This window comes from Cytobacillus spongiae (assembly GCF_021390075.1).
This window is the reverse complement of the sequence record NZ_CP089997.1, coordinates 3,804,668-4,035,353: the sequence shown is the minus strand read 5'-3', so window position 1 is coordinate 4,035,353 and position 230,686 is coordinate 3,804,668. Positions and strand designations below refer to the sequence as shown.

Genomic DNA, 230,686 nt, shown 5'->3' with positions numbered 1-230,686 from the left:
ACATTCTTTCGTTGTATATGGCTTTAAAGGGTAAATTGCAGAGGATACTGAAACTGGTGGGGGTGTTGGTCTAACAACTAGCATGTTCAAAATTAAAGATCCAGGTTCATCAACACGCACTATAATAAATGAGACTCTAAATCACTATGGGGTAGACATCACAAAAATATTTATCTATTAAACCACAATTCGTAGGAATAGGCTTTTCTATTAGTCTGCCATGATGCTCTCTGAAATATGAAGGCCCTCTTTCTTTTCAAGCAAATTCCAATCTTTCACTTTATCCTTATTCAAATACAGATAAGATAAATTCGGTAATTGAGTTAACGGTTGAATAGAAGATACTTGAGTTTGACGGATATCTATTCGTTTAAGTTTTATGTTTTTCTCTATACCCGATAAGTCAGATACATCGGTATTGGATACTCCGAGAATTTCTAAATTTGGTAGAAACTCAACAAAATCAACGGATTTAATCGGATTGCCATTCAACTCTAAATGCGTTAGCTGCTCAAATCCTTCAAATTGTTCAATATCTTCTATCTGGTTATTCGAGAGATTTAAGTAAGTTAAAGATTTAATACCCTTAAGTACAGATACAGAAACTATTTTATTGTCTGAAATGTCTAAATTAGTCAATGACTTGTACTCTTTAAGAACCGAAATATCTTCCAAACCACCATTATTAATAGATAAGTTTTTGACATTTTTCAGAGAGATAAGTGAATCCGTATCAATACGAGTGTTTATAAGAACAACGTTTTCTAAATTCTCCAAAGATGATAGGTCCAAATCATTTAGTTCATTTCCAGTAATAGTAAGGTATTTCAATTCTTTCAATGAATGAACGAATGAAAAATCCTTCAATGGTGCTTCAATACTTAACGATTCTAAGTTTGGCATCATTTGTAATGCGAGTTCAAGTGTAGGATCATCAAAATCCACATATAATTCTTTTACTTTTTGAAAATCTGCATCTTTAATATCCTTAATTGAGCTTTTGCCAAGAGCATCTGCGACAGATTTTTTAATTGAACTTGACACTTTTTCTGAATTACCTGTTATATTACCAACTTTTTGTACCAGCTCTTTTTCTTCTTTGTTTGAAGGTTCAGCTTGGCAGCCACTAACTATCAAACTTGCAAGTAAAATAGTACTTACTTTATTCATAAAAATCATGATCCTCCTTATAGTCTATCTTTATTTTTTCGTGTATATCTTATGTGCATATTATAGAGCATTCTATCAGGCTCATTTTTTTGTATCTGGACATACTCACAAATGGTGCCTGTCCCTCAGTAGAATAAAGTGGTAATGAGCCGAGGTCAAGCACCTCATTATAGTGGTAAACAATGCTCCTATTCATCCTTGTTCCGTATGCCCTTCAATTATTGCCACGATTTCATCAAAAGAATATTTATGGTTCACGACATTCACTGCAAAATCTTGTTCCGCTTCAATTCCCATTGTCCATCTATAATGGTTGATTTTTAAAAAGATAATAAGAGAGGCTAAGGCAGTTCGTTTGTTTGCATTGTGAAAAGCATGGCTTTTAGCAAGGGACTCAAATAAGGCAGATGATTTGGCAAAAATAGTTGGGTAGGCATCATCTCCAAATGCTGATTTTTTCGGTCGGTTAATTGCTGAATCGAGTAAGTAAGCATCTTTTACCCCAATTTGCTCACCGGGTGAATAAAGCCGAATTTGTACTGTGTTTATGGCAATCACTTGATTTTTAGTAAGATAAATGACATCATCCATTAGCGATCAACCAAGCCCTTAAATGCTTTATCATGCTCTTTAATCACATCATTTAATATATTCATAAATTCCGCATCGATACCATCTGGAAGGTTGATCTTTTCTTTCTTTTTCAAAATAATTTGACCATCTTTTACATCTAATTGTACATCATCTCCTTGTGATAAACCGACACGTTCTAACAGCCAAGCTGGAAGCGTAACACCATAACTATTCCCGATTTTCGTGATTTTTCTTTCAGTAGATTCCACCACTCATCACCTCTTTAGTAAAATTGTTATAACAATTATTATATAGGGGGTGTATTCTTTACAAATCTCCGATATTCACAACCGATTGCGGAAGTCGTCAAACAATGTGTGGAAAAAGGCATTATTGAAGGATCTGGCATAAGTATTGATACCACTCATACAGAAGCAAACACATTTAAGTGTACAGTCGAAAGAGTCATGAAGCGTTTGGCTAATAAGATTTTTAAGACGGTGGAGAGTGAATGCGGCGAAGTTCCAGAGGAGATAAACCAAAAGATTCCAAACTATAAAGAAATAGAGAATTATAAAGAAGCTAAAGCAACTATGAAGTCCTATCTTGAAGAAACTATTCAAAAAGTGGAAGAAACAGTTAGCTTAGAAAAAGCTCCAAAAGTAAAAAAGTTACTAGAGAATGCAAAAACCATCCTCTTAGATCCTAAATTTATGGAGCAAAAAGGAGTTCGGTCCATTATTGACCAAGATGCAAGAGTCGGGCACAAAAGTAAGACCTCTCATTTCTTCGGGTACAAAACAGAATTTATGATTACAACGGAAGATCGAATTATTACTGCCGTTCACGTAGATAATGGCGCTTATGTGGATGGAAGGCAATTTAATGAGTTATTTGAGTTAACAAAAAAATGTGGCGTAAATATAAGGAAAGTCTTAGGAGATAAAGCGTATTTCCGAAAGCCGATACTCGACAAAATTAAAGAGGTAGAAGCCAAGGCCTACATACCTGTAAGTGAAATGGCTTACAAAATTGATGAGAGTTGTTTCATTACAATAAAGATTCTGATGAGTGGTTTTGTGTTCAAGGAAATCACACGGTAAAGATGTATTATAAAAAAAGAAAACACAGAGAGTCTTACCGATACTATTTCGAAAAAGAACCATGCAGGAACTGTCCAATGCGGGATAATTGTATAACTGGTAAAACGGTAGGGAGAGTTTTGGAAGTTGGAGTCAACACCCCAGAATTTTATGAATACAGCCAAGAACAAAAAAAGGCAGAATTTAAAGAGGAATACAGGAAAAGAGCTTGCCAGGAATGGAAAAATGGTGAGATGAAGAATTTCCATGGGCTAGATCGTGCCAGAGGGTACGGTCTAAAAAGCATGACCTTACAAGCCAAATTGACTGCATTAGCAGTCAATTTAAAGAGGATAGCAGCCATACTATCCTCTAAAAAAGGTACATACATTCATATTTCCTCCATTTTCTGTACATTTCATTTTAAATAAGATGATTTTCGTATCATGTGAGCTCAAAAGATGGCTTTAAAACCCATTTTTTCAGTAGGCTCTACCTGACCCCATGTCCCGCACTCTATAACAACATGACTTTAATATGACCAATCGATTAAACGAAAAGGATGCATTGTTTCAAAAAGAAAGGATGCATCCTTTTGTATTCTACATTCATATAAAACCGAGACATGTTACCTGACCCCATGTCCCCCCTTGATTTTCAACTTGGCCACCAATTCCAATTCGACTGGGGAGAGGCGGACATTATCCTTCAGGGTCGAATACAAAGAGTTTATCTCTTCTGTATACAGCTATCGGCAAGCCGCTTACGATTTGTTCGTGCTTATCTACACGAGAAACAAGAAGCTTTCTTGGATGGTTTCGTTCATGCGTTTGAATTTTTTGGAGGTGTTCCGACTGAAGGACTATTTGATAATTTAAAAACAGTTGTACTAAAAAATCTCCAAGGACGAGATCGACTCGAACAAGAATCGTTCATAGCCCTTCAGGCGCATTATTTATTTAAAGCTGAATTCTGTAATGTACGCTCTGGTAATGAAAAAGGGCGAGTTGAAGGAACAGTGAGTTATATTCGAAGAAACGCCCTTGTCCCAAAACCAGAGGTACAGTCTTTAGAAAAGTTAAACCAATACCTTTCGGAATGGTGTTTACAAGAGGCCAAACAAAGGAAAGTTCCCTTTTCAAAGGAATCAGTTTTTGATATGTGGGAAAAAGAAAAACTCCAATTGCATCCGTTGCCAGAGAACCGATTTGAAGCTTGTAAGTTAGTGTCTTGCCAAGTAAGCAAAACATCTCTCATTACGATTGATACTAATCAATATTCAGTTCCCTGTAGTTATGTCGGCCAAGCTGTATGGGTAAAAAATTTTGTAGATCGAGTGATCATTGTGGCTCAAAATCAAGTGATCGCTGAATATAACAGATCTTATGTACGAAATCAAATGATTACTGTGTTGGATCACTATCTTGAAGTATTACTTAAAAAGCCACGTGCCATTCGAGATGCTCATGCGTTTCAATCATCTGATATTCCAGATGTATTCAGGCGTTTCCATCGAAAAATGAGAGAACAAGAAGGTGCAAGTGGGGATCGTAAGTTTATAAGACTTCTCCTTCTCCACCCAGAAATTGGAATGGAGAAACTTACAAAAGCTTTACAATAGGCTGAAAAAACAAACATTTATCGTTATGAAGTAGTGCATGAAATTATTCAAAAGTTAACCAATGTTTCAAGTACAATCAATAATCTTCCCAAGGAAGTGACACCTATTAATTTACTAAACTATAAGATTAAACAATCTAATATAGCACAATATGGGCAATTAACGGGAGGACATTGAGATGACAACAGAATTATTACTAGACCATTTAACAAAACAATTAAGAATACCGACGATTCATAAACTATATCGTTCTCTCGCAAGAGAGGCTGAAGAACGAAATCTTAGCTATAAAGAATATTTACTTGCCTTATTAGAGGCAGAAATGGAAATTAGAGATGAAAACCAACAACAAAGGCGATTAAAACAGGCAAATTTCCCTGTACAGAAAACTTAAGATTCATATGATTTCAGTTTAATGCCAACCCTTAACCGCAACCGGTTTTTAACTCTTTCAAAAGGTGAATTTGTTGAAAAGAAAGAAAATATTTTTTTTCTGGGTAACAGTGGTACGGGTAAAACTCATTTAGCCAATGGACTCGGAATTGAAATGATAAAGAACGGATATAAAGTTAAATTTATTACAGCATCTGAATTAGTGGAAGAACTCTTAATGGCTAATGAAGAACATAAATTAGGGTCTTTAGAAAAGAAATGGCTCAAATTTGATGTGATCATTGTAGATGAGTTAGGCTATGTTCCATTTTCAAAAGTAGGATCTGAGTTACTTTTTCAATTCTTTTCGAGCAGATATGAACGCGCAAGCGTCATTATTACAACAAATCTAGAATTCACTGAATGGTTGATCGCCTCACCCACCGTTCACATATTCATTTATTAAACGGTGAATCTTATCGTTTTAGACAAAGTATGAAACAAAAAGAAGAAAGTTAGTGACGGAACGAAAACTGCGAGGTGTTTAGATGTCTTGCGCAAGACATCTAAACACCCAATACCTTCCATTTATGGGAGGTGAAATAAATACCGTGTCTCACTTTTGAAGTGATTACTCTGGCTCAAATTAATATTGACAAAAACAACTACATAGAAATGAATGTAATAAATAGAAGGAGAATGTTTGATTTACCTACGGCCTTTGTAGGTGGAGGAATAACAGGATTTTTTGGTTTATGGGGTGTACCATTTAACTTAGCCTATACTTTTTTTATGTATTATAGAGAGTAAGGAAACTGGAAAAAAAGCAGTCCCTGTTATTGGAGCGTTAGTTGGAGCTTTATCGGACACACATACAATGAATAAAATAAAATTATAAAAGGAGCAAATCTTCTTTATCATAAGAGATTTTTATTTGAAAAAGATATTAGAATAAGTGAACTTAATTCAAATTTTGATAAAAATCATAATTCCGATATATTGGACTACGATCAAATAATGAAAAAGGTAAGATCCTGATAAATTAGAGTAAAACGAGCTTGTAATTTGAAACAAGCTCGTTTACTTTTGCCAATGAATATGGTGAAAGAACTTCGGGAAATAGGGCCATATGCTCTTGATAGATATATGGAAAAAGGTTTTAGAGAATGGTCTTTCTGTAAAAGAAAGTCAATATTTATCGCAGTTTCTGGAGGTGACTTCCCTAGAATAAGAGGTATAATATTCCACTAAAATTAAAAGATGTTTTATAGCGTCTATGTTAGACAAACCTAATATATATATTCACCAATGAAAACAATTCGGGTTCAAACGTTAATCTGTCTCAGATACTTGGCTGATTAGATATAGTTCCTAAAGTAAGAGTTGAAAATATACTTAAAAGCTATATTCAATATTCGAAAAACATAGTAGTATATAAATAGGTAATTAATACTATATATTGGCAAACTGCTTGAAAGAGTGGGACGCAAAACTAAAGGGGCTAATCCTGGTATTTCCTGAGATGCCAGCCAGTTGCATCTAACTTAGATCTTCTAACGTCCCTTTTGGGGCGTTTTTTTAAAAGTAAATTCTATTGTTAATTCAGGAGAAATCGGAAATGAGGAACTAATATGGTTGTTGCTGCCATTAGTAAATATTTTTATCCGGGTGAATGTGCTATTTATGAATCAGGGGATGTTTTTGATTTTCAAAATAAGTCAATAGTTGGCACAAAGAGCTTTTGTATTACAAATCATGGAAGAGTATTTGCTCACGATACAGGTGGGATATTTGGTGAGGAACAAACAAAAATTTATGTGGATAGAATTGATGTTACGTTTAGTGATTATAATATCATTTTGTCCAATAAGAAAAGTAGCATAGTTTCTTTTGCTGCCACGGTATCTACTTCAGAGTTTGTTGAAATTTATGAGAAGGTTCCAGAAGATAAATTCGTTTGTAAGTGGAATGGAAAAATTCCTTGTATTTATACATACAGTGAAGAAATAGGTAATAGTACCAGCTATGCAAAATTAGATGAACTGCAAATAAAATCGAATAAACTAATGTTCGCTAAAGATAAGGAAACACTACCTTTTTATCGAATAAAGAGTGTTGTCCGAAAAATGAAATACCTAGAAATAAAAGGGGTCTTTTCTTTACATGGCTCAAATAAAACCACTCTAAAACTATATATATTTGATGAAAATCTAAAAAAAGAGATTATTGATAAGGTAAACAGTAACCCAAGCATTTTTCAGCAAATTGGGGCAATAACCGAAATTTATCCTACAACTCTATCTGCCACTTTTTCAGATGAAGTAATAAGGGATAAAGAAGTAACGATATGTTTCGACGCATCTACTATTTATTTTATAGATGAAAAAAAAACAACATGTTTAGGAACACTCTTACGTTCTTCTACCAATGCTTATTACAGTAAACTTGATGAAAAACTCGCGTTTGAATGTGGTGATTTTGTTTATGTAATAACAGTGATTGATGTAAATCTTAAAGAATATCTTATGAAGTACTTTATTAAAAGTACAAGAATCTTTATTAATAGACTTGGGAAGTTACATGGAGTATTTCATGGAGAAACATGGAAGCAACAAGAAGTTAATGCAATAACTGAAGGAAGGCATATTCGTTTAAGCACAACAAATACACAAAAGCTGCTTACGAAACTAGATCTCACCGAATGTGAAATTCTTAATGACGATAAAAAAATTTTTATAATACGCAAAAATCAAATAGCATTATTAAGATTGCACGAGTATAAGAATTTACATTTATTTACTCAGCCAGAAGAAAAAATTACCGCTACATTTTCATTTGGGTATAACGACAATGATGACCCGTTCTTTATCAAACAGGATGAAGAAAAAATCGTATTATCACAGAGTCCATCTTCTATGCAGTTTAAATATTACAATGAAAAGATTACTGACATTTCAATTAGTAAATATGGTGAAGATGAAACTTTCTTTTCTGAAATAAACATTAGTTTAAGAGATGAATCCAAAAGCCTTGTTATAAACGTACCAAACGCAATTATAAAAGACCTAATTTATAAGACCTATTATTTTTCAAAAAGAAAATCATTGGATTTGGTTTCTACTGAACAATTGTATTTGAGTTACAGCAGACAAGTAAATGATTACATTTTGTATCAGTATTACGGTCAGATTTTTGCAATGTATGAGGGGTTAAAAGACATTCAACAAGCTGAAAGTAATAAAGAGGTATTAAATAGAAAGATTATTAATTTTTTATATTATTCAATTAAGGCACTAAAAAACCATTTTGATACTGTTTCCATATACCTTCCTGCCTCATTGGAAAGGGAAATCCAAGAAATAGCTAATGATACTTTTCAAACTTCCACCAGTGCATATAAGAGTTTACAGCGAGGATTATTGGGCATAACAGGTCAAGTTAATCGAGCTCTAAATGAAATTGAGGGTTCGCTTTCAGCTGTTTCTTTTATGCTAATTAAAAGAGAAGATTATAACAATCTTGTAAAAGAAAAGACTAATAGAGATCTTGGGTTTTCAGGAGGAATGGCAGCACTAGGTGTTGCTACAATCGGTTTTAATCCCATCGCCCCAATGCTTATTCTTGGCGGAGTACTATCGGGAATAAATTCATTCTTTAGAGAAAGTGATGCTATAAAGCAGGAGGAATTACGCAAGCAAAATGAAGAGTACAGGGTTGATTTCTATGTTGGTAAATCCCTAGATGCGGTTGAACACCTTATTCACACTTTACTCCCATATTTTATATCTGAAACAAACGATTATGTCTTCCGTACATTCAATCTTGTAAGTCAACAGTATCAGGAACTTCTTGATACGCCCGAAGTAAAGGGAAATTTATTTACAAAAATATCGCAATACTATACATTCAAACAATTACCTATTGATTACTCGGTATTAATTAAGAAAAATGATTTAATTGGATTAACACATAGTTCAGTAAATAGAAGTGAAATGTTTATTGAGCAATTTCAAAGGGAGGTAATAGGAAATGTTCCAAAATCGATTGAGGCAACAACAATCAAATGATCCGTTTGAGAATATGGGAAAAATAGAAGAAAGACAAGAAATCGAGGGAAAAAATAATCCATTTGATAGAAATGAAACAGGAGAAGCAACTGCCCCAGGTACACATTTTGTTGATCCTCATTACGTTCAAGATCATACAAGAAGTGATGGTACACATGTGGATGGTTATTGGAGAGATGGAGATGGGAATACTCATCATGACCAAACCTTTGAAGAAGGTGGAGGTTATGATCGAACAAACCCGGATGGAGTTGTAACTAATAATTTGGGATTTGATTCTTAAAATGAGTGGAGAATACAATACAAAAACTTAGAAGCATCTTATTACTGTGTCTAATTTTTTGATATGTGGGATTTAATCTATTAGGCTATTTAGATACAGAAACACATAGAAAAGGCATCGGTAGGGGATCAGTTTACCAATGCCTTTTTGCCTCTTAAATAACCACGGTGAACCATACCACAAATAAAAGTAAAGTAAATATTAAACAAACTTCAATAGTACATTGTTGGTTTGTTCAATTTATAACAACGTGACTTTAATATGACCAATCGATTAAACGAAAAGGATGCATTGTTTCAAAAAGAAAGGATGCATCCTTTTTGTATTCTACATTCGTATGAAACCGGGACATGGTACCTGACCCCATGTCCCGCCATGTCCCGCCATGTCCCGCCATGTCCCGCCTGGAATCTATGTAGTCTTTTTCTCAACATTTTCGATGGTTTCTCCTCGCGGAAGTTTATACAATCTGCTCTTCGGTTCATAGATCTTTTGAGCCGGCCATAGTCCGTGATGTCCTGAAAATAGAAAGCTGATAAGACAAGCAACGAAAAAGTATTCCAGTCCTTTTCCGTTAAACATCTCCATTGCCAGGAGGAAAGCAGACAGAGGGGTATTGGTCCCTGCGCTAAAAACGGAAATTAACCCTAATGCAGCGAGAAAAGACAGCGGTAAATCGACAAAAGTATGTAACGCGTTGCCTAATGTGGCGCCAATGAAGAATAAAGGAATGGCTTCCCCGCCAACAAAGCCGCTACCTAGAGAAATCGCAGTAAAAATTAGTTTGGCCAGGAATGAGAATGGAGGGATTTCTTCTATGAAAGATTGTTCCAGCATTTCTATTCCCCGTCCGTTGTAGTCCTGTGAACCAATCATGAACGTTAAAGCTACCAATACGATTCCTCCAAAGAAGGCTCTTTTCATATGATTCTTCTTAAAAAATGTCTCAGAGAAATTTTGTATCCCGTGTCTCAACTGACAATATAAAACACTAATTAGGCTGAAGATTACGGATAAGACAAGTACTTTAAAAAACAGAATAAGTGATAGTTCCGGTATGCTTTGGATAGTGAATTCTTCGTGTTGATGTCCCCAGCATGCTGTTGTTACATAGTGTCCAACAAAGCTCGCCGTAAGGCATGGAACCATTGCTTCCAATCTCAATTTTCCTATTGAGGCCATCTCCATTCCGAAAACAACACCCGTAATGGGTGCCCCAAAGGCAGCACCGAAGCCTGCACTTATGCCACTCATCATGAGAATTTTCGAATCCAATTTGTTTACTTTAAAGAAGTTAATGACTGCAGTCGCTACACTTCCTCCCATTTGTACAGCTGCCCCTTCTCTCCCTGTTGATCCCCCTAACAAAACGGTGATGAAGGTTCCAATATACACGATGGGCCCCATTCGCACTGGCACTTTCTTTGTCCCATGAACGGCGTCGATTACCAAGTTATTTAATTCAGACGTGTCATGGTACGTATGATTCAAATAAACCTTCCCATAGTTCATATATAAGTAACCGATGATGATTCCTCCAAAGGGGAGGAGCAAGATAAGCCAATCGCTTTGTAATCGAACATTTCCAAGGTAATCATTCGTTTTTAAAAGGAAAGTAGTTGTCGAGCCGACAACTAAACCAACGATGCTTCCAAAGAAGCTCCATTGAGCAAAATTTGCAAAAAAATGTTTATACGTTCCAAGCATCCACCCATCACTCTTTCCCAACCTGTTTTAAACGATAGGTTTATTCTTACCTAATGTAATTAGATTATTTAGGGGAAATTGGATTAGGTAAGTGAGCAAAAAGGGTTGACCAATTGTAAAGCACCTCGAATCCTTCTATTTACTTTAGGACAATCAATATCAAGATTTACGGGACGGCTGAATTTGGTTTATTCTTTTGTTTTCAATGATTTAATGATTGGTGGGATTGTGTTGAATCCAATTATCATCCATCGTGATTTGGAAGATAGAGATGACATAATTTAACACCATCTCAAATTGTAAAGCTACGCCTGAACATGTAGGCTCAGGGTTTTTAGTCCATTCTAAAAGTAAGAATATTTAAAAAACAACTGTATTTATGACAATTAAATCATATAATAGGAACATATTACCTTAACAAGTTGTTAATCTTAAAAAATAGCATCAACAACAGTAGTAGGAAAATAATAAAAGGGTGTTTTTATTTGAAAAGAATAGTGAAATGGCTTGTTTATTTAGTAGGAATTGTAGGTCTTTCTTTTGTCTTGTTTTTAGGGTTTGTAACCATCACGGAGGAAGTTCCGAAAGATGTGATTAAGTTGGAAGTAGAAGATAACAACCAAAAGGTATTGGAGGTAGGAGAGCCGTTTAGTACGACTATTTTTAATATAGGATATGGGGGATTGGATCAGGATCAGGACTTTTTTATGGACGGGGGAAAAGGCTCGCGTTCAAGTAGTGAAGAGCAAACGTTGAACAATCTTGAAAATATGCTTAGCTTCTTACAAAAAGCAGATTCTGATTTTATTCTAATACAAGAAATTGATGTTAAGTCTAGAAGGTCCTATGATACGAATCAGGTGGCTATGTTTGAGGAAGGTTTATCAGGATATGGGTCGACCTTTGCGTATAATTATAATACTCCATGGGTACCGGTGCCCATTTTAAAGCCAATGGGTTATGCCAATAGTGGGTTGAGTTCTTTTTCGAAGTATCAGATTGAGGAGGCTACAAGATATCAGCTTCCTGGAAGGGAATCATGGCCACGTCAATTATTTGAGTTAGATCGAGCCATTGTTGAAACGAAGATCCCCGTATCGAATGGCAAATACGTAAGAATGGTAAATGTTCATTTATCCGCTTACGATAAAGGCGGAAAAATCAGAGCCCAACAAGTCGTATTCTTGAAAAAGTACATGAATGAGCACTATAAAAATGGCGATTATGTTATTTTAGGAGGCGATTGGAATCAGCTTTTGTCTGATGTTCAGTTGAATGACCCGGCATTTATGAAAGAGTGGCCGGAGTGGCTTGTTCAATTGCCAGAGGACTTTACCGATGGAGGATTTCAATGGGCGGTTGATTCAACTGTTTGGACGGTACGGGATGATGTAAAACCATATGTGGCCGGAGAAAATTTTGTAACCATTATTGATGGATTTTTAGTGTCACCCAATATTGAAATTGTCGAAGTAAAGGGGCACGATCTAGGGTTTGAGCATAGTGACCATAATCCGGTTACTACGACCTTAAAACTAAAAGAATGATAGGAAGCCACATGAAGCGGAAAACGCGGGAAGGAAGAGTGGGGGAATTGCATTAACTTTGTACTAGGAGGTGATAAACCTCGTAAGTTCTGTTTAGATCAAAGTGTTCAATATATTCGATTTCTCCAGTACTAGAAATGCTGGGAAAGTAAAAATAGGATAACATTTGATGATAGAATATTGTAAAATACAAAGGGTCGGCTCATTGAGCTGACCCTTTAAACATAATTGATGGAACTTGGTATTTAATTGGATAATCCCTTAATTATAAATATAAGGTTTTAGGTCGCTTAGGTAAGTAATCATAGGAAAAGAACGTATTTTTTGGAGGTGGCAACCATAAACATATTTCTAACAGGTTCAACTGGATTTTTAGGTGGACGATTAATAAAAAATCTTGTGAATCAGCACCATCACCTATATGTGCTGGTAAGAGATTTAGAGAAAGCAAATAAAATAAAATCATCAATAGAAGAATCCAAACAAAAACAAATTCATTTTATCAAGGGAGATATTACAAAAGCGGATTGTGGTCTTTCTGAAGATATAATAAATGAATTAAAAGATCATGTCGATTTATTTTATCACTTAGCGGCTTTAGTTAAATTTGATTTTGAATTAGAAAAAGAATTACATGAAATTAATTATAAAGGAACAAAGCATGCATTAGATTTAGCCGTTACATTTCATTCGAAGAAATTTTATTATGTAAGTACGGCTTATACGGTTGGAAAAATGAATCATGGCGTAGAGGAATTATATCCTATTGATACTCCTAATAATAACCCTTATGAAGATAGCAAAATAAAGTCAGAGCATTTAGTGTTCTCATATCAAGAAAAACTAGAGATTTCTATTTTTAGACCGTCTATCATTGTTGGTGATTCGAAAACGGGACAAGCGGACTCAAATTTTACCCTGTATGGTTTTATAAGAGGTTTGGAAGTGTTCAAAAAGAGGATGGAACGAAAATCAGAATATGAAAAAACGGTCTATCATTTAATTGGGAATAAAGAAGGGACGTCTAATCTCGTTCCAGTCGACTATGTGTGTGATATTCTAACTGTTGCTGTTGAAAAAGCTCAAAAGAATAGAATCTATGCCATTGTCAATACGAATCCACCTACAAATTTCGCTATTTTAGAACGAATTAAAGAGGCCTTAAAGTTTGATAATTTGGCGATCGTAGGAAAAAAATCTATAGCATTGTTGAGTAAAGAAGAAACTACTTTAAATACGATGATTAAAGTTTTCGACCCGTATCTTGATCGAAAGATTATATTTGAGGATTCCAATACAAGGGAGCTTATCGCAGATACAAATGTTGAATATTTAAATATGGACAACCACATGTTAAATACTATTATCCAGGGATATAGATTTTCTTAGAGAAAGTAGATAAAACCATCCTTTCACAAAAGGATAAATGTAGCTGGGTTATACTTATAAAAATCGTTAAACAAAGGGGTCTGTCTTAAAGGGGCAGACCCTTTTATTTATTATGCATCATGCTGTGGTACTGACTCGCTAGTTATTTCTTTTTGGTTTGTTGGTGAAGCTTTTTCGTCCCATGTAAAATATGTCCGCATTCGAAGAATTTTTTCTACCGGCTTGAAACGTTTTAAGTAGAGTAAACTTTCGAGCCATTGACCGATGCTTTCGCCGTCAAGGGGTGTGGGAAATGAAGGATGTGATGCTTTTTTTCATTGGCATCTGTGCAACAACAATTGGTACTCTAGGAGGATGAAGACGCATTAAAAAAGTAAAAATAAAAGATCAATATACAAGAGGAAAACACCAGTGAATATTTTACTTATCTTCAACTTTGTTTACAGTTGTGCAAAGCTAGTGAACCTGACCCCTTGTCCCAAACCCCAAAAATCCCCCTCAACTTCAAAGAATGTGTGAGGGGGACCTGCAGTTTCTTGCTTTCTTATTTAATCGCTTTGCTTACTCGTAGTTTCTTTCCTTTAATAGTGGCATTCTCCATGGCTTGCAGAACGATTGAGCCTTTGCCATTTAGGATATCAACATAGGACATGTTGTCTTGGATGGTGATGATGCCAATATCGTCAGCTGTGACACCAGGAATCTTTGCGATGGTTCCGACAAAATCAACCGCACGAATTTTTTTCTTTTTCCCTCCATTGAAGTGGAGTTTCATAATATGCTGGTTGATGCGGGCTGTTTTATTATTTCTGACAACTCGGCTGCGGCTCAGTTTTTCATCGAAGGCAGCCTTTCCACTAGACACTTCTAGATGGCTAGGTGCTTCCATCGCAGGTATTTCAAAGCCGATGTATTTTTCAATTGTATGAATGAGTTTTCCTTCGAAAGGTGTTGAAAAAGTAATGGCTTTCCCTTCATTTCCGGCACGGCCAGTTCGTCCTGTTCGATGAACATAGCTTTCTTTTTCAACTGGAACGTCGTAGTTGATGACGAGTGTTACATGATCCACATCAATCCCTCTTGCCGCTACGTCGGTGGCAACCAGGTAGCGGAAGTTCCCCATTTTGAATCCTTCCATAACGGCGAAGCGGTCCTCTTGTTCGAGACCACCGTGGAGCTTCTCGCAAGGATATCCAGCCGTATCTAGCTCACTATAAACGGTATCAACGTGTTCTTTCGTTCGGCAGAATATTAAACAGCTGTCCGGATTCTCTACGACTAGAACGTCTTTAAGAAGTGCTAGTTTTTCTTCTTCCTTTCCCTCCAACAAGAAATGCTCAATCGAATCGGCTGTTACCCCAGTTGATTCGATTTCAACATGAACGGGATCCATCATATATTCATGGCAGAGATGCTCCACATCTTTAGGTAAAGTAGCAGAAAATACCATTGTCACTCGGTTGGAAGGCAATTCGTTGATAATCTCTTCCACTTCATCGATAAATCCTCGATTAAGCATCTCATCAGCTTCATCGATAATGAGATACTTTATTTCGTCAACAACTAAAGTACCTCGATCAATATGGTCTAAGACCCGACCAGGTGTACCCACGACCACGTGAGTTTTTTGCTTCAATTCTTCCTTTTGTTTGGCGAAAGGTTCTTTTCCATAGACAGCTGCTGCTTTTATGCGTTTGAATCGGCCGATATTTGTTATATCTTCCTTTACTTGAACAGCAAGCTCTCGCGTTGGGGTAAGAATTAAGACTTGTGGCTTTTTTTCCTCCCATTCAACCAAATGGCATAGAGGAATTCCAAAGGAAGCTGTTTTTCCGCTACCTGTTTGAGATTTAACGACCAGATCTTGATGGTTTAATGCGATTGGAATAACTTCTCTTTGAACTTCGGTTGGCGTTTCGTATTTTAACAAGGCTAGTGCTCTTTTAATTTCATCGCTCACAGGATAATCTGCAAAAATTCTTTCACTCATGTTTTAACCTCTTTATCTGTTTTTTCGTCATATGGATAGGATTCTCATCAAGAAACATCATATGCATGATCGGAATATGGTTCATTATACTTGAAAAGCGAGGGACAAATCGCTTTTATGAAAAATTTTTAACAGAAACTCCGCAGCTGGTTGTGACCGATGCAGATTAGAATGGATGGAAAAAATAAAATGAGCCTCGATATAGATTAGAAATAAATTAGGTGGATGAGCCGTACACTAATAAGATCCACTGAAGTTAGCATAATAAAAAACTACAGTTGTCCTATTTTCGCACATCTTTTTTGATATAATAAGCGCGAGGGTCAGTGTTTTTCCATTCCTCACATTCATACAACCAAAACATGTTTCTAAGAAAATCTAATACAAGTTGAACGATATCTAGGAGGATATAAATGATAAAAATCATGGCTGATTCAACATGCGATCTATCTGATGAAGTACTGAAAAGGTACGATATCAGCTTAGCACCTTTGACTATAAACATAGAGGGGAAAATGTATAAAGATCGGGTAGATATTCAACCAGATGAATTCTACGGGATGATGGAAGCGCTTCCTGAATTTCCCACAACAGGCATGCCAAGCCCTTCGGAGTATCTGAATATTATGAACGAAGCGGTTGAGGCTGGATGCAAGGAAATCTTATGCATTTGCATGTCTAGTGGAACAAGTGGCTCCTATCAATCAGCTGTTATTGCGAAGGATTACTTTTTTGAGGCAAGCCCAGATTCAAATGTTAAGATTCACATCGTCGATTCAAAATCCATGAGCCATGGTAGCGGATGGCTCATTTTGAAAAGTGCAATGATGAGGGAACAAGGAGCTTCTTTTGATGAGCTAGTTGATTTTAATGAAAAATATAAGAAGAAAATTAAACATTTCTTATCTGTGGATGATCTAGATCATTTAATAAAGAGTGGAAGACTAACTAATGCAAGCGCCTTAATCGGAAAAATCTTGATGCTAAAGCCAATTATGACGATGAAGGATGGAAAAGGGGCTATAGTTGGCAAGGAAAGAGGATTGAAAAGAGTACTTAATCATTACACACAGGAATTTATCAAAAGAAACGACCGAGAAATGACAGATTTCATCATAGTGGGTTATACATCTGACCGCAAAGTTGCCGAAAACTTAAAGGCCAAGCTTCAATTGGATACCGACTTCTCTGGGGAGATCCAAATTATGCAAATGGGCGTATCAGTTGGGACACATGTTGGTTTAGGTGCTATTTCTATGTATTTTGTAGAAAAATAAACAGCAAACGCAGACAATAAACAGAGGACTTAGCACGTAGCAAAGTCCTCTGTTTGTTTAATCATTCAAATGGATTATAAAATCGACTTCCATCGATAAATGTTACGACAAGTGAAATTACAAAAATGAGCACGAGCAGGCTGATTGCTGCGATGTCATTTTTTTTGAAAGGGCGGGCATGGTACCATGTGCGCTTTTTATTTTTCCCAAAGCCCCGTAGCTCCATAACGTTACTAACGACTTCTATACGTTCCAGGCTGGAAAAAATGAGCGGGGTGATAATCGAACCCATGTTTTTCATTCGTTTAAAAAGCTTTTCATTCTTTGACATATCAATGCCTCGTGCTTGCTGAGACAGAGATATTGTGAAATATTCCCGTTGGATATCTGGAATGTAACGCAGTGCTAATGATACGGCAAATGCCACACGATAGCTTATTCCGAGCCGGTTCAGCGAAGAAGCAAACTCGCTCGGATTGGTTGTCACAATGAAAAGCAGTGCAATAGGAATTACTACAAAATACTTTAATGTGATGTTAACTAAATAAAAAAGCTGTTCGGCAGTCAACGCAAAATGGCCAGACCCAAGTAGTACATGCTTCGTCCCGTATATGGCAACACCTTGCTGGGGTGAAAATAGGTAAATAGCGATATTATTAATTAGTAAGAAGATGAGAATGAATAGGAGAACAAACGAAACTTCTTTCATCTTCACTTTCGATAATTTGAATACGACTATACTGAAAACGAGCAAGAAGAGCAAAATTCTTGTATCATAAGTAAGCATCGCGGCAAACGACCAAATCACAAAGCAAAGTAATTTGGTTGCTCCAGTTAATGCATGGATAGGAGATTTACGCTCTATATAGGAAAGCATTTCTACTGCCATATCTTTCTTACCTCTCGATCATAGCTGATAAATCGTTGGACAAATTGAATGGAATCGTCAATACCTGACAGTGCTGCTAAATCAAACAAGGTGGTTTCTTTTAAGTTGGCTTCGTTTAGAATCGCTTGATTCGCTAAAATTTGAACAGAGTGATCATCCGCCATTTTTCCACCGTTGCCGATTACGATGGTTCGTTTTGTATATTCAAGCATTAAGTGCATATCGTGTGTAATCATAACAATTGTAATGCCTTGTTTGTTTAGCTCAACTAAAAATTCCATAATTTCCGTGTAGTGTTTGAAGTCTTGACCAGCTGTTGGTTCGTCTAAGATGATGATCTCAGGATTCATGACAAGGATGGAAGCAATGGTGACGCGTTTCTTTTGTCCAAAGCTTAATGCGGAGATTGGCCAATTACGGTAAGGATACAATCCGCAAATTTTCAATGTGTTCTCCACGCGGGCCTTAATTTCGTCTTCTGGGACCCTTCTCACAACTAACCCTAACGCCACTTCGTCATATATCATATGCTTTGAAATCATATGGTTCGGGTTTTGCATGACCATCCCGATTCGAAGGGAGCGCTCTTTAATCGTATCGTTCGTCATATCCTGGCCACCGAATAACATGCGCCCACTTTGAGCTTGTTCAAACCCACAAATGATTTTCGTTAACGTCGATTTCCCCGCACCATTTTTTCCAACAATACTGATCATTTCTCCTTTAGAAATCGAAACAGATAGATCTTGAAATATGCTCTTCCCGTTTGGATATTGGAAGGAAATGTTTTGCAGCTCGAGTAATGGAGCGGAGGACTGATTGTCTTGTTGATTATTTGCTGAATCATACCAATCTCTTAGTTTTTGCTCGCATCCATTTAGAGAAAGGGTTGAGAATTGTGCAGGGTTCATATCTGGTGTGATTTCACAGCCGGCATATTTCAGTGCGCGAATATATAATGGCTCTCTTAGATTCGTTTCTTCTAATTGATTGGAAGAAAGCAGTTCAGCAGGAGTGCTGTCACTGACAATACGCCCGTTATCCATGACGATGATACGGTCAACATCGCAGTGCAATACATCTTCAATCCGGTGCTCGATCATGATAATCGTTTTGTTTGTTTCTTTATGAATGCGGTCAATCAGCTCAATTGCGTATTTTCCAGTGGCAGGATCGAGGTTGGCTAATGGCTCATCAAATAATAATAGGTCCACATCATCGACCATCACTCCGCCAAGCGCGACGCGTTGCTTTTGGCCACCTGATAAGTGATGAAGTGAGTAGGATAAATGGTCGTCCATCTCCACTAGCTTCGCAACATCTTTTACACGACGTTTCATTTGATCTTGTTCTACACAGTCATTTTCTAATGAAAAAGCAATGTCTTCCCCGACTGTTAAGCCAATAAATTGTCCATCTGGATCCTGTAAAACCGTTCCAACCATTTTGGAACGAGTAAAAATATCTTGGGTCGTCGCATTTTCTGAGTGGATGAAAAGCTCACCTGTGATTTCGCCTTCATATGAATGGGGGACTAACCCATTTATGCAAAGGCCTAACGTGCTTTTTCCCGAACCAGAAGGACCCACGATCAGAATTTTTTCTCCTTCCTGAATGGATAAGTCAATATTGTGTAGGGTTGGTTGAGCTTGACTGCGATATTTAAATGAGAAGTTGTTAAATTGTAAGATCGTTTTTGACATACTGTTTCCTCCGTCAACCTATACAAAAATGTAAGAGCCGGAAACAGCTGCTTCCGGCTAAACCACTAAATTATGCTTCTATATCTAAGCTACCCGTTTTGCTTCGTGTTTTTGCATATGCAGTAAGTAAAAGCGTGCCGATGACACCAACTGTTACCATATTGGAAATTCCAGCAATTGCACCTTGAGTGAAGACTTTGTTCGCCGGCTCAGCGTAAATGATAATGTCTAGCATTGGAGCAACGAAGAACCAACCAATTGCTTGTGCGATCACTTGAACTACGTTAAATGTAAGGATTTGCTTCACGCCAAATTCTCCAGCACTGATTTGTATTCTTCTAGAGCCTAGTCCAATTAGAAGACCGATGACGCTAGAAACAATGACCCAGCTCCACCAAACAGAGCCCCACATAATAGCATCTTTTAACGCATGTCCAATAAACCCAATGAGAGCACCTGCAACAGGTCCATAAATAACGGACATGAGAGCTAAAAAGGCATACGATGTTTCAACGTTCGTGTTTGGAATACCTGTTGGGATAGAGGCGAAACGACCTAGAATTAAAAATACAGCTGTTCCAATCCCAATTGCTACAATTGTTTTTGTAGAAAGTGTTCTTTTCATTACGATCAACTCCTATATGTTGGTTATTTTTTATCTTGCACGAACGGCTATGTAATACCGCTGTCTTAAGTGGTGTTTAATCAAGATGATGACATAAAAAAAGGCAAAAAAAATGACGAATTACTAATATAGAAATGAGAGAAAATATGCTCATTTATCATAGCATATTAATCAAAGTCCGAAAATATAAATAAGCCTTTTTTAGCATTTTTTTTAATGGAAATAGAGAAAAAGGCGAACATTAGTATAGAAATAATTGGATATCGTTCAGAGGAAGCTGGGAAGGGATCAGTTCAGAAAAAATAAACAGAATGCACGATTTTCACGATGACATTCGTATTCATAAGGAAGGAGGAATTCGATTGAACCGATTATATTGCGGGAGAACCATTCATCATATAGTGGACTGTTATTCAGATATTCTAATTCGAATAGCACTACAAAATACAAAAACTCTGTCAGACGCAGAAGATATTGTGCAGGAAGTATATATCAAATTACTTAAACATCAAGGGGATTTCAAGTCGGAAGAGCATCTGAAGGCATGGTTGATCAAGACGACATACCATCGCTGCAATGATTTCTTCCGTTCATCGTGGTTTAAAAAGGTAGTAACCATTAATGAATATATGGAATTTCTGGCACCTGAAGAGCAAATAGTGATGGAAGAAATCTTTCAGCTAGAGGGTGTGGACAGAACCGTTATTTATCTTTATTACTATGAAGGATATTCAATAAAAGAGATTTCGTCGATCATTGGGAAAAAAGAGAATACGATTAGCTCCAGGTTACAAAGAGCTAGGAAAAAATTAAAACATATTCTTCAAGAAGGGAGTCACTAGAATGAATGATAAATATAAAAAGACAATGAGCCAAATTCAGGCTTCACATCAATTTAAGCAGGAGACCCTTCGCTTGTTATCTAATGGAGAAGTAGGAAGGAAGAAGAAAATGAAAATGCCAAATAAATTAGCTGTTAGCTTTGCTGTATGCTTAGCATTGGGAGCAGGGGTGACAAACTTCAATATGTTGCAATCATCGAACAGTCAGCAGTCAGCCATTTTAGATTTAACAGAGCGGATTGAAGTGGATCCAAATGCTCCAAGTGGAAGTGCAATAGTCAATGTGGAGGGCACTATTGTTGAAGTGAGTGAAGATGGATTGAGGTTTAAACTGGATAATGGCAAGTGGATAATCGTTACGGATGAAACGGAAATAGGTATCACGGGTCCTACTGCCGCGCCTAAAGAGGAACAATACTTCGAGCCAACCTTCCGAGTAGGGAATTCTATCTCTGGTTTCACATTAGAAGAGAATAAAGATGAAATGATTGCCTATGCGATCTATACGAACTGGAATTGGGAAGACCCTATTAAAGAATAGAAGAGCATGCAGACTCGCTAAAGAGCCAGCGTGCTCTTTTTTTAATTGCAAAATGGGACAATGAACCCGGCCCCATGTCCCACTCCAGAGAAAATGACAACTTTGTGAAAAGTATTAAAAAATAGGAACTGTTTCTAGTACTAGGTGACAAATGTGTATAGTTGCTTTACTTTCTTGTTGTTAGAATGTGGGGGATTAGAAACATCATCATAATTTCAAGAAATGGGGTTGTATCATGAGCATTCCACAATTGACTATTGGGCACATGCTTCCAAAATTTCCAATTATACAAGGTGGCATGGGAGTAGGTATCTCTTTAAGTGGCTTAGCAGCAGCGGTAGCAAGCGCTGGAGGAATCGGGATTATTTCAGGTACAGGGATTTCTGTAGAGGAGCTAAGAGAACATATCAGGAAGGCAAAGAGTACGGTTAAGAACAGCGGTTATATTGGAGTTAATGTACTGTTCGCTATGAACGATTTCGCGGAAAAAATGAAGGCAGCAATCGAAGAAAAGGTGGATTTTATTATATCTGGAGCCGGTATATCTAGAGATATGTATGCATGGGGAAAAGAAGCCAATATTCCTGTTATATCAATTGTTTCTTCTGCCAAGCTTGCCAAGCTTTCCGAACGACTTGGTGCAGCTGCAGTAGTTGTAGAAGGGGTTGAAGCAGGAGGACACTTAGGAACCGACAGACCCTTGTTTGATATCTTGCCGGAGGTGGTGGAAGCCGTTCGTATTCCAGTTATTGCTGCTGGAGGTATTCTAACAGGAAAAGATTTGAAACGTGCTCTTTCATTAGGGGCAGCTGGAGTACAAATGGGCACAAGGTTTGTAGCAAGTGTGGAATGTGATGCACCTTTGGCATTTAAAGAAAAATACGTTCTAGCCCAAGAGCAAGACACCGTGTTTGTTAAAACGTCAGTAGGGCTCCAAGGTCGAGCGATCAAAAATCACTTCATAGACCTTATTTCAGATGACAAGAAAGTGAAAATTAAGGAATGTATCAAATGCTTAAAAAACTGTTCCTATCGTTTTTGCACTCTAGACTCGCTTATAACATCCATGAAAGGAGATTGCGAGAACGGACTTGTATTTGCTGGTGCCAGAGTTCATGAAATTAAAGACATATTACCTGTAAAAACAATTATCCAAAACGTCATGAATGAATACGAAGCTTCGGTCTAATCTATCCAAGGTAGAACAGGCGGAGACTACTAAAAAGACATGAATGGTTTACGAGCTTTTCCTTTTAGTATGTACAAAAATGAAGGTGTGCTTTTTAGAAGATAGTAAGACGCGATCCTTTTTCCATATGCTAACCATACAATTGGTTTCGTTATTTAATTCTATACTTTATTTGACCGTCCTTGCAGAGTAGCTAAAGAATGAACGCAGTGGGTGTGGGCGGACGGAGGGCCAGGTACCTTGTCCCGATTAAAACTGGGACGGTGAACCTGACCCCTTGTCCCGAACCTGACCCCTTGTCCCGTTACCATTCCTTAGGCTCATAATCTAATTCATGAAATAGTTGCTTTTTTTCTTTTTTCGATAAGTCTCTCCATTGTCCAACGGGAAGGTTTCCTAAATGAATGTTCATAATTCGTGTTCGTTGCAGTCTGTGAACTTCATATCCAAGTGCCTCACACATACGGCGAATTTGGCGGTTTAAGCCTTGAGTAAGAATGATCTTAAACTCATAATTGGAAATCTGCTCAACTTTACAAGGTAACGTCTTCGTACCCAAGATTTTTACTCCACTGGCCATATGGTTTAGAAATTCAGGGGTAATTCGCTTATCTACTGTAACCAAATACTCTTTCTCGTGCTTATTTTCAGATCGCAAAATTTCATTTACGATATCGCCATCGTTTGTTAGGAGAATTAACCCGTCTGATTCTTTATCAAGCCGCCCGATATTAAATATTCTTAATGGGTGGTTAACTAAATCAACGATATTTCCTTTCACGTGTTTCTCTGTTGTACTAGTAATTCCAACCGGTTTATTTAAGGCAATGTAGACATAATTATTGGCTACTCTAATCTGGTTTCCACTAACACGCACATCGTCCCCCGGGTTAACTTGGCTCCCAATCTTGGCAACCTTCCCATTAATGGTGACTCTTCCTTCGCTAATTAGCTTATCTGCTCCGCGCCTAGAAGTTTTTCCAGACTCGCTTATAAATTTATTAATACGCATGTTTTCATACACCCTTAAAATAAATATTGTTCCTTTAGGATACGCTATTTCCACCCTATTTTCAAAGGCGAATCTAATTCTAAGTAACACATGATTGTAAGCTACCACTAGTAAGGGTGGTTCTTCTTATTCGAAAGCAATGCTTTCGAATCTCATGCTAGATTATGAAAAAATAATATGGCAGTGAGTGTTGGTTCTTTTTTATTAGCCCAATGCTGTTGCCACTTTCTTAAGAAAGTTCTTTCTTCGATGTTCTTTTCCCGTACTCGTGAGGGAACTATTGATCCACTTGACATTCTTCAGACCAACACCCTTCAAGGTGCTACGAATAAAAGTCCCTTTAATAGGATTACCTGCTACGAATCTTAAATACCAATTAGGCACCTCAGAAGTTGAAATGACAGTGGTTTTCTTAATAGATGTGAGCTGCCCTTTTAACCCAGTTTTGCCTTCTATATAGGCAAAGTTTTTTAACATGACCTTATCTATAAACCCTTTTAAAATAGCTGGCACATCATACCACCAGATAGGGAAAATAATGACAAGTTCATCACTATCCTTTAGCATGCGCTGATACTTAACGACTAGAGGATCTTTGGTTTGCCCTTTTGAATAAAGTGCCAAGTCAGATTCTCTCAGCACTGGATCGAAAGCGTCTTTGTTCAGGTCAATTACTTGGTAATCTTTCTTCTTGATTTCTAATTGTTTAATCGTTGTGTCCATAATGGCTTTATTGAAGCTACCGTGCCATGGATGAGCAAAAATGATCGTTGTCTTCAACTGTTTCACCCCTTTGTTTTTTTGAAAAAAAAATGCCCTTTCTCCCACTAGAGCAGCTATGAAATATTCATATTACGTTTTGTCAGGTATCTATTAGTCAGGAGTAGTGAGATTGTATATAGCTATACCAAGTATCAAAAAATGAGCAATTGTTTAAAATTGAACATTTGCTCAAATCCTACATCTGCAGTATAATTTGAGTATGAACCCGCGTCAATGGGTTTGGTAGGATTCATACAAACCGGCAATTTTGTATAAATAAAGGAGCATCTATATGTTGAAACAAGTGCCAAATAATACGAACTCCAAAAGATCAATTCATCTGTTAATTGATACCATGTTGGAATTAATGAGTGAAAAACACTTTGCAAACATTACCATATCAGAGCTTACCCGTAATGCAGGGCTGGCGAGAAACACTTTTTATGCCCACTTTAATACGAAAGAAGATGTATTATCTTTTCATATGTTTGAAGTATTTAGACAGAGAATCCGCTCGGCTTCTACGGAAATGAAGTTGGAGGATCTTGATTTTGACTTATTGTACTTTGAAATATGGGGGGAGAATTTGGAGCTGCTTCATCTGCTAAAAGAAAATGATCTACTCCCACTATTGAATCGATTCGAAGAGCATTTTGATCTACTTTGTAAAGAGTTTCAAATTTTTGAGAATTGTGATGTATCGAAAGAAGCAGAGAGTTATGCAAATGCTGTTTATGCAGATGCATTGGCAAGCATTGTGAAAAGATGGATGAAGACAGGCATGAAGGAGACGCCAACAGAGTTGAGCTGTATTTTTAAAGAGTTTATTCGAGGGACATAATTTCACTAATCAATTTTATTGATTCATTCCACAAAGGAAATAAAAACGACAATACAAAAGAGGACCATATATGATCTATATACTAATTTTGATTTTCATAGCGGTTTTCGCCGTTATAGCTTTTGTTACTATGCATCCGGTTTTTGGAGGAAAGCCTAGTAAAGATTTGTACAGCGAATTACCGAATTATTCGAATGGGAAATTTGTCAACCTAGAGCCTGTTAAGACGAGCATGAGTGCTTCTGAAATATATTCATTGATGAGAGATTCTTTAACAGGCAGGACAGATCGGAAGCCTGTTAGTCAAGTTCCTCTACATTCCATCAATTGGGGTCAGGTCAACGGGGAAGCAGATAGTGTCACCTGGTTTGGTCATTCGACCTTTTTACTTAGCATGGATACGAAAAAATTCCTTTTCGATCCCATGTTTGGATCGACTGCTTCGCCCGTTTCTTTTGCAGGTAGTAAACGATACAGTAAGGACTTACTGCCAATAATCGATGAATTACCGCCAATTGATGCAGTGTTTCTTACACATGATCATTACGATCATTTAGATTATCCATCGATCCTAAGGCTGAAAGGTAAGGTAAGTACGTTCTTTGTTCCTATCGGAGTAGGTGCCCATCTTGTTCGATGGGGTGTACAGAAAGAAAACATCCAAGAATTGAATTGGTGGGAGGAAATGGAATTCAAAGGGTTACAGGTTGCCTTGACTCCATCGAGACATTTCTCTGGAAGAAATCTCTTTAACCAAAACTCTACTTTATGGGGAGGCTGGGTGATCCTTGGCAACCAAACTCGCTTTTATACTAGCGGAGATGGTGGATTTGGGGAGCACTTTAAGGAAATTGGAAAGAAATATGGTCCATTTGACCTTACACTGATTGAAGGTGGTCAATATGATGTGCGTTGGCTAAATAGTCATATGACACCAGAGGAAGCGATTCAAGCACATAGAGATGTGAAAGGGAAAAATATGATGTTAATTCATTGGGGTGCCTTTACGCTTGCTTATCATGGCTGGAAAGAACCGGTGGAGCGGGTACTAATAGATTCCAAGAAGGCTAATGTAAACCTAATTACACCTAAGCTTGGTGAGACGGTTAACATAGGTGAAGAATGGCCCGTTCCATCGTCCAGGTGGTGGGAAATGTAGTCCAATCTACCCTCGTAGGATTTACTCTACGAGGGTAGAAGATGTTTTTAAGGTAATAGCAAGATTTTCCCCGTGCTTTTGCGGCTTTCAAGCAGCTTGTGTGCGTCTTGTCCATCCTTTAAACCAAAAGTAACAGGAGGCTGGATTGTTAATTGGTTCTCTTCAATCCATTGGAACAGTTGGTTGGATCGTTCGATTCTTTCTGATCTAGAAGTGAGGACGTTCCAAAGATCCCCACCTGTTAGCGTTTTGGAAGTGTCCATAAGCATTCTTGGATCGACGGGTTCTGGATCTCCACCAGCCATTCCGAAAAATACAACCGTCCCGCCAACTCGGGTAGCAGAAAAGCTCTTTGCTAACGTGGAACCAATCGACTCATAAATGACATCTGTTCCTTTATTGCCTGTGGATGTTACGATTTTATTTACCCAATCATCATGATATAAAAATACATCTTTTGCTCCTAACTTTCGGACGATGTCTGCTTTTTCTGAAGAAGACGTCAAACCAATCGCTTTTCCACCGAGAATCTGAACCATTTGTATTAAGAGTTGTCCAACACCACCCGCTGCTGCATGTATGACGGCGGTATCTCCAGACTTGATAGAATAGCTATCTTTTACGAGATAGTGGGCAGTCAAGCCTTGCAGAAGGACAGATGCCGCTGTTTCGAAGGAAATTCCATCTGGAAGAGGGATCGCTTTTTCAAAAGGGACAGCCACAAGCTCAGCATTTGCATGGGGAGCATCAGCAAATGCAATTCGATCGCCTACTTTGAGGGTGGTTACCATGCTTCCGATTTCTTCTACTACTCCTGCTCCCTCATAGCCAAGAATGTAAGGGGGATTACCTTGCAGATGATAGTTGCCTTTTCTTCGATAAATATCAGCAAAGTTTAATCCGATGGCTTTTGTTCTGACAAGTACTTCCTCTGGACCAACGACTGGTTCTTTTATTTCCTGATATTCTAATACTTCGGGGCCTCCAAATTGTTCAAATACTAATGCTTTCATACGGATTCCTCATTTCAAAATTAATTTCAACAGCGTTCACATCTCTCTGCTCAATAGTTCCTCAATAATAATAGTAATAATAGGAAGTACTTCGCTGAATGATCTACTCTCGAACATAGTAGAAGTATAGCTCGTAATATTCAGATGATACCCTATGCCTGTTTCAAAAACAAACACATCTGCTTGCTCCTAAAGAGAATGGATGAAACGGATGTTAATAGAATAATAGGGTCAAAGCGGTGTTTGGCTTTTTCATGAGCGGGTAAGTAAATTAATATTCACAGGTTCTCCTCTTATTGGGAGAGTCATGTGAAATAAGCAATGAGCTTTCCTTTAGCTTGGTCGAGAGGCTGCAAGTCTACGATAAAAATAGATATCTTTCTTATTGCAGCAGGTAAAAGAGTCACCAAGCAAACTATCGCGAGTGTGACCAAACCAGCGTATCGCTTCCTTGCATTTTTACGGAAGAAACATTTGTACTTACATGCTTGCACGTTTGGAGAAATGCATGATTAGGAGGAATTTCGAATGACAAAACAAATAGTAATGGTAGTGACCACTTCAGATCAAATGAACGAGGGTCATGCGACAGGCTTATGGCTTTCTGAGTTTGGTGAAGCATATGTAGAGTTTGCAAAGCAAGGCTATGAGATTACTGTTGCAAGTCCGAAAGGAGGAAAAGCTCCAGTAGATGAGCGAAGCCTCGAGGGGGACGTGCCTCAAGAAATTCTAGATACGGCAAAGCATCTTGAACATACTCTAAAGCTAGAAGACCTTACTGCTGGTGCTCTTTTTGATGCAGTTTTTCTACCTGGTGGACATGGAACGATGTTTGATTTCCCAGATCACACGAAACTTCATCAACTCGTTCGAGAAGCCTATGAAGGTGAAAAAGTAGTTGCTGCCGTATGTCATGGTCCTGCAGGATTAGTAGGAGTAACCTTATCGGATGGCACACCACTCGTTGCAGAAAAAACGATAACAGCTTTTACAAATGAGGAAGAGCGTGAAACGACACTAGATCGATTTATGCCATTCTTGCTCGAATCGCGCTTACGTGAACTTGGTGCAAATGTGAAGGTGAAAGGAAATTGGGCAAATCATGTGCAAGTTGATGGAAACCTAGTTACAGGACAAAATCCACAGTCCACCGTTTCCGTAGCAAAAGAAGTAGTAAATCAGTTGAAGAATAGATAGTTCTGGAGTTGAAAAAAAGACAAGTATGGCTCTCACAGCGGTGATAAAAGCAAATCAAGGATCTGAAAATAAGCTGGGAAAATGTTATAGGAAAGGGTGAAGCCTGCCCAAAATGAAACAGGCTGCATTCCTAGGTACCTGACCTCCACTGCTCTCATCAGTGGAGGTCTTTTGTTCTCGTAAGGAAACCATTCCTTAAGAGTACATCCTTAGATTATTGTGATATCTCCCTATTGGCACAACAGAAGGGGATCCTGAGACAGGGTCTGTCATTACCGTGCATTGGAGTCCGAAGATGTCTTCAATTAAAGCGCTCGTGATGACCTTTGCTGGCTCTCCTTCTGAGGCAAGGGACCCTTTATGAAGGGCAAAAATATGGTCTGCATAACGTGCCGACAAGTTAATATCATGCAGGACCATTACAATGGTGGTTCCACGCTTTCGATTAAGGTCAGTTAACAGATCGAGTATTTCGACTTGATAAGTAATATCTAGATAGGTAGTCGGTTCATCCAAAAACAGGATATCTGTTTGTTGAGCCAATGCCATGGCAATCCAGACACGCTGTCTTTGACCACCGGATAGCTCGTCAATACTTCTGTCAGCAAATTCAGTGATTTTCATAATATCCATGGCTTCAGCAACCGCTTCATAATCCTTTTTCGTCCACCCCTTCAGAAAGGTTTGATGGGGGTATCTCCCGCGCCCAACTAGATCTGCAACGGTTATTCCTTCAGGGACAATAGGTGATTGTGGCAAAAGCCCTAATACACGAGCAAGCTGTTTTGGAGGAACTTTATTAATAGGCTTCCCGTCTAATGTTACCTGCCCAGCAGTTGGTTTAATAAGCCTAGCCATTGTTTTTAATAGAGTAGATTTTCCGCAACCATTTGCTCCAATAATAATGCTTATTTGATTGCTTGGAATAGAAATACTTACATCATGAAGAATCGTTTTATTTTCATAGCCTGCTGTGATTTGTTCGGCTTGAATAGTATGTGTCGGTTTCATTATAAATCTCCCTTTCGATTCATTCGGATTAGCAGGTAGATCAAGTAAGGGCCACCAATAATACCTGTAATAACTCCTACAGGGTATCTTGAAACAAATGCGAATTGCCCAACAAGATCGGATGCTAATACTAAAATGATGCCAACAAGACCTGCAGGAATAATAGTCGAAAATCCAACACCAACTAGTCTTTTAGCAATTGGTCCAGAAAGGAATGCGATGAAGGCAATCGGTCCTGTTGAAGCGGTTGCTAAGGCAAGAATAAGGACAGAACTAACAATGAGAATGAATCTAGTCTTATCCGTGTCAATCCCTAGTGAGGTAGCAGCCTGCTCTCCAAGTTCTAGCATTTCTAATTGCTTGCTCATAAAGATGATGATCGGCACAAACAGGAGAACCGTTAGTATTAACGGATAGAGATTTTCTACTTTCGCCCCATTTAAACTTCCACTCAGCCATCTTAAGGCGGCAGGAATATCATGAACTCGCCCGATAAGAATTAAATAAGAGATGACAGCTGTTAACATGGCTTGTATCCCAATACCGATTAAGATTAATCTCCCAATAGCAAAGGATGTACCTTTAGATAATAAATAGATAACGAATACGGTAGCAAGGCCTCCAGCTACAGATGCAATAGAAACCATTGTATTACTTAGATGAAGAACAATAATACAAAATACAGCAGCTGCACTCGATCCCGCGGTAATTCCAATGACATTCGGATTTGCGAGCGGATTCCGTAACATCGTTTGAAAAACAGTCCCAGCAATTCCGAAAGCAAACCCTGCAAAGAGACCGGCAATCATCCGAGGAAATCTGATTGTCCCAACCGCAAATGAAGCGCCTTTTACTTGTTCTCCAAGCAATACGCGAATGACATCCTGAATGGGATAGATGGTATTTCCTAATAGGAGCATTGCCCAGCAAAGAATAAATGCAATGATTGCAAGTAGAGAAGTTACGAGTACATAGCGACGGCGTCTATTTTTTCTGCCTATCATAATAAGGTTGATCGTTTCATTCATCATAATGCACGCATTTTCGCTTTCATTGTAATTAAGATTAAGATGGGAGCCCCAATAAAGGCGGTCACGATTCCAACTTCAAGCTCACCTGGACTTCCGAGTAACCGGCCACATACATCAGAAATAGTTAAGATGATCGCACCTGTTAATGCGGATAACGGAATAATGTAACGTAAATCTGGACCGATTAATAGTCGAATCACATGTGTAGCGAGTAGTCCGATAAAGCCGATAGGCCCAGCAAGTGCTGTGGCTGCTCCACATAATAAAACTCCACCGAATGCAGCAATGAGTCGAATGGTTCCAGTCCTCACTCCTAGCCCTGTAGCAGCCTCATCCCCTAAAGCAAGTGCGTTGAGTGCTGGAGCCGTGAATAATGCAATTAAAATTCCAACAATTAAAAAAGGAACTAATGTGGAGACGGAACTCCAGTTTCCTGATCCAACACTGCCTACCTGCCAAAATCTGAACTGGTCCATAACGTTTGAGCGTGGAATCATGATGGCAATTACTAAAGATGATAAGGCTGCACTAGTTGCAGCACCCGCTAAAACGAGTTTAAGGGGCGTGGCACCGCCACTCCCCATTGAACCAATTCCGTAAACAAAAATGGCAGTAATGATTGCTCCCGCTAGTGCAAGCCAAATATATTGGCTTGCTGTACTAATGTTCAAGAAGGATATTCCACAAACTACAAAGAGTGATGCACCTGTGTTTACTCCTAATATACTAGGATCTGCAATAGGATTACGAGTGACAGACTGCATAAGAGCCCCAGATACTCCTAATGCAGCACCACACATGAGACTAAATACAGTTCTAGCAATTCTTTGGCGTACGACATTTGCTCCATGATACTGGGCTTCAGGGTGGAATAAACCATCGACAAGTTCATTCCATCCTACTGAACGTGATCCAAAGCCAAGAGAAGCTAATACACCTAATCCAAGTAATACACAAATGAGGAACAGAACTCGAATGAAATTTTCCGGAATAAGTAACTGCTTATTTTTTGTAACGGATACATTTTCCATCCTATTCAGACTTGCTAGCAGCTTCTGAGAGTAATTTTAGGTATTCATCAATAGAATACTCAATAGCAAGAGGTGCTGGATTTAATGCTGCTGCTAGTGGCGTGTTATCCCCAACAACAACAACTGAACCTCTTTGAACTGCTGGAATTTTTCCGATAATTGGGTCGGCTTGTAATGCTTTTAATGTATTTTCATCACCATAAGTTACAAATAGATCTAAGTCATTTAGGATATCAGCATTTTCAGCACTTAACTCTAAATAGAAGCTGTTTTCATCTGTCATCTGACTAGTAATACTTTCTGGATATACCATTCCTAGCTCAGTCATGAACTCACCACGCGGATCAGTTGGTGTGTAAACATAGAATTTTGATAGATCAGCAGCTGAAAAACTAGCAAACGCAGCTTTTTTTCCTTTTAATTCAGCATGCTCATTAGCTTTTTCAGAAATTAGCTTTTCAATATCGGCAAGCAACTGCTTACCTTCTTCTTCCATTCCCATACCCATTGAATTAAACTTAATTTGATCGCGCCATGAGGTTACCCATGGAGTTTCTTGATATGCAACAACTGGAGCAATTTCGCTTAATGTATCATATTCTTCTTGCGTAATCCCAGAGTATGCAGCTAGAATCACATCTGGTTCTGAATCAGCAATCGCTTCAAAATCTAATCCGTCAGTATCTTGATAGATATTCGGATTTTCTTCACCAAGCTCTTTTAATTTCTCTGCCGTCCAAGGTAACATTCCGCTTTCATCTTGAACGCCGTAGTTTGCAGCAGAAAAACCTACAGGTACTACACCAAGAGATAGAGCAACATCATGGTTAGACCATGCAATAGTAGCAACACGCTCTGGCTTCTCCTCAATAACAGTCTCACCAAATGCATGCTTGATTGTAATTGGGTATTGAGCATTCGACTCTTCTGACCCTGTTTGTTCCGGCTTAGATTCTTCCGTTTTTGAACCTTTTTCCTCACTTGAGCAACCGACAAGTGCAACCATAAGAATGGCTAATAGTAATGTACGAATAAATGGAAACTTTCTTTTTGTATTCATTATGTATCCTTCCCTATCTTCACTTATTTGATAATGATTATCATTATTACTATACACATAATATAAGTTCAAAATGGTAGGTTGTCAATAGAATAATAGGAATGAAGCTTGAATAGCTCCAATTGTGGTTAGAAGTGTGGTAAAAAAGAAGGAAACTTTCACTTAATTGTTGAAGAATGAAAAGAAGATTCTTAGGTAGGAGGAACCCAAATGAAACAAACTCATCCAGTATATGAGGATTTTCCGCTGAAGGCATACGACAAAATTAGGTATGCAGACACAGATCGCCAGGGGCACGTAAATAATGCTCTTTTTTCAACCTTTTTAGAAACAGGCAGGACCGAGCTTCTTTATGCAAATGAGCCATTGCATGATAAAGGAGCTTCATTTGTCATTGCGAGTCAAAAGCTAGAGTTAATAGCTGAGATACACTGGCCAGGTACCGTTGAAATAGGGACGGCAATTAGAAAAATCGGCAACAGCTCCTTGTCTTTATTTCAAGGAATCTATCAAGATGGAAAGCTATCAGCTGTCGCGGATACTGTAATCGTTCAAATGGACGACCAAACTCGAAAATCGAAACCATTGTCCGTTGAATCGAAAGAGCGTCTACTGCCATACGTAGTTGAAACTGAATAAAGAGGGATAACGAAATGGATATTTTTATTAGGAAATTACGTGAGCAAGATGCTGAGGAATTATTTCAGTTTGAGCTTCAGAACCGAACCTTCTTTGAAAAAATGGTTCCAAGCAGAGGAGAAGAATATTACGAATATGAAACGTTTTGTTTAAGGCACCAAGAGTTATTAGTCGAACAAGAAAGTGAGAAATCTTCCTTTTTTCTAATTATAAACAATTCCAACCAAATTGTTGGAAGAATCAACTTAGTTGATATCGATCCAGTTATAGGGATCGCTCATATTGGCTATCGCGTCGGAGAAGGGTTTACACGAAAAGGAATCGCTAGTATAGCATTGGGACTTTTACTAGAAACTGCTTCTACATATGGGCTGAAGAAGCTGCATGCTAAAACAACACTGGAGAATAGGGCTTCTCAAAAGGTGTTAGTGAAAAGTGGTTTTTATCCCGTTTTATTTGAGAACGAACGAGATCAAGGGGAGTTTGTACATTATATATTCGAATATTGATATATAAAAGTAACCCCTAGATATTATATCAGGGGGTTCTTTCATCCACGACTAGTTCACTCATTAATGCATGCATATTTCCTTCAGTATCTTGGAAGAATACCATCCATGTCTCGGTATTCTCTTTTTTGGCTATAAGATGTGGTTGGCCGATAAAGTGAACATCCTTCGAAGTTAGTTCTTCGAAAGTCGCGTTCATATCGGACACCTGAAAATAGATGACTGAGCTAGCATGGGCAAATGTTTCATTTTCGGGTATCGTCAACATAATTCGCATTCCATCACAATCAAAGAATGCCATTGAATCTGTATGAAATAAAAGAGAAAGACCTAATTTTTGTTGGTAGAATTCTAGTGCACGGTTTAAGTCTTTTACAGGGACTCCAATTTGTCCCACTTTTTTTATGATTGTGTGTTTCATAAAAATCTCCCTTCAATTACTATATTCTGAATGGTTGATGTTGGTCCATGCTGAAGTTTTTTTGTGGATGTATATCTACCTAGTAAATAATAGACGTCATTATCAGAAAATACAAACTTTTTAAAAGAGGAAACTTCCATGCTGTTGATAAAGTAGAATTTTTTCATAATCATTTTACTAATTCTTGACGATTGTAAACAAATGCGGTATGTTAATCTCAATAGTAAATATGTTTCTCCTAAAGGGGAGTAGCTTTTACAGCAAAGTCGTCAATTCAGAGTTTCGGCTCTCGGCTTTGTTGGCAACATTTACAGTTGTTAGCAAGACCTTTACCAGTTGGTAGAGGTCTTTTCTGTTTAAAAAACCTTTACCAACAAAATTGGTGAAGGTTTTTTCTTTTTACTGGCGTCAATCATTGAAAATAAAAAAAATTAAATAGATGGAGGAATGGAACTATGAAAAAAGCAAAAACATCGTTAACGGAGTTATTAAAGAAAAATAGAGAAGAGCTTCTAAAGGATAAGGAACAGCTCGAGAAGATTGAGAAGCGGATTGAGGAAAAGTATATCGCTGCTAAAATGGGTAACATGTAACGCAGCTTCTCGAAAATAAATAAGAATGAAGAAAGGAAGAATCCGAGTGTAAAAAATCGCCTTCTTACATGTTATTACATTATAAGGAGAAACGATTTTAATTGAAAAAACAATTGCGTAATATCTTTATTACGTTCACTTTAATGACCATCATTGAAACCTCTTATATGGCGATGATACAGGAGGATCGAAAAAACCCTCCTCGCTTTCAAAGCAGTATCGTTTCAACGATTCAAAGCTATTCCAAAAGTGTCTGACCACGAGGCAGGAAATAATAACCTGCCGCCGGGGTTCGGCGCTTTTTTTATAATCTTTTTAACATTCAATCCCTTTTCTTTACATACTTTATGATAGGATATAAATAGGAAAAAGGTCTGATGGAGGTTGACCGATGAATTGGATTGATCCTTATCTATTTTTGCTAACGATTCTTGGGATTGGTGTTCTAGTTTTATCCCTTGCACTTCTGCGTCCTCCAAGAAAACTATCGAGAACTTTGCTCGCATGTACAGCAGGACTAACAGGTTTTTTTATCTTATTAACGGTATTAGAGCTAGTGGTTGATCAGCGTGATCTTATGATTGTTTTGCGTAATATTCAGCAAATCCCACTCATCGTGACTCCAATCATGATGTTAGGCTATGCGAAAGAACTACACCAGGAAGATACACGGAAGACAATTTGGCTTATGGGAGTTGTCGCCATACCGTCCATTATCGATCTCCTTCTGCTTTTTACAGACTCATATCACGGGTTCATGCGAGAAAGTATAACAATCAAGTCGATATGGAACTATACAGAAGTATCCGTTCAGTCTACTACTCTAAATGCGTTTTTAGGTGCGTATTCCTTTGTAATCTCAGTGGTCACCATGTTTGTATTAATTCGGAATATGTTCGATGTACCTGCCCACTACAGAAAGATATACTGGGTGTCAGCTCTAATTATCGCATTGCCAATTGTGTCCATTATTACGATTCCGCTTCTATTACCTTTCGAAATTCCAGCCGTATTTGCTTTATCATATGGCTCAATGGCAATGCTGTTAATTCTCGTCAATAAACGGATGGATTTCAATGCGGTATGGCCCGTTTCCAGGCATGAAATTTTGGAAAATTTATCTGAGGGAATTATATTGGTCGATCAACGGGGGAAAATTATTGAATTAAATCAAGCAAGCTACCAAGTAATTAAACGTCTTTTCACAACAAACGAACTTCCTTCTGTTATTTATCAGCCAGTACAGTCCGTTTTTCCAAATGTTACTCCTCTTATTGATGCACTTAGCATGGAAGGGGATACTGCTTTTGAATATGAGCAGGATGGTTATTACTTTGATGTTCAAATAAAAATTCTAGGAAAAAAATCGAATCGTCTACGACTAGTGGTTTGGATGGATGTAACGGATAAAAAATTGACTGAGCTTCAATTAAAGGAGTTAGCAGAGAAGGATTCATTAACGAAGCTAGCAACGAGAGAAGTGTTCATTTCTTCTTATAATAAACTACTAGGCACAGAAGAAGGTTATTTTTTAGTCATGGATATAGACCATTTCAAATTATTTAATGATCGTTACGGTCATTTAGTCGGAGACAAAGTATTGAAATTTGTTGCAAGGTTACTGGAGCATCATTTCGAAGGCAGCTTAATGACACGGTTAGGTGGCGAAGAATTTGGTGTTATCATTCAAAGTCATATCGACAAAACGATGAAAGCAGCCGAAGAATTTCAAGCTGAACTTAAGAATCAAAGTCGTCAAATTGATTATTCTATTGAAGAGGAAGTAACAGTCAGCATTGGAATTTGCCAACTAAGTCCTAATGAATCTTTTGAAAGGATTTACCAAAAAGCAGACCAAGCGATGTATAAGGTAAAAGACGAGGGGCGTGACAGCATCCGAGTTTGTTCATAATTAAGAAGAATAAAGTGCATGCCCGCTACTAGCTAGGGATCATGCACTCTTCCCTATGAATTTCTCAATACGGTAATGAACCCATCGAGAATTTCGTGGCTTATGTGAAATCCTTTTGATTGGTAAAATTGAAGAGCTTCGTCATTGCCGTTTGAAACGTAGATGAATATATCCTCAATTTCTTCAAATGAGTTCATCCATTTCATGGACTCGTTGAAGAGAACGCTACCGATCCCTTTTCCGCGATACCCTTCCTGAATATAAAACTGCGATAGACACCCGACGGTATCCCCAGCAACTGAATCCATATCAAAGAACTTACCAAAAGTACCAGATTCATAGACCCTCTTATCACAAATATTTGAATAAGCATATGCAACAACATGACCCTCGTCTTTTGCCACAATGACAAAATTGTCCCGAGCTAAACGAATAGATGGAAGCAAACGGGTTTCAAAAGACATCTGATCGAAACGTTCAGGGGTGATGCTCGCTTTTGTTTTTTGAAATGCCATTAGTTCGTTGCATAAACCCTTTATTAAGGAAATATTATCTTCAGGTAAGATGATATAAGTAATAGCCATGAAATTTCGCTCCTTTAATTGGATAATCTCCATCCTATTCATTTACAATTTTACCAATATTATAGATGGTTGCAATCTAAAATTGAGTGGTGGTAAAACGATCATGCAAGGTGAGCTGCTTAATTTTCATTAATAAAGATAAAGAACTTACCTATGAGGAGTATAAGAGGATAGAGGATGAAGACGAGTCTAAGAATATGGATTTCAAAGATTATGCTAATTGCCAAAAATGGGTAAAAAGCCATGGTAATAAGTGCTGCAAATTTAGTGTATTGAATGGCTGCTTTTGAGATTTCGGGCTTCTCTTTATACATCCACCTTCTTCCTAATAATATACTCTCCTCAGGAAAATATAAGGTCCAAAGTGCAAAGCCAAATATCGGAATCGACAGTACTACTGTGAAAAAAATGGTGACAAACATTCCTTATTCTCCTTGTAAAAATGTCTTTCCTTTCATACGTTTATATTCGAGAGTTGTTTCAATTTTTAGTTTTTTAAGAGTAATTGTTTGATTATATAGACGGAATAGCGGTACGCTACTAGTGTAGTTTATAGAAAAGCAGCTTAGTAGGAGAAGCCAATAGGAGGAATTATTGATGGAATTTAAGGATGTTATACATGGGCATCGATCGATACGAGAGTACGAAGACCGTGAAGTCAGCCAAGAAGTGCTAGAGGAAATATTAGATGCGGGAATCCGCGCATCATCAAGTGGAAATATGCAATCCTATTCCATTATTGTGACAAGAGATAAAGAGTTGAAGCAGAAGTTATACTCCGCTCATATGGATCAATCAATGGTGGTAGATGCTCCTGTTCTAGTAACCTTTTGTGCGGATTTCAACCGCATGCGAAAATGGCTTACACTCAATGAGGCGCCAGTCCATTTCGATAATTTCATGAGCTTTATGATTGGGGCAATTGATGCGACGCTAGTATCGCAAAACTGTGCGCTGGCAGCTGAAGAAGCAGGGCTTGGGATATGCTATATGGGCTCAACCCTCGCCAATTGTGATCAGATTGGAAAACTATTAAACTTACCGCCTAATGTCGTACCAGTTGTCGGTTATTCGTTAGGGTATCCAGCTGAGAACCCTGCACCACGAGACCGTCTTCCGAAGAAAGGACTTGTTCATTATGAACAATACCAAGATTATTCAGACGAAGAGATTCTCAACATCTACAAGGAACGGAATGAGCAAGGCTGGAAGCGTTATATGGAAACACCAAGATTAAAGGAAATGACCGAACGATTGGGCTTAAAGAACTTGGCTGAAATCTATACTATTGCCAAATATACAAAAGAATCGCATGTGGAATATTCTCAAACGGTATTGGATTATTTACATAATCAAAATTTCATGAATCATGAACCTAAGTAGAGAAAATAAAAAGAGACCGTTCATATTGAACCGCACCTCCGCTTGTTAGCTTTGTCTAACAAGCGGTTTTCTGATTCCGAACGGTCTCCTATTCCTTTTATCGGTTTAAAAAGCGCTTAACGCCCTTTACTACATATTCGTGATCAAGCTCTGGAGTAAGCCCGGCTACTGTTACACTTCCGATCACACCAGCTCCCTTTACGCGAATAGGGAAGGATCCACCAATTGCTTGGTAATCTCTTGGAGAAAGCAGGGAATGTTCATCGTGGGTTAAGCCACTTTCTTGAAAACGAGTAGCGATAAACTGTGTACTGTGATTATAATGATCAACCACTCGCTTTTTACGATGTAACCAGTATACATTTTCTTCTGATGTACCATCCATTAAATGAGTGAATAATGGCACACGATTTCTCTCAACATGAACTGCGATATTCACACTGTTTTCTTTAGCAAGTTGAACTAATTCCATCCCCAGGTTTAAAGCATCTTCATTTGTAAAAGCAGTAAAGATTAATGATTCTTCTAATTGTAATAATTGTTCTGTATTCATCTTAATCTCTCCTATTAAAATAGTTTTTGTTTTACATCTAATCGGTAGTTCACGATGGCTAAAATGAGGGCTACAAAGACCATAATCGCACCGATCCAAGCGGTATCTAGTAGGTTCATATAGTCAAGAGCATAGCCTCCAAGAGCTGAGCCTGCGGTAATTCCGATATTAAATCCAGAAATATTTAATGCGGATGCTAGATCTTTGGCACTCGGTACTAACTTTTCTGCTAGCGCAACGATATAAGCTTGCACTCCAGGTGACATCATAAAGGCAAATAACCCGAGTAGAAGGACTGAAATATAACTTAATAGTTGATTAGGGAGTAATATGATTTGCAGCAATAAAGCGGTCATTTGAAATAAAAAGACAAACCGCAAACCTTTGACCGGGTGTTGATTGGTCATTTTCCCCCCAATAATATTTCCTACAGTAGTCGCAAGTCCATATAACAGGAGCATCCAGAAGATGTTCTCGTTGGAGATCCCACTTACCTCTTCCAAAATCGGTGTGATATAAGTGAAAATGGCAAAGGTACCTCCAAATCCAAAAGAAGTCATTAGAAGAGCAAGAATAATCCTTGGGTTACGTATTAGTTTTCCAATATCTGAAACGGTCAGCTTTTCTGATGTGTTTTTTTGCTTCTCAATTGTAACCGAGTTCGCTATAAGTCCAATTATGCCAAGTACTGCTACCGCAAGAAATGTCGCTCTCCAGCCGAGCTGCTGCCCAATGAGTGTTCCAAATGGAACGCCCAGAATGGTCGCGACGGTTAACCCTGTAAACATAATTGAAATCGCTTGAGCTTGTTTGTCCTTTGGAACCATTTCTGTTGCAACCGTTGCGGCGATTGCAAAGAAGACGCCATGGGCTACGGCGGTGAGAATTCTTGAAAGTAACAGAAGCTGATAGGTGTCTGCAAAAGAGGACAGAATGTTTCCTGCTATAAAAATGATTAATAAACTGAGAAGCAATCCTTTTTTAGGAAGCCTACTCGTCATTGCAGTGACGATGGGGGTCCCAATGGCAATTGCTGCTGCATAGCCGGAAACAAGACTTCCTGCTTTCGTGACAGAAATCGACAAATCCGATGCCACAGTTGGGAGCAGCCCGACAATGACAAACTCAGTTGTCCCAATAGCAAAGGCGCTGATGGCTAATGAAATTAGGGCGATTAAGCTCTTCGGTGTAAAAGATTTCATTTTATGACCTCCCTTTTTGTTCTAGTTGTTTGGATATTCGCTGACTGCATTCTTTTAATTCCTTGCTAATCAATTTATCCTTTGCTTTAGGTAGACGGCTAACAGGGCCTGATATGGCAACACTTGCGGCAACTCTCCCATTAAAAAAGATCGGAGCAGCAATGCAGCGGACTCCCATTTCCGTCTCTTCATCGTCAATGGCATATCCTTTTTCTTGAATATCCATCAGGTGATAGACAAAGAGCTGCTTATCATCAAAGGTGTGAATGGTTGACTTGGTATATTCAAGTTGCCTTAGGAAAGGCTTCTGTGTATCAGGTTCCATAAAGGCGAGGATAGCTTTTCCCAATGCACTGCCATGAGCAGGATCTCTGTCTCCTATAGTTGAATGGATTCGCATGCTATGCGTGCCATCGACGATTTGTGTCGTAACTACATCAGTTCCATCCAAAACACCGATATACATCGTTTCCCCAAGTCTTTGACTTAGTTCGAGCAAGGCAGGAACGGATACCCAATCAACCATCGGATGATGTGGCTGCTTTTGGCCTGACATTTTATCAGTTAACGAATAGCCTCTCGAATTTTTTTGAATATATTCCATGTTTTCCAGTGTATATAGCAATCTGAACGTGCTTGTCTTATTCCACTGAAAATAATCCATAATATCCGTGAGTGACATCACTTCATTTGCCTGGAGGAGATCAAGAATTTGTAATCCTTTTTTCAACGTTGAAACTTCATACTGACTCATGAGTCGTGCCTCCTTCGCACTCTTGTATCATATAGGGTCTATCACATTACTTCAATTAATGAACAATTGTTTCGTTATTTGAAACTAACCACGTTTAGTTTACTCCAGAAACTCAATAATAACCGGTTAAAAAAAACCGACCACTCCTTAAGGAGTGGTCGGTTTGGCTATAGACTTGGATTTGTTAGTTTTCGTTTTTGCTGCATGCCACCCCAAATAGTGAAAAGAATACCAAAAATGGTGACAAGAGCGGCTACAAGAGAAACAGCTTCAAGGCCGCCTCCGATCTTTAAGTCAATTACTACGCCGCCGATATAAGCGCCAAGTGCGTTTCCTAAATTAAAGGCAGCAATATTTAGAGTCGATGCGAGTGTAGGTGCCTCTTTCGCTGTATTTAACATATGCAATTGAAGCCCAGGAACAGTTGCAAATGCGAAAACCCCAAAAATAAACACAGTGATGAGGGTAGGAATTTTGAATTGAGAGGTAATGCTAAACAAGGCCAACACAATCGTTAACATCGCAAGAATACCGATTAAAGAAGGAATTAGTGCCCTATCTGCTAATTTCCCGCCGTATATATTTCCAAGGGTGATCCCGGCACCGAATAATACAAGAATCCAGGAAACCGATTTTGGTGAGAATCCAGAAATATCTACTAAAATAGGGGAAATATACGTAAATGCAGTAAATACCCCTCCAAATCCGAACACTGTCATAAGTAGGGCGATATGAACTGCCGGTTGGCGCAATACGCTTAACTCATTTTTTAAGCTAGAAGGGTGATTTTTCACTTTTGGAACTAAAATTCCAATTCCTACAAGAGCAATCAATCCAATTGCGGTAATTGCCCAAAATGTAGCTCTCCAGCCAAAGGCTTGGCCAATAAAGGTTCCAATCGGCACTCCAAGGATATTTGCAAGTGTTAAGCCAATGAACATAATCGCAATCGCTTTAGCCCGATTTTCTTTTGGTACAAGCTCAGAAGCAATAACTGAACCAACTCCAAAAAACGATCCGTGTGTAAGCGCAGCGATTATTCGCGCCACCATGAGAATGGAATAGGTTGGAGCCAAAGCAGCTAAAGCATTTCCGGCAATAAATAAAATCATAAGAAATAAGAGCAGTTCTTTTCGCTTCATCTTGTGTGTAGCCACTGTAATGATCGGAGCCCCGATAGCTACACCAAGAGCGTAACCAGTTACGAGCATTCCTGCCATCGGAATGGAAACTTCCATGCTTTGTGCAACTTCTGGAAGTAATCCCATTATTATGAACTCTGTTAACCCAATTGCAAATGCTCCTAATGTGAGAGCGTAGAGAGCTAAAGAGGATTTTTGCTGAGTTGATGCCATTTTTGTTGATCCTCCTTCTGAAAAGGGAAGGAGGCTGGTCGTTCACCAGCCTCCATTTCATTATTTTAGTTTTTCAATAACAGCCTTTGTCACAGCCATTGTAGATTGAGGATTCTGCCCAGTGATCAAGTTTCCATCTGCCTCAAAGTGTGTTGTCCAGTTTGGTGCCGCTACAAAAATGGCACCAAGCTCACGGATCCGACTTTCTAGTAAGAACGGAAGGTGTTCCCCTAACCCTGTATCCGCTTCTTCTCTATCTGTAAATGCATTTACGCGTTTACCAGCGACAAGCGGTTGGCCGTTTGATAAAGTAGTCCCAACTAATCCTGCAGGTCCATGACAAACAGCGGCTACCACTTTATCCATTTCATAAAAATCTCGTAGTAACTCTTGAAGCTTCATATTGCCAGGTAAGTCAAACATGGTACCATGACCACCTGGCAGAAATAGTGCGTCAAAGCTGTCATGAGTTACATCATCAAGCTTGGCTGTATTCTGTAAATACTTCTCAGTATCTAGCATCTCTTGAGGTGTATCTTCATTTATGCTTCCTGGGTCGACCGTACTTTTACCCCCGAGAGGACTTGCTACTGTTACATGGAACCCTTCTTTTGTAAATTCTATATATGCTTCGGCAAACTCAGATAACCAAATACCCGTTTGCTTATCTTGGCTAAGTTCAGTATGGTTTGTAACCACAAACAAGATCTTCTTTGACATGAAGAATTACCTCCAGCTATTTATTTCGTTACATGTGTAATTCTAAGTCTGTTCATTTAATAAAACAAATTATGTTTTTATAGTTAATTAATAAAAAAATTTATTAATCAATGTTCGTTAGCGTCACGATTGTAACCATGTTTCTTTCATAAACCGAATTTGGGGCAAGTTCTTGTTTTTTGTCTTATAGGCAATCCATAGCTTATTAGTGACTTTAAGCTCTTCGAATAGAACCTTAGCCTTATTCTTGTTTTTAGAATTAGACCATATATAGGTAGGTATTAAGCTAATCCCCAGCCCCATTTCTATCGATTTTAAAATGAGATGTAAATTTGGGATAATATGATGAGTTTTTATGATGGGCCTTTTTTTAAAATGCTCTCTCCATAGCCTACGAATAATTGGTAACTCTAACCCATAACTAATCCATTTCTGTGATAACAACCATTTCTCTTTAGACTCTAAGTCGATACCTAGTGGGGGATTTAAGGTAGCTGGACCCACAATGACAAATTCTTCATCACATAGCTCGACATACTCGATTCCTGGTTCTTGAAATTTTTTAGAAGTAATGACGATCTCCACTTTATCCTCTTTTAAAAGCTCAATTAATTGATCAGCCGTCCCAAAATGGGAGATAGTGCACGATTTTATTTTAGTAAGTTCTGGAAGTATATACTCGTCATAGTATTCAATCGCCGAGCCAATCCTGATTATAGAATTAGTAGGTACTGTGGCTGTTTGTAAGCTCAAGCTCGTTTCTTCTAATGACTCAATTAAGGGTGCAAGCTGAGTATACAGCTCTTTTCCCCTTTCAGTAGGTACCATTTTTCTAGTCGTTCGGTGAAAAAGCAATTCCCCAACCTCAGCTTCAAGTGAAGCGAGATGTTGGCTCATTCCTGGCTGTGTCATAATCCGAGCTTTCGCTGCTTCCGTTACGGACTTGTATTTGTAAATATATATAAAGCTTCTATACCATTCAAAATCTACCATTGTAAGCCCCTTTCTTCTTGAATCGTTTTCCCTATATTAAAACATAACTCACCTAGAAGGTGGAGCGTGTGGAGTTGAGGGATTTCAGATAGAATCTGGGGAAAGCGGGAAGCGAAGTCCGAAACAGGGTCCACGTCGGACAGAAAAAGAGGAAAAAGGAGGAAACCGAGTCAGAAATAGGGTACACATCGGACAGGAAAAGCGGAAAAAGGGGAACCTGAGTCCGAAGCAGGGTGCACTTCGGACAGGAAAAGCGGAAAAAGGGGAACCCGAGTCCGAAGTAGGGTGCACTTCGGACAGGAAAAGCCGAAAAAGGAGAACCCGAGTCCGAAGCAGGGTGCACTTCGGACAGGAAAAGCGGAAAAAGGGGAACCCGAGTCCGAAGCAGGGCCCACGTCGGACAGGAAAAGCGGAAAAAGGGGAACCCGAGTCCGAAGCAGGGTGCACTTCGGACAGGAAAAGCGGAAAAAGGGGAACCTGAGTCCGAAGCAGGGTGCACTTCGGACAGGAAAAGCGGAAAAAGGGGAACCTGAGTCCGAAGCAGGGTGCACTTCGGACAGGAAAAGCGGAAAAAAGGGGAACCTGAGTCCGAAGCAGGGTGCACGTCGGACAGGAAAAAGCGGAAAAAGGGGAACCCGAGTCCGAAGTAGGGTGCACTTCGGACAGGAAAAGCGGAAAAAGGGGAACCCGAGTCCGAAGCGGGGTGCACATCGGACAGGAAAAGCGGAAAAAGGGGAACCCGAGTCCGAAGCAGCGAATAGCTCCAGCTCCAATGGAAAAGGAAGGTAAACAAAATAAGTCCGAACTAGAAATCAGTCCGGACAAAAAAGTCAAACTATATGGGTTTAATCAATCCGCACTACCTATATCTTAGTGGGTACCAACTCACTCCATTCAGCTCCAAAATCCTCTAGATAAAATACGTTCCACTCTTATGACCACACTTACGGTAATTCCTCTTGAGTATCCTATAGATGGTCTTTGGGTTTACATCGACTTTACACCAATCATATATATCTCTAGTTGTGATATGACGTGTTGGGAAAAGCAACTGATATTCCTTTGTATGACGTAGGATCGCATTTTCGAAACGTTCAATCTCTCCACATTGCTCACAAAAGAAATGTTTAACTGGGGTCAAACTCAGTAGGAACCTACATTTTTTACAAAAAACGCCTTTCTTTAACTGATCGTACTCATATAATGGTCGCGTCACAAATGGATTTTTAGGTTGATGAAGGGAAAGAAGTGTTTGCGCAAGTTTTTTGTGTCGATCGTCTAGTTGAGAGGATGTTTCATGTAAAGTTTTTAAGAAACGGTTTATTTGCGTAGGGAGAATAAACGGTTGGTTCATGGGAGCTTGATAGAGTGTGAAATCTTTGTTAATAAATAATACATAGGGATCAATTAGGAATGGTTGGTCGAGGTTTTGTAGAAGCTGGCCTAATAGAATAACACTTCGATTAAGTTGGTCTACTGGATTCTTGTATGGCACTTCTGCTTTTCTAGCAAATAGCTTCCCTGATTCGAGGTAAAAGTCTCCTTCGTAGTTTTTAATATCTAGTAAATAGAGAACCCCTTGAGTAATGATGAGTGTGTCGATTTGAAAAAAGGAGTTATTTACCTGTAAGAGCAAATCGTTAAGGATAATGTGTCCTTCTCTAAGGTTATCAATCATTTGATCAAATTGCTGCTCACCCTCAAAGCCTTTTTTCTGAACGGAAGCATACCTTTTTTCCTTATTGGTTAGTTCTAACCTGCCATGCAAACATTGTAAAATTCGTAGCTCCTCTGGCTCGATCCGATTTTTCAATAGCATCGCTTTCTTCCTTTCTATTAGAATTATCCGAATTATACCACTGCAAAATGAAACTTTCACTAAAAATTGGAATACATGTCACTCAATTCTACCTAACGATTGTAAGATTTCCCTCTAGTTTCAATTGATTTTTATAGTCACCATCCTTCTTTTATGTATGAACCAAATCATATCGTTGTAAAATCAACTTCTGGACATGCAGCTGCCTCTTCATTCCTTTAACTCCTTTTAACATTCCAGTCCCATTTTTTTCTTGTCTACAAGGACTGAAATATAACTATATTAAAATAGCCATTCACTAAAAAACAGGAGATAAATGACACTTCTCCCTCAACTTATCACCAGTTCCCCCCTTTTTTACTAGCGATATATCGTTTATAATTATCAGATAATAGTAGATATTTGGATGGCAAGATAATTATAATAGAATATGGTATGGTTTTTGTAAGACTGAAAAGGTGTGTTCCTAGGTCCGCCTTGCATTTCGTGACATCTTTGCTGGAGCGCCTACTCTTTTTTTTTCAAATATAGGGGGTTAGGAAGGTTATCATGAGCAACTTACAAGAAAAAACAGACGTAATATTAATCGGTGCTGGAGTTATGAGCGCGACTTTGGCCACACTATTGAAAGAGCTAGCACCGGAATGGGAAATTAAAGTATTTGAAAAGCTTGAAAGTGCAGGGGAAGAGAGTTCGAACGAGTGGAATAATGCTGGAACAGGCCATGCAGCACTTTGTGAGCTAAATTATACATCGGAAAAGGCTGACGGAACAATTGATATTAGTAAAGCAGTAAAGGTTAATGAACAGTTTCAAATCTCCAGGCAGTTTTGGTCTTATTTAGTAAAAAGCAATTTAATCCAAAATCCAGAAGAATTTATTATGCCAATTCCTCATATGAGTATGGTTCAAGGGGAAGAAAATGTAGCGTTCTTGAAAAAACGTTTGGAAGCGTTATCAAAGAACCCGTTATTTGAAGGAATGGAATTTTCAGATGATCCGGAAAAGTTGAAGGAATGGATTCCGCTTATTATGGAAGGTCGAACGTCAAACGAGCCAATAGCGGCCACAAAAATAGACTCCGGAACGGATGTGAATTTTGGCGCATTAACTCGCATGCTATTTGATTACTTGAAAAATCAGCAAGTTGAGGTGAACTACAAGCACAGTGTCGAGGGAATTAAGCGTGCTAAGGATGGATCATGGGAAGTGAAGGTACATGACCATGATGCTTGTAAGATGGAATACCACTATGCGAAATTTGTTTTTATCGGTGGTGGGGGCGGAAGTCTTCCTTTATTGCAACAAACGGGAATTCCAGAATCCAAACAAATCGGTGGATTCCCAGTAAGTGGATTGTTTATGGTCTGCAATAATCCAGAAGTGATTGAGAAGCACCACGCAAAGGTATATGGAAAGGCAAAGGTAGGAGCGCCGCCTATGTCAGTACCACATCTCGATACAAGATATATTGATAATAGAAAATCACTATTATTTGGACCGTTTGCAGGCTTCACGCCTAAGTTTTTAAAAACAGGTTCCAATTTAGATCTAATTAGCTCAGTAAACTTAAACAATGTCATCACGATGCTAGCAGCTGGTGCAAAAGAGATGGCATTAACAAAATATTTGATTCAACAAGTTATGCTAACGAAGGAACAGCGCCTAGAAGAATTGCAAGAGTTTATTCCAAATGCGAAATCAGAGGATTGGGATATGGTAGTAGCCGGTCAAAGGGTACAGGTGATTAAGGACACAGCGGCTGGTAAAGGAACCCTTCAATTCGGTACCGAAGTTGTTAGCGCTGCTGATGGATCTGTCGCGGCCCTACTTGGAGCTTCTCCAGGTGCCTCTACAGCGGTTCATGTAATGCTAGAAGTCCTACAGAAATGCTTCCCGCAACATATGAAAGAATGGGAAGGGAAAATTAAAGAAATGATTCCTTCTTATGGCTTGTCTTTAACAGATCATCCCGAGCTGTTTAAGGAAATTCACCGCTCAACAGAATCTACTCTTTGTTTAAGTGAAAAAGAGCCTGTATTAATCTAAATGAAAAATAAACGGCCAATAGGAGCCGTTTATTTTTTTATTGGCATATATTGTTTAAATAGACACTCACACGAATTACCATCTGTGGTACATTATAGGTAAAATCGATCAAATAATGAGGTATATTTGTGTATTCTACGATAATGGTTTATATTACCTTGGTTTGTACGTCGAGTGTTTTGAACTTGTACTTATGTGTATATGTGTTTCTAAAGAGGCGCCAATTTACGAATATTGCTCAAATATTTGTTATTTATGCAGCTGCTATCACTATTTACTGCATGGCTTCCGCATTTGGTCTCATGTCTACGTCTTTGGCAGAAATTAAATTTTGGACAACGATCCAGTATATCGGTTTGTCTTTTTCGCCACCTTTAGGCCTTTTATTTATTATGCAATATTTAGGATTCAATTTAACGAAAAAAAAGTACGCTGCACTGCTTATCATCCCCTTCATCACGTTAATTATCGTTGCTACAAATGATATCCACCATTTGCATTATCGAGTGTTTGAATTGGATGTGACTTTAGGTGCTCCATTTGTTCACCAAGAGATTGGAAAATGGTACATTGTCCATGGATTTTACACTTTTGCCTCGATGCTCGTCGCCTTTATTCTGGCGATTTCTCATTGGCGTGAAACAGCTAAGATCTATAGGCCACAATTTGTTTCCATTTTGTTTGGTCAATTAATCCCTATGGTTACAGCATTTATCTATTTGGTTGGTTTAACGCCTCCAGGTATTGATCCAGTTCCGATGACGTTATGGCTGACATCCCTCTTGTATTTCTGGTCGATCAGCTCCTCCCGATTATTTACGATCATGCCGATTGCGAAGGATGCCATTTTCAATAGCATCAATGATGGAGTTATTGTTTTAGATGATTCCAATCGAATAATTGAATACAATCTTTCAAGTCAGAAAATGTTCCCGCAGTTGAGCAACCTTTCCTATGGTTCAGAATTTACAGAGGCATGGAAAAGGATAGCTGGAGAGATCTACCCCTTTCAACTTGGGGTGGGTGATCTTAATGAGGAGCTTGAACTTGTAACAAACGACTTCAAACGAACGTATCAGGTGCGTGCCTCGAGCGTCACTCATGCAAGCAATGGGAGTGGCCAGCTTCTCATTTTCACAGATATCACCGAGCTGAAAAGCCTTCAAGGGAAATTGGAAAGCTATGCATTTTATGACGAACTCACACAAATTTTTAATCGACGTGCTTTTTTTCAGAAATGCGAGCAGCTATTTAATGAAGCCCAACATTCGGAATCGAACTTTGCCATCGTATTAATGGATATTGATTTTTTTAAAAAAGTGAATGATACGTATGGGCATGTTATTGGAGACCAGCTCCTCAAGCATGTTGCTCAAGTTTGCCAAACGCTATTGCAAAATGGTGAGCTATTTGCTCGGTATGGTGGAGAAGAGTTTGTTCTCGCTTTAAGAGGCTATTCAGAATCAGAAGGTAGGAAGTTGGCGGATCAAATGCGAATAGCCATAGAACGAAACAATCTTCATACAGCAAAAGGTGAGCTATCAGTGACACTTAGTCTAGGAGTCGCTCAAGCATTAAAGAACTCTTATGAGGACTTAAATAACTTATTAAATAAAGCCGATCAAGCACTTTATGCCGCTAAGAAAGCGGGTCGTAACCAGGTAAAGGTATATTCAGCAATAGACGGTGAATCATTCTTCAACAATTGAGAGCTTGAGTTTCTACTAGATAGATATACAGGTAACGAGAAGGTCTAGGTAAACAGGTGAGGAAGAATGAATATAAGCAAAAATGTAATCAAAAAAGTGTCTAAGAACAATTGAGTTCTTGACACTTTTTTATTTGGGGAAAAGGAAGAACGAGCGTTTAATGATAGACTAGTTTCAACCTCGGAACGATTTTTTTTCATGATTCCTGTGCAACTTTATCTTAGGATCTATACTCTAATAGGAGTCAAAGAGAAGGAGGTACGGTCAAAACCAATGAATAACCAGCTAGAAGAACAGTTTATACAAATGCTTGAGGAGAATAAAAATGACTTTTATAAAATGGCTTACAGCTATGTGAAAACAGAGGCAAATGCACTAGATATGATGGGGGAAGCGACATACCTAGCACTAAATGCACTTCCAACACTTAGGGAACCGCAATATATGAAGACGTGGTTCTATCGAATCCTAATAAATACATGTAAGCAATTTTTACGAAAAAACAAACAGATTATTTATACAAATGATCTGTTAGAGAGGATTCCTACCAAGCTTGCCGAGAGGGAGGAGCTGATGGACCTGTATGAAGCGGTTCAAGAATTAGCTCCAAAATATCGGGAAGTCATTCTCTTGAAATATTTTAAACAAATGTCCATTCAAGAAATATCAACGGTACTCTCGCGAAATCCAAACACCATAAAATCTCATTTAAAAAGAGGTATAGCCAAGCTGAGACAAACAATGGGAGGTATGTATAATGGATAAGAAATTGGAAGAAATGAAAGAGTTATACGAACATATAGAGGTGCCAAAAGAGCTAGATCGTGTCATACAAGCTGCGATACTTCGAAAAAGAAAGAAAAGCCGGAATGGATACCGGATAGCTAGAACCATTGGAGCAATTGCTGCTATTACAGCCATAAGCTTTACCTTAGCCGTCAATGCGAGTTCAGCAGTCGCCCAAACACTTTATAAGATACCAGTTATTGATGAGCTTGCTCGATTTGTCACATTAAGAGACTATGAGTTTGAAAATGAAACCTCTAAGGGAAAGGTTCATACGCCTGAAGTCAACTACAACAAAGATCAAACAATTGAAGACAAAATCAATACAATCATCCAAGACAAGATCGATATGGTTATACGAGAACAAGCTCAACTGGATGAAGAGTATAAGGAAGCCTATTTAGAAACAGGGGGGAAGGAAGAGGACTTTCAAAAGGTTGAAATGACAGTGGACTATAAAATCGGTTATTCAGATGAACAGCTCCTATCCTTTGAAATTTATAAATATCAAACACTGGCTCCGGCCTATAATGAAAACTTCTATTATACCTTTGATTTACAATCAGGGGAACTCTTGTCACTAAAGGAGCTTTTAGGAGAGGACTTTGCCAAGACCGTTCAAGAAAAGGTCTTAGATGAAATGGAACACCGTATGGAGATTAAGCCGGAAGAGGAATATGATATACAGTTCTATGAATATACGCCAATTGACGAGACACGTAGCTTCTATATTAATCAAGAGGGAAAAATTATGGTCACATTCGCAAAATATGAAGTAGCAGCTGGCTACATGGGGGCGCAGGAGTTCGAAGTTGGTGAAATAAAATAGGGATACCAAAGCCAATCTTGGAGGATTAGCTTTGGTTGTATTTAAGCTCTAATGACATGCAGAGCTAGTTGTTCAGCGCTTTCCTTAATTTGTTCAGATGTAAGAGTGCGTACACCTTGTAAAGTATAGCTAGGTAAAAAGTGCATACCAGTTAAATTTGCCATCGCTTGGAAGGGCTTTGTAAGCTCACTCATACTGTAGCGGTTGAAGCCTCCAGCTTGGTATGCTGCTTGAGGACCTCCGGTTGAAATTGCGAGCATAAACTCTTTTCCTTTTAATTTTGTACCCTCTGAACCATATGCCCAGCCGTATGTTAATACAACATCTTGCCATTCTTTTAGAATTGATGGACTACTGTACCAGTAAAATGGAAACTGGAATACAATTCGATCATGGGATGAGAGGAGCTGTTGTTCCCGTTCCATGTTAATTTTTCCATCTGGATATTGTTCATATAAGTCATGAACTGTTATGGCTTCCTCTTGTAATAAACGATATTTCCAAGCTTTATTGACAACCGAGCTTGAAAGCTGCGGGTGAGCGATAAGGACAAGTGTTTTCATAGTTAAAATCTCCTTAAATATATTTGTATATACAAATGATGGGGTGGAAACCCCTAACTAACGGGGATAAATTATAAATCTCTTTCTAGCTTATTACTCGCTTCATGAAGCGTTTTGCTTAGAGCCAGACTTTCTTCTTTACCAAGAATGGTAGCGTAGCGATCAAATAGCTCTTTTAACGAAGCTCGAAACTGGATATACATTTCTTCACCAGCATCAGTTAAGTAAATCATTGTTTGCTTGCCATCTACCTTCCGCGTAACTAGCTTTTGTTTTTCTAGCTTATCGATGAATCTCGTGCTTGTAGATGGAGCGATAGATAGCTTATGGCATAGCTCTTTTTGCGTAATACCAGGTTGGAATTTCACTAACATCATCAAGTAAAGGTATGAAGGTGCAAGGTCGCTTTCGATAAACGCTTGTTCAGCGAGCTTTGTTATCGTTCGTGCAAATCGACTTCCTGTGAAATACAAGCAATGCATCAATATTTGCTCTTCCTGATTCATACTTGGTCATCCCTCATTTCATTTGCATATACAAATTAACATATGGATTTAGAATCGTCAAATAGGATTTACACATAAATCCAAATAAGATATCTTTTGATATAAGGAATGGAGGAGATGACATGTTCTACCAGGTGAAAAGAATCATTGTCAAAGAAGGCTATGGGGAAGGGATTATAGAAAATTTCACAGGCGAAGGAATTATTGAGAAACAGCACGGCTTTATCAATTTGAAGGTGCTAGAGAAGAAAATAAGCCGAGGAAATGAAGAAATTATGGTCCTCATTCAATGGGAAAGCGAAGAGGATTGGAAGAACTGGGAAAAGAGCCCCGAGCATCTTGCTGGGCATAAAGCTAAAGCAGGGAAGGTTAAGCCGGCTTATTTAGTGGATTCTAGTCAGCATGTCTATTATGTAAGATCACAAAAATAAAAAATAGGGAGACCTTGGTCTCCCTATTGCTATTATTGTTCAGAGAAGATTTTCTCAATATCTTCTAGCATTAATGTAGCTGCTTTCACTCCACCAGCTGTATTCCAGATAATATCGCTTACTTTATGAGCGTTACCTTCCTTAACAGCTGAGAGGTTTTGCCATAGCGGGTCAGATGTCCACTCTTCTTCAATTGCAACAGAATCACTATAAGTGAAATAGAATAATGCGTCAGCGTCCATTTCTGGAATCAATTCTTTATCTACTTCTACAGCAAAGTTCCCCATTTTGTTATCAGGAGTAAATAGCTTCTCTTGGTGTGCAGCACGCTTGAATCCAAGCTGGTTAAACACAACTCCAGAGAATGAATCAGTCCAATAAATACGAGTAGGACGTGAGCTGAAACGGACAACAGAGATTTCTTGGTTTACTTTATCTCCAAGCTTCTCGGAGATATCAGCTACTTTTTGATCGTAATCAGCTAATACTTCTTTCCCTTTATCTTCTAAGTTTAATGCTTTTGCATAAAGTTCAAAGTTAATTTTCCAATCACCAGCTAAGTCTTCAGCAAAGATCGTTGGAGCAATTCCCTTTAATTGATCATATAGTGCTTCTTGGCGAATCTTATTCCCAATAATTAAATCAGGCTTAAGTTCAGCAATTTTCTCAACGTTCACTTCAATTTCGTCCCCAACTACTTCAACGCCTTCCATATCAGCGCTGATATGTTCATACCAAGGGTCACCTTCCCATGACATAACTGCCCCAACTGGTTTCACACCAAGTGCTAATAACGCCTCAGTACCTTCGTTAGTTAAGATTACTACACGCTCAGGAGTTCCTTCTATTTCAGTTGTGCCCATTGCATGTTCAACTGTGTATCCTTTATTTTCAGTTGCAGCTGTCTCTTCAGCTTTTTCTTCTTTAGGCTCAGTGCCTTCGTCTTTATTGTTTCCGCAAGCTGCTAATACAAATACCATCATAATAGCAACAATTGAGAACAATAACCATGATTTTTTCTTCATGTATGTAGCCTCCAAATATTTGTAATGAAAATCATTATCATTTAATGATTACATTTAAGATATTAATAGTATCGGAATTATTTGTCAACAAGTAATTGAGAATGATTTTTGTTGTCATTGACGAGCTGGTAATTTTCTTCTAAACTATAATTATCATAATTAGGATGGATTAAATATGACAGATATAAGAGAATCTATACGTAAATTAATGCTTGTTATGGTTGTCACTTTCTTGCTTCTTCTATTTATCGGCTTAAGCATATTATTGGGGTATACGGATACATCAATAAAACTAGCCTACGAAGCCTTTACTTCTTTTGACGGAAGTAATGAACATCTCATTATAAAAACGGTAAGGCTTCCACGTGCCCTAGTAGCTGCATGTGTAGGCGCGTCTCTTGCAATTGCCGGGGTGTACATGCAAACGCTCACAAAAAATCCTTTGGCATCCCCTGGTATTCTAGGAATTAATGCAGGTGCTAGCTTTGCAGTTGTGCTTACGATTACATATTTTGAAGTAACGGGATTACAGGTGTTTACATGGGTATCGTTTATTGGTGCAGCAGTTGCTGCTGCAACAGTTTATTTTATCGGAGGAATGGGCTCACAGGGGCTAACACCTATGAAGCTAACGTTAGCAGGTGCTGCCATGACGGCCCTCTTTTCATCCTTTACCCAAGGGCTGTTGGTTACAAATGAAGCCGCTCTTAATGAAGTACTATTTTGGTTATCCGGTTCCGTACAGGGGAGAAAGTTAGATGTTCTAATTTCTGTTTTCCCATATTTAGCAATTGGATGGCTTCTTGCTCTAGTATTGACTCCAGCCATGAATGTCATTGCCATGGGAGATGATGTGGCAAGAGGATTAGGCGTGAAGGTAGGTTTCCTAAAGCTGTCGGTTGGTCTCATTGTGATTCTCTTAGCAGGAGGAGCCGTGGCAGTAGCCGGACCCATTGGATTTATTGGGATTGTCATTCCTCATATTGCTCGTAGAATGATTGGTACGGATCATCGTTGGCTTGTTCCTTTCTCCGGCTTACTTGGGGCAGTCCTTCTATTAGCAGCTGATATTGGTGCAAGGTATATTGTTATGCCTCAAGAAGTACCTGTAGGTGTAATGACGGCCTTTATTGGTACCCCTTATTTTATTTATATTGCTAGAAAGGGGTTTAATAAAGGATGAAAGGATTCAGAAGTCTACGCCTATTAGGAAATCGCATCTCATTTTTATTAGATCAACGGGCATTTTATAAAACTATTATCTTATTAATTATGGCAGTAACAATTGCGATAGTCAGCACCGGGCTTGGAGAGATGAGAGTATCACCATTAACCGTTGTAAGTATATTCTTTGGTGGTGGAACAGATCTAGAACAGCATGTGATCCAGCAGCTTCGACTTCCTCGGATATTGGTCGCTATGTTTGTTGGAATGGCTCTAGCTGTAGCGGGAGGAATTCTTCAAGGAATGGTTCGAAACCCTCTTGCTGCGCCTGACACGATAGGGGTAACTGCCGGGGCAGGAGCGGCAGTTGTCGCCTTTTTATGGTTATTTAGTGATGACAACTATTCGTTAACTGTAAGTGTGCAGTGGATGCCAGTTGCGGCATTCGTTGGTGCTACCATCGTTGCCTTCACTGTCTACTTCCTTTCGTGGAAGGATGGCGTTACACCAGTTCGACTCGTCTTAATCGGAATTGGGATATCAGCTCTAATGCAGGCAGCAACGACTACTTTTATGGTGCTCGGTCCAATTTATATGGCTAGCCAAGCAAATATTTGGATAACTGGGAGTGTGAACACTGTAACATGGGATGACGTAAAAGTCCTTGTTCCTGTCGTTTTCATTTTGCTCTGTTTCGCCTTTTTATCCTCACGCAATGTCAATGTTCAGGAGTTAGGTGAAGAGATAGCAGTGGGAGTAGGGAGCTCAGTCCAACGACAGCGATTCTTCCTATTGTTAATAAGCACCGGTCTAGTAGGAACTGCGGTTGCATTTGCAGGTGGTATCGGGTTTGTCGGATTGATGGCCCCACATATTGCAAGAAGATTAGTAGGTTCTTCATTTGGCGCCTTACTACCCGTGTCAGCCTTACTTGGGGCAATTCTAGTAATGCTCGCTGATCTAATTGGGCGAACCCTCTTTTTACCGTCCATCGTTCCAGCAGGTGTATTCACAGCTACTCTAGGTGCTCCATATTTTATCTATCTCTTATCAAAAACAAGAAATAATTAATTTGTGTATTAGAAGCAATCGAGCTGCAGCTGCCAAAGAGGCACAGCAGCTACGATTGTTTTTTTTGTTGTTGTGTTATTCCATAGAGAAGAGAATGAGTTTTTTTCGAGTCGATGAAGACCGATAAGAGAGGAAAAATAGAGTGGAAGAGTCATCATCAGGTGGATGAGGACCAAAAAGAGAAGAAAAATAGAGTGGAAGAGTCATCATCAGGTAGATGAAGACCAAAAAGAGAGGAAAAATAGAGAGGAAGAGTCATCATCAGGCGGATGAAGACCAAAAAGAGAGGAAAAATAGAGTGGAAGAGTCATCATCAGGTGGATGAAGGCCAAAAAGAGAGGAAAAATAGAGTGGAAGAGTCATCATTAGGCGGATGAAGACCAAAAAGAGAGGAAAAATAGAGTGGAAGAGTCATCATTAGGTAGATGAAGACCAAAACAGAGAGAAAAATAGCCAAGAAGAGTCATCATCAGGTAGATGAAGACCAAAAAGAGAGGAAAAATAGAGTGGAAGAGTCATCATTAGCTCGATGAAGACCAAAAAGGGAGGAAAAAATAGCTCAAAAGGTCATTCATCAAGTCGATGAAATAAAAGAGAAGAAAAAGCCATCATCATCCCGATGAAAGCAAAAAAGCCAGCTTCAAGCTGTTGAAGACGGCTTTTCTTTGATTATTTTACTCAAAGTAAGTCCATTGTCGGACTCCAAACCTGGTAAAATGCTCTTTTAATATATTTCTAATTTTTTTAGGAGGTACAATTTTACACCATTCACTTACTTCTTTCGTGGTGATTTTTTTCATAGGGAACAAATGTTGGAACTCTTCGATGTGGCGAATGACGGAGTCAACTAAAGGTTCTTCGTAATGGCAATTGTGACATACGGATATGGTCTTGTTAAGGGAAATAGAGAAGGAGTGGCATTTGTTGCATATCAACCCCTTTTGAAGTTCGTCATACTGATAGGCTGGGGTTCGGCTATAAGGAGAATTTCTAATATGGCGTTCCACTAACATATCCGCGAGCTTCTTTAATGGTTCGGTTCCTTCCCTCGATGGGTTGAGGCTCAAGGTGTTTAAGAATCTGTTTAACTGATTTGAAAAGATGAAGGGTTTATCCAGAGGTGTTTGATACAAGGTGAATTCAGGGTGGATGAAAACGATGTAAGCGTGGATGGGAACTTTACATCCAAGATGCTTGAGTAGTTGGCGGAGTAATAGTTCACTTCGGTTTAATTGGTTCAAAGGGTTTGTGACCTCGATTTTCGGCTTCTTAAACAATCGGTCATTCTCGTACACGAAGTCCCCTTCATAATTCTTGACCTCAAATAGATAAATGGAGTTGGTGGTCATTAGGAGGGTGTCCACTTGAAATAGAGAGCTATTCCATTGAAATAGTAGGTCTTGAAAGATGAGGCAGTCCCCCTCTAGCACTTCAAGATGAGAGTCAAACAGCATTTCTCCTTCAAAGCCTTTCTTTAAATGGATGAAGTTCTGCTTCTCTTTTTGTTCTAGCTTCATTCGGACATTTAAAGACTCATAGATGAGGAGCTCCTTCGTCTTTTCTCTAGATTTGTAGCGCATTGTACACTTCCTTTCAGCGGATTAAAATACAACTTAATTATATTCTGTTTTTCCAATAAATGATAATTTAAAGGGCTTCCGAGCATATTAATTGTGTCCTCTTTTTAAATCCACTAAGATGGCATAGTATTTTGACTAGGAAAGGTTGATTAAAGTGAATCTACAACTTGAAAATAAATTAGTCGTCATAACAGGTTCAACTTCTGGTATTGGGAAAGGAATCGCGAAATCGTTCCTTCAGGAAGGAGCGAAGGTAATTGTAAACGGCAGAAGCTCAACCCGAGTGGAAGAAACGGTTGCAGAATTGAGTGGCTTTGGGAAGGTCTTTGGAATTGCTGCGGATGTGACAGATGCAAAGGAAGCGGCTTTATTTATTGAGCAAGCAAAAAGCTATGGACAAGTGGATGTGCTTGTAAATAATATGGGAGTCTTTGAGGTGAAGGGCTTTGAGGAAGTTACAGATGAAGAGTGGATGCATTACTTTAATGCAAATGTGCTAAGTGCGGTTCGATTAGCTCGTGCCTTTTTGCCAAGCATGCTTGAACAAAATTCGGGTAGAGTATTAACGATTGCAAGTGAAGCTGGAGTTAAACCTCTTCCTCAAATGATTCCTTATTCGGTTACGAAGACAGCTCTTATCAGTCTTTCAAGAGGACTAGCGGAGCTGACAAAAGGAACAAACGTAACAGTGAATAGTGTTCTTCCTGGCCCTACTTGGACAGAAGGGGTTGAGGGATATATGGTTGGTGCTGCTAAGGCAGAGAATGAAGACCTTTCAACGTTTACGGAAAATTACTTCAAAAAGAATGAACCAACATCACTCATTCAACGCTTTGCGACAGTTGAAGAAGTGGCTGATTCGGTTGTATTTTTAGCTTCAGGTAAAGCATCCGCTATTAATGGAACGGCTCAAAGAGTAGAAGGCGGAATCATTCGATCTCTATAAAAAGAAAAGCTGGAGTCTCTGTTGATTCCAGCTTTTCTTACGTAATTTTTTCCTTCCTTCAACTTTTTTTCCTCCCTATGATTCTTATGGTGTAAGAGAAAAAGGTTGCTGTAGACCCACTTGATGTTCACTTGCTAAAATGTTCTAGCAGGAGATGGGAGGGTGAGACGGATGGATGAGCAAAGATTCCAAGAATTGAAATTAGGTGAGCGGGGAGCCATTATTAGTATTATTGCTTACATATGTTTATCTACGTTAAAGTTAGTCGTTGCAAAGGCAAGCCACTCAGAAGCATTATGGGCTGACGGATTAAATAATTTGACGGATATTTTAGCTGCATCGGCTGTATGGATTGGCTTGCGCTATTCCCAGAAGCCAGCTGATGAAAATCATCCATACGGTCATTGGAAATCGGAAATGGTAGCTTCAATGGTTGCTTCCTTTATTATGATAGCGGTTGGATTCCAAGTGTTAAGCCATGCGATCATTTCCACATTTGATGGTGTATCACAAACACCCGATACCATCTCTGCTTGGGTAGGCTTATTTTCCGCCGCTGTTATGTTCATTGTCTACCTATATAACAAAAAATTAGCTCAACAGATCAAAAGCTCATCAGTTTTGGCAGCTGCAAAAGATAATCTATCTGATGCATGGGTAAGCATTGGAACGGCGATTGGGATTTTTGGATCGCAATTTCATTTTCCGTGGCTAGACCCAATAACTGCGGCAATTGTCGGAGCACTAATTTGTAAAACTGGTTGGGGTATTTTTAGAGAAGCGACACTCCAGCTAACGGATGGGTTTGATCAGAACGTTTTAAAAAAATATATGAAAACAGCTCTTCAAATTGAGGGGATAAAGAGGATTAAGAATCTAAAAGCAAGAAGTTATGGTAATCATATTGTGGTCGACTTGGTCATCGCAGTGAACGCAAACTTAGATATTAAGGATGCTCATGATATTTCTACTATTTTAGAAAAGAAACTGAAGAATGAATACCATATTTATGATGTCCATGTACATATAGAGCCTTATGAGAGTCACTTGGCATATAATATGGATTCTAAGCTAGAAAGATAGAAAACAGGACTTCATTTTATAGAGAAGTCCTGTTTTCTTTAAAAAATGCTAAAATCAAATACTTTTGACAGCTGTTTTAAAAGCATCGTTCCAGCTGCACTATTCCCGCTAGCATCAATGGCTGGAGAATATACAGCAATTCCATAGCCTGGCTGTAATTCATGAGTTTCTGGTAACCATTTAGGAGGAACAGAAGCAAGGATTCCTCCTGAAACACCGCTTTTCGCAGGTACACCTACATAGGCAGCGAACTTTCCAGAGGCATTATACATGCCACAAGTGACCATCAGTACTTTAGCAATTCTGGCAATTTCCTTATCAAATAGTTGCTTATTTTCAATTGGGTCATATCCATTATAGGCGATGATTAATCCAATCTTTGCTAAGTCCTGCAAAGAAATCTTAATGGAGCATTGGCGAATATATATATCGAGAGCATCCTCCACGTCTAATTCTAAGAGGTTCGATTCTTTTAAATAATAAGCAAGTGCACGATTGCGATGGGCTGTTCTCCACTCGGATTGATATACTTCCTCATCTATTGCTAATGGAGCTCCAATCAACTTCTGTAAAAATGAGGTGAATTGCTCATATTTTTCATCAGTTGTAGTGCCAGGAAGCATCGAAGAAACAGTAATTGCCCCAGCATTAATAAGGGGATTAAATGGTTTTCCTGGGCGATGAATTTCAAAAGGAATAATCGAGTTAAACGATTCCCCAGTAGGCTCTACATCGACTTTTTCTAATACATATTCTAGTCCATATTCTTGGCAAACAGAAATAAAGCTCAATATTTTCGAAATGCTTTGGAGTGTAAAAGAAACTTGTGAATCTCCTGCATTTAAGAGACTTCCATTTGGACACATAATGGAGATTCCTAGTAGATTGGGGTCTTGTTTGGCAAGTGCAGGAATGTATTGAGCTGTGTTTCCAAGAACCGTATGGGAGCGGTTTTCTGTTATCATTTTTTCTAGCTGTTCAATGGAAATGGGCATACGTTATCCCTCCTTATTTTTAGCGTATCATATTCTTCGCTGATTTTTAATAGTCGTTCTTAAAGGATCATTGGGCGGAAAAAGGCTTAATTTTCCCTGAAAAGGCTGCTATTTTGGGCAGCATCTACAATTTAGACTCAAAAAAATCCTCTGACTATATTGAAGAATACAGTCAGAGGATTCTTTGTTAGAAATTATTTAATCCCCTTCATTAAGCCTTGGATTTTTGGAGAGATAGCAAATAGTATTAAGCTTAATACCATAGCTAATCCACCGATAGCTCCAAAGTACATCATTTCAGTTTCGGGAGAGTAGAATTTCACTAGCTGAGCGTTGATTGCTTGTGCAGCTGCACTTGCTAAAAACCATAAGCTCATCGTTTGAGCAGAAAACGCTTGTGGTGCTAACTTTGTTGTAGCAGATAACCCAACTGGAGATAAGCATAGCTCTCCAAGTACTACAATAAAGTAGCTAAGTACAAGCCATAATGGGCTTACTAATGTATCGGTTCCCCCAATGTAAGATGGTAGAAGAATGACAACGAATGAAAGTCCGGCAAAGAATAATCCTAAAGAGAATTTCTTTGGAATGGAAGGTTGACGATCTCCAAGCTTAACCCATAACCAAGCAAAGACTGGTGCCAGTAAAATGATGAATAGTGGGTTTAGTGATTGGAACCAAGCAGGGGAAATCGTAATTCCTGCGAACTCTAATTGTGTACGCTTATCCGCATAGTTTGCAAGGATTGTAGCCCCTTGCTCTTGGATAGCCCAGAACATAACTGCTGCAATGAATAATGGAATATAAGCAATAACTCTTGAACGCTCGTCAGGAGTTGTTTTAGGGCTGCGATACATAACAAAGAAGTAAGCTGTAGGAATTAAGATTCCTAAAATCCCTACTAAGTTAATAAATGTATTAAAAGTGAACATTCCAGCTGGGATTAATACAGCTAGGATAATTGCAATTACAACTACAACAATACTTACACGAATAAAGAATTTTTTCTTTTCATTACCTGTTAGAGGGTTTGGAACATACGTACCAGCTAATCCAAGGTTTTTCTTCTTCGTTGCCACAAAGATCACAAGACCAAGGAACATCCCAACTGCAGCCAAACCGAACCCAAGGTGGAAGCTGTATTTCATTAATGAACCAACTAATAACGGTGCGATAAATGCTCCCATATTAATACCCATATAGAAGATACTAAATGCAGCATCGCGTCGTGTATCGTTTTCACTGTACATTTCCCCAACAACTGTCGATACATTTGGTTTTAATAAACCAGTACCTAATACGATAAGGACCATAGATACAAAGAACATGGAAACGCTTCCAGGAACTGCGAGGGCAATATGACCTAACATAATCAGTATTCCACCGTAGAATACCGCCTTTGAGGTACCAAATAGTCGGTCAGCCATCCATCCACCGATGATTCCTGACATGTAGACGAGTGCACCGTAAATGGACATGATCGAAAGTGCTAAATTCTCATCAATCCCTAATCCGCCTTCAGATACTTCATAATACATATAAAATACAAGGATTGCTCTCATTCCATAGTAAGAGAAACGCTCCCAGAATTCAGTGAAGAAAAGCGTAAATAACCCTTTTGGATGTCCGAAGAATCCTTTTTGAGGGACGCTTTCCACAATTTTCTGTTTATTTAGGCCTGACATAGTATAAACATCCTCCCTTTCATATATTAATATAATACTTGGAAGTGTCTCTTTTTGTCAAAATTGTTTCAAAATCCGAAATAACTTAATTTTATAGGCATTTTGAACTCGTTGTAGGTATATTTTCACAATTAAACACTTTATTAGAATAATAATTTATTTCAGAATATTGGAATAGGTTGTTTTTAGAGAAGATTCGATACTCAGTAGTAGGATTTGGGGGTGGCTAGATAAAGTTTATAAGAGGATGTACAAAAAAGGAGCGATTGCTTAAAGCAATTACTCCTTCTTAACCTTTTCGTTTATTTGCTTTTTTGCTCGAATAATCGAATGATTTCAATGATTACATTAGTAGCCTTTATCATATTTTCTACAGAAATATACTCATATTTACCATGGAAGTTTTCTCCACCTGTAAAAATATTAGGGGTGGGTAGCCCCATATAAGACAATTGTGAACCGTCTGTTCCCCCGCGGATGGGTTGAACAATTGGTTCGATATCAAGGTTTGTCATCGCTTGGTGAGCAATATCTACGATTTCTTTTACAGGTTCAATTTTTTCCTTCATATTGTAATACTGGTCTTCCATTTCTAAAACAATGCGATCATCCCCGTATTCGTCCTGAAGCTTAAGCGAAAGCTGTTGAATCAGCTGTTTTCGCGCATTAAATTTGTATTTATCAAAATCTCGGATGATATAGTGTAGGACAGTTTGCTCCACATCTCCTTCAAATGAGGATAGATGATAGAACCCCTCATAGCCATCTGTATGCTCGGGAGCCTCTTCCTTAGGAAGCATTTGATTGAATTCAATGGCTAGTTTTGTGGAGTTGACCATCTTACCCTTTGCTGTTCCTGGGTGTACGTTGCTCCCTTTAAAAGTTATTTTTGCATAAGCTGCATTAAAACTTTCATATTGAAGTTCACCCAGTGGACCGCCATCAACCGTATATGCATAGGCAGCATCAAAGGCTTTTACATCAAACTTATGAGGGCCTCTTCCAATTTCTTCATCTGGGGTAAATGCCACTCGAATTTTGCCATGTTTGATTTCTGGATGTTGTATTAAATAAGCCATAGCAGTCATAATTTCGGTAATTCCTGCTTTATTATCCGCGCCTAGCAGGGTCGTCCCATCTGTTGTGATAAGGGTATGACCTTTGTAGCGAGCAAGCTCAGGGAAATCCTTTGGTGAAAGTATAATATGTAAAGCTTCATTTAATGTAATATCCATCCCATCATAATTTTCTACTATCTGTGGGTTAACATTTTTTCCAGTAAAATCTGTTGCCGTATCAATATGGGCTAAAAAACCAATGGTTGGAATGGGCTTTTCAGTGTTAGCAGGGAGAGTAGCCATCACATACCCATTGTCGTCCATAGCAACGTCTTTCATTCCAATCGTTTGTAACTCCTCTACAAGCATTTTTCCTAGTGTGATTTGTCCCGAGGTAGAAGGGCATGTTTCGCTGTTTGAGTTGGACTGTGTATCCACTATTACGTAAGATGTAAACCGTTTAATCAATTCATTTTTCAAACTATTCATCTCCTTTTTTCCGTTACTTCTATTATAAGCAGGTAAAAAGGGAAGTGCTAGCTGGGTAAACATTTTAAATTTGAGTAGCATGGGTGTCAGTAAACCTTAGCTCCATAAGGTGAGCAACATCTTTAAAACCTAGCTTTTCATAGATAGACTTAGCTGTATTTCCTGCAAATACATTTAATTGAATAACTCGAAAGCCCTGCTGTTTCAATTCATTAATGGCAGCTTTCATGAGAGTATCCCCGATTCTTTGCTTACGGTAGGGGAGAAGAACATACAAGTCTAATAAACTCCCGACATATTCATTGGTTAACGGGTTTCTATCTTGGCCGAGCATAATCCAGCCGATGACTCGTTGATTCTGGATTGCGACCAGATAGTATGCGCCATTTTGTAGAAGTGGGGCGAACATTTGATAGGCCTTTTGAGAACCGTTTGTCGCATATCCAGCCGTACTCTCTTGAATGATATGACCTGTCATCTGTAGGATTGTATTTGTTTCTTGCTCTGTAGCCCGTCTAATCATCTTCAAAACCTCACATCAATTTTATTTTGGTTACGGTATTGTATGAAGAATGGGGAGGTTGGTGAACAAAAATCTATATGCTGGTAGCGAGAGGTACTAAATAAAAAGATCGATTGATTCAATCGGTAGGGGAGGGGGAAAATTTATCGACAAATAGGTACAAAAACCGATTGTAAACAATTATGTATACTTGTATACAAAAAGAAAATACGAAGAATACAAAAATGAATACAAGTAAACAAACACGTACACATAAAGCTATATCAATGTGTGTACAAAAAGAGTGTACATGTAATCAATATTGGATGAACTGTATACACATTGCGTTTACATGTATATAAAATGAAAACAACTATCGTCGTATTTACAACCCACTACTTCTTCTATACGCTTAATATAAGTGGTAAAATGAACTAAATTACTAGATTAGAAGGGAATGGTTTGATGAGTCAATCAAGAATAGCTGCTATTGACGTAGGGAATGATTCTGTTAAAGCTATATTTGGAAAGCTAGAGTCTGAAATGTACATTCCAAATGTAATTGCTAGAGACATCGAAGATAGACCTGTTATTGGAATAGAAGAGCTAAACGATAAGGACCCACTTGACGGTATTCATATTAGAGTCCACTCCCCTGCTTTAAAAGAGAATAATGGTATTTATCGTGTAGGAAATCTTGCTACGAAAAGTGACAATGCATCCGAGCTAGATCCTGGTTCGAGCAAATCGGAAGTAGATCAGACACTAATCATGTTATTTGCTTCTATTGCATTAGATGCGGTAAACGAGAAACAAGAAGGCTTATTTAAACGAGCAAATCATGTAATTGAAGCAAATTATACGCTAGGGACTGGTTTACCCCTTCGAGAAGTGAAGGAAGGAAAAGATGTAGGTTATCGTTCCCAACTACTAAGCTCTGTTCATCAGGTGGAATTTTTAATTACGCCTAAATATCAAGGGCTTAAGGTTAATATTAAATTTGACGAGGTAAAGGTATACCCAGAGGGCTTTGCCGCATTTATTAATCTGGTAATGGATAATGACCTAAATATTACGAATAAAGATCTCATCGATAAGCGAATTATTATACAAGATATCGGTGGCCTTTCAACCGATATTGCTGTAATCAAAAATCGCAATGTGGACGATGATAAGGCACAAGGATTTAATATCGGAGTGTCCGAAGCGCTTGAAGCGATTCGTGAGGAGATCCGCTCTAAGCACGGTGTTGAATTAGATAGTCGCAGAGATGTAGTTGAAATTATTACGAAGAAAAATGACCGCAATCATATTATGGTAAAGGGAAGTCGGACAAGCGTTCATGATATTACAGATCGCATTTTACTAGAACTCGCCAAAAAGCAGTATCGCCTTCTACGCAATATGTGGCAGAAAAATTCTCAGACGGAAATCTGTTATTTTGTTGGCGGTGGAGCTATGGTTTTAAAAGATTATTTGAAGGCTTTAAATAACAGCTTAGACGGTTACAATATTGATTTTTTTGAGGACGAAAAAGAAAGTATTTGGATGATGTCAAATGCCTATTATAAATTAATATCTGAATTTGTGAGAAAAAACGAGATCGAGCAAGATAAAGCAGCAGTCAAAAACTAACTAGGGTGATTTTATGGATAAACGGGGAGCAACGAAAATAAAACGGGGGCAAGCGATTACGTTTCGAATCCCTTCTGATACACCCGACCATATTATTCGGCAATTGGAACATCTTAAGGAAACTGAACGACGAAACTTCTCCAGTAAAATTGCAAGCTTTGTGACAGATGGAGTAAGCAACGCCCTTTCAAAGGAGAAAGAAACGATTACCGTTCCTCTTCCGAAGGCGTTAAGTAAGGAGCAAAAGAATTGGCTCAAGCATGCTCATTCAGAGGCACTTCTTGGAAGTATCATCTATCAGCTTTTAGCTGATCCGATTAGAGCGACGACCATTCTAGCGGCTCTAAATAGTAGCTCGCTAAATATCGATGAAGCTTTATATTTACAAGAAGAGGAAGAACAGCATGATAATGATGCAGCTGCTGAAATAGAAGAAGAAGAAGTAGAAAACTTGCCAGAACCCATTCTCGACGAGACAGAGGATGACCTCAATTCGTTCGATTGGGAGATGTTTAGGCAAGAACAGGCATCATCCATGGAGCAGGAAAAGCCTGAAAAAGAAGAAGAGGATCCCTTAAAGGATTTCTTAGCAAGTATGAATAAGTAAGATGAAGTAGCTAGCCAAGTCCACTTTGTTGGGTTAGGCAAAGACAATAGATAAACTCAGCACGATAGAGTTTGTTTATTGTCTATTTTTTTTTTGCGTAGGAAAGTTATTTCAATTGTTGATCAGCACTTCGACACCCACCGCCTAGTCCTCGAGGTGAGCTTGCCTTAGCCTGACAAAGGTAAGCTAAGCTTTTGTTTTTTTAGTGTGTAATACCCACTGACCAACTAGATTTTCACTTTTACAAGCCCTTTCAGTTGCAAAGTTCTTCAGGTGAGGTTTTTAGCAGGGCGAGCCTACAATAAATTTCAACATTTTTCTTAAATATTTAGGACATGCTAAAGCATATGAATACTGAAAAAGGAGTGGTGGTTGGTGTTTGATTGTATCATTATTGGTGGTGGATTTGCGGGCCTTCAAGCGGCTATTCAGCTCGGCAGATATAACCATCATATCTTAGTGTTAGATTCTAATGATGGAAGATCGACCCTTTGTAATAGCTATCATAATATTCTAGGATATCCAGAAGGTGTAAGTGGAAAAACACTTCGTGACATTGGAAGAAGACAGGCTGAATCATTCGGAGTGCAATTTAAGAATGAAAAGGCAGAAACCGTGAGGAAATTGGAGGCACATTTCCTAATAACCACTGAGAAGGGACAATTATATAAAGGGAAAAGATTATTGATTGCAACAGGGATAAAGGACCGAATTCCATCACTTGATTATTTAAAGCCGTGCTTAGGGAAAAGCATCTATGTTTGTCCCGACTGTGATGGGTATGAAGTGAAAGGAAAGCGGACGATTGTCATAGGTTCAGGGAACGTAGGAGCCCATATGGCATTAACACTCACCTATTGGACGAGAGAGTTGATCTATATCAACCATGAACAAGAGCCAGTAGACGAGGAGATAGCAGGTCAGCTAAATAATTATGGAATAACGTATATTTGCTCGGCTATACGAGAAGTTCTAGCTAGAGGAGATCAGCTTGAGGGGTATCGATTAACGACAGGAGAAATCATTCAAGGAGCCCACAGCTTTATTGCATTTGGCGGAAATGAAGTTCGATCTGATATTGCCAGCCAACTTGGTGTGGAGCGCCTTGAAAATAAACATATTGTTGTGAATCCGCGAACAAACCAAACGAGCATCCCATACGTTTGGGCAGCAGGGGATGTTGTAGCACATACACAGCAAGTAACGGTTGCACTGGGAGATGGATCACTTGCAGCTATTTGGATTCACAAGTCACTGTTAGCATCCAAATAACCCTACTCTTTCAAACATTGGAAGCATCTGTATCCAAGGGCTTCAGCATAATACATAACAAGCTGTTGGTGTTCCGATAATATCGCATCTAGCTCAAGCTTAGGTGAGGAAGGATTCCATTGCTCAAGTGGAGTTTGTTTTTCCATTGAATGTAACAACTCAGTTAAAACGGTTCCTCCAGCTACGATTTTGGTGTTTGAAAAGCCAGCCTTTTGAAAAGCATCCCTCCATTCCGCTTCCGTTAATAGGTCCTCCATTCCATAAACTCGTTGAATCGTTTGTCGGTCAAACTCTTCTATGTGCTGCTCGACGGTCATTTCTAGGTCTAATAAAATGCCGCCCTTCTTTAGTACACGGTTTAGCTCTATTAATGATGTAGGCATAGAGGTGAAGGCTGTTACGGATTCTACAATGATAAGATCAAAAGAATTACTAGCAAATGGGAGTTTTTCGATACTTGCCTCTATTGTAGTAATGGAAATTCCTTCCTTTGAGAAACGCTCCCTAGCTTTTTTAATCATAATGGGATGAAGGTCCACTGCTGTCACATCGCAAAGATAGGACTTCGCTATATATGCAGCGGATTGCCCCGTTCCACAGCCGGCATCTAAAACACGCCAATTAGATTGAATCGTAAAGGGCTCAATGATTTTCTTAGTTAATGCTAATCCTCCTGGATGAGCACCGCTAATTCCATAATGGGCTAATGCATCTTGATAAGAGTATGTCATCTAATTCTCTCCTATTCTAATTCATGAATTGCACTTGAAGCCATTCATTGCGAACGCAGCCTTTGCTCAAGTTAATACCTATTCTATGGTCAAAGAGGTCGAACGGGTACAACGTATGGTTCGAAAAAATCTTAAGTGAATGATTGCGAAAACGAAATGAAAGCGTTAAACTGAATGTAATATAGAAGAATAAGATTCTTTTTTTATGCAATTGAATGCAAGCGTTTGCACAGTATGTAAAGGATTCACATAATAATTGATTTGAGGGTGTTAAAATGAATAGAATTTGGTGGAAAGAAGCAGTTGGTTATCAAATTTATCCCCGTAGCTTTCAAGACTCAAATGGAGATGGAATTGGGGATCTACAAGGAGTCATTCAAAGACTTGATTATATAAAAGACTTAGGAATTGATGTGATTTGGATTTGTCCGATGTACAAATCACCAAATGACGACAATGGGTATGATATTTCGGATTATCAGGATATTATGGAAGACTTCGGGACGATGGATGACTTTAATCAACTATTGGATGAAGTACATAGACGAGGAATGAAACTAATAATTGACCTCGTATTAAACCATACAAGTGATGAGCATCCATGGTTTATCGAATCTCGTACGTCTAAGGAAGATGCAAAGAGAGATTGGTATATTTGGAGAGATGGAAAGAATGGAGCCGAGCCGAATAACTGGGAGAGTATCTTCGGTGGATCTGCTTGGGAATATGACACGAAAACAGATCAATATTATCTTCATGTGTTCTCAACAAAGCAGCCAGATTTGAATTGGGAAAACAAGGAAGTTCGTGAGGCATTATATGATACGGTAAACTGGTGGTTAGATAAAGGGATCGATGGTTTTCGAATTGATGCCATTAGCCATATAAAAAAGCGCCCAGGATTCCCAGACCTGCCAAACCCAGAGGGAAAGAAGTATGTATCTTCCTTTGACATGCATATGAATCAAAAAGGGATTCACGAGTATTTAAAGGAATTCCAAGAAAAAACATATGCTAATTATGACGTGATGACTGTTGGAGAAGCAAATGGTGTCAAGGTAGATGAAGCGGATCTTTGGGTTGGAAAAGAAAATGGAAAGATGGATATGATTTTTCAATTCGAACATTTGGGACTTTGGGACGCGGAAACCAACCCTGAGTTAGATATAGTTGAACTGAAAAAGGTGTTAACCCGATGGCAAAAAGGGCTTGAAAATGATGGATGGAATGCGTTATTCATTGAAAATCATGATAAACCACGTGTTGTGTCTACGTGGGGAAATGATGGTCAATACTGGTATGAAAGTGCAACAGCCATGGGAGCAATGTACTTTCTAATGCAAGGCACACCATTTATCTATCAAGGACAAGAAATTGGGATGACGAATGTACAATTTCCTTCAATAGAGGATTATGATGATGTAGCTGTAAAGAACCTCTATCGAATTAAAAGTGAAGAAGGAATGTCTCATGACAAGATTATGGACATTATATGGGCCTCTTCTCGCGATAACAGCCGTACGCCGATGCAATGGTCAGCTGAAGAGAACGGAGGATTTACAACAAGTACTCCTTGGATGAAATTAAACCCAAATTACCTACAAATCAATGTGGAAAAGCAAGCGAATGAACCGTATTCTGTCCTTTCTTTTTATAAAAAAATGATCCAGCTGAAGAAGGAAAATCCAGTGTTCACATATGGTCAGTACGATTTGCTACTAGAGGATGACTCGCAAATCTATGCATATACCCGATCTTCAGAGGATGATCAAGTAGTTGTCATTACGAATTTATCAAAGGAAGTAGCTACATTTACTTGCAAAGATAGAGACTTTCATGTGGAGGAACTCCTACTGAACAATTATGAAGTTGTTGCTCTAGAAAATCTACAAAAATTAGTGCTTCAACCGTATGAGGCAAGAGTATATCGCTTAAAGAAATAATGCAGAGTACAGGACCTTTTAACAAGAAGGGTCCTGTTTTTTCATTCCTAGGCTACTGATTGATACAAATTTTACAAAAACTTAGCAGTCATTTTAAACAGACCCATTCTTTCTTTTTTAAAATAAGGAGTATACACTAATGCAAGATAAGCTCTTACTCTAGAGCAAGAGGTGTAAAGGAATATTGGAGTTATGTTAAATTTCTTATAGCTGTACATCAATATCATATGGGAATCATAGGTTTTGATAAGATGATTTCTTTAAGGAGGTTTCGTACTTGAAAATTCGCAAAGCTATTATCCCTGCCGCGGGACTCGGTACTCGATTCTTACCTGCTACAAAAGCCCAGCCAAAAGAGATGCTTCCTATCGTTGATAAACCTACAATTCAATACATTGTCGAGGAAGCTGTTCTAGCTGGAATTGAAGATATCATCATTATTAGCGGGCGCGGAAAGCGAGCCATTGAAGATCATTTCGATAAATCCTATGAACTAGAGGAAACACTTCTAAAAAAAGGGAAGCTTGAGCAACTGCAAAAAATGGAAAGTATTTCTCGTCTAGCGAATATTCATTACATCCGCCAAAAGGAGCCTCGTGGCCTAGGAGATGCTATTTATTGTGCGAAAAGCTTTATTGGAAACGAACCATTTGCTGTCATGCTTGGAGATGACATCGTCCAATCTGAAGTTCCTTGTATGGAGCAGTTGATCAAGGTATATGAGCAATATCGTAGTTCGGTTATTGGTGTTCAAACTGTATCTGATGAAGAAGTGAGCAAATACGGAATTATTGAACCTGATTGGAATGTAACAGATCAAATTTTACAAGTGAGAAATTTAGTTGAAAAGCCATCACTAGATGCTGCACCATCCAATTTGGCAGTGATGGGACGCTATATATTAGAACCACAAATTTTCCCCATTTTAGAAACGCTTGCACCAGGGGCAGGAAACGAAATCCAGCTAACGGATGCCATTCAGAAGTTAACAGAAAGCAGACCTGTATACTCTTATTTATTTGAAGGCAAACGGTATGATGTGGGCGATAAGTTAGGTTTTATTAAAGCAACTATTGAAATTGGCTTGGAAAGAGAAGACTTAAAAGAAGATCTTCGAATTTACCTAAAACAATTAACTTCTACCATTCAAGGGGTTGAAATATGAGAGTCACAGTAACCGGGACAGGATATGTAGGGTTAGTAACAGGGGTATGCTTAGCAGAGGTGGGGCATTCTGTCATTTGCTATGATGTGGATCAACCGAAGATTGAGAAGCTAAAAGCGGGTATTTCCCCAATATACGAACCTGGACTAGAAGAATTAATACGGAAAAATCTCGATCAAAACCGTTTATCATTTACATCACGTGTAGAACAAGCATATCAAGATCAAGAAATCATCATAGTTGCCGTTGGAACGCCTGAGAAGGAAGATGGATCGGCTAACCTCTGCTATCTAGAACGGGCCGCTGAACAAATCGGGAAGAGTATCAATAGAGACACAGTAGTCGTAATTAAAAGCACAGTACCCATTGGTACGAACGAAAAAATAATCAAGCAGATAAGGGGCATTGTTCCCCCGGAAATAAACGTAGAAATTGTTTCAAATCCCGAGTTTCTCCGGGAAGGAGCCGGAATTGAAGATACATTTAATGGGGAGCGCATTGTTATTGGTTCCAATCATGATGAAGCAGCCAAATTAGTTGAAGAACTATACCAGCCATTTTCAATTCCGGTTGTGCGCACCGACCTTCGGAGCGCAGAAATGATTAAATATGCTTCAAATACATTTTTAGCAACAAAAATTAGTTTCATTAACGAAATGGCCAATCTATGTGAGAAGATGGGCTCTAATATTGAGGATGTGGCACTGGGAATGGGGCTTGATTCTCGTATTGGTCACCAATTTCTTCGTGCAGGTATTGGATTTGGCGGATCATGCTTCCCAAAAGATACAAAGGCGCTCGAAAATATAGCGAATCAGAATGATTTTGAATTTAAAATCCTTCAATCTGTCATTGAAGTGAACAGTGAACAAAAACAAAAGCTTTTTGTCAGAGCAAAGGAACTGATGGGAAGTGTAACAGGGAAGAAAGCAGCTGTCTTGGGCTTAGCTTTTAAGCCGAACACAGATGATGTTCGAGAAGCACCTTCTATTGACCTAATAAACAGCTTATTAAATGAACAAGCAGAAGTCGTAGCGTATGACCCTGTAGCAAGTGAAAAAATGAAGTCTATTTTCGAAGAACGAATTGAATATGCTTCTTCCCCTGAACTTGCGATTGAGGACGCAGAACTAGCATTTATCGTTACAGAATGGCCTCAGATTAAAAGGATGCCACTCGAGCTTTTCAAAGATCGAATGAAAACTCCTATTATCCTGGATGGGCGGAACTGCTATTCCCTTGAAGAAGCAAGAAGTGCTAGGGTCAGCTATATTTCCATTGGTCGTGAAAAAATTATTCATTTTCAAAAAGTAAAACGATAACGAAAGCCTGCTCTATTGAGATGCCCCGTAAAAGTTAGACACCATTCTAACTTTTACGGGTTTTTTTTGATTGGAGAATGAATGAATAACAATCGTAAAGTTTGACAATCTTGTAAACTTCCGAAATTTGGGTTGATGGACTCATTGCGTTGCTTTATAATGATAATCGTTATCAATAAAATTGAAAATGAAAATCATTTTCAATAATACATATATATATGATTAAAACAAAGGGGAGAAGTATACATGAAAAAACCATGGAAGGTAATGTCTTCACTGGCAATTGCAGCAAGCTTGCTGCTTGCAGGGTGTACTAGTGATGAAGCGGGAAAAGAAGCTGACAAGAAGGCTTCAACAGAAGAAAAGAAAGTGAGTGCTTCAACTATTTCTGTCCCAGTTGCAGATTATCAATTTGATACAGCTGGGAACATGTTTGCTTATGCAGAGTTTGAGTTATCTGGAGAGCCTTTAGTAGAGGGGTTAGGCTTGGACTTGGATGTATTAGATCCTAGAGTAGTAGATGCTCCTACGAAGTTTGATTATACAGCAGGTGTTGAAGCCTATGAATATTCAGAAGAGGCCATGTACGAAGTGGTAGAAAAATCCGGATTAGGGCTTCATTTAATACATGGACCCATGGTGAAAGAAATGGCTGATCAAGAAGGGAAATCTGCGGATGAAGTGTTAGGAAATCGCTTTTACACGCTAGCTGATGCAGTAGGCTATCCACGTGAAGAAATCTTCACAAATATGTTCCCTACATTCATGGAGTATGCGTCAGGAGATCCTCACTATATTGAAGAGGTGGATATTTCAGAATACGCTGCTTCGGAAGATGGAGCCTATGTTCCCAATTATCAAGTGAACTTCAAAACCCTTCGCTGGGACCGTGAAAAAATGGACAAAATTTTAAACCCAGCGGCATATGGTGGAACATTCCTAAAGCAGGCATTATGGGCAGGCGATTTCCTCGGTGGCTTCCATACTGTTGATGGAGACGAAGAGCTTGAAGGGGAGACCCCTAAGGATGATGAAGATGATGACAACATTGCACTAGGTGTGAGCTCTGCTGACGGTATGCAAGGAATGATTTTAGTAGAAGAGATTTGGAATAAGCTGAACTACATTCAAGGCGGCCTATTCTACAATCAGCAAGATCAGACTTTAACATCAATTGGAGTAGGAACAGCCTATGATCCTGCTAAAGGTCTTGTTTACTTACCTCACAAAGTAAAAGTAGTTGAAGATGGAAATAGCCAAGCCCCGAATGCAAGTGCGCTAGAAGTAGAAGATAGTAAAAGTGTTCTTGCCGATCAATGGTTAATGCTATGGCCAGCAAGTGAGTTTTATGGGATGACAGATCAACGTACAGCTAATGAAAATGTGGCTCCATCCTTTAGAGCTCTTTTCGATAGCAAGCCTTATCCGTCTGCTCCAAAGGAAAACATAGATGAAGATGCGGCAAATGATAAAGTATCTTCTGATCCATTCTCGGTAAACCGTGATATTTTGTTACATGTATTTAAAAATATGGATTCCATGCACTTTAATCAAGAAGCGGGAACATTTGTAACAGAGCATGATGGAACGGTCCAAGGAAGCTATGTAGATACATTTAACGCAGGTTATACAATGGAATCCCTACGTATTTTTGAACGTGCAATTGATGGGCTTCCAGTAGGCTATGCTAGTGGAGAAGCGGCAGAAGGATTAAATACGTCGGAAGGGAAGCGTGCTATTGAACTGATTCAACAGCAGGCGGATTTTATGCTGACTAACCTTGTCATGGAAAGCGGCCTTGTAGCAAAAGGCTTTACGATAGGGGAAGGTGCTGACGAAGAAGTGACGTTAGATGCGCAGCTTGGGGCAATCCGAGGATTGACGTCTGCCTACTTAGCAACGAAGGACGAAAAATACCGTGATGCTGCGAGAAGCATCTACACGGTGATGGATGAACAATTCTGGGATGATAAAGCGAGAGCATACTTCACTAGTGGGGATCAGATGCGCTATACGCCATATACAGCTGGAGGCATAGCTGCTGTCTATCGTTTAGCAATTAATAACTTAAGCAATCTTGAGGGAGATGTAGATCAACCTGAGGCATTAGAAATTGAAACCATTACATCTCGCTATACAGAATTCTTCGATGCAGTCATAGATGGACCTTCGTTAAATGAAGGCATGCAGGTAAGTGAATTCTGGGATACAGGTGATTTCTACCTTAAGGATGATGATTCTGGAAACACGGATCAAGACCAAGTTCCACAAATTCAAGCAGGTCATGGAGAGTTTGGAATTTCCCCAATCCTTGTACCGGTTGAAGTGAAGAAATAATAATTACATAAGAGAGGTGAATTTTTATGAAAAAGGCAACCCTCTTCCTGTTAACGCTCCTATCCATAGGGGCGTTAGTTGGTTGTAAGGAAGAAAACACTATGAACGTAGTAGGAAAAGAAGATATTCAACGGAATCATGCAGTAAACAGCAACAATATCATCCAGAATGAAGAGGGAAAAATCCTCTATTCTGCTAATATGGATGTGAATACAGTCACAGTTATTGATAGAGAGGCGAATAAGGTAATCACAGAAATTGAAGTTGGAAAAGAACCAAGACAGCTGGCCTTAAGTCCAGATGAGCAATACCTCTATGTTTCCTGCATGTTTGATGATCAAGTAGATGTGATTTCCCTTGAAAAAAAGAAGGTAGTAGATTCGATTAAGGTTGGTATTGAGCCTTATGGGCTGGTAACTAGTCAGGATGGGGATCAATTATATGTAGCAAACTATCGATCAGGTACTCTATCCATCATTGATTTAAAGGATCGTAAAGTAGTAGATGAAATCCCACTTGGCGATCGCCCAAGGACAGTTACGATCGCCGCAAATGGTGAAAAGCTTTATGTCCCGCATTATTTAGAAGGCTCGATTAGTGTAATCGATACCGGGAAAAATGAAGTCACTAATGTCATACAGCTAGCAGAGTCTCCGAATGTAAAGGACCCAAAGAAAAGCCAAGGAATTCCGAACACACTGGAGCAGCTTGTCATTAGTCCAGATGGAAAAAAGGCTTGGATTCCTCACTTATTAACAAATATTGATACACCGATTCAATTTGAAGAGACCATTTTTCCTGCGGTATCGGTCATCGATCTTGAAAAAGAAGAAGAAATCGTTAATGAGAGAAAAGAACTATTTGAAGAAATAAACATATCTGATAGCCAAAACAATACAATGATTGTGTCGAACCCCTATGATGTGGCGTTTCACCCAGATGGAAGCAAGGCCTATGTAGTGATGTCAGGTAGTGAGGACCTTGTGGTATTTGATTTGAATAGGGGAGGGAATGCAACTCAAATACTACGAAGAATTAGTGGGAATAACCCTCGGGGAATCGTCATATCAAATGATGGAGAGACCATTTTTATTCATAATGCAATGAGCCATGATCTGGCAAGGATAGAATCGGGTGGTGAAAGTGCCTATGCGAGAGCCAAAATGGCAGGTGTTCCCTTACCGCTCATCTCAATAGATCCTCTTTCTCCATTAGTACGAGAAGGTAAAACGATGTTTTACAGTGGAAACAGTGAGGAGTTTGCTGCAGATATCACCGGAAATAACTGGATGAGCTGTGCGTCATGTCATTCAGATGGAGATATTAACGGACTAACCTTGATGACTCCTAAGGGACAACGAAACGTTCCGAGTAATGTTGTGACGACGAAAACCGGACTATTTATGTGGGATGGAAGCCGAGATGATTTCACAGATTATATTTTAACTGTACAAGGGGAAATGGGAGGTATGATGGATTATGATCCTGGAAAGCCGCTTCCTGCCGATGTAGAGCATATGTATGATGCGATTTTTGCCTTCTTAGATGAGCCAAGCTCATTTCCACCACCCAAAAGTCCGTTTCGAGAAAATGGAGAGCTAACAAGCTTCGCCCTAGAAGGAAAAGAGCTATTCGAAGGAAAAGGCAGCTGTATAACCTGTCATGGTGGTTCACAGTTCACTGACAGTGAGAAAGCAGTTGATGAGAAAGGAAATTTAACAACAGATAACACAACCTTTTTATACGATATTGGAACGGTGAATGAGACGGACAAACCTTCAGAAGGAGATGCTCGAGCAGGAATGACAAACCCGCGAAATGGCAAGCTATTTGATACCCCTACATTGCGTGGGGTGTGGGCAACTGCTCCTTATTTCCATGATGGAAGTGCGAAAACAATTGAAGATGCGATTGGTCGTCATCGATCGGATGAGGTTTCAGCATTAAGTCAAGGGGAGATTACGAAAATTGCTGAATACGTTCGTTCTATAGAATAGTTTAGAGAAAGTGCTTGGATGTGCATGAACATCCGAGCACTTTTTTTGGTATGATAAAGCCAAAAGATTTAGTGGAAGGTGGCGTTCATTGGTGGCAAAAGGGAAAACAAATGCAATGAGAATTCTAGATGGGCAGAAAGTAGACTATGAGATGCTAACGTACGAAAGCACCGATGGCCAAATTGACGGGGTGTCAGTTGCGAAAAAGATAGGTAAACCTGTAGAAGAGGTTTTCAAAACATTGGTGGCTCAAGGAACAAGTAAAGCAATCTTTGTTTTTATCATTCCCGTAGAAGCTGAGTTAGATATGAAAAAGGCAGCAAAAGCGGCTGGTGAGAAGAAGGTGGAGATGATTCCTGTTAAGGATATTCAGAAGCATACGGGCTATATTCGCGGTGGCTGCTCCCCTGTTGGAATGAAAAAGGAATATCCTACATTTCTAGATGAGACTGCTAATACCATTCCAACGATAATCGTAAGCGGCGGCAAGATTGGTTTGCAAATGGTCTTAGCTGTTGAAAGCTTACAACAGGTGACGAACGCTGTTATTACAGATCTGATTAAGGACTGATAGACCCTTAACGGTAGTAAGGGTCTATTTTTGTTGCTTAAGGAAGTATTAAACATATCAATTGTTGAAAAGCATTCTACATCCAGCCCAACCACCTAGCCCCTCTAGGTCAAAAGACCATGTAGAATGGAAGGAAAAAGAGTGCCTTCTATTCTACATGGTCTTACTTGCCCTAACCTAACCAAGGTGAACTAAGCTTTTGTTATAGGGTTTTCTTTAACTTATCCACTAATTTTTCGCATGACAAGTTCGATAGGTCCTCTCTCAAAGAATTTTTTCCAAACGATAGAAAATATCATTGCAAAGAAAAAGAAGCTAAACGCGCAAATCGTAGAAAAGAATAAGCTGCTGGATTTGTCTAGCTGGCCAGCCAGATGAAAGACGAAGAGAAGTAAGAAGTGCCCCACATAATGAGTGAGTGCCATTTGCCCTGTGTAAACGAATGCTTTCGTAATCGCGCCATTTTTAAGAGTCTCTGAGAGATAAACACAGAGTAGGATAACGATAAGGGCTGTGCTCGTACTAGCCAACATATAGAACATATTAGGAGGCATAGGCTTTGTAGAAAAGAGGTATTGTGCGATTTCAAGTCCTAAAGATGTACTTGTTACCTGAATAAGTAAGTAGGATGTAGCCTCAAATATGGTAGCACCTACAATGGAGATGATGAGCATATTTATTCGTAGCTTTTTATTGTTAAAATCTAGTCTACCGAACCACATTCCAAATAAGAAAAAGCAAACCCATGGAAAAATAGGATGGTAACCGTTAAATAATAGATTGCTGATAAACCCGTTAACCGTCCAAAAGGTTTCGTACGACTGAAAGGATGTGTCCCAGCCTTTTGTATAGTCGAATAATAACTGGAAAATCTGTGAAGAGACTAACAAAGTCAAAGTAGAAGTTAATAGGATTTTGTTAGATGCACTTATAAAAAATGATGCAATTAACAGATAAACTGCATAGTAATGAAGAATATCAGCATCCCAGCCTAAAAGGGAGAGCCCCAATCCTAATCCGAGCAGAAATACTGACCGTTTCCAAATGGTTATTTGATTTTTCCGAATGGTGTCTTTTAATAGAGACATTCTTGCTTGCCTAGTCATTAACGATATACCAATCCCTGCTAACAACACAAAGATAGCAGAAGCTCTTCCTTCAAAGGCTCCTGTGAAGGCAACTAGCCATTCTGGACCAGCTCCCTCTGCTTTCATCGATAATTTATAATTGACAATGACCATCCCTAAGATTGCTAAAGCTCTGGCTAAATCAAAGCCTACAATCCTTTTTGTACGTTTCCCCATTAAGCTCACCTCTATTTGAATAGACTATTTACAGCAAACTCCCAAATAGCTAGCGTGTTAAAGTTATAGTTTTTCTCTGAGTATTTATCTAGTCCATCTACTATGAGAGTAAGAAACTGTGCTTTTGTTTCGATATCCTTGCTTTCAATGAGTTCAAAATGTGAAGCTGATTCTAATAAGCTGACAAAGCCATTTAGAAAGTCATTAAGTACTTGAGTCAACTGACGCTGATAGTCAGTGTTTCTCGTACTAAGTACATAATATTCATTCATGATTTTCTCGTAAAATGGGTCGGCAGCTTGTTGTGAAATCATCCGGCTCCCATCTTCAATTAACTTCTCGGCAAAATTCTCCTTCGTATATTCCCCTCGGTTAAAAAATGTTGAAAACTGTATTTCTGCAATCAAATAGTGAAAAAGGGTATGAATTAGCTGTTCCTTTGAAGGAAAGTAGTAATAAATAGCAGGCTTAGAAATTCCCATTTCCTTCGCAATAGCGGACATGGAGGTTTTCTCAAATCCATTTTCAGCGAAAAGTCTATAAGCAGTATCAATAATTTTTTCGTATGTATCAGCCATATGGACGTCCTTTCTGTATTTACTTACCGGTAAGTAAATACTACCGTTCATTTTTTTTCCAGTCAAGGGACATCAACCTACTTTGTACTTTGTATTGAATACCAACTTTATGTAAACCCGTGCGATCAGTAATTTTTTCAGTAGGCATTCACCCACGCCTGAGCTTCTGCATATGTTGTAAGGAACGTGCAATCCCGAGATGATTCGGAAGGAAGTGTTAGAGTGGCAGGTAGAATAAAGAACTATTTTGCTGGGGGTAATACAGCTAGAGGCTTCTACAGCTTATACGATTCAAACTTAGAAGGTCTCAAACGATTATTCATCTTAAAAGGTGGTCCGGGTACAGGAAAATCGTCATTGATGAAAGAAATTGGAAGTGAATGGGTCAAGAAAGGTTGGGACATTGAATACTTACATTGTTCTTCTGATAATGAGTCAATTGATGGGGTGATTATTCGTTCCATAGGAGTAGGGATCGTGGATGGAACAGCCCCACATGTAATTGAACCGAAGCTTCCAGGTGCGGTTGAAGAGTATGTGAACTTAGGTGAAGCTTGGGATGCAGCTGCGTTAAGAGAAAACAAGGAAGAGATTCATGCGTTGACAACAAAAATAAGTGATTCGTTTGAAAAAGCCTATCGAACGTTTGCAGAAGCTCTAAAGATTCATGATGATTGGGAGAAAATTTATATAGATAATATCGACTTTGCCAAAGCAAATGAACTGACAAATCAGCTCATTTCTGAGTTTTTCGGACATATGGCATTGAATAAAAAAGCAGATGTCCGCCATCGTTTCCTCGGAGCTGCAACACCTAAAGGGGCAGTTGACTTTGTACCGAATCTAACAGAGGGGATTGCGAAACGTTATTTTATCAAAGGACGCCCAGGATCTGGAAAATCAACGATGCTAAAAAAACTAGTGGCTGAAGCAGAAAAGAGAGGCTTTGATCTTGAGGTATTCCACTGTGGTTTTGATCCTCATAGCTTAGATATGTTAATTGTGCGTGAGTTAGGCCTTGCTATTTTCGATAGCACAGCTCCGCATGAATATTTTCCAAGCAGAGATGGGGATGAAATTATTGATATGTATGAAAAAATCATTTCCCCAGGGACAGATGAAATTTATGAAAAAGAAATTAAGGTTTTCGCAAAGAAATATAAAGAGAAGATGACAGAAGCAACCACTTATTTAGCAAGAGCAAAAGCCCTTCACGACGAATTAGAGCAAATCTATGTGGCGGCAATGGACTTTCAGGTTGTAAACGAAAAAAAGGAAGCGATTCACGCAGAAATGAATCAGTTAACAGAAGAAGCCTCTTATTTAAAGGGGTAAATTGACCAATTGAAAGGGGAACACGAAAGTGAATCAAAACTATCATCCATTTGTTAACTCTCAACAGGCTAGACAATTTTCCATTTTTCCAATTGGAGGCTTTCCAGGCTTTCCAGGAGGTACACCAGGAGGAGGCCCTGGCTTCCCACCTTCACCACCAGGCACTCCACCAGGAGGAGGTTACCCAGGAGGAGGCTACCCAGGTGGCGGACAGGGACCAGACTTAGGGGGAGCACCTACAGCACCACCTCCATCATTTGTACCACAGCAACAGCAGCAATCACCATCCTTATATGCAGTAGATCCTGGAGCTATTAGAGGCTGCTTGTATCGTAATACGTATGTATGGTTAGAAAACGGTCGTAGCTTCTGGTTTTACCCAACCTATGTTGGAAGAACATCCGTGGCAGGCTATCGCTGGAGACGTAGTCAAAGACGCTGGGTGTATTATGGAACAGACTTAAGCCGTATAAGCTCGTTCCGTTGTAGTGGGTTTTAATAAAAATGAAAAAAGCAGCTACCACATTACTTCGAGTGGAAAGCTGCTTTTTTTTGAGAGAAGCCTTACTTTCGAGCGTAGCCCCTTTATGAGCGTAGCCCCTTTATGAGCGAACGCTCCTTTTTTGAGCGTTCGCTCCATCATCCTCCGTTTTCGCTCGTTTTTTTCGATTTTCGCTCGTTTTTTTCGATTTTCGCTCGCATTCGACAAGATATCGCTCGCATTCAACAACATTTCGCTCGTACGTATCTTGTTTTCGCTCGGAATCAAAATTTCGAAGCTCAATTTTTAGATTTAAAAGATAATATGAGCAGCTAACACGATAACTGGTAATGTAATTAGGGTTCTTTGTAAGAAAATAAGGATTAAGTCTTTAATAGAGACGGGAATCTTTGAACCTAATAACAACCCGCCTACTTCAGACATGTAGATCAACTGCGTAACAGACGCACAAGCTACAATAAACCGAGTCATTTCACTTTCAATTCCTGCTCCAATTACAGATGGGAGGAACATATCAGCAAAACCAACGATTAATGTTTCGGCCGCGGCTTTTGCCTCAGGTACTTGCATTAGTTCTAACAATGGAATAAATGGCATTCCAATAACCTTAAATACAGGAGTAAACTCGGCTACGATTAATGCAAGGGTTCCTAGTGCCATGACAATAGGCGCAACCCCCATCCACATATCTAAGATATTTTTTCCACCTTGCTGGAAGAAGTCTTTAACACTCGTATTTGTGCTTGCCTTTTCTACAGCTTGCTGCAATCCCCAGCGAAACGGAGTATAGCCTTCAGGAATATCTTCGACGGATGCATTTCCATTATCAATATAATACGTATCCGGTTTACGAGATAAGGGAGGGATACGTGGGCAGATTACAGCAGCCACAAAGCCAGCAATCGTAACCGTAATATAGAATGGAACAAATAGGTCGCCTAAACCTACCTGTGAAATAACAACTAAGCTAAATGTAATAGATACGACTGAAAATGTGGTGCCAATGATAGCTGCTTCTTTTTTTGTATAATAGCCTTCTTCGTATTGCTTACTTGTTAATAGTACCCCAATAGTTCCATCCCCAAGCCAGCTCGCTACACAATCGATTGAAGAGCGACCTGGAAGCTTAAATAGGGGACGCATGACTTTCGTTAGCAATGCACCAAACAATTCTAGCAATCCAAAATTTAATAAAAGGGGTAAAAATAATCCTGCAAACAAAAATACAGAAAAAAGAATAGGCAATAGAGAATTTAAAAGCAGACCGCCTGTAGCTTCAGACCAAATCCATTCAGGGCCGACTTGAAATAAGGTTAATATTGCAAAAAGGGCACCTAATCCACGAGCGATGAACCATACAAGGGGAACATTTAATAAACTATTAAAAAATGGGCTGGTATTTATCCGAGCTGGCTTGAATATTTTCACAATAAGAGTGCCTAAAAATGTAATGACGATGATAAAGGTCATAATTTCAGGTAAAATTGAGCTTAGCTTTCCTCCGACCCAACCAGATAGGATGGCAATCGGTATGGTGATTTCTCCATTGTATGAAATTGGGATCATGAAGAAGCCAATTCCTACTAAGGAAGGGAGCAGGAACTTTAGAATTCGGGAATATGTGTAAATGCTGTTATCTATGTGGTTCAATATTTATTCACTCCAGTTACATATTTATAAAACACTGTTTATTTTAATGCATATGTACAGCCTTGCCAACCACATTGATAAATTTTCAAAAATTCAGATTGTCATCAAACAAAAAAAGGCTACCACTAAGTAGCCTTTCCCAAAAAATCCTATATGAAAACCAGTCCAAGTGAGATAATAACTCCAGTTATTAAGAGGGTTAGAACACAGAAGCCCATAATGTCTTTTGCTTTTAGACCAGCAATAGCTAATGCAGGTAAGGCCCAGAATGGTTGGATGAGATTCGTCCAAGCGTCTCCCCACGCAACTGCCATCGCGGTCTTGGCAGCCGAAACATCTAATGCTTGGGCAGCCTCTAGCATGACAGGAGCTTGAACAGCCCATTGCCCACCACCTGAAGGAACGAAGAAATTGACAATTCCTGCACTGATAAATGTGAAGAATGGGAAGGTAAATTCATTCGAAATGGATACAAACCCTTCTGACATAACAGCAGCCAGCCCAGATGCCGTCATCATTCCCATAATACCGGCATAGAACGGAAATTGGACAATGATCCCGCTGGCACCTTTTACGGCATGAACAACTGCGTCGAGGAACTTCTTCGGTGTGCCATGAAATAGAATCCCAAGGAATAAGAATAGGAAGTTCACAATATCTAGATTAAGCTTGAAACCATTTGTCATAAAGTAGTAGAAAAGAAACACTAATCCGAGTACACCAATAACGAGCGAAACAATTCGGCTGTTTTCCAGCTTTTCTGCTGGGGTGTGAACTGCCGATTTTCCTTCTTCAGGATCGCTTTCCGTTAGTAGTTTAGGGTCTACAGTAACCGTTTCTTCCTTACTAGGCATCATAAAGCGATTGATAAGTGGAAGAGTGATAAGGATGGCTAAGACAATCGCTAAATTAAATGGAGCAAAAATAGTTTGGTCAGTTGAAATAAGGCCAATCATGCTTTCAGAGAAATGACCTTCCGTAGCAATAGTTAAGGGGATGGAGCCTGAAATGCCTCCATGCCACACAATGAAGCCAGAGTATGCACTAGCAATTAGAAGTCGATAGTCAACCCCTTTCACCTTTCTAGCTAGCTCCTTTGCAAATAAGGCGCCAATAACTAGTCCAAATCCCCAGTTAATTAAGCTCGCAAGCATGGAAATAATAGTGACAATTATTATGGCTTGCCCAGGCGTCTTGGCAAAATTGGCTAGCGATCCTAGCCCTTTTTTAAAGATGGAGCTACTAGCAAGTACATGTCCTGTCACGAGGACAAGCACCATCTGCATGGAAAAGGTTAACAGGCTCCAAAAGCCATTTCCCCAAAATTGAACCATTTCGTATGGTCCACTATCTGTAAATAGAAGTCCAAGAGCATACACAACAAAGGTTAAGAGTACGACAAATAAGAACGGATCCGGCAAATAACGTTGCATCAGCCGGTTAAAAAAAGAAACCAATGTCTTCATAGCTGTCTCCTCCTTTATAAAATATGAAAACCCTTACATTTTACTTCTATTCCGAAAATTTTAAAAATATTAATACCTTGTCTAAATTTTTTATTCGTAAGCTTTGAAAGCTGAATTAAAAGGATGGACTCTTGGGTTATGTCATGCAATGAATGAACTAGACAGCCATGTCAGCTAGCCCCATCATTTATCTTTGTTTCTTTAGATGGTGAGGATAATAGGTAATTAAAAAAGGATAAACGTGTCGACGTCTATCCCAAAAATCTTTTCAATAAAAGATGAATGAAAAACAAGTGGCTAACGATGGATAGGATTGAAAAGTACAGAAGCTCATTCCAATGATTTGCAAGTGCTGCATCGTAGGCAGCCACAATCCAAAAAGGAGGAATGATTCCGAAAAGATATTTCCAAGAGCCTTCTACGAAATAATAGAAAAAAGGAGTTAATAACAGGATGCTAGCTACTTTTGCTATAGCTAATCCTTCAACCTTGTTTTTCGCTATCCCGGCAATGAACAAAGCGACAAGGGGTGCCTCAAAGCTAATTAACAAAATGACTACTCCGAGAGCTGGTGAAATAATGGATTCATAGCCAGCAAGGAATAGAGCTACTATCGCTAAAAGCGTACTGATTGAAACGGGTGCTCCTAAACGATAGATCAAGTAGCCCTTTTTCGTTAAAGGAGTAATAGCTAAATAGGTCAATACGTTTTCATCTTGCTCATCTAGTATGATAAAAGCAGCAAACATGCTTAACATAATAGGCACGGAAAGCAGTAATGTAATTGGAAAGAGAACTTCGTAATTTGCTAGCTTAAAAGTCATCCCATCAAGTAAATACCGATCGGCTGCTGGTAGACCAAAACGAAAAGCGATGGCAAGAAATAGTGGTGCGCTGATGGAAACCATTAGTATAAAATCACGTAATACATATTTAAAATCGAATAGGATTAAAGCAGCTATTTTCCTCAGAGTATTACCCCCCAATCCTTAATTTGATATGGGTATAAAAGGCGTTGTAGGCTAGACGGTATGCTACAAGTATATAGATGAAAAGAAGAGAAACGGCATACATCCATTGATAAGGGGTAAGGGAATTAAATGCTCCCTCCATTAACAACAGACCAGCTTTTCCTGGAAGGAGATAGAAGAATTTTAACTCCATCATCCCGAGAACCTCGAGTACTGGCAAGAAAAATATGGTCACAAATAAAGGGGATATCATTAAATATTGGTTGATAGAACGTACGCGCACGGCAAAAATTAAACCTAGTAAGCTTGCAAAAATCGAATTAAACGCAACTCCTACAAGCAAAGGAAAGAGCTTGAGGGAAATTCCAAATACACTTATGAAAATAAGCAAGCTTGCTGCAATCGAGAGAATTCCAAGTGCTGTCACCTTTGACCAAATATATTCTGACGTCCGAACTGGAGTCACAAACAGGGAGTCATATACTCCTTGGTCTTTTTCAAGCAAAATGATTCCTCCAATAAAGAACGAGCCGAGAAAAGAGCAGTCGGAAAAAAGGAGGAAGATGGCAGTTTGTTCCTTGGTATCAGGAGGGATCGATAACAGCAATAATATATAGAGAATGCTAATAATGAAGTAAGCATGGTAAAGATAATGCCGATATTGAAATCGAACATCTACTTTTAACAACGTCCCAATCCTCATACTAAACTCCTTCCAGTTACATCAATAAAAATGTCTTCTAACGTAGCCTCTTGTGTATGAATGGTTACAAGCTGATCCTTTTCTAATAGATTGAGAAATTCCTCATTTGTTTTTAGACCAGTCAGAGAAAACGTCTTTAGTCCAAGGTTTCCATTCGCTAACTGATATTCAATTTGTACAGTCTTTTTTCCTTGATCAATCTTCAATTGCTTAGGAGAGTCAATTAAGCTGATCTTCCCTTCGACCATAAATGCAACCCGATCACATATAGACTCTGCTAGAGCCATGTTATGAGTTGTAAGGACAATCGTCTTTCCTGCTTCCTTTAAGGCTAGAATCTGTTGCTTCATCATCTTCGCATTGACTGGATCTAATCCAGAGGTTGGCTCATCAAGGAATAATACATCTGGTTGGTTTAATAAGGCCCGGCAAAAATTCAAGCGCATTTTCATCCCTTTCGAAAAGGCTGATAGCTTTGTGTCACGAGCAGCTGATAATCCAACTGTCTCTAGCAGCTCGAGGGGGTCTACTGTTGGGCCAGAATATAAACGTCTGAAATGAGTCAAATTTTCATAAGCAGTAAATTTACTGTAGAAGTGAGGGAACTCAAATGCTACTCCAATTCTTTCATAATAATCCTCGTTTAGCTGTCTTACTTCCTCATCAAGTACCTTTACGGAGCCTTGGTAGCCCTTTAGTAGTCCAATCAGAATTTTTTGAGTAGTACTTTTTCCAGCTCCAGAAGGTCCTAAAAACCCGAAAATTTCCCCTTTATTAATCGAAAAGCTAATCTCATGAATGGTTGATTGTCGTTGCAGCGGATAGGAATAGCTTAAGTTTGTTACTTCAATCATCCAAACCTACTCCTTTCAATGCTTCAGATGCAATTGCTCTTGCTATAAACGCAATGGTTTCTTCATAATTTTCTTCACCAATTTCTTTTTCATGAAGAGTTAGTAAGAAAAAGGCACGTGTTGCATGAGTGAAGATATTTATTAGCTTTTCTTCCATGCCCAATGACGCTAATAGGGGAGCTAAGACGTCATGATCTTTCTGAATATGGAACTCTACGATTTCTTTTGGAAGCTTTCGGATCAGGAGCTCCATTTCTCCTTCAAAGTATAAACGCCGGATGAAGTGGTTTGCTCTTACAAGCTGGATCCCCTTTATTAAAAAATGAGATAACCGTTCTACATTTACTGGTGAATACAACTCCTTTACCACAAGCTCTTTTATTTTTTCTTCCTCTTGTTCAAGGATCCGAAAGTAAAGTACTTCCTTTGATTGGAAAAATAAATAAAAGGACCCTTGTGCAATTCCGACTGCTTCTGTAAGCTCCTTTATGCTTGTTTTCTTTAATCCAAGCGCTGAAAAAAGCTCGTAGCCCTTTTGTAATAATTTTGAGCGTATTTGTTGTTTTTCGCTTGCTGAAAATCCTCTCATTGAAAAATCCTCCTTTTATGAATATATGAATAATTTATTTTTATATTCATATACAATGTATCACAGCTAACTTTTTTAGGTAAACCAAATCATTCGACAAAAACCACTTTTTCCGTCAATATTTTAAGAGAAGTGGAAAAGATAGGATGGGGAGGAGCGTAGATGATCGAGCGGGATGTAGAACAGCTAGTACACCTTTTTGATAAGCACCGTAAGGAGGATCAAGCGATTCCGATGCAACGATATATGAAGGATCATTTTTCCTTCCTTGGTATTAAAACTCCTGAGCGAAAAGAGCTTTTAAGACAATTTTTTAGTGAAACTAACTTATTGAAAACCCCATTTCAGCGTGAATTTGTTTGGCGGCTATGGGAGCTGGAAGAAAGAGAATTTCAGTATGCAGCTTTACATTATCTTGATAAACATGTAACAAAAATGAACAAGGAAGAACTACCTTTTATGGAGAAGTTAATTACAACAAAGTCGTGGTGGGACACAGTTGACATGCTTGCTCAGAAGCAGGTGGGGACGATTGTTCAGAAGCATCCTGAATGGATTGTTGAAAAGTTGAATCAGTGGGCAGTCTCAGAGAATCTTTGGCTCCGCCGTAGCGCTATCCTTTTCCAGTTAAAATACAAAGACCAAACCGATGAACAACTGCTTTATCATTATATAAAGCTTAATGCAGGGAGCAAGGAGTTTTTTATTCAAAAAGCAATTGGCTGGGCACTAAGAGAGTATTCGAAAACAAACCCGAATTCGGTAAAGGACTTTATTGCCACTAATGAGCTTTCGAAGCTGAGTATAAGAGAAGGTAGTAAATACATATAACAAATGGAAAGAGAAGGTGTAGGTATGATTAAATGTATCGCAATTGATATGGATGGAACGCTTTTGAACTCAAACCAGGAAGTGACGGAAGAGAATAAGCAAGCTATAAAAAAGGCGCAATCACAGGGAGTCGAGGTAGTCATTGCAACTGGGCGCTCTTACCATGAAGCGAGCTTTGTTTTGAATGAAGCAGGGCTAGTGTGTCCGATCATTTGTGTAAATGGAGCAGAAGCAAGGTCAGTAGAAGGAGACGTCCTGAAAGCAAATGCCCTATCTAAACAACAAGCGAAGGAAACAGCTACTGTGTTAAAAGAAAAGGGTGTTTACTTTGAGGTATATACGAACCAAGGGAAATATACAGAGGATGTGGAAATGGGCATAACCATCATCGTCGATATATACAAAAGTGCCAACCCCGAAGTTGAGGTGAAGGATATTCGGAAGAAGGCAGAAGAGCTTTATTATAAAGGCTTTGTTCATAAAGTAGACAGCTATGAGGCGTTATTTGAAATCGAGGAGCAGCAAATTTATAAATTATTAGCATTCTCGTTTGATAAGGAAAAGTTAGATGATGCAAGACAAGTTTTAAAAACGATGGATGGTCTAGCAGTTAGCTCTTCAGGCTATGATAACATTGAGCTAACAAGCGTATATGCTCAGAAAGGTGTTGCGCTAGAAGCATTTATTAACGAAAAAGGCATCACGTTTGCTGAAACAATGGCTATCGGTGACAACTACAATGATCTATCAATGTTCCAAAAAGTTGGCCGAGCAGTTGCGATGGGAAATGCATCTGAGGACATAAAGGCACAATGTCATGAAGTGACATTACGAAACAATGACAGCGGTGTTGGAAAAGCAATTATGAAGGCGTTAGAAGAGTAAGGTCCATTTGAAATACGGATAGAATTCTGATTTCGCTGATATATCATGAAAATCGCTGATATAATCTAGATCGATCTCCACCCCCTTGACTAGCAATAGATGTTTTTGCTCATTTTGAACGAAAATGAATCATCCGTCCGAACAAAAAAAGAGGACTTCTCGTCAGCGGAAGTCCTCTTTCCTATTATTTTTTAGCAGAAATGCCATTCATAATGAAAGAAATCGTTTGTTCGATTTCTTTTTCGTCGTCCCAATCACCTTCTGGAAAAAGGAGGTAGCGGCTAAGTAAATAGCCAAAGACGATGGATGCGGTCGTCCGAATGATGGCAACTGATGGAAGGTCGATAATTTCTCCCTTCGCTTGATAATGTTCGATTAGCTTTTTAAAACGATCAAACACTTTATTGGCGATATGCTCCTGAAACTGTTGCTTCAGTTCGGGCTGAAAGGGAATTTCTTGCAGTAAAATCTTAAATAAGGGCATGTTGTTTCTAAGAAATTCCGTTCGATTCTTAATCATCGCTCTTAGAAAATCTTCAAACTGATCGTAATCATGATTAAGCACCTTATATAAATCTTTAATGACAAACGGGGCAATTAGTTTTGCCATTACCGGGGCTACAATAGACAATAATAAGTCCTTTTTCGTTTTGTAATGCCGGAATATAGTTCCCTCTGCGACACCCGCTTTCTTAGCAATCTCACTCGTAGAAGTCGCTGCATAGCCTTTTTCTGAAAAAGATTCTATAGCTGCAATCATTATTTTTTTCTGCTTTTCCGTAAAATCATTACTTTGTTCAAATAATTCTTCAAAATATTTTTCTTCGTACGACATGTTTTGCTCCTTTATACGGCTACTCATTAGTTCCATAATAGCAAACCATTTAATCATCGCAAAGCAAGTGAATCTAGATTTTTCGGTATCTTTTTAAAATAAGAATATTTAAGACCATAAATAAAAGTGAGAAGCCTGCCATCATGGCAAGGTCTAGATAAATATCGTTCCATCCATAGCCTCGGACCATCACATTTCGAAGTGCTTCTGCTGCATAATAAAGTGGGGTAAACGGTCCAATCCAGCTTAACCACTCAGAAATAGTATCTAGATTAAATAAGCCTGAAAAGAATATTTGCGGAATAACTACAATTGGGATGAATTGAATCATTTGTAGCTCATTTTGGGCAAACGCAGATAGTAGAATTCCAAGTGTTAGAGCGGTAAGTGACAATAATAACGTGATAACTAATACATAAATAAATGAACCTTCCATTAGCATACCAAGTACATAGATGGAATACCAAGCGATGATGGTCGCTTGAATCATAGTAAAGATTCCAAATCCAAGAACATAGCCAATTACAATTTCCCAGCGTTTGAGTGGACTCGATAATAGTCGTTCAAGTGTTCCTGTTGTACGTTCTCTTAAGAATGAAACGCCGGCGATTAAAAAGACAAAGAAAAAGATGAAAAATCCAAGTAATACAGGGCCGAAATAATCAAATTGCCCCATTTCAGAAGAGCCATGGAGGAACTGAATATCTAATTCCTTTGCAGCCCCCTGTCCTTGTTGTAGAGGTTGAAGTGTCTCTTGAATCCATTTCATTGTTGCCCCATTTACAGAAGGGTCACTCCCCTCTAACACAATAGATGGTGTCATCCCATCAAACAAAATATAACCATCTGTTGCACGATCTGTTAAATCCTCTTCGGCTGCTTCAACGTCATCATAGGTTGTTATTTCAGCGCCTTCCAAAATTAATTGATTCTCTACTTGTTCCGGTAGATGGACAAGCCCCACCTTTGGCACGTAGTCATTTCCATTAAATACTAGATGGAGCATTGATAATACGAGAATAGGAGCAAAAATCATTAATCCCATTGTTCGTTTATCTCGAATAATTTGACGGAGGATCCGAATAACTAATGCACTAACCCTCATTTTTTACACCTCCATATACAAGGAATGCTTCTTCAATATTGCTTGACTTTGTGTTTGTTTTTAATTCATCTGGAGTACCAACTGCTATTAATTTTCCATCCCGAATCATTCCCAGTCGGTCACATTTTTCCGCTTCATCCATGACATGTGTAGTAACGATAATAGAAGTGCCTTTATTCTTTATCTCGGAAAAGCCTTCCCAAATCGTTTTTCGGAGGACAGGGTCAATTCCAACAGTCGGTTCATCTAATATTAGGAGCTCTGGCTCATGAAGTAGGGCAATCGCGAGAGAAAGTCGTCTCTTCATCCCTCCAGAATAATTGCTTACAAGTTTATGAAGGTGGTCCTTTAGCTCGACAAGTTCCATCGCATCGTCAATTCGTTTTTTTCGTTCTTTTCCTTTTAATCCATACAAGGAAGCGAAAAACTCTAAATTTTCGTTCGCTGAAAGCTCAGTATAGAGGGCATCTGATTGAGCCATATAGCCAATACGTTCAATTAGCTTTAGCGAGGGCATCTTTTCGTTGAAAATGTAATTTTCACCGCTAGAGGGGAGGTCCAGTCCCACCAATTGTTTCACAAGGGTTGTTTTCCCAGCTCCAGAAGGCCCTAGCAAGCCAAATATTTCTCCATTTCCAATATCTAAGCTTATTTCGTTTAACACGACTTGCTTCCCAAACGCCTTGGAAACATTTCGAATGGAAACAATGCTACTCATGTTTGACACTCCTTTGGTTTATAAAGTGAGTAATTACTCATTTATAGAGTAAACCAAAATTACCCTTTTGTAAAGTGAGTAATCACTCATTGTTGATAAATTGATAAAACAACATGGGAATTGCCTTCAGTAAAGGGAAAAATTGTGAGGTAAATCACATGCTGATTGGAGTCAGTTCGTTAGAATGGGGATAATAAAATGATAGGGGATAGGTGGGCTCTTATGTCAGTACAAGATCAAACGATTAGCAACCAACCAAATGTTGAAGAATTTTTGGGGAAAATAGATTTATTTCAGCATGTTCCTAAAGAGTCTCTTCAGCTTATTGATAAGCGGATTGTGAAGAGGCCTTTCAAAAAAGGGGAGCAAATGATTTCAGAATTTGAAGAAGCTCAAGGGGTATTTTTTGTATCATCAGGCATTGTAAAGCTGACAAAACAGGATGAACATGGAAATGAAGTGATTGTATGTATAAAGAAAAAAGGAGAGATTTTTGCAGAGGCAGCACTTTTTAGTCATGATGGAGCATGCTATCCTGCAACTGCCACTGGATTACAAGCAGGAGAACTCTATTACTTGAGCACGGCAGATTTAGAGCAGGAATTGTTATATTCTCCTGAGCTAGCCGTATCAATCATAGGGTATATGAGTGAATCGTTAAGAGATATGACCTCAATGATTCGTGACATTGCCTTGTTAGATGTGTATACAAAAACATTAAAGCAGTTAAAAAAGCTATCCGATCGCTTTGGTGCCCCTCGCTGCCATGCTATGCATATAGAACTACCGATAACCGTCCAGGAATTTGCTACGTTAATTGGGACGTCCAGAGAGAGTGTTAGCCGTGTATTTTCTAAACTAAAGAAAGACGGAATTATTGAAGTTCAAGGAAGAAAGATTGTTATCGTCGATTGGTGCCAGTTTTGTTCCTTATTCCACCCAACATTATAGAAGAGTGTCAGCTCTGTCCATTATCCCCTCAATTCGATATAATAGATATAATTAAATTATTGAAATAGGGGTAGGAAGAATGGCAGACTTTCAATCAAGTGTAATCATTCATAAACCAATTCATGAAGTGTTTGACTATATGACGAATTTACAAAACATGCCCGAAATCATGCCAAATGTGGTACACGCAGAGCTTACGACAGGTGGGACGATTGAAAAGGGCTCAACGTATGTTGAAACGAGAAGAGTTCGCGGGAGAGAGGTCAATGCAGAAGTTGAATTTATTGAGTTTGAAAAAGAAAAGACCTATACGACAAAAAGTATAACAAACGGATTAGTTGTGTTATATCGATATGATTTTGATGCGATCGAGGAAGGGACTCAGGTTCAATTCCAAGCGACTGTTGAAACAAAAGGGTTCATGATGAAATTAACAAAGCGGTTTCTCGTGAATATCTTAAAGAGCGAGGACGGGAACCAGCTCCGTTATGTGAAAGACGACCTTGAAAAGAAATAATAAAAGAGGCTGGGACATAAGTATTTCAGTCAATGGTATATCCGAACTATAGGGAGCTATCTCCTTTTACTAGTTCGGGTATTTTTGTTTGTTCGGAAAACAAATTTTAAAAAATGGTGGAATGGAGGAGACGACACTCGACTCCTCCTAAGGGAAATAGAGGAAAGGCTGAGACACCAAAGCGCAGCGAGGAGGCTCAGATTCCTCCCCGCGGAAAGCGAGAGTCTGCAGCGCAGGTGGAACGAACTTGTTTTACAACCTAAATATATTAAAAGTCATTGTTCGTCTTTGAGAAGGAGTCATATAGGTACGTCCCAGTCTCTTTATTCAATTTCATACGCCCACTCATTCATCCCATTTTCCAAATTATAAACCGATCCAAATCCATTGTCGATTAGGATTTGGCTTGCTTGACTAGACCGATTGCCACTTCGGCAAACCACTAAGTAAGTAGTGCTTTGGTCAAGCTCCGATAATCGCTCCGTTAGCTCTGGAAGTGGAATGAGCTCGGCATTCGGAATATGTCCAGAATCATATTCTTCTTGTGAACGAACATCTAAGATTTGAATCTTTTGCTCATCGATGAGTGCCTTTGCATCTTCTGTTTGAATATTTTCAAAAGAGGCCTCAGATGATTCACTGCAACCAATCAATCCGATGGATACTAGTAGAAACAGACTGAAAAGTAAATGTAGCTTCCTCACAATTCCTCGCTCCTTATAATGGGTAGGTCCAAAAACGCTCCTGATACACCCAATCCATCATTTTCTGGTCCTTATTTTTCAACTTTTCTTCCATATCAGCTGCCATTAATTGTGTTTGCGAACGGTGAGCTTTAATCGCAGCAATTTTAATTGCCGCAACGTCTTTTACGTAATTGATAACATCAGGTCCCCCTAGCTCTTGAACACAGTTATTCGAAAAAGCAACACAGTGAAGCGTTGGTCGCTGGTCAGCTGGAAGCTGTTTGACCGCTCTTACAACAGCAGCACCTGTTGCATCATGGTCTGGATGAACGGCATAGCCAGGATAGAAGGTAATGATTAACGAAGGATTCACTTCACGAATGATAGATAGAAGGTGTGTAGTTAAGAGATCCTCCTCTTCAAATTCAATCGTTTTATCTCTATAGCCAAGCATGCGCAAATCTTGGATACCAAGGACCTTGGCAGCTTCTTCAAGCTCGGCTTTACGAATCTTCGGCAATGATTCTCTTGTTGCGAACGGGGGATTTCCCATATTACGACCCATTTCACCAAGTGTTAAACAGGCATATGTAACGGGTGTCCCATTACTAATATGCTTGGCGATGGTTCCAGAAACACCAAATGCTTCATCATCAGGATGGGGGAAAATTACTAATACGTGTCGTTCTGATTGCATGATGTGACTCCTTTCCTGTTATTTACTCAAAAGGGGTTGGGCTGATTTGAAGGGAAACGGCAAGCTTTCCTTGAAAGTCATGGCCAGCTAGTAATAATCGACCTTGTTCATCAATTTCATAATGAGTAATGCCCTCTGCATAAACCCATCCCAGCTCCATTTTCAAGCCAACTCGAAACGGGCCAGCCCCAGTAATCTTTCCTTTTTTGTAATGAATCCGCGCGTTTCGGATATATGCGCCTGATGAAAAAAAGGATTCATCGAAGTGGGAAGCATAAGCTCCATTTGTTGTTTCAAGATGAATATAGACATCTCGATCGGTAAAAAAATCGAGCTCCTTTTGAACATTTTCAATTGCTGCAGGTATCAACTCGAATCCTCCCTTTAAACGGACTTTGATTTAGAATAACTTTATCTTACTAAAAAAGTAATGGAAAAGCGAAATAGTTAGCTTATGAATGGATATGTAAAAAAACAGAGCCAATCGACTCTGTTTTGGGTTATTGAGGAACTCGCTCGTTTCGATAGGCTCCATGCATGGTTGGACCAACATATTCATTAAGCTTGAACCCATTACGGATAGCGGCTGTAATAAATTCTTTTGCAACAGCAACGGCTTCGTATACCGATTTACCTTTTGCTAATTCAGCTGTTATAGCTGATGAGTATGTACATCCAGCTCCATGTGTATAGGTGGTTTCTATTTTTTCACTTTCGTATAAAGTATATTCACTTCCATCAAATAGGAGATCAACGGCTTTTTCATGCTGTAGATTGCTACCGCCTTTAATTAAGACATATTTTGCTCCGAGTGCATGAATTTTCTGTGCGGCTACCTTCATATCGTCAATCGTTTTGATAGGCCCTGTTTTCGCTAGCTGCCAAGCTTCAAAAAGGTTGGGAGTCACAACCGTTGCTTTTGGAACAAGAATGTCACGTAGGGCATCTGTTGTTTCAGGGTGAAGAACTTCATCTTCTCCTTTACAAATCATTACGGGGTCGATAATCACATTGTTAAGGTGATTCTCTTCAATCGTTTTCGCTGCAAGCTCAATCATTTCTACCGAGCCCAGCATACCTGTCTTCATCGCATCAATTCCAGTTGAAAGGACCGTTTCAAGCTGTGCCTCAAGGGTGCTAAGTGCTTGTGGAAATACGTGATGATGCCAATGATTTTTTGGATCCATCGTTACGATCGTCGTGATGGCAGTCATTCCATACACACCTAACTCTTGGAAGGTTTTTAAATCGGCTTGAATTCCAGCGCCGCCACTTGTATCTGATCCTGCTAATGTTAATACTTTTTTCAATGTAATTCCTCCATTCTGTTTTGGCTAAAGTTGGTAGTAAGGCTATAAATAGTTTATATCAATTTAAAGAGAGAGGACAATAACTCTTTTCTTTTTAGAAAAATTTCCCTATGATGAAAATGGAACATGCAGAAAGTGCGGTGAAATGTGTGAAAACGATTTTATATATAGAAGACGATCAAGAGATTGGTAGCTGGGTGAAGGGAGACCTAGAAGATAGGGGTTTTCAAGTGATATGGCTAACATCTGGAGATCAGGCAGTAGAGTTTGTCGAAAGAGCAAACCTAGTCATTTTAGATGTGATGCTACCAGGTCTTGATGGGTTTACAGTAGGGCAACGCTTAAAAAAATCAGCACCGGATACTCCTATATTGATGCTATCTGCACGTACCTCAGTAGATGATAAGCTACAGGGACTACAATTCGCTGATGATTATGTAACCAAACCCTTTCATCCAGATGAGCTAGTAGCTAGAGTAGATGTTTTATTTAGAAGATATGGTCAATCGCTATCGAATGAGTTGAGCCTTGGACACGTAAAGGTTTATTTCAGCGAAAATCGTATGGTTGATGAGCGAACGGGAGAGGAGTTAATCTTGACAGGGAAGCAGCATCAAATCTTCATGTACTTCTTAAGGCATCCGAATCAAATTCTCACAAAAGAACAAATCTATGAAGCGGTTTGGGGAGAACCCTATTTGGAAGGGGACAAAACCTTAATGGTACATATCCGTCATTTACGTGAAAAGCTGGAGCTGGATCCAAGTGAGCCAACCATCATTGAAACCATTCGTGGCCTAGGGTACCGGGTGAAGCAATGAAGCTCAGAAACTCGTTGCTAACCAAGTATTTGTTGCTAATTATCGTTGCAACAATGATTATCCCTTTCTCCTTTCCTGTTGTATCCATCCTATTTTATATGCCTGTCACCAAGTTTGATGAAGATATACCGAACAAGTATCAAAGCGGGGTAGAATTAGAAGAAACTTGGCATACGAAAGCTAAAAGCTTATCTGGAGCAAGTCCTGATAAGGTTAACGAAGCAGTAGAGCAATTTCATCGAGACTACAACAAAGCGAATTTCTTTTGGGTAGATGCCACGGGTAGCACACAGTTGAAAATTCCGCAGAATTTAGACCTCCCAGATCAGTGGACACCCTCCTATACAATTGATTTCATGAAATCCAGCTATGATGGTGATCCTTTTACCATTGTTGCATTTATAGGAAAAGGGAAAGAAGAAGGGTTTATGGTTTTTCAAGTTCCTCGAGCGGAGATGGTCAGTACAGGTGAGAAAATTCGAGATAAGTATAATTATTTTATTATTTTAGGCTTTTTAGTGATTTTTTTAGGGTTTATTTTTATGTCTTGGGTATTCTTTTACAAGATTCGCAAGCGGTTAATTAGAGTTCAAGAAGCGATGACAGCTGAGACAGATTCTGGAATCCCTCAGCCAATAGATGTTAAGAAGCTGGATGAAATAGGTCAGCTTGAGACGGCTTTTAATCATATGATTGACCAGCTTGAAACGAGTAGACAACGAGAGAAACAAGAGGAAGCTCTAAGAAAACAGCTGATTGCTAATCTCTCTCATGACTTAAGAACGCCTTTAACTACGATTAGAGGGCATGCTTATATTCTTCAAAAAGAGTCATTGTCAGCAAAAGGGCAGCAGTCATTACAATTAATTGACCAGAAAATCAATTACTTAGGGGAATTGATCGAAAATCTTCTCTCCTATACACTTTTATCAACTGGGAAATACCCATATCATCCAGAGCGGCTTGATATAGCACGGATTGTCCGAAAAAGTCTTTCTGCTTGGTATCCCCTCTTTGAGAAGGATGGATTTGAGATTGAATTAAAGCTTCCCGATGAAAGTATCGAATGGGAGGCAGATCCCCAATGGTTGGAGCGGATTTTGGATAATCTCTTTCAAAATATTCATCGGTATGCCCAAACAGGCAAATATTTAGGTGTTCAGATAATAGATGGAGAACTAATGATTTGGGATCGTGGTCCAGGGATGAGAGCAAACACAACGAAAAAAGGTACAGGAATCGGTTTGTCTATTGTGTCATTAATGATGAAGGAAATGAATTTAAAATGGGAGATGGTAAGTGATAATAAAGGGACCGTCATTCGAATAAAGCCAAAAGGGTGAAGGACCAAACGGCATTTAAGAGGCAAATGCCGTTTTTCTATTTGAGATAAAATTATTCACTTACATGTAGGATGACTTTTCCAGTGCTTAAGCGATTTTCAACAAGGGATTGTGCTTTTGCTGCTTCCTTTAGGTCAAACTCCTCGCCAATTTGAATAACTAATTCCCTGTTTGCTAGCATAGGAATGACTTCATTAGCTGTTTCCTTTAATAAGAGAGGTCTTAGCTTACGAGTTGTTCCTAAGCTGAAACCTAAAATGGATCGACAGCTTGTATGAAGATCTACAGTCTTTACATGTCCAATGTGTCCACTAGAATTCCCAAATTGAACGAGTCTTCCATAAGGTGCTAAGCACTTTAAGCTCTCTTCCGTTACATTCCCTGCGATGGAGTCTAATATGACATCTACACCCTTCCCGCAAGTAAGTTCGTTTACTTTATCAGCAAAATTCCCTTCCTTATAGCAAATGACATCATCTGCACCGTTTTCTTCCGCCACTTTTATTTTCTCTTTCGCTCCTACGGTTCCAATAATTTTTCCTGCACCCATCATCTTAGCAAGCTGTAGAGATGTGGAACCAACTCCTCCAGCTGCTGCATGGACAAGGATAGACTCACCAGGTTGTATTCTTGCTATTTGATCAAGTAAGCGATGGGAAAGGAAGGAGACAACAGGGCATGCTGCTGCGGATGTAAAGTCTAATTCAGCAGGGATAGGGAAGACAAGCTCCTTTTTAGCGACAACGTATTCTGCATAGGATCCATCTTTAGGAAAAGCAATTACTCGTTGACCAACTGACAGCTCAGTGCAGTTTGCTCCAACTTTTTCAATGATTCCAGCTGCATCTAACCCGGGGATAAAAGGAAGCTTGGTCCCCTTTTTTCCATATCTCGATTTAATATCAGCAAAATTGACGCTCGTCTTTCTGACTTTAATCAAAACTTCATTCTCTTCAATTATCGGTACAGGTAGATCTACATATTTTAGGTGTTCTACTCCTCCGAATTCAGCTACAATAATTCCTTTCATAGAAACAACTCCCTATCGATAGTGTTCCATTTTATGGTATAGCAACTCAGAGAAGAAGAATAGTTGTGAATCCTTATGTTAAGGGATAAGAAAACCTTATCATAAACAATTCAAACGATGTTCATACAAAAGCACCCCATTCGGTAATGGAGTGCTAGCTTTCTAAGACTTCTTCACCTGTTAATTCTATATGTCCTTCTCCCCAGCTACACATGGCATCTAAAATGGGTTTAAGTGACCAGCCATAATCAGTGAGAGAATACACCACTTTTGGTGGTACTTGTTCGAAAACAGTTCGGTTAACGACTCCATCTTCTTCTAGCTCACGGAGTTGCTGGGTGAGCATTTTTTGGGTGATGGGAGGCATGAGCTTTTTTAACTCACTTGTTCTTTTCTCCCCCTTTATTAAGTGACACATGATGACCACTTTCCACTTCCCGCCAATTACATCGAGTGTTGCTTCGACTGGAATGTTATAAGCCATAATCTTCCTCCTCGCGTAATGAGTAACTTCTTCTATTCAATAGTATGGGTAAACTTCCTAAGAACCATAGTTGAAAATTTAGATAGAGTTCTATTCAACAGAAATGATCATTACCATTTCCCTGCAATCTTCAGAATACAACTTGAATGTAAGATCTAGTTTGTTCTCTATTCTTATATGTAGGAAGTATAAAACAAAAGCTCTTTTTCGTAAATACAGCTGCTTTTCAGTAATAATCTCCAATTATGATGGGTTACTTACAAGTACCTATGCTACTTAAAAGTGCGTACTTCTCAAAAGGATGAAACGAGTCCATAATCAAGCATGTGTTTTGTGTCGCGCAGATAGGAACACTTTCTGAAGTATGATAGGTTACCATTTGGTACCTACATTACTTATAAGTGCGTACTTCACAAAATATGATGTACAAGGCAAAATATAGTTTACTTAGAAAACAAAACAAGAGGCGCCCTTTGCTGTTTTCTAATCCTTAGTAGATGTTGATCTGTAACATCTCGAAAATAAGAAGATCAGATAAAACACAAACGAAAGAGCTTAGGTTCTTCGTTGTTATGAAAGTACAGCACTCTCTTGAAAGAAGGCTGTATCTAAAAGAATGTTGTTTTATACCAGGTAAGATTTCCCTTCTTCATAAGATGGTTAACAGTTTGGAGCTGAAAATTGCCTATGCTTCAAAAGCAACCATGTATAAGAAAACAGTCTAAAAGAAAAAAAGGAGGAATTCGATTATGAATTCTCATGCAAATACATTGAGTCATTCACAATCTAAAGGCGGAACACCCGCTTTATTAGCTCTTGCGATTAGTGCATTTGGAATCGGTACAACTGAGTTTGTACCTGTAGGATTATTATCTTCGATTGCAGATGATTTATCGATCTCTATTACATTAGCTGGTTTATTAATTTCAGGATATGCCATGGGTGTAGCATTTGGAGCACCTGTTCTTACAGCACTTACAAGTAAAATGAGCAGAAAAACGTTATTGATGGCCCTGATGGTCATATTCATTGTTGGTAACTCTGTTGCAGCTATGTCAACTAGCTTTGGTCTATTACTTGTTGCCCGTTTTATTACCGCTTTTTCACATGGAATTTTCTTTTCAATTGGATCAACGATTGCAGCCGACTTAGTACCAGCCGACAAACGGGCTAGCGCCATTGCCTTTATGTTTACTGGTTTAACAGTAGCTACAGTAACTGGAGTACCACTTGGAACATTTATTGGACAAGCATTTGGCTGGAGAGCGACCTTCTGGGGCGTTGCTTTACTTGGTGTGATTGGAATAATCGCAAGTGCGATTCTTGTACCGAAAAATTTAAAGGAAGCACCACCTGCAAAATTCAGTGAACAATTAAAAATTTTAAGTAACGGGAAATTACTATTAGCTTTCGCAATTACAGCACTTGGGTATGGTGGAACATTTGTAGCGTTTACGTATTTAACGCCATTGCTTGAAGATGTAACAGGCTTCAGTTCAAAATGGGTTAGTATCATTCTTCTTGTATATGGAATTGCCGTTGCTATTGGGAACGTAATTGGAGGAAAAGCATCTAATAAAAATCCATTAAATGCTCTTCTTTGGATGTTTGTATTTCAAGCGATTATTTTATTCGTTTTGACTTTTGCAGCACCTTTTAAAGTAGTAGGGTTGATTGTTATTTTCTTAATGGGAATGTTCGCTTTCATGAATGTTCCAGGGTTGCAAATTTTAGTTGTCAACCTAGCTGAAAAATATGTTCCTTCAGCAGTAAATGTAGCATCTGCCTTAAATATCGCTGCTTTTAATGTAGGGATTGCCATCGGTTCATTCGTTGGTGGACTAATCGTTGACGACCTGGGGATTATTCATACGCCGTGGATTGGAGCTGTAATGGTTCTTGGAGCTGTTCTACTAACTGTCTGGTTAAAGGGATTAGAAAATAAGAAAGCATAAGTGAAAACGTACTAGTTCTCTAGGTTACTTGATAAGGAATTTAACTCTTTTGACAAGGGCCACTTTGTACTTGGTATCTTGTCAAAAGAAACAAATAGGAGGAGAAATAATGAATAGAGTAACGTTAAATAACGGAGTAGAAATGCCAGAAGTGGGATATGGTGTGTTTCGTGTAGAAGAAGGAACTAATTTAGAAAATGCCATTGTTAAGGCAATTGAAATGGGCTATCGCAGTATTGACACAGCGGCTATTTACGGAAATGAGAAAAGCGTTGGGAAGGGGATTAAGCAAGCAATCGCAGCGGGCGTAGTTACAAGAGAAGAGCTATTCATCACTTCCAAAGTTTGGAATAACAACTTAACTTTTGAAGAAACGATTGCGGCATACGAGGACAGCTTAGAAAAGCTGGACTTGGCGTATTTAGACCTATATTTAATTCACTGGCCAGGAAAAGATAGATATATGGAATCGTGGAAAGCGTTAGAATCTCTATATAAACAAGGCCGCATTAAAGCGATTGGTGTGAGCAACTTCCAAGCTCACCATTTAGAAACGCTTTTGGAGGAAGCGGAAGTGAAGCCAGTAATCAATCAAATTGAATTCCATCCGAAGCTTGTTCAATCGGAAGTAAGAGGGTTCTGTGCAAAACACGAAATTCAGGTAGAAGCATGGTCACCTCTTATGAATGCGGAGCTTCTAACCCATCCTGTGATAGTAGACATGGCAAACAAATATCAAAAGTCAACAGCTCAAGTCATTCTTCGTTGGGACGTGCAGCATGGCATCATTACCATTCCAAAGTCCATGACTGAGTCAAGAATGAAAGAGAATCTCAATCTATATGATTTTGAATTAACTGAAGAAGAAATGACACAACTCGATTCATTAAATGAAAACCGTCGTAGTGGTCCACACCCTGACGAATTTGATTTTGTGATCTAAACATGCTTCTGACTGTAGAATCAAACTCGGTGAAAATCGAGCTTGTCTACAGTCATTTTTTGGTTGAAGGGAAGAGGCTGGGACATAAGTATTTCAGTCAATGGTATATCCGAACTATCAGGAGTTATCTCCTTATAATTTAAACGAAATTTAAACTGAATAATTCCTTTATTTTAACCAAGGCCCGCTAAGATGGAAGTCGAGGTGAGAGAATTGAAGGAATATATCATAGAGACCAGTCGATTAACAAAGAAATTCGGGAAGCGATTCGCAGTAGCGGATGTCAATCTACAAATTCCAAAAGGAGAAATATATGGCTTTCTCGGTCCAAATGGTGCGGGAAAAACAACAACGATACGGATGCTGTTGGGTTTGGCAAAGCCATCATTAGGAACGATTCAAATCTTTGGCAAAGATCTGAAAAAAGATAAGCTCGCAATTCTTAGAAGGGTTGGATCATTAGTAGAGTACCCATCCTATTATGGCCATTTAACTGCTCGTGAGAATCTAGAGGCCGTTCGAAGATTATTAGATGTACCGAAATCGAGAATTGATGAGGTGCTATCCATCGTACGATTAACAAAAGAAGCAAATCGGCCAGTGAAAGGCTTTTCCTTAGGGATGAAGCAGCGCCTAGGGATTGCAACTGCTTTGCTTGGCAATCCGGAACTGCTTATTCTCGATGAACCGACGAATGGATTAGATCCTTCAGGGATATTAGAAATGCGTGAACTGATTAAAAGCATGCCAAAACAGCATGGAATCACGATTCTCGTATCCAGCCACTTACTCTCTGAAATTGACCAAATGGCTACGAGAGTCGGAATCATTTCAAAAGGAGAGATGATCTTTCAAGATTCCATTGAAGAGCTCCGAAAGATGTCTACAAGTAAGATGGCTATTAAAGTAGATGACATGGAAAAAGCAGCGCGTGTATTACTCTCAACAGGAACTGTATCCGAAACCGTTGAAGATCGTCTATTGTTTGCAAACGCATCTAATAATCAAGTGGCTTCGATGATTGCGGAATTGGTTCATAATCGAATTTCAGTTTACCGAGTAGAGGAAGAGAAAAAATCATTAGAGGATATTTTCTTAGAGCTTACGGGAGGGGGAAGTCTTTAATGCTTCAATTATTAACTGTTGACCTCCTTAAGATTAAACGTAAGTTCATCTGGTTTTTTATTTTCTTAGGTCCGATTGGAGTTATTGGGCTCGAGGCCGTCAACTTCACTCTCCGTTATGAATATTTGACGGGGATATATGCTGCCGGTTTATGGGAGGGACTTATTGATAATGTCAGGTATTTAGCCCATCCAACGTTAATTATTGGCGTTACGATTATTATTTCAATGATTGCCAATATAGAGCACCAAACGAATGCGTGGAAGCAATTACTAGCTTTGCCAATTGATAAAAAGAAAGTGTTTGCTGGGAAGTTTCTAGTAAGTGCTGTTCTCCTTTTTGTATCTTGTACGCTTCTTGCAATAGGAACGGTGTTTTTAGGAATCGCTTTAAAGTTTGGCTTTGAATTCCCTGTAACGAAGGTGTTGCAGATGGCTTATTTTCCTTTTTTTGCTACCATGCCGATTATTGCTCTTCAAGTATGGTTATCGATCAGCATGAAAAACCAAGCAACCCCGCTTACAGCAGGAATTGTAGGAATGATTGTATCGTTATCAAGCATGGGACTACCCGATTGGTTTCCTTATAAATGGCCATCTCTCGAGAATAATTGGGGGAATCCTATTTATTCAGTTATGGCAGGGATGCTTGTAGGAGTAATTGTTTTCACTATTGGATTACTAGATTTTAGCCGAAAGGACGTGAAGTAGATGAGAAGAATGCTAAGCTCTGAATGGTTGAAGCTACGGAAGTCCTCCGTTTGGCTACTAATCTTTGTAAGTCCACTTCTAGCCACCTTTGTAGGTTACGTTGAAAAGTCCGAGGGTGACTATAACCCTTGGTTCGTTACAATTGCATTCATGTCCTTTATACATGCATTGCTATTTCTTCCATTATTGACGGGTGTTTTCTCAGCATTTGTTTGCCGTTATGAGCATATTGGAGGAGGTTGGAAACAATTGCTAGCTATGCCTGTCTCGCGGGCGTCGGTTTACTTTGCCAAATTTCTTCTTGTACTTATCTTATTAGCAGGAGCTCAGTTGTTGTTTCTTGGAGGCCTCCTATGTATTGGGTGGATGAAGGGATATTCAGTTCCGATACCATGGGACGAAGTTATTCAAAGTGTGTTAGGTGGTTGGTTTGCTTGTTTCCCATTAGTGGCACTTCAGATGTTTGTGTCTGTTGCCTGGTCTAGCTTTGCTGCACCGCTCGCAATCAATGTGGTTTTCACTATCCCGAACATTCTAGTAGTGAATTCGGCTAAATATGGACCCATTTATCCTTGGGCGCAGCCATTTATCTCCATGATGGGTGCCTCTGACGACAAATTTGGTGCACTGAATGTATCGCTTGAGACCCTATTATTTGTCATACTTGGAAGCTTCCTATTATTCTTAGCAGCCGGGTTTACGTATTTTATGAGAAAAGAAATCTAAGACCTTTTTTGGTAGGTCGGTGTTAGTGTTATTTATTGAGATAAAATTCATTAAACCAGTTGATATGATTTCATTTGAGGACAAATGAACATGACAACTATAAAGATGGATTTTTTTTACCTAAATGATTGGAGCGAAGGGTACTTGACTCCTGAGGGGTTAGCGTTACAGCCGAGACCCCACTTTCGAATGCCGAATAGGCATGGCGAACGCCACTCGGAAAGCAAGTACCTGGAGTGGAAATCACCACTTTCCACCAAGCCCTATTTCCAACTAAAGACAAAAGGATGGAGTGAATGTTTGTCTAAAAAGGGAATCAAGCTTGTTGTCATGAGGCTGGGACATAAGCATTTCAGTCAATAATCTATCCGAACGATCAGGAGTTAGCTCCTTTTACTAGTTCGGATATTTTTGTTTGTTCGGAAAAAAATTTTTTTAATAGTGGAATGGAGCGGAAGACACTCGACTACTAAGGGAAATAGAGGAAAGCGAGTGTCTGCAGCGCAGGTGGAACGAACTTGTTTTTACAACCTAACTATTTGAATAAAATCATTGTTCGTCTTTGAGAAAGAGTCATTTAGTTATGTTCCAGCCTCTTTTTATTTCTCTTCATTCGAAGAGCCATTAAAAGTCACTTCCACTCTTTAGGTAGATTCTCTTTTCACAAATTATACACATATAGAAACGAAATCTCTCTTTTCCATTAATTTCTACTATATATAGCGTGATAAATGTTACTGTAAGACGAATGACAAATGTATAAAATAACTGTAGTGGTGTTGTTAATTGATTTTCTAGAAAACCAATTAGTGAATAGATAACAGATAAATGAATTGGCAAGTATATTGTGCAAAGTTTCACATATTGGATATAAAATTGTAACAAAACAGGAGAATTATTGTCACATTTTGGACGTAATTAAACAGCTTTTTAGTATAAATTAGAAATGCAGCAAAAATCAAATGGGTATTCAAGAGATTCATAGAGAACCACATTGATTATGTGAGATAAGTCGCAGAAAGTATTAGTGCACTTTTTTACAATGAGAAGGCATAGCTAAATGGCTACTTTTTGTATAATGATTTTTCTGAACGGGGTGAAGGCATGAATAAGAAGGGTTGTCCTGAGGAGTATCCCATTTCATTAGTAGTCAATGGGTATGAGATTGCTATATTTCAGCTCACAAAGCAGGACCTAGAGGATTGGGTATATGGATATTTATTCTCGGAAGGTCTAATTGAATATACGGAAGATGTGAAGTGTGTAGAAATAGACGAAAACCAAGGAAGAATTCATGTGACGTTAGAACAGGATTTTCCTGTAGAAAGTATGTTTTCAAAGAAAAAACATTATACAGCTGGCTGTGGAAGAGGGGTAACGTTCTTCTCAATGACAGATGTGAAAGCGTTTAACAAGGTGAAGTCAGAAAAAACCTACCAATTAAGCTATCTATTAAAAATGCGAAGTGAATTTGCCAAAAGTTCACTCCTATACTTGGAAACAGGCGGGATGCATGGGGCTTGTCTGGTAGATGAATATGGGAATATGACCATTCGAGAGGATATCGGACGCCATAATGCAGTAGATAAAGTGATTGGTCATGCGATTCGGAATCATTTAGATCCGCGTAACTTAGTGCTATTAACCACTGGAAGAGTTTCCTATGAAATGCTCTCGAAAGCAGCGAAATTTGGCTTTGCAGTGATTGGTTCGCGAACGGCAGCCACAAAGCAAGCTATTCAGCTGGCAAAATACTTACAAATAGAAGTAGTCGGCTATCTGCGGGGGAAAATGGCTATTTCTTATACATCATTCGGACGGGTCGAAAATGACCTGGAGGTGCGATTTTCGGAGGTTCATCCTCAATAAGGATTTACTTATAGATGTTCTATTTATTCAAAACAAGAGCAGAGGCTGGGGGGCCTCTGTAACACAAATGTAGGGGGGATAAATGATGGAGATGAATGTCACTAGAAGACAGTTTTTAAAGCTGTCTGGTGCTATGGCAGCTACTTTAGCAGTCGTAGAGCTTGGTTTTAATGAACAAGCGGCAAAAGCGAAATCAAGTGAGTTTAAGATTGCTAAATTAAAGCCCACTCCAACAATCTGTCCGTATTGCTCGGTAGGTTGTGGAATTTTAGTATATTCCAAGGATAATGATGTGGTTTATACAGAAGGGGATCCAGATCACCCAATAAATGAAGGGTCTCTTTGTAGTAAGGGGACGACAGTAAGGCAAGTGTTCACGTCTGAGAAGCGCGTGACAAAGCCAATGTATCGAGCTCCTGGCAGTGATAAGTGGAAAGAGGTAGATTGGGAGTTTGCCCTTGATAAAGTAGCAAAAAATATTAAGGAAACTCGTGATCGCACGTTTGTTCCAAAAGAAAATGGCTTGACTGTAAACCGAACAGATACCATTGCGTATCTTGGAGGGGCAGCTCTTGATAATGAAGAATGCCATGTTTTACAGAAATTATTCCGTGCTGGTCTAGGGTTATCCTATATTGAGCACCAGGCCCGAATATGACATAGTTCAACGGTTGCCGGTCTGGCACCTACATTCGGTCGTGGAGCAATGACAAATCACTGGAATGACCTGCAATATGCAGATGTGTTAATGGTTATAGGGGCTAACCCTGCAGAAAACCATCCGATTAGCTTTAGATGGATTTCCAAAGCAAAAGAAAAAGGAGGAAAACTGATTTCAGTTGATCCTCGTTATACAAGAACGTCCCAAATGGCTAATATGTATGGACAGCTTCGATCTGGAACAGACATCGCCTTTATTGGTGGGATGATTAACTACACGATTGAAAATGAACGTTTTCATAAAGAGTATGTTGCAAACTATACAAATGCTTCCTATATCGTTGAAGATACATTTAGCTTCGAAGATGGGATGTTCAGTGGCTATGATGAAGCAACTAGAACATACGATAAGACAAAATGGGCATTTAAAAAAGACGCAGAAGGAAAAGTCGTCAAAGACCTTACATTACAGGACCCAAACTGTGTGTTCCAATTAATGAAAAAGCACTATTCTCGCTATGATGTAGATACTGTCGTTGGTGTTACAGGTACAGATAAAGATATGTACCTAGACATTTGTAAAACGTTTACGTCAACAGGAGAAGTTGGAAAAGCAGGGACTATTCTATATGCAATGGGTGGAACTCAGCATACCGTTGGTACACAAAATATCCGATCCTATGCAATTATTCAATTGCTATTGGGGAATATTGGAATTGCTGGCGGTGGAGTAAATGCCCTACGGGGGGAATCAAACGTTCAAGGTTCTACAGACTTTGGTCTCCTTTATCACAATGTTCCTGGATATATGGAAGTTCCGACAGGCTCTAAGGAAGATTCGACCTTCAAAGGTTTCCTTGAGAGAGTGACTCCTAAAGGTGGATATTGGACGAATAAGCCTAAATTCTATACGAGTATGCTTAAATCTTTTTACGGTGATCATGCAACAAAGCAAAATGAGTTTGGATATCATTTCATGCCAAAGTTAACACCGGGAAAAAACTATTCATTTATGCGTTTATTTGATGCAATGTACCGTAAAGAACTTGAGGGCTTGGTATTATTCGGATCAAACCCTGTTGTGGGTGGTCCAAATGCAAGTAAAGAACAAGGGGCTTTATCCAATTTGAAATGGATGGTTGCAGTGGACTTGTTTGAAACTGAAACATCATCCTTCTGGCAGAAAGAAGCGGGAGCAGACCCAGCATCTATCCAAACGGAAGTCATTTTCCTACCAGCATGTGCATCCTTTGAGAAAGAAGGATCGGTTACAAACTCTGGTCGTTGGATGCAATATCGCTGGCAAGGAATTCAACCGAAAGGCGAGTCAAAAGCCGATCTAGAAATCGTTCACATGCTTGCGAAGCGCTTGAAGGAACTTTATAAGAATGAAACAACCCCTGGAGCTCAGCAAATCAATGCTTTAATGTGGGAATATGGCGATCATGATCATCCAGATATCGACGTCGTGTGTCGTGAAATTAATGGATATGATACGAAAACGAAGAAGCAGGTGAAAGGCTTCTCAGAATTAAAGGATGATGGCTCTACAGCGAGTGGCTGTTGGATTTATGCGGGCTTCTATCCGGAGGAAGGCAATCTCTCTAAGAGAAGAGACAATAAAGATACAGGTATGAACAACTTCTTAAACTGGTCCTATGCTTGGCCAGCCAATCGACGTGTTCTTTACAATCGTGCAAGTGCAGACTTAAATGGGAAAGCATGGAACAAGGATCGCGTGGGTATTGAGTGGAATACATTAGAAGGCAAGTGGATGGGGAATGATGTACCAGACTTTGCGGCGACTAAAGGTCCGGATGATCCAACATTCTCTGATCCATTCTTGATGATTGATGGCGGTAAAGGGTCGATTTTCTCAGCGAAGCTAAATGAAGGTCCATTCCCTGAGCATTATGAGCCATATGAAAATCCAATGCAAAATGCCTTCTCTAGCATTCAATTAAATCCAGCTGTTCAGTTTGGGGAAAAAGAAATGAATGCACAAGGAGATGTGTCGAAATATCCAATCATTGCGACGACATATCGTGTGTCTGAGCATTGGCAATCTGGAGCGATGACAAGAAATGTACCTTGGTTAGCTGAACTTTTCCCACATATGTTCATCGAGCTAAGCGAAGAACTCGCAAAAGAAAAAGGGATTAAAAACAAAGAAAAGATTATCGTATCAACGGCTCGTGGAGAAATTGAAGCATATGCAATGGTAACGAAGCGGTTCAAGCCATATAAACTAAAAGGAAAAACCGTTCACCATATCGGAATGCCTTGGCATTATGGCTATAAGGGAATTGCCACTGGTGCAACAGCCAACCGCCTAACACCACATATCGGAGATGCAAATTCAACAATTCCAGAATATAAAGCATTCCTATGTGATGTAAGGAGGGTGTAACAATGGCAGATTATATTAAATTTGTAGATGTAACGAAGTGTGATGGCTGTCGTGCCTGCATGGTAGCTTGTAAAAACTGGAATGACCTTCCTGCTGAGCCAGAGTCGTTTTCTGGAAGCTATCAATCTCATGAAAATCTAACGGCGAATACATGGAATGTCATTACATTTAACGAACAAGAAACTGCTGGTGGGGGATTCGAATGGTTATTTCGCCATCAATCATGCCTTCACTGTGGCCAAGCTGCATGTGAAAAGGCATGTCCTGAAGATGCCATTAGCCATACGAAATTTGGTTCTGTTGTCATTAATGCTGATAAATGTGTTGGCTGTGGATACTGTGTGGAGAACTGTACATTCGATGTGGTAAAGCTAGCAACCTATAAAGATCAAAATGGCAAAGAGTATCGCAAAGCACAGAAATGTACCCTTTGTACAGACCGTTTAGAAGAGGGGCTGCAGCCAGCATGTGTAACAGCTTGCCATACAGACTGTCTCATTTATGATGAAAAAGAGAAGGTATTATCGGAAGCAAATACACGATTAGCGAAAATAAAAGATCGTTTTCCAAATGCGAATGTCTATAACCCTCAAGGGATTGAAGGGACAACAACCGTCTACTTGTTGGCAGATAAACCATCCGTATATGGTCTTCCTGAAAATCCGAAGGTTCCGTTATCTCAAGTGGTCTGGAAAGATTATGCACAGCCAATTGGTAAAGCAATGTTCGGAGTAACAACGATGGCAGTTGTCGGTGCAGTCCTTTCAAATGCGTTAAAGAAGGATAAGGATGGTAAAGGAGGCCAAGATCATCATGAATAAGGGTAATCAAAAAATGGTGAAGCGCTTTAGCAAGCCTGTAATCATTGCCCATTGGCTAAATGCTTTTGCGTTCTTTACGCTTTATATTTCAGGTCTTCCGATGTATACAGAGTATTTTGATTGGGTATATAGCATCTTTGGGGGGCCGGCAGGTGCTCGTTTAGCTCACCGTGTAGGGGCTGTGTTGTTTGTCATTCCGGTGTTGTTTATTTTAATAGCTGACCCAAAAAGCTTCTTTCATTGGATTAAAGAAATCCTAACTTGGAAGAAGAGTGATATTAAATTCTTCAAAGAGTTCCCGAAAGAGTTTTTTGGTGGGCATGCAGATATCCCAAAGCAAGGATTCTATAATGCTGGTGAGAAGGTGAACTCCTTCTTAACTATCATAACAGCCATCATGTTGATCGGATCTGGCTTTATCATGTGGTTCCCGCAATTTTTCAGCCAAGGAATTATTATGTGGGCTTACCCAATTCACAATATAGGCTTAGGTTTATCATTAGCCGTTGTCGTTGGCCATATTTATTTATCTGTCGGCCATCCAAACTCCCGCCCTGCTTTCAGAGGGATTACAAAGGGAGAGGTTCCTGCAGAATATGCTAAGGAGCATCATGGTCTTTGGTACGAAGAACTGGAAAAGCAGGAGAAGGAAATCGAGAAGAAACGAGCTTAATAGAGAAAGTTTTAATAATCAACATTGCTGAGAAGGGTTAAAGTATCCATTCCTAAGGGATTGTTTCGATTAACCCTCTTAGTCGCTTGAAGTGAACTCGTTTCAATAGTATAGATGATCAGGTCTGTGTAACTATCCATTCGATAAAACTGAAAGAGCTACCCACCGTTTGGGTAGCCTTTCCTCTTCATAGCGAAGAGTGAATCCGATTATAGAGAGGTGTAAACATGAGTCAAATAAATGTACTTGATACAGCATACGAACAGCTCCATGAGCAAATCCAAACTTTACATGAACAATGGTATGAACAAATCGGCTATGAGTGCGTTGTACAAACAGAAGGAATGAGTTTAGATGCGCCACTAGCTCCTCAAGTTGTATGGAATTTGAAAGAGGAACACTATCAGTCCTTTTTACAGGATCTGTTAAGGATGTTAGCAGGAACCAATAATTCGATCAAAGACAGTCTTGAGAAGGTTCAATCCCTTCTAACAGATGAACTACTAATAAGATGGTTTGAGGAAGCAATTGCTGTAAATAACTATTATTTTCAACAGTTTGCAGAAGAAAATAACGTAGAACCTTGGCTTCCATTTTTTTTAGCAGAGCACGCAGTTAGGCCATTTTTACAAAAAGCATCTCATGAGCTAGGAGACATTCTAATTCGTATGGATGCTCATATCGGCTGTCCTTGCTGCGGCGAACCTGCTCGTTTAGCTATTATAAGTAAAAAAGGAAAAAAACAGCTGACTTGCCCCCGCTGCTCTCATTCATGGCAAGAGAAGAAAATCTGCTGTGCTCATTGTGGAACAGATGAGCATGAGAAGGTAGAAATTCTAAAAATTGAAGGCGATGAGCGAGCAGAAATTCATGTGTGTCTTGAATGTAAGGGCTACACGAAAGTGATTGATACACGTAAATTAATCGGGAAAGCTGCTCCTGCCTTACTAGACTTAAGGAGCATACATTTAGATTATATTGCACAAGAACATGGATTTGGTACGCTAGAGGGGACCGATAGACATTAGATTGGGGGAATACTAGGTGCAAGCAACCGGCATAATCTTAGCAGGCGGAAAATCGAGTCGGATGGGGACCAATAAGGCGCTACTGGAAGTGAGAGGCTCCAAGGTGATTGAGAGAATAGTAGCAGAAACGTCTAAGGCAACAGATCACTTACTCCTCGTGACCAACACGTTTGAGGATTATGAATTTCTAGAACTTCCTATGGCAGAAGACGAGTGGAAGGGCTTAGGGCCACTAACTGGCATTCATACCGGCTTGAAGAACTCTACGACAGATAGAAATCTAGTAGTTGCTTGCGATATGCCTTTCGTATCAGCTGATTTAGGCAGGTTTCTGTTAACACAGCTAACAGACTACGAAGCGGTGGTACCGGAGATTGGTGGTCAGCTACACCCCTTGTTCGCAGCATATAGTAAGAATGTTGTAGGGAAAGTTTTGCAAGCATTGCAGCACAAACAGCTGCGTATTAGGTATTTACTAGACTCCCTGCATGTTAAGATTATTAGGGAGAAAGATTTGCAACAGAACGGGATTCAGTGGAATGATACCTATTTTTATAATATGAATCATCCAGAGGAGTATCAACAAGCATTAAGGATGCAGGACTAGCAAACTAAAAAGGCAGAGATCATAAATGAAATTTTTCCAAGTTAAATCGGTAGAAGAAACGTTTCGTCTAATTGATGAGCAAATCGAGCCGCTAACTGAAAAGGTGACGAAGCCTCTTTTTGAAGTGCTTCATTTCGTTTTAGCTGAAGATGTAGAAGTGAAAGAAAACCTTCCTAATTTTCGAAGGTCAACGGTTGATGGCTATGCTGTAAAAGCGAAAGATACGTTTGGGGCTTCGGAGAGTATGCCAGGTTTTTTGACATTAGCTGGCGAAGTGTCGATGGGAGAGCAGCCTAAAAACTCTTTAGGTACAGGAGAAGGGATGTACGTGCCAACAGGAGGGATGCTACCCGATGGAAGCGATGCGGTCATAATGATTGAAAATAGCGAAGATTTAGGTGGCCTGTTAAATATTTATCGGCAGACGGCCCCAGGAGAAAACGTTATTTCAGTAGGCGAAGATTTGAAGCAAGGCCAGGTGCTTTTGAAGAAAGGAACGAGGCTTAGGGCTCAGGAACTTGGGGCACTTGCCTCACAAGGGATTTTAGAAGTACCGGTATTTCGCAAGCCTGTTATTGGTTATTTATCCTCAGGGGATGAAATTGTTCCAATGGAAACAAAGGAGCTAGCATCTGGAGAAATTCGTGATTTAAATGGAATGACCATTGGAGCGCTCGTTACCGAATGGGGATATGATTTTCTTTACGGTGGAATTGTAAAGGATGATCGTGAAGAACTAGAGGAAAGAGCAAGAGAGATGCTAGAAACAACGGATTGCTTAATTTTATCGGGAGGAAGTTCAGTTGGGACAAAGGACTATTCGGTTGATGTCATTCAGTCATTAGGAAGCCCAGGAGTCTTCGTTCATGGAATTTCCGTTAAACCAGGCAAACCTACCATTCTATCAGCTGCTAATCGCAAACCAATTATCGGCTTGCCAGGTCATCCGGCATCAGCAATGATTATCTTTCATCTGTTCGGAAAAGCGATATTGCACAGGCTTTCAGGGTTAGCGTCTACCGAGAAGCAACTTTCCTATGCAATCGTTACAAAGAACATTCCTTCCGCTCCAGGCAGAACGGATTATGTTCGAGTGCGTCTATTTGAACAAGAAAAGCAATGGTTTGCTGAGCCGATTTTTGGCAAGTCAGGACTCATCTCTACTCTCGTTAAAAGCGATGGGATGATTGAAATTTCTTCCCAAAGCGAAGGTGTTCAAAAGGGAGAAAAGGTACCTGTTCGTTTATTCCAATAATAAGGTGTGGAAAAATCGTGGATAACAAGTATAAGCGCAAAATATACCTACAAGACAAGCCGAGGCAAGAAGCAAGGCTAGAAATGCTCTCACATTTTGCTCCTCTAAGACAAGTGGAGTCGATTAACTGTGTGGAGGCATTAGGCCGAGTAACAGCCGAGCCTATATTTGCAAAGACTTCGATGCCCCACTACCATGCTTCAGCAATGGATGGGATTGCAGTTGTCGCAGAGAACACATTTACAGCCCATGAACAAAACCCTATTCAGCTAAAACGAAATGAAGATTTTATTTATGTAGATACCGGAAACCCCATTCCTTCTCCATATAATGCCGTTGTAATGATTGAAAATGTGGAAGAATTAGATGATATGACAGTAGAAATCATCGAGCCTGCTGCACCGTGGCAGCATATTCGTCCTATTGGAGAAGACATTGTTCAAGAGGAAATGTTATTTTCCCAGGGACATCAAATACGTCCGGTTGATATCGGTGCCCTGTTAGCAGCACAAAACGTGTCTATTCCCGTCTATCAAAAGCCAAAGGTTCACATCATTCCTACTGGAAACGAGCTAGTATCTGCTCATGCGAGCTTGACACCAGGGAATTTGATTGAATTTAATGGAAGCGTAATCGCAAGCTATGTAACAGAGTGGGGAGGAGTGCCAACCATTCGTCCGATTGTAAAAGATCGTCCTGAAGCGATTCGTGATGCTCTTTTACAAGCGGTGGAAGAGGCTGATGTGGTTGTCATCAATGCAGGGTCCTCAGCAGGTTCGAAGGATTACACGGTTCATATCATTGAAGAACTTGGGGAGGTTTTCACCCATGGTGTCGCTACAAGGCCTGGAAAGCCTGTCATAATAGGGAAAATACATGGAAAGATTGTCGTGGGAGTACCTGGTTATCCAGTGTCAGCTTATTTAGCTCTTGAGTGGTTCGTTAAACCGTTAGTTTATGAGCATTTACAGCTGCCTGAGCCGAAACGAAGTACTATTAAAGCAAGGCTTGGAAGAAGAATTGTCTCTACTATGGGAGCAGAGGACTATGTCCGGATGAACATTGGATATGTGGACGGACAATATATCGCAAACCCTTTAACTCGTGCGGCAGGAGTGACTATGTCTCTTGTAAGAGCAGACGGGCTGTTGATTATTGAACCAAATCAGCTTGGGTTTGAGCAAGGTGAAATAGTCGAAATTGAGCTTCTAAAGCCGATTGAGGAGATTCAACAGGCAATTGTATTCAACGGAAGTCATGACCTAACCATTGATTTGCTCTCCACAGAGTTAAAGCAGCAAACCAATCGTTCAAAAATCATCTCATCCCATGTAGGAAGCATGGCTGGATTAATGGCGATTCGAAAAGGGGAGGCACATGTAGCAGGAATCCATCTTCTAGATCCAGAAACAATGAGGTATAACCAACCATATGTTGAGCGCTTCTTAGCAGGGCATGCCGTAGTGCTTTATCCTTTTCTAAAACGTAAGCAAGGTTGGTTTGTACCAAAGGGAAATCCACTACAGATACATGGGATTCGAGATATTATGGAGAAGCAAGCCCATTTTGTAAACAGGCAAAAGGGAGCGGGAACAAGGATATTATTCGATTTATTTTTGAAAGAAGAAGGAATGACTTCAGAAGATATTACCGGTTATGAACGGGAGATGTTCTCTCATTTAAGTGTAGCTGCTGAAGTGAAAGGAGATTCAAAGGCCGTTGGTTTAGGGATTTATCCAGCATCTAAGGCTATGGATCTTGAATTTATTCCAGTTGCAGAAGAAAGCTATGATTTGCTGATGACGAGGGAATTTTTCGAAAGTGCTCAAGCAAAAAGAATGATAGATGTTATTCAATCAGATACTTTTAAAGAAGCGGTAGAAAAAATTGGAGGGTACGCAATTGTCGAAGATCCGAATCCAGTATTTCTATCCTAGTCGATTCATAGAAAGATGATGAGGTGAGTCCATATGAAATTTGAAATCTCGAAAGAACCCATTCAAATCCAGTCGGTTATTGATAAAGTTGTCCAGCGTGAAGCAGGGGCTATTACCACATTTATTGGAACGGTACGTGAGCTTACACATGGAAAGAAAACATTATTCTTAATCTATGAAGCTTACGAAGCAATGGCTGTTAAAAAGCTAGAGCAAATCGGAACAGAAATTCAAGAACGCTGGAGTGGAGCTGAGGTTGCGATTACTCATCGCGTAGGACGTCTAGATATCACAGATGTAGCCGTTGTCATTGCTGTGTCCACTCCCCACAGAGCAGATGCTTATGAGGCGAATCGTTATGCAATTGAAAGAATCAAGGAAATCGTTCCTATCTGGAAGAAGGAGCATTGGGAAGATGGGGAAGAGTGGATTGGAAATCAGCTAGAAACAGTCTCATATCCAACGGGAAAACCAGAAGGGAAGGATCTAAATGAATAAAGTCCTCTTTTTTGCTCATTTAAAGGATGCAATTGGCGAAGAATCAGTCATGATGGAAGCAAAAGGGTTAATGGTGGCTGAATTGAAGCAAAAACTGAAAAGTCAGTACAATATCCAAAGTTTAGATGTGGTTATGACAGCCATTAACGAAGAATTCGCTTCAGACGAAGAATTGATTCAAGATGGAGATGTGATTGCGTTTATCCCGCCAGTAAGTGGAGGCTAATAACAAGAACGGAGGTGGAAATGATGACTCGATATTCTCGCCAGGTTCTATTTCCACCAATAGGAGATCATGGCCAAGAAAAATTGCGTTCAAAGCATGTTCTCTTAATTGGAGCAGGAGCATTAGGCTCAGGAAACGGGGAAATACTTACACGAGCTGGGGTCGGAAAGCTAACGATTGTCGACAGGGATTATGTAGAGGAAAGCAATCTTCAGAGGCAGCAGCTGTATACAGAAGAAGATGTTGCTGAAAATCTTCCAAAAGCAGTTGCAGCAGAACAGCGGTTGAAAGCAATCAATGGAGAAGTAGAAATCGTTTCACTTGTAGCAGATGCAAATGTAGAAATCCTGGAAGAATTTATAGGCGAAGTGGACTTAATTATTGATGCAACAGATAATTTTGAAACGCGAATGCTTATCAACGATTTGTCCCAAAAGTATAAGGTTCCATGGATATACGGTGCATGCGTCGGTAGCTATGGGATGAGCTTTACGATTATTCCGGGAAAAACACCATGCTTAAATTGTTTGCTTAAAAGAATGCCGATACAAGGGATGACCTGTGATACAGGTGGAATTATCGCTCCAGCTGTTCAAATGGTCATCGCCCACCAAACAGCAGAAGCTTTCAAAATTCTTGTGGAGGATTGGGAGACCATTCAAACAGCGTTTGTTAGCTTTGATATATGGCGAAATCAATATACAACAATGAAGCTATCTAAGGCAAAAGATGAAAACTGCCTTTCATGTGGAAAAGAACCTACGTATCCATACCTTGAGCATGAGAATTTGACGAAGACGACAATTCTTTGCGGGAGAGATACCGTTCAAATTCGTCCCCCAAAACAAGGGGATATACAGCTTCAGCTACTCGCAGCACAGCTCACATCCCTCGGCTATTTTGTTAAAGGCAATCCCCATCTACTATCTGTAGAGATAGAGGGGCAGCGGATGGTCATTTTTAAAGATGGGCGAGCACTTATTCATGGTACAAAGGACCTCACTCAAGCGAAAAGTATGTATCAGCGTTTGTTAGGGTAAATAAATATGTTAAAACCCCGTATTCTTAGTAGATACGGGGTTTATCTATTACTCAGAAAACATAAGTCTTATAAGAGGTACTTACGCTTTACATATTTAATTCATCTTGAAATCATTTTGAATGGACTCCGCTTGGTTAGAACCCACAATCACAAGCTTGCCGGTATCCAAGACCTCTTCGTAGCGCTCGGCTTCCACCTGGCTCATTCCCACTGAACGCATTTTCGAACGAAGCTCGTCTCCTCTTGTTCGAAAGAGATTCCCAATCGATTCAAAGAATCCTTGCTCTTTGATTCCGACATCACCTGTACTTGTAGCAGAGGTGAGATTCTCAGAGCGGTTTTTATCATGTGCAAAAATATACACATGCTCCTTATCATACCCATCACTCTGTAGTGCTTCAATTGATTGAGTTGCTTCTACTCCATTTTCAGCTACTAATACCTTATACATTGAAATTCCTCCTCAGTTTGATTTGTGAACTTCTTTGTTAACCAAGCGAGCTTTAGCTTTAGCTTGCTCTTGTTCTATTAAATAACCGTTCTACAAAAAAATAAACATTCTACTGGAAATTGACATATTTCAACAAAAGTAGGGTCTTTCTCTTTATAATAGAAGTAGATATCGAAATGAGGTGTGAGGTCAATGAGTCAAAAACAAGATAAAGAAGTGCTTGATCAATTGGAAGCCATAATGAAGGAGCTAAAGGAAGCTCGTAAAGAAACAGCTACTACGGCTACAATTGAAGCAAAATCACGAAGCCTCCATCTTCCAACATTTTTTCTAAATAAAGTGAAGTGGAAGCTCATGCTTGTATTGATGTCAGTATTCATCGTGGGAATTCTGTTGACCGTAGGATATTTTACATTCATTGCAGGAGAACGCGTTCATACAGAAAAAGGGAGCTTTATTGAGCAAATGAAGGAGCTTTCCTCACTTGCAACATCACAAGCATATGTAAAAGTTGTCATTGAAAAAGAAGACAACCAGTTATTTGGGAAACCAATCAATTCCAATCTACCAGGAACGAAACGAAAGCTATTGCTAGTCGTACCTGGAACGGTTATAGCAGGAGTGGACCTTAGGCAGGTTGAAAATGGAAATGTAACGACAGATGAAGAGAAAAAAACCCTATCCATTGTCATACCACGAGCTGAATTGATTCAAGAGCCTTCGTTAGATTTTGATGGCGTTCAAACTTTTTCAGTAGAGGGTATTTTTCGTGAGGAAGTGAATTGGGAAGAAGCCTATGAATTAGCTGCAGAAGCAAAGGAGCAAATTCGTCAAGAAGCGCTGAACCAAGGAATATTGGAGATAGCGGAGAAAAATGCAGAAAAAACGTTAAAAGAATTCTATCGACAACTAGGCTATCAGGTGACTGTAGAATTTCAAGAATAGGAGTGGCATACATGCTTCATTTTCCATTGGAGAATGACTGGAAGGTGAGATTGAGTGACGAGCTTCAGAAACCATATTTTTTGAAGCTTCTAGCTTTTTTACAAGAGGAATACGAGAGTCAGACCGTATTTCCGAAGCCTACAGATGTATTTAACGCATTAAATTATACGCCATTTGAAGATGTAAAGGTCGTTCTATTAGGACAAGATCCATATCATGGGGAAAACCAAGCACATGGGTTGAGTTTTTCTGTTCAAAAGGGGGAAGCCATCCCTCCCTCCTTAAGAAATATGTATAAGGAGCTCCAAGATGATTTGGGATGTACTCCGCCAGCGCACGGGGACTTAACGAAGTGGGCGAGACAAGGTGTGCTTTTGTTAAATACGGTGTTAACCGTTCGAAAAGGCTCAGCGAACTCTCATAAGCATGTTGGCTGGGAGTTGTTCACGGATCAAATCATTCGAAAGCTAAGTGATCGAAAAGCTCCCGTAATCTTTTTACTATGGGGAAATCCCGCACAGCAAAAGGGGGAACGAATTGATTCTAGCAAACATACCATTCTAACAGCACCGCATCCGAGTCCATTAGCAGCATATCGAGGTTTTTTTGGAAGCAAGCCATTTTCCCGTGTGAATGAACAGCTCCGTATCCAAGGGATGAAGGAGATTGAATGGACAATCGACAACAACTGACATGTTTCATGTGGAACATGCAAAATATCCCTGTTTTCAACAAGAAATGACAAGTGATAAGTTAAAGGATGATCTTACGAGTGACAAACAGAAAAGTTGATTGCTTTAAGTGTAAATATTTCTATGTAACATGGGACCCCAAATTTCCTAAGGGGTGCAAGGCATTCCAATTTAAAACGAGGCAGCTTCCATCGAACGAGGTATTAAAGGCTTCAGGTCAGAGCTGTCTCCGATTTGAAAAAAAGTAAAACGCCCATGATTTTGTCTTCGGAATGATGGAAGACGAGGGTATTGTGCTGCCTTCATCTGCTTTTATTCGATTAAGGTTAATAGGAGTGAATCATTTGCGGATCTATCGTCATTTAATAACAGCTCTCGTTTGTATGCTGTTGACTATTATTGTGGGAACGATTGGTTTTATTATTTTTGAGAATTTATCATTATTCGATTCATTATGGCTAACCTTGATTACCGTGTTAACAGTTGGATACGGCGATGTTATTCCAAGAACGGACAATGGAAAAACATTCGCAATGGTGATTATTCCAATCGGTGTCGGAATTGTTACTTATGCCATCGGGGCATTTACCTCAATGATGATTGAAGGGGAATTTTCAAAAACGGTGGGGAGAAGAAGGATGAATAAGAAAATAAGTGAATTGCAGAATCACATCATTGTGTGTGGCATGGGTCGTGTCGGTGAACAGGTTGTAAATGAACTATTACATAAAAAAACACCTGTCGTCATTATTGAAAAAGATGAATCTGCTATTAAAGCATCAGGACTTCATCACTTATATTATCTAATTGGAGATGCTACAGAAGACCAGTTTTTAATTGAAGCTGGCATTGATAGAGCCTCTGGGCTTGTAGCGACTTTGCCAGAGGATGCAGATAATGTATTCATCTCCTTAACCGCAAGAGGGCTAAACCAAGATATTCGCATTGTCGCAAGAGCCGAGCGCCCTCAGTCAGAGGAGAAGCTTCGCCGTGCAGGAGCAAATAAAGTCATTAACCCTTCATCAATTGGTGGTAATCAGATGGTGATGTCGATCCTCAAGCCTGTAAGCGTGGAATATGTCGATATGATGCTCCATACGGGAAAGCAAGAATTTGGAGTGGAAGAAATGAAAATCGTGGAAGGGTCCAAGCTAATTGGAAAAACGATTGTGGAAAACCAAATTCGGACAAGCTATGGAGTGACTATTGTAGCCATTTTGCGAGACGAAACGTTGATTAGTAACCCTTCTCCTGATGAAACGTTTCAGTTGCATGATATGATCATTGTGTTTGGTTCAAGTGAGCAACTCGAATGGTTTGAAGTAGCGACTCGTCCTCAAGTCTAATATAATACAAAGGAACCTTAACCCAATCAGAAGACTAGTAAACAAGCTGTTAATATTGTTAAGATAATAGGTAAGAAGGTGAAGAAGTTGAATATTTCAGTACATAAGTTGTTTCAAAAAATGGAAGATGAGCTAAAGCAGGCTAAAATGAGCTCGAGCGAGCGAACAGTACGTGAACGGGTACATGCAATTAAGGCACTATGCGAGCTCATACTTGAAGACAGTTCTTCCCAAGAAAGGTATCGTCCAACTAGCCCATCCCCAGTTGTGAGTGCTCCAGAACCACAGCCGATTAGCATCCAGCAAGGGAAAAAGCTAACGACAGATGATGGATCGAATGGAGATTCATTATTTGATTTTTAAACAAAATATGTTGATTTAGGAAAAACTATAAGAGGTGAAAAAAATGAAACTATTTATAATAATCGGGGCAATTCATGCATTTCTTGCGGTAGCTTTAGGTGCTTTTGGAGCACACGGTTTAGAAGGAAGAGTAGAACCGAAATATTTGGAAACATGGAAAACTGGAGTTACGTATCAAATGTTTCACGCAACAGGACTATTAATCATAGGAGTCCTATTAGGAAAGGTTCCAGCCAGCACTCTGCTATCTACCTCCGGTTGGTTAATGTTTGTCGGAATCATTCTTTTTTCTGGAAGTCTTTACGTTTTGAGTGTCACAAAAATTAGCGTTCTCGGAGCAATTACCCCATTAGGTGGTGTTTCGTTCCTTGTAGCCTGGGTATTATTAATCATTGCAGCTGTGAAGTATTTATAGTCTTAAAAAGGAGCTCCGAGGTCTCAGAGCTCCTTTTTGGTTTATCTAGGTGAATACGATGCCATTCCAGGTGTAGAACCAAAACCATATTCGTATTCAATCTCTTCATCAAACGTCACATAATCCACATAGATCATGAGAATTAAGTAACGCATTCCTGTTTGTGGATCACTTAAGATAATATGATCTCGACCAGCCGCCTCAATGATTCCCTTAAAGATCTTTGCATTCCACTCGCGATTGTTTTCAAATGTGGCGTAGACAGTAGCGAGCTTTCCTTTATTTAAGCGTAGGATATTTTCGATATAGGATTCTTCAAGTGGAAGCATCCCAGGAACTTGTGGACCAAGAGATGGGGCGTTTAAACCACCTTGAATCATACTTCCAGCTGGCTGCTGAGGAAAGACTGGCTGCTGGGGGTAAACAGGCTGTGAGCCGTACCCGTATGTAGGTACTTGCCCTGTTGACCCATAATAAGCTTGTTGTGCTTTGAAATCCCCGTATTGTCTAGAATTACTCATGAAATTTCCCTCCTAAAGATCTTTTTTCTAATACACAGACGGACAGTCTGCTTGTGTTGGTTTAAAGAAGCAATGAGCTTTGTATCTTCCTGTGTTCCACTGGTTAAACCATTGAGCAGGGCAGGATCCATCAGGTCTAAAAAACCAAAGTGCATTGCTCGCTGGGTGATAGCGAAGACCTTTAATGACTCTTCTTGCTAGCTCAATATCCTTCTCTCGCGCTGCTTGGTAAAAGTAGCCTTTAATGGTCGCTTCGAACCCACCTGGTCGTTGGTAGACCATCCGTTGCAATGAACGAATATCCTTGAAATCAAGACAATTCCCAAGCACCCGATTGACACCAACATTTCCAACCATCAGCATGCCGAGCTGCCCGTCTCCCTCTGCCTCCGCACGCATCAAACGAGCTAGGAGCTTCACTTCTTCTTCGTTGTATTTTATTACCGCCATTCTTTTCACCTCTCTTTGCTGCTGTTGATTTTTCTAGCTGGTGAAATGATTTTCGGCATATTAAGCTATAAACAAGGCTCACTATCAAATGAATATGTTACCGGTAATCACTTTATGACAAACTGGGGTTAAATTGTAGAGGGGAGGGATGAGAATTACAAGCAACAAAGGCATGTAACATGTCTAAAAAAAGCAGAACAAAAGCGCATTTGCCTTGGTCTAGCTTTGGTAAGTAAGACTGTATAGAATAGAGGGGGTTCTTTGCCTTCAATATTAATTTGGCTTATGCCCTAGAGGGGCTATGTGCTGGAGCTGGATTGTAGAAGAACTTTCAACAATCGATAAATTATGTACTTTCTAAGCATGAAAAAAGCTCTCAGCTTATGCTGAGAGCCTTATGTATCCTCTGTTATACGTGTAGAAACTTTTCGATCTGGTCTTCTAATAGAAGATTTCCTACAAAGAAGGAACCAAATTCGCCGTAGCGTGCGCTTACTTCATCAAAGCGCATTTCGTATACAAGCTTTTTAAATTGAAGTACATCATCTGAGAATAGTGTTACTCCCCACTCGTAATCGTCAAAGCCAACAGAACCAGTGATGATTTGCTTTACTTTTCCTGCATATTGACGGCCGATCATCCCGTGGCTGCGCATTAAGCTGCGGCGGTCTTCCATCGGAAGCATATACCAGTTGTCATTTCCTTGACGACGCTTATCCATTGGATAGAAGCAAACATGCTTAGATTTCGGAAGAATTGGGTACAGTCTTGCAAGAATTTCTGGATTTTGATATGGATCTTCTCCAGAAGGTAAATAGTTGCTAAGCTCCACTACTGATACATATGAATGGGCAGGAATTGTAAACTCAGCCAGCTTAGTTTTGTTGAATTCGTTTTCAATTTCATTTAACTCTTCCATTGTCGGTCGAACAATCATCATCATGAAATCTGCTTTTTGTCCAACAATTGTATATAATGCATGGCTGCCCTTTTTCTCAGCTTGCGTTTTATTCCATTTTTCAACAAGCCCTAAAAATTCATGAACTGCTGCTTGTCGCTCGTCGCTAGAAAGCATTTTCCATGTTGTCCAATCAACCGTACGGAAATCATGTAAACAATACCAACCATCAAGCGTTTTTGCCGCTTCACTCATTTCGATCACTCCTAAATCAGTCTTAGAATCACACCAATACTATATCATAGTTTCCCCACCATCTGCTTCCTTTAAAACCGAAAATTTGACAACGATTTCCGTTTAAAAAGACGAATAATCGGATATTTTGATAGAAAATGCACATATTATGAAAGGCAAATAAAAGGAGTAAAAATTTTGAATAGAAAAACATTTCTATGCAAGCGCTTAACAGCTTGAATTCTTTAGTTGGAGGAGTATGCTAAGGGAGTATAGGAAAAGGAGGATTTCGAATGAGCGAACTATTTACAAGCTTAAAGCAAAAGGTGAGCGGTAATAACTTAAAGATTGTTCTTCCTGAGGGATTAGATGAAAGAATTTTAAGAGCTGCTGGAAGATTAGCAGAGGAAAAGATTTTAACACCTATTTTAGTAGGGAACATTCAAGAAATAGAAGCAAAAGCAAAGGATTTAGATATTTCTTTAGAGTCTGTTGAAATCTATGATCCAGCAAGCTTCGCGATGATGGACGAGCTTGTCAAAGCTTTTGTGGAAAGAAGAAAAGGAAAAGTGTCGGAGGAAGACGCACGGAAAATCCTTCTCGATGAAAATTACTTCGGGACGATGCTTGTATATGCGAATAAAGCAGATGGACTTGTGAGTGGAGCGGCTCATTCAACAGCTGATACTGTTCGTCCAGCACTACAAATTATTAAAACAAAAGAAGGCGTACGCAAAACTTCTGGGGTTTTTATTATGGTGCGTGAAGAGGAGAAGTATGTGTTCGCCGACTGTGCGATTAACATTTCACCTGACAGCCAGGACCTTGCTGAAATTGCGATTGAAAGTGCGAAAACGGCCAAAATGTTTGATATCGACCCACGCGTTGCCATGCTAAGCTTCTCAACAAAAGGCTCAGCTAAGTCACCTGAAACAGATAAAGTTTCTGGTGCAGTGGAGGAAGCGAAACGCCGCGATCCGCTTTTAGTCGTAGATGGAGAGTTTCAATTCGATGCTGCATTTGTTCCGTCAGTTGCTCAAAAGAAGGCGCCAGATTCTCCAATCCAAGGAGATGCGAACGTCTTTATTTTCCCAAGCCTAGAAGCAGGCAATATCGGTTATAAAATTGCACAACGCCTAGGAAATTTCGAGGCAGTCGGACCGATTCTTCAAGGGTTAAACCGTCCGGTTAATGACCTATCACGTGGGTGTAATGAGGAAGATGTCTATAAGCTGTCCCTTATTACAGCAGCTCAAGCGCTTAACCAATAAAAATGGGTAGGAAGTCAGTCAGAAGATGGCTGGCTTTTTTGCTGTGCTTTTTTATGGGGGATGGAGGCTTGAAAAGCTTCTAACTTATCTTATGAAGTGCAACTTGTTGTTATAGAGTAAGTAGACACTTTTATTAGCTTGAGGATTTTTAGCAGTGCGAACGTCGTATGCTATAATGAATCGATATTGAATAAAGGAGAAAAGGAAATGAATAGCGCACTCGATTTGTTACAACAAGAAAGCTGGAGGGTAATCGATCAATCAGCTGTTGGGTTACATTTTCATGCTCTTCAGTCCTTTGGTACGGATGATACATTATGTTCATCAGTCGGTGCTGGGCAATCGCCAGCAACAGCTCGCTCATGGGTTCACCATCGTACCATTGTGTTAGGAATACAGGATTCAAAGCTTCCCTTGCTTGAAGAAGGATTAGCCTATCTGAATGAGCAAGGCTATCAATATCTTGTTCGAAATTCTGGCGGCCTTGCCGTTGTATTGGATGAAGGTGTTCTCAATCTATCTCTAATTTTTCCAGAAATAGAGAAGGGGATTGATATTAACCGCGGCTATGATGCCATGTGGCTATTAATTAAAGAAATGTTTGCTGATTATAATAAGAATATAGAAGCGAAGGAAATTGTCGGCTCCTATTGTCCAGGTAGCTACGATCTTAGCATTAACGGGAAAAAGTTCGCCGGTATTTCCCAGCGTCGCCTGCGAAAAGGAGTTGCTGTTCAAATCTATCTATCTGTGACAGGGAGTGGAAGTGAGCGAGCAGAAGTAATCAAGGAATTTTATTCAAGGGCTAAGGGTGTAGAGGAAACGAAATTTCAGTATCCGGACATTAACCCAGACGTAATGGCTTCTCTTTCTGAGTTATTAGAAACGGACCTAACCATTCAAGATGTGATGCTCCGCTTCCTCCAGGTACTAAAAGAAAAATGTCAGCATTTGTACTCTGGCCAACTAACCGAAGAGGAATTGCCTCTTTTTCAAAGCTACTACGATCGCGTCATCGAGCGAAATGAACGGTTTTTAGTTAAGTAAGAAGGGGATGTTAGGTGAGTGATGGTAAGTTAGGTGTAGTTCGGACAGGAATTCGAGTCCGGAGAGTGATTTGAATCCGAAGAGAGGTCCACTTCGGACAGGAAAGAGAGAAAAAGATTGATTCGAGTCCGAAGTAGGGTGTGGTTCGGACAGGAAAGGGAGAAAATGATTGATTCGAGTCCGAAGAAGGGTCCACTTCGGACAGGAAAGGAAGAAAAAGAGCGTTTCGAGTCCGAAGTAGGGTGTGGTTCGGACAGGAAAGGGAGAAAAAGATTGATTCGAGTCCGAAGAAGGGTCCACTTCGGACAGGAAAGAGAGAAAAAGAGCATCTCGAGTCCGAAGAAGGGTCCACTTCGGACAGGAAAGGGAGAAAAAGATTGATTCGAGTCCGAAGAAGGGTACACTTCGGACAGGAAAGAGAGAAAAAGAGCGTCTAGAGTCCGAAGGAGGGTACACTTCGGACAGGAAAGAGAGAAAAAGAGCAATCCCGGGTCCGAAGTACCAATGAGCTTTTCCAATCAGCCACTCATGGATGAGTCATAACTGGGCAATCCTCGGCACAAACAACAAAAAGCCGCATATACCAAAGCGGTTGCGACTCCTCATTAAAATCGAGATGTATTGCCAATAACTCCGTCTCCATTTTTGGGTGCAGCAAAGTCTTAGTGTTTGCTGCTTCTACTATCTACTCGGCTACTTTTTCTAGATTTCCATTGCGGTCCATTTTGAATTTGGTGGCAGGGCGTTCTTCCTCTTCAAAAAGAGCTAGCTTTCGTGCACGGTTCATGATTTTCATTAGTGTCTCATAGTCTTCTTGAATCATAGTTGTATTTTGTTCAAGCAAATTGATTTTCTTCGTTAATTCCTCATTGTGACTCTTTAAGTGAGCATTTTCCCGCTTCAATCTTTCATTCTCATTTTTCAGAATATCCGATTGAAAGCTATTCCCACTTAAACTTTGTAAGTATGAAATTACTAGATCTAGATTAATTCCTTGTGAAGTGCTATTCATGCTCGTGTCTTTGCTTTCAGCTGCCGGAATAAACTCCTGAGAGAATTCAACAGTCATTTCTTGTAGAGGAGCTTCCTCTGTGCTCATTTCAGTAGCTTGAATTTGCTCTAGTTCTGCATAGCTTGGGACAGGTGGGTTATATAATAACTTCTTCTTTCCGCCTTGCTCTTTTCCTAGCATTCTTTGGCGTTGCTTTCGCTGTTTTTTAGCTAACTGCAATGCTTTTTCATAGCGATGGCGAACCTCAGCGTTCCAGCGGAATCCACAAGCTGCTGATGTTCGGTTAAGCTTGTCTCCTACCTCTTCAAAAGCGTTTAACTGTGTACTACCTTCTCTAACATGCCGCAAAACCGTCTCTGCTAGTAATAAATCATTTTCTTCCGTCCATGCATCTTGACGAACCTTCATCTACCTCTCAACTCCCATTTGAAATTTACCAATTTTTAAAGTTCTAGTCTCAGCATGTCCAACATTTTTTGGTTTTATACCATAATAATAGAAAGGCTACTAGATTTTTTAAAAAGATGTCCGTAGCATTGTTAAAGATTGCAACTTGCAATAACGAACAAGAAACTGTACCATATAAAGGCGAGGCGACATATCTCAACGATGTTAAGCTTATTTTAATCATATACATGAAACATCTTACGTTTAGAAAGGGTTGTAATAGATGGCAAACGAATTCCGTGTTTGCGACGATTGTCAGGCTGTGAACTTAAAGACAATAATTCCGCTACTAAAAGAGATTGACCCGGATGCCAAGGTTGAAATTGGCTGTCAATCCTATTGTGGACCAGGGCGTAAAAAGACGTTTGCATTTGTCAATAACCGTCCAGTTGCTGCACTATCAGAAGACGAATTAAAAGAGAAAATCAATAAAAAGCTAAAAAAATAAAAATCGCCTTTGACTTCTGTCTGAAGGTGATTTTTTAATTCTAAAAAGGATTTCAGTTGAGGAAAAAGAATATATCAAACTATCGATTCAAATTGGAAAACTGAGATGATTTGGAAAAAGAATCAAGTTATAATGGAGTTATGATAAAAAGGAAGAGGGTAAATGATGGCATATTCGACAGAGAAGTTGAGTGAGGAGAAAGTGTTTAAAGACCCTGTTCATCGATATGTTCACGTTAGGGATCGAGTAATTTGGGATCTAATTGGCACAAAAGAGTTTCAACGGCTACGGAGAATTAAACAGCTTGGGACAACGTATTTAACGTTTCATGGTGCTGAGCATAGCCGTTTCAATCATTCCCTCGGGGTATATGAAATTGTCCGAAGAATTGTAGATGATGTGTTTGATGGAAGACCAGAATGGCACCAAGAAGAGCGGCTTCTTTCCCTATGTGCAGCATTGCTTCATGACCTTGGCCACGGGCCATTTTCTCACTCCTTTGAAAAAGTATTCGACCTCGACCACGAACATTTTACCCAAGCCATAATAGTAGGCGACACGGAAGTTCACCAGATTTTATCAAAAGTAGACGAAAGCTTCCCAAAAAAGGTGGCTGAAGTGATAGCCAAAACCTACGAGAATAAACTGATCGTTAGCTTGATTTCGAGTCAAATTGATGCTGACCGAATGGATTATTTACAGCGAGACGCTTATTTTACTGGAGTAAGTTATGGTCACTTTGATATGGAGAGAATCCTCAGGGTGATGAGGCCGAAGGAAGACCAGGTAGTTATCAAGAAAAGCGGAATGCATGCTGTTGAAGATTACATTATGAGCCGTTATCAAATGTATTGGCAGGTGTATTTCCACCCTGTTACAAGAAGTGCTGAGGTAATCTTGACAAAAATCCTCCATCGCGCAAAGCACTTACATGAGCAGTTCTATGCATTTAAGATTCATCCTATACACTTTTATTCCCTATTTGAAGACGAACTTACACTCGAAGATTACTTAAAGTTAGATGAAGCGATTATTCTTTATTACTTTCAAATGTGGCAAGAAGAGGATGACCCGATCCTAAGTGATCTGTGCCGCCGGTTTATGAACCGTAATTTGTTCAAATATGTTGAGTTTGAACCTGCCAAGGAATATAAGAAGCTAGCAGAATTGTCTAATCTTTTTCGAAAAGCGGGATTAGACCCAGAGTATTATTTAGTCGTAGATTCTTCTTCAGACCTCCCATATGACTTCTATCGACCAGGAGAAGAAGAAGAGAGATTACCTATTCATTTATTGCTAAAAACGGGTGAGGTAAGGGAGCTATCCAGAGAATCAGAGATAGTAGACGCCATATCAGGTAAGCGCAGAACAGATCACAAGCTTTATTTTCCAGCAGATCTAATTGCAGACGATACGTTTAAACGAAATATTAAAAAGCAAATTCGTACCATTCTTGAGACTTAGTTTAGTTGGACGTTGCTTAATCGGAGTAGGAGATGAAGAGGTTTGTTAACTGACCACGCGAATATTATTCATGCAATCGCGGCTTCTGGGGAAATCATCGGGCGAAAAAAACTTCAGAAGATGATCTATATAGCAAAAAAAATTAAATTTCCCTTCCAAGAACGATTTCAATTTCACTTTTATGGTCCCTATTCAGAAGAACTAACGCTACGTGTGGAAGAGCTTTGCAATATGGGGTTTTTGGATGAGGTAAAAGAGAAAAAGGGTGGATATTTTCAATTTCGATATACGCTCACAGTCTCGGGGGAAGAATTTCTTCGTGTCAACCAAGTGGAAATGCCGTGTATAAAAGATTGTTTGCTAGATATGAATAGTCAGAACGCACGATTTCTTGAGCTAGTTTCGACGGTTCTTTATTTTGAAAATCTTCCAAAGGACGAAGTGCAAGAGAAGATTTTCACGTTAAAAAGTAAACAAAAGTATACAGTAGAAGAAGTAGAAGAAGCCTATCGTTATATTCATGCCTTAAAAGAGAAGGCAAACCGTCTATAGCGAAATGAGATCTAGTTAAGCGCAAGTGCCTATGAAAAGGGAGCTTGCGCTTTTTGAATGCTCAGCACTTTTTTCGATACTCAATTAGCCAACAGTCCTGGTACTCTCCTTCATGCAGTTCATGGTTTGGAAGGATCTTCACTTTCTGAAATCCACACTTTTCATAGCATGAAAGTGCTCGTGCATTTCTAATTTGCGGATCCATTACCACTACATCAGCTAGTTCTTGATCGAATAAGTGGTGTACCATCGACGCAACTAGCTTCGTTCCGATGCCTTTATTCCAATAAGACACTTCGCCAATGAACTGATCCATACCATAGGCTTTTTGATGCTGATACCCATAGTTTTGCTTGGCGTCATCATCCAGCAAGTAATATTGGATATAGCCAATTTCAACATCATCAAATTCGATGATGCATTTAACTTCATCCTCTTCACCTGTATAAAAAACCTGGTTTACCTTCTCTAGATCAAACGAGTTATCTCTTCCTTCATAAAATTCAAGAACAATAGGGTCTGAGAGCCACTTAGCTAACAGATGCTGATCCTTATGTTCTAATAATCGAACGGTTAACGGTCCATTTTGAAATAGAATAAATGATCCTCCATCTACTAATCGTACTTTTGTATATCACGTATATCACATATATTTCCGTATAAAAGTCAGAAACCCTTTATTCTCTCATGTGTGAAATAATAAATCATACCAACAAATGATTGGGATGCTAAAGGAGGTCGATAAAAGTCTTATTGCTAGAGTAGTTAGCTGAAATGCATGATCTCCGTTCCTGGGCTTGCTTTCCGGGAGTGGCATAAGCTATGTATTTACGGTTTTATTTTTCCAAAAACTCCCATGAATTAAGAGCCACCCCCTAGTGAGGCTTTGAAAATGAGAGACGCCAAAAACTCCCTACTTAGATCGATCAAAGTGCTTCATCTAAGTAGGGAGCTAATTGGCTTTTGCTAGTACGGTCGTGGATAGAATGTCTACTCGTCGCTTAGACGTTTACCGGCTACTCCGTAGTGGTTTTTCGACATTTCTTCAATGAATACAGCAATTTTTTCTTTAGGTGCACCAGTCGTTTCACTGACTGCATCTGTTACTTTTTCAACTAGTGCCTTCTTTTGCTCTTCAGTGCGTCCTTCGAGCATCTTTACTGTTACGTATGGCATATAATCCTTCCTTTCTCATGGGGGAAAATCCTATAGGACATCGCAAGATTGCGTATCTCTGCTTGTAGTTTTTCATATTTATGTTTTTTTTACAAGTGAATTCAATTTGAACAATCACTGATTTTTAAAATGCTAGAATGGGATAGAAACAACATACCCAATTAAACATTCTACCCTCTTCGGTTTTTTTCACTTTAAGGGCGGATTCATGTATACTTTAAAGGGATAATCAGTTGCACGTATTGATATAGTTTAGTATAAGGATTTTCTACTTTTTAACTGATTTTTTTATAAAGGGGTTATGTGGATTGGATCAATTTTTAGCTTATAGTTTAAGGGAAATACCGTACGTTGCGATCACGCTTATGATCGCTTTTACTATCCATGAGTTTGCCCATGCATATATTGCTTATAAGTTTGGGGATGAGACAGCGAAAAATCAAGGACGTTTGACACTGAATCCCATGCAACATTTAGATCCATTTGGTACGATTCTCATCTTTATCGCTGGATTTGGCTGGGCAAGACCTGTACCTGTTAATCGGTTTTTCTTTAAAAATCCGAGACTCGCAGGAATTCTTGTATCAATTGGTGGGCCTATCAGTAATTTGCTATTAGCACTACTTGGGTTTCTTATTTGGTACGGGATGGTTGGGCTCGGAATGGCTGCTGGGCTTCCTAATTTTGTTCCTGAATTCTTAGATATTTTTATTCAATTAAACATAGTGTTGTTTGTTTTCAATTTGCTACCATTTCCGCCGTTAGATGGTTACCGAATTGTTGAGGATTTGGTTCCTTCTCATGTACGGGTGAAGATGACGCAGTTTGAGGTATACGGCTCATTAATTTTTTTAATATTGGTAATTACACCATTGGATAACTATACAATTCAACCGATTTTTAATGTGGTACTTCCAGTGTTAGTGAATGGACTTAATGATTTCTTTATGCAACTATTTTTATAGTAGGAGGGTTCTCAATGGAAGAAAATAAAAAGAAAAATGTAAGTTTTAATATTATCAAGAATGATTCTACAGATGGACATGGAGGATTTGGCGTGGGTGCGTTAAGCTTAGAAAATGTAACCCCAGTCATTATTGATGTAGATGCAGGAGAGGTATCTATTGAAGTGGGAGCCATGCATGCTCGCAGTCCAGTAGAAAAGGGAATCAAATTCCTTCAGAACAAGGAAGATGTTCCGAACGGAAAACCATATTGGCTTATTTGGGTGACGATTGATCGGAAACAAGAGGGACCTTACTATGCAGGAGCGACCGCTTGTGAAATGACAGTAGATCGTGAAATTCGCAGAGGCTATAAATCGCTTCCTTTACATGTGAATTATTTGGATAAATCGATCAAACGTCATATTATTGTCGATCATATGGATGAGAAATCAAAGAAAGTACTAGCAGAGTTTTTAAAGAATCATAACGAAGACATGTGGGAGCGATCAGACGCTATAATGGGTGCTCTTATAGTCTAATTGAACTAAATTTGATCAAGTTTCTGTTAATACCTTAAAAAATACCTAATTTTTTGACGGAATTGTGAACTTTTTTTGAAATTAGATTCAAAGGTACTTGCTCATCTTTCATAAAAAAAGTAAACTATGCTATAGCGTATATACACGCTATAAGGCTAGGACACGAAAAAACTCGGATTTCTCATCCGAGTTTTTTCATTTCCGCTACCTTAAGAAGCCCAGTCGAAAATGCGTTTGTACCAAGATTTCTTCTCTTGTTTTTCTTTTTGCTGTTCTTGTTCTAGTGGTTCATCTATCTGTTCTTCTTCGATATGGTCGGCACAGTAATCGGTCGGTTCGGTTCCTTCGCGAAAATACATTTTTACCTTTATAGGGCAATCTTTTGTCGCTAGCTTTCCATTAGTCGGATCGATATATACTCCAATAACTGTCTTCGGTTTTTTAAACTTCTTCGCAGGTTCGTCCTTTAATGCTTCTTCCATAAAATGCACCCAAACATTTTTTGCATAAGCTTTTTCAACGGTTTTGGTAAGAGGATTGCCCTTGTCATATCCAGTCCATACCGCAGTAACAAGTTGTGGCGTGTATCCAACCATCCAGCTATCAGAGTCTGTTGATCCGGATTTACCGGCATATGTTCGTGTCATCTCATTAATCACTGTACTTCCTGTAACGCTGGCATAGCCATTTAAGTTACGGTCAAACATACCAGTCATCATTTGAGAGGAGATGTAGGCCAAATCCGGCTGCAATACTTGTTCAGCTGCTGGCTTTAATTCGTAAATAATTTCTCCTTTATGGTTTTCAACGCGTGTAACCATATTAGGAGAAACCTTCTTCCCACCGTTTGCAAACATGCTATATGCATTGGCCATTTCAATTACTCTTACACCTGATGTACCAAGAGCGAGAGAGGGGACTTCTGTGAGCTTTGACTGAATGCCTACTCTTTCTGCGGTCTTCTTTAGTGCGTCCATTCCGATAAATAAATGTGTTTTTACCGCATAGACATTGTCTGATAAGGCTAATGCCTGAGCCATTGTAATATCCCCATCGGCATATTGATTGTTAAAGTTATGTGGGGTGTACGGTGGACGCTGGTCATCAAATCGAAAGGTAGTCTCTTCACTTCTCATCGTTGTCGCAGGGGTAAAACCTTGCTCCAATGCGGCGTAATATAAAAAAGGCTTAAAGGTAGATCCCGGTTGTCTAACAGCTTGAATAGACCGATTAAAGGGACTTTCGTCATAATTTCGTCCACCAACCAATGCTTTTACTTCTCCTGTTTGAGGGTCCATAGCAATCAGGCCAATTTGAATATCTGAATCCTTTGAGATGAATTGTTCCACCTTTTTTTCAGCAGCAGCCTGTTGCTTTAAATTTAGGGTTGTATATACTTTGAGTCCCCCAAGCTCAATTATTCGATCATCCAATTGGAGCTGTGTTTTTAAGGCAGAACGAACTGCATCTTGAAAATAAGGCGCGACACGAGGTTTGTCCTCCTTATTTTTCCCTATAAGCATGAATGGCTCATCATAAGCAGTATCTGCGTCAATCTTGGAAATGTAGCCATTTGTAACCATGGAGGCAAGGATGATTTTTTGCCGCTGTTTTGATTTTTCCATAGATGCAAACGGGGAATAGATGCCAGGTCCTTTCGGAATTCCTGCGAGAACCGTAGCTTCAGCTAAAGTCAGATCCTTTGCATCTTTACCGAAGTAGAATTGGCTTGCTGCCTGAACGCCATACATGCCGTTTCCATAATAAATTGTATTTAAATAGCCTTCTAGAATTTCTTGTTTCGAATAATTCATTTCTAACCGAATAGAATAAATGGCTTCATAGAGTTTCCGTTTCCACGTTTTATCATGCTCTAGAAAGAGATTTCGAGCATACTGCTGGGTAATAGTACTTGCCCCTTGGACCTTTGCCATCGCCTTAATATCGGCAATTGCTGCGCCGGCAATCCGTTTATAATCAAAGCCATGATGATCATAAAAGCTCTTATCTTCGATGGAAATGGTTGCTTCGACTAAAGAAGGAGCAATTTCATCAATCGGTACCCAATACCTTTTCTGCCCGTTATTGCTTTCCCCAATTACCGTCCCATCATCAGAATAATAAATGGTAGACTGCGGTACAGCAAGGGGAGGAGGGCCTTGAAGCTTGGCATAAATTAAGACTCCGATAAAAAGGAATAAGCCAATTCCAAGCCCAATCATCCCAAGTATCAACAGTGCACGCAAATATTTAACCGTTTTTCGAAAACGTTGATTCGTAATAATTTCCATATCAAAACCTCCCAATAAGAAAAGCGGAAGCGCCCTGTTCAGCGGCGTATAAAATAACAAATAGAGATAAAATACCTATTCATAGTATGAAAAGAAAAAGGATAATTTAAACGTTCCTTCTATTAAAAAGCGCTGAAAGAAAATTTTTCTTGCAATTTTGCTAGATTCAACTATACTTTTTCTGTGTTTGTATTTTGCACGTTAGGGAAAGATAACGAATAAATGTAGCAACAAGAACTAAGCATATGAGGGTGTAGATCGCCGTTAATTTGAGCTCTGTTCGATTCCGTTTTTCTAGGAAGATGCGGAAGAATAGCAGGGTATTTATTTATAAATTGGAAAGGAATGAACGAAATGGGACTTTGGTTTACTGAAAAGCAAACAGAGAACTTTGGAATTACAATGAAGGTTAATCGCACATTACATACGGAGCAAACTGAATTTCAAAAGCTAGATATGGTTGAAACAGAAGAATGGGGCAATATGCTTCTATTAGATGATATGGTTATGACGTCTATTAAGGATGAGTTTGTTTATCATGAAATGGTAGCTCATATTCCATTATTCACTCATCCAAATCCAGAGAATGTACTTGTTGTTGGTGGGGGAGACGGAGGAGTCATCCGTGAAGTACTAAAGCACCCAAGCGTGAAAAAAGCAACATTAGTTGAGATTGACGGAAAAGTGATTGAGTATTCTAAAAAATTCTTGCCTGAAATCGCTGGAATGCTAGAAGATCCACGTGTAGAAGTGAAAGTAGACGATGGGTTCATGCACATTGCGAATAGCGAGAACGAGTATGACGTTATTATGGTAGACTCTACTGAGCCAGTAGGGCCAGCAGTAAATTTATTTACAAAAGGCTTTTATGCAGGGATTTCAAAAGCATTAAAGGAAGACGGTATTTTCGTAGCACAATCGGATAACCCTTGGTTCAAAGCGGACTTGATTCGTACGGTTCAAAAGGATGTAAAGGAAATTTTCCCAACTACACGTCTTTATATCGCGAATATTCCAACTTACCCAAGCGGAATGTGGGCGTTCACATTAGGTTCTAAAAAGCATGACCCATTAGAAGTAACTGAAGAGCGCTTCCATGAAATTGATACGAAATATTATACAAAAGAGCTTCATAAAGCAGCTTTTGTTCTGCCTAAATTTGTACAAGACTTAACGAAATAATAGCAAGGGGAGTTGATTTCCCCAATACATAAAAGTGAGGGATGTATATGCGATTTGATGAGGCTTATTCAGGTAACGTTTTCATTAAAAGCCACCCTAATTATGAAGAAAGTCAAGCAGTTTTATACGGGATGCCAATGGATTGGACAGTAAGCTATCGTCCAGGTTCACGTTTTGGTCCAACTAGAATTCGCGAGGTTTCAATTGGGTTAGAAGAATATAGTGCATACTTAGATCGAGAGTTAGAAGATGTTAAATTTTTCGACGCTGGAGATATTCCATTACCATTTGGAAATCCAAAGAAAAGCTTAGATGAAATTGAGAGCTTTGTTGATAAACTATTAGCAGATAACAAATTCCCATTTGGAATGGGTGGAGAGCACCTGGTGTCATGGCCGGTTATGAAGGCAATGTATAAAAAATATCCAGACCTTGCGATCATCCATATGGATGCTCATACCGACTTAAGAGAGCATTATGAGGGAGAGCCACTGTCCCATTCTACCCCAATTCGTAAAGTAGCAGAATTAATTGGTCCAACGAACGTGTATTCATTTGGGATTCGTTCTGGAATGAAGGAAGAGTTTCAATGGGCAAAAGAAGTAGGGATGCACATCTCGAAGTTTGAAGTTCATAAACCATTAAAGGAAATTCTGCCGAAGCTAGCAGGACGCCCTGTGTATGTGACAATTGATATCGATGTTTTAGATCCTGCTCATGCACCTGGAACAGGCACTGTAGATGCTGGAGGAATTACCTCTCGAGAATTGCTTGCATCTATTCATGAAATTGCACACTCAGATGTAAACGTAGTTGGAGCTGACTTAGTTGAAGTTGCCCCAATCTATGATCCATCTGAACAAACAGCTAATACAGCAAGCAAGCTCATCCGTGAAATGCTTTTAGGCTGGGTAAAATAATATAATTGAAGATCAGTCACAGTGTTGACAAGTCTTAGGCTGTAGTCAAACTCAAAACCCATTGAGTTTGACTACAGCCTTTTTGAATGAATGATTCGCTAACTCTTCATCGAAAATGATTAAATGAAAGTTTGCGAATCTCCAATAAACTATTTATACTATATAAGTTATACTAGTTAGGAAAAGGATGTGTGACCGTTGGCTCGTGAAACAGCGGAGCAAAAGCCTGTAAAGGTAAAAGTAAAAACCGATATTCGAGATGGCCAGAATAAAGAGACTTTTGAATTTACGACATTTGGCCGATACTATACAAAAGCAGAATCATCTTATCTTCAATATGAGGAAGTACTTGAGGAAGGTACAATAAAGACAATTGTGAAGCTTTCTTCCAAAGAGGCTCTTATTTTACGAAGCGGTGCTATTAACATGCGGATGGTGTTTCGTTTACATAAAAGGTTGCGAGGGAGTTATAGATCTCCATATGGGACGCTAGAGGTAATGACGAACACTCAGAGGATGGAACATTTCTTTAATGAGGAAGAAATGACAGGTCAACTAGAACTCCTATACGACCTAACGATGCAAGGGGCAAAAACGGGTACATACCATATGATAATCACATTTGAGGAGGATAACTAATGAACATAGTCGAGCTTGTTCAAGGAAAATTAAAGGACGAAATCAAAGCAGCTGTAATCAAAGCAAATCTAGCAACGGAAGAGCAAGTACCTGATGTAATCTTAGAGATTCCCAAGGAAAAAACTCATGGAGACTATTCTACAAATATGGCGATGCAGCTTGCAAGAGTGGCAAAGAAAGCACCGCGTATGATTGCGGAAGAATTAATCGCACACTTTGACCTTTCAAAAGCATCAATCGAAAAAATTGAAATCGCAGGACCGGGTTTCATTAACTTCTACATGAATAATTCCTATTTAACTGCCCTGATTCCAAGCATTTTAGAGGCAGGCGATGCATATGGACAAACAACTACTGGCAATAAGCAAAAGATTCAAGTGGAGTTCGTATCAGCTAACCCAACAGGGGACCTACATTTAGGTCATGCTCGTGGTGCGGCAGTTGGGGACTCTCTTTGTAATATTTTAGACAAGGCTGGCTATGAAGTTTCTCGTGAATATTATATTAATGATGCTGGCAACCAAATTAATAATCTGGCTTGGTCTGTTGAAGCCCGCTATTTCCAAGCGCTTGGATTAGAAAAGGAAATGCCAGAGGATGGATATCATGGGGAAGATATCATTGGAATTGGAAAGACACTAGCAGAAGAGCATGGGGATAAATTTGTCCAAATGGATGAAAAAGAACGATTCCAGCAGTTCCGTGAATATGGATTGAAATACGAACTTGCAAAGCTAAAGCAGGACTTAGAAGAATTCCGCGTGCCATTTGACGTATGGTATTCAGAAACATCATTGTATGGCAATGGGAAAATTGACTTAGCTTTAGATAAGCTAAGAGAAAACGGTCATATATACGAAGAAGAGGGAGCGACCTGGTTCCGCTCAACTACGTTTGGTGATGATAAGGACCGCGTGTTAATCAAAAACGATGGTTCGTATACGTACTTAACACCAGACATTGCATACCATAAAGACAAGCTAGATCGAGGCTTTGAAAAGCTGATTAATATTTGGGGAGCAGACCACCACGGGTACATCCCTCGTATGAAAGCAGCGATTGAAGCGTTAGGATATGGCAAGGATGCACTAGAAGTCGAGATTATTCAGCTTGTTCATTTATATAAGAACGGCGAAAAAATGAAGATGAGTAAGCGTTCTGGCAAAGCCGTTACAATGCGTGATCTTGTTGAAGAAGTAGGTTTAGATGCTGTACGCTATTTCTTCGCGATGAGAAGCTCTGATACACATATGGACTTTGATTTGGATTTAGCTGTGTCTCAATCAAATGAAAATCCAGTTTACTATGCTCAATATGCTCATGCACGTATCTCAAGTATATTACGTCAAGGTGTGGAACAAGGGATTCAATTTGACAAAGAGGTAGACCTCTCACAAATTGGGGCAGAAAAAGAATTCGAAGTGTTGAAAAAAATAGGTGAATTTCCTCAAGCAGTAGGAGAAGCAGCTGAAAAGCGCATGCCACACCGCATTACAAATTATATTTTTGATCTTGCTTCAACATTCCATAGCTTCTACAATGCAGAGAAAGTACTTGATGTTGAAAATATGGAAAAAACAAAGGCACGTCTTGCTTTAATCAAGTCCGTGCAAATTACATTGAAAAATGCACTTGCCCTTATTGGTGTATCCGCACCAGAAAAAATGTAATATCACTTAGCTTAGACCTCCGCATCAAATTGCGGAGGTCTTTCTTCATAATTTAGTAAAATTTAGAGATAATACTAGTAATAATTTATTTAAGAAGGAGAATTTTATGAAGCTTGTTCTTTTATCGCTGATTACTGGATTTGCTGTTGGATTTATTTTTGCTTTGTTTAAACTACCGATCCCTGCCCCCCCTGCACTAGCTGGTATAACAGGAATTGTTGGTATTTACTTAGGGTTCAAAGCATTTGAGCAAGTATCACCTTGGCTTCAAAACTTTATGAAATAGGTTTTAGAAAAAGCATTGACGGAAGCCTCCTGAAATCATCTTACAATTGATCTAATTATAATTAAAGATGACAAAAGGGAACGAGTATTGGATCTCAATCCCTTTTGTGACCATCCAAGGAGGCTGCTGCTATGCATAGCTCCTTTTTGTATGTAACAAAAAAATGGCTGACACAGCAAGTTGTCTATTCAACGCCTTGTTGTGTCAGCCTCTTCTAGGTCCGTTATCTTTCCTTAGAATTCTACTGTCGCACCTCCGATTCTTTTTACACCACGAATGTTGCTGAAGTCCTCTACTAGTTTTAACATCGCTTGATCCTTTGCTTTCGCTTCAATCATGAAATCTACATTTGTTCCTAATATTTTTAATTCATCTACTAAAGGTTTGATAAAATTGAAGTCGACAAACTCTGAATGAGCGCGATATTCCTTCTCTGATTTTGGCGAGGATATATGAATTTTCGGGAGTAAGCCTCGACTTTTCCATGTATCAAAGATCGCCGGGAGAAAATCACCTAATTCTCGCTCGCAGCAATTCGCCTTATGATGATGATAGTCAAATACGAAAGGAATACCCTCTTTTTCACAAACCGCCAAAGTCTCTTCTGAATGATATGTTTTGTCATCGTTTTCAAGGGTCATGATCTTCTTAATATGAGAAGGGAGCGACTTGATATTCTCGTGAAATCGCTGTAATGTCGTTTTTTTATCCCCGTAAGCACCACCGATATGAATATTGATTACGCTTTCATCCTCTATTCCCATCGCTTCTAACATCTTATAATGATAATCCATATCGATAACTGCATTTTGTGTCACCTCATCACGTGGAGAAGTGAATAATGTGAATTGATTAGGATGAAAGCTTACTCGTAATGCATGTTTTTTGACAAGTGCGCCAATCTCCTTCCATTCTGATAAGAAAGGGGAAAGAAAATCCCACTTCACCTCAGGGTGCGTAGCAAGAGGAGCAATTGAACTAGAAAAACGATAAACGTTGATTTCATGCCCAATATTATAATGGAGCATTCGAATTGTATTCTTTAAATTTTGCTTTGTAACAAAGTGAAGTTTCGCTTTGCGCTCTTTGGCATCTAGCTGCTTATATCGCGTGTACGTCAGCGCTTTTGCCGGAGAAGCATCCCATAAAGAAAGTGCATGAGATACATATCCGAAACGAATAATCATAGGATAACTCCTTTATTGTTCTATAGCTGTCTACTCGTCATATTATAAAAAACAGGAATTCCATTATAAGAAATGGGATAACATTCGAGCCGTTAACTCTTTCATAGCCCGAAATGGGTTTTTACGGCTAATCTCATCTAAGCTTAAGGGCTTTGCATTTTGAATATCTTTATTGAAAATTTCCTCCATCTGTTGAATGAAGTGTGTATCATAAATATAGCAATTGATTTCGTGATTTAGAAACAGACTTCTTTTATCAAAGTTAGCGGTACCTACATCACAAACTCGATGGTCTACTAATAGCGATTTGGCATGATAAAATCCTTCAGTAAATTGATAGATCCTTGCGCCATTTTTCAAAAGCTTCCGTAGGAAAGGAAAAGAAGCTTCCTTCACAAGGGCATGATCGGAACGGTTTGGAACGAGTATGATTACTTTCACACCACGTTCTAGAGCTTGAAGAAGATCCTGGAAAATTTGTTTACTTGGAATGAAGTAAGGTGAACCAATCGTGATCGATTTCTGTGCATTTTGGATAAGGGTAGAAAAAGTCTCCTCTAAGAAAAATCCTTCGGAAGGAATTAATTGATGTTTGATCGAACCCTTATATAGAGATGGAAAGTAGACCGTGTCTTGAAGTAAATTGATTTTTGTTGCTACACGCCAATCCTTTAGAAACTCCCTTTGGAGATCTAGAACGCCTTCACCCGTCATTTTCAGATGATAATCTCGCCAAGGACTAAGTTTTGGGTCAAAATCAATATATTCTTTCCCAACATTATAGCCACCAATATAACCGAGGTTCCCATCAATAATAATTAACTTTCGATGATTGCGTACTTGCAAGGAATAAAAGAAAAAAGGGGCCCTTGGAACATGGCAATAGGAAACATGCACCCCAGCTTTTTTTAAACTGTTAATTGTATTTTTGGAGATGCTAGAGCTTCCGACCCAATCAAGAAGGAGGCGAACTTCAACCCCATCTTTAGCCTTTTTCTGAAGCGTATGAATAAATTCCTTGCTAAACTTGTCATTCTTCACAATATAAAAGAGGATGTGGATATGGTGACTTGCCCCATTCATCTGGTCAAATAGGTCTGTGAATAGATCTTTCCCATGTGTAAACAGCTCAAGGTCACTTTGACGAAAAGGATATTCACGCCGCTTTATTTTAGAAAGCTGATACCTTCTTCCAAGTAAGTAATCAAGGCGGAGCCATATTCCAATGATGAATAAGATGCCAATGAAAATAAGCAAGATGTTCAATAGGGATCTACTCCTTGGATAATTGATGATGGACTAAGAGATTAAATCGGGACGCCTCTTGCTTGCCATTTTCTTAGTATCTTTCCCAAAAACGAAACGTATATGAATGATTCCCTCAATCACCTTGGACAAACCCGTTTGTCTTTTAAATTTTCAACTTGTTCAAAAAACTGGTTGACTGAATGCTCATTCATTATATAATGGAATTAGATATATATTCTGAAAATTTTATTGGTTTAAAATTTTCTTCCAATAAAATCAATCACAATCAAACCTCATGAAAGGAGATTTTTCGACTATGAACGGACTACTATGGATTAACCTTATCGCATTTCTGCTTGTAACCGCTTACGCTGTCAGTCTTTTTGTTTATGTAGTAAAGACGAGAATTCAGTATATTAAGCTTGGGAAAAAAGTAGAGTTTGATAATCGTGTTAAAGAGCGAATGGAGAAAATTAAAGTCAATGTTTTTGGACAAAAGAAGCTATTGAAGGATAAGAAGAGTGGAATCATCCATGTAATGTTCTTCTATGGCTTTATCCTTGTTCAGTTTGGTGCGATTGACTTCATTATAAAGGGGATTAAGCCTGGAGCACATCTACCACTTGGACCTCTTTACCCAGGATTTACATTTTTTCAGGAGATTGTCACACTAACGATCTTAGTTGCGGTAATTTGGGCTTTTTATCGCCGCTATATTGAAAAGCTTGTTCGTTTGAAAAGAGGCTTTAAATCAGGGTTAGTACTGATCTTCATCGGTGGTTTAATGCTATCTGTTCTAGTAGGTAACGGAATGAGCTTAATCTGGCATGGCCATGATGCAACTTGGACTGAGCCTGTTGCATCGATAATTGGAACGGTATTTGCAGGGATTGGTGAGACAGCGTCAATTGTTGTTTTCTATGTGGCATGGTGGATTCACTTGTTATTCTTATTAGCATTCTTAGTATATGTACCACAATCGAAACACGCTCACTTAATTGCCGGTCCAGCAAATGTCTATTTCAATCGTCTAGATAATCCAGGTAAGCTTTCAAAGATTGACTTTGAAGATGAAAGCCAAGAATCCTTTGGTGTAGGAAAAATTGAAGATTTTACTCAGATGCAGCTAATAGACTTATATGCATGTGTAGAATGTGGACGTTGTACAAATATGTGTCCTGCGACAGGGACTGGCAAGATGCTGTCGCCAATGGATTTAATTGTTAAGCTTCGCGATCATTTAACAAATCATGGAGCAGCAGTTACATCGAAGCAGCCTTGGGTTCCTACGTTTGCATTTAGTGGTACAAAAGGAAACCAAATTGCGCTAGCAAGTGCTGGCCAAGGAGCTGAGGAAGCAGCTGCCGGCTTAGCATATAGCCCTAGTCTTATCGGTGATGTCATTACAGAAGAAGAAATTTGGGGTTGTACAACTTGTCGTAACTGTGAGGATCAGTGTCCTGTAATGAACGAACATGTGGATAAAATTATTGACCTTCGCCGTTACTTGGTACTGACGGAAGGGAAAATGGATGCAGATGCACAGCGTGCTATGCAAAATATTGAACGTCAAGGAAATCCTTGGGGCTTAAACCGTAAAGAACGTGAAAATTGGCGTGAAGCTCGTGAAGATGTACATGTACCAACTGTAAAAGAAGTGAGCAAGGCAGGAGAAGAGTTTGAATATTTATTCTGGGTTGGTTCAATGGGCTCTTACGATAATCGTAGCCAAAAAATCGCATTATCCTTTGCAAAGCTTCTAAATGAAGCAGGAGTAAAGTTTGCCATCCTAGGAAACAAAGAAAAGAACTCTGGAGATACACCAAGACGACTTGGAAATGAATTTATTTTCCAAGAGCTTGCAACCAAAAATATAGAGGAATTCGAGAAGAATGAAGTGAAGAAAATCGTTACGATCGATCCTCATGCGTACAATATATTCAAAAATGAGTATCCTGATTTCGGCCTAGAGGCAGAAGTTTTCCATCATACAGAGGTATTAGCAGACCTTGTGAAGGAAGGCAAGCTGAAGCCAGCTTATGCGGTAAATGAGACGATTACCTTCCATGACTCATGTTACTTAGGTCGCTATAACGAAGTTTATGATCCACCACGTGAAATTCTAAAGGCGATTCCAGGTGTGAAGCTGGTGGAAATGGAACGTAACAAAGATAAGGGTATGTGCTGTGGAGCTGGTGGAGGTTTAATGTGGATGGAGGAAGAAACGGGTCACCGCATTAACGTAGCAAGAACTGAGCAGGCGCTAGCTGTCAATCCATCGGTCATTAGCTCAGGCTGTCCATACTGCTTGACAATGTTATCTGATGGTACGAAGGCGAAGGAAGTCGAAGAAACGGTTCACACGTATGATGTAGCAGAAATTCTTGAAAAAGCCGTCTGTGGAGAACAACAACCTCTCGTATCGTAATAATAAGATGAATAACCATAGTTAAATGGTCATAGAGTTTAAGGAATTGTAAAAGTACCAACATTCATCCCCTTTATAAATGAGGTAGATCCTCTTTTGTAGAGGGGAAAACAAAATTTTAAGAATTTTTTGTTTAGTGTTTTAATTTTTACTCTTTTTCATGTAAAATAAAGTTAAGCGCTTACAAAATATAAGCTATCTTTCAAAACCAATATAAAGGGGATCGTAGGGAATAGATCTCCTTTTCTTCTTAGGAAATTTTCGAGCGAGCGTTCAGTCGCTAAAGCTCGTCACCCCACATCAAAGATTCATCACAACATGCCAATCAAAGCTTTCAATTATTTTACCAAATGAATAGTTTCATAGAGAAAGGGAGATGAAGAATGGGTAGAACTGTAATCTTAGGCGGTATTAGAACTCCTTTTGGAAAATTTGCAGGTGCTTTAAGTAGCTTGACAGCATCTGATCTTGGTGGAATCGCCATTAAAGAAGCCCTAACACGAACGGGAGTTCAAGCTGAGGAAGTGGATGAGGTCATCTTAGGTTCAGTCCTGCAAGGGGGACAGGGGCAAATCCCTTCTCGCCAAGCTTCGCAAAAAGCGGGTCTTCCATGGAATGTGAAAACGGAAACGATAAATAAAGTATGTGCATCAGGTATGCGAAGTGTGACATTAGGCGATCAAATCATCCGTGCAGGAGATGAAGAAGTGATTGTGGCCGGTGGAATGGAATCGATGAGCAACGCTCCATATATTTTACCGAAAGCTCGTTGGGGCTTACGTATGGGTGATGGCTCTGTTAAAGACCTCATGCTCCATGATGGCTTAAGTTGCAGTTTTACTGGTGTTCATATGGGAACTTACGGGAATGAAGTAGCGGAAGAGATGAGCATTAGTCGCGAGAAACAGGATGAATGGGCATACAGAAGCCATAAGCGAACAGTTGAGGCGATAGAGTCAGGCAAGCTAGCGGAGGAAATAGTAGCCGTAGAAATTCCACAGCGTAAAGGTGATCCAATTGTAGTCTCACAGGATGAAGCACCAAGAAAGGATACGTCTGTTGAAAAGCTAGCAAAGCTATCACCTGTTTTTAACTCCGTTGGGACTATTACAGCAGGAAATGCCCCAGGTGTAAATGATGGAGCAGCTGCTCTCGTGTTAATGTGTGAAGAACGTGCAAACCGAGAGGGAAGAACACCTGAAGCGATCATACTTGGTCATACGGCGATTGCTGTTGAAGCGAAAGACTTCCCGAAAACACCGGGTCTTGTCATTAACGCACTCCTAGATAAAACAGGCAAGAGTGTAGACGATATTGATCTATTTGAAATAAATGAAGCATTTGCTGCCGTTGCTTTAGCAAGCGGACAAATTGCTAATTTAGACGCTGAAAAGGTAAATGTGAATGGCGGAGCAGTAGCCCTTGGACATCCAATTGGTGCAAGCGGAGCGAGAATTATTATAACCCTTATGAAGGAGCTTAAGCGACGTGGTGGTGGAATTGGAATCGCAGCCATCTGTAGTGGCGGTGGCCAAGGAGATGCCATGATGATCGAGGTTCCGAAAATCGTATAAACCGAAGCAAGCATTCGTACGAGTGAAGTTGTCAAATGCGAACAATTGAAGGAGGAAAACGCATGAACGTAAAAAAAGTGATGGTGATCGGTGCAGGACAAATGGGGTCGGGAATCGCTCAAGTATGTGCTCAAGCTGGATACACTGTGCTATTAAATGATCTGAAGCAGGAGTTTGTTGAACGAGGAATAGGAACAATTCATAAAAATCTATCAAGAAATGTAGCGAAGGAACGAATGACAGCTGACCAGATGGAAGAGGTATTAGGAAACATTACCGCTTCTACTACACTTGAGGACGCGAGAGAAGTTGATTTGGTGATCGAAGCAGCTGTAGAAAATATGGAGATCAAAACGAAAATCTTCCACCAACTGGATGAAATTGCACCAGCGCATGCGATTTTAGCAAGTAATACATCTTCACTGCCAATTACTGAAATCGCAGCAGCGACAAAACGTCCTGAGCAAGTAATCGGCATGCATTTTATGAATCCGGTACCTGTTATGAAGCTAGTTGAAATTATTCGGGGACTAGCAACTACGGATGAAGTGTATCAGACGATAGAGGACATGACGAATTCGCTAAAGAAAGTCCCTGTTGAAGTAAATGACTTTCCTGGCTTTGTATCCAATCGTGTGTTAATGCCAATGATCAACGAAGCCGTATACACATTATACGAAGGGGTCGCGACGAAAGAAGCAATTGATGAAGTGATGAAGCTCGGGATGAACCATCCAATGGGTCCACTTACACTCGCAGATTTCATCGGCTTAGATACATGTTTATATATCATGGAAACATTGCATGAAGGATTTGGAGATGATAAATATCGTCCATGTCCACTTCTTCGCAAATATGTAAAGGCTGGTTGGCTGGGGCGTAAAACTGGCCGCGGCTTCTATGTTTACGAATAATCAAGTATGCCAGCAGGCGTTCTTAGGCTACGGTTTACATCAGGAGGGGTAAAGATGAATCTTAGATTTACAGAAGAACAAGAGATGATGAGGAAAATGGTACGGGATTTCGCTCAAGGAGAAATTGCTCCATTTGTTGAGAGCATGGAAAAGGGTAAATTTCCGCGACCAGTATTGAATAAAATGGCAGAGCTTGGACTAATGGGAATACCGATTCCAGAAAAATACGGCGGCTCTGAAATGGACTTTACGTCTTATATTATCGCTATTCACGAATTATCTAAAGTGAGTGCAACGGTTGGGGTTATCCTCTCTGTCCATACTTCAGTAGGAACGAATCCAATTCTGTACTTTGGTACGGAGGAACAAAAGCAGAAATATATTCCGAAGCTTGCTTCTGGGGAATACTTAGGAGCTTTCTGTTTAACGGAGCCGAGCGCAGGTTCAGATGCAGCTAGTTTGAAGACGAGAGCGATTAAAGATGGGGATCATTATATCTTAAACGGTGCGAAGGTGTTTATCACTAACGGAGGAGAGGCAGATACATATATTGTGTTTGCATCCACGAACCCTGAAGAAGGAAGTAGAGGAATCTCAGCATTTATCGTTGAAAAGGACACACCAGGACTCATAATTGGCAAAGATGAGCATAAAATGGGGCTTCATGGCTCACGAACGGTTCAGCTGACATTTGAAGATATGCGTGTACCAAAAGAGAACCTTCTAGGCGAAGAAGGTCAAGGGTTTAAAATTGCTATGGGCAACCTGGATGTTGGGCGTATTGGGATCGCTGCACAAGCATTAGGAATAGCTGAAGCAGCACTTGAAGCAGCTACAAGCTATGCGAAGGAGCGCCATCAGTTTGGTAAGCCAATTGCTGTTCAGCAAGGAATCGGCTTCAAGTTAGCAGATATGGCGACCAGTATTGAAGCGGCAAAGCTATTAATCTATCGTGCTGCTGAATTACGATCAAAAGGTCTTAAATGCGGAAAAGAAGCATCAATGGCAAAGCTGTTTGCATCGAAAACAGCTGTTGATGTCACGACTGAAGCCATCCAGGTATTTGGTGGCTATGGGTATACAGAGGAATATCCAGTTGAACGCTATTTCCGTGACGCAAAGGTTACAGAAATCTATGAAGGTACGAGTGAGATTCAAAGATTAGTGATTAGTAAACAACTATAAATCATAGTGAAAAAGCGAGGGATAACGAGTGAACTTTCAATTAACCGAAGAGCATGAAATGATTCGAAAGATGGTTCGTGATTTTGCGAAAAATGAAGTGGCACCAACAGCAGCTGAGCGAGATGAAGAAGAACGATTCGATCGCGAGATATTTGACAAGATGGCAGAGCTAGGTCTAACAGGGATACCTTGGCCGGAAGAATACGGAGGGATTGGCAGTGATTATTTAGCTTATTGTATTGCTGTTGAAGAGTTATCTCGAGTGTGTGCTTCGACAGGTGTAACGCTTTCAGCACATACCTCGCTTGCCGGCTGGCCTATTTATAAATTCGGCACAGAAGAACAAAAGCAAAAGTATTTGCGTCCAATGGCTCAAGGGGAAAAAATCGGTGGCTACGGATTAACAGAGCCTGGTAGCGGTTCAGATGCTGGGGGAATGAAGACGACAGCACGTTTAGAAGGAGACCATTATGTATTGAATGGTTCCAAGATTTTTATTACCAACGGTGGAATCGCTGATATCTATGTGGTATTTGCTTTAACGAATCCAGAAGATAAGCATAGAGGCACAACAGCATTTATTATTGAAAGCGATTTCCCTGGATTCTCTGTTGGGAAAAAAGAGAAAAAGCTAGGAATTCGTTCATCCCCTACTACAGAAATTATTTTCGAGGATTGCAAAGTACCCGTAGAAAATATGCTTGGAGAAGAGGGTGAAGGCTTCAAGGTAGCCATGATGACGCTAGATGGAGGGCGAAACGGAATTGCAGCTCAAGCAGTAGGAATTGCCCAAGGAGCATTAGATGCAGCGGTAGAATATGCAAAGGACCGTCAGCAATTTGGGAAACCCATTGCGGCACAACAAGGTATTGGCTTTAAACTAGCTGATATGGCTACTAATGTAGAAGCAGCAAGACTATTAACCTATCAGGCTGCGTGGTTAGAGTCAGAAGGATTGCCTTACGGAAAGGAATCGGCTATGTCGAAGTTATTTGCAGGAGACGCAGCTATGAAGGTAACGACTGAAGCCGTTCAAGTATTTGGTGGCTATGGATATACAAAGGAATATCCAGTTGAAAGATACATGAGAGATGCAAAAATTACGCAAATCTATGAAGGTACTCAAGAAATCCAACGTCTTGTTATTTCACGAATGCTAACAAAATAAGCTCAATCATTTTACACAAGACGGAGGAATACTTCCGTCTTGTCAGTCTATGGGGGAATTTAAAGGCGGTTGAAGAATTGATGAAAAAGCGAGAAGTAGAAGCTTCAGTGAAGGATGAACGCTTGGTCATAAAAAGGCGCAATCAAATGATTAAAGGGGCTGTAACTCTTTTTAAAGAAAAAGGATTCCATCGGACAACGACAAGAGAGATTGCGAAAGCATCAGGGTTTAGCATTGGGACCCTCTATGAATATATTCGTAAAAAAGAAGATGTTCTCTATCTAGTGTGTGACCGAATTTATGATCAAGTTCAAGAGCGATTACAACAAGCACTTGATACCGATCGAGGAACGCTCGAAAGCTTACGACTAGGTATTGCTTATTATTTCCGAGTGTGTGATGAAATGCAGGATGAAATTCTCGTCATGTACCAAGAGGCTAAATCATTAACGAAAGATGCATTGCCTTATGTGCTTCGTAAAGAAATTGAAATGGTAGCCATGTTTGAAGATGTCATTAAAAGATGTGTGGAAAATCGGGAGTTGAATCTAACCGAAGAGCAAATCCATATGATTGCCCACAACATCTTTGTTGAAGGGCAAATGTGGGCGTTTAGAAGGTGGGCACTGCAGAAAGTCTACTCAATTGAGGAATACATTGAATTTCAAACCGAATTACTTTTTAACGGGATTAAATAAGGGGTTTTTATATAAGGCTTTTTTCAAAAAGATTGTTGTTTTATACCATGTAAGTTTCCCTTCTTCATACGAAGGCTAGCAGTAAAGCGGAAGGATGCGAGAAACCTGCGGGAGCAGTGGAACAGGAGAGTCCCCACAGGTGAAGCCGAAGAGCCTAGCCTCACGAACCGCGGAAAGAGAGTTTCCTGGAGAGGAAAACTGCACATGTTTCAAGAGCAACAAAGGATACGAAAATAGCTTTATCAAAAGAAAAGTCGGAACTTTCACTCAACATTTCCAAAAAAGGAACAGGGGGATAACGATGAGCACACAGATCGTATATAAACCGAAAAATCATATTCGCTTTGTAACCGCGTCTAGTTTGTTTGACGGACATGATGCATCGATTAATATTATGCGCAGAATCATACAGGCAAGTGGTGCCGAAGTCATTCATTTAGGCCACAATCGCTCAGTTGAAGAGGTTGTAAATGCCGCGATTCAAGAGGATGCACAAGGGATTGCCATATCCTCCTATCAAGGTGGTCATGTGGAGTATTTTAAATATATGTATGATTTACTAAAGGAAAAGGGAGCACCTCATATTCGCATTTATGGTGGCGGTGGTGGTGTAATTATTCCAAGGGAAATTAAAGAGCTCCATGAATATGGAATTGCCCGGATTTTTTCACCTGAGGATGGCCGTCAGAATGGCCTTCAAGGAATGATTAATAGGATGCTCGAGGAATGTGATTTTCCAACAGCAACAGCAGAAGTTGCTAATGAAATTGACAACCTACAAAAAGGGGAAGTTACAGCGGTAGCAAAGCTAATTACATTAGCGGAGCATCAAGTAGGAGTGGATCAAGAAGCGGCAGCTGCTGTTGAGTCTGTGCTAGAGAAGATAAAGAACTTAAGTAAACCTGTTCCTGTAGTTGGAATAACTGGAACAGGTGGAGCTGGAAAGAGTTCTTTAACAGATGAATTGATTCGCAGATTTCTAAATGAAATCCCAGAAAATAAAGTCGCCATCCTATCTGTTGATCCAACGAAGCAAAAAACAGGCGGGGCTTTATTAGGTGACCGTATTCGAATGAATGCGATATTCTCTCCACGTGTTTATATGCGCAGCTTAGCTACAAGGAAATCGAAGAGCGAGCTTTCTTTAGCCATTCAAGATGCGATTTCAGTTGTAAAAGCGGCAGGATATGACTTGATCATTGTAGAAACGAGTGGAATTGGCCAAGGTGATGCTGGCATAACTGAAATTTGTGACGTATCTATGTATATTATGACGAGTGAATTTGGTGCACCATCGCAATTAGAAAAAATCGATATGATTGATTATGCAGATCTGATCGTTATTAATAAATTTGAGCGTAAAGGATCAGAGGATGCGAAGCGTCAAGTACAAAAGCAGTATCAGCGTAGCCATTTGCTTTTTGAGCAAGACCTTGACGAAATGCCAGTCTATGGAACCATTGCAAGTCAATTTAACGACCCAGGTACAAATGCATTATTTGCAGCACTTGTAGAAACGCTAAACTCCAAAGCAGGCACGAGCTTTGATACTTCTTTTAGCAAGCAGGCAGTTGTTGAAAAACAAAATGTCATTATTCCGAATGATCGTCGCTATTACTTGCGGGAAATTTCAGATACGGTTAGAAGCTACCATCGTGACGCAGAGGAGCAGGTAAACCTTGCTCGTCGTTTGTTCCAAATTGAAGGGACCATAGAGGCACTGAAGGAAAAAGATACAAACGAAGAACTGATTGGATCTCTTGAAGCACTGAAAAATGATGTGGAAAGTCAATTAACCTCTCAATCAAAGCGGATTTTGGATCAATGGGGAGAATTAAAAGAGAAGTATGCGGGGGATCAATTCGTTACGAAAATTCGAGACAAAGAAATGATTACGATATTAAAAACGAAGAGCCTTTCTGGGCTAGAGATTCCAAAAATTTCTTTACCAAGGTTCAAGGATTATGGAGAAATTCTCAGCTGGGTATATCGAGAAAATGTGCCTGGGTCATTCCCTTATACCGCGGGAGTATTTCCATTCAAACGAGAAGGGGAAGATCCAAAACGACAGTTTGCAGGCGAAGGAACTCCAGAGCGAACCAATCGTCGCTTTCATTATCTATCGAAGGATGATACAGCAAAACGGTTAAGTACTGCGTTTGATTCAGTAACATTATACGGAGAGGATCCAGATTATCGCCCGGATATATATGGGAAGGTAGGGGAAAGTGGAGTAAGCATCTGTACATTGGATGATATGAAAAAGCTATATGATGGCTTTGATCTCTGCCACCCATCTACATCTGTATCTATGACGATAAACGGTCCAGCTCCAATTATTTTAGCTATGTTCATGAATACAGCAGTTGATCAGCAGGTCAAGGCAAAGGAAGAGGAGCTCGGGCGCATTCTGACGCAGGCGGAGTTTGATGAAGTAAGAGCTCAAACCTTGCAAACGGTCCGAGGCACTGTCCAAGCAGATATTCTAAAGGAAGACCAAGGGCAGAATACATGTATATTCTCCACAGAGTTTGCCTTAAGAATGATGGGAGATATTCAGCATTACTTTATTACGAACAAAGTTCGTAACTATTATTCGGTTTCCATTTCTGGATATCATATTGCAGAAGCAGGAGCAAATCCTATTTCTCAGCTAGCTTTTACGTTAGCGAACGGCTTTACTTATGTAGAATATTATTTGAGCCGAGGAATGAACATTGATGATTTTGCACCAAATTTATCATTCTTTTTCTCTAACGGTCTAGATCCTGAATATACAGTAATTGGTCGTGTGGCTCGCCGCATTTGGGCAACGGTTATGAACAATAAATACAAAGCAAATGAGCGCAGCCAAAAGCTGAAATACCATGTTCAAACATCTGGTCGCTCTCTTCATGCCCAAGAAATAGACTTTAATGATATACGAACAACACTACAAGCACTAATGGCATTACATGATAATTGTAATTCTCTTCATACAAATGCTTATGATGAAGCAATCACTACTCCGACGGAAGAGTCGGTCCGTCGAGCAATGGCGATTCAAATGATTATTACGAAAGAACATGGCCTAACGAAAAATGAAAATCCATTGCAGGGGTCTTTTATTATTGAAGAGCTAACCGACCTTGTAGAAGAAGCAGTACTGCAGGAATTTGAACGTATTAATGATCGCGGCGGTGTTCTAGGAGCAATGGAAACACAGTACCAACGAGGGAAAATACAAGATGAGTCCATGCATTACGAAATGAAAAAGCATACTGGGGAACTTCCGATTATTGGCGTGAATACGTACTTGAATCCAAATCCACCTTCAGAGGAAGCGATGGATAGTATGGAGCTAGCACGTGCAACGAAGGAAGAAAAGGAAACGCAAATTCAAAATCTTCGTGAGTTCCAACAACGTAATCAAGATCAGCTAGATGTAGCACTAACTAGATTAAAAGAAGTGGCAGTTACAAACGAAAATATCTTTGCAGAGCTAATGGAAACCGTAAAAGTGGCGAGTTTAGGACAAATTACGAGAGCATTATATGAAGTAGGTGGACAATATCGCCGAAATATGTAAAAGAGTTTAACAATAGGATGAAAAGGCTAGGCTGTCTCTTAGAGGGGAATCATCGTTTTCTCCTCTTTTGGAGAGAGCCTTTATTTTCGTTTCTGCTCGAAGAAAATAGGATTATTTACATCAAATTTACACATTCGACCTAAATTTTTTATATAATCAGAATAGGAGTAGAATCGTAGCTAGGCTAGAAATCCTAGATAGGTATCACGAGCTCAAGCTCGAGTACTTGAGCAGTATGTAGAGGATAGAAAGTATCGGTTTATTAAGATAGAAAGGTGCAAAAGATTCAGCAACAGGATGCTTGCGCATTTCTTATAGGGTGTGAAATTATTGAGAAGAATTTTTTTCCTTGCATCTATTGTTGGGGGTGTAGGGGCGGTTGTCTATTTATATCAACGCCAGTTAGGGGCGGTTCCTTTTTTTCTTTTATCAATATTTTTCTTTGCTTTAGCGGTGAAACAGCTTTCCAATCGATCGGAGGGCGAAATGCCCGAAAAGGAAAAAGATCACGAATAGTTGCATATCTAGCGATAAAAAAGTGCGAGAAACAATAGATACAACTAGCATAAACAGGAGAAATTTGTTTATAATGAAGAATATGCAATTATGCCAGTATTACATAATTTTTATGCGGCTATATATGGTCTTACTTAGTGAAAGGAAGTGCGGATATTGAGTTTAAAACAATACTCAAAAGAGCAATTACAAGAAATGTCATTAATTGAAGTTGCTTTTGAAATGCTTAAAGAACGAAAGCAACCATTTGCTTTTAGTGAATTAGTAGATGAAATGACAGCTTTATTAAACCTTACAGAAGATGAAGTGAATACAAGAATTGCGCAATTCTACACGGATTTAAATATTGATGGTCGATTCCTTTGTTTAGGAGATAACCGATGGGGACTACGCGTTTGGTACCCTGTTGACCAATTAGAGGAAGAAACGGTTACTCAAATCAAGCCGAAGAAGAAAAAGGCGAAGAAAGCATCAGAAGAAGATGACGTAGACATAGAAGATTATGATGAAATTGAAGAAGAAGAGTTTGATTATGAGGATATCGATGAATCAGCTGATGATGAAGAAGAGTCAGATGACCTGCTAGATCTTGATGAGGCAGATGACGATGATGATTTTGAAGATGATGATGAAGACCTTATTGATGACGAATTTGAGCTAGATGAAGAAGAAGAAGAAGAAGATGATGATGATTTAGAAGAGGAAGACGAAGAATTATAAGAACAGTCTTGACTTTTGATAATCAGGCTTGTAGAATCATTTTTGGGCTCCTTAAAAAAGGAACGATAATTTACGCGAATAGCGCTCCCTTACTTTTATTAGTAAGTGGAGCGTTTTTTATTTTTTTTTACTAAAAATATATTCGTTTCTCTCCCCTTATAACAAACAAGTTTTTGTCTTGAAAAAAGATAAATATGTACAAACTGATAAAAAGGGGGATTTTCACATGACAAAATATATTTTTGTTACCGGTGGCGTAGTTTCGTCATTAGGAAAAGGGATTACAGCAGCATCGTTAGGTCGTTTATTAAAAAATCGAGGGCTTAGCGTTACGATCCAAAAGTTTGACCCATATATTAACGTGGATCCAGGTACAATGAGTCCATATCAGCATGGGGAAGTTTTCGTAACAGACGACGGTGCGGAAACAGACTTAGATCTAGGTCACTATGAGCGCTTTATCGATATTAACTTAACAAAATACAATAACGTAACGACAGGTAAGATCTATTCGACGGTACTTAAGAAAGAGCGCCGCGGGGATTACTTAGGTGGAACGGTTCAGGTTATTCCTCATATTACGAATGAAATTAAAGAGCGTGTGATGCGTGCAGGTCATGAAACAAACGCAGATGTAGTCATTACCGAAATTGGTGGAACGGTTGGAGATATTGAGTCTCTACCATTCTTAGAAGCCATCCGCCAAATAAAAAGTGACATCGGCCGTGATAACGTCATGTACATCCACTGTACATTAATTCCATATATTAAAGCTGCTGGCGAAATGAAAACAAAGCCAACTCAGCATAGTGTAAAAGAATTAAGAAGCTTAGGAATTCAACCAAATGTCATAGTTGTTCGTACGGAGATGCCAGTTTCACAGGATATGAAGGATAAAATTGCTTTATTCTGTGATATTGATTCGAAAGCAGTAATTGAAGCACGTGATGCAGAAACATTATATTCAGTACCATTAGCACTTCAAGCTCAAAATCTTGATCAGATTGTATGTGATCACCTAAAGCTTCAATGCCATGAAGCGGACATGACAGAGTGGAAACAACTTGTTGAGCGAGTATTGAACTTATCAAAGAAAACAAGAATTGGTCTTGTTGGGAAATATGTTGAGCTTCAAGATGCGTACATTTCAGTTGTTGAATCATTAAAGCATGCAGGCTATGCATTTGATGCAGATATTGATATTAAATGGATCAATGCTGAGCAAGTAACAGCTGAAAATGTTGAAGAGCTTTTAAGTGATGTGGATGGAGTTTTAGTTCCAGGTGGATTTGGTGATCGAGGAATTGAAGGGAAAATCCTTGCGACGAAATATGCTCGTGAAAACCAAAAACCATTTTTAGGAATTTGCTTAGGTATGCAGCTAGCATCTATTGAGTTTGCACGCCACGTATTAGGTTTAGAAGGTGCACACTCAGCGGAAATTAATCCAGATACGGAGCATCCAATTATCGACCTTCTTCCAGAGCAAAAGGATGTGGAAGATCTTGGTGGAACCCTTCGTTTAGGTCTTTTCCCATGTAAGCTAATCGAAGATACGAAAGCATTTGCTGCATATAATGATGAAGTGGTTTACGAGCGCCATCGCCATCGCTATGAGTTCAACAACCATTATCGTCAAGAAATGGAGAAGGCTGGGTTCATCTTCTCTGGGACAAGCCCAGATGGTCGATTAGTTGAAGTTATTGAGTTAAAAGACCATCCATGGTTCGTTGCGTCACAGTTCCACCCAGAATTCACTTCTAGACCAACGCGTCCACAGCCACTATTTAGAGACTTCGTAGAAGCATCTCTAAAACTAGGTAACCAAAATTAATTCATTTTAGCCATTCTAGACTGTAGACACTCTACAGTCTTTTTTTTACGATAAGAAAGTTTAAAATTTAAACATAGAAAATTGTCCAGCAAAAGCGCCCTAGCGCCTAGTGTACTTCGGTCCTCTTGTTACGATAAGTCAATAACGATTCACTTACAAGCTCATCGTGTTTCCTTTATCCGCAAGGCCTTAAGGCGCTGGACAGGGCGCCATGCGTCTTTTCTGACGTTGCAAAAGAAAAAGGGGAGTAAGAGCGTGCTCTCAATCCCCTTTTGTTGATCATGTTAATCCCATGAATCAATCCTTATTCATACTCTGCTATAATCTCATCAATTGTAAATTTGATGCCATAGTATACAAATAATCCGGCCATCAATGAGGGATATCCAAATCGATTCCCTTCATCATCTGGCAGCAACCCCTTCAGAAGCTTCAAGTCAATGGCTACATCTGCTAGGCTTTGCAAGCTCTCTTCTAACGTATCCATATGTGTAGATATGCTCACAAAGGGGATTCCTTTTTCTCTTAAAGCTTTTCCTATACCTACAGGAGCTGTATCGTTACTATATCTAGATAAAATGAGCACCCTGTCTGCAATGTCCATTTTTTCTATTGAGACTTGGTCTGTCCAAGCGAATCCTTGGACTATTGGCTCTGCTCCCTCGGTTGCCTCGAACATAACCCCTGCCATTTCCTTGTCCCCATATATATAAATTTTTCCTTCGCCTACCGCTGCTTGTGCAAGTAAACGGGCACCATCCTCGATTGAGAATTCTTCTTTTTCGTGTAAGCGTTTAAACATTCCGCTTAATTGAGTTGAAAACATTTTTAGCATAATGAGCCCTCCGAATGCTAGTGTCTTTAGCCTATCTACAATTTTCCACCGTTCCATTATAATGAAAGATGGCAAGAAGGTAAAATTGTCACACCTTTTGAGAAAAATTGTCTTTAAATTGGCAGGGATTTTATAACAAAAGGAGAACTTACTAAGAGTACAAGAGCCATATGAATGTGTGGATGAAGGTTCTTCTATATTAAGTGGGCCTATATTAATAATTTATAAGCTAGAATATTCACGTTGTTTTCTTCATGGTGGTTATAAGCTCCCATATTCGTAGGAAAACAATAGGCAACAAGAAAACCTGTTGATTATTTGAAATAGAACTTCATACATATCATTTAATAGAAATGGTCAACTGGTTTATGTAACAGAAATTATTTTGGAGAAAGAGGTGTCATCATGAAAGGGAAAATACTTATTGTCGATGATCAATTTGGAATTCGAATTTTACTTAATGAAGTGCTACAAAAGGAAGGGTATGAAACCCATCAAGCAGCAAATGGAATCCAAGCATTAGATATCGTAACGAATCACTCGCCTGATCTCGTTCTGCTAGATATGAAAATTCCAGGAATGGACGGAATTGAAATCTTAAAAAGAATGAAGGTTATTGATAAGGACATCCGAGTAATTATTATGACGGCATATGGAGAATTGGATATGATTCAAGAAGCGAAAGATTTGGGTGCTTTAACACATTTTGCCAAACCTTTTGATATTGATGATATCCGATCTGCAGTAAAAAAATATTTGCCAATTCCGCAACAATAAACGAAAAAATCACACTTTTTCTGTGATAGCGTTTGCATTATAAAATATTTATGACAGTTGCTAAAATAACGCTTGAATAAATGGCATTTCTGATTTTGATTTGGTATGATACAAATGAATTCCAAGGATCGTTCATTTGAAATAAGTACATATTCATTTACATAGAGGGAAAATTTAATGAATGTAACTGACAAATGAATGATGATCAATAAGGAGGAAGAAATATGCCTTTAGTTTCAATGACTGAAATGCTCAACAAAGGAAAAGCAGAAGGTTATGCAGTAGGTCAATTTAACTTAAACAACCTTGAGTTTACTCAAGCGATCCTTCAAGCTGCTGAAGAGGAAAAATCACCAGTTATCTTAGGTGTGTCTGAAGGGGCTGCTCGCTATATGGGCGGTTTTACAACTGTTGTAAAAATGGTTGAAGGATTAATGCATGATTATAAAATTACTGTTCCAGTTGCCATTCACTTAGACCATGGCTCAAGCTTTGATAAATGTAAGGAAGCAATCGATGCAGGATTTACATCTGTTATGATTGATGCTTCACATGATCCTTTTGAAGAGAACGTAGAAACTACTTCTAAAGTAGTTGAGTACGCACACTCAAAAGGTGTATCAGTTGAAGCTGAGCTAGGAACAGTTGGTGGACAAGAAGATGATGTAATTGCTGAAGGCGTAATCTATGCTGATGCAAAAGAGTGTGAAGAGCTTGTTAAGCGCACGAACATTGATTGTTTAGCGCCAGCACTTGGTTCTGTTCATGGACCTTACAAAGGTGAACCAAACCTAGGGTTCAAAGAAATGGAAGAAATCGGTCAATCAACTGGTGTGCCATTAGTATTACACGGTGGTACAGGAATCCCAACAAAGGATATCCAAAAAGCAATTTCTCTAGGAACTGCGAAAATTAACGTAAATACAGAAAACCAAATTGCTTCTGCAAAGCGTGTTCGTGAAGTATTAGCAGCAGATTCAGAAGTATATGATCCACGTAAATATTTAGGACCAGCACGTGAAGTGATTAAAGAAACAGTAATCGGCAAAATGCGTGAATTTGGTTCTTCTGGTAAAGCTTAATAGATACCCAAACCGACTATGACTGAAACCGCCTTTGATATAAGGGCGGTTTTAGTTCATTTTAGCTTTTATGTTACAATTTTATTGTATATGTAATCTGCGAATGTTGTTAGTATGAACCGTGCAATGGAACTTTACATGACAAGATACCATATCTAAATACCATGGAAAGATAATAGAGGAGGAAGACATATGAAATTTTTCATCGATACAGCAAACATGGAAGAAATCAAAGAAGCACACGCGCTAGGCTTTATTTCAGGTGTAACAACAAACCCATCTTTAGTTGCAAAAGAAAAAGAAGTATCTTTTCACGAGCGCCTAAAAGAAATTACAGAGTTAGTTCCTGGTTCAGTTAGTGCAGAAGTAATTGCACTAGATGCAGAAGGGATGATTAAAGAAGGACGTGAGCTAGCGAAAATCGCTCCAAATATAACGGTGAAAGTCCCAATGACACCTGAAGGTTTAAAGGCCGTACATACCTTCTCAAAAGAAGGCATCAAGACAAACGTCACTCTCATTTTTAGTGCCAATCAAGCATTACTAGCAGCAAGAGCAGGGGCAACCTATGTATCTCCATTCCTTGGCCGTCTAGATGATATCGGTCACAATGGGATGGATCTTATATCTACTATTGCTCAAATCTTTGAAATTCACGGGATTGAAACGGAAATTATTGCAGCTTCTATCCGTCATCCACAGCATGTAACGGACGCTGCTCTAAACGGAGCTCATATCTCAACTATTCCTTACAAGGTATTGATGCAACTATTCAATCACCCTCTTACAGACAAAGGGATTGAGGCGTTTTTAGATGACTGGAGTAAACGTACAGAAAAGTAATGGAATTTATTACTTTATTAAAGTTTTTCTATATTCCATACATGAAATAATCATTTTCGTGTAAACTAGATAAAAAAAGATAATGTCGTTTTTTGCCTTTTTATGTTGGTAAAAAGTACCTATTATGTTTTTGGGGTATAAATTTTGGACATAATGTCTTTTATGATTGTAGGCTGTGTTTGACGATTGATGAAGTTGGTGTCCAACCCCTTAAATTGAAGGGATAGGTGCTGAATGATCTAAGAAAGATCAGCTAGTGCTCATATTGCGCACTAACCTAAAGTCAAAACGAATAAAGTATAGGCAAGGATTCGACATGAGTTTAAAAAAGCCTCTTAGTCTTTAGTTATCAGTTCGATCTCGATCATTCATCTGGGCTTAGAAGGGAGTTAACAATGCAGAAACTAATGATTGCAGGCGGCTATCCTTTAAAAGGGACAGTTCGAATTAGTGGAGCCAAGAATAGTGCAGTGGCACTGATTCCAGCTACGATTCTAGCTGAATCGCCTGTTACAATTGAAGGTTTACCAGGTATCTCTGACGTTGAAATATTAAAAGGCTTACTAGAAGAAATCGGTGGGGCAGTTCAGTTTGCTGATGGTGAAATGACAGTTGACCCGTCATCGATGATCTCGATGCCTTTGCCCAATGGGAAAGTAAAGAAACTCCGTGCCTCCTATTATTTAATGGGCGCAATGCTCGGCCGCTTTAAAAAAGCAGTAATTGGACTGCCTGGTGGATGCCATCTAGGGCCAAGACCAATTGATCAACATATCAAAGGCTTTGAAGCTCTAGGTGCTAGTGTTACTAATGAGCAAGGAGCAATCTATCTTCGAGCAGATGAGCTACGCGGGGCAAGAATTTATCTGGATGTGGTGAGTGTTGGGGCTACAATTAATATCATGCTAGCTGCAGTTCGAGCTAAAGGACGTACGATTATTGAAAATGCAGCGAAAGAGCCTGAAATTATTGACGTAGCTACACTTCTAACGAATATGGGTGCAAAGATAAAAGGCGCTGGAACCGATGTCATTCGAATTGACGGAGTAGACGAGCTTCATGGCTGTCGACACACGATCATTCCTGATCGAATTGAAGCTGGGACATATATGATTTTAGGTGCTGCAGTTGGAGAAGGTGTCCTTATAGATAATGTCATTCCGCAACATTTAGAATCTTTGATTGCGAAAATGCGAGAGATGGGCGTACCGGTGGAAACGAGTGACGATCAAGTATTTATCGGAAAATCAGCAGAGAAACTGAAGGCTGTTGACATAAAAACACTTGTGTATCCGGGGTTCCCAACAGATCTTCAACAGCCATTCACCTCCCTTTTAACAAAAGCAGAAGGGACAAGTATGGTTACTGATACGATCTACGGTGCTCGATTTAAGCATATAGATGAACTTCGACGTATGAATGCCAACATTAAAGTGGAAGGTCGCTCAGCCATCATTAATGGTTCTGCTCAGCTGCAAGGTGCGAAAGTGAAAGCGAGTGATCTACGAGCTGGTGCTGCTCTAGTAATTGCCGGGCTACTAGCGGAAGGGATTACAGAAGTAACCGGGCTCGAGCATATTGATCGCGGATATAGTCAATTAGTAGAGAAACTAGACGGCTTAGGAGCAACGGTTTGGCGTGAGGATTTGTCAAAAGAAGAGCTTGAACAAATGAAAAATGCGTAGCTTTGACAACAAAGAAATGATTTAGGGGGAGAAACGATGGAAAGAAGTTTATCAATGGAGCTTATCCGTGTAACAGAAGCGGCTGCATTAGCATCTGCACGCTGGATGGGGAGAGGCTTAAAGGATGAAGCGGATGATGCAGCGACTTCAGCCATGCGCGATGTATTCGATACGGTTCCTATGAAGGGAACAGTTGTAATTGGGGAAGGGGAAATGGATGAAGCCCCAATGCTTTATATCGGAGAGAAGCTAGGTACAGGCTATGGACCGCGCGTTGACGTAGCGGTTGACCCTCTAGAAGGTACAAATATTGTCGCATCAGGTGGGTGGAATGCATTAGCCGTTCTTGCCGTAGCAGACCACGGTAACCTTCTTCATGCACCAGACATGTATATGGATAAGATTGCAGTAGGTCCTGAAGCGATTGGACAAATTGATATTAATGCTTCCGTTTTAGATAATCTTAAAGCCGTTGCTAAAGCAAAGAATAAAGACATTGAAGACGTAGTAGCTACAGTACTAAACCGTCCTCGTCATCAGCATATTATTGCTCAGCTGCGTGAAGCGGGTGCCCGCATTAAATTAATTAATGATGGGGATGTTGCAGGAGCAATCAATACAGCTTTTGACCACACAGGCGTTGATATTCTTTTCGGTTCAGGTGGCGCTCCAGAAGGTGTGATTGCAGCCGTAGCATTAAAGAGCTTAGGTGGGGAAATCCAAGGGAAGCTTCTACCTCAATCTGATGCAGAAGCAGAGCGTTGTCAAAAAATGGGGCTAGATGTAAATAAAATCCTTTTAATGGAAGATTTAGTTAAAGGGGATGACGCCATTTTTGCAGCTACAGGCGTAACAGACGGTGAGTTGCTTAGAGGAGTTCAATTCAAGGGCTCATACGGCTCTACACACTCTGTCGTTATGCGTGCAAAATCTGGGACAGTAAGATTTATTGAAGGCCGTCACAGTTTAAAAAAGAAGCCAAACTTAGTAATAAAGTAAAATATTTCTTTGCAATTAAATGCAAACCCTTACAACTTTCGGGCTAATCTGAAAATGGATTAGCCTCTTTTATAAACTCCGAAAACAATTTATGAAAAAAATCAGTTGATTATTTTTTATATATAAGGGTAAAATAAAGATTGTTTTTTAAATATTTTGCTCTGAACTTATGCAAAATCATTTTGGTTTACGCTTTGGCTCTCTGCAGAATCTATCTTCGAAAACTTCAAGAACCCTCAAACATAAACCTTCAGACGATGAATGTTCAGCGGTCTGAAAGAACGGACTACCAATTTCTTATCTTTGACTCAAGTAGTCAATTTATCCATCCATATAAAAATAAGGCATGACCATTGGATTGTACCCGCTACATCCCTGTCTACTAGTGCCCAATTTATTATTTGTCAAACTTCATATGGGTGAAACAACCGAAAATATAAAAGTGTGGTGTCATAATGGAATTAACAATCTCTAGTTTAGAAAATATGAAATTAAAAGAGCTTTACGAACTGGCAAAAGAATATAAGGTATCCTATTACAGCAAATTAACGAAAAAGGAATTAATCTTTGCCATCCTAAAGGCTCGCGCAGAACAAGAAGGCTATTTCTTTATGGAAGGTGTTCTTGAAATTATTCAGTCGGAAGGGTTTGGCTTCCTACGTCCGATCAATTACTCTCCAAGCTCACAGGATATCTATATTTCCGCATCTCAAATCAGAAGATTTGATCTCCGTAATGGAGATAAGGTGTCTGGAAAGGTAAGACCTCCAAAAGAAAATGAAAGATACTTTGGTTTACTACATGTTGAAGCAGTAAACGGGGACGATCCTGAAACGGCAAAAGAACGTGTGCACTTCCCTGCACTCACTCCTTTATATCCGAACCGTCAAATGATGCTAGAAACAAAGCCAAAAGCCATCTCTACTCGAATAATGGATTTAATTACTCCGGTTGGATTTGGTCAACGTGGCTTAATTGTAGCTCCCCCTAAAGCGGGTAAAACGATGCTACTAAAAGAAATTGCAAATAGCATTACGACAAACCATCCAGAAGCAGAACTTATCGTTCTGTTAATTGATGAACGTCCTGAAGAGGTAACAGATATTGAACGATCGGTTGCTGGGGATGTAGTAAGCTCGACTTTCGATGAAGTTCCTGAGAACCACATTAAGGTGGCAGAGCTTGTATTAGAAAGAGCGATGCGCTTAGTAGAGCACAAGCGAGATGTTATTATCTTAATGGATAGTATCACTCGTCTCGCTCGTGCATACAATCTAGTCATTCCTCCGAGTGGCCGTACTTTATCTGGGGGAATTGATCCGGCCGCATTCCACCGCCCTAAGCGTTTCTTTGGGGCAGCGCGTAATATTGAAGAAGGTGGAAGCTTAACGATTCTAGCGACCGCCCTAGTCGATACAGGCTCTAGAATGGATGATGTCATTTATGAAGAGTTCAAAGGGACAGGAAATATGGAGCTTCACTTAGACCGTGCTCTTGCAGAAAGAAGAATCTTCCCTGCTATTGATATCCGTCGTTCTGGTACTCGTAAGGAAGAGTTGCTTATTCCAAAGGACCACCTGGATAAACTATGGGCAATTCGCAAATCCATGTCAGATGCTCCAGATTTTGGTGAAAGATTCTTACGTAAGCTAAAACAAACGAAATCAAATGAAGAATTTTTTGCAAACCTGGATGAGGAAATGAAAGCAAATACTAGAAGCCGAAGCTAATTCATATCGATTCAAAAATAGGATATGGTATAGTTAAAAGTAAGCGGATTGATTAAATAGATTAACAATAAATCCCATGTTGCAAAGCAACAGGATGCTTGTTATAATATCAACAGTGTGTTTTTGAAATTTACAACACGTTATGTTGTTGTAATATATAACTCTGTTTCGAAAGATTCAGGGCGGAAGGAGATGAAAAGAATGAAAGCAGGAATTCATCCAAACTATAAAAAAGTAATGGTTAAGTGCTCTTGCGGAAATGAGTTTGAAACAGGTTCTGTTAAAGAAGATATCCGTATTGAAACTTGTTCTGAGTGCCACCCATTCTATACGGGTCGTCAAAAATTCGCTGAAGCTGGCGGACGAGTTGACCGATTCAACAAAAAATACGGTCTTAAATAATTCAACAGAAACAGGCAAGAAGTTTTCACCGCTTGCCTGTTTTTTATTGGCTGTTTTCAACCAAAACCTCTTTCATCTGGTTATTTTTCTTAGTAGGGAATAATAACAGGACAGAAGGTTACTCAAAATTTATCCAATTATAATGATTGATATGACACATTTAAATGTACATTTTAGTACATATAAGAATAGATGGAAGCTTAGAGCGAGGAAGGAGAGGCATTCACATGTATGTAATGAAGCAGCACGGTTGGGTAGAAGTTATTTGTGGAAGCATGTTTTCTGGTAAGTCGGAGGAACTGATCAGACGTGTGAGAAGAACACAATTTGCCAAACAAAAAATCGTTGTGTTTAAGCCGCAAATTGACAACCGTTATAGTGAAGAAGCGGTAGTATCACATAATGGAACCTCACTTTTTGCGATTCCAATTTCTCGGTCACATGATATTTTTCAACACATTGAATCAGATGTGGATGTGATTGCGATCGACGAGGTTCAATTTTTCGATGATGAAATTGTGAAAGTCATTCAGCATTTAGCTGACAGTGGACACCGGGTAATAGCGGCGGGGCTTGATCAAGATTTTAGAGGAGAGCCATTTGGGCAAATGCCTGCTCTTATGTCTATTGCAGAATTGGTGACAAAACTGCAGGCGGTCTGCGCTGTATGCGGATCACCAGCGAGTCGAACGCAACGGCTAATAGATGGAAAACCAGCTTCTTACGATGATCCGATTATCCTCGTAGGTGCTTCTGAATCATATGAGCCTCGTTGCCGTCATCACCATCAGGTGCCGAAAACTCCTCATGTCATTACCAATATTGAAGCTACAAAGATGTCCTAATCCAATTGTTATTCGAACCTGTTCTTCTGTTGAAGAGTAGGTTTTTATTGTTTTTAAGGTGGGTTGTTAATGCAGCTGCACTTACAAATAAAAATGGTATTAATTCCCTTGAGCAATCCTATTCGAAGCGGACAAGCTAAGAAAAGGAGGTGGGACGATGAAAAGAGTGATATTATTTCTTTTCATGGTGCTCATGGCACTGACAGGATGTAACAATCAAAATGCTGAAGGCCTATATGACTTGGAGCAAGATGCTGATGGAGCTAGACTTTTATCAAACCCAACCGATGAAGATGACTATCGTATGGGTCGTACAATGAGTGACCAAAATCCGAATTTACCCAATATTGACGGTAATGGGGTAGATCAAGCAGAAGACGTCGAACAGGCTAGGGAAGTAATTGAACAGCTAGATGGCTTTGAACCGGGAGCTGTATGGATAAATGGGCAAGACATGTGGGTCACAGCATATAAAAAAGGAATGCAATCCAATGAAGAGAAAATAGACACAGAAGCCATGCTCCATAAAAAACTGCTAAAAGCTCTCCCGCGATATCATATAGAAGTACAGGTACGTGAAGATCGCAGATAAAACATTTTCTAATTTAGGGTGTCCAACAGACTGTAGACAAGCTCATAGCAATTTGAGTTGTCTATAGTCTTTCTTTATTGTCTAGAACCGACTCACAGCTGAACACTAATGATAAAAAATTATTTTACCTACTCTTGGAGCAATTATCGCTTTGGTTTAGAGAGGGATACTAAGTGTTTGTAGAGAAGGCGCTTGACTCTTTGGGGATAAGGGTTACAGCCAATACCCCACAGGCAGCACGCCGAGGAGGCTTGGCGAACGCCCCCGGAAAGCAAGTTCCTAGAGCGGAAATCACCTTATTTCTATTTCTTTAAATATATGATTTAGATTGAGGAGGTCCTCCAGTTTATACGGCGCTAAACAGGGGGCTTCCGTAGAAAGTGCTTTATTTAAAGGATTTTGTGTAAGAGTTAGTATGGTGTCTAGCTCCAGCCCCCCAGCGCCTAGTAAACTTCAGCCCTCCTCCTTACGATAAGTCAACATCGACTCGCTACGCTCATCGTGTTTCCTTTATCTCATATGGGAAAAAGTGAGGCGACTGAACAGACCCGACAAGCATAAGATGGACTGTGTCGTGGCGTAGTTTGCCACAGAACAGTACAGCTTATGACCTCGAGGGTCTAGGAGCCGCAGCTAGATTGAGGAGGTCCTCCAGTTTATACGGCGCTAAACGGGGGGGCTTCCGTAGAAAGTGCTTTATTTAAAGGATTTTGTGTAAGAGTTAGTATGGTGTCTAGCTCCAGCCCCCCAGCGCCTAGTAAACTTCAGCCCTCCTCCTTACGATAAGTCAACATCGATTCGCTACGCTCATCGTGTTTCCTTTATCTCATACAGGATAAAGTGAGGCGACTGAACAGACCCGACAAGCATAAGATGGACTGTGTCGTGGCGTAGTTTGCCACAGAACAGTACAGCTTATGACCTCGAGGGTCTAGGAGCCACAGCTAGATTGAGGAGGTCCTCCAGTTTATACGGCGCTAAACGGGGGGGCTTCCGTAGAAAGTGCTTTATTTAAAGGATTTTGTGTAAGAGTTAGTATGGTGTCTAGCTCCAGCCCCCCAGCGCCTAGTAAACTTCAGCCCTCCTCCTTACGATAAGTCAACATCGATTCGCTACGCTCATCGTGTTTCCTTTATCTCATATGGAGGTCCTCCAGTTTATACGGCGCTAAACAGGGGGGCTTCCGCTTTTCTAATAATTTGGTTTTGACTGGGTGTTTCGCCTATACTATAATTAGAATGTTATGGATTTGACAATAATAAATAGTCCTACATACATTATTTTATAATGTTTTCATCCGTCATATGGGCGGAATAATAAATGAGGTGAATGACTGTGTTTGATCGTCTTCAAGCAGTAGAAGATCGCTATGAGAAATTAAATGAACTTTTGAGCGATCCTGATATCGTAAATGATACAAATAAATTACGTGAATATTCAAAGGAACAGTCTGATATTCAAGAGACGGTTGATGCGTATCGTGAATATAAGGATGTACGCGAACAGCACCGTGATGCGAAAGCGATGCTAGAAGAAAAGCTAGATCCTGAAATGCGTGAGATGGTAAAGGAAGAACTAGACGAGCTGAGCGAGCAAGTAGAGCAGCTTGAAAGTCGCTTGAAGATTCTTCTCGTTCCAAAAGACCCAAATGACGATAAGAACGTTATTATGGAAATTCGCGGAGCAGCAGGTGGAGATGAGGCGGCCCTGTTTGCAGGTGACCTATACCGGATGTATAGCCGCTATGCTGAAACACAAGGCTGGAAAACAGAGGTAATTGAAGCTAGCTCTACTGGAGTTGGAGGATTTAAAGAAATTATTTTCATGATTAATGGAAATGGTGCCTATTCTAAGTTGAAATTTGAAAATGGTGCTCACCGTGTACAACGTGTTCCAGAAACCGAGTCTGGTGGACGTATTCACACTTCAACTGCTACGGTTGCAGTACTCCCAGAAGCAGAAGAAGTGGAAGTAGAAATTCATGATAAAGATATCCGCTTTGATACGTATGCTTCCTCAGGTGCCGGAGGTCAAAGTGTTAACACGACCATGTCGGCCGTTCGACTAACGCATATTCCGACGGGGATCGTTGTTACGTGTCAAGATGAGAAATCTCAGCATAAAAACAAAGATAAAGCCATGAAGGTATTACGTGCTCGGGTATACGATAAATTCCAACAAGAAGTCCAAGCAGAGTACGACCAAAATCGTAAATCAGCAGTTGGAACAGGTGACCGTTCAGAGCGTATTCGTACGTATAATTTCCCGCAAAATCGTGTGACAGATCACCGTATTGGCTTAACCATTCAAAAGCTAGACCAAATTCTTCAAGGGAAGCTAGATGAAGTTTTAGATGCTTTAATTCTAGAAGAACAATCTTCTAAGCTTCAAAACCTAGAGGACTAACAACATGGTAAAAGTATATGAAGCCCTTCATTGGGCTTCTTCTTTTTTAACGTCACATGAACGAGATGAAAATGCGGGAGAACTATTGTTACGCCACTATTTAAACCAAACCCGTTCTCAGCTCTTAGCGAATTTACGGGAGGAAATCGAGGACAGTGCCTATGTTCGTTTTGCAGAAGCGGTCCATCTCCATGCAAAAGGCAGGCCGATTCAATACATTATGGGCTATGAGGAATTTTATGGCCGTTTGTTCCGTGTAAATGAAGAAGTCTTAATTCCCCGACCTGAAACAGAAGAGCTTGTCTATCATACCCTTGAGAGGGTCCAACGTATTTTTGGGCAGCAGCAAGCCAAACTAGTTGATGTTGGAACAGGCAGTGGAGCGATTGGAATTACCTTAAAGCTAGAAAATCCAAACTTACATGTTACGGCAACAGATATTGCGAGTGAATCGCTTGCTGTTGCGAGTAGCAATGCTAAACAACTAGGAGCTGAAATCATATTTGAGCAAGGAGACCTACTTCAGCCTTTTCTGAAGAAAGGAAATATATTCGATGTTGTAATCTCTAATCCACCTTATATTCCTGAGTCTGATCTTGAGGGGATGTCAGTAGTAGTTACTGAGCATGAGCCCCACCGTGCCTTATTTGCTGGGCAGGATGGTTTAGACGTGTACCGCCAATTTATGAAGGAGCTTCCTCATGTTCTAAATAGCAAGGCAATTATTGGCTTTGAAGTAGGTGCCGGGCAAGGGGAGCAGGTAGCCGGGTTATTACAACAGACATTCCTAGAAGCCAAGGTCGAGATTGTGTTTGATATTAATGGCAAGGATCGAATGGTTTTTGCTGAAATTGGATGTTAAGAAGACTCCCGTGTGTGCGGACATGCGGGAGATTCTGCTTTTTACATTTGTTCTATTAAAAATTTTAAATTTTACTAGTTTAAGAATCTGCCATTCTGTCCACAATGTGTAGGGAAGGGACGGTGTCAGAGGATGAACTCAAAAATACTAGCCAAACTCTATATAATTATTTTATCTGTTGGAACGATTTTTAGTATATATATTCCTAAGAATGAAGTAACTGCAAACGATGCAATTGTTATACCAAACGAAGCTATTCGATTACGTATTCTAGCAAATAGTGACAGAGAGGTTGATCAGCAGCTCAAAAGGCAAGTAAGGGATGCGGTTAACGAGGAAATTACAGAATGGGTAGCAGACTTAACTTCGGTAGAAGCAGCAAGAACACTCATTCAATCCCGTCTTCCAGAGATTCAAAAGATTGCTGAAGGGGTAGTCCTGGAACAGAATGCGAATCAAACAGTCCAAACTGATTTTGGGAAAGTAGAATTTCCTACTAAATTATATGGTCAGTTTCTATATCCTGCAGGTGAGTATGAGGCCATCCTCATTACACTTGGTGGTGGGGAAGGGGCGAATTGGTGGTGTGTATTATTTCCTCCTCTCTGTTTTTTAGACTTCTCTAATAGTGTAGCAGTTAGTGAAGGGGTTGAACAGGAAGAAGGAAATCAAGTGGAAGCCAAGGAAGTTTCTGTGAAGCAAGTGACAAAGAAAGAAGATCCTGTTTATGTGGAAGAAGACGATAAACCAGCTGAGGTGAAATTCTTTCTTGTTGAGCTGTGGGATAAGATCTTTGGATAGAGTCTTGCATTGGCAAGGCTTTTTCTATGTTGCTAGTATCTCATTCGAAGTCTACTCATTCTGAATCTACTAAAAATTCGTAGATTCTAGTTCTACAATCCATTCAACCTCATATTCATAGTAGTAGAATATTGAAAAATGAGGTGGATGGAATGGAAGTAATCATTCGTTGTGGAAAAGTAGAGGACCTAAGTCGATTAGTCGCTTTTTTAGAAAAAGCCGGTTTAGGGACAGATGGTGTGAAGGATGTAATCGATTATTTCTTACTTATGGAAGATGATCATGGAGAGCTAAAAGCAACAGTTGGAATTGAGCCCCTTGGTTCATGTGGATTATTGCGTTCCCTTGTTATGACACCAAAAGCATCAGAAAGTGATTTATTGATCCTATTAGAGCAAATGCTTTTATTAGCAAGGGATAAGAGCTTGCAATCGGTCTATTTAGCGACAAATAAACAAGCTTCACTCCATTTTTTTGAAACGATGGGATTTGTAGAAGAGGAAAAGAGCGGCTTACCAACAGAGTTACAAGAATCTGAGCATGTTCGACATATTCTGTCTGTGGATAACTCTCTATTTATGAAGTTATCACTGTAAATTGTACAAGTAATCCACAAAGTTATTCACAAAAACAACGTTTTTATACACATTTTGTGGATAACACTTGAGTTATGCCCATACTTCTTTTATACTTTCAACAGACATCTTATCGAAAAATGTACGAAAAAGTCGCTAAATTCGTCGAATTAACAAGGTTATTAGAGTATAAAATGAAGGTGGATATAAAATGGATACAATACGATGGTCAGTGGATAAAAATGTGGATGAAATTAAAGGTTATCCACAGATAGAAAAAGCCGCTGACCTTTTAAGGAATAACGAAGTAGTCGCTATACCAACTGAAACCGTTTATGGTCTAGGGGGGAATGCAAAGAGCGATGAAGCAGTGAAGAAGATTTTTCAAGCGAAGGGGAGACCAAGTGACAACCCACTTATCATCCATATTGCAGAAAAAGAGCAGTTGGAGGAGTTTGTAGTAGAAGTCCCCGAGTTAGCGGAAAAATTAATGAATCAGTTTTGGCCAGGATCGTTAACAATCATATTTCAACAAAAAGAAGGAATATTATCAACAAGTGCAACAGCTGGTTTATCAACCGTCGCAGTAAGGATGCCCGATCACCCAGTTGCGCTAGCGGTCATTAAGAGCTCGGGCCTCCCGATTGCTGCCCCAAGTGCAAACCGTTCGGGTAGACCTAGTCCTACAACTGCCCAACATGTATTTGAAGATCTAAATGGGTTAATCGCTGGAATTGTAGATGGAGGCTCTACTGGTGTTGGAGTAGAATCAACGGTTATTGATTGTACGGCAGCCATTCCAACCATTCTAAGGCCTGGTGGTGTCACGAAGGAGCAAATTGCAAAAGTGATTGGTGATGTTCGAATGGACCCTGCATTACAAAATGAAAAAGTAAAGCCGAAGTCACCCGGAATGAAGTATCAACACTATGCTCCAGATGCCCCGCTCTTTTTAGTAAAAGGAAGCAAGAGCTTTCTCCAAAAACTTATCGACGAGAAGCGCCAACATGGCTTGCGTGTGGGTGTGTTAACTACTATTGAAGGAGAAAGTCATGTTCATGCTGATTTCGTCTTTACTTGTGGAGAGCGAAAACAACTGGAAACCGTTGCTGTTAAACTTTACGAGGCACTCCGTAGTTTTAATACAGCAGGAGTAGATATTATTTTTAGTGAAATGTTTCCAAATGAAGGAGTCGGTGATGCGATTATGAACCGATTAATGAAGGCAGCTGGTCACCAAATAATCAGTGAAGAATAAAAGCCGTCAGTATTTGATGGCTTTTTCTATATAAGTGCTACGAGGATGAAACATGCTTCTAATTCTTGTTGGACGTGCATATGCTGAAATAGCAAGTCCAAAGGGGAGAAGAATCATGACTGCAATGCTCGGAGAATTTATAACACTGTTGATTATGGCATTTGCACTTGGAATGGATGCCTTTTCAGTTGGCTTGGGTATGGGGATGTTTAAGCTTCGCCTAAGACAAATCTTTAAAATAGGCATTACAATCGGCTTATTTCATGTGTGGATGCCATTACTCGGTATGGTCGCAGGACGTTTCCTCTCAGAGAAATTTGGCGAAATTGCTGCCTATATTGGAGGGGGCCTATTATTAGTTTTAGGAATCCAAATGATTGTAACGAGTATGAAAGATGAAGAAAATACATTTATAACCCCTGTAGGCATTGGTCTTTTTGTGTTTGCCTTGAGTGTTAGTTTAGATAGCTTTTCAGTGGGTTTAACATTAGGAATATATGGAGCAAAAACCATATTAGTCTTAACCAGCTTTGGGATAATTGCAACTGTTCTTACATGGATTGGATTAGTTGTTGGACGAAAAGTACAAGGCTGGATTGGCGTCTATAGCGAAGCACTTGGAGGGGGTATTCTGCTAGCCTTCGGGATCAAGCTATTGCTTCCTTTATAAAAAAAGGTTATTTTCTAAAAGATTGTAGGTATATACCAAGTAAATTTCCCTTCTTCATACGAATGCTAGCCGTTTGGAGAGGGAAACTTCCCATGCTACAAAAGCAATAATGGAAACGAAATTACTTAAATAAAAGAGGTACGGACAAGGGAATTCCGGCCTCTTTTCAGTTTGGTTTGGATAGTACCCATTAGAATAGAAGTAAGTGTGGAATATTAATCCTAAGAGGGAAGCGAGAACCAAATAATAGAAGTTTGAAGGATCTTAGGCATAAAGGACCGAGCTCAATTTTTATTTCGACTTGGTTCATAAAAGTCTTAATATAGTTTAAACTATTGAAATATAAAAAACTTTTTTATAAGTCTATGGAAACAGGTAAAATTGTCATATAATATAGTTAAAGGAGGCATTCTTCTATGACCCATATTCTGTTTGTTTGCACGGGTAATACTTGTCGTAGCCCAATGGCAGAAGCCATTTTAAAGAGTAAGCAGATCCCAGGAATGAAAGTGAGATCAGCGGGTGTTTATGCCATGGATGGGAGCCAAGCCTCTGAAAACACGAAAAAGGTCCTGGATGAAAATGATCTTATGCATGACCATCAATCTTCCGTGCTCTCACCAGCATTAGTTGATTGGGCAACCTATATTTTTACGATGACAGGAAGCCATAAATCAGCAGTTATCAGTATGTTTCCTTATGCAAGAGAGAAAGTTTTTACGATAAAAGAGTTTGCAGAGAATAATCAAACGACAGATATTATGGACCCATTTGGTCGTTCGGTAGACGTTTATCGAGATACATATAGAGAACTTGAATCTACCATCAACCAATTGCTAGATAAATTAAGAGAAGATTAAACGTTCAGGAGGAAGAAACAGATGGAGGAAAAAAAACACTTTAAGTTTGGCCTGAGGAAAAAGCTCGTTTTATTCATCACAACACTAGCAATTATAACCTATTCAACAAGTGCGTTCTTTATTTATTTTTTATACCCAATGATTCAAGATTCCATTTCAATCAATGAAGGACTATTTACAGTAATCACGTTATGTTTAGGGATTTTTTGGTCAGGTGTATTAGCGTTCTTCGCAGCTGGTTTTATCATTACTCCGCTTCAGAAGCTTGAACGAGTTGCTCTTAAAGCTGCTCATGGGAACATTGGGGAAGATGTACAGCTTTCGAAGTCAGATGATGAGATCCGCTCGCTTGGAATTGCCTTTAATCATATGCTCTTCAATTTAAGAGAAATGGTACAGAAAATTGATGAAAACTTCCGAGAAACAAATGAAAAAGTAATTTTTATCTCACAAGAATCTTCCACTGCCGCTGATCAGGCTGAAGCAATTGCTAGAACCATTGGTGAAATTGCTCTAGGAGCAGATAATTCAGCAGTTTCAATTCAATCAACAGCAGAATCTGTTGAAGATGTGATTCGTATAGCTGAGGAAGTTCAGGATAAAGCAAAATCTTCTAAAGATATCTCTAGTGAAATGGTGAAAGACTTAAAGGAATCCAAAGAGGTTATTCATTCTCTTGTATCAGGAATTGAACGTCTCGCTCAAGATAATAAACAATCATTACAAACGGTTAAGCGCTTAGAGGAAAATGCCGCTCAAGTTGAACAGATTATACAGCTTGTTGGGGATATTGCAGCCCAAACCAATTTACTAGCATTGAATGCTTCAATTGAAGCGGCTCGTGCTGGAGAACATGGTAAAGGTTTTGCGGTTGTGGCTGAAGAAGTTCGTATCCTAGCAGATGAAAGTGCGAAGGCAGTTCAAGGAATTTCAGACCTCATTAAGAACATTCAATCTGAAGTTCAAAATGTGGTAGAACAAATTACGAAACAAGTAGAAACGGCAAATAGTGGAGCGGAAAAAGGGACTCAAACAAATGTCGTTATTGAAGAAATGACCAAGACAGTAAACGAAATGGCAGAGGCCGTTTCCGCTATTACAGGGTTAGTTGATCGCCAAATGGAAAGCATTCACCACACAGCGACTCAATCACAAGAAGTAGCAGCTATCGCTGAAGAAACGTCTGCAGGTGCGCAAGAAGTCACGACTGCAACGGAGCAGCAGGCAAGTGTAATAAACAATGTAGAGAATCTGGCGATGGAGTTAAAAACGCAGGCAGAAAGCCTAAAGAATACGATTACAAGATTTAAGCTATAATAACCGATGAGGGCTGATGAAAACATTAGCCTTTTTCTTTTCGTCAAAATCATGACATTTTGTGATTTCCTTGCTCGTTACTTCCTATTTTTTATCGATTGTGTCAAAATAATAAGCAAGAATGGGATCAAACCGACAATCAATTCTAAGCTTGAATGGAGGATACATAAATGAAAGTAGCGATCGCATCTGATCACGGTGGCGTAAATATTCGTGAGGAAATAAAGCAGCTCATGGAGGAAATGGGCATCCAATTCGAGGACTTTGGCTGTGAATGTGGAACATCTGTCGATTATCCGGATTATGCCTTACCAGTAGCTGAGAAAGTTGCAGCTGGTGAATTTGATAAAGGTATTTTGATTTGCGGTACGGGTATTGGAATGAGTATTGCTGCGAATAAAGTAAAAGGGATTCGTTGTGCGCTTGTTCATGACGTTTTTAGTGCGAAAGCAACTCGAGAGCACAACGATAGCAATATGCTTGCGATGGGAGAACGAGTTATTGGTGCGGGATTAGCACGTGAAATCGCAAAAACATGGTTAACTACTGAATATGAAGGTGGCCGCCACGAAAACCGTGTAGGGAAAATTAAAAGCTACGAAAACAAGTAGAAGCTTCCGGAAAGGATGGGCTTTTATGACAAATGAACTGCAAGAATGGGAACAACAGCTTGAAATCATTTTAACGGATTTGAAAAGCCAAACTGAGCTGAATGGTAAGCATGTATTCGTAATTGGTTGTAGTACAAGTGAAGTAATTGGACAAAAGATTGGGACGGCAGGCACAACAGAAGTAGCTGAAATGATCTATAAAAAGCTTACCCATTTTAGTCAAGAGGTGGGTGTTACGCTAGCTTTTCAATGCTGTGAACACCTAAACCGGGCTTTGGTAGTAGAAAGAGAAACTGCTGAGTCACGAAATTGGGAAGAAGTGTCCGTGATCCCGGCGCGTACGGCAGGGGGAGCGATGGCAACCTATGCATTTGAACAGTTCTATGACCCTGTTGTCGTTGAGCGCGTGAAAGCGGATGCGGGGATAGATATCGGCGATACGTTGATTGGAATGCACTTAAAGCATGTAGCGGTTCCAATTCGGGCGTCCATTCAGCAGATAGGTAATGCCCATGTCACGATGGCAAAGACTAGACCGAAGTTAATCGGTGGAGGTCGAGCCATTTACGAGCGGAAGCCGGAAACAGAATCTTGTAGCTAAAAAAAGGGCGGTTCCTCAATTATGAGGAATCGCCTCTTTATTTTAGTGTAACATTTCTTAAACTCAATCGTTTACATTAGTGAGGTCGGAGAAATTCCCCTTTTGTATAACGTAGAAAAAATCTTTAGATGTGAAAAAAAAGGGGGGGAACGGTTGGATAAGAGACGGAAAGATAAGCTAGATGACCTCTATCGTCATTACGCAAAACCTCTCTACTATTATTTATATAAGCTATCCGGCTCAGGTGAGCTTGCCGAAGATCTTACACAAGAAACCTTTTACCGGGCAACGGTTTCTCTCTCTTTTTATCAGCTAGAGGATGCACGGGCATGGCTTTTCAAAGTAGCAAGAAACGCTTATTTGGATGAATGGAGAAAACGACAAAAACGCCAGTGGGTTCCGTTTGCTGATTCTTTATTTTCTCCAAAGGAGATGATCAGTCCTTATGGTTTACCTGAGGAGGAAGCTGTTCATGCGGAAGTAACCGAGGATCTAATCGCACTATTACATTTCCTACCGGAGCAATATCGAACAATTTTATATTTAAGAGAGTATGAGGAGTTTAGCTATAAAGACTTAGCACAGGCTTTAGATCTTTCAGAGAGTGGAGTAAAAGTGACGCTGCATCGAGCGCGGAAAAGATTATCGGAAATCGCAGAGAAGAAAGGATGGATGACAAATGATGGAATGGACTAAAGATAAAGAGAAACGGATTTTAGTGAAATATCGGTTTACCTTAACATTGCGAATTATCCGCGTCCTTTTTGCATGCCTGTTCTTATTCTGGGTATACATGATGGGTGTTTCAATTGCTTATGAATCCCTGCATTTGGACCGGAAGCACGCATTTTATAGCAAGCTTGCTCTCGAGTGGAAGCGTCCGAATATAGAAGAAAATTTTGGTTCAACACTCCAAAGTGAAATAACTCCTTTTTTAACACAGAAAATCTCCTATCCTGTTTTTCAGCGGATAGGGAAAGAAGCTGTTCCAGTTGGGGAAGTGCGTCTCTCCAAAAGACTTTTTACCCCTTTTTCGAGTAATGAGCTTTTGCTAGATCAACAACCTCAGATGGAATCCCCATTCTCCTTTTATCTCCCGGAAAAAGTAGATGGTAGTGGAATGCTGGCAGCAGAGGATGATGTTGATGCCTGGCCGACTTTAGAGAAAGTACATGAAGGAACGGTAGCTGATTTCGCATTTTCTACTACCCATTTCATGAAACCGAAGGAATTATTTGATTTGCTAGAGCCCTATGATTTGGACGTTCTCTGGATGCCTTTATATGCAGGAGAACTGAAGGCGTTTGAAACAAGCTATTCTTCTAGTGGGACTGGAGATCAACTCGCAATTCAAGTGGATTCTTTAGGGTTTACGGGAGGTAGGGAAATGAGTGACGACTATATGTCAGAAGGGAAGATGAGCCTTTCTAAAGATAACATTAATGCGAATAAAGAAATGATGCTGACCGAAATGAACGATCTATTAGAGGAAGAATCCAAAAGCTATTATGAGAATTTCCTAGGGTTAACACACCTTGAAGAGCGCTATAACTATTTGAAGCAGAATGACTTTCAAGTGTACGGTGCGGTTGTAACGGGTCCAGTGAAAGAGCTACTGAAGCTGAAGAATGAGAAAGAAATTCGAGGGGTTCAGCTGGGAGAGCTGCGGTATTGGAACTGGGAGAAGGGGTGAAGTTGAAGCCCTTTCTTTATGAAATTTATACCATTTCCACTACACTCTTATGGTAAAATATATGGTAGATTATACACCTAAGGAGTGAGCAGTAGGATGTCAATAGAAGAACTAAGGCTATCAGATATTTCGAAAAAAAATAAGTTGCTCTTTATTACTTACTTAATCTCAATGGTAGCAGGATTTACCTATACCATAATGTCCAACTCAACCGATAATGCTCTTTTTTTCGGAATAGAGATTCTGGTATTTGTCTTAACGTTTGTGATGACAGAGAAAGTGATAAAAAAGCCTGAGCTATTTAGCTACATTGCTATTCTAATTGCATATATTGCTATGGCTTTGAACATAGCATTATTTGATGCAAGTATTTCTTCCGTAGTCATATTATTTTTCCTATTAGTTTTTTCAGCGATCCATTTAAACATTCTTAAATTTTCTATCGGCTTTTTTATGGGGATTATTGGTTTATTATTAACCAACCGATTTCCTGGAGACCTGGGAACCATTTTTACAGAGAGCCTGGTTAGCGTCTTCTTAGTATATCTATTAATGGGTGTAATGTTATTTGTGTTGATTCGCCTTAACATGCAGCAATATAAGAAGCTAGAAGAATTCCTTTCCAAGGCAGAAGTAGATTCAATGAACAAAGAAAAGCAAACGAATCTGCTAGAAAGTGGTCTAGATTCGATTATTGATAATATAACCAATGTGAACGATCAAATCCAGAGAAACGCAGGGTCTCAAGAGGAAATGAAAGTAGCACTACACGAAGTAAGTGCGGGTGCCTCTAAGCAAAGTGAGCAAATTGGAGATATTGCTGAAAATGCAAAGCTTACCATGAGAATGATGGAAGAAATGAGCAGAGTGTCTAAAGAATTAAATGACAGCTCAAATGAAGCAAGTCAGACAGCGCAAAATGGAAAAGATCAGGTGAAAAGCCTATCTAAAGAAATGCAGGATTTTCAAACGGTAATACACCAATTAAATAATACCTTTACGATTTTAACTAAGAAAATAGAAGAAACAACTGGGTTTACCCAAAGCATAAAGGAGATAACTGAGCAAACGAACCTACTAGCTCTGAATGCATCAATTGAGGCTGCACGAGCAGGTGAAGCAGGGAAGGGATTTTCTGTTGTGGCAGAAGAAATCCGAAAACTAGCTGAGCTAACAAACTCAACAACGGTAAAAATCACAGAAAACCTAGAAGAAGTAAACAAAAGTAATTCAGCGGCTCTCGAGCAAATCGAAAAAAGCAGCGAAAAAATAACGACAAGTGTGCAATCAACGACGAAGGTGTCTTCCTACTTTGAAGAGTTATATACATCTATTAATAAGCTGGCCGACAACTTTCATAGTTTTGAAGCTTTGGCTCAGGATGTAACAACACAATCCTCTGAGGTAGAAAAGTCAACTATTGAATTTGCAGCTATTATTGAACAAGCAACAGCGAGCATCGAAGAAATGAATGCAACGATTGAATCGTTAAGTCAGGATAGTCTGAAAATTGCAGATTATATGAAAGTGACAACTTCAAGCGCTACTCAATTAAAAGAAAAATTCTAAGAGAACAAGCATTACTTTCTAGATTAGAGGAGGTAGTGCTTGTTTTTCGAATATAGATTCGCTTCTTTTTAAAATCGAAACATGATAAAATATAAAAGAATTTTCAGAGAAGATTTACATATTTTTAATAGAGCAAAGGGAGGATTACAATGAAGCACTTAGCACAGCAGGATGAACAACTTTTTCAATCAATTCAAAATGAGCTTGAACGTCAACGGACGAAAATTGAATTAATTGCATCTGAAAACTTTGTAAGTGAAGCGGTTATGGAAGCGCAAGGGTCTGTCCTAACGAATAAATATGCGGAAGGCTATCCAGGCAGACGTTATTATGGTGGCTGTGAGCATGTAGATGTAGCCGAAAATATCGCTCGTGACCGTGCGAAGGAAATCTTTGGCGCAGAACACGCCAATGTACAACCGCATTCTGGTGCTCAAGCAAACATGGCTGTATACTTTACCATTCTTGAGCAAGGCGACACTGTGCTAGGAATGAACCTTTCCCATGGTGGCCATCTCACACATGGCAGCCCGGTCAACTTCAGTGGAATCCAATACAATTTCGTCGAGTATGGTGTGGATGCAGAAGCACATCGTATTAACTATGATGATGTGCTAGAAAAGGCTCGTCAGCATAAGCCGAAGCTAATCGTAGCTGGTGCTAGTGCGTACCCTCGTGAAATTGACTTTAAACGCTTCCGTGAAATTGCAGATGAAGTGGGCGCTTACTTAATGGTCGATATGGCTCATATCGCTGGTTTAGTTGCAGCGGGTCTTCATCCAAACCCAGTTCCTTATGCAGATTTTGTTACAACAACTACTCACAAAACACTTCGCGGTCCACGTGGTGGAATGATCCTTTGTAAGGAAGAATTTGCGAAGAAAATTGATAAATCGATTTTCCCTGGAATTCAAGGTGGTCCATTAATGCACGTCATCGCTGCAAAAGCAGTTGCTTTTGGTGAGGCTCTGCAAGATAGCTTTAAAGATTATGCGGCAAACATTATTGCCAATGCAAAGCGTTTAGCAGAAGGGCTAGAAAAAGAGGGAATCAGCCTTGTTTCAGGCGGTACAGACAATCACCTTCTATTAGTTGACCTGCGCTCATTAAGCCTGACAGGAAAAGTGGCAGAGAAGGTACTTGATGAAGTGGGGATTACGGTAAATAAAAACACGATTCCTTTCGATCCAGAAAGTCCATTTGTAACAAGTGGAATCCGTATCGGTACCGCTGCGGTAACTTCTCGTGGATTTGGTTTGGAAGAAATGGATGAAATCGCGTCAATTATTGCGTTCACGTTGAAAAACCATGAAGATGAAGCGAAGCTAGCAGAAGCTGAAAAGCGCGTTGTAGAATTAACAAGTAAATTCACTTTATATCCTGAGAGATAATGTTGAGAGCGGCCTTCTTAATGGAGGTCGCTTTTTGTATAAGGAGAACTCCATGCACCTAGAAATCCTGCGACATCCTTTTTAGGGATCCGCTCTATGATGACCTTGTTACGCTAGTTTTCTTCTACTTTTGGTCTTCATCGGCTTTATGATGACCTTTTTACGCTAGTTTTGTTCTATTTTTGGTCTTCATCGGCTTTATGATGACCGTTTTACTTCAGCTTGCATTTCTAGTTGTTTGACTTTTCCTTTACAATTTATAAACATAGTTGCCCTAGCATTTTTTTTTCTGTAAAATTAGACGAAGTGAGTTTAGAAGTACATAGAATAGCCAATTAGAAAAGGAGAGATCGTTGTGGCAAAAGTATACGTGTTTGATCACCCACTCATTCAGCATAAGCTAACATATATCCGTGAAAAAGAAACAGGAACGAAGGAATTCCGCGAGTTAGTAGATGAAGTAGCTACGCTTATGGCATTTGAAATCACTCGCGATATGCCTCTTGAGGAAATCGAAATTGACACGCCGGTTAGTAAAACAAAGTCAAAGGTATTATCAGGGAAGAAGCTAGGGATCATCCCGATTCTACGTGCCGGAATTGGAATGGTAGACGGCATCCTTAAGTTAATTCCGGCTGCTAAGGTGGGACATATCGGATTATACCGTGACCCAGAAACATTAATGCCTGTTGAATATTATGCGAAGCTTCCAAGTGATGTAGAAGAAAGAGATTTCATCGTCGTCGATCCGATGCTTGCAACTGGTGGTTCAGCAGTAGAAGCCATCAACTCTCTAAAAAAACGCGGCGCAAAAAACATTAAATTTATGTGTTTAATCGCAGCACCAGAAGGCGTTGAAGCGGTTAAAGAAGCCCATCCAGACGTAGACATCTATATTGCGGCCCTAGATGAAAAGTTAAACGAAAAAGGTTATATCGTACCAGGTCTTGGAGACGCTGGAGACCGCTTGTTTGGGACGAAATAAAGAAAGCAGGTGTTTGATATGAATAAACCGATTAAGGTAATGACGATTTTTGGAACAAGACCTGAAGCGATTAAGATGGCGCCGCTTGTTCTTGAATTAAAAAAACACCCAGAACAGTTTGAGTCGATTGTAACGGTAACGGCTCAGCATCGTGAAATGCTTGATCAAGTATTAAATATTTTCGAAATTACACCAGACTACGATTTAAATATTATGAAGGATCGCCAAACACTTGTTGATGTAACAACAAGAGGTCTTGAAGGCTTAGATCGAATCATGAAGGACGTAAAGCCAGATATCGTTCTTGTTCATGGGGATACAACGACGACTTTTATCGCTAGCCTAGCTGCATTTTATAATCAAATTGTTGTAGGTCATGTGGAAGCTGGGTTAAGAACATGGAATAAATATTCACCATACCCAGAGGAAATGAATCGCCAATTAACAGGTGTAATGGCCGATCTACATTTCTCACCAACTTCCAAATCTGCTGAAAACCTTGTGCGTGAAAACAAAAATGAAGAGCAAATTTTCGTAACTGGAAATACTGCGATCGACGCTTTAAAAACAACCGTTAAAGATGAATATCACCATGAGGTTCTTGATAAGCTAGGGAACGATCGTCTAGTGCTTCTAACTGCCCATCGTCGTGAAAACCTTGGCGAACCAATGCGAAATATGTTTCGAGCGGTAAAGCGCATGGTCGAAGAGCAAAAGGATGTTCAAGTAGTGTATCCTGTTCACTTAAACCCGGTTGTTCGCGAAATCGCATCAGAAATTTTAGGGGATGACCCGCGCATCCATTTAATAGAGCCACTAGATGTAATTGATTTTCATAACTTTGCTTCACGAGCCCATCTGATTTTAACTGATTCAGGTGGAGTTCAAGAAGAAGCGCCATCGTTAGGAGTACCAGTACTAGTGCTGCGTGATACTACTGAACGTCCAGAGGGAATTGATGCAGGTACGCTAAAGCTTGCGGGAGTTGAGGAAGAAACAATCTATGGCCTAGCTACAGAATTACTAACGGATCAATCTGCATACGATCGAATGGCAAAAGCTGTGAACCCTTACGGCGACGGAAATGCATCTCGTAGAATTGGCGAAGCCATCCGCTTTTACTTTAAGCACACAAACAATCGTCCTGAAGAATATAATCCGCAGTAACTTTGTTAAACCACTCAATCAGATTGAGTGGTTTTTTATTTCATGCCACTTTTTTGGATGTAACAATGGAGTGGCAAATCAAGTTTCATAGTAGTTTGATATTGGGTGATTTTGCTTTTTTAATTCCGAACATACCCTCTACGAAATGCATACGAAACCGTTCCTTGGAAAACCCTATCTATAAAAAAGTAAGGGGAATCATGTAAATGAAGAGAACGGTCATTTTTGCGCTAATGATTCTGCTCACTACCGTCCAAGCATCAACAGCCAATCAAAAGCTGGATCACCCACCTCTTCCAATCGATTCTCCACAAGAAGAGAGAGTCGCGATTGTATTGCTAGAGGAGAAAAAGAGCCAACAAGAAATCCATAGAATGGTAAAAGCGCATCCACAACTCGTGCTGCGCCATATTTTTACTGAAGCGTTGAACGGTTTTTCGGTAAAAGGGAGCATAGCCGCTCTTGAAAAACTAGCACAAACGAACATGATAGAGGCAGTAGAACATGTACAAACATACCGGGTATCTTCAAATGAGAACATTGATATCATTGGCGGAAATGCAGTTAGAGGGAAGTTTGATGAATCCAACCAGCGGTTAACTGGAAAAGGAGTGACCGTTGGGGTAATCGATACAGGAATCGATTACCATCACCCAGACTTAAGAAGAAGCTATGGGGGTGGCCATGATTTAGTAGATGGAGATCAGGACCCAATGGAAACACGGGGGTCACATGGTCAGGGAACTCTTCACGGAACGCACGTGGCTGGAATTATTGCAGCAAATGGAAAAATCAGAGGAGTTGCTCCGGAAGCGAAGATAATCGCTTATCGTGCGCTAGGACCTGGTGGATTAGGAACAACCGAACAAGTAATTGCTGCTATCGATCAAGCAATGAAGGATCAAGTAGATATCCTCAATCTTTCCCTTGGAAATAATATTAACGGTCCGGATCTTCCGATATCAAAAGCATTAAACAGAGCAGTAGAGAAAGGGATTACTGCTGTGACTTCATCGGGAAACTCTGGACCCAATGTATGGACGGTGGGCTCACCTGGGACGGCATCAAAGGCAATTTCAGTAGGAGCGTCTACTCCACCTATGAAAATTCCCTATTTGATTAGTGGAGACGAAAAGATTCGTCTTGAGCCTATGCAAGGATCTGATACATTTGACTTAGATAGAGGCTACGAGTTGGTATTTGGGGGAATCGGAAAGCAAGAAGAAATAAAAAATGCCGAAGGAAAAATCGTATTGGTTGAAAGAGGAGAGATTGTGTTTGCAGAGAAAGCCAAAAATGCACATTCAGCCGGTGCTGTAGCCGTGCTCATCTATAATAATATCGATGGTGGATTTATTGGGAACTTAGACGAGGAGGTGTTAATTCCTGTTGCCACGATTTCGAAAAAAGATGGGGAGCAGCTTTTGAAAAAGATCAAGCGAGGGAAACAGCTCTTTCGTACAAATATAATAGAAGAAAAAGATACGTTAGCAGATTTTAGTTCAAGAGGACCTGTAACATCCACTTGGGAGATTAAGCCTGATGTGGTTGCCCCGGGGGTCGCGATCAATAGCACCATCCCAGGGGGCTACCTTCCGTTACAAGGAACGAGTATGGCGGCTCCCCATGTTGCCGGAGCATGCGCCCTGCTAAAGCAAGCACATCCAGATTGGGGTCCTCAGGAAATGAAAGCGGCACTAATGAATACGGCTAAACCAATGGTGAACGAGAGCGGCCATCTATATCGAGCTTATGAGCAGGGAGCAGGAAGAATTCAAATGGAAGAAGCGATAGAGACGGAGGCTCTTGTAATGCCAGGTTCATTGCACTTTGGGAAATTTCGCCGAATTGACCGTCAGCATGAACATCGTGCTGTCGTCACAGTGAAAAATGTAAGTGAAACAACAAAAACCTTTTCCTTTACCATTCCCAATAAAGAAAAAGGGATCAATTGGATCATACCCATGTCCTTTACATTGAAACCGGGAGCGAAGAAGAAGGTTGATGTGACGATGTCAGTAGACCCTACCCTTTTTAAAAAGAAGCTACATGATGGTGCACTTGAACTTCATGTAGGAGTTCAAACGATTCGTATCCCGTATTTATATGTGCTTGAAGAACCTGACTACCCAAGGGTGATGGGTTTTGGTTTTGGGGCAGGTGATCAAAATGGAAGCTATCGCTATGAAGTTTATTTACCAGGGGGAGCTGACGAATTTGGAATCGCCTTGTTTGACCCAGATCACTATCAATTTGTGACCTATTTAGATTGGAAGAGACAGGTGCATAAAGGGATGTTGAAGCAAGAAATTGAGAAAGACAAGCTTCCAAAACCAGGGGTCTACCTAGCAAAGGTATTTGCGAAAAAGCATGGAAGAGAGGATATGGTCGAAACGCTTCTATATATTAATGTTCCTAGAGAAGCCGTTTTAGAAAAGAGAGCAAAATAGGCATGATTGCTCTCTTTTCGATCATTTCTTTGGAAAAATGAGCAACATGTGAACGTGGGAATTTTTAGTTGGTATTCGTGTGAACTTTTTCACGCTAAACGCATTGACATAGGCAATTGGCTATTGTATGCTTACAAAGGGTATAAAATGATAGGGTTTTCAAATAGAATTGTGCGGTTATTTTTCCCACTTCCGCACGATGCCAATGTAATAAGTTGTTACCTCAAACCCACGTACCATTCTCTATAGAGAGGATGCGTTATTATGCGACACCGAAACCGCCACCCTTTACAGGCCATGGCATTGATGTCCGCAATTCTATCTCAATTAGTTGGATCCGTTTTAGTCGGCCTTTTTTTAGGTAGATGGCTAGATGGGTTCGTCGGAACTGAACCACTCTTTTTAATTATCGGTTTGCTTATAGGATTAGCGGGAGGAGTATATGCGATGCTACGCCTGGTAAACCACTACTTTTCAGGAGATTAACCTATAATGTCAGAATTATCAGCGGGTTTTACTCGACAACGAAAATACATATTCACGTTGTTATCGATCTATGTACTAGGTTGGGGCTTTACATCTTACCAATCTATCTTTTTAGGGTTAATCCTTGGTACAAGCTTGAGTTTATATAGTCTCTGGCTAATGGTTAGAAAGGCGAATCAGTTTGGAGAAGCTTTAGAAAAAGGTGAAAGGGTTCGATCCTTAGGGATGGTATCTCGCATGGCTATAGCTGCATTAGCGGTCCTCATCGCGACAGAATACCCAGACAAATTCCACCTGGTAAGTGTAGTTTTGGGATTAATGACATCCTATATTGTCATTATGATAGATTATTTTATTCAATCTTTTCAATTACGTAAATAGCGGGGAAGAGAGGTGATACTATTGCATCACGAAGCACCTATAGTTGATATTTTAGGATTGAATTTCAACTTAGCAAACATTTTAATGATTACGATTGCTAGTGCAGTTGTATTTATCATTGCCGTGCTTTCAACTCGTACATTAGCCATGAAGCCTACTGGATTACAAAACTTTTTTGAGTGGGTAATGGACTTTGTTAAAAATATTATTAACAGTACGATGGATTGGAAGGATGGTGGGCGTTTCCATGTACTTGGAATTACGCTAATGATGTACATCTTCGTTTCAAACATGCTGGGTCTTCCGTTCTCAATTGTCATAAATGATCAATTGTGGTGGAAATCACCAACAGCAGATCCTGTCGTAACCTTAACTTTAGCAACCTTAGTTGTGGCACTTTCACATTACTATGGCGTCAAGCTTAAAGGGATGGGTGAGTATGGAAAGGAATTCTTCAAGCCGTTTTGGTTTATGTTCCCAATTAAGATTATTGAAGAATTTGCAAACACATTAACACTTGGTCTTCGTCTATATGGTAACATCTATGCAGGTGAAATCCTGTTAGCGTTACTAGCAGGCGGTCTAGCAACAGGTGTTGGCGGTCACTTGGCAGCCATCGTGCCGATGCTAGCATGGCAAGGATTCTCAATCTTTGTCGGTGCAATCCAAGCATTTATCTTCACAATGTTAACAATGGTTTATTTGGCACACAAAGTGAGTCATGACCATTAATATATACCCTGTTCAAATTTTTTTGGACAAACAACAACAAAAATCTATTTTATTTATACAATTTAAAGGAGGAACTTTATAATGGGTCTTTTAGCAGCAGCAATCGCAATCGGTTTAGCAGCACTAGGTGCTGGTATTGGTAACGGTCTTATCGTATCACGTACAGTAGAAGGAATCGCGCGTCAACCAGAAGCACGCGGTATGCTTCAAACAACTATGTTCATCGGGGTTGCATTAGTAGAGGCGATTCCTATCATCGCAGTAGTAATCGCGTTCATGGTTATCGGCGGTTAATCATACGGTACCAAATCGTTCAAAAATGGCGAAGATCATTCAATGAACCTTCGCCATTGATTTATGTTTACCATCGGTGTCTTTTAGCCTAAAGCGAAAGATTGCCTTAAAGATAACAATCTTAAAGAAATTTAGTGAATATACGTCTTTTTTTCTAAGTGAACGACTCTTGAAGGGAGTGAATCGAGGGTGTTAACAAGCGGTTTAGTATTAGGGGCAGCAAGTGGCTTTAATGGAGGAGATATTCTTTTCCAATTATTTATGTTCATAATCTTGTTAGCATTGCTCAAAAAATTCGCATGGGGTCCATTAATGGGCATCATGAAAGAACGTGAAGAGCATATTGCAAACGAAATTAATGCAGCAGAAAACAGTCGTGCAGAAGCAAAACAGCTTCTAGAAGAGCAACGTAACCTATTAAAAGAAGCGCGTAATGAAGCGTCTACTTTAATTGAAAGCGCGAAGAAACAAGGCGATATCCAACGTGAAGAAATCATCACGGCGGCTCGTGCTGAATCAGAGCGTATGAAAGAAGCTGCTAAGCTTGAAATTGAGCAGCAAAAAGAGAAAGCTGTCACAGCTATTCGCGAGCAAGTGGCTTCATTATCTGTATTGATTGCTTCGAAAGTGATTGAGAAGGAATTAAGTGCTGAAGACCAAGAAAAGCTCATTAACGAATACATTCATGAGGCAGGAGAAGAGCGATGATGGGCTCAACAGTAGCGAAACGCTATGCGATAGCTCTTTTCCAAATCGCTAAAGAACAACAGCTTCTTGACCAAATGGAACAAGAACTTCGTGTAGTCAAAGAGGTAGTAAATAATCATACGGACTTACAAGCAGTGTTGAAATCTCCAAAACTTACAATTGCGAAGAAGAAAGAAATTTTAACAGATGCATTTAAAACGTCAAGTACGTATGTGTTAAATACACTAATGATCCTAATTGATCGTCATCGTGAAGACTATGTGTCTGACGTTGTAGATCATTTCATTGAACTAGCGAATGACGAAAGAGGGATTGCTGAGGCAACTGTTTATACTGTTAGAGAGCTAACAGATGCAGAGCGTCAAGCATTATCTGAATCATTTGCAGCTAAAGTTGGAAAGCAATCACTTCGTATAAACAATATTGTTGATTCTAATTTGCTTGGCGGGATTAAGATTCGCATCGGAAATCGTATTTTCGACGGAAGCCTTAAAGGGAAGCTTGAGCGCTTAGAACGTCAATTGTTAAGCTAAGATTCGTAGATAGGGGTGAAACTCATGAGCATCAATGCTGAAGAAATCAGTGCGCTGATAAAAAAGCAAATCGAAAACTATCAGTCGGAAATTCAAGTGAGTGATGTAGGTACGGTTATCCAAATTGGTGACGGTATCGCTCGTGCTCATGGCCTCGACAATGTCATGGCTGGAGAACTTGTTGAATTTTCAAACGGCGTTATGGGTATGGCGCAAAACCTTGAAGAAAATAACGTTGGTATCATCATTTTAGGACCATACACGGAAATCCGTGAAGGCGATGAAGTTCGTCGTACAGGACGCATCATGGAGGTTCCAGTTGGGGAAGAGTTAATCGGACGTGTAGTAAACCCACTAGGACAACCAGTTGATGGTATGGGGCCAATCAATACTTCAAAAACTCGTCCAATTGAAAGTGGAGCACCTGGTGTTATGGATCGTAAATCTGTTCACGAGCCACTTCAAACAGGTATTAAAGCGATTGACGCGCTTGTACCAATCGGGCGTGGTCAACGTGAGTTAATCATCGGTGACCGTCAAACAGGTAAAACGTCTGTAGCAATCGATACGATCTTGAACCAAAAAGATCAAGATATGGTTTGTATCTATGTTGCAATTGGACAAAAAGAATCTACTGTACGTAATGCGGTAGAAACACTACGTAAAATGGGTGCATTAGATTACACAATCGTTGTAACTGCATCTGCATCTCAACCAGCTCCATTGTTATTCTTAGCTCCTTATGCTGGAGTTACAATGGGTGAAGAGTTCATGTACAACGGCAAGCACGTATTAGTTGTTTATGATGACTTAACAAAGCAAGCTGCTGCATATCGTGAGCTTTCATTATTACTTCGTCGTCCTCCAGGTCGTGAAGCATATCCAGGGGATGTATTCTACTTACACAGCCGTCTTTTAGAGCGTGCTGCGAAGCTAAGTGATGCGAAGGGTGCTGGTTCAATTACAGCATTACCATTCATCGAAACACAAGCTGGTGACGTATCAGCTTATATTCCAACAAACGTTATTTCAATTACCGATGGACAAATCTTCTTACAATCTGACCTATTCTTCTCTGGTGTACGTCCAGCGATCAACGCAGGTCTTTCTGTATCACGTGTAGGTGGATCCGCTCAAATTAAAGCGATGAAAAAGGTATCTGGTACACTACGTCTAGACCTTGCATCTTACCGTGAACTTGAAGCATTTGCTCAGTTCGGTTCTGATCTTGATAAAGCAACACAAGCAAAATTAAACCGTGGTGCTCGTACAGTTGAGGTACTTAAGCAGGATCTTAACAAGCCATTAAAAGTAGAGAAGCAAGTAGCAATCCTTTATGCTCTAACTCGTGGCTTCTTGGATGATATCCCTGTTGAAGATATCCGCCGTTTTGAAAATGAGTTCCTAACTTGGTTAGACCACAACCGCAAAGAATTGTTAGACCATATCGTTAACACGAAAGAGCTTCCAGCTGACGAAGATATGGCTTCTGCGATTAACGACTTTAAGAAAACATTCGCAGTTTCTGAATAATAGATCCTGACCACTAGAACATCAAGGACCAATCTACTTGGTCCTCGGATGTTTAAGGACCAATCTACTTGGTCCTCGGATGTTTAAGGACTATTGCTTGGATCTGAACAAACTTTGAATAAGGGTGGTGAGAACCTGTGGCATCATTACGCGACATAAAATCTCGTATTACTTCAACGAAGAAAACGAGTCAAATTACAAAAGCAATGGAAATGGTATCTGCTGCTAAATTAAACCGTGCAGAAATGAATGCAAAGTCTTTCGTTCCTTACATGGAGAAAATTCAAGAAGTAACCGCTTCTATTGCATTAGGTAGCAAAGATGCGTCGCATCCAATGTTAGTTTCACGCCCCGTAAAGAAGACTGGATACCTAGTCATCACATCTGATCGTGGATTAGCGGGAGCATTTAACAGTAACATTTTGCGTCACGTATACCAAGCGATCCAAAAACGTCATAAATCAACTGATGAGTATGCAATTATTGCAATCGGTAAAGTGGGCCGTGAATTCTTTAAGAAGCGCGGTATGAACGTTGTCCTCGACATCGTAGGCGTAGCCGATCAACCATCATTTGTTGACATTAAGGACATTGCAAGCAAAACAGTCGGAATGTTCTCAGATGGAACATTCGATGAGCTATACATGTATTACAACCATTATGTCAGTGCGATTCAATCCGATGTAACAGAGAAGAAGCTACTTCCTTTAACGGAAATCTCTTCTTCAAGCAAGCTCACTTCTTATGAGTTTGAACCATCCGCTGAAGATATCTTAGAAGTACTACTTCCTCAATATGCTGAAAGCTTAATCTACGGATCACTTTTAGATAGTAAGGCAAGTGAGCATGCTTCAAGGATGACAGCGATGAAGAATGCAACTGACAATGCGAAGGAATTAATTAATAGCCTGAGCTTAAGTTACAACCGTGCACGACAAGCAGCTATTACTCAGGAGATCACAGAGATCGTTGGTGGAGCTGCTGCGTTAGAATAGAAAATTCGTAAAATTGTTGGCAGATAGCCTTCAGTTTATTGTCTTAAGAGAACGTTAGGAGGGAAAATGATGAACAAAGGACGCGTTCTTCAAGTTATGGGTCCAGTAGTTGACGTAAAGTTCGAAAGCGGACAACTTCCTGAGATCTATAATGCATTAACAATCGTTAACCAAGCGCGTAACGAATCTGAAGTTGACATCAACTTAACCCTTGAAGTTGCCCTTCATTTAGGTGATGATACAGTTCGTACAATCGCAATGGCTTCTACTGACGGTTTAACTCGTGGAGTAGAAGTAGTGGATACGGGTGCTGCAATCTCTGTTCCTGTAGGTGACGTAACACTTGGTCGTGTATTTAACGTACTAGGTGAAACGATCGACTTAGATCCAGCAATCGAGGCTGGTTCTCGTCGTGATTCTATTCACAGAGAAGCTCCTAAATTTGAGCAGCTTTCTACTGAAGTTGAAATTCTTGAAACTGGAATTAAAGTAGTAGACCTTCTTGCTCCTTACATCAAGGGTGGAAAAATTGGTCTATTCGGTGGTGCCGGTGTAGGTAAAACTGTTTTAATCCAGGAATTAATCAATAACATCGCTCAAGAGCACGGCGGGATTTCTGTATTCGCTGGTGTAGGAGAGCGTACTCGTGAAGGTAACGACCTTTATCATGAAATGACGGATTCAGGCGTTATCAAGAAAACAGCGATGGTATTCGGTCAGATGAACGAGCCACCTGGAGCACGTATGCGTGTTGCTCTAACTGGTTTAACAATGGCAGAATATTTCCGTGATGACCAAGGACAAGACGTTCTTTTCTTCATGGATAACATCTTCCGTTTCACGCAAGCAGGTTCAGAGGTTTCTGCGTTATTAGGTCGTATGCCTTCTGCCGTAGGTTACCAACCAACTCTTGCTACTGAAATGGGTAGATTACAAGAGCGTATCACATCTACTAACGTAGGTTCTGTTACATCGATCCAAGCGATCTATGTACCTGCCGATGACTATACGGATCCGGCTCCTGCAACAACGTTCGCTCACTTAGATGCAACAACGAACCTTGAGCGTAAGCTTTCTGAGATGGGTATCTATCCTGCGGTAGATCCACTAGCTTCGACTTCTCGTGCATTATCACCTGAAATCGTTGGCGAAGAGCACTACTCAATAGCTCGTCAAGTTCAATCAACTTTACAACGCTATAAAGAGCTACAAGATATCATCGCGATTCTAGGTATGGATGAGCTTTCTGAAGAAGATAAGCTTGTTGTACACCGTGCGCGTCGTATCCAGTTCTTCTTATCACAAAACTTCCACGTTGCTGAACAGTTCACTGGACAGCCAGGTTCATACGTACCTGTAAAAGAAACTGTAAAAGGTTTCAAAGAAATTCTAGAAGGTAAGTATGATCACCTTCCAGAAGATGCGTTCCGTCTTGTAGGTAAAATCGAAGACGTGATCGAAAGTGCGAAAAGCATGGGTGTAGAAGTCTAATTTCGGACCAGGAGGGTAAAAAATGAAGACGATAAAAGTCAGTGTTGTTACTCCCGATGGCCCGGTGTATGAATCAGATGTGGAAATGGTAAGTACAAAAGCTCAAAGCGGTGAGCTTGGAATTTTACCTGGTCACATTCCAATGGTTGCACCGTTACAAATAGGAGCCGTCAGACTGAAAAACGGCGGAAAAACCGAGTATGTAGCAGTAAGCGGTGGATTTATTGAAGTACGTCCTGATCAAGTGTCTATTTTAGCCCAATCTGCTGAATCAGCAGATGTAATCGACATCGACCGTGCTGTTCGTGCAAAAGAGCGTGCAGAGCAACGCCTTAAAGAACAACAACGTGAAAACGTCGATTTCAAACGTGCTGAACTAGCCTTACAACGTGCGATCAACCGTATCTCTGTTGCAGAAAGAAGAATCTAACTTTTATACTAACACCCCTCAACTTCACCATAGCTGAAGTTGAGGGGTGTTTTTTGTTTGTTCTTGTGTATGGTTGAAGTGGTTGCGGGATCTTTGATAAAAAATTATTTGTGTAGGAATTAGTGGGACTATTTTGGATTCAGTTCGTTTTTTTTTGATAAGTAGCATGTAATAGAGGTGAGGTGTAGGAGATCCTGTTAGAAAGCTTACAGAAATCATGAGAGGTCTCTTATTGTGGTTGGGTATATAGAAATTCTTACTCTAAAATATATGAAAATTTGGGAAGAATGATGATTCTCACGCTTTGACGAGAGAGATCTTTGTAGTGAAAGTCTAAAATGAGCGAAAATCTATTCATATGGAGCGAATTTTCGTCGAAAGTGAGCGATAGTTTGTCGAACTGGAGCGAAAATCAGATTTTATGAGCGAAATCTATGCTTTTGTGAGCGTTCGCTCCAAAAAGGAGCGAACGCTCATAAGTTGGTAGAAGGCAAAAACCACTTACTAGTAATTTGATAGATTCGAGTCTTCTTTAAGTTGGATAATATTTTGAGAAATTTCACATGTCGTTTATACATGGGATATCAGTTTTACTTAAAATCGCGCAAAAAAATGAAAAAATTGAACATTTGTTGACAAATCTCACTGACACTTCGGTTGATTTCGGTTTAAATAGGAGATGGAGTTTGGGGTGGTAGGGTTTTCATTTGGGTTGTTGGTGGGTTACTAACTGTTTTAGATGTTGTAAGTTTGAGTGATGCGGCCCCTGTTTATTCGGAATCGGTGCGGCACATCATCTTCCGCTTGCGCTCCAAATCACATGCACCTTTAGTTAGTATCATGCTGGTATGAGCGTTGTTCGCTTCTACGTCATCTTTAGTCGTTTATCAAGGGAGAGATTACTAGAGATCACAAAACGCTCAAGGGGAGAGGCACTTGTGCCGACGATGTTCACCTAAGTATGTACGTCTGGAAATACTCTCGTAGGTGCATCGTACCTACACTTCAGCTATCTAGGAAGCTAGCAAAATGGGCCTTCTGCCGCTTTTTGAAAGGGATCTCCTAGACACATCAAAAGGTCTATTTTACGTACGAGATTATTTCCAAATATGGGATGGGGTTTGTCGACACGGTTTTGTAAGAGTGCTATAATGGTATCGGTTACAAGTTTTAATGTTTTGAAAATTTATGACATTGGAGGGGATGGGCATGGAATTGCTGAATTTATATCAGAATAATTATCTGATTGTTTTTGTGTTTCTATGTCTAGGGGTAGCTTTGCCTGTGGTGGCTTTGTTTTTGGGGAAGTTGTTGCGTCCTTATAAGCCTTATGATTCGAAATATACCACATATGAAAGCGGTATTGAGCCGTTCCATGATTCTCGGGTACAGTTCAATGTCCGCTATTATATTTTTGCCCTTATGTTTGTTATTTTTGATGTAGAGACGGTGTTTTTGTATCCGTGGGCAGTTGCTTACGAAAAACTCGGAATCTTTGCATTAATTGAGATGACGATCTTTGTATTTATGTTGTTAATTGGGCTTGTGTATGCATGGAAGAAGAAGGTGTTAAAATGGATTTAAAATTAGAGAACATTTCACCAGAAGAATTGGAAGAATTAAAACGCAATGTGTTTATGACGACGTTAGAACAAATTAAAGCTTGGGCACGGAGTAATTCATTATGGCCAATGACCTTCGGGCTTGCTTGTTGTGCCATTGAGATGATGGGCGTCGGATCTTCTCATTATGATTTGGACCGTTTTGGGTCATTTTTCCGTACGTCTCCTCGTCAATCGGACGTTATGATAGTTTCGGGTACAGTTACGAAGAAAATGGCTCCAATTGTGCGACGTCTATATGATCAAATGCCTGAGCCGAAATGGGTAATTGCGATGGGCTCTTGTGCCACTGCGGGCGGACCTTATGTGAAGTCTTATGCAGTTGTAAAGGGTGTTGACCAAATTGTACCTGTGGATGTTTACATACCTGGTTGCCCGCCTAACCCAGCTGCTTTAATTTATGGAATCAATAAATTAAAGGAAAAGATTCGTTACGAAGCTAAGACTGGGAAGCAGGTGATTTAACCTATGAGCGGGGAGAAGGACCTTGAGCAGTTAAAGAAAGAGGCTGCTGAGCAAGCAAAAGCATTAGCGAAGAAAAGAATGGAAGAGAAAAAGGCTGCCGCAGAATCTACGAACGCTGAAGTTACTCAGTCAGAAACATCTTCAGACTCTGAAGAGCTAGCAAAGAAAAAAGCAGCCGCAGCAGCAAAAGCGAAGGCCGCAGCTCTAGCGAAGCAGAAAGCACAGGATCAGGGAGAAGCACCGGCATCGGAAGACGAGTCAGACTCTGAAGAGCTAGCAAAGAAAAAAGCAGCCGCAGCAGCGAAAGCGAAGGCCGCAGCTCTAGCGAAGAAGAAAGCACAGGATCAGGGAGAAGCACCTGCATCGGAAGACGCTTCAGACTCTGAAGAGCTAGCAAAGAAGAAAGCAGCCGCAGCAGCAAAAGCGAAGGCCGCAGCTCTAGCGAAGAAGAAAGCACAGGATCAGGGAGAAGCACCTGCATCGGAAGACGAGTCAGACTCTGAAGACCTAGCGAAGCAGAAAGCAGCCGCAGCAGCAAAGGCAAAGGCCGCTGCAGCAGCAAAAGCGAAAGCCGCCGCACTCGCAAAGAAAGAAGCTGGCGGAGCGTCTGATGATGAAAAGGCGAAGGCAATCGCCGCTGCTAAAGCAAAAGCTGCCGCAGCAGCCAAAGCCAAACAAGCAGCTCTAGCGAAGGCTGGAGTTGGTGGGGATGCAGATGATGAAAAGGCAAAAGCGATTGCAGCCGCAAAAGCAAAGGCCGCAGCCGCGGTAAAGGCCAAAGCGGCAGCCGCAGCGAAAGCTGGTGTGGCTGACTCAGACCCCGCAGAACCTGAAAAGCCTTCAGCAAATCAACCATTCCTTGATAAATATGTAAAAGTGATAGAAGAGCATCTTGGTAAAGAGGTATTAGAAGACTCTTACATTAATAAGCTTTCGAAGGATGTTCCAACACTTGTGGCGAGAAAAGAAGCCTATTTTAAAATGGCAGAATTTTTGAAGTATAATGAGCAATTAGGCTTTGACTATTTATCGGAGCTACACGGAACGGATTTTGAGACACATATGGAAGTATATGTGCATTTATATTCATATAAAAATCGTCAATCGGTTGCTTTAAAGGTAAAGATTGATCGAGATGCACCAACAATTGATTCACTTGCTAGACTTTGGGCAGGAGCAGATTGGCCAGAGTGTGAAACTTACGATTTATTAGGGATTCAATTTACAGGACATCCAAATCTAAATCGTATTTTACTAGGTGAAGACTGGGTTGGTCATCCACTGCGTAAAGACTATGAACCGTACGATGTGGAGGTGTAGCCTGTGTTAAGAACAGAGGAAATGCTACTAAATGTAGGCCCACAGCATCCGAGTACACATGGGGTTTTCCGAATCGTCTTGAAAATAGATGGGGAAATCATTAAAGAAGCTAAGCCGGTTATTGGCTACTTACATCGTGGAACCGAAAAGCTTGCTGAGGACCTTCAATATACACAGATTATTCCTTACACGGACCGCATGGATTATTTAGCCGCTATGACGAACAACTATGTCCTTGTTCATGCAGTGGAAACGATGATGGAACTAGAAATCCCTGAGCGTGCCGAGTATCTTCGCGTTTTAGCGATGGAGCTTGGTCGAGTGGCCAGCCACTTGGTTTGGTGGGGGACATATCTGCTTGATATCGGAGCAGTTAGTCCATTCCTTTATGCGTTCCGTGAACGGGAAATGATTATTAATATGTTAAATGAATTGTCTGGTGCCCGTTTAACGTTTAACTATATGCGTGTAGGTGGAGTTAAGTGGGATGCACCAGAAGGCTGGATCGAGAAAGTGCGCGATTTTGTTCCATATATGAGAGAGCAGCTACAAGGCTATCATGATCTGGTGACAGGAAATGAAATATTCATGAATCGTGTAAAGGGTGTTGGTACGTATTCAAAAGAAGACGCCATCCAATACTCCCTATCTGGTGCGAATCTTCGTTGTACAGGGGTGAAATGGGATCTTCGTAAGGATGAACCTTATTCTATCTACGATCGTTTTACATTCGATGTACCTGTTCAAGAAGGTGGAGACGCATGGGCTCGCTATCATGTAAGAATGGCAGAAATAGAAGAATCGCTAAAAATTATTGAACAAGCCGTAGAACAATTTCCTGAAGAAGGGCCAATTCTTGCAAAGGTGCCGAAAATTATTAAGGCTCCTAAAGGGGAGGCATTTGTTCGAATTGAATCGCCTCGTGGTGAAATCGGCTGTTACATTGCAAGTGACGGGAAGAAAGAACCGTATCGGTTAAAATTCAGAAGGCCCTCCTTCTATAATCTACAGATTCTCCCTAAGCTCTTAGAAGGCGAGAATATTGCTAACTTAATTGCTATTTTAGGGGCAACCGATATTGTCCTAGGGGAGGTGGACGGTTAATGGTAGAAGAACTCTTATATTCTGAAGCTGGACTGTTAAACTTTGGGGTTTTCTTCTTGCTTGCTACCGTTTTACTGTTAGTTGTTTTAGGGTTTGTTACCTATGCCATCTTGGCTGAGCGTAAAGTCATGGGGTTTATGCAGCTTCGTCATGGACCGAACCAGGTCGGTGGAAGATGGGGATTATTGCAAACTGTTGCCGACGTGTTAAAGCTACTTTTAAAGGAAGATACGATTCCTAAGCTAGCAGATAAACCACTGTTTATCTTAGCCCCAGTCATTGCGTTTGCACCTGCATTTATGGTCCTTGCCACAATACCGCTTACAGATAAGCTTCAGTTCGCAGATATTGGTGTAGGTCTTCTTTATTACATTGCGATTTCAGGCTTAACAACTGTTGGTGTGGTAACGGGCGGCTGGGCATCGAATAATAAGTATGCCCTTCTAGGCGGAATGCGGGCAGCAGCTCAAATGATTTCATATGAAATTCCGCTCGTCATGTCGGTTCTCGGCATCGTTCTTCTATCAGGGAGCTTAAACCTGAATGACATCGTCGCAGCACAGGAAAATGGATGGTTTATCTTAGTTCAGCCAGTTGCATTTATCGTCTTTTTAATTGCATCTGTTGCTGAACTAAACCGGGCTCCATTTGACTTGCCAGAGGCAGAGTCGGAGCTAGTAGCAGGCTTCCACGTAGAGTACTCAGGCTTCCGTTGGGCATTTTTTATGCTTGCAGAGTATGTGTATTTCTTTGCAATGGCATCGCTCACAACGGTATTGTTCTTAGGCGGCTGGCTACCACTTCCATTTTTAGGGTTTATTCCAGGTGCTGTCTGGTTTGCGCTGAAATTTATCCTCGTTGCCTTTGTGTTAATTTGGTTCCGTGTGACATTCCCGCGCTTACGAGCAGATCAGTTAATGGAATTCGGTTGGAAGGTATTGCTACCTGTCGCGTTAGCTAATATTTTCTTAACTGCGCTTATAAAGGAACTGATTAAATTATTTTCATAACGATGGCTATTTCCATTCTCAGAACAAGGGGTGAAACACATGCTTGGTTTAGCGAAAGGTTTGAAATATACCCTAAAGAACTTATCTAGGAAAAAAGTAACCTACGACTATCCAAACGAGCCAATCCCGCTTCCGGATCGATTTAGAGGAATACAGAAATTTTATCCTGAAAAATGTATTGTCTGTAATCAATGTGCAAATATTTGTCCGACAGATTGTATTCAATTAACAGGAAAGAAGCATCCAGATCCAAATAAAAAAGGGAAAATCATTGATACATACGATATCAATTTTGAGATTTGTATCTTATGTGATCTTTGTACAGAGGTTTGTCCAACAGAGGCCATCATCATGACGAACAACTTTGAGCTTGCAGAGTATAGCCGTGATGAGTTGTTTAAAAATCTCGAATGGTTAGACGAAAATGATGAAAATATACGGAAGGTGAACAAAGCATGACAGTAACAGGAGAATTAGTTGCATTTATGGCACTTGCTCTAGTAGCGGTCATCGGCGGTGTGCTTTTACTGAACCTTTCGAAAGTCGTGCATATGGTAGTAGCACTTGTGTTTACGTTCGTCAGTCTTGCTGGAATCTATGTTCTATTGTCAGCAGAATTTATCGCTGTCGTGCAAGTATTAATCTATTCAGGTGCAATTACCATCATCATGCTTTTTGGAATCATGTTAACCCGTCATGATGATCATAGCGAGGCAAAGACAGGGAGATTACGCAAGCTGTTGTTATTTTTAGGTGTACTCGGTTTTGCTTTCGCTGTTTATATTGGAATCTATAATTTAGATGCTCCGCAAATGCCAAACACGCTGCATGAGAACAATACAGAGCAAATCGGGGTAGCGCTTTACACAAAATATATTATTCCATTTGAATTAACATCAGTTGTACTGTTGGTAGCTTTAGTAGGATCCATCATCCTAGCTAAAAGAGACGATGAGAAGGAGGCGGATAAGGAATGAGTACAGTTCCACTGTCAGCCTACCTGGCCCTAGCGTTAATCTTATTCTGCATAGGCTTGTATGGAGCATTAACTAAGCGAAATACCGTCATTGTTCTAATTTCCATTGAGCTTATGCTAAATGCAGTAAATATTAATCTAGTTGCCTTTAGCAAGTACGGGCTAACACCATCTATAAATGGGCAGGTCTTTGCGTTATTTGCGATTGCTATTGCTGCAGCAGAAGCGGCTGTAGGGCTTGCGATATTAATTGCACTTTACCGAAACCGAAAGACGGTTAACATTGATGGAATGGATTCAATGAAACACTAGGTTGACCCGTACATTACGGGCCTCATTCTAACGCGTCAACAGAAGAAGCTCGGCGCGTGTAAAAAAGGGGATTGTGATATTGATGGAGAATGCATGGATCATACCGCTTTTCCCGCTTTTATCCTTTTTGTTCCTTCTTCTATTTGGAAAAAAGCTGAAAGAAGCAAGTGCGTACATTGGTATCTTGTTCACACTCACTTCTCTCGTTTATTCTTTGTTGGTGCTATTTGATCGTTTTTCGCTGCCAACATACAAGGCGGAAGCCGTATGGTTAAAAATAGGGGATGTTCAATTAACAGCGGGTTTTGAAGTGAATCAATTAAATGCATTAATGCTGGTGATTGTATCGCTTGTAAGCTTTTTAGTACATACTTATTCAAAAGGTTATATGCACGGCGATGAGCGATTTCCGGTATTCTATGCATACTTAGGCTTATTTACTTTTGCAATGCTTGGGCTCGTATTATCACCCAACCTTCTGCAAACGTATTTCTTTTGGGAATTAGTGGGAGTAGGCTCCTTTCTATTAATTGGATTCTACTTTTTTAAAGAAGATGCGAAGAAAGCTGCCAAAAAGGCGTTCATTATGACGCGTATTGGCGATGTTGGACTACTTATTGGAATGATTCTGCTGTTCTGGCAGGTAGGGAGCTTTGAATACGATGAGATCTTTCGTGCAGTAGGTGAAGGCGCAGTATCATCGGAAATGATTACGTTAACGGCGATATTAATATTTATCGGAGCAGTTGGAAAGTCAGGGCAATTTCCGTTGCATACATGGCTACCGGATGCGATGGAAGGTCCAACACCCGTTTCTGCCCTTATTCATGCCGCTACAATGGTAGCTGCAGGTGTCTATTTAGTCGCTGCCCTATTCCCGCTATTTACAGCGAGTGAGACAGCATTAATGACAGTAGCCGTTATCGGCGCTTTCACTGCCATCTTTGCTGCCAGTATTGGACTTGTTCAAAAAGATATTAAAAGAGTACTAGCTTACTCAACGGTCAGTCAGCTAGGATATATGATGCTTGCTTTAGGCTCTGCAGGATATGTTGCAGGTGTTTTCCACCTCATGACCCACGCATTTTTTAAAGCACTGCTTTTCTTAGCTGCCGGAAGTGTAATCCATGCCGTTCATACACAAGATATCGAAAAAATGGGCGGGCTTTGGAAAAAGCTTCGAGTAACTGGTCCATTATTTCTCATTGGAACATTAGCAATCAGCGGAGTTCCGCTTTTCTCGGGCTTTTTTAGTAAAGAGGAGATTTTACTTGCTACATGGGCACATGGAAATACCGTGCTATTTTGGTTAGCAGTTGTGGCGGCTTTCTTTACAGCCTTCTATATGTTCCGCTTGTTCTTTATGGTTTTTAGTGGAGAGGCTCGTGGAGATCAAAAGCATGTTCATGAATCTCCAAGTGTAATGACCCTTCCGATGGTAGTCCTAGGAATTCTTGCCGTCGTTGCAGGGTATGTGAATACACCTTGGTTTGGAACGTTCTTAGGAGATTGGCTTGTTGAAGGAAATGACTCGCTTGGGCACGGTCATATTGAAGGTCCTTTGTGGATCATGATTGTAGCAACAGGTGTATCCTTGCTTGGGATCTTCCTTGCCTGGTTAATCTACGGCAAACGCTCCTTATCACGTGATTGGTTAGGTGCACCGACTCTCTACAATATTCTATATAACAAGTATTATGTAGATGAATTCTATCAGCTAACAGTCGTAAATGCGACTAAGGTGTTTAGTCTGTTCCTTCGCTATATTGAAATTTTCCTAGTGGAAGGGATCGTTAAAGGCATTGTGGGAACCGTACAAACTCTTGGAAGAACTGGCTCGAAGCTACAAAACGGGCAAGTTCAAATGTATGGCACAGTAGCATTTGTTGGACTTGCGATTCTCGTTGTTATTTATGCATTCACAGGGGGGTACTTAAAATGAACATGGCGTACTTTTTATCCATTTTAGTGTTCTCCCCTCTACTTGGTATATTAATAGTATCATTGGTACCAAAAACGCAGGAATCTACTATTAAATTAGTAGGGTTCCTAGCTACGTTACCAGCCCTCATTCTATCGTTGATTGCTTACTTTCAATATAGAGGGGGAGCCGATTTATCGGTAATGAAAGAAGAGGCTCGCTGGATTTCCTTTGGGAATTTTAAAGAAGTAGATGATCGACTGTTTGCGATTTATTACGAACTAGGGGTCGATGGCTTTTCTTTAATTATGATCGTATTAACTGCAATTATTGCGACACTTGCATCCATTGCTTCCATTCATATAAAAAAGGAATGGAAAGGGTATTTTATGCTCTTTTTACTCCTTGAGCTTGGTATGCTAGGTGTGTTTGCAGCGGAGAACTTAATCTTATTCTTCATCTTCTTTGAAATTACCTTAATCCCTATGTTCTTCTTAATCGGGAAATGGGGCTATTTTGAAAAAGAAAAAGCTGCTTTTAGTTTTCTAATTTATAATGGCTTAGGTTCAGCGGTTCTGCTGATCGTCATTATGGTGCTATTTGCTCGAACTGGAACAGCAAATATCGAAGCCCTTAAATACATTTTAAACTCAGATAATGTGCAGCTTGTCGCACCAATTTCTGAAACAGCGAAATACGGTTTATTAATAGGCTTACTCATTGCATTTGGAGTAAAGCTCCCTATTTTCCCGTTACACAGTTGGATGCTAAAGGTTCACGTCCAAGCACCACCGTCAATCGTTATGATTCACTCGGGGATATTACTAAAAATTGGAGCGTTCGGTCTTATTCGATTTGGAATGGGGATATTTCCAGAGCAATTTCAAACCATTGCGCCAATTTTAGCCATTTTAGGAATTGTGAATTTACTATACGGTGCATTTTTAGCCTTTATTCAAAAAGACTTTAAAATGGTGCTTGCCTATTCATCGATTTCGCATATGGGAATCGTTTTAATCGGGGTCGGAGCGTTAAATGAAGCCGGAATTCAAGGGGCTATCTTCCAGGTCGTTTCACACGGATTGATCTCCGCGCTGCTCTTCTTTCTAGTTGGTGTGTTTTATGAGCGTGTGCATACCTCTACGATTGCCAATCTCGGTGGCCTTGCAAAAGGGATGCCAATTATGGCCGGTTTCTTACTAGCTGGAGCAATGGCTTCTCTTGGTTTGCCTGGAATGTCAGGCTTTGTAAGTGAATTTATGGCGTTCTTAGGGCTATTTAAGGAAATGCCAGTGCTGGGAGCAATCGGTGTTATTGGAATTATCATGACAGCGGTATATTTGCTGCGTGCCGTCCTTGGTATTACGTATGGAAAAGCAAACCGAGATTTTGATGGGATTACAGATATTCGCTCCATTGAGCTCGTCCCAGTCGTTGTTCTCGTTGGTTTAATCGTTTTAATCGGTGTTTACCCAAGTGTACTAAGCGAGCCACTACAAGCCACACTTGAAATGATTATGCTTGGGATTGGAGGGTGATGGAGGATGGATTTAGAAACAATGTTATCATTTAAATGGGGCATCATGATGCCAGAGTTCATCATCCTTGGTGTCGCTACAGCTCTATCGATTTTAGATTTATTTTTACCAAAAACAACGAACCGAAAGATCTTAGGCTGGTTTGGCTTTGTGGGAATCCTTGGAGCACTTGCTTCGCTATTCAGCCTACTAGGCCATGAGACCACTTCCATTCTTTACGACACTTTTAGGCTAGATTCATTTGGCAAAGCATTCAAGTTATTGTTGTTAATTGGTGCGGCTATGGTCATGCTCATTGCTTTAAGCTATGAGCCAGAAGAAGGGATGAAGGAATATAAAGGGGAGTTCTACTACTTATTCTTAACGGCTCTACTTGGAGCAATGATGATGTCATCTAGTGGAGACTTAATCACTCTATTCGTTGGACTTGAATTGCTTTCGATTTCTTCTTACATTCTAGCAGGAATTCGAAAGCATCATCTACAATCAAACGAATCGGCAATGAAGTATGTGATTAATGGGGGAATTTCGACTGCCATTACCCTGTTTGGGATGAGCTATGTATATGGCTTAACTGGAACGACGAATTTAAAAGGGATGAGCAGTGTATTAACTTCCATCTTTGATACACAACAAGTATATTTATTAGGATTAGCCTTTTTCATGATCCTAATCGGTTTGTCCTTTAAGGTCGCATCTGCTCCATTTCATATGTGGGCACCGGATGTTTATCAAGGGGCACCGACACCTGTTACGGCATTTCTAAGTGTTGTATCCAAAACTGCTGGCTTTGTCTTAATTGTTCGCCTATTGCTTTCGATCTTTGCGAGTGTCCCAACAGGAGAATCAGGAACGGTTCCACTGCTAGTGAGTCTTCAAGATTATATGGCCTTCCTAGCGGGAGCGACGATGATTATCGGAAACGTTGTTGCTTTAAGACAGCGCAATATTAAGCGATTATTTGCGTACTCAAGTATTGCACAAGCTGGATATATATTAGTGGCAGTCTCCACATTTGCCTTTATATTTGATGCCATGTGGTTCTACTTAGGTGCTTACTTATTTATGAATCTCGGAGCGTTTGCGATTATCCAAATTATCACGATGAAGTCTAAGACAGAGGACATTGGGGAATTTGCAGGACTATATCGCCGCTCGCCAGTACTTGCTGTAGCGATGGCCATTTTTATTCTTTCTCTAGCAGGTATTCCAGGAACAGCCGGGTTTATCGGAAAGCTGAACATATTTATGGGAGCTTTTGTTGTTCAAGATGCGCATTATGTATTAGCGTCAATCATGATTGCAACAACAGTCGTATCATATTTCTACTACTTTGGGATCATGACCCAGATGTTCTTCCGTCCATCCGCTAGTGATGAAAAAATTAACGTTCCAGGTGCTTTAGTAGCAGTTATTGGAATTGGTGTATTCGCAACCGTACTGTTTGGGATCCTGCCCAATATTGGCTTTGACTTCCTGCATACGAACTTTGGTGGGTTTAAAGATTTTATCAATTAAGGTTTCATTAGGGTTTGGGGGAATCCTAATGGAAAGCAAACAAAGGGGTACTATAGATGAACGGTTGAGAAGGGGAGGCCCATGGGTCTCTCCTTTTCTAATTCTATGATGAATAATGGTCATAAAGGATAAACATTTTGAGCGATGCCACTCACGATATATGTAACGATTTTGGTCGTTAAATCGTCAAATCATTTAATGGAGTTAAAAGTATGGCTCTAAAAGCTTTTATGGTAAAATAAAAGACAGTTGTGTGTTAAAGGAGGATACGTTTTTGATAGCTAGTTTTGGACAACAAGCATTGGTGAGTATTTTCTCTCATCTCGTCTTTATTGCTCTCGCTTGGTGGGCTTTGCAAGCTCTTAATTATGAAAGATTTCTTCGGGCCAATCATGTGATTCAGGCTAGAGTTTTATTCATACTGCTGTCAATCGTCATAGGCTCATCGGTAAGTAACTTCTTTTTAGATTACCTGCTTTGGTCACAGCAACTACCTCTAATATTTCAATAAAGATAGGTCTACATACATGTTCCTATTTGGAAATTTTTTAAGTAAAATTTGGTTTGTGTGATTTTGTTCATGTTTTAACAAATGAAAAGTTTTTTTCGTCATGATACTGAAGTGTAAAGGTTCCATTAACCTTCTGTGAAATTGTCAAAAAGTGACGACAAAACTGAAGTATGCTCCTCTAATCATTGGTAACAATGGTATTAAGGGGAGGAGTTCTACAGATGAAAAAATTCTACACAATCTTTTCAATTTTGGGGATTTTAGGTTTTCTTCTATTTCATATTGGGAATAAGACGACTATAGCAAAGAGTGAACAAGACTTATCGAAGATGGCTACAATATTAGAAGCCGAACATATTTTAATCAATGGATGGTCTCTGCATGCAAGAGAAAAATTGGCAACAGTCCAATCAAAGGAAAAACTAGAGGATTTTGTAAGTGGGCTGAAAAAGAAATTTTCCCAATGGACATGGACTTCAGAAACATCGGAAAACGACTGGATGACAACTGGTACGATCACATCGGATGGCTATAAAGAAGAAATAAAAATACTGTCAACCGACACAACGGGCCAACTTCAAACGTATATCATATATGAGGTTGAAGGATCCAATTGGGGAGAAAAAGAGAAACAATTAGTAAATCAGGAAGTATCAGACAAGTTTGTTGATATTTTTCATGGAAAGCCCACAATTTTCTCTTGTATAAAAGGCGAATTCAATGATAATATGAAATCGACTTTGTCTAATAATGTAAACCAAATTCTAGACGCTTTTAATGCTACGGAACTGGAAGCATTGAAGGAAGATTCTTTTATATCCACTTCGGCAAACTCACCCATGTTTGCAGAGTCGATTAAAAGCAATAAACATCAAGAGATCAATTTACAAATTGGATTAAGAACACAAGGATTGGGCGCTAAGACTACCCTCGTAGTTGGCACACCAATCATTACGATTGAATATTAATATAGAGAAATTGGACGCGGAGGGGAATACACTTGGAAAAAATCATCGTCCGCGGTGGAAAAAGGTTAAACGGCACAGTTAAAGTAGAAGGAGCAAAAAATGCCGTATTGCCTGTAATCGCCGCAACCATATTAGCAAGTGATGGAAAAAGCGTGATTCGTGATGTGCCAACGCTCTCCGATGTATATACGATTAATGAAGTATTACGCCATTTAAATGCAAAAGTGGATTTTAATCATAATGAAATTATCGTTGATGCATCTGGAGAGTTATTAGTTGAGGCACCATTTGAATATGTAAGAAAGATGCGTGCTTCCGTTTTAGTAATGGGTTCATTATTAGCACGAAATGGTCGTGCACGTGTAGCATTACCAGGCGGTTGTGCAATCGGTTCCCGCCCTATTGATCAACACTTAAAAGGCTTTGAAGCAATGGGTGCTAAAGTGAAAGTAGGAAATGGCTTCATTGAAGCGGAAGTAGATGGCCGCTTACATGGCGCTAAAATTTATTTAGACTTCCCAAGTGTTGGTGCTACAGAAAACATTATGATGGCAGCAACTCTTGCCCAAGGTACAACTGTCATTGAAAACTGTGCAAAAGAGCCAGAAATCGTCGACTTAGCTAACTTCCTTAACAAGATGGGAGCAAAGGTACGCGGAGCTGGAACTGGTACAATCCGTATCGAAGGCGTAGACGTTATGTTTGGTGCTGTTCACCATATCATTCCTGACCGTATTGAGGCTGGAACTTTCATGGTGGCTGCTGCCATAACAGGTGGAAATGTCCTAGTAAAAGGCGCAGTACCTGAGCATCTAACCTCTTTAATTGCAAAGATGGAAGAAATGGGCGTTATGTTCGAAGAAGAAGCTGATGGAATTCGTGTTATTGGACCTGAGACGCTTAAAGCGGTGGACATCAAGACGATGCCGCACCCAGGCTTCCCAACCGATATGCAATCTCAAATGATGGCACTTCTTCTACGTGCACAAGGCACGAGTATGATTACCGAAACTGTATTCGAAAACCGCTTCATGCATGTGGAAGAATTCCGCCGCATGAATGCAGATATTAAAATAGAAGGCCGTTCAGTGATCATGAATGGACCATCCAACCTTCAAGGTGCAGAAGTAGCATCGACTGACCTTCGTGCTGCAGCGGCTCTTATCCTAACAGGACTGGTAGCAGATGGAGTAACACGCGTCACAGAGCTTAAGCATCTAGACCGCGGCTATGTGGACTTCCATCAAAAACTAGCAGGGCTAGGCGCAGACATCGAGCGCTACGCTGAAAGCGAAGAAACAGTAGCTGAAAAAACATATATTAACGATCTAAACGCATAAGTAGATCTAGCAACAGCCGCAGAGAGAAATCTCTGCGGTTGTTTTACATTTATAACCATAACTATTGTTGGTTAGTAGCGAAAATAATATACAAGATTTTGGAGAAATTAATTTTGTGGTGATAGATAGGATAGTTTGGGCATGCGCAGCTAAGACAAACATGAGTAGGAGTGGATTCAAGAGGCAGTCATTGTTGAGTATGACTGTAACACCAGCAAACCCAATTACAATTCGTTTTCAAATTTTGATGTATGGATTGAAATGGTGCGGCTGCTTTAGGCAGATGCCACACCACTCCAATCCAGCGGCCTTGAAATTTTGCCCAACGCCAAGTTGTGAGCGAACGCTCAAAAAAGGAGCGTTCGCTCACCAAGCATCTGATTTCGCTCGCATACGGCAAGTTATCGCTCACAAATGTGCGATTATCGCTCGCGTTCGACAAAATTTCGCTCGCAATGTAGCGAATTTCGCTCCAAATGAGGATTGCAGCCTCTCATTAAAAGAAGAAGAGAGGTATTTTCGGAAAAAACCGTAATTAATCTTCAGAAATTGGTGCATAAATAGCGGCAGTGGCTGCTTTGGGCAGATGCCGCACCACTCCAATCCAGCGGCCTTGAAATTTTGCCCAACGCCAAGTGGTGAGCGAACGCTCAAAAAAGGAGCGTTCGCTCACTAAGCATCGGATATCGCTCGCATACAGCAAATTATCGCTCACAAATGTGGGATTATCGCTCGAGTTCGCCAAAATTTCGCTCGCAATGTAGCGATTATCGCTCCAAATGAAGATTGCAGCCTCTCATTAAAAGAAAAGAGAGGTCTTTTCGGAAAAAACCGTAATAAATCTTCAGATTGGAGCATAAATGGTGGGGTGCGCGGCTGTGATGAACAGCCGCCGTATCACTCCAATCCAGCGATTTTGAAGTATTGCCTAACGCCAAGTGGTGAGCGAACGCTCAAAAAAGGAGCGTTCGCTCACCAAGCATCGGATTTCGCTCGCATACGGCAAGTTATCGCTCACAAATGTGCGATTATCGCTCGCGTTCGCCAAATTTTCGCTCGCAATGTAGCGATTATCGCTCCAAATGAGGATTGCAGCCTCTCATAAAATAAGATGAGAGGTATTTTCGGAAAAAACCGTAATAAATCTTCAGATTTGAAGCATAAATAGTGGGGAGCGCGGCTGTGATGAACAGTCGCCACACCACTCCAATCCAGCGGCCTTGAAATTTTTCCTAACGCCAAGTGGTGAGCGAACGCTCAAAAAAGGAGCGTTCGCTCACCAAAAATCGAATTTCGCTCGCATACGGCAAGTTATCGCTCACAAATGTGTGATTATCGCTCGCGTTCGACAAAATTTCGCTCGCAATGTAGCGATTATCGCTCCTAATGAAGATTGCAGCCTCTCATTAAAAGAAAAGAGAGGTATTTTCGGAAAAACCCGTAAATAATCTTCAGATTGGAGCATAAATGCTGGGGAGCGCGGCTGTGATGAACAGTCGCCGCATCACTTAAACCTCAGCCGTGAAAATTTCTCCACAATACGAGCACATTCGCATCACTTTTTCACAAAAACTTATAAGCATAAAACTTAGTTCCATACCATATGTATGAAAGGAGACAGGGATGTTCGTTTGTCCCTAGTAAATTCATATGGAGGCATAAACATGTTTAAATTCAAGCCGATCGTCGCACTAGTTTCCGTCCTGTTTGTTGTCACTTTAATGGTTCCGACCTTGTTAGTCCTCCCCTTTACAGATTCAACCGCAAGTGGAAAGCTTGGAGAAGAGCTGAATAAAAAGAAGGAACCAGAAGCGGTTCAAACGGCGTCTGCGGGCCCAGCAGTTGAGGTAGCTGTGTACCGTACGGCAAAGCAACAGCTCGAAAAGCCAGAGCTAGAAGAATATTTAGTTGGGGTTGTTGCATCTGAAATGCCGGCTGAATTCGAGAAAGAAGCATTAAAAGCGCAAGCATTAACGGCTAGAACATATATTGTAAGACAAATGTTGAGTTCAGAGCGTGTCGGCCTACCAGATGGTGCTCTTGTAACGGATACGGAAACACATCAGGTATATAAGAACGATGAGGAGCTTCGGAAGCAGTGGGGCGTTGATTACAATTGGAAAATCGCGAAAATAAGAGAAGCTGTAGCTGAAACAGCTGGGCAAATCCTAACGTTTAATGGGGAGCCGATTACAGCGACCTTTTTCTCAACGAGCAATGGGTATACTGAGAACTCTGAGGCAGTATGGCCAAATGCATTCCCGTACTTGAGGAGTGTAGAAAGCCCATGGGACTTGAAATCTCCTAAATATGATGGGCAGGTTGTGATGAGCGTTACGGACTTCCAGGCAAAGCTAGGCGTAAAGGTTGGGAGTGAGCCATCAGTTGGAAAGATTAGAGAGAAAACAAAGAGCAATCGTGTGGGCAAGGTTGAAATTGGCGGAAAGTCATTTACCGGCATTGAAATAAGAGAAAAACTAGAGCTTAAATCTACGGATTTTACATGGGAACGAAAAGGAAACAATATAGTTATTCAAACAAAAGGATATGGACACGGAGTTGGATTAAGTCAATACGGTGCCAATGGGATGGCAGCGGAAGGGAAAACCTATCAGGAAATTGTTCAGCACTATTATAATGGGATTGAAATTGCTTCGTCCCAATCATTTTTAACAAAAATAACTGCAAAGAAATAAAACTCGCTCATCGAGCGAGTTTTTTTCTTACGATATATGCGGCAACTAATACTCCAGTAATATCCTTCACAGCATCAATTATAGTCGCAGAGCGGTAAGGAATGAAGGATTGATGGATTTCGTCAATGATCCCATAGCTACAGGCAATGAGGATGCAAAGCCAGTTGATTTGAGCTGAAAACCGACCGACAGAAAGAAATGCGAGTACGAGCAAAATATATAAGATGGCAAATTCAATAAGGTGCATCGATTCTTTGATAAAGCGATCAATGGACTGATAAGAAAGTTCGACGATAGCATTTGCTGGCATACTAGACAGCTTCCATATAAGCGCCATATAGAGAAAAGGAAGGGGAATAAGCAACCATTTTAGCTTGTTCATAAAAAAATTCTCCTCTCGATGAATAAATAAAATGACTTTGTCGAAAAATAAGTGCAAAAAAATTTTTTGGAAATTGTATATAATGTTCCGATTCTGTTCAGAATGATTGCTGAGGTGATGATAATGAGAGAGGAAGAAAAGAAACGATCTTCTCAAGATTCTAGTGTAAAGCGCTTTTTGAAAAAGCGTTGGGCATTCCCAGCAATTTATATTGCGAGTGCAGCAATTATTCTAACCGCGGTTCTTTGGTATCAAAACGGCGCAAATAATGCTTCGGATGAGTTCGACTATGAAGCAACAGATATTGCCGGTAAGAAATACAATGAGCCAGCAGTTGAAGTTAACCGAACAATGGAGAACTTCGCAATGCCTGTAGCAAATCCAGATGAAGCGGTCATCCAAAAACAATTCTATGATGATAATGCGAGCAAGGAGCAACAGGAAGCTGCTCTAGTATTCTACAATAACACATACCATCCGAACACAGGAATTGATATTACTATGAAGGATGGAAAATCTTTTGATGTAGTAGCTGCCTTAAGCGGAACTGTGACAAAGGTCAATGAAGATTCATTGCTTGGTAATGTTATTGAAATTGAACATGAAAAAGGAATTGTTACACAGTATCAGTCAGTGAAAGATTTTGCGGTAAAGGTAGGCGACCAAGTTGAGCAAGGACAAGTTCTTGCAACAGCTGGGGAAAGCTTATTTAATGGAGAAGCTGGACAGCATGTTCACTTTGAAATTCGCAAGGATGGCGTAGCTGTTAATCCAATCGACTTTTTCCAAAAGCCATTAAGCGCTCTTCAAGAGTATAAGCCAGAAGACAATAGTGAAGCGGCAAATACAGGAGATGAAGAAGGCGAAGGTCAAGCGGACGAAAACGCAACCGATGAAGAAGGTAGCAAAGAAGAAGAAAGTGAATCAGGCGAAAGAGAAGATAAATCAGAAGATGATAAGCAATCAGATGAAGAGTCTGGTGATGAAGAATCCTCTGACACATCTGAAGAATCGTCTAACACAAATGGATAAATTGGAACTAGGAAACCCGCTATCATAGCGGGTTTTTTGTTTTTTTGTTTGAGAAAAGTATCCCTATTTAATTGTTGATCAGTGCTTAGATTTCCAGTTCCAGCAGCTACCCCCTCGAGGTTAAAATCCAATTGAAGGAAAAGAAGGTCTTCTATTCATACTGCCCAAGCCTGACTATGACTTATTAAGCTTTTGTTATAAAGAAAGTGAAATAGTAAGAAAATTTAGACATAACCTCAGTGATTTGATATAATTATTTCGGAAAGCGAAAAATATAGCAGGGATTGTTTAGGAGGAGAGGTCATGTCATATCTTACATATCCGTATCCATCACAGCGGATGGCTACAATTGCACGAAATGGAATGGTGGCAACTTCACAACCGCTAGCAGCTCAAGCGGGTTTAGATATGATGAAAAAGGGTGGAAATGCAATAGATGCAGCGATAGCGACAGCTGCTTGCTTAACGGTTGTTGAGCCCACCTCCAACGGAATTGGTGGAGATGCATTTGCTCTTGTATGGGTGAAAGATCAGCTCTATGGATTAAATGGGAGCGGCCCTTCACCGAAAAATATATCAATTGAAAAAGTCAAAGATAGAGGCTACAAAGATCAAATGCCAACACATGGCTGGATTCCAGTGACGGTACCAGGTGCACCTTCTGCATGGGCAGAACTATCGAAACGCTTTGGCAGGCTGCCGTTAGCAGAGGTACTTCAGCCTGCAATCGATTATGCACGGTATGGGTACCCTGTTTCACCGATTTTAGGAAAGTACTGGGCAGGTGCTTATAAGGTATACCAAAAGCGCTTTGAAGGGGAAGCGTTCAGTGAATGGTTTCGAGTGTTTGCTCCTGAAGGGAGAGCACCAGAAGTGGGCGAAATGTGGAAATCGGAAGACCATGCTAGAACGCTAGAAGCGATAGCCGAAACGAATGGGGAAAGCTTTTATAAAGGAGTGCTAGCCGATAAGATTGTGGAGGCTTCAGAGAAATTTGGCGGCTTCCTCTTGAAGGAGGACTTACAATCCTACCGAGCAGAATGGGTAGAACCGATTTCTGTTGAATACCATGGACATCATATTTGGGAAATTCCACCGAATGGTCAAGGCCTAGTCGCATTAATGGCATTAAATATACTAAAAGGCTATTCGTTCACACATCGAGAAGACGTAGCGGGACTCCATCTCCAGCTAGAGGCAATGAAGCAGGCTTTTACAGATGGAAAAACATATATTTCCGATCCAAAAACCATGAAGGCAAAGGTAGCTGATTTGCTGTCAGATGAATTTGCTCAACATGCGAGACAAAAAATTTCTGAAACAGCGAGAATGCCAGAACCAGGCACATTGCCAAAAGGAGGAACGGTCTACCTCGCTACAGCAGATGGAGAGGGCAACATGGTTTCGTTCATCCAAAGCAATTATATGGGATTTGGCTCAGGGATTGTCGTGCCTAGTACAGGAATTGCTATGCAAAACCGAGGACATGATTTTTCCCTTGACCCAGCCCATGAAAATGCACTAGCACCAGGGAAGAAAACATACCATACGATTATTCCAGGTTTTATTACGAAAGGAACACAAGCGGTAGGACCGTTTGGCGTTATGGGTGGTTATATGCAGCCCCAGGGCCATGCACAGGTAGCGATGAATTTAATAGACTTCAAGATGAATCCACAGGCAGCATTAGACGCTCCAAGATGGCAATGGATTAAAGGGAAACAGATCGAGGTTGAGCATACATTCCCCAATTATTTAGTGCAGGAGTTAGCAAGAAGAGGACACGAAATGAAGGTTGCCCATGATTCGGGGGGCTTTGGTAGAGGGCAGGTAATCACCCGAGATGCCAATACCGGCGTGTTAACGGGCGGGACCGAGCATCGAACAGATGGAAGCATTGCTTGCTGGTAAGGAGGAATAGACATGAAAAAGCTATTATTAACCGGCTTTGAGCCATTTCTTGAATTTCCAATCAACCCAACAGAAAAAATCGTCCAACAATTGAAAGGGAAGCAAATCGGAGACTATGAAGTGATCGGTGAGTTACTTCCAGTTGACTTTCAGGCAGGTCCAGAAAAAATTGTTCAGCTATATCACTATATTCGTCCAGATGCGGTCATCTCATTAGGTCTTGCGGCAGGGCGGGCGGCAATTACACCTGAACGAATTGCGATTAACTGCCGTGGCGGCGAGCCAGACAATAAAGGAGTCGTTCTCGAGGACGAACACATTGCTGAGGATGGTTTGGATGGATATTTTTCTACTTTGCCACTTCAAGGGATGATTAGCCGATTAAAGGAGAATGGTTATCCAGCCAGCATCTCGAATACAGCAGGAACCTATTTATGCAATCATGTGATGTACAGTATTTTGCATGAAGTAAAAAAAGCAGCGAAGCCGGTTCAAGCAGGGTTTATCCACATTCCTGCTTCCCATGAACTAGTATTGCAGGGGAAAAAATCAATGCCGAGCTGGTCCGATCAGGATCTTTTTAGAGCAATTGAACTAACAATTGAAACACTAAGTTAGAGTCGGTACTCCGGCTCTTTTTTTGATGGGAAAAGAGGCTATATATTTTAATTATTAGCATCAGGGTAGTGTAATCTAGTAAAACATGAATGATAGAAAATTTTTATCTAGAAATTTCGACGTTTTCCAAGTGCATATGAATAGGGTTGGTCATCCAACCTACTTGGTTTTCGACACAATTCAGCAAGCATCTCGCTCTTGTCTCTATTGACCAATAGATGGAATAGTTGGATAATAACATTACAATTTTCACAATATTTAGTAAATAACTTCACGAGGAGGTATTGGTTTGACGCTTTTTATTCTTTTACTCATTACATTCATCTGTCTTTTTCTCGCATTAAGGTTGAAAAAGTCCTTCTTCTTAGCGATTCCCTTTCTATCAATCTTTCTCTACTTTCTAGTTCAAATCATCCTTGTCCCACTTCCATTCATCGACACGATCAAATTCATCTTTAGCCTGAGTTAAGATATTAACTTCTAAGAGAAGTTGATATAGAGTTCAGCCATCTGCTTGTGCAGATCATTGTGAAATTACTTTGAGGGGAGGAGCCAAAAGGATCGTTACATGCAAGAAGAGTGAAAAAATGAATAGAATCCGGGGGTGGATTAGGTGAAAAAGATGGAGAAGGCAACGGCAGACCAGTATTTTCGTGAGCGGACTCGGAATATGATGATCTACTTAGTCATCTGGGCAGTAGTGTCATTTGGAGTGGTGTTTTTTGCAGATAGCTTAACAGATATCACGATTAATGGATTTCCGTTTCACTACTTTATGGGAGCACAAGGAGCGATATTAACGTTTATCATTCTCTTATTTGTCAATGCGGCGGTTAGTGACAAGATTGATAAGAAGTATGGAATTGACGAGAACAAAAACAAACAAATTAGTTCAGGTAAGGTAGTTGATCACTAGAAAATTAGCGGAAGTATAGGGGGATGGGCTTTGGATACGCAATTTTTGGTTTCATTATCAATTATTTTAGCGACATTTGCTTTGTACATTGGCATCGCTGTTTACAATAAAGCGAAAGCAACCTCAGATTTTTATGTGGCAGGACGGGGAGTTCCACCTGTATTTAACGGGATGGCCATTGGCGCAGACTGGATGAGTGCAGCTTCCTTTATCGGCCTTGCAGGAACGATTATGCTCCTTGGCTATGATGGGCTTGCCTATATCATGGGCTGGACAGGGGGCTATCTACTATTAACCTTCCTTTTGGCACCGCAGCTTAGGAAGTACGGGCGCTATACAGTTCCTGAATTTATCGGGGATCGCTTTCAAAGTCATACGGCACGTGTAATTGCGGCAATCTGTACGATCATTATCAGCTTTACGTACTCGATTGGGCAGCTTTCTGGTTCTGGCGTAGTAATTGGACGGTTATTTGAAATTGATGCGAAGCTCGGAACGATGATTGGTGTAGTATTAATTGCTTTTTATTCCGCATTCGGCGGAATGAAAGGGATTACATGGACACAGGTGGCTCAATATATCATCTTAATCATTGCATACCTCGTTCCCGTGATCTTTATGTCCCTTCAATTAACAGGTAATCCAATTCCTTGGCTATCCTATGGAGAGCTAGTTGGAAAAATGGGAGAAATTGATCGTGAGCTCGGTATTTCGGAGTATTTCGCACCATTTACCAATGGAACGAAGTGGCAGTTTTTAGCTCTTATGTTCACATTAATGTGCGGAACAGCAGGTCTTCCTCACGTAATTGTCCGTTTTTATACGGTATCGACAATGAAAGCAGCACGTTGGTCAGGTGCATGGGCTTTATTATTCATCGGTCTTCTCTATTTTTCAGCACCTGCATATGCAGCATTCTCTCGCTTTATTTTATTAACTAAAGTAGCGGGGAGTAAAATCACAGAGCTTCCTGCTTGGACGAAATCATGGGTAGATACAGGAAAGCTACAGGTGGCCGACGGCAATGGAGATGGAATATTGCAATGGAAAGAGCTTGTTATTTCCAATGATATCGTCGTAATGGCGACACCGGAAATTGCGAATCTTGGCGTGTTTGTTATTGGCTTAGTGGCTGCTGGGGCGATGGCTGCGGCTTTATCAACGGCAGGAGGGTTAATGATCGCAATATCTTCCTCTTTTGCCCATGATATTTATTACCGCGTGATGAAGCCGAACTCTACTGAAAAGAATCGTTTAGCTGTTGCTAGGTGGACTATTGCTGTTGCAACACTTTTGGCAGGAATTATTGCCTTAAACCCGCCTGGAGCGATTACTCAAATTGTAGCCTGGGCGTTTGCTTTAGCGACAGGTACGTTTTTCCCTGCCCTCGTTCTTGGTGTATGGTGGAAGCGCTCCAATAGCCAAGGGGTTATTGCTGGACTGCTCGTTGGGCTTGCAGTTACATTAGCTTATATTTTCGCTGCTAAATATGGTGGTTTCACCATCCTTGGCATAATTGATACAGGTGCGGGGGTATTTGGAGCGGTGGCAGCCTTCTTAACAAATATCATTGTCTCGCTTTCTACAGCAGCACCATCACAACAAATTCAAGAAGAAGTAATGGATCTACGTTATCCAGAGCAAATGGTGTATAAAGATGGAGAGGTTTGGATTAACGATGGAACAGAATCTGTCTAGGGAATTCATGTTAGAGGCTGTTTCGTTCCACCCCTTATTTCAAGGGGTGGAACGGAATAATCTCCTTTCGCTTCTAGAAGTTTGCGAAAGGAGAACGTATAGGAAAAATGATATGATGCTCGTCAAGGATAAGCCGCGCAAAGGGCTTATTCTGCTTTTATCTGGAATTGCTGAGGTCATTGTTCGGAATGAAATCAATAACCGTGTGGAGGTACTAGAGGTTGTCCAAAAAGGAGAGTTAATTGGCTTCTCTAGCTTAGCTGATTTCCTTGGTATGACAGATGATAAGCATGAAGGAATGGTAGAGGTACGAGCTACCACTTCTGCTGAAGTCTTATTCATCCCATTTGAAGTCATCGCAAAGCGCTGGGATGATACAAAGGTTCATGATTACATGCTAACCCAGGTATCGATTCGGCTAAAGGATATTTATGCGTCATTAGCAGAACAAGTGAAGCTCGCCCGGAATATGGGAGAAGTCGATGCGTTAATGCTCCGCGTGCAGGATGTGATGTCTCATAAAGTAGTATCGGTCTCACGAGAAGCAACTGTTCAAGATGCGGCGATCGTCATGTCGTCAGAGCGAACGAGCTCTGTGCTCGTAATGGAAGGGGACGAGCTGAAAGGTATCTTGACCGAGCGGGACTTGGTTGAACGAGTCATCTCAAAGGGAATATCACTAACGTCCCCTGTTAAGCAGGTGATGACAACGGATCCTATTTCGATTTCTCCTTTTTCCTACTACTATGATGCAATCTCCGCCACCCTTACGAATGGAATCAAGCATCTGCCAGTCATCGACCAACAGCAAGTCGTAGGAGTAGTGACCTTATCTGATCTCCTTAGAAAGAAAAATGAGAGTATGATGAAAACGATTCAGAAGATTGAGCAAGCGGACGAGACTTCCTTGCCGCAGGTGAAGCAAGCAATTGCCGAATTAACTGAAACACTGCTAGCAGAAAACGTCCCCATCCTTCATCTCCTGAACATCATTACTAAGCTCTATGACCGGCTAGTTCAGCGAATTGTATCATTATCCGTTCACGTAATAGAAGCAGAGGGAAAGAAGCCCCCGTGTGCGTTTGCATTTTATCAAATGGGTAGTGCAGGGCGAGGCGAACAATTTATGCTGACAGATCAAGATCATTTCCTAGTTTATGAAAAAGCAGAAGGGAAAAGCTATTTTGACCGGTTAGGCAGAGAAATCACAGCTCATTTTGAAGCAGCAGGGTACGCTCGTTGTAAAGGTTTGATGATGTGTAGCGAGCCAAGGTGGAATGGATGTATAGGGGACTGGATAGGAAGAATTCGCAACTGGACCCTTCAGTCGACAAATGAGCATCTGCTGTTAGCGCAGAACTTTTTTTCCTATCGGTTTATGACAGGAAATGAAGGTCTTCATCATCGCTTCGAGCAGGAGGTTCAAGAGCTCCTTCAGCGCTCGAAGATTTTTCTCTATCGCCTTGCACAGATTGAAAGAGACCAACCGATTCCAACTTTGGATCAGCCGATTCGCTCTCTATTTAAGCTTGAACGGAAATCAATAGATATGAAAAAGGAGATATTATTTCCCTACCATCATAGTCTGCAAATCCTCTCCTTAATGCAAGGTAAGCTTCCTGGCATCCCACTTGAAAAAATAGATGAACTAACAGAAGCAGGCATATGGACCGAGGAATTTGCCCGAGATTTGAAAGAAGCCGTTGCCCAGGTTCTCTCCTTATATGTCCATAAACGGTGGCAGCAGGTGAAGCAAGGGGCAGGAGTAACAACTGTTTTTCAATTCACCGGATTATCTACGCGTGAAAAAGAAGAGCTAATCCTAAGCTTACGAACATTAAAGGAGCTGCAAAATCATGCCCTTGCCCATTTTGCATTATAGGAGGCGAATATGTTTTTCCAAAGAAAAATAGTGAAATGCCCAATCATATACGAGCAAGTGTTATTATCCACTCCGCTAAAAGATCTTCGGTATGTAGTGTTTGACACGGAAACGACTGGTTTTCAAGTGAACTCTACCGATCGACTAATTGAAATAGGGGCGGTGTCTATTAAAGGCTTTTACGTAGAAGAGCAAAAGACCTATCAGACATATGTTCATCCAAACCGACAAATTTCTCGGGAAATAATGGAGCTCACGTCGATTTCTGACGAGAAAGTGGCAGATGCCCCTAACGCACTAGAAGCCATCACCGATTTTTTTCAATATATTGAAAGGAATGAAGCCGTATGCCTAGTTGGCCATTACGTGGGCTTTGATCAGCTCGTTTTAAAAAGTGAGTTGAAACGGGAGAAGAAACAGCTCAAGAACTGCTTTACGGTAGATACTCTCGATCTGATTGGCTTTCTAGCTCCATCCTATGATATGAGAGACCTGGAACGATATGCAATGGCATTTGGAACGAGAATCTATGAAAGACATAGTGCTCTTGGAGATGCGTTAACAACAGCCTATTTATTTGTCGAACTCCTTCAACAGTTTAATGATAGAGGCTATCGAACGTGGGGGGAATTGATTCAAGCAACCGATAGTCAAATGCGATCGATGCCATTTTAGGAGGAAAGGGAATCGCCTTTCCTCCCGTTTGAGGGATTATTGAATATGAATTAACGCCTGGTTCTTATACGTAATCGTTACTTCTTTGCCAGACAGCTTTTGATATTGCTCTGCTGTTCCAAAAGCAACCTTTAACGGTAATACTTCTGTCTCTGTTTCGAACTCAACGGTAAAACGGTCAGCAGCTCCGACCACAATCCCTTTTGCCTGATGCACATCAGAGGAAATGGTTAGCTTTTGTCCAATCAATACCATGTCGCTCTTCATCCCATTTAGGCGTTTAAGGTCATTCATGTTTACATGAAAACGCTTGGAAATTCCGTATAAAGTGTCGCCAGCCTGAACCGTATACGTAATCGGCTGGGTTTGGTTGGAATCTACTTTAAGAACTTGTCCAGCATAGATTTGATCGGATAATAACTGGTTTGCTTCTTTTATCGCTTCAACAGTAGTATGATGCTGCTTGGCAATTTGATAAAGCGTATCACCATGAGCTACTGTATAGCCATCGAGCACGACCTCTTCTTCGGGTACATGGTACTCAGTTGGAACACTCATTTGCTGTCCAATTAATATACGGTCAGATGAAAGCTTGTTTTCCTTCTTTAGTTCTTGAACCGTTGTTCCATAGCTTTTGGCGATTTGGTAAAGTGTGTCGCCCTTTTGAACGGTGTAAACGCCTCCAATTGCTTGTACTGCTTTTTCCCCAACCTGTAACGCTGCAGTCGTCGCTAAGGTAGCAGCAAGCGTCACACCTGCAACCTTTGCCTTCCGGGTTTTCATTTCCTTTCGTTTCGCTTCCATAATCCTTTGTTTGCGTGTTCTTTGCATCGTTTGCCATCCCTTCTATTCATTTCTCCGTGTATGTAAAAAAACATTGGTTGAATAAACCATAATAACCATAATCATCTATATAACCAGGACTCATTGTAAGGGAATGCTAGTCTACTCAACAATAGGGACATCCTCGTGAAAATAAGCCTTTCCACCCCGATACGAAATTCCTGTTAATGAGAATAGAACACGCTATCTTACCTACTGAATTTATTCATTTTGTAAAATAATGCTGATATTTGTCGTTGTTACTGATTAGAAAGTAACAAGGGTTCGCTAGATTTTTTCCAAATGGGGAAATAGGCTATGGAACTAGAAGTTTGCAGAAAGTCCTAAAAAACGGGTAATCGCACATAGGGTGAAAAGAAGGATTTTCTGTCCTATTTTCAAAAAATTTACACAATACCTTGTCCCTATTGCGTTTTTCGTGCATATATCAGCAACCAAGCTAATAAAATGTTACAAACCTGCAAAGAGAGTGTTTGAGGTGAGGAATCGTTTGAAGAATACGGAGATCCAGCGCGAGAACTTGTTTAATCCCTGCAAGATCAGAAAGTTACTTTCTGCCGCATGAGCAAGAAGAAATGATTGATATAAAATGAAACATGCAATTTTAGGACCATTCGTGCGGAATGGCAGTAGTTAGTTGAAGCAATAAGCGAGTCTCATTTCACACTTCTCACATCCAAATTAGGGAGGGCGAGTGGTGTGCACGATTACATCAAAGAGAGAACTATCAAGATTGGAAAGTATATCGTGGAGACGAAAAAAACAGTTCGTGTCATAGCGAAGGAGTTTGGCGTATCCAAAAGTACAGTCCATAAAGATCTGACAGAAAGACTTCCTGAAATTAACCCAGAATTAGCACTCGAAGTAAAGGAAATATTAGATTACCATAAATCGATCCGTCACTTGCGTGGGGGAGAAGCAACGAAAATGAAGTACCAAAAAGAAGAACTTGAAGGCGAGCCTGTCAAATAAGAAATATCTCTTTTTTCCTCTTTGCTACATGTTTCCACAAAAAGACACACTATTTTTTGACAAAAGATTATTTTATTTTTGCAAATTGTGATAAAATATACAATTAGGTATAGATACGCGAGGATTACTACTGGTAAGCATTAAAAGGATGAAGATCCTTTTTTAGAAAAAGTCAACGATGATATTTTTAATACCCGTAGCTCCCGATGTTTCAAGGAGGAAAGAAAAGAGAATGTTTGCTAGGGATATAGGGATTGATTTAGGAACTGCAAACGTGTTAATTCACGTAAAAGGCCGTGGAATTGTATTAAATGAACCTTCTGTAGTAGCAATTGATAAAAACTCGAACAAAGTATTAGCAGTTGGAGAAGAAGCGCGCCGCATGGTCGGCCGTACGCCAGGAAATATCGTAGCTATCCGTCCATTAAAGGATGGGGTAATTGCGGATTTCGACGTTACGGAAGCGATGCTAAAGCACTTCATCAACAAGCTAAATGTGAAAGGCTTTTTATCAAAGCCACGTATTTTAATTTGCTGCCCAACGAACATTACGAGCGTCGAGCAGAAAGCGATTAAAGAAGCTGCTGAAAAAAGCGGCGGGAAGAAAGTATACTTAGAAGAAGAACCGAAAGTGGCGGCAATTGGCGCGGGAATGGACATCTTCATGCCAAGCGGAAACATGGTCGTTGATATTGGTGGAGGAACAACAGATGTTGCGGTCCTTTCTATGGGAGACATCGTAACATCTTCCTCTATTAAAATGGCAGGGGACAAGTTCGACAATGAAATCCTGCATTACATCAAACGTGAGTACAAGCTGTTAATCGGTGAACGTACAGCGGAAGATATCAAAATCAATATCGGTACCGTTTTCCCAGGGTCACGCAATGAGGAAATGGATATCCGTGGCCGTGACATGGTGACAGGTCTACCAAGAACGATCACCGTTCGCTCAGAAGAAATCGAAAGAGCACTTCGTGAATCCGTAGCTGTCATTGTACAAGCTGCGAAAAGCGTTCTGGAAAGAACTCCACCAGAACTATCAGCCGACATCATCGATCGCGGCGTCATCCTAACAGGCGGCGGCGCTCTACTGCACGGAATCGACACACTCCTTGCAGAAGAGTTAAAAGTACCTGTACTCGTAGCTGAAAACCCAATGGACTGCGTAGCCATCGGAACCGGCATGATGCTAGACAACATCGACAAACTACCAAACAGAAGATTTGGATAATACGAAAAACCCTGCTGTTGAGGCAGGGTTTTTTCGTGACGTTAAAAGGGATGGAGACCCTTAAATCAGGTTAGAAATACAGATTAATCTTTAAAAGTCACAGATAGCTGGTTGAAAGTTAAGGGTAAATCATCAATAGTGACGGATATAAAAGAAAAATCTCCAGATATCTGATTGAAGGTTTTACAATTATTTTAGGCAGGCTCCCTGATCAGGTTAGAAATACGGATATATCGTAAAAAGTGACGGATAACTGTCCGAATGTTGAGGATAAAATCTCAAAAGTGACAGTTAACTAAAACAAACTTGCGGATATACCTCATAGTTAAGAAAAGAAATCAAAAAAGCTAACTCTCCCACCGACATCTACCTCCCAAATCGACAAATGGAAATAGTTTTTTTCATTTTTTGACACTTTTCTTCAAAAAGTTAATGTTTCTTGCCGATAATTTTCTTATAATAGTGTATAGGTATGTATGCACGGAATAATTAGATGAGGTGAACTTATGTTTAGAGGCTTTTATACAGTTGCTTCAGGGATGCTTGCACAGCAGCGTAGAACCGAAATGCTGACGAATAATATGGCGAATGCGAATACTCCAGGATTTAAAGCGGATCAATCCTCCCTTCGAGCATTTCCTGAAATGCTGCTAAGCCGAATGGACAAACAATCCATCCCTACAGAAAAAGGGTCCAACTTGCCCATCAATCAGCTTGTAGGCCCGATTAATACAGGGGTGTATATGCAAGAAGCAATTCCAAAGTTTATCCAAGGGGATATCTATGCGACGGATCAAAACACAGATGTGGCACTGATTGATGTTAACATCCCAGCTAATAATGAAAACGGGTTGAAAGGGTCGGTGTTTTTTACCGTTCAAAACCCGAATGGCGATCTTCGCTACACAAGGAATGGAGACTTCACGCTTGATGGACAAGGCTTCCTAACAACGGCAAGTGGATTATATGTACTAGATGATGGGGGGAATCCAATTCAGTTATCCAGCGATCAATTTCAGGTGAATGAGACAGGTTTGATTACGGGTGCAAACGGAGAAACAGCACGAATTGGAATTGGATTCGCAGATAATCCGCAGCGCTTGATTAAGGAAGGCGATGGACTGTACCGGACAGAAGATGGGGCTGCCTTGCAAAATGCTTACAATGCGAATGGTGTTCAATTTCAGATGCAGCAAGGCTATATTGAGCGTTCGAATGTAGATGCGAGCCGAACAATGACAGATATGCTTACCGCTTATCGTGCGTTTGAAGCGAATCAAAAGGTTCTTCAAGCCTATGACCGAAGCATGGATAAAGCAGCAAACGAAATTGGCCGAATCGGATAAACTAATTTTGCCCATCCATAAAGGGGGATGACGATGAATCGTACGATGATTACCGCAACGAATACATTAAGTCAGCTACAAAAGCAAATGGATATCATTAGCCACAACTTATCCAATGTGGATACGACGGGTTATAAAAGAAGAGAAGCGACCTTTACGGATCTTCTTTTTCAACAGTTCAATAACCAGCCATCCGCTCAAAGTGAAATAGGTCGTTTAACACCAAATGGGATTCGCCAAGGGACAGGTGCGAAGCTTGCGCAATCTCAAATCGTTATGAAGCAAGGAAATATAAAAACAACTGATCGCCCGCTTGATACGGCTTTTACTAAAGAAGGGCAATTCTATAAAGTACTGGTGCAAAATGAACAAGGAAGTGCAGTTCGTTATACTCGTGACGGTGCCTTCTACTTAACACCGCTTTCTAACACGGAGAACATGCTAGTGACTGGCGATGGCTATCCGGTTCTTGATGAGAATGACAACCCGATTACATTTACCGGTAGTCCTAAGGATTATACGGTATCACCAACTGGTCAGTTTGTGATACGTATGGATAATGGAGGCGATCAAGCCTTCAATCTAGGGGTTATTCAGGTGAACAAGCCGCAATATTTAGAGCAAAAAGGCAACAATTTAGCAGGGCTCCCAGATAATCTAGATCAACTTGGGGTGACAGAACAGGATATTTTTACAGAGCTTACTGGTGCGTTAAGAAATCAAGTTTCTGTTCAGCAAGGAGTTCTTGAGCAATCGAATGTTGATATGGCAAAGGAAATGACTGAGCTAATCAATGTGCAACGCTCGTATCAATTCCAAGCAAGATCAGTGAATATGGCTGATCAAATGATGGGACTTGTTAACGGAATTCGTTAAAAAGGGGTAAAAAGAATGTCTGTAAAACAAAATAGCCCAGAAAAGGCGCAAACGCGAGAAGAGGCTAAAAAAAATCGTGAAAGTGCGCCTGATCAAGCAAAATTAAAACGAAAACGAATCCGCATTAGACTGATTCCGATTTGGTTGCGGATTGTTATGGTCGTTCTCTTATTAGGTGCTAGCCTTATAGCGGGAGCAATGGTCGGCTATTCCATAATGGGTGACGGAAAGCCAAGTGAAATCTTTGAAAAATCCACATGGCAGCATATTAGTAACCTCATTCATAAAGAATAAACAGAAGGAAGGGAGATTTCCCTTCCTTTTTCATGGTCATTTTTAGTACAATAGAATAAAGTAGCACCTATTATTAGTAGGAGGTCATAAAATATGCTTAATAGTAACGAAATTAAAGAAATTATTCCTCACCGTTATCCGTTTTTACTCGTAGATAGAATCCTTGAGATCGAAGAGGGGCAAAAAGCCATTGGCGTGAAGAATGTTACAGCTAATGAAGAGTTTTTTAACGGGCACTTTCCTGGCTACCCGGTTATGCCAGGGGTGTTGATTGTTGAAGCACTAGCTCAAGTTGGAGCAGTTGCCATGCTGAAAAAGGAAGAAAATCGTGGACGTCTAGCCTTCTTCACTGGAATTGACAATTGCCGCTTCAAGAGACAAGTCGTACCCGGTGACCAGCTTCATCTGGAAGTAGAAATGATTCGCGTACGTGGTTCGATCGGAAAAGGAAAAGGGATTGCAACAGTTGACGGCGAGCTCGTTTGCGAAACTGAAATAATGTTTGCTTTAGGTGAAAAGCAAGAATAACAAGTGGGACTGGTTTGATGCCAGTCCTAATTTTTTTTATACAGATGCAAGTTTTTTCCGAAATTGGACAACCTAACATCAGACCAAAACCATAGGTCAAACTATAACAACGATGAAAGGGGCATTTTCTTATGAAGAAAAAGCTTTTAGCCTTAATTGGAGGCTCTGTATTATCAGCTATGGTGATAGCGGGTTGTGCCAATGATCAAGATCCACCACCAGAGGATGATGTGAACGTCGAAGACCCAGCAGTAAATGAGGATATGAACGGAAATGTGGACGACGATGCGAACATCAACGACGACCAAGACAATATGGACTTGGATATGGATATGAACGAAACAAACGATACAAATACGGATCAAGACATGGATCCGATTGAAGATGAAAACACACCTGAAGAAGATATCATCGAAGATCAAAAAGATATGAACGATCCAGATAATCAAGATCAATAAGTGTCATGAAGGAGGACAGGGGGACCTGTCCTTTTAACATTTTTTTAAAAAAAATCCTAAACTATATAAGTTTTTTGTCAATCTAATTCTTTTTATGATAATGTAGTAATGATATGATAAATTCTAGTGTAAAGAAAAGTTTGGGAGGTTCTATTAATAGAATGTATAAAGATCTTTCGCAAGGAATAAAAATTAGCATTACACGTTCTATTACAACAGCTTTTGAACAATATATGATGAATATAAGATGGAACGAAAATAAATATAATCTAGAAGATTTCATTAGTGAATGGAAAGGGTACATCACAAAGCACTCTTCTTGGTACGACAAAATTGATGCCAATATGAAAGCAGACCCTGCCTTCCATGAAGAGTTAGCAGTTAAAATTAATGAAACGCTTGATAAGCTGCTCACCGAAAAGCCAACAGCAGATCAAATGAATGAAATTGATGAGCTTCAAGAAAAGCTTGGAGCTGAATATGACTATTCATGTAAATTAGAAGCAAAGTTTCTTATCGATACATTGAAAGAGGAACTAAAAAAAAAGCAGAGCAATTAATGCCTGCTGATGTAAGTGACCTGCAACTTGCATCGATATTGTATTATCAGCTATTTAGTGAAGAAATGCCGGTCCTAAACTACCGAAAGCAGGATATTGAGTATATCATTCAACAATTAAGGGATAAGCTTACAGACCCGTCTAAAGAAATATGGTCATCGAATGTAGTGCACTAATATTTATTATATATATGAGAAAAACTCCCTCTAACCAAGGGAGTTTTTTGCTTTTATTTCTTCCCAGCCACCAACCGAGGCTTGCTCTTCATCTTTTCCTTAAATTCCTGAAGTAATTCTTCCCCATTAAGCCCTTTGCGTAGGAGCTCGTCAAGGAGAAGCTCGGCGTAATCGCTTCGGCTTTTCTTTAAGTGTCCTTCAAAGAGAACGCTTATGTGCTCTTCAAGCTGTTTTACTGAGGAAACATTCATCAAAAAGGAAGCGGGATCGTTTTCTCGTTTCGTAATAATTGCTTGAACGGTTACTTCTTTTTTCTTGGCTTGTGCTTCGTTGAAATAGGCAAAATAGGACTTATTGATATAGGCTTCGATGAGCCAAGTGCTTTTGTCGTCCTCTTTATTAATGATCAGTGCATCTGTTAGATCTAAATCGGTTAATGATTCGTCTTCAATGATTTGCAGCGAGACTAGCTTGAACGTTTTCATGGCCTACCTCCCATAAATTCTCGACAAATGGATTGACTAAATTATACCATCGTCAATGGCCAAAAGCGAATGAGTTCAGATAAGGAATTTGTCGAAAAATAACTACAGAATGTAGCAAATTTCGCGAATAGCTTGTTTCTATAGGATAATAGCTCTATTTTCTCTAGGGAATAATCGTCTTTTCTACAAAGGAAGAGGCAGGAAATTCAGATTTGTTGATTTTACGAAAATGGGCAGATGAAGGTATGATATAGACATCTTAAAGAAAGGAGCTGGATGAATGATCAATCAAGTAATCTTAGTTGGAAGACTAACGAAAGACCCTGAGCTGAAGATGACTCCAGATGGGAGACCTGTGGCGAATATTACGCTTGCCGTCAACAGGCAATATCGAAATCAGCAAGGAGATGTAGATGCTGATTTTGTTCAATGTATTCTATGGCGGAAGACGGCAGAAAATACCGCCCAATATTGCCGAAGAGGTACGTTAATAGGAGTGACGGGGAAACTACATACCCGAAACTACGATAATCAGGAGGGGAAAAGGGTATTTATTACGGAAGTGATTGCCGATCAAGTAAGGTTTTTAGGGAAAAAACTAGGCTCCGAGGCTAGTAGCCAGGACCAAAAGGAGGAATATATTCTTGAATAATATGGATGAGCAAGTCCAGAGCTTTGAACTCCTGCTTGAAAGCTTGATTAAAATGCTAGGTAAGTCCAATCAGAAGATGGATGACTTAAGCAAGCGTGTTTGCCAGCTTGAATTCCTATTACTCCACGCAAGTAACAACGAATATTCCTTCATCACACATCCTGAGCATCCAAAGCGAAAAACGATTAAACTGTTCTCCAATTAACCTCATGCGCCAAATCCCCGCTCGTGAGCCCTTCTTATAGAAAATCAAAAGACTCTCCATACGAACCTTCTCAAGTTGTCCGGCTCAGTAGCATGCGCCGGATTTTTTATCGCTTAAGAAATAGTAATATTGATTAATTGTAGATATGCACTTCAGCCTCAAGCTCTAGCGCCTAGCCTCACGAGGTCATAAGCGAATTTAGAATGGAAGGCAAAGAACGCCTTCTATCCTTAATCGGTCTTATGCTTGCTCTAGCCTGACCAAGGCGCATCCGCTTTGGTTCACTAAGAAGTGTCCGTGCGTCTCTTCATCACGTTAGCGCTTCAATTCCTTCAATATTGCCCTCGCCGAATGGACAATAATTCTTCTGCTTTTTTGATCCATCAAGTACAATTCGAGGAAAAAGTCTTTTACATTCGAGTCTTTCTGTACGAGCTGCTGGATCATCGCGAGGTCTTTGTCGGTAGGACGTTCCTTCAATATGTATGCGGTTTTCTCTCGCTCAGGCAAAAGTGCATCTAATTCACTGACTAAATAGTCCTTGTTCACTTGAAAAGCCCTCCGCCAATTCGAGAACGGTTTGATAGGTTGGGACGCTGTGTCCGGTTTCATCCCTACTAATGGTTGGTCTCCCGACATTCATTAAGTCTGCAACGTATTCCTGTGTCCAGCCTCGCTCATCTCG

The 230,686-nt window shown here is 40.0% G+C and carries 224 protein-coding genes, 4 pseudogenes and 1 riboswitch (2 of these 229 cut by a window edge); of the genes and pseudogenes, 161 read left to right on the top strand and 67 right to left on the bottom strand.

Annotated elements, in window-relative coordinates; genetic code table 11:
- Nucleotides 1–34, top strand: partial view of a hypothetical protein gene (locus tag LS684_RS20190; RefSeq protein ID WP_233808830.1) — the final stretch only. 356 nt of this gene lie to the left of the window's left edge; only the last 34 of its 390 coding nucleotides appear in the window; the start codon falls outside the window, past its left edge; the stop codon is at nucleotides 32–34.
- Between the two features lie 176 nt (nucleotides 35–210).
- Here LS684_RS20190 and LS684_RS20185 read toward each other — a convergent pair whose 3' ends face one another.
- The 3 genes from LS684_RS20185 to LS684_RS20175 all read right to left on the bottom strand — a co-directional run bounded on the left by LS684_RS20185 (nucleotide 211) and on the right by LS684_RS20175 (nucleotide 2,012).
- Nucleotides 211–1,170: a leucine-rich repeat domain-containing protein gene (locus tag LS684_RS20185; protein ID WP_233808828.1), complete on the bottom strand. Its 960-nt coding sequence runs from the start codon at nucleotides 1,168–1,170 to the stop codon at nucleotides 211–213.
- A 192-nt stretch (nucleotides 1,171–1,362) separates the two neighbouring features.
- Nucleotides 1,363–1,761 carry a type II toxin-antitoxin system death-on-curing family toxin gene (locus LS684_RS20180; RefSeq protein WP_233808827.1) on the bottom strand — a complete coding sequence of 133 codons (399 nt, stop codon included), beginning with the start codon at nucleotides 1,759–1,761 and terminating at the stop codon, nucleotides 1,363–1,365.
- The gene (locus LS684_RS20175) at nucleotides 1,761–2,012 is read right to left on the bottom strand and encodes an AbrB/MazE/SpoVT family DNA-binding domain-containing protein (protein WP_233808826.1); all 252 of its coding nucleotides are present in this window, start codon (nucleotides 2,010–2,012) and stop codon (nucleotides 1,761–1,763) included. Before LS684_RS20175 ends, LS684_RS20180 begins: the two co-directional genes overlap by 1 nt.
- Nucleotides 2,013–2,075: 63 nt before the next feature.
- Here LS684_RS20175 and LS684_RS20170 point away from each other — a divergent pair.
- The 5 genes and pseudogenes from LS684_RS20170 to LS684_RS20150 form a co-directional block, all read left to right on the top strand.
- Nucleotides 2,076–3,256 (top strand): annotated as a pseudogene (locus tag LS684_RS20170) (transposase); the annotation flags it as partial.
- A 194-nt stretch (nucleotides 3,257–3,450) separates the two neighbouring features.
- Nucleotides 3,451–4,446, top strand: a complete 996-nt coding sequence (gene istA, locus LS684_RS20165; protein WP_349293083.1) for an IS21 family transposase — start codon at nucleotides 3,451–3,453, stop codon at nucleotides 4,444–4,446.
- Nucleotides 4,447–4,624: 178 nt separating this feature from the next.
- Nucleotides 4,625–5,284 (top strand): annotated as a pseudogene (istB, locus tag LS684_RS20160) (IS21-like element helper ATPase IstB).
- 985 nt (nucleotides 5,285–6,269) lie between these two features.
- Nucleotides 6,270–6,359: riboswitch (cyclic di-GMP riboswitch) on the top strand.
- A 90-nt stretch (nucleotides 6,360–6,449) separates the two neighbouring features.
- Entirely contained in the window at nucleotides 6,450–8,885 is a 2,436-nt protein-coding gene (locus LS684_RS20155; protein ID WP_233808822.1) for a hypothetical protein, read from the top strand.
- Nucleotides 8,848–9,168, top strand: a complete 321-nt coding sequence (locus LS684_RS20150; protein ID WP_233808820.1) for a hypothetical protein — start codon at nucleotides 8,848–8,850, stop codon at nucleotides 9,166–9,168. The genes LS684_RS20155 and LS684_RS20150 overlap by 38 nt, the downstream gene beginning before the upstream one ends.
- A gap of 411 nt (nucleotides 9,169–9,579) precedes the next feature.
- On the opposite strand, the gene LS684_RS20145 is transcribed toward LS684_RS20150, so the two are convergent.
- Nucleotides 9,580–10,875: a chloride channel protein gene (locus LS684_RS20145; protein ID WP_233808818.1), complete on the bottom strand. Its 1,296-nt coding sequence runs from the start codon at nucleotides 10,873–10,875 to the stop codon at nucleotides 9,580–9,582.
- Nucleotides 10,876–11,360: 485 nt separating this feature from the next.
- Between LS684_RS20145 and LS684_RS20140 the strand changes: the two genes are divergently transcribed.
- Nucleotides 11,361–12,422, top strand: a complete 1,062-nt coding sequence (locus LS684_RS20140) for an endonuclease/exonuclease/phosphatase family protein (protein ID WP_233808816.1) — start codon at nucleotides 11,361–11,363, stop codon at nucleotides 12,420–12,422.
- A gap of 330 nt (nucleotides 12,423–12,752) precedes the next feature.
- Nucleotides 12,753–13,811: an SDR family oxidoreductase gene (locus LS684_RS20135; protein WP_233808814.1), complete on the top strand. Its 1,059-nt coding sequence runs from the start codon at nucleotides 12,753–12,755 to the stop codon at nucleotides 13,809–13,811.
- Between the two features lie 544 nt (nucleotides 13,812–14,355).
- On the opposite strand, the gene LS684_RS20130 is transcribed toward LS684_RS20135, so the two are convergent.
- Nucleotides 14,356–15,801, bottom strand: coding sequence for a DEAD/DEAH box helicase (locus tag LS684_RS20130; protein ID WP_233808812.1), 1,446 nt, complete (start codon nucleotides 15,799–15,801; stop codon nucleotides 14,356–14,358).
- Nucleotides 15,802–16,214: 413 nt separating this feature from the next.
- Between LS684_RS20130 and LS684_RS20125 the strand changes: the two genes are divergently transcribed.
- A complete protein-coding gene (locus LS684_RS20125) occupies nucleotides 16,215–17,078 on the top strand; it encodes a DegV family protein (RefSeq protein ID WP_233808810.1) in 864 nt (287 codons plus the stop codon).
- Between the two features lie 61 nt (nucleotides 17,079–17,139).
- Here LS684_RS20125 and LS684_RS20120 read toward each other — a convergent pair whose 3' ends face one another.
- The 3 genes from LS684_RS20120 to LS684_RS20110 form a co-directional block, all read right to left on the bottom strand.
- Nucleotides 17,140–17,967 (bottom strand): energy-coupling factor transporter transmembrane component T family protein, encoded by an 828-nt coding sequence (locus LS684_RS20120; RefSeq protein WP_233808808.1) that lies wholly within the window; start codon nucleotides 17,965–17,967, stop codon nucleotides 17,140–17,142.
- Nucleotides 17,958–19,670, bottom strand: coding sequence for an ABC transporter ATP-binding protein (locus LS684_RS20115; RefSeq protein WP_233808805.1), 1,713 nt, complete (start codon nucleotides 19,668–19,670; stop codon nucleotides 17,958–17,960). Before LS684_RS20115 ends, LS684_RS20120 begins: the two co-directional genes overlap by 10 nt.
- A gap of 70 nt (nucleotides 19,671–19,740) precedes the next feature.
- Nucleotides 19,741–20,295: an ECF-type riboflavin transporter substrate-binding protein gene (locus LS684_RS20110; protein WP_233808803.1), complete on the bottom strand. Its 555-nt coding sequence runs from the start codon at nucleotides 20,293–20,295 to the stop codon at nucleotides 19,741–19,743.
- Between the two features lie 362 nt (nucleotides 20,296–20,657).
- Here LS684_RS20110 and LS684_RS20105 point away from each other — a divergent pair, with 362 nt between their 5' ends.
- The 3 genes from LS684_RS20105 to LS684_RS20095 all read left to right on the top strand — a co-directional run bounded on the left by LS684_RS20105 (nucleotide 20,658) and on the right by LS684_RS20095 (nucleotide 22,867).
- A complete protein-coding gene (locus tag LS684_RS20105; protein ID WP_233808801.1) occupies nucleotides 20,658–21,137 on the top strand; it encodes an RNA polymerase sigma factor in 480 nt (159 codons plus the stop codon).
- 1 nt (nucleotide 21,138) lies between these two features.
- A complete protein-coding gene (locus LS684_RS20100) occupies nucleotides 21,139–21,678 on the top strand; it encodes a hypothetical protein (protein WP_233808799.1) in 540 nt (179 codons plus the stop codon).
- Nucleotides 21,679–21,913: 235 nt separating this feature from the next.
- Entirely contained in the window at nucleotides 21,914–22,867 is a 954-nt protein-coding gene (locus LS684_RS20095) for an NAD(P)H-dependent flavin oxidoreductase (RefSeq protein WP_233808797.1), read from the top strand.
- Nucleotides 22,868–23,171: 304 nt separating this feature from the next.
- Here LS684_RS20095 and rluF read toward each other — a convergent pair whose 3' ends face one another.
- Nucleotides 23,172–23,879: a 23S rRNA pseudouridine(2604) synthase RluF gene (rluF, locus tag LS684_RS20090; RefSeq protein ID WP_233808795.1), complete on the bottom strand. Its 708-nt coding sequence runs from the start codon at nucleotides 23,877–23,879 to the stop codon at nucleotides 23,172–23,174.
- Between the two features lie 204 nt (nucleotides 23,880–24,083).
- Nucleotides 24,084–24,659 (bottom strand): NAD(P)H-dependent oxidoreductase, encoded by a 576-nt coding sequence (locus LS684_RS20085; RefSeq protein ID WP_233808793.1) that lies wholly within the window; start codon nucleotides 24,657–24,659, stop codon nucleotides 24,084–24,086.
- A 274-nt stretch (nucleotides 24,660–24,933) separates the two neighbouring features.
- Here LS684_RS20085 and LS684_RS20080 point away from each other — a divergent pair, with 274 nt between their 5' ends.
- Complete coding sequence (locus LS684_RS20080; protein ID WP_233808791.1) at nucleotides 24,934–25,482, top strand: TetR/AcrR family transcriptional regulator; 549 nt, start codon at nucleotides 24,934–24,936, stop codon at nucleotides 25,480–25,482.
- 70 nt (nucleotides 25,483–25,552) lie between these two features.
- Nucleotides 25,553–26,641, top strand: coding sequence for an MBL fold metallo-hydrolase (locus LS684_RS20075; RefSeq protein ID WP_233808789.1), 1,089 nt, complete (start codon nucleotides 25,553–25,555; stop codon nucleotides 26,639–26,641).
- Nucleotides 26,642–26,688: 47 nt separating this feature from the next.
- On the opposite strand, the gene LS684_RS20070 is transcribed toward LS684_RS20075, so the two are convergent.
- On the bottom strand, nucleotides 26,689–27,654 hold the full coding sequence (locus tag LS684_RS20070; protein WP_233808787.1) for a quinone oxidoreductase family protein: 966 nt from the start codon (nucleotides 27,652–27,654) through the stop codon (nucleotides 26,689–26,691).
- Nucleotides 27,655–28,182: 528 nt separating this feature from the next.
- Here LS684_RS20070 and LS684_RS20065 point away from each other — a divergent pair.
- Nucleotides 28,183–28,851, top strand: coding sequence for a type 1 glutamine amidotransferase domain-containing protein (locus LS684_RS20065; protein ID WP_233808785.1), 669 nt, complete (start codon nucleotides 28,183–28,185; stop codon nucleotides 28,849–28,851).
- Between the two features lie 195 nt (nucleotides 28,852–29,046).
- Here the strand turns inward: LS684_RS20065 and LS684_RS20060 are convergent, their stop codons facing one another.
- The 4 genes from LS684_RS20060 to LS684_RS20045 are packed head-to-tail and all read right to left on the bottom strand — an operon-like array spanning nucleotide 29,047 to nucleotide 32,984.
- Nucleotides 29,047–29,862, bottom strand: coding sequence for an ABC transporter ATP-binding protein (locus tag LS684_RS20060; protein WP_233808783.1), 816 nt, complete (start codon nucleotides 29,860–29,862; stop codon nucleotides 29,047–29,049).
- Entirely contained in the window at nucleotides 29,862–30,893 is a 1,032-nt protein-coding gene (locus LS684_RS20055) for a FecCD family ABC transporter permease (protein WP_233808781.1), read from the bottom strand. The genes LS684_RS20060 and LS684_RS20055 overlap by 1 nt, the downstream gene beginning before the upstream one ends.
- On the bottom strand, nucleotides 30,890–31,924 hold the full coding sequence (locus LS684_RS20050; protein ID WP_233808779.1) for a FecCD family ABC transporter permease: 1,035 nt from the start codon (nucleotides 31,922–31,924) through the stop codon (nucleotides 30,890–30,892). Before LS684_RS20050 ends, LS684_RS20055 begins: the two co-directional genes overlap by 4 nt.
- A 1-nt stretch (nucleotide 31,925) precedes the next feature.
- Nucleotides 31,926–32,984 (bottom strand): iron-siderophore ABC transporter substrate-binding protein, encoded by a 1,059-nt coding sequence (locus tag LS684_RS20045; protein WP_233808776.1) that lies wholly within the window; start codon nucleotides 32,982–32,984, stop codon nucleotides 31,926–31,928.
- A 210-nt stretch (nucleotides 32,985–33,194) separates the two neighbouring features.
- Between LS684_RS20045 and LS684_RS20040 the strand changes: the two genes are divergently transcribed.
- Together LS684_RS20040 and LS684_RS20035 are read left to right on the top strand one after the other, a co-directional pair.
- On the top strand, nucleotides 33,195–33,623 hold the full coding sequence (locus LS684_RS20040) for an acyl-CoA thioesterase (RefSeq protein WP_233808774.1): 429 nt from the start codon (nucleotides 33,195–33,197) through the stop codon (nucleotides 33,621–33,623).
- A gap of 14 nt (nucleotides 33,624–33,637) precedes the next feature.
- Nucleotides 33,638–34,132 (top strand): GNAT family N-acetyltransferase, encoded by a 495-nt coding sequence (locus tag LS684_RS20035; RefSeq protein WP_233808772.1) that lies wholly within the window; start codon nucleotides 33,638–33,640, stop codon nucleotides 34,130–34,132.
- A gap of 28 nt (nucleotides 34,133–34,160) precedes the next feature.
- Here LS684_RS20035 and LS684_RS20030 read toward each other — a convergent pair whose 3' ends face one another.
- On the bottom strand, nucleotides 34,161–34,553 hold the full coding sequence (locus tag LS684_RS20030) for a VOC family protein (protein ID WP_233808770.1): 393 nt from the start codon (nucleotides 34,551–34,553) through the stop codon (nucleotides 34,161–34,163).
- A gap of 455 nt (nucleotides 34,554–35,008) precedes the next feature.
- Here LS684_RS20030 and LS684_RS20025 point away from each other — a divergent pair, with 455 nt between their 5' ends.
- The 3 genes from LS684_RS20025 (at nucleotide 35,009) to LS684_RS20015 (ending at nucleotide 37,058) form a co-directional block, all read left to right on the top strand.
- On the top strand, nucleotides 35,009–35,146 hold the full coding sequence (locus LS684_RS20025) for an FbpB family small basic protein (RefSeq protein WP_233808768.1): 138 nt from the start codon (nucleotides 35,009–35,011) through the stop codon (nucleotides 35,144–35,146).
- Nucleotides 35,147–35,247: 101 nt separating this feature from the next.
- Nucleotides 35,248–35,403: a hypothetical protein gene (locus LS684_RS20020; protein WP_233808766.1), complete on the top strand. Its 156-nt coding sequence runs from the start codon at nucleotides 35,248–35,250 to the stop codon at nucleotides 35,401–35,403.
- A 134-nt stretch (nucleotides 35,404–35,537) separates the two neighbouring features.
- Nucleotides 35,538–37,058, top strand: a complete 1,521-nt coding sequence (locus tag LS684_RS20015; protein WP_233808764.1) for a histidine kinase N-terminal 7TM domain-containing diguanylate cyclase — start codon at nucleotides 35,538–35,540, stop codon at nucleotides 37,056–37,058.
- 53 nt (nucleotides 37,059–37,111) lie between these two features.
- Here the strand turns inward: LS684_RS20015 and LS684_RS20010 are convergent, their stop codons facing one another.
- Together LS684_RS20010 and LS684_RS20005 are read right to left on the bottom strand one after the other, a co-directional pair.
- Nucleotides 37,112–37,642, bottom strand: a complete 531-nt coding sequence (locus LS684_RS20010) for a GNAT family N-acetyltransferase (protein WP_233808762.1) — start codon at nucleotides 37,640–37,642, stop codon at nucleotides 37,112–37,114.
- A gap of 119 nt (nucleotides 37,643–37,761) precedes the next feature.
- Nucleotides 37,762–38,064, bottom strand: coding sequence for a DUF6199 family natural product biosynthesis protein (locus tag LS684_RS20005; protein ID WP_233808760.1), 303 nt, complete (start codon nucleotides 38,062–38,064; stop codon nucleotides 37,762–37,764).
- 175 nt (nucleotides 38,065–38,239) lie between these two features.
- Between LS684_RS20005 and LS684_RS20000 the strand changes: the two genes are divergently transcribed.
- Nucleotides 38,240–39,025, top strand: coding sequence for a nitroreductase family protein (locus LS684_RS20000; RefSeq protein ID WP_233808758.1), 786 nt, complete (start codon nucleotides 38,240–38,242; stop codon nucleotides 39,023–39,025).
- Nucleotides 39,026–39,122: 97 nt separating this feature from the next.
- On the opposite strand, the gene LS684_RS19995 is transcribed toward LS684_RS20000, so the two are convergent.
- The 7 genes from LS684_RS19995 to LS684_RS19965 all read right to left on the bottom strand — a co-directional run bounded on the left by LS684_RS19995 (nucleotide 39,123) and on the right by LS684_RS19965 (nucleotide 46,421).
- The gene (locus LS684_RS19995) at nucleotides 39,123–39,578 is read right to left on the bottom strand and encodes a heme-degrading domain-containing protein (RefSeq protein WP_233808755.1); all 456 of its coding nucleotides are present in this window, start codon (nucleotides 39,576–39,578) and stop codon (nucleotides 39,123–39,125) included.
- Nucleotides 39,579–39,592: 14 nt separating this feature from the next.
- Nucleotides 39,593–40,780 carry an MFS transporter gene (locus tag LS684_RS19990; protein WP_233808753.1) on the bottom strand — a complete coding sequence of 396 codons (1,188 nt, stop codon included), beginning with the start codon at nucleotides 40,778–40,780 and terminating at the stop codon, nucleotides 39,593–39,595.
- 1 nt (nucleotide 40,781) lies between these two features.
- Nucleotides 40,782–41,534, bottom strand: coding sequence for an IclR family transcriptional regulator (locus tag LS684_RS19985; protein ID WP_233808752.1), 753 nt, complete (start codon nucleotides 41,532–41,534; stop codon nucleotides 40,782–40,784).
- Nucleotides 41,535–41,701: 167 nt separating this feature from the next.
- Nucleotides 41,702–42,889 (bottom strand): MFS transporter, encoded by a 1,188-nt coding sequence (locus tag LS684_RS19980; RefSeq protein WP_233808751.1) that lies wholly within the window; start codon nucleotides 42,887–42,889, stop codon nucleotides 41,702–41,704.
- Nucleotides 42,890–42,949: 60 nt separating this feature from the next.
- Nucleotides 42,950–43,609, bottom strand: a complete 660-nt coding sequence (locus LS684_RS19975; RefSeq protein ID WP_233808750.1) for a type 1 glutamine amidotransferase domain-containing protein — start codon at nucleotides 43,607–43,609, stop codon at nucleotides 42,950–42,952.
- A 123-nt stretch (nucleotides 43,610–43,732) separates the two neighbouring features.
- Nucleotides 43,733–44,602 (bottom strand): LysR family transcriptional regulator, encoded by an 870-nt coding sequence (locus LS684_RS19970; RefSeq protein ID WP_233808749.1) that lies wholly within the window; start codon nucleotides 44,600–44,602, stop codon nucleotides 43,733–43,735.
- 910 nt (nucleotides 44,603–45,512) lie between these two features.
- Nucleotides 45,513–46,421 carry a nuclease-related domain-containing protein gene (locus tag LS684_RS19965; protein ID WP_233808748.1) on the bottom strand — a complete coding sequence of 303 codons (909 nt, stop codon included), beginning with the start codon at nucleotides 46,419–46,421 and terminating at the stop codon, nucleotides 45,513–45,515.
- A 549-nt stretch (nucleotides 46,422–46,970) separates the two neighbouring features.
- On the opposite strand from LS684_RS19965, the gene LS684_RS19960 reads away from it, so the two are divergent.
- From LS684_RS19960 to LS684_RS19945, 4 genes are all read left to right on the top strand, one after another.
- Complete coding sequence (locus tag LS684_RS19960) at nucleotides 46,971–48,470, top strand: malate:quinone oxidoreductase (protein ID WP_233808747.1); 1,500 nt, start codon at nucleotides 46,971–46,973, stop codon at nucleotides 48,468–48,470.
- Nucleotides 48,471–48,598: 128 nt separating this feature from the next.
- Nucleotides 48,599–50,179: a histidine kinase N-terminal 7TM domain-containing diguanylate cyclase gene (locus LS684_RS19955; RefSeq protein WP_349293081.1), complete on the top strand. Its 1,581-nt coding sequence runs from the start codon at nucleotides 48,599–48,601 to the stop codon at nucleotides 50,177–50,179.
- 273 nt (nucleotides 50,180–50,452) lie between these two features.
- The gene (locus LS684_RS19950; protein ID WP_233808745.1) at nucleotides 50,453–50,944 is read left to right on the top strand and encodes a sigma-70 family RNA polymerase sigma factor; all 492 of its coding nucleotides are present in this window, start codon (nucleotides 50,453–50,455) and stop codon (nucleotides 50,942–50,944) included.
- Entirely contained in the window at nucleotides 50,937–51,794 is an 858-nt protein-coding gene (locus LS684_RS19945) for a DUF3298 and DUF4163 domain-containing protein (RefSeq protein ID WP_233808744.1), read from the top strand. The genes LS684_RS19950 and LS684_RS19945 overlap by 8 nt, the downstream gene beginning before the upstream one ends.
- Nucleotides 51,795–51,835: 41 nt before the next feature.
- On the opposite strand, the gene LS684_RS19940 is transcribed toward LS684_RS19945, so the two are convergent.
- Together LS684_RS19940 and LS684_RS19935 are read right to left on the bottom strand one after the other, a co-directional pair.
- Nucleotides 51,836–52,357 carry an NAD(P)H-dependent oxidoreductase gene (locus LS684_RS19940; RefSeq protein WP_233808743.1) on the bottom strand — a complete coding sequence of 174 codons (522 nt, stop codon included), beginning with the start codon at nucleotides 52,355–52,357 and terminating at the stop codon, nucleotides 51,836–51,838.
- Nucleotides 52,358–52,428: 71 nt separating this feature from the next.
- Nucleotides 52,429–52,863 carry a MarR family winged helix-turn-helix transcriptional regulator gene (locus tag LS684_RS19935; protein WP_233808742.1) on the bottom strand — a complete coding sequence of 145 codons (435 nt, stop codon included), beginning with the start codon at nucleotides 52,861–52,863 and terminating at the stop codon, nucleotides 52,429–52,431.
- 122 nt (nucleotides 52,864–52,985) lie between these two features.
- On the opposite strand from LS684_RS19935, the gene LS684_RS19930 reads away from it, so the two are divergent.
- Nucleotides 52,986–53,294, top strand: a complete 309-nt coding sequence (locus LS684_RS19930) for an antibiotic biosynthesis monooxygenase family protein (RefSeq protein WP_233808741.1) — start codon at nucleotides 52,986–52,988, stop codon at nucleotides 53,292–53,294.
- Nucleotides 53,295–53,326: 32 nt separating this feature from the next.
- Here the strand turns inward: LS684_RS19930 and LS684_RS19925 are convergent, their stop codons facing one another.
- Nucleotides 53,327–54,319 carry an ABC transporter substrate-binding protein gene (locus LS684_RS19925; protein WP_233808740.1) on the bottom strand — a complete coding sequence of 331 codons (993 nt, stop codon included), beginning with the start codon at nucleotides 54,317–54,319 and terminating at the stop codon, nucleotides 53,327–53,329.
- 175 nt (nucleotides 54,320–54,494) lie between these two features.
- Here LS684_RS19925 and LS684_RS19920 point away from each other — a divergent pair, with 175 nt between their 5' ends.
- On the top strand, nucleotides 54,495–55,502 hold the full coding sequence (locus LS684_RS19920; protein WP_233808739.1) for a FecCD family ABC transporter permease: 1,008 nt from the start codon (nucleotides 54,495–54,497) through the stop codon (nucleotides 55,500–55,502).
- Nucleotides 55,499–56,554 carry a FecCD family ABC transporter permease gene (locus LS684_RS19915; RefSeq protein ID WP_233808737.1) on the top strand — a complete coding sequence of 352 codons (1,056 nt, stop codon included), beginning with the start codon at nucleotides 55,499–55,501 and terminating at the stop codon, nucleotides 56,552–56,554. The genes LS684_RS19920 and LS684_RS19915 overlap by 4 nt, the downstream gene beginning before the upstream one ends.
- 674 nt (nucleotides 56,555–57,228) lie before the next feature.
- Here the strand turns inward: LS684_RS19915 and LS684_RS19910 are convergent.
- Entirely contained in the window at nucleotides 57,229–58,134 is a 906-nt protein-coding gene (locus LS684_RS19910) for a nuclease-related domain-containing protein (protein WP_233808736.1), read from the bottom strand.
- A 154-nt stretch (nucleotides 58,135–58,288) separates the two neighbouring features.
- Between LS684_RS19910 and LS684_RS19905 the strand changes: the two genes are divergently transcribed.
- Together LS684_RS19905 and LS684_RS19900 are read left to right on the top strand one after the other, a co-directional pair.
- On the top strand, nucleotides 58,289–59,080 hold the full coding sequence (locus LS684_RS19905; protein ID WP_233808735.1) for an SDR family NAD(P)-dependent oxidoreductase: 792 nt from the start codon (nucleotides 58,289–58,291) through the stop codon (nucleotides 59,078–59,080).
- Nucleotides 59,081–59,251: 171 nt separating this feature from the next.
- A complete protein-coding gene (locus LS684_RS19900) occupies nucleotides 59,252–60,163 on the top strand; it encodes a cation diffusion facilitator family transporter (protein WP_233808734.1) in 912 nt (303 codons plus the stop codon).
- Nucleotides 60,164–60,201: 38 nt separating this feature from the next.
- Here the strand turns inward: LS684_RS19900 and glsA are convergent, their stop codons facing one another.
- The 4 genes from glsA to LS684_RS19880 all read right to left on the bottom strand — a co-directional run bounded on the left by glsA (nucleotide 60,202) and on the right by LS684_RS19880 (nucleotide 64,913).
- Complete coding sequence (gene glsA / locus LS684_RS19895; protein WP_233808733.1) at nucleotides 60,202–61,158, bottom strand: glutaminase A; 957 nt, start codon at nucleotides 61,156–61,158, stop codon at nucleotides 60,202–60,204.
- Nucleotides 61,159–61,352: 194 nt separating this feature from the next.
- Nucleotides 61,353–62,843, bottom strand: coding sequence for a peptide MFS transporter (locus tag LS684_RS19890; RefSeq protein ID WP_233808732.1), 1,491 nt, complete (start codon nucleotides 62,841–62,843; stop codon nucleotides 61,353–61,355).
- 302 nt (nucleotides 62,844–63,145) lie between these two features.
- Nucleotides 63,146–64,381: a peptidase T gene (pepT, locus tag LS684_RS19885; protein ID WP_233808731.1), complete on the bottom strand. Its 1,236-nt coding sequence runs from the start codon at nucleotides 64,379–64,381 to the stop codon at nucleotides 63,146–63,148.
- A gap of 73 nt (nucleotides 64,382–64,454) precedes the next feature.
- On the bottom strand, nucleotides 64,455–64,913 hold the full coding sequence (locus LS684_RS19880) for a GNAT family N-acetyltransferase (RefSeq protein WP_233808730.1): 459 nt from the start codon (nucleotides 64,911–64,913) through the stop codon (nucleotides 64,455–64,457).
- 444 nt (nucleotides 64,914–65,357) lie between these two features.
- On the opposite strand from LS684_RS19880, the gene LS684_RS19875 reads away from it, so the two are divergent.
- The 3 genes from LS684_RS19875 (at nucleotide 65,358) to LS684_RS19865 (ending at nucleotide 68,406) form a co-directional block, all read left to right on the top strand.
- Nucleotides 65,358–66,527 carry a ParM/StbA family protein gene (locus LS684_RS19875; protein WP_233808728.1) on the top strand — a complete coding sequence of 390 codons (1,170 nt, stop codon included), beginning with the start codon at nucleotides 65,358–65,360 and terminating at the stop codon, nucleotides 66,525–66,527.
- Nucleotides 66,528–66,540: 13 nt separating this feature from the next.
- Nucleotides 66,541–67,134, top strand: a complete 594-nt coding sequence (locus tag LS684_RS19870; RefSeq protein ID WP_233808726.1) for a hypothetical protein — start codon at nucleotides 66,541–66,543, stop codon at nucleotides 67,132–67,134.
- Nucleotides 67,135–67,506: 372 nt separating this feature from the next.
- Nucleotides 67,507–68,406, top strand: a complete 900-nt coding sequence (locus LS684_RS19865; protein WP_233808724.1) for an NAD(P)/FAD-dependent oxidoreductase — start codon at nucleotides 67,507–67,509, stop codon at nucleotides 68,404–68,406.
- Between the two features lie 2 nt (nucleotides 68,407–68,408).
- On the opposite strand, the gene LS684_RS19860 is transcribed toward LS684_RS19865, so the two are convergent.
- Nucleotides 68,409–69,137 (bottom strand): class I SAM-dependent methyltransferase, encoded by a 729-nt coding sequence (locus LS684_RS19860; protein WP_233808722.1) that lies wholly within the window; start codon nucleotides 69,135–69,137, stop codon nucleotides 68,409–68,411.
- 275 nt (nucleotides 69,138–69,412) lie between these two features.
- On the opposite strand from LS684_RS19860, the gene LS684_RS19855 reads away from it, so the two are divergent.
- The 6 genes from LS684_RS19855 (at nucleotide 69,413) to ybaK (ending at nucleotide 78,472) form a co-directional block, all read left to right on the top strand.
- Nucleotides 69,413–71,080 (top strand): glycoside hydrolase family 13 protein, encoded by a 1,668-nt coding sequence (locus tag LS684_RS19855; protein WP_233808721.1) that lies wholly within the window; start codon nucleotides 69,413–69,415, stop codon nucleotides 71,078–71,080.
- Nucleotides 71,081–71,357: 277 nt separating this feature from the next.
- Complete coding sequence (gene galU, locus LS684_RS19850; RefSeq protein ID WP_233808720.1) at nucleotides 71,358–72,245, top strand: UTP--glucose-1-phosphate uridylyltransferase GalU; 888 nt, start codon at nucleotides 71,358–71,360, stop codon at nucleotides 72,243–72,245.
- Nucleotides 72,242–73,567, top strand: a complete 1,326-nt coding sequence (locus tag LS684_RS19845; protein ID WP_233808719.1) for a UDP-glucose dehydrogenase family protein — start codon at nucleotides 72,242–72,244, stop codon at nucleotides 73,565–73,567. The genes galU and LS684_RS19845 overlap by 4 nt, the downstream gene beginning before the upstream one ends.
- A 246-nt stretch (nucleotides 73,568–73,813) precedes the next feature.
- Entirely contained in the window at nucleotides 73,814–75,904 is a 2,091-nt protein-coding gene (locus LS684_RS19840; RefSeq protein WP_233808718.1) for a hypothetical protein, read from the top strand.
- Between the two features lie 26 nt (nucleotides 75,905–75,930).
- Nucleotides 75,931–77,901, top strand: a complete 1,971-nt coding sequence (locus LS684_RS19835; protein ID WP_233808717.1) for a beta-propeller fold lactonase family protein — start codon at nucleotides 75,931–75,933, stop codon at nucleotides 77,899–77,901.
- 91 nt (nucleotides 77,902–77,992) lie between these two features.
- On the top strand, nucleotides 77,993–78,472 hold the full coding sequence (ybaK, locus tag LS684_RS19830) for a Cys-tRNA(Pro) deacylase (RefSeq protein WP_233808716.1): 480 nt from the start codon (nucleotides 77,993–77,995) through the stop codon (nucleotides 78,470–78,472).
- Nucleotides 78,473–78,693: 221 nt separating this feature from the next.
- On the opposite strand, the gene LS684_RS19825 is transcribed toward ybaK, so the two are convergent.
- Together LS684_RS19825 and LS684_RS19820 are read right to left on the bottom strand one after the other, a co-directional pair.
- Nucleotides 78,694–79,776 (bottom strand): DUF418 domain-containing protein, encoded by a 1,083-nt coding sequence (locus LS684_RS19825; protein WP_233808714.1) that lies wholly within the window; start codon nucleotides 79,774–79,776, stop codon nucleotides 78,694–78,696.
- 11 nt (nucleotides 79,777–79,787) lie between these two features.
- Nucleotides 79,788–80,354: a TetR/AcrR family transcriptional regulator gene (locus LS684_RS19820; RefSeq protein WP_233808712.1), complete on the bottom strand. Its 567-nt coding sequence runs from the start codon at nucleotides 80,352–80,354 to the stop codon at nucleotides 79,788–79,790.
- 222 nt (nucleotides 80,355–80,576) lie between these two features.
- Here LS684_RS19820 and LS684_RS19815 point away from each other — a divergent pair, with 222 nt between their 5' ends.
- Together LS684_RS19815 and LS684_RS19810 are read left to right on the top strand one after the other, a co-directional pair.
- Entirely contained in the window at nucleotides 80,577–81,689 is a 1,113-nt protein-coding gene (locus LS684_RS19815; RefSeq protein WP_233808710.1) for a PRK06851 family protein, read from the top strand.
- Between the two features lie 28 nt (nucleotides 81,690–81,717).
- On the top strand, nucleotides 81,718–82,188 hold the full coding sequence (locus tag LS684_RS19810) for a hypothetical protein (protein ID WP_432418785.1): 471 nt from the start codon (nucleotides 81,718–81,720) through the stop codon (nucleotides 82,186–82,188).
- A gap of 294 nt (nucleotides 82,189–82,482) precedes the next feature.
- Here LS684_RS19810 and LS684_RS19805 read toward each other — a convergent pair whose 3' ends face one another.
- From LS684_RS19805 to LS684_RS19780, 6 genes are all read right to left on the bottom strand, one after another.
- Complete coding sequence (locus LS684_RS19805) at nucleotides 82,483–83,832, bottom strand: YjiH family protein (protein ID WP_432418837.1); 1,350 nt, start codon at nucleotides 83,830–83,832, stop codon at nucleotides 82,483–82,485.
- 158 nt (nucleotides 83,833–83,990) lie between these two features.
- A complete protein-coding gene (locus LS684_RS19800) occupies nucleotides 83,991–85,307 on the bottom strand; it encodes a short-chain fatty acid transporter (protein ID WP_233808707.1) in 1,317 nt (438 codons plus the stop codon).
- 251 nt (nucleotides 85,308–85,558) lie between these two features.
- The gene (locus LS684_RS19795) at nucleotides 85,559–86,293 is read right to left on the bottom strand and encodes a hypothetical protein (protein ID WP_489886016.1); all 735 of its coding nucleotides are present in this window, start codon (nucleotides 86,291–86,293) and stop codon (nucleotides 85,559–85,561) included.
- A complete protein-coding gene (locus tag LS684_RS19790; protein WP_233808705.1) occupies nucleotides 86,283–86,981 on the bottom strand; it encodes a fluoroquinolone export ABC transporter permease subunit in 699 nt (232 codons plus the stop codon). Before LS684_RS19790 ends, LS684_RS19795 begins: the two co-directional genes overlap by 11 nt.
- A complete protein-coding gene (locus LS684_RS19785) occupies nucleotides 86,978–87,835 on the bottom strand; it encodes an ABC transporter ATP-binding protein (RefSeq protein WP_233808704.1) in 858 nt (285 codons plus the stop codon). Before LS684_RS19785 ends, LS684_RS19790 begins: the two co-directional genes overlap by 4 nt.
- The gene (locus tag LS684_RS19780; protein WP_233808703.1) at nucleotides 87,828–88,424 is read right to left on the bottom strand and encodes a TetR/AcrR family transcriptional regulator; all 597 of its coding nucleotides are present in this window, start codon (nucleotides 88,422–88,424) and stop codon (nucleotides 87,828–87,830) included. The genes LS684_RS19785 and LS684_RS19780 overlap by 8 nt, the downstream gene beginning before the upstream one ends.
- 162 nt (nucleotides 88,425–88,586) lie before the next feature.
- Between LS684_RS19780 and LS684_RS19775 the strand changes: the two genes are divergently transcribed.
- Both LS684_RS19775 and LS684_RS19770 read left to right on the top strand, forming a co-directional pair.
- Nucleotides 88,587–89,255, top strand: a complete 669-nt coding sequence (locus LS684_RS19775) for a DNA alkylation repair protein (RefSeq protein WP_233808702.1) — start codon at nucleotides 88,587–88,589, stop codon at nucleotides 89,253–89,255.
- Between the two features lie 24 nt (nucleotides 89,256–89,279).
- Nucleotides 89,280–90,140 (top strand): HAD family hydrolase, encoded by an 861-nt coding sequence (locus LS684_RS19770; protein WP_233808700.1) that lies wholly within the window; start codon nucleotides 89,280–89,282, stop codon nucleotides 90,138–90,140.
- Between the two features lie 184 nt (nucleotides 90,141–90,324).
- Here the strand turns inward: LS684_RS19770 and LS684_RS19765 are convergent, their stop codons facing one another.
- The 3 genes from LS684_RS19765 to LS684_RS19755 form a co-directional block, all read right to left on the bottom strand.
- Nucleotides 90,325–90,975, bottom strand: a complete 651-nt coding sequence (locus tag LS684_RS19765; RefSeq protein ID WP_233808699.1) for a TetR/AcrR family transcriptional regulator — start codon at nucleotides 90,973–90,975, stop codon at nucleotides 90,325–90,327.
- Between the two features lie 73 nt (nucleotides 90,976–91,048).
- Nucleotides 91,049–92,080: an ABC transporter permease gene (locus tag LS684_RS19760; protein ID WP_233808698.1), complete on the bottom strand. Its 1,032-nt coding sequence runs from the start codon at nucleotides 92,078–92,080 to the stop codon at nucleotides 91,049–91,051.
- Nucleotides 92,070–92,798, bottom strand: a complete 729-nt coding sequence (locus tag LS684_RS19755) for an ABC transporter ATP-binding protein (protein ID WP_233808697.1) — start codon at nucleotides 92,796–92,798, stop codon at nucleotides 92,070–92,072. The genes LS684_RS19760 and LS684_RS19755 overlap by 11 nt, the downstream gene beginning before the upstream one ends.
- A gap of 222 nt (nucleotides 92,799–93,020) precedes the next feature.
- Between LS684_RS19755 and LS684_RS19750 the strand changes: the two genes are divergently transcribed.
- Both LS684_RS19750 and LS684_RS19745 read left to right on the top strand, forming a co-directional pair.
- Nucleotides 93,021–93,749 (top strand): Crp/Fnr family transcriptional regulator, encoded by a 729-nt coding sequence (locus LS684_RS19750; RefSeq protein WP_233808696.1) that lies wholly within the window; start codon nucleotides 93,021–93,023, stop codon nucleotides 93,747–93,749.
- 79 nt (nucleotides 93,750–93,828) lie between these two features.
- Complete coding sequence (locus LS684_RS19745) at nucleotides 93,829–94,266, top strand: SRPBCC family protein (protein WP_233808695.1); 438 nt, start codon at nucleotides 93,829–93,831, stop codon at nucleotides 94,264–94,266.
- Between the two features lie 323 nt (nucleotides 94,267–94,589).
- Here LS684_RS19745 and LS684_RS19740 read toward each other — a convergent pair whose 3' ends face one another.
- From LS684_RS19740 to pdxK, 4 genes are all read right to left on the bottom strand, one after another.
- The gene (locus LS684_RS19740) at nucleotides 94,590–94,970 is read right to left on the bottom strand and encodes a rhodanese-like domain-containing protein (protein WP_233808694.1); all 381 of its coding nucleotides are present in this window, start codon (nucleotides 94,968–94,970) and stop codon (nucleotides 94,590–94,592) included.
- A gap of 13 nt (nucleotides 94,971–94,983) precedes the next feature.
- Nucleotides 94,984–95,649 (bottom strand): bacillithiol biosynthesis deacetylase BshB2, encoded by a 666-nt coding sequence (gene bshB2, locus LS684_RS19735; protein ID WP_233808692.1) that lies wholly within the window; start codon nucleotides 95,647–95,649, stop codon nucleotides 94,984–94,986.
- Between the two features lie 22 nt (nucleotides 95,650–95,671).
- Complete coding sequence (locus LS684_RS19730; protein WP_233808689.1) at nucleotides 95,672–96,019, bottom strand: YojF family protein; 348 nt, start codon at nucleotides 96,017–96,019, stop codon at nucleotides 95,672–95,674.
- Between the two features lie 130 nt (nucleotides 96,020–96,149).
- On the bottom strand, nucleotides 96,150–96,965 hold the full coding sequence (pdxK, locus tag LS684_RS19725; protein WP_233811718.1) for a pyridoxine/pyridoxal/pyridoxamine kinase: 816 nt from the start codon (nucleotides 96,963–96,965) through the stop codon (nucleotides 96,150–96,152).
- 143 nt (nucleotides 96,966–97,108) lie between these two features.
- On the opposite strand from pdxK, the gene LS684_RS19720 reads away from it, so the two are divergent.
- Together LS684_RS19720 and LS684_RS19715 are read left to right on the top strand one after the other, a co-directional pair.
- Nucleotides 97,109–97,780 (top strand): response regulator transcription factor, encoded by a 672-nt coding sequence (locus tag LS684_RS19720; RefSeq protein WP_233811717.1) that lies wholly within the window; start codon nucleotides 97,109–97,111, stop codon nucleotides 97,778–97,780.
- Nucleotides 97,777–99,123 (top strand): HAMP domain-containing sensor histidine kinase, encoded by a 1,347-nt coding sequence (locus tag LS684_RS19715; protein ID WP_233808687.1) that lies wholly within the window; start codon nucleotides 97,777–97,779, stop codon nucleotides 99,121–99,123. The genes LS684_RS19720 and LS684_RS19715 overlap by 4 nt, the downstream gene beginning before the upstream one ends.
- Before the next feature lie 52 nt (nucleotides 99,124–99,175).
- On the opposite strand, the gene LS684_RS19710 is transcribed toward LS684_RS19715, so the two are convergent.
- A complete protein-coding gene (locus LS684_RS19710) occupies nucleotides 99,176–100,153 on the bottom strand; it encodes a quinone oxidoreductase family protein (RefSeq protein WP_233808685.1) in 978 nt (325 codons plus the stop codon).
- A 154-nt stretch (nucleotides 100,154–100,307) separates the two neighbouring features.
- Complete coding sequence (locus LS684_RS19705; RefSeq protein ID WP_284701593.1) at nucleotides 100,308–100,640, bottom strand: winged helix-turn-helix transcriptional regulator; 333 nt, start codon at nucleotides 100,638–100,640, stop codon at nucleotides 100,308–100,310.
- A 746-nt stretch (nucleotides 100,641–101,386) separates the two neighbouring features.
- Here LS684_RS19705 and LS684_RS19700 point away from each other — a divergent pair.
- From LS684_RS19700 to LS684_RS19625, 17 genes and pseudogenes are all read left to right on the top strand, one after another.
- The gene (locus tag LS684_RS19700; RefSeq protein WP_233808681.1) at nucleotides 101,387–102,592 is read left to right on the top strand and encodes an MFS transporter; all 1,206 of its coding nucleotides are present in this window, start codon (nucleotides 101,387–101,389) and stop codon (nucleotides 102,590–102,592) included.
- A 109-nt stretch (nucleotides 102,593–102,701) separates the two neighbouring features.
- On the top strand, nucleotides 102,702–103,535 hold the full coding sequence (locus LS684_RS19695; protein WP_233808679.1) for an aldo/keto reductase: 834 nt from the start codon (nucleotides 102,702–102,704) through the stop codon (nucleotides 103,533–103,535).
- Nucleotides 103,536–103,748: 213 nt separating this feature from the next.
- Nucleotides 103,749–104,660 (top strand): ABC transporter ATP-binding protein, encoded by a 912-nt coding sequence (locus tag LS684_RS19690; RefSeq protein ID WP_233808677.1) that lies wholly within the window; start codon nucleotides 103,749–103,751, stop codon nucleotides 104,658–104,660.
- Nucleotides 104,660–105,370: an ABC transporter permease gene (locus tag LS684_RS19685; protein WP_233808676.1), complete on the top strand. Its 711-nt coding sequence runs from the start codon at nucleotides 104,660–104,662 to the stop codon at nucleotides 105,368–105,370. Before LS684_RS19690 ends, LS684_RS19685 begins: the two co-directional genes overlap by 1 nt.
- Nucleotides 105,371–106,096, top strand: a complete 726-nt coding sequence (locus tag LS684_RS19680) for an ABC transporter permease (protein WP_233808675.1) — start codon at nucleotides 105,371–105,373, stop codon at nucleotides 106,094–106,096.
- Between the two features lie 1,104 nt (nucleotides 106,097–107,200).
- A complete protein-coding gene (gene fdhD, locus LS684_RS19675) occupies nucleotides 107,201–107,965 on the top strand; it encodes a formate dehydrogenase accessory sulfurtransferase FdhD (RefSeq protein WP_233808674.1) in 765 nt (254 codons plus the stop codon).
- An 82-nt stretch (nucleotides 107,966–108,047) separates the two neighbouring features.
- Nucleotides 108,048–108,623, top strand: a complete 576-nt coding sequence (locus LS684_RS24400; protein WP_489886015.1) for a twin-arginine translocation signal domain-containing protein — start codon at nucleotides 108,048–108,050, stop codon at nucleotides 108,621–108,623.
- Nucleotides 108,624–108,635: 12 nt separating this feature from the next.
- Nucleotides 108,636–111,035, top strand: a pseudogene (fdnG, locus tag LS684_RS19670) (formate dehydrogenase-N subunit alpha); the annotation flags it as partial.
- Between the two features lie 2 nt (nucleotides 111,036–111,037).
- Complete coding sequence (locus tag LS684_RS19665) at nucleotides 111,038–111,856, top strand: 4Fe-4S dicluster domain-containing protein (RefSeq protein WP_233808673.1); 819 nt, start codon at nucleotides 111,038–111,040, stop codon at nucleotides 111,854–111,856.
- Nucleotides 111,849–112,529, top strand: coding sequence for a formate dehydrogenase subunit gamma (locus LS684_RS19660; RefSeq protein ID WP_233808672.1), 681 nt, complete (start codon nucleotides 111,849–111,851; stop codon nucleotides 112,527–112,529). The genes LS684_RS19665 and LS684_RS19660 overlap by 8 nt, the downstream gene beginning before the upstream one ends.
- Before the next feature lie 227 nt (nucleotides 112,530–112,756).
- Complete coding sequence (locus LS684_RS19655) at nucleotides 112,757–113,557, top strand: formate dehydrogenase accessory protein FdhE (protein ID WP_233808671.1); 801 nt, start codon at nucleotides 112,757–112,759, stop codon at nucleotides 113,555–113,557.
- 16 nt (nucleotides 113,558–113,573) lie between these two features.
- Nucleotides 113,574–114,164, top strand: coding sequence for a molybdenum cofactor guanylyltransferase (gene mobA / locus LS684_RS19650; protein ID WP_233808670.1), 591 nt, complete (start codon nucleotides 113,574–113,576; stop codon nucleotides 114,162–114,164).
- A gap of 25 nt (nucleotides 114,165–114,189) precedes the next feature.
- The gene (locus LS684_RS19645) at nucleotides 114,190–115,419 is read left to right on the top strand and encodes a molybdopterin molybdotransferase MoeA (protein ID WP_233808668.1); all 1,230 of its coding nucleotides are present in this window, start codon (nucleotides 114,190–114,192) and stop codon (nucleotides 115,417–115,419) included.
- A 14-nt stretch (nucleotides 115,420–115,433) separates the two neighbouring features.
- Nucleotides 115,434–117,356, top strand: coding sequence for a molybdopterin biosynthesis protein (locus tag LS684_RS19640; protein WP_233811715.1), 1,923 nt, complete (start codon nucleotides 115,434–115,436; stop codon nucleotides 117,354–117,356).
- A 33-nt stretch (nucleotides 117,357–117,389) separates the two neighbouring features.
- The gene (locus LS684_RS19635; RefSeq protein WP_233808666.1) at nucleotides 117,390–117,854 is read left to right on the top strand and encodes a molybdenum cofactor biosynthesis protein MoaE; all 465 of its coding nucleotides are present in this window, start codon (nucleotides 117,390–117,392) and stop codon (nucleotides 117,852–117,854) included.
- A complete protein-coding gene (moaD, locus tag LS684_RS19630; RefSeq protein WP_233808665.1) occupies nucleotides 117,847–118,080 on the top strand; it encodes a molybdopterin converting factor subunit 1 in 234 nt (77 codons plus the stop codon). Before LS684_RS19635 ends, moaD begins: the two co-directional genes overlap by 8 nt.
- A 20-nt stretch (nucleotides 118,081–118,100) precedes the next feature.
- Nucleotides 118,101–119,120 (top strand): thiazole biosynthesis adenylyltransferase ThiF, encoded by a 1,020-nt coding sequence (locus LS684_RS19625; RefSeq protein WP_233808663.1) that lies wholly within the window; start codon nucleotides 118,101–118,103, stop codon nucleotides 119,118–119,120.
- 96 nt (nucleotides 119,121–119,216) lie between these two features.
- Here LS684_RS19625 and LS684_RS19620 read toward each other — a convergent pair whose 3' ends face one another.
- Nucleotides 119,217–119,573, bottom strand: coding sequence for a YflT domain-containing protein (locus LS684_RS19620; protein ID WP_233808661.1), 357 nt, complete (start codon nucleotides 119,571–119,573; stop codon nucleotides 119,217–119,219).
- A gap of 192 nt (nucleotides 119,574–119,765) precedes the next feature.
- Between LS684_RS19620 and LS684_RS19615 the strand changes: the two genes are divergently transcribed.
- The 5 genes from LS684_RS19615 to LS684_RS19590 all read left to right on the top strand — a co-directional run bounded on the left by LS684_RS19615 (nucleotide 119,766) and on the right by LS684_RS19590 (nucleotide 123,334).
- Nucleotides 119,766–120,518 (top strand): DUF4230 domain-containing protein, encoded by a 753-nt coding sequence (locus tag LS684_RS19615; protein ID WP_233808659.1) that lies wholly within the window; start codon nucleotides 119,766–119,768, stop codon nucleotides 120,516–120,518.
- Between the two features lie 11 nt (nucleotides 120,519–120,529).
- The gene (gene ung / locus LS684_RS19610) at nucleotides 120,530–121,210 is read left to right on the top strand and encodes a uracil-DNA glycosylase (RefSeq protein WP_233808658.1); all 681 of its coding nucleotides are present in this window, start codon (nucleotides 120,530–120,532) and stop codon (nucleotides 121,208–121,210) included.
- A gap of 344 nt (nucleotides 121,211–121,554) precedes the next feature.
- The gene (locus tag LS684_RS19600) at nucleotides 121,555–122,556 is read left to right on the top strand and encodes a potassium channel family protein (RefSeq protein ID WP_233808656.1); all 1,002 of its coding nucleotides are present in this window, start codon (nucleotides 121,555–121,557) and stop codon (nucleotides 122,554–122,556) included.
- An 87-nt stretch (nucleotides 122,557–122,643) separates the two neighbouring features.
- Nucleotides 122,644–122,919 carry a YwdI family protein gene (locus LS684_RS19595; RefSeq protein WP_233808655.1) on the top strand — a complete coding sequence of 92 codons (276 nt, stop codon included), beginning with the start codon at nucleotides 122,644–122,646 and terminating at the stop codon, nucleotides 122,917–122,919.
- Nucleotides 122,920–122,962: 43 nt separating this feature from the next.
- Nucleotides 122,963–123,334, top strand: coding sequence for a DUF423 domain-containing protein (locus LS684_RS19590; protein WP_233808654.1), 372 nt, complete (start codon nucleotides 122,963–122,965; stop codon nucleotides 123,332–123,334).
- Nucleotides 123,335–123,375: 41 nt separating this feature from the next.
- Here the strand turns inward: LS684_RS19590 and gerQ are convergent, their stop codons facing one another.
- From gerQ to hemQ, 3 genes are all read right to left on the bottom strand, one after another.
- Nucleotides 123,376–123,855 (bottom strand): spore coat protein GerQ, encoded by a 480-nt coding sequence (gene gerQ, locus LS684_RS19585; protein ID WP_233808653.1) that lies wholly within the window; start codon nucleotides 123,853–123,855, stop codon nucleotides 123,376–123,378.
- Between the two features lie 27 nt (nucleotides 123,856–123,882).
- Entirely contained in the window at nucleotides 123,883–124,305 is a 423-nt protein-coding gene (locus LS684_RS19580) for a cell wall hydrolase (protein WP_233808652.1), read from the bottom strand.
- 409 nt (nucleotides 124,306–124,714) lie between these two features.
- A complete protein-coding gene (gene hemQ, locus LS684_RS19575; RefSeq protein ID WP_233808651.1) occupies nucleotides 124,715–125,458 on the bottom strand; it encodes a hydrogen peroxide-dependent heme synthase in 744 nt (247 codons plus the stop codon).
- A 272-nt stretch (nucleotides 125,459–125,730) separates the two neighbouring features.
- Between hemQ and pta the strand changes: the two genes are divergently transcribed.
- Nucleotides 125,731–126,708 (top strand): phosphate acetyltransferase, encoded by a 978-nt coding sequence (gene pta, locus LS684_RS19570; RefSeq protein WP_233808650.1) that lies wholly within the window; start codon nucleotides 125,731–125,733, stop codon nucleotides 126,706–126,708.
- Nucleotides 126,709–126,915: 207 nt separating this feature from the next.
- Nucleotides 126,916–127,755 carry an octanoyl-[GcvH]:protein N-octanoyltransferase gene (gene lipL, locus LS684_RS19565; RefSeq protein WP_233808648.1) on the top strand — a complete coding sequence of 280 codons (840 nt, stop codon included), beginning with the start codon at nucleotides 126,916–126,918 and terminating at the stop codon, nucleotides 127,753–127,755.
- 685 nt (nucleotides 127,756–128,440) lie between these two features.
- Here lipL and LS684_RS19560 read toward each other — a convergent pair.
- The gene (locus tag LS684_RS19560) at nucleotides 128,441–129,175 is read right to left on the bottom strand and encodes an RsfA family transcriptional regulator (protein WP_233808646.1); all 735 of its coding nucleotides are present in this window, start codon (nucleotides 129,173–129,175) and stop codon (nucleotides 128,441–128,443) included.
- Between the two features lie 262 nt (nucleotides 129,176–129,437).
- On the opposite strand from LS684_RS19560, the gene LS684_RS19555 reads away from it, so the two are divergent.
- The 3 genes from LS684_RS19555 to LS684_RS19545 all read left to right on the top strand — a co-directional run bounded on the left by LS684_RS19555 (nucleotide 129,438) and on the right by LS684_RS19545 (nucleotide 131,678).
- The gene (locus LS684_RS19555) at nucleotides 129,438–129,662 is read left to right on the top strand and encodes a YuzB family protein (protein WP_233808644.1); all 225 of its coding nucleotides are present in this window, start codon (nucleotides 129,438–129,440) and stop codon (nucleotides 129,660–129,662) included.
- A 165-nt stretch (nucleotides 129,663–129,827) separates the two neighbouring features.
- Nucleotides 129,828–131,126 carry an HD domain-containing protein gene (locus LS684_RS19550; protein WP_233811714.1) on the top strand — a complete coding sequence of 433 codons (1,299 nt, stop codon included), beginning with the start codon at nucleotides 129,828–129,830 and terminating at the stop codon, nucleotides 131,124–131,126.
- 42 nt (nucleotides 131,127–131,168) lie between these two features.
- A complete protein-coding gene (locus tag LS684_RS19545; RefSeq protein ID WP_233808642.1) occupies nucleotides 131,169–131,678 on the top strand; it encodes a YwgA family protein in 510 nt (169 codons plus the stop codon).
- A gap of 61 nt (nucleotides 131,679–131,739) precedes the next feature.
- On the opposite strand, the gene LS684_RS19540 is transcribed toward LS684_RS19545, so the two are convergent.
- Together LS684_RS19540 and thmT are read right to left on the bottom strand one after the other, a co-directional pair.
- Nucleotides 131,740–132,276 carry a GNAT family N-acetyltransferase gene (locus LS684_RS19540; protein WP_233811713.1) on the bottom strand — a complete coding sequence of 179 codons (537 nt, stop codon included), beginning with the start codon at nucleotides 132,274–132,276 and terminating at the stop codon, nucleotides 131,740–131,742.
- Nucleotides 132,277–132,668: 392 nt separating this feature from the next.
- Nucleotides 132,669–132,857, bottom strand: a pseudogene (thmT, locus tag LS684_RS19535) (2-hydroxymuconate tautomerase); the annotation flags it as partial.
- A 305-nt stretch (nucleotides 132,858–133,162) separates the two neighbouring features.
- Between thmT and LS684_RS19530 the strand changes: the two are divergent.
- Nucleotides 133,163–133,819, top strand: a complete 657-nt coding sequence (locus LS684_RS19530) for a site-2 protease family protein (protein ID WP_233808638.1) — start codon at nucleotides 133,163–133,165, stop codon at nucleotides 133,817–133,819.
- A gap of 14 nt (nucleotides 133,820–133,833) precedes the next feature.
- On the top strand, nucleotides 133,834–134,340 hold the full coding sequence (locus LS684_RS19525) for a YwhD family protein (RefSeq protein WP_233808637.1): 507 nt from the start codon (nucleotides 133,834–133,836) through the stop codon (nucleotides 134,338–134,340).
- 209 nt (nucleotides 134,341–134,549) lie between these two features.
- Here LS684_RS19525 and LS684_RS19520 read toward each other — a convergent pair whose 3' ends face one another.
- Nucleotides 134,550–136,631, bottom strand: a complete 2,082-nt coding sequence (locus LS684_RS19520; protein WP_233808636.1) for a transglycosylase domain-containing protein — start codon at nucleotides 136,629–136,631, stop codon at nucleotides 134,550–134,552.
- A gap of 354 nt (nucleotides 136,632–136,985) precedes the next feature.
- On the opposite strand from LS684_RS19520, the gene speE reads away from it, so the two are divergent.
- The 5 genes from speE (at nucleotide 136,986) to LS684_RS19495 (ending at nucleotide 141,328) form a co-directional block, all read left to right on the top strand.
- On the top strand, nucleotides 136,986–137,813 hold the full coding sequence (speE, locus tag LS684_RS19515) for a polyamine aminopropyltransferase (protein WP_233808635.1): 828 nt from the start codon (nucleotides 136,986–136,988) through the stop codon (nucleotides 137,811–137,813).
- 47 nt (nucleotides 137,814–137,860) lie between these two features.
- On the top strand, nucleotides 137,861–138,733 hold the full coding sequence (speB, locus tag LS684_RS19510; RefSeq protein ID WP_233808634.1) for an agmatinase: 873 nt from the start codon (nucleotides 137,861–137,863) through the stop codon (nucleotides 138,731–138,733).
- Between the two features lie 198 nt (nucleotides 138,734–138,931).
- Nucleotides 138,932–139,372, top strand: coding sequence for a YwiB family protein (locus LS684_RS19505; protein WP_233808633.1), 441 nt, complete (start codon nucleotides 138,932–138,934; stop codon nucleotides 139,370–139,372).
- A complete protein-coding gene (argS, locus tag LS684_RS19500) occupies nucleotides 139,372–141,042 on the top strand; it encodes an arginine--tRNA ligase (RefSeq protein ID WP_233808632.1) in 1,671 nt (556 codons plus the stop codon). The genes LS684_RS19505 and argS overlap by 1 nt, the downstream gene beginning before the upstream one ends.
- A gap of 106 nt (nucleotides 141,043–141,148) precedes the next feature.
- Nucleotides 141,149–141,328: a XapX domain-containing protein gene (locus tag LS684_RS19495; protein ID WP_233808630.1), complete on the top strand. Its 180-nt coding sequence runs from the start codon at nucleotides 141,149–141,151 to the stop codon at nucleotides 141,326–141,328.
- 233 nt (nucleotides 141,329–141,561) lie between these two features.
- Here LS684_RS19495 and uvsE read toward each other — a convergent pair whose 3' ends face one another.
- Together uvsE and cls are read right to left on the bottom strand one after the other, a co-directional pair.
- Entirely contained in the window at nucleotides 141,562–142,515 is a 954-nt protein-coding gene (gene uvsE, locus LS684_RS19490) for a UV DNA damage repair endonuclease UvsE (RefSeq protein ID WP_233808628.1), read from the bottom strand.
- Between the two features lie 63 nt (nucleotides 142,516–142,578).
- Nucleotides 142,579–143,781, bottom strand: coding sequence for a cardiolipin synthase (cls, locus tag LS684_RS19485; protein WP_233808626.1), 1,203 nt, complete (start codon nucleotides 143,779–143,781; stop codon nucleotides 142,579–142,581).
- 298 nt (nucleotides 143,782–144,079) lie between these two features.
- On the opposite strand from cls, the gene LS684_RS19480 reads away from it, so the two are divergent.
- The 10 genes from LS684_RS19480 (at nucleotide 144,080) to pyrG (ending at nucleotide 158,368) form a co-directional block, all read left to right on the top strand.
- Nucleotides 144,080–146,191, top strand: a complete 2,112-nt coding sequence (locus LS684_RS19480) for a (Fe-S)-binding protein (RefSeq protein WP_233808624.1) — start codon at nucleotides 144,080–144,082, stop codon at nucleotides 146,189–146,191.
- A gap of 383 nt (nucleotides 146,192–146,574) precedes the next feature.
- Nucleotides 146,575–147,765, top strand: a complete 1,191-nt coding sequence (locus LS684_RS19475) for an acetyl-CoA C-acetyltransferase (protein WP_233808622.1) — start codon at nucleotides 146,575–146,577, stop codon at nucleotides 147,763–147,765.
- Between the two features lie 62 nt (nucleotides 147,766–147,827).
- Nucleotides 147,828–148,679, top strand: a complete 852-nt coding sequence (locus LS684_RS19470) for a 3-hydroxybutyryl-CoA dehydrogenase (RefSeq protein WP_233808620.1) — start codon at nucleotides 147,828–147,830, stop codon at nucleotides 148,677–148,679.
- 54 nt (nucleotides 148,680–148,733) lie between these two features.
- Entirely contained in the window at nucleotides 148,734–149,864 is a 1,131-nt protein-coding gene (locus LS684_RS19465) for an acyl-CoA dehydrogenase (protein ID WP_233808618.1), read from the top strand.
- A gap of 28 nt (nucleotides 149,865–149,892) precedes the next feature.
- The gene (locus LS684_RS19460; protein WP_233808617.1) at nucleotides 149,893–151,032 is read left to right on the top strand and encodes an acyl-CoA dehydrogenase; all 1,140 of its coding nucleotides are present in this window, start codon (nucleotides 149,893–149,895) and stop codon (nucleotides 151,030–151,032) included.
- A gap of 80 nt (nucleotides 151,033–151,112) precedes the next feature.
- Nucleotides 151,113–151,730: a TetR/AcrR family transcriptional regulator gene (locus LS684_RS19455; RefSeq protein ID WP_233811712.1), complete on the top strand. Its 618-nt coding sequence runs from the start codon at nucleotides 151,113–151,115 to the stop codon at nucleotides 151,728–151,730.
- A 301-nt stretch (nucleotides 151,731–152,031) separates the two neighbouring features.
- Nucleotides 152,032–155,298 (top strand): fused isobutyryl-CoA mutase/GTPase IcmF, encoded by a 3,267-nt coding sequence (gene icmF, locus LS684_RS19450; RefSeq protein ID WP_233808615.1) that lies wholly within the window; start codon nucleotides 152,032–152,034, stop codon nucleotides 155,296–155,298.
- 330 nt (nucleotides 155,299–155,628) lie between these two features.
- Nucleotides 155,629–155,814: a hypothetical protein gene (locus tag LS684_RS19445; RefSeq protein WP_233808613.1), complete on the top strand. Its 186-nt coding sequence runs from the start codon at nucleotides 155,629–155,631 to the stop codon at nucleotides 155,812–155,814.
- 156 nt (nucleotides 155,815–155,970) lie between these two features.
- Nucleotides 155,971–156,534, top strand: a complete 564-nt coding sequence (gene rpoE / locus LS684_RS19440; protein WP_233808612.1) for a DNA-directed RNA polymerase subunit delta — start codon at nucleotides 155,971–155,973, stop codon at nucleotides 156,532–156,534.
- A 226-nt stretch (nucleotides 156,535–156,760) separates the two neighbouring features.
- Nucleotides 156,761–158,368: a CTP synthase gene (gene pyrG / locus LS684_RS19435; RefSeq protein ID WP_233808611.1), complete on the top strand. Its 1,608-nt coding sequence runs from the start codon at nucleotides 156,761–156,763 to the stop codon at nucleotides 158,366–158,368.
- Between the two features lie 304 nt (nucleotides 158,369–158,672).
- On the opposite strand, the gene LS684_RS19430 is transcribed toward pyrG, so the two are convergent.
- Entirely contained in the window at nucleotides 158,673–159,203 is a 531-nt protein-coding gene (locus LS684_RS19430; RefSeq protein ID WP_233808610.1) for a DUF2529 domain-containing protein, read from the bottom strand.
- Between the two features lie 402 nt (nucleotides 159,204–159,605).
- On the opposite strand from LS684_RS19430, the gene LS684_RS19425 reads away from it, so the two are divergent.
- The 52 genes from LS684_RS19425 to spoIID all read left to right on the top strand — a co-directional run bounded on the left by LS684_RS19425 (nucleotide 159,606) and on the right by spoIID (nucleotide 212,258).
- A complete protein-coding gene (locus LS684_RS19425; protein WP_233811711.1) occupies nucleotides 159,606–159,980 on the top strand; it encodes a response regulator in 375 nt (124 codons plus the stop codon).
- Nucleotides 159,981–160,204: 224 nt separating this feature from the next.
- Nucleotides 160,205–161,062, top strand: a complete 858-nt coding sequence (locus tag LS684_RS19420) for a class II fructose-bisphosphate aldolase (protein ID WP_233808609.1) — start codon at nucleotides 160,205–160,207, stop codon at nucleotides 161,060–161,062.
- A 192-nt stretch (nucleotides 161,063–161,254) separates the two neighbouring features.
- Entirely contained in the window at nucleotides 161,255–161,905 is a 651-nt protein-coding gene (gene fsa / locus LS684_RS19415) for a fructose-6-phosphate aldolase (RefSeq protein WP_233808608.1), read from the top strand.
- 395 nt (nucleotides 161,906–162,300) lie between these two features.
- Complete coding sequence (murA, locus tag LS684_RS19410; RefSeq protein WP_233808607.1) at nucleotides 162,301–163,590, top strand: UDP-N-acetylglucosamine 1-carboxyvinyltransferase; 1,290 nt, start codon at nucleotides 162,301–162,303, stop codon at nucleotides 163,588–163,590.
- Nucleotides 163,591–163,626: 36 nt separating this feature from the next.
- On the top strand, nucleotides 163,627–164,589 hold the full coding sequence (glpX, locus tag LS684_RS19405; RefSeq protein ID WP_233808606.1) for a class II fructose-bisphosphatase: 963 nt from the start codon (nucleotides 163,627–163,629) through the stop codon (nucleotides 164,587–164,589).
- 455 nt (nucleotides 164,590–165,044) lie between these two features.
- Nucleotides 165,045–166,319, top strand: a complete 1,275-nt coding sequence (rho, locus tag LS684_RS19400) for a transcription termination factor Rho (RefSeq protein ID WP_233808605.1) — start codon at nucleotides 165,045–165,047, stop codon at nucleotides 166,317–166,319.
- 201 nt (nucleotides 166,320–166,520) lie between these two features.
- Entirely contained in the window at nucleotides 166,521–166,721 is a 201-nt protein-coding gene (gene rpmE, locus LS684_RS19395) for a 50S ribosomal protein L31 (protein ID WP_233808597.1), read from the top strand.
- 227 nt (nucleotides 166,722–166,948) lie between these two features.
- Nucleotides 166,949–167,566: a thymidine kinase gene (locus LS684_RS19390; protein WP_233808594.1), complete on the top strand. Its 618-nt coding sequence runs from the start codon at nucleotides 166,949–166,951 to the stop codon at nucleotides 167,564–167,566.
- 157 nt (nucleotides 167,567–167,723) lie between these two features.
- Nucleotides 167,724–168,158, top strand: coding sequence for a hypothetical protein (locus LS684_RS19385; protein WP_233808593.1), 435 nt, complete (start codon nucleotides 167,724–167,726; stop codon nucleotides 168,156–168,158).
- A 1,335-nt stretch (nucleotides 168,159–169,493) separates the two neighbouring features.
- Complete coding sequence (prfA, locus tag LS684_RS19380; RefSeq protein WP_233808591.1) at nucleotides 169,494–170,564, top strand: peptide chain release factor 1; 1,071 nt, start codon at nucleotides 169,494–169,496, stop codon at nucleotides 170,562–170,564.
- Nucleotides 170,565–170,568: 4 nt separating this feature from the next.
- Entirely contained in the window at nucleotides 170,569–171,426 is an 858-nt protein-coding gene (gene prmC / locus LS684_RS19375) for a peptide chain release factor N(5)-glutamine methyltransferase (RefSeq protein ID WP_233808589.1), read from the top strand.
- A gap of 132 nt (nucleotides 171,427–171,558) precedes the next feature.
- Nucleotides 171,559–172,227, top strand: coding sequence for a stage II sporulation protein R (gene spoIIR / locus LS684_RS19370; protein WP_233808585.1), 669 nt, complete (start codon nucleotides 171,559–171,561; stop codon nucleotides 172,225–172,227).
- A gap of 152 nt (nucleotides 172,228–172,379) precedes the next feature.
- Entirely contained in the window at nucleotides 172,380–172,823 is a 444-nt protein-coding gene (locus LS684_RS19365; protein ID WP_233808576.1) for a GNAT family N-acetyltransferase, read from the top strand.
- Nucleotides 172,824–173,013: 190 nt separating this feature from the next.
- On the top strand, nucleotides 173,014–174,060 hold the full coding sequence (locus LS684_RS19360; protein WP_233808575.1) for an L-threonylcarbamoyladenylate synthase: 1,047 nt from the start codon (nucleotides 173,014–173,016) through the stop codon (nucleotides 174,058–174,060).
- A gap of 115 nt (nucleotides 174,061–174,175) precedes the next feature.
- Nucleotides 174,176–174,730, top strand: a complete 555-nt coding sequence (locus LS684_RS19355) for a manganese efflux pump MntP (RefSeq protein ID WP_233811710.1) — start codon at nucleotides 174,176–174,178, stop codon at nucleotides 174,728–174,730.
- 416 nt (nucleotides 174,731–175,146) lie between these two features.
- Nucleotides 175,147–175,590 carry a low molecular weight protein arginine phosphatase gene (locus LS684_RS19350; RefSeq protein WP_233808572.1) on the top strand — a complete coding sequence of 148 codons (444 nt, stop codon included), beginning with the start codon at nucleotides 175,147–175,149 and terminating at the stop codon, nucleotides 175,588–175,590.
- A gap of 21 nt (nucleotides 175,591–175,611) precedes the next feature.
- Complete coding sequence (locus LS684_RS19345; protein ID WP_233808568.1) at nucleotides 175,612–176,907, top strand: methyl-accepting chemotaxis protein; 1,296 nt, start codon at nucleotides 175,612–175,614, stop codon at nucleotides 176,905–176,907.
- Between the two features lie 170 nt (nucleotides 176,908–177,077).
- Nucleotides 177,078–177,518 carry a ribose 5-phosphate isomerase B gene (gene rpiB / locus LS684_RS19340; RefSeq protein ID WP_233808566.1) on the top strand — a complete coding sequence of 147 codons (441 nt, stop codon included), beginning with the start codon at nucleotides 177,078–177,080 and terminating at the stop codon, nucleotides 177,516–177,518.
- Nucleotides 177,519–177,543: 25 nt separating this feature from the next.
- Entirely contained in the window at nucleotides 177,544–178,119 is a 576-nt protein-coding gene (locus LS684_RS19335; RefSeq protein ID WP_233808561.1) for a TIGR01440 family protein, read from the top strand.
- 153 nt (nucleotides 178,120–178,272) lie between these two features.
- Nucleotides 178,273–178,815, top strand: a complete 543-nt coding sequence (locus LS684_RS19330; RefSeq protein ID WP_233808559.1) for a sigma-70 family RNA polymerase sigma factor — start codon at nucleotides 178,273–178,275, stop codon at nucleotides 178,813–178,815.
- The gene (locus LS684_RS19325) at nucleotides 178,799–179,812 is read left to right on the top strand and encodes an anti-sigma factor (RefSeq protein WP_233808558.1); all 1,014 of its coding nucleotides are present in this window, start codon (nucleotides 178,799–178,801) and stop codon (nucleotides 179,810–179,812) included. The genes LS684_RS19330 and LS684_RS19325 overlap by 17 nt, the downstream gene beginning before the upstream one ends.
- Nucleotides 179,813–179,908: 96 nt before the next feature.
- Nucleotides 179,909–181,381 carry a methyl-accepting chemotaxis protein gene (locus LS684_RS19320; RefSeq protein ID WP_233808557.1) on the top strand — a complete coding sequence of 491 codons (1,473 nt, stop codon included), beginning with the start codon at nucleotides 179,909–179,911 and terminating at the stop codon, nucleotides 181,379–181,381.
- 149 nt (nucleotides 181,382–181,530) lie between these two features.
- Nucleotides 181,531–182,772: a serine hydroxymethyltransferase gene (gene glyA, locus LS684_RS19315; RefSeq protein ID WP_233808548.1), complete on the top strand. Its 1,242-nt coding sequence runs from the start codon at nucleotides 181,531–181,533 to the stop codon at nucleotides 182,770–182,772.
- Between the two features lie 355 nt (nucleotides 182,773–183,127).
- Nucleotides 183,128–183,757: a uracil phosphoribosyltransferase gene (upp, locus tag LS684_RS19310; protein WP_233808546.1), complete on the top strand. Its 630-nt coding sequence runs from the start codon at nucleotides 183,128–183,130 to the stop codon at nucleotides 183,755–183,757.
- Nucleotides 183,758–183,775: 18 nt separating this feature from the next.
- Nucleotides 183,776–184,924 (top strand): non-hydrolyzing UDP-N-acetylglucosamine 2-epimerase, encoded by a 1,149-nt coding sequence (gene wecB / locus LS684_RS19305; protein ID WP_233808545.1) that lies wholly within the window; start codon nucleotides 183,776–183,778, stop codon nucleotides 184,922–184,924.
- Nucleotides 184,925–185,130: 206 nt separating this feature from the next.
- The gene (locus tag LS684_RS19300) at nucleotides 185,131–187,374 is read left to right on the top strand and encodes a S8 family serine peptidase (RefSeq protein ID WP_233808544.1); all 2,244 of its coding nucleotides are present in this window, start codon (nucleotides 185,131–185,133) and stop codon (nucleotides 187,372–187,374) included.
- A gap of 264 nt (nucleotides 187,375–187,638) precedes the next feature.
- Entirely contained in the window at nucleotides 187,639–187,860 is a 222-nt protein-coding gene (locus tag LS684_RS19295; RefSeq protein WP_233808543.1) for an AtpZ/AtpI family protein, read from the top strand.
- Between the two features lie 6 nt (nucleotides 187,861–187,866).
- On the top strand, nucleotides 187,867–188,241 hold the full coding sequence (locus LS684_RS19290) for an ATP synthase subunit I (RefSeq protein WP_233808540.1): 375 nt from the start codon (nucleotides 187,867–187,869) through the stop codon (nucleotides 188,239–188,241).
- Nucleotides 188,242–188,262: 21 nt separating this feature from the next.
- Nucleotides 188,263–188,973 (top strand): F0F1 ATP synthase subunit A, encoded by a 711-nt coding sequence (gene atpB / locus LS684_RS19285; protein ID WP_233808539.1) that lies wholly within the window; start codon nucleotides 188,263–188,265, stop codon nucleotides 188,971–188,973.
- Between the two features lie 81 nt (nucleotides 188,974–189,054).
- On the top strand, nucleotides 189,055–189,267 hold the full coding sequence (atpE, locus tag LS684_RS19280) for a F0F1 ATP synthase subunit C (RefSeq protein WP_023613579.1): 213 nt from the start codon (nucleotides 189,055–189,057) through the stop codon (nucleotides 189,265–189,267).
- Nucleotides 189,268–189,456: 189 nt separating this feature from the next.
- Nucleotides 189,457–189,975, top strand: coding sequence for a F0F1 ATP synthase subunit B (locus tag LS684_RS19275; RefSeq protein ID WP_233808537.1), 519 nt, complete (start codon nucleotides 189,457–189,459; stop codon nucleotides 189,973–189,975).
- On the top strand, nucleotides 189,972–190,508 hold the full coding sequence (locus LS684_RS19270) for a F0F1 ATP synthase subunit delta (RefSeq protein ID WP_233808535.1): 537 nt from the start codon (nucleotides 189,972–189,974) through the stop codon (nucleotides 190,506–190,508). Before LS684_RS19275 ends, LS684_RS19270 begins: the two co-directional genes overlap by 4 nt.
- Nucleotides 190,509–190,532: 24 nt before the next feature.
- Nucleotides 190,533–192,041: a F0F1 ATP synthase subunit alpha gene (atpA, locus tag LS684_RS19265; RefSeq protein WP_233808534.1), complete on the top strand. Its 1,509-nt coding sequence runs from the start codon at nucleotides 190,533–190,535 to the stop codon at nucleotides 192,039–192,041.
- Nucleotides 192,042–192,178: 137 nt separating this feature from the next.
- On the top strand, nucleotides 192,179–193,036 hold the full coding sequence (locus LS684_RS19260) for a F0F1 ATP synthase subunit gamma (RefSeq protein ID WP_233808532.1): 858 nt from the start codon (nucleotides 192,179–192,181) through the stop codon (nucleotides 193,034–193,036).
- 69 nt (nucleotides 193,037–193,105) lie between these two features.
- Nucleotides 193,106–194,527, top strand: coding sequence for a F0F1 ATP synthase subunit beta (gene atpD / locus LS684_RS19255; protein ID WP_233811709.1), 1,422 nt, complete (start codon nucleotides 193,106–193,108; stop codon nucleotides 194,525–194,527).
- Nucleotides 194,528–194,549: 22 nt separating this feature from the next.
- Nucleotides 194,550–194,957 (top strand): F0F1 ATP synthase subunit epsilon, encoded by a 408-nt coding sequence (locus LS684_RS19250; RefSeq protein WP_233808530.1) that lies wholly within the window; start codon nucleotides 194,550–194,552, stop codon nucleotides 194,955–194,957.
- Between the two features lie 1,209 nt (nucleotides 194,958–196,166).
- Nucleotides 196,167–196,541, top strand: coding sequence for an NADH-quinone oxidoreductase subunit A (locus tag LS684_RS19245; protein WP_284701571.1), 375 nt, complete (start codon nucleotides 196,167–196,169; stop codon nucleotides 196,539–196,541).
- Nucleotides 196,532–197,044: a NuoB/complex I 20 kDa subunit family protein gene (locus tag LS684_RS19240; protein WP_233808527.1), complete on the top strand. Its 513-nt coding sequence runs from the start codon at nucleotides 196,532–196,534 to the stop codon at nucleotides 197,042–197,044. Before LS684_RS19245 ends, LS684_RS19240 begins: the two co-directional genes overlap by 10 nt.
- Before the next feature lie 3 nt (nucleotides 197,045–197,047).
- Nucleotides 197,048–198,364 carry an NADH-quinone oxidoreductase subunit C gene (locus LS684_RS19235; protein WP_233808525.1) on the top strand — a complete coding sequence of 439 codons (1,317 nt, stop codon included), beginning with the start codon at nucleotides 197,048–197,050 and terminating at the stop codon, nucleotides 198,362–198,364.
- A gap of 3 nt (nucleotides 198,365–198,367) precedes the next feature.
- Nucleotides 198,368–199,468 (top strand): NADH-quinone oxidoreductase subunit D, encoded by a 1,101-nt coding sequence (locus LS684_RS19230; RefSeq protein WP_233808523.1) that lies wholly within the window; start codon nucleotides 198,368–198,370, stop codon nucleotides 199,466–199,468.
- Nucleotides 199,468–200,478, top strand: coding sequence for an NADH-quinone oxidoreductase subunit NuoH (gene nuoH / locus LS684_RS19225; protein WP_233808521.1), 1,011 nt, complete (start codon nucleotides 199,468–199,470; stop codon nucleotides 200,476–200,478). The genes LS684_RS19230 and nuoH overlap by 1 nt, the downstream gene beginning before the upstream one ends.
- Nucleotides 200,479–200,517: 39 nt before the next feature.
- A complete protein-coding gene (gene nuoI / locus LS684_RS19220) occupies nucleotides 200,518–200,937 on the top strand; it encodes an NADH-quinone oxidoreductase subunit NuoI (protein ID WP_233808519.1) in 420 nt (139 codons plus the stop codon).
- Nucleotides 200,934–201,455 (top strand): NADH-quinone oxidoreductase subunit J, encoded by a 522-nt coding sequence (locus LS684_RS19215; RefSeq protein WP_233808517.1) that lies wholly within the window; start codon nucleotides 200,934–200,936, stop codon nucleotides 201,453–201,455. The genes nuoI and LS684_RS19215 overlap by 4 nt, the downstream gene beginning before the upstream one ends.
- Entirely contained in the window at nucleotides 201,452–201,766 is a 315-nt protein-coding gene (nuoK, locus tag LS684_RS19210; protein ID WP_233808515.1) for an NADH-quinone oxidoreductase subunit NuoK, read from the top strand. Before LS684_RS19215 ends, nuoK begins: the two co-directional genes overlap by 4 nt.
- Nucleotides 201,767–201,845: 79 nt before the next feature.
- Complete coding sequence (gene nuoL, locus LS684_RS19205) at nucleotides 201,846–203,708, top strand: NADH-quinone oxidoreductase subunit L (RefSeq protein WP_233808513.1); 1,863 nt, start codon at nucleotides 201,846–201,848, stop codon at nucleotides 203,706–203,708.
- Nucleotides 203,705–205,225: an NADH-quinone oxidoreductase subunit M gene (locus LS684_RS19200; RefSeq protein ID WP_233808512.1), complete on the top strand. Its 1,521-nt coding sequence runs from the start codon at nucleotides 203,705–203,707 to the stop codon at nucleotides 205,223–205,225. The genes nuoL and LS684_RS19200 overlap by 4 nt, the downstream gene beginning before the upstream one ends.
- 6 nt (nucleotides 205,226–205,231) lie before the next feature.
- Nucleotides 205,232–206,743: an NADH-quinone oxidoreductase subunit NuoN gene (gene nuoN / locus LS684_RS19195; protein ID WP_233808511.1), complete on the top strand. Its 1,512-nt coding sequence runs from the start codon at nucleotides 205,232–205,234 to the stop codon at nucleotides 206,741–206,743.
- Between the two features lie 274 nt (nucleotides 206,744–207,017).
- Nucleotides 207,018–207,254, top strand: a complete 237-nt coding sequence (locus tag LS684_RS19190) for a DUF1146 family protein (protein ID WP_233808510.1) — start codon at nucleotides 207,018–207,020, stop codon at nucleotides 207,252–207,254.
- Between the two features lie 221 nt (nucleotides 207,255–207,475).
- Entirely contained in the window at nucleotides 207,476–208,222 is a 747-nt protein-coding gene (locus tag LS684_RS19185; protein WP_233808509.1) for a YwmB family TATA-box binding protein, read from the top strand.
- Nucleotides 208,223–208,254: 32 nt separating this feature from the next.
- Nucleotides 208,255–209,562 (top strand): UDP-N-acetylglucosamine 1-carboxyvinyltransferase, encoded by a 1,308-nt coding sequence (murA, locus tag LS684_RS19180; RefSeq protein WP_233808508.1) that lies wholly within the window; start codon nucleotides 208,255–208,257, stop codon nucleotides 209,560–209,562.
- A 193-nt stretch (nucleotides 209,563–209,755) separates the two neighbouring features.
- Nucleotides 209,756–210,097 (top strand): hypothetical protein, encoded by a 342-nt coding sequence (locus LS684_RS19175; RefSeq protein ID WP_233808505.1) that lies wholly within the window; start codon nucleotides 209,756–209,758, stop codon nucleotides 210,095–210,097.
- A gap of 1,129 nt (nucleotides 210,098–211,226) precedes the next feature.
- A complete protein-coding gene (spoIID, locus tag LS684_RS19170; protein ID WP_233808501.1) occupies nucleotides 211,227–212,258 on the top strand; it encodes a stage II sporulation protein D in 1,032 nt (343 codons plus the stop codon).
- A 7-nt stretch (nucleotides 212,259–212,265) separates the two neighbouring features.
- Here spoIID and LS684_RS19165 read toward each other — a convergent pair whose 3' ends face one another.
- Nucleotides 212,266–212,640 (bottom strand): VanZ family protein, encoded by a 375-nt coding sequence (locus LS684_RS19165; protein WP_233808499.1) that lies wholly within the window; start codon nucleotides 212,638–212,640, stop codon nucleotides 212,266–212,268.
- Between the two features lie 123 nt (nucleotides 212,641–212,763).
- Between LS684_RS19165 and spoIIQ the strand changes: the two genes are divergently transcribed.
- The 7 genes from spoIIQ (at nucleotide 212,764) to LS684_RS19130 (ending at nucleotide 221,372) form a co-directional block, all read left to right on the top strand.
- Nucleotides 212,764–213,672, top strand: coding sequence for a stage II sporulation protein SpoIIQ (spoIIQ, locus tag LS684_RS19160; RefSeq protein ID WP_233808497.1), 909 nt, complete (start codon nucleotides 212,764–212,766; stop codon nucleotides 213,670–213,672).
- Between the two features lie 303 nt (nucleotides 213,673–213,975).
- Complete coding sequence (locus tag LS684_RS19155; RefSeq protein WP_233808495.1) at nucleotides 213,976–215,583, top strand: gamma-glutamyltransferase family protein; 1,608 nt, start codon at nucleotides 213,976–213,978, stop codon at nucleotides 215,581–215,583.
- Between the two features lie 12 nt (nucleotides 215,584–215,595).
- The gene (locus LS684_RS19150; RefSeq protein ID WP_233808494.1) at nucleotides 215,596–216,201 is read left to right on the top strand and encodes a pyroglutamyl-peptidase I; all 606 of its coding nucleotides are present in this window, start codon (nucleotides 215,596–215,598) and stop codon (nucleotides 216,199–216,201) included.
- 613 nt (nucleotides 216,202–216,814) lie between these two features.
- A complete protein-coding gene (locus LS684_RS19145; RefSeq protein WP_233808493.1) occupies nucleotides 216,815–217,117 on the top strand; it encodes a DUF4212 domain-containing protein in 303 nt (100 codons plus the stop codon).
- A gap of 30 nt (nucleotides 217,118–217,147) precedes the next feature.
- Nucleotides 217,148–218,815, top strand: a complete 1,668-nt coding sequence (locus LS684_RS19140; protein WP_233808492.1) for a sodium:solute symporter family protein — start codon at nucleotides 217,148–217,150, stop codon at nucleotides 218,813–218,815.
- Between the two features lie 112 nt (nucleotides 218,816–218,927).
- Nucleotides 218,928–220,697, top strand: a complete 1,770-nt coding sequence (locus tag LS684_RS19135; protein ID WP_233808491.1) for a DUF294 nucleotidyltransferase-like domain-containing protein — start codon at nucleotides 218,928–218,930, stop codon at nucleotides 220,695–220,697.
- A 9-nt stretch (nucleotides 220,698–220,706) separates the two neighbouring features.
- Nucleotides 220,707–221,372, top strand: coding sequence for a 3'-5' exonuclease (locus tag LS684_RS19130; protein ID WP_233808489.1), 666 nt, complete (start codon nucleotides 220,707–220,709; stop codon nucleotides 221,370–221,372).
- Nucleotides 221,373–221,408: 36 nt separating this feature from the next.
- On the opposite strand, the gene LS684_RS19125 is transcribed toward LS684_RS19130, so the two are convergent.
- Nucleotides 221,409–222,203: a muramidase family protein gene (locus LS684_RS19125; RefSeq protein ID WP_233808485.1), complete on the bottom strand. Its 795-nt coding sequence runs from the start codon at nucleotides 222,201–222,203 to the stop codon at nucleotides 221,409–221,411.
- A 711-nt stretch (nucleotides 222,204–222,914) separates the two neighbouring features.
- Between LS684_RS19125 and spoIIID the strand changes: the two genes are divergently transcribed.
- The 9 genes from spoIIID to LS684_RS19080 all read left to right on the top strand — a co-directional run bounded on the left by spoIIID (nucleotide 222,915) and on the right by LS684_RS19080 (nucleotide 228,659).
- Entirely contained in the window at nucleotides 222,915–223,187 is a 273-nt protein-coding gene (gene spoIIID, locus LS684_RS19120; RefSeq protein ID WP_233808483.1) for a sporulation transcriptional regulator SpoIIID, read from the top strand.
- A gap of 232 nt (nucleotides 223,188–223,419) precedes the next feature.
- A complete protein-coding gene (locus LS684_RS19115; protein WP_233808481.1) occupies nucleotides 223,420–224,421 on the top strand; it encodes a rod shape-determining protein in 1,002 nt (333 codons plus the stop codon).
- A gap of 506 nt (nucleotides 224,422–224,927) precedes the next feature.
- A complete protein-coding gene (locus LS684_RS19110; RefSeq protein WP_233808480.1) occupies nucleotides 224,928–225,767 on the top strand; it encodes a flagellar hook-basal body protein in 840 nt (279 codons plus the stop codon).
- Nucleotides 225,768–225,800: 33 nt separating this feature from the next.
- Entirely contained in the window at nucleotides 225,801–226,643 is an 843-nt protein-coding gene (locus LS684_RS19105; protein WP_233808479.1) for a flagellar hook-basal body protein, read from the top strand.
- A gap of 15 nt (nucleotides 226,644–226,658) precedes the next feature.
- Nucleotides 226,659–226,937, top strand: coding sequence for a DNA-directed RNA polymerase subunit beta (locus LS684_RS19100; RefSeq protein WP_233808478.1), 279 nt, complete (start codon nucleotides 226,659–226,661; stop codon nucleotides 226,935–226,937).
- A gap of 93 nt (nucleotides 226,938–227,030) precedes the next feature.
- Nucleotides 227,031–227,465, top strand: coding sequence for a 3-hydroxyacyl-ACP dehydratase FabZ (fabZ, locus tag LS684_RS19095; protein ID WP_233808477.1), 435 nt, complete (start codon nucleotides 227,031–227,033; stop codon nucleotides 227,463–227,465).
- A 131-nt stretch (nucleotides 227,466–227,596) separates the two neighbouring features.
- Complete coding sequence (locus LS684_RS19090; protein ID WP_233808475.1) at nucleotides 227,597–227,923, top strand: hypothetical protein; 327 nt, start codon at nucleotides 227,597–227,599, stop codon at nucleotides 227,921–227,923.
- 161 nt (nucleotides 227,924–228,084) lie between these two features.
- Entirely contained in the window at nucleotides 228,085–228,483 is a 399-nt protein-coding gene (locus tag LS684_RS19085; RefSeq protein WP_233808474.1) for a hypothetical protein, read from the top strand.
- Complete coding sequence (locus LS684_RS19080; RefSeq protein WP_233808472.1) at nucleotides 228,483–228,659, top strand: hypothetical protein; 177 nt, start codon at nucleotides 228,483–228,485, stop codon at nucleotides 228,657–228,659. Before LS684_RS19085 ends, LS684_RS19080 begins: the two co-directional genes overlap by 1 nt.
- A gap of 53 nt (nucleotides 228,660–228,712) precedes the next feature.
- Here the strand turns inward: LS684_RS19080 and LS684_RS19075 are convergent, their stop codons facing one another.
- A complete protein-coding gene (locus LS684_RS19075; protein ID WP_233808470.1) occupies nucleotides 228,713–229,144 on the bottom strand; it encodes a YwpF-like family protein in 432 nt (143 codons plus the stop codon).
- 280 nt (nucleotides 229,145–229,424) lie between these two features.
- Between LS684_RS19075 and LS684_RS19070 the strand changes: the two genes are divergently transcribed.
- Both LS684_RS19070 and LS684_RS19065 read left to right on the top strand, forming a co-directional pair.
- Nucleotides 229,425–229,796, top strand: coding sequence for a single-stranded DNA-binding protein (locus LS684_RS19070; RefSeq protein WP_233808468.1), 372 nt, complete (start codon nucleotides 229,425–229,427; stop codon nucleotides 229,794–229,796).
- Between the two features lies 1 nt (nucleotide 229,797).
- Nucleotides 229,798–230,001, top strand: a complete 204-nt coding sequence (locus tag LS684_RS19065; protein WP_233811707.1) for a hypothetical protein — start codon at nucleotides 229,798–229,800, stop codon at nucleotides 229,999–230,001.
- Nucleotides 230,002–230,316: 315 nt separating this feature from the next.
- Here the strand turns inward: LS684_RS19065 and LS684_RS19060 are convergent, their stop codons facing one another.
- Together LS684_RS19060 and LS684_RS19055 are read right to left on the bottom strand one after the other, a co-directional pair.
- Complete coding sequence (locus LS684_RS19060; RefSeq protein WP_233808466.1) at nucleotides 230,317–230,550, bottom strand: hypothetical protein; 234 nt, start codon at nucleotides 230,548–230,550, stop codon at nucleotides 230,317–230,319.
- Nucleotides 230,525–230,686: the 3' portion of a helix-turn-helix transcriptional regulator gene (locus LS684_RS19055; protein WP_233808464.1), read on the bottom strand. It continues 30 nt past the right edge of the window; 162 of the gene's 192 nt are visible here — the last part of the coding sequence; the start codon falls outside the window, past its right edge — the gene reads right to left on this strand; the stop codon is at nucleotides 230,525–230,527. Before LS684_RS19055 ends, LS684_RS19060 begins: the two co-directional genes overlap by 26 nt.

What these genes read in the sequence shown, in the direction of transcription:
- LS684_RS20130 (WP_233808812.1), bottom strand. Translation starts at nt 15,801, where the DNA reads ATGAGTGAAAGAATTTTTGCAGATTATCCTGTGAGCGATGAAATTAAA.
- LS684_RS20060 (WP_233808783.1), bottom strand. Translation starts at nt 29,862, where the DNA reads ATGAAACCGACACATACTATTCAAGCCGAACAAATCACAGCAGGCTAT.
- LS684_RS19855 (WP_233808721.1), top strand. Translation starts at nt 69,413, where the DNA reads ATGAATAGAATTTGGTGGAAAGAAGCAGTTGGTTATCAAATTTATCCC.
- LS684_RS19580 (WP_233808652.1), bottom strand. Translation starts at nt 124,305, where the DNA reads ATGGCGGTAATAAAATACAACGAAGAAGAAGTGAAGCTCCTAGCTCGT.
- LS684_RS20150 (WP_233808820.1), top strand. Translation starts at nt 8,848, where the DNA reads ATGTTCCAAAATCGATTGAGGCAACAACAATCAAATGATCCGTTTGAG.
- pta (WP_233808650.1), top strand. Translation starts at nt 125,731, where the DNA reads ATGAGCGAACTATTTACAAGCTTAAAGCAAAAGGTGAGCGGTAATAAC.
- gerQ (WP_233808653.1), bottom strand. Translation starts at nt 123,855, where the DNA reads ATGAGTAATTCTAGACAATACGGGGATTTCAAAGCACAACAAGCTTAT.
- fabZ (WP_233808477.1), top strand. Translation starts at nt 227,031, where the DNA reads ATGCTTAATAGTAACGAAATTAAAGAAATTATTCCTCACCGTTATCCG.
- LS684_RS19820 (WP_233808712.1), bottom strand. Translation starts at nt 80,354, where the DNA reads ATGGCTGATACATACGAAAAAATTATTGATACTGCTTATAGACTTTTC.
- LS684_RS20035 (WP_233808772.1), top strand. Translation starts at nt 33,638, where the DNA reads ATGGATATTTTTATTAGGAAATTACGTGAGCAAGATGCTGAGGAATTA.
- istA (WP_349293083.1), top strand. Translation starts at nt 3,451, where the DNA reads ATGTTACCTGACCCCATGTCCCCCCTTGATTTTCAACTTGGCCACCAA.
- LS684_RS19215 (WP_233808517.1), top strand. Translation starts at nt 200,934, where the DNA reads ATGACAGTAACAGGAGAATTAGTTGCATTTATGGCACTTGCTCTAGTA.
- LS684_RS19385 (WP_233808593.1), top strand. Translation starts at nt 167,724, where the DNA reads ATGAAAAGAGTGATATTATTTCTTTTCATGGTGCTCATGGCACTGACA.
- LS684_RS19880 (WP_233808730.1), bottom strand. Translation starts at nt 64,913, where the DNA reads ATGATTAGACGGGCTACAGAGCAAGAAACAAATACAATCCTACAGATG.
- LS684_RS19115 (WP_233808481.1), top strand. Translation starts at nt 223,420, where the DNA reads ATGTTTGCTAGGGATATAGGGATTGATTTAGGAACTGCAAACGTGTTA.
- LS684_RS19620 (WP_233808661.1), bottom strand. Translation starts at nt 119,573, where the DNA reads ATGTATAAGGTATTAGTAGCTGAAAATGGAGTAGAAGCAACTCAATCA.
- LS684_RS19355 (WP_233811710.1), top strand. Translation starts at nt 174,176, where the DNA reads ATGACTGCAATGCTCGGAGAATTTATAACACTGTTGATTATGGCATTT.
- LS684_RS19390 (WP_233808594.1), top strand. Translation starts at nt 166,949, where the DNA reads ATGTATGTAATGAAGCAGCACGGTTGGGTAGAAGTTATTTGTGGAAGC.
- rluF (WP_233808795.1), bottom strand. Translation starts at nt 23,879, where the DNA reads ATGCGTATTAATAAATTTATAAGCGAGTCTGGAAAAACTTCTAGGCGC.
- LS684_RS19925 (WP_233808740.1), bottom strand. Translation starts at nt 54,319, where the DNA reads ATGAAGAAAAAATCATGGTTATTGTTCTCAATTGTTGCTATTATGATG.
- LS684_RS19560 (WP_233808646.1), bottom strand. Translation starts at nt 129,175, where the DNA reads ATGAAGGTTCGTCAAGATGCATGGACGGAAGAAAATGATTTATTACTA.
- LS684_RS19960 (WP_233808747.1), top strand. Translation starts at nt 46,971, where the DNA reads ATGAGCAACTTACAAGAAAAAACAGACGTAATATTAATCGGTGCTGGA.
- LS684_RS19470 (WP_233808620.1), top strand. Translation starts at nt 147,828, where the DNA reads ATGAACGTAAAAAAAGTGATGGTGATCGGTGCAGGACAAATGGGGTCG.
- spoIIQ (WP_233808497.1), top strand. Translation starts at nt 212,764, where the DNA reads ATGAGAGAGGAAGAAAAGAAACGATCTTCTCAAGATTCTAGTGTAAAG.
- LS684_RS20080 (WP_233808791.1), top strand. Translation starts at nt 24,934, where the DNA reads ATGTTGAAACAAGTGCCAAATAATACGAACTCCAAAAGATCAATTCAT.
- LS684_RS19345 (WP_233808568.1), top strand. Translation starts at nt 175,612, where the DNA reads ATGGAGGAAAAAAAACACTTTAAGTTTGGCCTGAGGAAAAAGCTCGTT.
- LS684_RS19550 (WP_233811714.1), top strand. Translation starts at nt 129,828, where the DNA reads ATGGCATATTCGACAGAGAAGTTGAGTGAGGAGAAAGTGTTTAAAGAC.
- LS684_RS19985 (WP_233808752.1), bottom strand. Translation starts at nt 41,534, where the DNA reads ATGAGTCAGTATGAAGTTTCAACGTTGAAAAAAGGATTACAAATTCTT.
- LS684_RS19155 (WP_233808495.1), top strand. Translation starts at nt 213,976, where the DNA reads ATGTCATATCTTACATATCCGTATCCATCACAGCGGATGGCTACAATT.
- LS684_RS19900 (WP_233808734.1), top strand. Translation starts at nt 59,252, where the DNA reads ATGGATGAGCAAAGATTCCAAGAATTGAAATTAGGTGAGCGGGGAGCC.
- LS684_RS19325 (WP_233808558.1), top strand. Translation starts at nt 178,799, where the DNA reads ATGATGGAATGGACTAAAGATAAAGAGAAACGGATTTTAGTGAAATAT.
- LS684_RS20110 (WP_233808803.1), bottom strand. Translation starts at nt 20,295, where the DNA reads ATGAAAAGAACACTTTCTACAAAAACAATTGTAGCAATTGGGATTGGA.
- LS684_RS20095 (WP_233808797.1), top strand. Translation starts at nt 21,914, where the DNA reads ATGAGCATTCCACAATTGACTATTGGGCACATGCTTCCAAAATTTCCA.
- LS684_RS19125 (WP_233808485.1), bottom strand. Translation starts at nt 222,203, where the DNA reads ATGCAAAGAACACGCAAACAAAGGATTATGGAAGCGAAACGAAAGGAA.
- rho (WP_233808605.1), top strand. Translation starts at nt 165,045, where the DNA reads ATGGAATTAACAATCTCTAGTTTAGAAAATATGAAATTAAAAGAGCTT.
- LS684_RS19350 (WP_233808572.1), top strand. Translation starts at nt 175,147, where the DNA reads ATGACCCATATTCTGTTTGTTTGCACGGGTAATACTTGTCGTAGCCCA.
- LS684_RS19760 (WP_233808698.1), bottom strand. Translation starts at nt 92,080, where the DNA reads ATGAGGGTTAGTGCATTAGTTATTCGGATCCTCCGTCAAATTATTCGA.
- uvsE (WP_233808628.1), bottom strand. Translation starts at nt 142,515, where the DNA reads ATGATTATTCGTTTCGGATATGTATCTCATGCACTTTCTTTATGGGAT.
- LS684_RS19080 (WP_233808472.1), top strand. Translation starts at nt 228,483, where the DNA reads ATGCCTGCTGATGTAAGTGACCTGCAACTTGCATCGATATTGTATTAT.
- speE (WP_233808635.1), top strand. Translation starts at nt 136,986, where the DNA reads ATGGGACTTTGGTTTACTGAAAAGCAAACAGAGAACTTTGGAATTACA.
- LS684_RS19990 (WP_233808753.1), bottom strand. Translation starts at nt 40,780, where the DNA reads ATGAAATCTTTTACACCGAAGAGCTTAATCGCCCTAATTTCATTAGCC.
- LS684_RS19750 (WP_233808696.1), top strand. Translation starts at nt 93,021, where the DNA reads ATGTCAGTACAAGATCAAACGATTAGCAACCAACCAAATGTTGAAGAA.
- nuoH (WP_233808521.1), top strand. Translation starts at nt 199,468, where the DNA reads ATGGTAGAAGAACTCTTATATTCTGAAGCTGGACTGTTAAACTTTGGG.
- LS684_RS20120 (WP_233808808.1), bottom strand. Translation starts at nt 17,967, where the DNA reads ATGGCAGTAGAAATGCTTTCCTATATAGAGCGTAAATCTCCTATCCAT.
- LS684_RS19645 (WP_233808668.1), top strand. Translation starts at nt 114,190, where the DNA reads ATGAAATTTTTCCAAGTTAAATCGGTAGAAGAAACGTTTCGTCTAATT.
- murA (WP_233808607.1), top strand. Translation starts at nt 162,301, where the DNA reads ATGCAGAAACTAATGATTGCAGGCGGCTATCCTTTAAAAGGGACAGTT.
- LS684_RS19790 (WP_233808705.1), bottom strand. Translation starts at nt 86,981, where the DNA reads ATGAGGATTGGGACGTTGTTAAAAGTAGATGTTCGATTTCAATATCGG.
- ung (WP_233808658.1), top strand. Translation starts at nt 120,530, where the DNA reads ATGCTTCATTTTCCATTGGAGAATGACTGGAAGGTGAGATTGAGTGAC.
- LS684_RS19915 (WP_233808737.1), top strand. Translation starts at nt 55,499, where the DNA reads ATGAAAGGATTCAGAAGTCTACGCCTATTAGGAAATCGCATCTCATTT.
- atpE (WP_023613579.1), top strand. Translation starts at nt 189,055, where the DNA reads ATGGGTCTTTTAGCAGCAGCAATCGCAATCGGTTTAGCAGCACTAGGT.
- LS684_RS19910 (WP_233808736.1), bottom strand. Translation starts at nt 58,134, where the DNA reads ATGCGCTACAAATCTAGAGAAAAGACGAAGGAGCTCCTCATCTATGAG.
- LS684_RS20155 (WP_233808822.1), top strand. Translation starts at nt 6,450, where the DNA reads ATGGTTGTTGCTGCCATTAGTAAATATTTTTATCCGGGTGAATGTGCT.
- LS684_RS19480 (WP_233808624.1), top strand. Translation starts at nt 144,080, where the DNA reads ATGAACGGACTACTATGGATTAACCTTATCGCATTTCTGCTTGTAACC.
- LS684_RS19965 (WP_233808748.1), bottom strand. Translation starts at nt 46,421, where the DNA reads ATGCTATTGAAAAATCGGATCGAGCCAGAGGAGCTACGAATTTTACAA.
- pyrG (WP_233808611.1), top strand. Translation starts at nt 156,761, where the DNA reads ATGACAAAATATATTTTTGTTACCGGTGGCGTAGTTTCGTCATTAGGA.
- LS684_RS19520 (WP_233808636.1), bottom strand. Translation starts at nt 136,631, where the DNA reads ATGGAAATTATTACGAATCAACGTTTTCGAAAAACGGTTAAATATTTG.
- LS684_RS19290 (WP_233808540.1), top strand. Translation starts at nt 187,867, where the DNA reads ATGTCAGAATTATCAGCGGGTTTTACTCGACAACGAAAATACATATTC.
- LS684_RS19365 (WP_233808576.1), top strand. Translation starts at nt 172,380, where the DNA reads ATGGAAGTAATCATTCGTTGTGGAAAAGTAGAGGACCTAAGTCGATTA.
- LS684_RS19240 (WP_233808527.1), top strand. Translation starts at nt 196,532, where the DNA reads ATGGATTTAAAATTAGAGAACATTTCACCAGAAGAATTGGAAGAATTA.
- rpiB (WP_233808566.1), top strand. Translation starts at nt 177,078, where the DNA reads ATGAAAGTAGCGATCGCATCTGATCACGGTGGCGTAAATATTCGTGAG.
- LS684_RS19770 (WP_233808700.1), top strand. Translation starts at nt 89,280, where the DNA reads ATGATTAAATGTATCGCAATTGATATGGATGGAACGCTTTTGAACTCA.
- nuoK (WP_233808515.1), top strand. Translation starts at nt 201,452, where the DNA reads ATGAGTACAGTTCCACTGTCAGCCTACCTGGCCCTAGCGTTAATCTTA.
- LS684_RS19930 (WP_233808741.1), top strand. Translation starts at nt 52,986, where the DNA reads ATGTTCTACCAGGTGAAAAGAATCATTGTCAAAGAAGGCTATGGGGAA.
- lipL (WP_233808648.1), top strand. Translation starts at nt 126,916, where the DNA reads ATGAATAGCGCACTCGATTTGTTACAACAAGAAAGCTGGAGGGTAATC.
- LS684_RS19755 (WP_233808697.1), bottom strand. Translation starts at nt 92,798, where the DNA reads ATGAGTAGCATTGTTTCCATTCGAAATGTTTCCAAGGCGTTTGGGAAG.
- hemQ (WP_233808651.1), bottom strand. Translation starts at nt 125,458, where the DNA reads ATGAGTGAAGCGGCAAAAACGCTTGATGGTTGGTATTGTTTACATGAT.
- LS684_RS20050 (WP_233808779.1), bottom strand. Translation starts at nt 31,924, where the DNA reads ATGGAAAATGTATCCGTTACAAAAAATAAGCAGTTACTTATTCCGGAA.
- LS684_RS19250 (WP_233808530.1), top strand. Translation starts at nt 194,550, where the DNA reads ATGAAGACGATAAAAGTCAGTGTTGTTACTCCCGATGGCCCGGTGTAT.
- LS684_RS19950 (WP_233808745.1), top strand. Translation starts at nt 50,453, where the DNA reads ATGAATAACCAGCTAGAAGAACAGTTTATACAAATGCTTGAGGAGAAT.
- LS684_RS24400 (WP_489886015.1), top strand. Translation starts at nt 108,048, where the DNA reads ATGATGGAGATGAATGTCACTAGAAGACAGTTTTTAAAGCTGTCTGGT.
- nuoI (WP_233808519.1), top strand. Translation starts at nt 200,518, where the DNA reads ATGCTTGGTTTAGCGAAAGGTTTGAAATATACCCTAAAGAACTTATCT.
- LS684_RS19360 (WP_233808575.1), top strand. Translation starts at nt 173,014, where the DNA reads ATGGATACAATACGATGGTCAGTGGATAAAAATGTGGATGAAATTAAA.
- LS684_RS20185 (WP_233808828.1), bottom strand. Translation starts at nt 1,170, where the DNA reads ATGAATAAAGTAAGTACTATTTTACTTGCAAGTTTGATAGTTAGTGGC.
- LS684_RS19920 (WP_233808739.1), top strand. Translation starts at nt 54,495, where the DNA reads ATGACAGATATAAGAGAATCTATACGTAAATTAATGCTTGTTATGGTT.
- LS684_RS19980 (WP_233808751.1), bottom strand. Translation starts at nt 42,889, where the DNA reads ATGGCATCAACTCAGCAAAAATCCTCTTTAGCTCTCTACGCTCTCACA.
- LS684_RS19420 (WP_233808609.1), top strand. Translation starts at nt 160,205, where the DNA reads ATGCCTTTAGTTTCAATGACTGAAATGCTCAACAAAGGAAAAGCAGAA.
- LS684_RS19945 (WP_233808744.1), top strand. Translation starts at nt 50,937, where the DNA reads ATGGATAAGAAATTGGAAGAAATGAAAGAGTTATACGAACATATAGAG.
- LS684_RS19085 (WP_233808474.1), top strand. Translation starts at nt 228,085, where the DNA reads ATGTATAAAGATCTTTCGCAAGGAATAAAAATTAGCATTACACGTTCT.
- spoIIR (WP_233808585.1), top strand. Translation starts at nt 171,559, where the DNA reads ATGAACTCAAAAATACTAGCCAAACTCTATATAATTATTTTATCTGTT.
- LS684_RS19135 (WP_233808491.1), top strand. Translation starts at nt 218,928, where the DNA reads ATGATGCTCGTCAAGGATAAGCCGCGCAAAGGGCTTATTCTGCTTTTA.
- LS684_RS19090 (WP_233808475.1), top strand. Translation starts at nt 227,597, where the DNA reads ATGAAGAAAAAGCTTTTAGCCTTAATTGGAGGCTCTGTATTATCAGCT.
- LS684_RS20115 (WP_233808805.1), bottom strand. Translation starts at nt 19,670, where the DNA reads ATGTCAAAAACGATCTTACAATTTAACAACTTCTCATTTAAATATCGC.
- LS684_RS19890 (WP_233808732.1), bottom strand. Translation starts at nt 62,843, where the DNA reads ATGTCAGGCCTAAATAAACAGAAAATTGTGGAAAGCGTCCCTCAAAAA.
- fdhD (WP_233808674.1), top strand. Translation starts at nt 107,201, where the DNA reads ATGAATAAGAAGGGTTGTCCTGAGGAGTATCCCATTTCATTAGTAGTC.
- LS684_RS19845 (WP_233808719.1), top strand. Translation starts at nt 72,242, where the DNA reads ATGAGAGTCACAGTAACCGGGACAGGATATGTAGGGTTAGTAACAGGG.
- rpmE (WP_233808597.1), top strand. Translation starts at nt 166,521, where the DNA reads ATGAAAGCAGGAATTCATCCAAACTATAAAAAAGTAATGGTTAAGTGC.
- LS684_RS19335 (WP_233808561.1), top strand. Translation starts at nt 177,544, where the DNA reads ATGACAAATGAACTGCAAGAATGGGAACAACAGCTTGAAATCATTTTA.
- LS684_RS20025 (WP_233808768.1), top strand. Translation starts at nt 35,009, where the DNA reads ATGAAAAAAGCAAAAACATCGTTAACGGAGTTATTAAAGAAAAATAGA.
- LS684_RS19075 (WP_233808470.1), bottom strand. Translation starts at nt 229,144, where the DNA reads ATGAAAACGTTCAAGCTAGTCTCGCTGCAAATCATTGAAGACGAATCA.
- LS684_RS19995 (WP_233808755.1), bottom strand. Translation starts at nt 39,578, where the DNA reads ATGAATACAGAACAATTATTACAATTAGAAGAATCATTAATCTTTACT.
- LS684_RS20030 (WP_233808770.1), bottom strand. Translation starts at nt 34,553, where the DNA reads ATGAAACACACAATCATAAAAAAAGTGGGACAAATTGGAGTCCCTGTA.
- LS684_RS19765 (WP_233808699.1), bottom strand. Translation starts at nt 90,975, where the DNA reads ATGTCGTACGAAGAAAAATATTTTGAAGAATTATTTGAACAAAGTAAT.
- LS684_RS19800 (WP_233808707.1), bottom strand. Translation starts at nt 85,307, where the DNA reads ATGAAGACATTGGTTTCTTTTTTTAACCGGCTGATGCAACGTTATTTG.
- fsa (WP_233808608.1), top strand. Translation starts at nt 161,255, where the DNA reads ATGAAATTTTTCATCGATACAGCAAACATGGAAGAAATCAAAGAAGCA.
- LS684_RS19875 (WP_233808728.1), top strand. Translation starts at nt 65,358, where the DNA reads ATGAGTCAATCAAGAATAGCTGCTATTGACGTAGGGAATGATTCTGTT.
- LS684_RS19295 (WP_233808543.1), top strand. Translation starts at nt 187,639, where the DNA reads ATGCGACACCGAAACCGCCACCCTTTACAGGCCATGGCATTGATGTCC.
- LS684_RS19625 (WP_233808663.1), top strand. Translation starts at nt 118,101, where the DNA reads ATGATGACTCGATATTCTCGCCAGGTTCTATTTCCACCAATAGGAGAT.
- glsA (WP_233808733.1), bottom strand. Translation starts at nt 61,158, where the DNA reads ATGCCCATTTCCATTGAACAGCTAGAAAAAATGATAACAGAAAACCGC.
- LS684_RS19975 (WP_233808750.1), bottom strand. Translation starts at nt 43,609, where the DNA reads ATGTCAAAGAAGATCTTGTTTGTGGTTACAAACCATACTGAACTTAGC.
- glyA (WP_233808548.1), top strand. Translation starts at nt 181,531, where the DNA reads ATGAAGCACTTAGCACAGCAGGATGAACAACTTTTTCAATCAATTCAA.
- LS684_RS19700 (WP_233808681.1), top strand. Translation starts at nt 101,387, where the DNA reads ATGAATTCTCATGCAAATACATTGAGTCATTCACAATCTAAAGGCGGA.
- glpX (WP_233808606.1), top strand. Translation starts at nt 163,627, where the DNA reads ATGGAAAGAAGTTTATCAATGGAGCTTATCCGTGTAACAGAAGCGGCT.
- LS684_RS20045 (WP_233808776.1), bottom strand. Translation starts at nt 32,984, where the DNA reads ATGAATACAAAAAGAAAGTTTCCATTTATTCGTACATTACTATTAGCC.
- LS684_RS19745 (WP_233808695.1), top strand. Translation starts at nt 93,829, where the DNA reads ATGGCAGACTTTCAATCAAGTGTAATCATTCATAAACCAATTCATGAA.
- LS684_RS19840 (WP_233808718.1), top strand. Translation starts at nt 73,814, where the DNA reads ATGAAAAAACCATGGAAGGTAATGTCTTCACTGGCAATTGCAGCAAGC.
- LS684_RS19970 (WP_233808749.1), bottom strand. Translation starts at nt 44,602, where the DNA reads ATGGTAGATTTTGAATGGTATAGAAGCTTTATATATATTTACAAATAC.
- LS684_RS19780 (WP_233808703.1), bottom strand. Translation starts at nt 88,424, where the DNA reads ATGAGAGGATTTTCAGCAAGCGAAAAACAACAAATACGCTCAAAATTA.
- LS684_RS19870 (WP_233808726.1), top strand. Translation starts at nt 66,541, where the DNA reads ATGGATAAACGGGGAGCAACGAAAATAAAACGGGGGCAAGCGATTACG.
- LS684_RS20010 (WP_233808762.1), bottom strand. Translation starts at nt 37,642, where the DNA reads ATGGCTATTACTTATATCATCTTACCTGAAGATAATATTTCCTTAATA.
- LS684_RS20065 (WP_233808785.1), top strand. Translation starts at nt 28,183, where the DNA reads ATGACAAAACAAATAGTAATGGTAGTGACCACTTCAGATCAAATGAAC.
- LS684_RS19245 (WP_284701571.1), top strand. Translation starts at nt 196,167, where the DNA reads ATGGAATTGCTGAATTTATATCAGAATAATTATCTGATTGTTTTTGTG.
- LS684_RS20040 (WP_233808774.1), top strand. Translation starts at nt 33,195, where the DNA reads ATGAAACAAACTCATCCAGTATATGAGGATTTTCCGCTGAAGGCATAC.
- nuoN (WP_233808511.1), top strand. Translation starts at nt 205,232, where the DNA reads ATGGATTTAGAAACAATGTTATCATTTAAATGGGGCATCATGATGCCA.
- atpA (WP_233808534.1), top strand. Translation starts at nt 190,533, where the DNA reads ATGAGCATCAATGCTGAAGAAATCAGTGCGCTGATAAAAAAGCAAATC.
- LS684_RS19150 (WP_233808494.1), top strand. Translation starts at nt 215,596, where the DNA reads ATGAAAAAGCTATTATTAACCGGCTTTGAGCCATTTCTTGAATTTCCA.
- LS684_RS20055 (WP_233808781.1), bottom strand. Translation starts at nt 30,893, where the DNA reads ATGATGAATGAAACGATCAACCTTATTATGATAGGCAGAAAAAATAGA.
- LS684_RS19105 (WP_233808479.1), top strand. Translation starts at nt 225,801, where the DNA reads ATGAATCGTACGATGATTACCGCAACGAATACATTAAGTCAGCTACAA.
- LS684_RS20070 (WP_233808787.1), bottom strand. Translation starts at nt 27,654, where the DNA reads ATGAAAGCATTAGTATTTGAACAATTTGGAGGCCCCGAAGTATTAGAA.
- bshB2 (WP_233808692.1), bottom strand. Translation starts at nt 95,649, where the DNA reads ATGCAATCAGAACGACACGTATTAGTAATTTTCCCCCATCCTGATGAT.
- LS684_RS19835 (WP_233808717.1), top strand. Translation starts at nt 75,931, where the DNA reads ATGAAAAAGGCAACCCTCTTCCTGTTAACGCTCCTATCCATAGGGGCG.
- LS684_RS19825 (WP_233808714.1), bottom strand. Translation starts at nt 79,776, where the DNA reads ATGGGGAAACGTACAAAAAGGATTGTAGGCTTTGATTTAGCCAGAGCT.
- LS684_RS19130 (WP_233808489.1), top strand. Translation starts at nt 220,707, where the DNA reads ATGTTTTTCCAAAGAAAAATAGTGAAATGCCCAATCATATACGAGCAA.
- moaD (WP_233808665.1), top strand. Translation starts at nt 117,847, where the DNA reads ATGAATAAAGTCCTCTTTTTTGCTCATTTAAAGGATGCAATTGGCGAA.
- LS684_RS20075 (WP_233808789.1), top strand. Translation starts at nt 25,553, where the DNA reads ATGATCTATATACTAATTTTGATTTTCATAGCGGTTTTCGCCGTTATA.
- LS684_RS19685 (WP_233808676.1), top strand. Translation starts at nt 104,660, where the DNA reads ATGCTTCAATTATTAACTGTTGACCTCCTTAAGATTAAACGTAAGTTC.
- LS684_RS19935 (WP_233808742.1), bottom strand. Translation starts at nt 52,863, where the DNA reads ATGAATCAGGAAGAGCAAATATTGATGCATTGCTTGTATTTCACAGGA.
- LS684_RS20100 (WP_233808799.1), top strand. Translation starts at nt 21,139, where the DNA reads ATGAATGATAAATATAAAAAGACAATGAGCCAAATTCAGGCTTCACAT.
- LS684_RS19655 (WP_233808671.1), top strand. Translation starts at nt 112,757, where the DNA reads ATGAGTCAAATAAATGTACTTGATACAGCATACGAACAGCTCCATGAG.
- LS684_RS19320 (WP_233808557.1), top strand. Translation starts at nt 179,909, where the DNA reads ATGTCAATAGAAGAACTAAGGCTATCAGATATTTCGAAAAAAAATAAG.
- LS684_RS19940 (WP_233808743.1), bottom strand. Translation starts at nt 52,357, where the DNA reads ATGAAAACACTTGTCCTTATCGCTCACCCGCAGCTTTCAAGCTCGGTT.
- LS684_RS20145 (WP_233808818.1), bottom strand. Translation starts at nt 10,875, where the DNA reads ATGCTTGGAACGTATAAACATTTTTTTGCAAATTTTGCTCAATGGAGC.
- LS684_RS19270 (WP_233808535.1), top strand. Translation starts at nt 189,972, where the DNA reads ATGATGGGCTCAACAGTAGCGAAACGCTATGCGATAGCTCTTTTCCAA.
- LS684_RS19525 (WP_233808637.1), top strand. Translation starts at nt 133,834, where the DNA reads ATGGAAGAAAATAAAAAGAAAAATGTAAGTTTTAATATTATCAAGAAT.
- LS684_RS19110 (WP_233808480.1), top strand. Translation starts at nt 224,928, where the DNA reads ATGTTTAGAGGCTTTTATACAGTTGCTTCAGGGATGCTTGCACAGCAG.
- LS684_RS19695 (WP_233808679.1), top strand. Translation starts at nt 102,702, where the DNA reads ATGAATAGAGTAACGTTAAATAACGGAGTAGAAATGCCAGAAGTGGGA.
- LS684_RS19615 (WP_233808659.1), top strand. Translation starts at nt 119,766, where the DNA reads ATGAGTCAAAAACAAGATAAAGAAGTGCTTGATCAATTGGAAGCCATA.
- LS684_RS19455 (WP_233811712.1), top strand. Translation starts at nt 151,113, where the DNA reads ATGAAAAAGCGAGAAGTAGAAGCTTCAGTGAAGGATGAACGCTTGGTC.
- LS684_RS19200 (WP_233808512.1), top strand. Translation starts at nt 203,705, where the DNA reads ATGAACATGGCGTACTTTTTATCCATTTTAGTGTTCTCCCCTCTACTT.
- argS (WP_233808632.1), top strand. Translation starts at nt 139,372, where the DNA reads ATGAACATAGTCGAGCTTGTTCAAGGAAAATTAAAGGACGAAATCAAA.
- LS684_RS19680 (WP_233808675.1), top strand. Translation starts at nt 105,371, where the DNA reads ATGAGAAGAATGCTAAGCTCTGAATGGTTGAAGCTACGGAAGTCCTCC.
- spoIID (WP_233808501.1), top strand. Translation starts at nt 211,227, where the DNA reads ATGTTTAAATTCAAGCCGATCGTCGCACTAGTTTCCGTCCTGTTTGTT.
- LS684_RS20180 (WP_233808827.1), bottom strand. Translation starts at nt 1,761, where the DNA reads ATGGATGATGTCATTTATCTTACTAAAAATCAAGTGATTGCCATAAAC.
- prmC (WP_233808589.1), top strand. Translation starts at nt 170,569, where the DNA reads ATGGTAAAAGTATATGAAGCCCTTCATTGGGCTTCTTCTTTTTTAACG.
- LS684_RS20000 (WP_233808758.1), top strand. Translation starts at nt 38,240, where the DNA reads ATGGAATTTAAGGATGTTATACATGGGCATCGATCGATACGAGAGTAC.
- LS684_RS19555 (WP_233808644.1), top strand. Translation starts at nt 129,438, where the DNA reads ATGGCAAACGAATTCCGTGTTTGCGACGATTGTCAGGCTGTGAACTTA.
- atpD (WP_233811709.1), top strand. Translation starts at nt 193,106, where the DNA reads ATGAACAAAGGACGCGTTCTTCAAGTTATGGGTCCAGTAGTTGACGTA.
- LS684_RS19100 (WP_233808478.1), top strand. Translation starts at nt 226,659, where the DNA reads ATGTCTGTAAAACAAAATAGCCCAGAAAAGGCGCAAACGCGAGAAGAG.
- LS684_RS19465 (WP_233808618.1), top strand. Translation starts at nt 148,734, where the DNA reads ATGAATCTTAGATTTACAGAAGAACAAGAGATGATGAGGAAAATGGTA.
- LS684_RS19070 (WP_233808468.1), top strand. Translation starts at nt 229,425, where the DNA reads ATGATCAATCAAGTAATCTTAGTTGGAAGACTAACGAAAGACCCTGAG.
- LS684_RS19235 (WP_233808525.1), top strand. Translation starts at nt 197,048, where the DNA reads ATGAGCGGGGAGAAGGACCTTGAGCAGTTAAAGAAAGAGGCTGCTGAG.
- LS684_RS19185 (WP_233808509.1), top strand. Translation starts at nt 207,476, where the DNA reads ATGAAAAAATTCTACACAATCTTTTCAATTTTGGGGATTTTAGGTTTT.
- LS684_RS19430 (WP_233808610.1), bottom strand. Translation starts at nt 159,203, where the DNA reads ATGCTAAAAATGTTTTCAACTCAATTAAGCGGAATGTTTAAACGCTTA.
- LS684_RS19300 (WP_233808544.1), top strand. Translation starts at nt 185,131, where the DNA reads ATGAAGAGAACGGTCATTTTTGCGCTAATGATTCTGCTCACTACCGTC.
- LS684_RS19065 (WP_233811707.1), top strand. Translation starts at nt 229,798, where the DNA reads ATGGATGAGCAAGTCCAGAGCTTTGAACTCCTGCTTGAAAGCTTGATT.
- LS684_RS20005 (WP_233808760.1), bottom strand. Translation starts at nt 38,064, where the DNA reads ATGTTTGTCACCATTTTTTTCACAGTAGTACTGTCGATTCCGATATTT.
- LS684_RS20125 (WP_233808810.1), top strand. Translation starts at nt 16,215, where the DNA reads ATGATAAAAATCATGGCTGATTCAACATGCGATCTATCTGATGAAGTA.
- LS684_RS19495 (WP_233808630.1), top strand. Translation starts at nt 141,149, where the DNA reads ATGAAGCTTGTTCTTTTATCGCTGATTACTGGATTTGCTGTTGGATTT.
- LS684_RS19475 (WP_233808622.1), top strand. Translation starts at nt 146,575, where the DNA reads ATGGGTAGAACTGTAATCTTAGGCGGTATTAGAACTCCTTTTGGAAAA.
- LS684_RS19635 (WP_233808666.1), top strand. Translation starts at nt 117,390, where the DNA reads ATGAAATTTGAAATCTCGAAAGAACCCATTCAAATCCAGTCGGTTATT.
- LS684_RS19590 (WP_233808654.1), top strand. Translation starts at nt 122,963, where the DNA reads ATGAAACTATTTATAATAATCGGGGCAATTCATGCATTTCTTGCGGTA.
- icmF (WP_233808615.1), top strand. Translation starts at nt 152,032, where the DNA reads ATGAGCACACAGATCGTATATAAACCGAAAAATCATATTCGCTTTGTA.
- speB (WP_233808634.1), top strand. Translation starts at nt 137,861, where the DNA reads ATGCGATTTGATGAGGCTTATTCAGGTAACGTTTTCATTAAAAGCCAC.
- LS684_RS19715 (WP_233808687.1), top strand. Translation starts at nt 97,777, where the DNA reads ATGAAGCTCAGAAACTCGTTGCTAACCAAGTATTTGTTGCTAATTATC.
- LS684_RS19860 (WP_233808722.1), bottom strand. Translation starts at nt 69,137, where the DNA reads ATGACATACTCTTATCAAGATGCATTAGCCCATTATGGAATTAGCGGT.
- LS684_RS20015 (WP_233808764.1), top strand. Translation starts at nt 35,538, where the DNA reads ATGAATTGGATTGATCCTTATCTATTTTTGCTAACGATTCTTGGGATT.
- LS684_RS19165 (WP_233808499.1), bottom strand. Translation starts at nt 212,640, where the DNA reads ATGAACAAGCTAAAATGGTTGCTTATTCCCCTTCCTTTTCTCTATATG.
- LS684_RS19775 (WP_233808702.1), top strand. Translation starts at nt 88,587, where the DNA reads ATGATCGAGCGGGATGTAGAACAGCTAGTACACCTTTTTGATAAGCAC.
- LS684_RS19665 (WP_233808673.1), top strand. Translation starts at nt 111,038, where the DNA reads ATGGCAGATTATATTAAATTTGTAGATGTAACGAAGTGTGATGGCTGT.
- wecB (WP_233808545.1), top strand. Translation starts at nt 183,776, where the DNA reads ATGAATAAACCGATTAAGGTAATGACGATTTTTGGAACAAGACCTGAA.
- LS684_RS19710 (WP_233808685.1), bottom strand. Translation starts at nt 100,153, where the DNA reads ATGAAAGGAATTATTGTAGCTGAATTCGGAGGAGTAGAACACCTAAAA.
- LS684_RS19785 (WP_233808704.1), bottom strand. Translation starts at nt 87,835, where the DNA reads ATGATTGAAGTAACAAACTTAAGCTATTCCTATCCGCTGCAACGACAA.
- LS684_RS19660 (WP_233808672.1), top strand. Translation starts at nt 111,849, where the DNA reads ATGAATAAGGGTAATCAAAAAATGGTGAAGCGCTTTAGCAAGCCTGTA.